This is a genomic window from Bacillus sp. T33-2, from assembly GCF_002860205.1.
Classification (GTDB): Bacteria; Bacillota; Bacilli; order Bacillales; family Cytobacillaceae; genus T33-2.
Map to the genome: position 1 here is coordinate 173,014 of NZ_PGVB01000010.1, position 227,784 is coordinate 400,797.

245 protein-coding genes, 1 tRNA gene, 3 pseudogenes and 1 other annotated feature (2 of these 250 cut by a window edge) are annotated in these 227,784 nt (G+C 44.0%); of the genes and pseudogenes, 82 read left to right on the plus strand and 167 right to left on the minus strand.

Annotated features, from left to right (window positions below; translation table 11 throughout):
- The 10 genes from CVD19_RS07770 to CVD19_RS07815 all read right to left on the minus strand — a co-directional run.
- Positions 1–1,636 carry the 5' portion of a penicillin-binding protein gene (locus CVD19_RS07770; protein ID WP_101581287.1) on the minus strand. 602 nt of this gene lie to the left of the window's left edge, so only the first 1,636 of its 2,238 coding nucleotides appear in the window; its start codon is at positions 1,634–1,636; its stop codon lies beyond the left edge, outside the window.
- Positions 1,636–1,992 carry a cell division protein FtsL gene (gene ftsL, locus CVD19_RS07775; protein ID WP_101581288.1) on the minus strand — a complete coding sequence of 119 codons (357 nt, stop codon included), beginning with the start codon at positions 1,990–1,992 and terminating at the stop codon, positions 1,636–1,638. The genes CVD19_RS07770 and ftsL overlap by 1 nt, the downstream gene beginning before the upstream one ends.
- 51 nt (positions 1,993–2,043) lie before the next feature.
- Positions 2,044–2,976 (minus strand): 16S rRNA (cytosine(1402)-N(4))-methyltransferase RsmH, encoded by a 933-nt coding sequence (gene rsmH / locus CVD19_RS07780; protein ID WP_101581289.1) that lies wholly within the window; start codon positions 2,974–2,976, stop codon positions 2,044–2,046.
- 57 nt (positions 2,977–3,033) lie between these two features.
- Entirely contained in the window at positions 3,034–3,465 is a 432-nt protein-coding gene (gene mraZ, locus CVD19_RS07785) for a division/cell wall cluster transcriptional repressor MraZ (protein WP_101581290.1), read from the minus strand.
- A gap of 185 nt (positions 3,466–3,650) precedes the next feature.
- Positions 3,651–5,285 carry a bacillithiol biosynthesis cysteine-adding enzyme BshC gene (gene bshC / locus CVD19_RS07790; protein ID WP_101581291.1) on the minus strand — a complete coding sequence of 545 codons (1,635 nt, stop codon included), beginning with the start codon at positions 5,283–5,285 and terminating at the stop codon, positions 3,651–3,653.
- A gap of 97 nt (positions 5,286–5,382) precedes the next feature.
- Positions 5,383–5,775 carry a DUF3397 domain-containing protein gene (locus CVD19_RS07795; RefSeq protein WP_101581292.1) on the minus strand — a complete coding sequence of 131 codons (393 nt, stop codon included), beginning with the start codon at positions 5,773–5,775 and terminating at the stop codon, positions 5,383–5,385.
- A complete protein-coding gene (locus tag CVD19_RS07800; protein WP_101581293.1) occupies positions 5,776–6,675 on the minus strand; it encodes a 2-dehydropantoate 2-reductase in 900 nt (299 codons plus the stop codon). It abuts the gene before it with no gap.
- Positions 6,676–6,880: 205 nt separating this feature from the next.
- On the minus strand, positions 6,881–8,422 hold the full coding sequence (locus CVD19_RS07805; protein WP_101581294.1) for an acyl-CoA carboxylase subunit beta: 1,542 nt from the start codon (positions 8,420–8,422) through the stop codon (positions 6,881–6,883).
- 201 nt (positions 8,423–8,623) lie between these two features.
- A complete protein-coding gene (locus CVD19_RS07810) occupies positions 8,624–8,836 on the minus strand; it encodes an acetyl-CoA carboxylase biotin carboxyl carrier protein subunit (protein WP_101581295.1) in 213 nt (70 codons plus the stop codon).
- 53 nt (positions 8,837–8,889) lie between these two features.
- Positions 8,890–10,233, minus strand: coding sequence for an acetyl-CoA carboxylase biotin carboxylase subunit (locus CVD19_RS07815; protein WP_101581296.1), 1,344 nt, complete (start codon positions 10,231–10,233; stop codon positions 8,890–8,892).
- A 242-nt stretch (positions 10,234–10,475) separates the two neighbouring features.
- Between CVD19_RS07815 and CVD19_RS07820 the strand changes: the two genes are divergently transcribed.
- Entirely contained in the window at positions 10,476–10,958 is a 483-nt protein-coding gene (locus CVD19_RS07820) for an N-acetyltransferase (RefSeq protein ID WP_101581297.1), read from the plus strand.
- A gap of 98 nt (positions 10,959–11,056) precedes the next feature.
- On the opposite strand, the gene CVD19_RS07825 is transcribed toward CVD19_RS07820, so the two are convergent.
- The 4 genes from CVD19_RS07825 to CVD19_RS07840 all read right to left on the minus strand — a co-directional run bounded on the left by CVD19_RS07825 (position 11,057) and on the right by CVD19_RS07840 (position 13,385).
- Entirely contained in the window at positions 11,057–11,692 is a 636-nt protein-coding gene (locus CVD19_RS07825; protein WP_101581298.1) for an RsfA family transcriptional regulator, read from the minus strand.
- Between the two features lie 80 nt (positions 11,693–11,772).
- A complete protein-coding gene (locus CVD19_RS07830) occupies positions 11,773–12,531 on the minus strand; it encodes an enoyl-CoA hydratase/isomerase family protein (RefSeq protein WP_101581299.1) in 759 nt (252 codons plus the stop codon).
- Positions 12,532–12,664: 133 nt separating this feature from the next.
- Entirely contained in the window at positions 12,665–12,838 is a 174-nt protein-coding gene (gene rpmF, locus CVD19_RS07835; protein ID WP_009791160.1) for a 50S ribosomal protein L32, read from the minus strand.
- A 22-nt stretch (positions 12,839–12,860) separates the two neighbouring features.
- Positions 12,861–13,385, minus strand: a complete 525-nt coding sequence (locus CVD19_RS07840) for a YceD family protein (RefSeq protein WP_101581300.1) — start codon at positions 13,383–13,385, stop codon at positions 12,861–12,863.
- 148 nt (positions 13,386–13,533) lie between these two features.
- On the opposite strand from CVD19_RS07840, the gene CVD19_RS07845 reads away from it, so the two are divergent.
- Positions 13,534–14,748, plus strand: a complete 1,215-nt coding sequence (locus CVD19_RS07845; RefSeq protein ID WP_101581301.1) for a nucleotidyltransferase — start codon at positions 13,534–13,536, stop codon at positions 14,746–14,748.
- A 20-nt stretch (positions 14,749–14,768) separates the two neighbouring features.
- Here the strand turns inward: CVD19_RS07845 and CVD19_RS07850 are convergent, their stop codons facing one another.
- On the minus strand, positions 14,769–15,794 hold the full coding sequence (locus CVD19_RS07850; protein WP_101581302.1) for a SepM family pheromone-processing serine protease: 1,026 nt from the start codon (positions 15,792–15,794) through the stop codon (positions 14,769–14,771).
- 2 nt (positions 15,795–15,796) lie between these two features.
- Positions 15,797–16,582, minus strand: a complete 786-nt coding sequence (locus CVD19_RS07855; RefSeq protein WP_101581303.1) for a patatin-like phospholipase family protein — start codon at positions 16,580–16,582, stop codon at positions 15,797–15,799.
- Positions 16,583–17,016: 434 nt separating this feature from the next.
- On the opposite strand from CVD19_RS07855, the gene ylbJ reads away from it, so the two are divergent.
- The gene (ylbJ, locus tag CVD19_RS07860) at positions 17,017–18,240 is read left to right on the plus strand and encodes a sporulation integral membrane protein YlbJ (RefSeq protein WP_101581304.1); all 1,224 of its coding nucleotides are present in this window, start codon (positions 17,017–17,019) and stop codon (positions 18,238–18,240) included.
- A gap of 39 nt (positions 18,241–18,279) precedes the next feature.
- Here the strand turns inward: ylbJ and coaD are convergent, their stop codons facing one another.
- The 3 genes from coaD to CVD19_RS07875 form a co-directional block, all read right to left on the minus strand.
- Positions 18,280–18,759 carry a pantetheine-phosphate adenylyltransferase gene (gene coaD, locus CVD19_RS07865; protein ID WP_101581305.1) on the minus strand — a complete coding sequence of 160 codons (480 nt, stop codon included), beginning with the start codon at positions 18,757–18,759 and terminating at the stop codon, positions 18,280–18,282.
- 1 nt (position 18,760) lies between these two features.
- A complete protein-coding gene (gene rsmD / locus CVD19_RS07870) occupies positions 18,761–19,333 on the minus strand; it encodes a 16S rRNA (guanine(966)-N(2))-methyltransferase RsmD (protein WP_101581306.1) in 573 nt (190 codons plus the stop codon).
- Between the two features lie 467 nt (positions 19,334–19,800).
- A complete protein-coding gene (locus CVD19_RS07875; protein WP_101581307.1) occupies positions 19,801–20,076 on the minus strand; it encodes a YlbG family protein in 276 nt (91 codons plus the stop codon).
- Between the two features lie 137 nt (positions 20,077–20,213).
- Here CVD19_RS07875 and CVD19_RS07880 point away from each other — a divergent pair, with 137 nt between their 5' ends.
- Complete coding sequence (locus CVD19_RS07880) at positions 20,214–20,549, plus strand: hypothetical protein (RefSeq protein WP_101581308.1); 336 nt, start codon at positions 20,214–20,216, stop codon at positions 20,547–20,549.
- Positions 20,550–20,582: 33 nt separating this feature from the next.
- Here the strand turns inward: CVD19_RS07880 and CVD19_RS07885 are convergent, their stop codons facing one another.
- The 3 genes from CVD19_RS07885 to CVD19_RS07895 all read right to left on the minus strand — a co-directional run bounded on the left by CVD19_RS07885 (position 20,583) and on the right by CVD19_RS07895 (position 21,759).
- Positions 20,583–21,029 carry a YlbF family regulator gene (locus tag CVD19_RS07885; RefSeq protein ID WP_101581634.1) on the minus strand — a complete coding sequence of 149 codons (447 nt, stop codon included), beginning with the start codon at positions 21,027–21,029 and terminating at the stop codon, positions 20,583–20,585.
- Positions 21,030–21,106: 77 nt separating this feature from the next.
- Positions 21,107–21,346, minus strand: coding sequence for a YlbE-like family protein (locus tag CVD19_RS07890; RefSeq protein ID WP_101581309.1), 240 nt, complete (start codon positions 21,344–21,346; stop codon positions 21,107–21,109).
- A gap of 17 nt (positions 21,347–21,363) precedes the next feature.
- Positions 21,364–21,759: a YlbD family protein gene (locus CVD19_RS07895; protein WP_101581310.1), complete on the minus strand. Its 396-nt coding sequence runs from the start codon at positions 21,757–21,759 to the stop codon at positions 21,364–21,366.
- Positions 21,760–21,956: 197 nt separating this feature from the next.
- On the opposite strand from CVD19_RS07895, the gene CVD19_RS07900 reads away from it, so the two are divergent.
- Together CVD19_RS07900 and CVD19_RS07905 are read left to right on the plus strand one after the other, a co-directional pair.
- Positions 21,957–22,448, plus strand: a complete 492-nt coding sequence (locus tag CVD19_RS07900) for a PaaI family thioesterase (RefSeq protein ID WP_101581311.1) — start codon at positions 21,957–21,959, stop codon at positions 22,446–22,448.
- 10 nt (positions 22,449–22,458) lie between these two features.
- Positions 22,459–22,815, plus strand: coding sequence for a hypothetical protein (locus tag CVD19_RS07905; protein WP_101581312.1), 357 nt, complete (start codon positions 22,459–22,461; stop codon positions 22,813–22,815).
- A 46-nt stretch (positions 22,816–22,861) separates the two neighbouring features.
- On the opposite strand, the gene CVD19_RS07910 is transcribed toward CVD19_RS07905, so the two are convergent.
- A complete protein-coding gene (locus CVD19_RS07910) occupies positions 22,862–23,926 on the minus strand; it encodes a CAP domain-containing protein (RefSeq protein WP_257985055.1) in 1,065 nt (354 codons plus the stop codon).
- Positions 23,927–24,227: 301 nt separating this feature from the next.
- Between CVD19_RS07910 and CVD19_RS07915 the strand changes: the two genes are divergently transcribed.
- Positions 24,228–24,587, plus strand: a complete 360-nt coding sequence (locus CVD19_RS07915) for a YugN family protein (RefSeq protein ID WP_101581313.1) — start codon at positions 24,228–24,230, stop codon at positions 24,585–24,587.
- A gap of 90 nt (positions 24,588–24,677) precedes the next feature.
- Here the strand turns inward: CVD19_RS07915 and CVD19_RS07920 are convergent, their stop codons facing one another.
- Complete coding sequence (locus CVD19_RS07920; RefSeq protein WP_101581314.1) at positions 24,678–25,022, minus strand: hypothetical protein; 345 nt, start codon at positions 25,020–25,022, stop codon at positions 24,678–24,680.
- A gap of 216 nt (positions 25,023–25,238) precedes the next feature.
- On the opposite strand from CVD19_RS07920, the gene ytvI reads away from it, so the two are divergent.
- Positions 25,239–26,297, plus strand: a complete 1,059-nt coding sequence (gene ytvI / locus CVD19_RS07925) for a sporulation integral membrane protein YtvI (protein WP_101581636.1) — start codon at positions 25,239–25,241, stop codon at positions 26,295–26,297.
- Between the two features lie 35 nt (positions 26,298–26,332).
- Here the strand turns inward: ytvI and CVD19_RS07930 are convergent, their stop codons facing one another.
- From CVD19_RS07930 to cyoE, 8 genes are all read right to left on the minus strand, one after another.
- Positions 26,333–27,505, minus strand: coding sequence for a GNAT family N-acetyltransferase (locus tag CVD19_RS07930; RefSeq protein ID WP_101581315.1), 1,173 nt, complete (start codon positions 27,503–27,505; stop codon positions 26,333–26,335).
- A 119-nt stretch (positions 27,506–27,624) separates the two neighbouring features.
- Positions 27,625–28,089 (minus strand): DUF420 domain-containing protein, encoded by a 465-nt coding sequence (locus CVD19_RS07935; RefSeq protein ID WP_101581316.1) that lies wholly within the window; start codon positions 28,087–28,089, stop codon positions 27,625–27,627.
- A 133-nt stretch (positions 28,090–28,222) separates the two neighbouring features.
- A complete protein-coding gene (gene ctaG / locus CVD19_RS07940) occupies positions 28,223–29,131 on the minus strand; it encodes a cytochrome c oxidase assembly factor CtaG (RefSeq protein WP_101581317.1) in 909 nt (302 codons plus the stop codon).
- A gap of 179 nt (positions 29,132–29,310) precedes the next feature.
- A complete protein-coding gene (ctaF, locus tag CVD19_RS07945; RefSeq protein WP_101581318.1) occupies positions 29,311–29,646 on the minus strand; it encodes a cytochrome c oxidase subunit IVB in 336 nt (111 codons plus the stop codon).
- A gap of 4 nt (positions 29,647–29,650) precedes the next feature.
- Positions 29,651–30,280: a cytochrome (ubi)quinol oxidase subunit III gene (locus tag CVD19_RS07950; protein ID WP_101581319.1), complete on the minus strand. Its 630-nt coding sequence runs from the start codon at positions 30,278–30,280 to the stop codon at positions 29,651–29,653.
- Positions 30,280–32,148 carry a cytochrome c oxidase subunit I gene (gene ctaD / locus CVD19_RS07955; protein WP_101581320.1) on the minus strand — a complete coding sequence of 623 codons (1,869 nt, stop codon included), beginning with the start codon at positions 32,146–32,148 and terminating at the stop codon, positions 30,280–30,282. The genes CVD19_RS07950 and ctaD overlap by 1 nt, the downstream gene beginning before the upstream one ends.
- A 29-nt stretch (positions 32,149–32,177) precedes the next feature.
- Positions 32,178–33,248 carry a cytochrome c oxidase subunit II gene (gene coxB / locus CVD19_RS07960; protein WP_101581321.1) on the minus strand — a complete coding sequence of 357 codons (1,071 nt, stop codon included), beginning with the start codon at positions 33,246–33,248 and terminating at the stop codon, positions 32,178–32,180.
- 86 nt (positions 33,249–33,334) lie between these two features.
- Positions 33,335–34,261 carry a heme o synthase gene (cyoE, locus tag CVD19_RS07965; RefSeq protein ID WP_101581322.1) on the minus strand — a complete coding sequence of 309 codons (927 nt, stop codon included), beginning with the start codon at positions 34,259–34,261 and terminating at the stop codon, positions 33,335–33,337.
- A 641-nt stretch (positions 34,262–34,902) separates the two neighbouring features.
- Here cyoE and CVD19_RS07970 point away from each other — a divergent pair.
- Positions 34,903–35,874, plus strand: a complete 972-nt coding sequence (locus tag CVD19_RS07970; protein WP_101581323.1) for a COX15/CtaA family protein — start codon at positions 34,903–34,905, stop codon at positions 35,872–35,874.
- Positions 35,875–35,927: 53 nt separating this feature from the next.
- On the opposite strand, the gene pyc is transcribed toward CVD19_RS07970, so the two are convergent.
- The 3 genes from pyc to CVD19_RS07985 all read right to left on the minus strand — a co-directional run bounded on the left by pyc (position 35,928) and on the right by CVD19_RS07985 (position 41,076).
- Positions 35,928–39,371 carry a pyruvate carboxylase gene (gene pyc, locus CVD19_RS07975; RefSeq protein WP_101581324.1) on the minus strand — a complete coding sequence of 1,148 codons (3,444 nt, stop codon included), beginning with the start codon at positions 39,369–39,371 and terminating at the stop codon, positions 35,928–35,930.
- Positions 39,372–39,403: 32 nt separating this feature from the next.
- Positions 39,404–40,609, minus strand: coding sequence for a putative lipid II flippase FtsW (gene ftsW / locus CVD19_RS07980; RefSeq protein ID WP_101581325.1), 1,206 nt, complete (start codon positions 40,607–40,609; stop codon positions 39,404–39,406).
- Between the two features lie 185 nt (positions 40,610–40,794).
- Positions 40,795–41,076 (minus strand): YlaN family protein, encoded by a 282-nt coding sequence (locus CVD19_RS07985; RefSeq protein WP_101581326.1) that lies wholly within the window; start codon positions 41,074–41,076, stop codon positions 40,795–40,797.
- A 190-nt stretch (positions 41,077–41,266) separates the two neighbouring features.
- On the opposite strand from CVD19_RS07985, the gene CVD19_RS07990 reads away from it, so the two are divergent.
- On the plus strand, positions 41,267–41,764 hold the full coding sequence (locus CVD19_RS07990; protein ID WP_101581327.1) for a hypothetical protein: 498 nt from the start codon (positions 41,267–41,269) through the stop codon (positions 41,762–41,764).
- A gap of 146 nt (positions 41,765–41,910) precedes the next feature.
- Here the strand turns inward: CVD19_RS07990 and CVD19_RS07995 are convergent, their stop codons facing one another.
- Complete coding sequence (locus CVD19_RS07995) at positions 41,911–43,248, minus strand: PhoH family protein (protein ID WP_101581328.1); 1,338 nt, start codon at positions 43,246–43,248, stop codon at positions 41,911–41,913.
- Positions 43,249–43,457: 209 nt separating this feature from the next.
- On the opposite strand from CVD19_RS07995, the gene CVD19_RS08000 reads away from it, so the two are divergent.
- Positions 43,458–44,039 (plus strand): YhcN/YlaJ family sporulation lipoprotein, encoded by a 582-nt coding sequence (locus CVD19_RS08000; protein ID WP_101581329.1) that lies wholly within the window; start codon positions 43,458–43,460, stop codon positions 44,037–44,039.
- A 37-nt stretch (positions 44,040–44,076) separates the two neighbouring features.
- Here CVD19_RS08000 and CVD19_RS08005 read toward each other — a convergent pair whose 3' ends face one another.
- Complete coding sequence (locus CVD19_RS08005; RefSeq protein WP_101581330.1) at positions 44,077–44,532, minus strand: pyridoxamine 5'-phosphate oxidase family protein; 456 nt, start codon at positions 44,530–44,532, stop codon at positions 44,077–44,079.
- 172 nt (positions 44,533–44,704) lie between these two features.
- Here CVD19_RS08005 and CVD19_RS08010 point away from each other — a divergent pair, with 172 nt between their 5' ends.
- Positions 44,705–44,905 carry a YlaI family protein gene (locus tag CVD19_RS08010; protein ID WP_101581331.1) on the plus strand — a complete coding sequence of 67 codons (201 nt, stop codon included), beginning with the start codon at positions 44,705–44,707 and terminating at the stop codon, positions 44,903–44,905.
- 40 nt (positions 44,906–44,945) lie between these two features.
- Here the strand turns inward: CVD19_RS08010 and CVD19_RS08015 are convergent, their stop codons facing one another.
- From CVD19_RS08015 to typA, 3 genes are read right to left on the minus strand one after another with little or no spacing between them, the layout of a single operon-like run.
- Positions 44,946–45,236 (minus strand): hypothetical protein, encoded by a 291-nt coding sequence (locus tag CVD19_RS08015; RefSeq protein WP_101581332.1) that lies wholly within the window; start codon positions 45,234–45,236, stop codon positions 44,946–44,948.
- Positions 45,233–45,541: a YlaH-like family protein gene (locus tag CVD19_RS08020; RefSeq protein ID WP_101581333.1), complete on the minus strand. Its 309-nt coding sequence runs from the start codon at positions 45,539–45,541 to the stop codon at positions 45,233–45,235. The genes CVD19_RS08015 and CVD19_RS08020 overlap by 4 nt, the downstream gene beginning before the upstream one ends.
- Before the next feature lie 21 nt (positions 45,542–45,562).
- Positions 45,563–47,401, minus strand: coding sequence for a translational GTPase TypA (gene typA, locus CVD19_RS08025; protein ID WP_101581334.1), 1,839 nt, complete (start codon positions 47,399–47,401; stop codon positions 45,563–45,565).
- Between the two features lie 130 nt (positions 47,402–47,531).
- Here typA and CVD19_RS08030 point away from each other — a divergent pair, with 130 nt between their 5' ends.
- A complete protein-coding gene (locus CVD19_RS08030; RefSeq protein WP_101581335.1) occupies positions 47,532–47,717 on the plus strand; it encodes a YlaF family protein in 186 nt (61 codons plus the stop codon).
- Positions 47,718–47,804: 87 nt separating this feature from the next.
- On the opposite strand, the gene CVD19_RS08035 is transcribed toward CVD19_RS08030, so the two are convergent.
- Entirely contained in the window at positions 47,805–48,608 is an 804-nt protein-coding gene (locus CVD19_RS08035; RefSeq protein WP_101581336.1) for an inositol monophosphatase family protein, read from the minus strand.
- 262 nt (positions 48,609–48,870) lie between these two features.
- On the minus strand, positions 48,871–49,065 hold the full coding sequence (locus tag CVD19_RS08040; protein ID WP_101581337.1) for a hypothetical protein: 195 nt from the start codon (positions 49,063–49,065) through the stop codon (positions 48,871–48,873).
- 178 nt (positions 49,066–49,243) lie between these two features.
- Between CVD19_RS08040 and CVD19_RS08045 the strand changes: the two genes are divergently transcribed.
- Positions 49,244–49,864, plus strand: coding sequence for a YktB family protein (locus CVD19_RS08045; RefSeq protein WP_101581338.1), 621 nt, complete (start codon positions 49,244–49,246; stop codon positions 49,862–49,864).
- Positions 49,865–49,915: 51 nt separating this feature from the next.
- On the opposite strand, the gene CVD19_RS08050 is transcribed toward CVD19_RS08045, so the two are convergent.
- Positions 49,916–50,203, minus strand: a complete 288-nt coding sequence (locus CVD19_RS08050) for a UPF0223 family protein (protein WP_101581339.1) — start codon at positions 50,201–50,203, stop codon at positions 49,916–49,918.
- 53 nt (positions 50,204–50,256) lie between these two features.
- On the minus strand, positions 50,257–51,216 hold the full coding sequence (locus CVD19_RS08055; RefSeq protein ID WP_101581340.1) for an NAD(P)H-dependent flavin oxidoreductase: 960 nt from the start codon (positions 51,214–51,216) through the stop codon (positions 50,257–50,259).
- 210 nt (positions 51,217–51,426) lie between these two features.
- Between CVD19_RS08055 and CVD19_RS08060 the strand changes: the two genes are divergently transcribed.
- The gene (locus CVD19_RS08060; protein WP_101581341.1) at positions 51,427–52,896 is read left to right on the plus strand and encodes an aminotransferase class I/II-fold pyridoxal phosphate-dependent enzyme; all 1,470 of its coding nucleotides are present in this window, start codon (positions 51,427–51,429) and stop codon (positions 52,894–52,896) included.
- Between the two features lie 102 nt (positions 52,897–52,998).
- On the opposite strand, the gene CVD19_RS08065 is transcribed toward CVD19_RS08060, so the two are convergent.
- Positions 52,999–53,121 (minus strand): GapA-binding peptide SR1P, encoded by a 123-nt coding sequence (locus CVD19_RS08065; RefSeq protein WP_101581342.1) that lies wholly within the window; start codon positions 53,119–53,121, stop codon positions 52,999–53,001.
- Between the two features lie 246 nt (positions 53,122–53,367).
- On the minus strand, positions 53,368–53,667 hold the full coding sequence (locus CVD19_RS08070; RefSeq protein WP_101581343.1) for a DUF3055 domain-containing protein: 300 nt from the start codon (positions 53,665–53,667) through the stop codon (positions 53,368–53,370).
- A 147-nt stretch (positions 53,668–53,814) separates the two neighbouring features.
- On the opposite strand from CVD19_RS08070, the gene CVD19_RS08075 reads away from it, so the two are divergent.
- Both CVD19_RS08075 and CVD19_RS08080 read left to right on the plus strand, forming a co-directional pair.
- Positions 53,815–54,249, plus strand: a complete 435-nt coding sequence (locus tag CVD19_RS08075; protein ID WP_101581344.1) for a DUF1885 family protein — start codon at positions 53,815–53,817, stop codon at positions 54,247–54,249.
- Between the two features lie 65 nt (positions 54,250–54,314).
- The gene (locus tag CVD19_RS08080) at positions 54,315–54,647 is read left to right on the plus strand and encodes a hypothetical protein (RefSeq protein WP_101581345.1); all 333 of its coding nucleotides are present in this window, start codon (positions 54,315–54,317) and stop codon (positions 54,645–54,647) included.
- A 17-nt stretch (positions 54,648–54,664) separates the two neighbouring features.
- Here the strand turns inward: CVD19_RS08080 and CVD19_RS08085 are convergent, their stop codons facing one another.
- A complete protein-coding gene (locus tag CVD19_RS08085) occupies positions 54,665–55,516 on the minus strand; it encodes a polysaccharide deacetylase family protein (protein ID WP_101581346.1) in 852 nt (283 codons plus the stop codon).
- Between the two features lie 111 nt (positions 55,517–55,627).
- Positions 55,628–55,864, minus strand: coding sequence for a hypothetical protein (locus CVD19_RS08090; RefSeq protein WP_101581347.1), 237 nt, complete (start codon positions 55,862–55,864; stop codon positions 55,628–55,630).
- A gap of 201 nt (positions 55,865–56,065) precedes the next feature.
- Here CVD19_RS08090 and CVD19_RS08095 point away from each other — a divergent pair, with 201 nt between their 5' ends.
- Complete coding sequence (locus tag CVD19_RS08095; protein ID WP_101581348.1) at positions 56,066–56,443, plus strand: small peptidoglycan-associated lipoprotein; 378 nt, start codon at positions 56,066–56,068, stop codon at positions 56,441–56,443.
- 64 nt (positions 56,444–56,507) lie between these two features.
- Here CVD19_RS08095 and lpdA read toward each other — a convergent pair whose 3' ends face one another.
- From lpdA to CVD19_RS08120, 5 genes are all read right to left on the minus strand, one after another.
- On the minus strand, positions 56,508–57,914 hold the full coding sequence (lpdA, locus tag CVD19_RS08100; protein ID WP_101581349.1) for a dihydrolipoyl dehydrogenase: 1,407 nt from the start codon (positions 57,912–57,914) through the stop codon (positions 56,508–56,510).
- A gap of 3 nt (positions 57,915–57,917) precedes the next feature.
- On the minus strand, positions 57,918–59,261 hold the full coding sequence (locus tag CVD19_RS08105) for a dihydrolipoamide acetyltransferase family protein (RefSeq protein WP_101581350.1): 1,344 nt from the start codon (positions 59,259–59,261) through the stop codon (positions 57,918–57,920).
- Between the two features lie 63 nt (positions 59,262–59,324).
- The gene (locus CVD19_RS08110; RefSeq protein ID WP_101581351.1) at positions 59,325–60,302 is read right to left on the minus strand and encodes an alpha-ketoacid dehydrogenase subunit beta; all 978 of its coding nucleotides are present in this window, start codon (positions 60,300–60,302) and stop codon (positions 59,325–59,327) included.
- 3 nt (positions 60,303–60,305) lie between these two features.
- On the minus strand, positions 60,306–61,421 hold the full coding sequence (gene pdhA / locus CVD19_RS08115) for a pyruvate dehydrogenase (acetyl-transferring) E1 component subunit alpha (protein WP_101581352.1): 1,116 nt from the start codon (positions 61,419–61,421) through the stop codon (positions 60,306–60,308).
- A 606-nt stretch (positions 61,422–62,027) separates the two neighbouring features.
- Complete coding sequence (locus CVD19_RS08120; protein ID WP_257985056.1) at positions 62,028–62,702, minus strand: YkyA family protein; 675 nt, start codon at positions 62,700–62,702, stop codon at positions 62,028–62,030.
- A 271-nt stretch (positions 62,703–62,973) separates the two neighbouring features.
- Here CVD19_RS08120 and CVD19_RS08125 point away from each other — a divergent pair.
- Positions 62,974–63,078: pseudogene (locus tag CVD19_RS08125) on the plus strand (YjcZ family sporulation protein); the annotation flags it as partial.
- 291 nt (positions 63,079–63,369) lie between these two features.
- Positions 63,370–63,924, plus strand: coding sequence for a peptide deformylase (gene def / locus CVD19_RS08130; protein WP_101581355.1), 555 nt, complete (start codon positions 63,370–63,372; stop codon positions 63,922–63,924).
- A 47-nt stretch (positions 63,925–63,971) separates the two neighbouring features.
- On the opposite strand, the gene CVD19_RS08135 is transcribed toward def, so the two are convergent.
- Positions 63,972–64,742 (minus strand): Cof-type HAD-IIB family hydrolase, encoded by a 771-nt coding sequence (locus CVD19_RS08135; protein WP_101581356.1) that lies wholly within the window; start codon positions 64,740–64,742, stop codon positions 63,972–63,974.
- A 22-nt stretch (positions 64,743–64,764) separates the two neighbouring features.
- The gene (locus tag CVD19_RS08140; protein WP_101581357.1) at positions 64,765–65,661 is read right to left on the minus strand and encodes a DMT family transporter; all 897 of its coding nucleotides are present in this window, start codon (positions 65,659–65,661) and stop codon (positions 64,765–64,767) included.
- Positions 65,662–66,155: 494 nt separating this feature from the next.
- Here CVD19_RS08140 and CVD19_RS08145 point away from each other — a divergent pair, with 494 nt between their 5' ends.
- Together CVD19_RS08145 and rnjA are read left to right on the plus strand one after the other, a co-directional pair.
- Positions 66,156–66,368, plus strand: coding sequence for a DNA-dependent RNA polymerase subunit epsilon (locus tag CVD19_RS08145; protein WP_101581358.1), 213 nt, complete (start codon positions 66,156–66,158; stop codon positions 66,366–66,368).
- Positions 66,369–66,371: 3 nt separating this feature from the next.
- A complete protein-coding gene (gene rnjA, locus CVD19_RS08150; protein WP_101581359.1) occupies positions 66,372–68,039 on the plus strand; it encodes a ribonuclease J1 in 1,668 nt (555 codons plus the stop codon).
- A gap of 144 nt (positions 68,040–68,183) precedes the next feature.
- Here rnjA and CVD19_RS08155 read toward each other — a convergent pair whose 3' ends face one another.
- From CVD19_RS08155 to CVD19_RS08165, 3 genes are all read right to left on the minus strand, one after another.
- Positions 68,184–69,308, minus strand: coding sequence for an N-acetyldiaminopimelate deacetylase (locus CVD19_RS08155; RefSeq protein ID WP_374702877.1), 1,125 nt, complete (start codon positions 69,306–69,308; stop codon positions 68,184–68,186).
- 87 nt (positions 69,309–69,395) lie between these two features.
- Positions 69,396–70,106, minus strand: coding sequence for a 2,3,4,5-tetrahydropyridine-2,6-dicarboxylate N-acetyltransferase (gene dapD, locus CVD19_RS08160; protein ID WP_101581361.1), 711 nt, complete (start codon positions 70,104–70,106; stop codon positions 69,396–69,398).
- Positions 70,107–70,183: 77 nt separating this feature from the next.
- Positions 70,184–71,071 carry a LysR family transcriptional regulator gene (locus CVD19_RS08165; protein ID WP_101581362.1) on the minus strand — a complete coding sequence of 296 codons (888 nt, stop codon included), beginning with the start codon at positions 71,069–71,071 and terminating at the stop codon, positions 70,184–70,186.
- Between the two features lie 110 nt (positions 71,072–71,181).
- On the opposite strand from CVD19_RS08165, the gene CVD19_RS08170 reads away from it, so the two are divergent.
- Positions 71,182–71,919, plus strand: coding sequence for a sulfite exporter TauE/SafE family protein (locus tag CVD19_RS08170; RefSeq protein ID WP_101581363.1), 738 nt, complete (start codon positions 71,182–71,184; stop codon positions 71,917–71,919).
- Between the two features lie 127 nt (positions 71,920–72,046).
- Here CVD19_RS08170 and CVD19_RS08175 read toward each other — a convergent pair whose 3' ends face one another.
- The 4 genes from CVD19_RS08175 to CVD19_RS08185 form a co-directional block, all read right to left on the minus strand.
- Entirely contained in the window at positions 72,047–73,567 is a 1,521-nt protein-coding gene (locus tag CVD19_RS08175) for an MDR family MFS transporter (protein WP_101581364.1), read from the minus strand.
- Between the two features lie 125 nt (positions 73,568–73,692).
- Entirely contained in the window at positions 73,693–74,139 is a 447-nt protein-coding gene (gene cbpB / locus CVD19_RS08180; protein WP_101581365.1) for a cyclic-di-AMP-binding protein CbpB, read from the minus strand.
- Between the two features lie 302 nt (positions 74,140–74,441).
- Complete coding sequence (locus tag CVD19_RS24630) at positions 74,442–74,609, minus strand: hypothetical protein (protein ID WP_180953549.1); 168 nt, start codon at positions 74,607–74,609, stop codon at positions 74,442–74,444.
- Positions 74,610–74,697: 88 nt separating this feature from the next.
- A complete protein-coding gene (locus CVD19_RS08185) occupies positions 74,698–74,937 on the minus strand; it encodes a YkuJ family protein (protein WP_101581366.1) in 240 nt (79 codons plus the stop codon).
- Between the two features lie 179 nt (positions 74,938–75,116).
- Between CVD19_RS08185 and CVD19_RS08190 the strand changes: the two genes are divergently transcribed.
- A complete protein-coding gene (locus CVD19_RS08190; protein ID WP_101581367.1) occupies positions 75,117–76,073 on the plus strand; it encodes an MBL fold metallo-hydrolase in 957 nt (318 codons plus the stop codon).
- A gap of 71 nt (positions 76,074–76,144) precedes the next feature.
- Here CVD19_RS08190 and CVD19_RS08195 read toward each other — a convergent pair whose 3' ends face one another.
- From CVD19_RS08195 to CVD19_RS08205, 3 genes are all read right to left on the minus strand, one after another.
- Entirely contained in the window at positions 76,145–76,852 is a 708-nt protein-coding gene (locus tag CVD19_RS08195; RefSeq protein WP_101581368.1) for a DUF3993 domain-containing protein, read from the minus strand.
- 222 nt (positions 76,853–77,074) lie between these two features.
- Positions 77,075–77,314 carry a hypothetical protein gene (locus CVD19_RS08200; protein WP_101581369.1) on the minus strand — a complete coding sequence of 80 codons (240 nt, stop codon included), beginning with the start codon at positions 77,312–77,314 and terminating at the stop codon, positions 77,075–77,077.
- Positions 77,315–77,385: 71 nt separating this feature from the next.
- Positions 77,386–78,603 (minus strand): EAL domain-containing protein, encoded by a 1,218-nt coding sequence (locus CVD19_RS08205; RefSeq protein WP_101581370.1) that lies wholly within the window; start codon positions 78,601–78,603, stop codon positions 77,386–77,388.
- A 245-nt stretch (positions 78,604–78,848) separates the two neighbouring features.
- Between CVD19_RS08205 and CVD19_RS08210 the strand changes: the two genes are divergently transcribed.
- Positions 78,849–79,619 (plus strand): C39 family peptidase, encoded by a 771-nt coding sequence (locus CVD19_RS08210; protein ID WP_101581371.1) that lies wholly within the window; start codon positions 78,849–78,851, stop codon positions 79,617–79,619.
- A 155-nt stretch (positions 79,620–79,774) separates the two neighbouring features.
- Positions 79,775–80,647, plus strand: coding sequence for a metallophosphoesterase (locus CVD19_RS08215; protein ID WP_101581372.1), 873 nt, complete (start codon positions 79,775–79,777; stop codon positions 80,645–80,647).
- A gap of 81 nt (positions 80,648–80,728) precedes the next feature.
- Here CVD19_RS08215 and CVD19_RS08220 read toward each other — a convergent pair whose 3' ends face one another.
- Entirely contained in the window at positions 80,729–82,855 is a 2,127-nt protein-coding gene (locus CVD19_RS08220) for a putative bifunctional diguanylate cyclase/phosphodiesterase (protein ID WP_101581373.1), read from the minus strand.
- Positions 82,856–83,110: 255 nt separating this feature from the next.
- Between CVD19_RS08220 and CVD19_RS08230 the strand changes: the two genes are divergently transcribed.
- The 4 genes from CVD19_RS08230 (at position 83,111) to CVD19_RS08245 (ending at position 86,152) form a co-directional block, all read left to right on the plus strand.
- Positions 83,111–83,608 (plus strand): L,D-transpeptidase family protein, encoded by a 498-nt coding sequence (locus CVD19_RS08230; RefSeq protein WP_101581375.1) that lies wholly within the window; start codon positions 83,111–83,113, stop codon positions 83,606–83,608.
- Positions 83,609–83,705: 97 nt separating this feature from the next.
- On the plus strand, positions 83,706–84,353 hold the full coding sequence (locus CVD19_RS08235; protein ID WP_101581376.1) for a PadR family transcriptional regulator: 648 nt from the start codon (positions 83,706–83,708) through the stop codon (positions 84,351–84,353).
- On the plus strand, positions 84,316–85,593 hold the full coding sequence (locus CVD19_RS08240) for an MFS transporter (RefSeq protein ID WP_257985057.1): 1,278 nt from the start codon (positions 84,316–84,318) through the stop codon (positions 85,591–85,593). The genes CVD19_RS08235 and CVD19_RS08240 overlap by 38 nt, the downstream gene beginning before the upstream one ends.
- A gap of 91 nt (positions 85,594–85,684) precedes the next feature.
- A complete protein-coding gene (locus CVD19_RS08245) occupies positions 85,685–86,152 on the plus strand; it encodes a YkyB family protein (protein WP_101581377.1) in 468 nt (155 codons plus the stop codon).
- 49 nt (positions 86,153–86,201) lie between these two features.
- Here the strand turns inward: CVD19_RS08245 and CVD19_RS08250 are convergent, their stop codons facing one another.
- Together CVD19_RS08250 and CVD19_RS08255 are read right to left on the minus strand one after the other, a co-directional pair.
- The gene (locus CVD19_RS08250; RefSeq protein WP_101581378.1) at positions 86,202–87,104 is read right to left on the minus strand and encodes a chemotaxis protein; all 903 of its coding nucleotides are present in this window, start codon (positions 87,102–87,104) and stop codon (positions 86,202–86,204) included.
- Positions 87,105–87,251: 147 nt separating this feature from the next.
- The gene (locus tag CVD19_RS08255) at positions 87,252–87,773 is read right to left on the minus strand and encodes an RDD family protein (protein ID WP_101581379.1); all 522 of its coding nucleotides are present in this window, start codon (positions 87,771–87,773) and stop codon (positions 87,252–87,254) included.
- 200 nt (positions 87,774–87,973) lie between these two features.
- On the opposite strand from CVD19_RS08255, the gene CVD19_RS08260 reads away from it, so the two are divergent.
- Positions 87,974–88,177 (plus strand): hypothetical protein, encoded by a 204-nt coding sequence (locus CVD19_RS08260; RefSeq protein WP_101581380.1) that lies wholly within the window; start codon positions 87,974–87,976, stop codon positions 88,175–88,177.
- 158 nt (positions 88,178–88,335) lie between these two features.
- The gene (locus CVD19_RS08265) at positions 88,336–89,490 is read left to right on the plus strand and encodes an aminotransferase A (protein ID WP_101581381.1); all 1,155 of its coding nucleotides are present in this window, start codon (positions 88,336–88,338) and stop codon (positions 89,488–89,490) included.
- Positions 89,491–89,526: 36 nt separating this feature from the next.
- Here CVD19_RS08265 and CVD19_RS08270 read toward each other — a convergent pair whose 3' ends face one another.
- Together CVD19_RS08270 and CVD19_RS08275 are read right to left on the minus strand one after the other, a co-directional pair.
- The gene (locus CVD19_RS08270; RefSeq protein ID WP_101581382.1) at positions 89,527–90,411 is read right to left on the minus strand and encodes an NAD(P)-dependent oxidoreductase; all 885 of its coding nucleotides are present in this window, start codon (positions 90,409–90,411) and stop codon (positions 89,527–89,529) included.
- 46 nt (positions 90,412–90,457) lie between these two features.
- Positions 90,458–91,243, minus strand: coding sequence for an SDR family oxidoreductase (locus CVD19_RS08275; protein ID WP_101581383.1), 786 nt, complete (start codon positions 91,241–91,243; stop codon positions 90,458–90,460).
- Positions 91,244–91,438: 195 nt separating this feature from the next.
- Here CVD19_RS08275 and CVD19_RS08280 point away from each other — a divergent pair, with 195 nt between their 5' ends.
- Complete coding sequence (locus CVD19_RS08280) at positions 91,439–92,110, plus strand: GNAT family N-acetyltransferase (protein WP_101581384.1); 672 nt, start codon at positions 91,439–91,441, stop codon at positions 92,108–92,110.
- Between the two features lie 158 nt (positions 92,111–92,268).
- Here the strand turns inward: CVD19_RS08280 and ptsP are convergent, their stop codons facing one another.
- The 3 genes from ptsP to CVD19_RS08295 form a co-directional block, all read right to left on the minus strand.
- On the minus strand, positions 92,269–93,990 hold the full coding sequence (ptsP, locus tag CVD19_RS08285; protein ID WP_101581385.1) for a phosphoenolpyruvate--protein phosphotransferase: 1,722 nt from the start codon (positions 93,988–93,990) through the stop codon (positions 92,269–92,271).
- Entirely contained in the window at positions 93,990–94,256 is a 267-nt protein-coding gene (locus CVD19_RS08290; RefSeq protein ID WP_101581638.1) for a phosphocarrier protein HPr, read from the minus strand. Before CVD19_RS08290 ends, ptsP begins: the two co-directional genes overlap by 1 nt.
- A gap of 347 nt (positions 94,257–94,603) precedes the next feature.
- Positions 94,604–94,798 carry a hypothetical protein gene (locus CVD19_RS08295; RefSeq protein ID WP_101581386.1) on the minus strand — a complete coding sequence of 65 codons (195 nt, stop codon included), beginning with the start codon at positions 94,796–94,798 and terminating at the stop codon, positions 94,604–94,606.
- A 295-nt stretch (positions 94,799–95,093) separates the two neighbouring features.
- On the opposite strand from CVD19_RS08295, the gene CVD19_RS08300 reads away from it, so the two are divergent.
- From CVD19_RS08300 to CVD19_RS08310, 3 genes are all read left to right on the plus strand, one after another.
- A complete protein-coding gene (locus CVD19_RS08300; protein ID WP_101581387.1) occupies positions 95,094–95,282 on the plus strand; it encodes a YkvS family protein in 189 nt (62 codons plus the stop codon).
- A 223-nt stretch (positions 95,283–95,505) separates the two neighbouring features.
- Complete coding sequence (locus tag CVD19_RS08305) at positions 95,506–96,120, plus strand: CPBP family intramembrane glutamic endopeptidase (RefSeq protein WP_101581388.1); 615 nt, start codon at positions 95,506–95,508, stop codon at positions 96,118–96,120.
- 191 nt (positions 96,121–96,311) lie between these two features.
- Complete coding sequence (locus CVD19_RS08310) at positions 96,312–96,950, plus strand: hypothetical protein (protein WP_101581389.1); 639 nt, start codon at positions 96,312–96,314, stop codon at positions 96,948–96,950.
- Positions 96,951–97,000: 50 nt separating this feature from the next.
- On the opposite strand, the gene CVD19_RS08315 is transcribed toward CVD19_RS08310, so the two are convergent.
- Positions 97,001–98,041: a YkvI family membrane protein gene (locus tag CVD19_RS08315; protein ID WP_101581390.1), complete on the minus strand. Its 1,041-nt coding sequence runs from the start codon at positions 98,039–98,041 to the stop codon at positions 97,001–97,003.
- A 212-nt stretch (positions 98,042–98,253) separates the two neighbouring features.
- Between CVD19_RS08315 and CVD19_RS08320 the strand changes: the two genes are divergently transcribed.
- A complete protein-coding gene (locus CVD19_RS08320; RefSeq protein WP_101581391.1) occupies positions 98,254–100,392 on the plus strand; it encodes an ATP-dependent Clp protease ATP-binding subunit in 2,139 nt (712 codons plus the stop codon).
- 95 nt (positions 100,393–100,487) lie between these two features.
- On the opposite strand, the gene CVD19_RS08325 is transcribed toward CVD19_RS08320, so the two are convergent.
- The 5 genes from CVD19_RS08325 to CVD19_RS08345 form a co-directional block, all read right to left on the minus strand.
- Complete coding sequence (locus CVD19_RS08325; RefSeq protein ID WP_101581392.1) at positions 100,488–102,182, minus strand: M3 family oligoendopeptidase; 1,695 nt, start codon at positions 102,180–102,182, stop codon at positions 100,488–100,490.
- 111 nt (positions 102,183–102,293) lie between these two features.
- Positions 102,294–102,734, minus strand: a complete 441-nt coding sequence (locus CVD19_RS08330; RefSeq protein WP_101581393.1) for a MarR family winged helix-turn-helix transcriptional regulator — start codon at positions 102,732–102,734, stop codon at positions 102,294–102,296.
- A 183-nt stretch (positions 102,735–102,917) separates the two neighbouring features.
- On the minus strand, positions 102,918–103,262 hold the full coding sequence (locus CVD19_RS08335; RefSeq protein WP_101581394.1) for a hypothetical protein: 345 nt from the start codon (positions 103,260–103,262) through the stop codon (positions 102,918–102,920).
- Between the two features lie 22 nt (positions 103,263–103,284).
- Complete coding sequence (locus CVD19_RS08340) at positions 103,285–103,854, minus strand: spore coat protein (protein ID WP_180953550.1); 570 nt, start codon at positions 103,852–103,854, stop codon at positions 103,285–103,287.
- Positions 103,855–104,055: 201 nt separating this feature from the next.
- Positions 104,056–105,045, minus strand: coding sequence for a phosphotransferase enzyme family protein (locus tag CVD19_RS08345; RefSeq protein ID WP_101581396.1), 990 nt, complete (start codon positions 105,043–105,045; stop codon positions 104,056–104,058).
- A gap of 136 nt (positions 105,046–105,181) precedes the next feature.
- Here CVD19_RS08345 and CVD19_RS08350 point away from each other — a divergent pair, with 136 nt between their 5' ends.
- Positions 105,182–106,411 carry an MFS transporter gene (locus CVD19_RS08350; RefSeq protein ID WP_101581397.1) on the plus strand — a complete coding sequence of 410 codons (1,230 nt, stop codon included), beginning with the start codon at positions 105,182–105,184 and terminating at the stop codon, positions 106,409–106,411.
- 113 nt (positions 106,412–106,524) lie between these two features.
- On the plus strand, positions 106,525–106,722 hold the full coding sequence (locus CVD19_RS08355; protein ID WP_101581398.1) for a hypothetical protein: 198 nt from the start codon (positions 106,525–106,527) through the stop codon (positions 106,720–106,722).
- A 33-nt stretch (positions 106,723–106,755) separates the two neighbouring features.
- Here CVD19_RS08355 and CVD19_RS25370 read toward each other — a convergent pair whose 3' ends face one another.
- Genes CVD19_RS25370 through CVD19_RS25380 form a run of 3 tightly spaced genes read right to left on the minus strand, consistent with a single transcriptional unit; the run spans position 106,756 to position 107,278 of the window.
- On the minus strand, positions 106,756–106,968 hold the full coding sequence (locus tag CVD19_RS25370; RefSeq protein WP_257985058.1) for a hypothetical protein: 213 nt from the start codon (positions 106,966–106,968) through the stop codon (positions 106,756–106,758).
- A complete protein-coding gene (locus CVD19_RS25375) occupies positions 106,962–107,156 on the minus strand; it encodes a hemerythrin domain-containing protein (RefSeq protein ID WP_257985059.1) in 195 nt (64 codons plus the stop codon). The genes CVD19_RS25370 and CVD19_RS25375 overlap by 7 nt, the downstream gene beginning before the upstream one ends.
- Positions 107,153–107,278, minus strand: a complete 126-nt coding sequence (locus tag CVD19_RS25380; protein WP_257985060.1) for a hypothetical protein — start codon at positions 107,276–107,278, stop codon at positions 107,153–107,155. Before CVD19_RS25380 ends, CVD19_RS25375 begins: the two co-directional genes overlap by 4 nt.
- Before the next feature lie 212 nt (positions 107,279–107,490).
- Here CVD19_RS25380 and CVD19_RS08365 point away from each other — a divergent pair, with 212 nt between their 5' ends.
- Entirely contained in the window at positions 107,491–107,826 is a 336-nt protein-coding gene (locus CVD19_RS08365) for a hypothetical protein (protein ID WP_101581399.1), read from the plus strand.
- A 171-nt stretch (positions 107,827–107,997) separates the two neighbouring features.
- Here the strand turns inward: CVD19_RS08365 and CVD19_RS08370 are convergent, their stop codons facing one another.
- The 4 genes from CVD19_RS08370 to CVD19_RS08385 are packed head-to-tail and all read right to left on the minus strand — an operon-like array spanning position 107,998 to position 111,450.
- Positions 107,998–108,282 (minus strand): ferredoxin family protein, encoded by a 285-nt coding sequence (locus CVD19_RS08370; RefSeq protein ID WP_101581400.1) that lies wholly within the window; start codon positions 108,280–108,282, stop codon positions 107,998–108,000.
- Positions 108,282–109,577 (minus strand): FAD-dependent oxidoreductase, encoded by a 1,296-nt coding sequence (locus CVD19_RS08375; RefSeq protein ID WP_101581401.1) that lies wholly within the window; start codon positions 109,575–109,577, stop codon positions 108,282–108,284. The genes CVD19_RS08370 and CVD19_RS08375 overlap by 1 nt, the downstream gene beginning before the upstream one ends.
- Positions 109,570–110,595, minus strand: coding sequence for an electron transfer flavoprotein subunit alpha/FixB family protein (locus tag CVD19_RS08380; RefSeq protein ID WP_101581402.1), 1,026 nt, complete (start codon positions 110,593–110,595; stop codon positions 109,570–109,572). Before CVD19_RS08380 ends, CVD19_RS08375 begins: the two co-directional genes overlap by 8 nt.
- Before the next feature lie 27 nt (positions 110,596–110,622).
- Positions 110,623–111,450 (minus strand): electron transfer flavoprotein subunit beta/FixA family protein, encoded by an 828-nt coding sequence (locus tag CVD19_RS08385; RefSeq protein ID WP_101581403.1) that lies wholly within the window; start codon positions 111,448–111,450, stop codon positions 110,623–110,625.
- 397 nt (positions 111,451–111,847) lie between these two features.
- Here CVD19_RS08385 and CVD19_RS08390 point away from each other — a divergent pair, with 397 nt between their 5' ends.
- Positions 111,848–112,582, plus strand: coding sequence for a ZIP family metal transporter (locus CVD19_RS08390; RefSeq protein WP_101581404.1), 735 nt, complete (start codon positions 111,848–111,850; stop codon positions 112,580–112,582).
- A 90-nt stretch (positions 112,583–112,672) separates the two neighbouring features.
- Here the strand turns inward: CVD19_RS08390 and CVD19_RS08395 are convergent, their stop codons facing one another.
- Together CVD19_RS08395 and CVD19_RS08400 are read right to left on the minus strand one after the other, a co-directional pair.
- Positions 112,673–112,891, minus strand: a complete 219-nt coding sequence (locus CVD19_RS08395) for an aspartyl-phosphate phosphatase Spo0E family protein (RefSeq protein ID WP_374702872.1) — start codon at positions 112,889–112,891, stop codon at positions 112,673–112,675.
- 336 nt (positions 112,892–113,227) lie between these two features.
- Positions 113,228–114,397: a pyridoxal phosphate-dependent aminotransferase gene (locus CVD19_RS08400; protein WP_180953551.1), complete on the minus strand. Its 1,170-nt coding sequence runs from the start codon at positions 114,395–114,397 to the stop codon at positions 113,228–113,230.
- A gap of 134 nt (positions 114,398–114,531) precedes the next feature.
- Here CVD19_RS08400 and CVD19_RS08405 point away from each other — a divergent pair, with 134 nt between their 5' ends.
- Positions 114,532–115,317 carry a carbon-nitrogen family hydrolase gene (locus CVD19_RS08405; protein WP_101581405.1) on the plus strand — a complete coding sequence of 262 codons (786 nt, stop codon included), beginning with the start codon at positions 114,532–114,534 and terminating at the stop codon, positions 115,315–115,317.
- A 149-nt stretch (positions 115,318–115,466) separates the two neighbouring features.
- Here CVD19_RS08405 and CVD19_RS08410 read toward each other — a convergent pair whose 3' ends face one another.
- From CVD19_RS08410 to CVD19_RS08445, 8 genes and pseudogenes are all read right to left on the minus strand, one after another.
- On the minus strand, positions 115,467–116,048 hold the full coding sequence (locus CVD19_RS08410) for a DUF2087 domain-containing protein (RefSeq protein WP_101581406.1): 582 nt from the start codon (positions 116,046–116,048) through the stop codon (positions 115,467–115,469).
- Positions 116,049–116,151: 103 nt separating this feature from the next.
- The gene (locus tag CVD19_RS08415) at positions 116,152–116,679 is read right to left on the minus strand and encodes a methylated-DNA--[protein]-cysteine S-methyltransferase (protein ID WP_101581407.1); all 528 of its coding nucleotides are present in this window, start codon (positions 116,677–116,679) and stop codon (positions 116,152–116,154) included.
- Positions 116,680–116,694: 15 nt separating this feature from the next.
- The gene (locus tag CVD19_RS08420; RefSeq protein WP_257985061.1) at positions 116,695–117,570 is read right to left on the minus strand and encodes an ATP-binding protein; all 876 of its coding nucleotides are present in this window, start codon (positions 117,568–117,570) and stop codon (positions 116,695–116,697) included.
- Positions 117,571–117,605: 35 nt separating this feature from the next.
- On the minus strand, positions 117,606–117,845 hold the full coding sequence (locus CVD19_RS25385) for a hypothetical protein (RefSeq protein ID WP_101581408.1): 240 nt from the start codon (positions 117,843–117,845) through the stop codon (positions 117,606–117,608).
- Between the two features lie 149 nt (positions 117,846–117,994).
- Positions 117,995–119,791 carry a methyl-accepting chemotaxis protein gene (locus tag CVD19_RS08430; protein ID WP_101581409.1) on the minus strand — a complete coding sequence of 599 codons (1,797 nt, stop codon included), beginning with the start codon at positions 119,789–119,791 and terminating at the stop codon, positions 117,995–117,997.
- Between the two features lie 223 nt (positions 119,792–120,014).
- Positions 120,015–120,227 carry a hypothetical protein gene (locus CVD19_RS08435; protein ID WP_101581410.1) on the minus strand — a complete coding sequence of 71 codons (213 nt, stop codon included), beginning with the start codon at positions 120,225–120,227 and terminating at the stop codon, positions 120,015–120,017.
- 240 nt (positions 120,228–120,467) lie between these two features.
- Positions 120,468–121,471: pseudogene (locus tag CVD19_RS08440) on the minus strand (thiamine pyrophosphate-dependent enzyme); the annotation flags it as partial.
- Positions 121,472–121,655: 184 nt separating this feature from the next.
- Positions 121,656–121,897, minus strand: a pseudogene (locus tag CVD19_RS08445) (4Fe-4S dicluster domain-containing protein); the annotation flags it as partial.
- A 268-nt stretch (positions 121,898–122,165) separates the two neighbouring features.
- On the opposite strand from CVD19_RS08445, the gene CVD19_RS08450 reads away from it, so the two are divergent.
- Complete coding sequence (locus tag CVD19_RS08450) at positions 122,166–123,212, plus strand: acyltransferase family protein (protein ID WP_101581411.1); 1,047 nt, start codon at positions 122,166–122,168, stop codon at positions 123,210–123,212.
- Positions 123,213–123,337: 125 nt separating this feature from the next.
- Positions 123,338–125,098 (plus strand): B12-binding domain-containing radical SAM protein, encoded by a 1,761-nt coding sequence (locus CVD19_RS08455; protein ID WP_101581412.1) that lies wholly within the window; start codon positions 123,338–123,340, stop codon positions 125,096–125,098.
- Between the two features lie 20 nt (positions 125,099–125,118).
- Here CVD19_RS08455 and CVD19_RS24635 read toward each other — a convergent pair whose 3' ends face one another.
- The 3 genes from CVD19_RS24635 to CVD19_RS08460 form a co-directional block, all read right to left on the minus strand.
- A complete protein-coding gene (locus tag CVD19_RS24635) occupies positions 125,119–125,259 on the minus strand; it encodes a hypothetical protein (RefSeq protein WP_180953552.1) in 141 nt (46 codons plus the stop codon).
- Positions 125,259–125,420: a hypothetical protein gene (locus tag CVD19_RS24640; RefSeq protein ID WP_180953553.1), complete on the minus strand. Its 162-nt coding sequence runs from the start codon at positions 125,418–125,420 to the stop codon at positions 125,259–125,261. Before CVD19_RS24640 ends, CVD19_RS24635 begins: the two co-directional genes overlap by 1 nt.
- A gap of 135 nt (positions 125,421–125,555) precedes the next feature.
- Entirely contained in the window at positions 125,556–126,911 is a 1,356-nt protein-coding gene (locus CVD19_RS08460; RefSeq protein WP_101581413.1) for a TrkH family potassium uptake protein, read from the minus strand.
- Positions 126,912–127,125: 214 nt separating this feature from the next.
- On the opposite strand from CVD19_RS08460, the gene CVD19_RS08465 reads away from it, so the two are divergent.
- Entirely contained in the window at positions 127,126–127,326 is a 201-nt protein-coding gene (locus CVD19_RS08465) for an alpha/beta-type small acid-soluble spore protein (protein WP_101581414.1), read from the plus strand.
- A 28-nt stretch (positions 127,327–127,354) separates the two neighbouring features.
- On the opposite strand, the gene CVD19_RS08470 is transcribed toward CVD19_RS08465, so the two are convergent.
- The 6 genes from CVD19_RS08470 to CVD19_RS08495 all read right to left on the minus strand — a co-directional run bounded on the left by CVD19_RS08470 (position 127,355) and on the right by CVD19_RS08495 (position 134,697).
- A complete protein-coding gene (locus CVD19_RS08470) occupies positions 127,355–128,659 on the minus strand; it encodes an anti-sigma factor domain-containing protein (protein ID WP_101581415.1) in 1,305 nt (434 codons plus the stop codon).
- On the minus strand, positions 128,656–129,399 hold the full coding sequence (sigI, locus tag CVD19_RS08475; RefSeq protein ID WP_101581416.1) for an RNA polymerase sigma factor SigI: 744 nt from the start codon (positions 129,397–129,399) through the stop codon (positions 128,656–128,658). Before sigI ends, CVD19_RS08470 begins: the two co-directional genes overlap by 4 nt.
- 214 nt (positions 129,400–129,613) lie before the next feature.
- Positions 129,614–131,158, minus strand: a complete 1,545-nt coding sequence (locus CVD19_RS08480) for an aldehyde dehydrogenase family protein (RefSeq protein WP_101581417.1) — start codon at positions 131,156–131,158, stop codon at positions 129,614–129,616.
- Positions 131,159–131,176: 18 nt separating this feature from the next.
- Positions 131,177–132,274: an SDR family oxidoreductase gene (locus tag CVD19_RS08485; RefSeq protein ID WP_101581418.1), complete on the minus strand. Its 1,098-nt coding sequence runs from the start codon at positions 132,272–132,274 to the stop codon at positions 131,177–131,179.
- Between the two features lie 177 nt (positions 132,275–132,451).
- Positions 132,452–133,018 carry a sugar O-acetyltransferase gene (locus CVD19_RS08490; protein WP_101581419.1) on the minus strand — a complete coding sequence of 189 codons (567 nt, stop codon included), beginning with the start codon at positions 133,016–133,018 and terminating at the stop codon, positions 132,452–132,454.
- 101 nt (positions 133,019–133,119) lie between these two features.
- Positions 133,120–134,697, minus strand: a complete 1,578-nt coding sequence (locus CVD19_RS08495) for a peptide chain release factor 3 (protein WP_308314861.1) — start codon at positions 134,695–134,697, stop codon at positions 133,120–133,122.
- Positions 134,698–134,851: 154 nt separating this feature from the next.
- On the opposite strand from CVD19_RS08495, the gene CVD19_RS08500 reads away from it, so the two are divergent.
- From CVD19_RS08500 to CVD19_RS08510, 3 genes are all read left to right on the plus strand, one after another.
- On the plus strand, positions 134,852–135,721 hold the full coding sequence (locus CVD19_RS08500; RefSeq protein WP_101581421.1) for a metal-dependent hydrolase: 870 nt from the start codon (positions 134,852–134,854) through the stop codon (positions 135,719–135,721).
- 163 nt (positions 135,722–135,884) lie between these two features.
- Positions 135,885–136,571, plus strand: a complete 687-nt coding sequence (locus CVD19_RS08505; RefSeq protein ID WP_101581422.1) for a CotY/CotZ family spore coat protein — start codon at positions 135,885–135,887, stop codon at positions 136,569–136,571.
- A gap of 228 nt (positions 136,572–136,799) precedes the next feature.
- On the plus strand, positions 136,800–137,630 hold the full coding sequence (locus CVD19_RS08510) for a CsxC family protein (RefSeq protein ID WP_101581423.1): 831 nt from the start codon (positions 136,800–136,802) through the stop codon (positions 137,628–137,630).
- A 203-nt stretch (positions 137,631–137,833) separates the two neighbouring features.
- Here CVD19_RS08510 and CVD19_RS08515 read toward each other — a convergent pair whose 3' ends face one another.
- The 3 genes from CVD19_RS08515 to CVD19_RS08525 all read right to left on the minus strand — a co-directional run bounded on the left by CVD19_RS08515 (position 137,834) and on the right by CVD19_RS08525 (position 141,104).
- On the minus strand, positions 137,834–138,910 hold the full coding sequence (locus tag CVD19_RS08515) for a hypothetical protein (RefSeq protein ID WP_101581424.1): 1,077 nt from the start codon (positions 138,908–138,910) through the stop codon (positions 137,834–137,836).
- 88 nt (positions 138,911–138,998) lie between these two features.
- Positions 138,999–139,871, minus strand: a complete 873-nt coding sequence (locus CVD19_RS08520) for a CsxC family protein (RefSeq protein WP_257985062.1) — start codon at positions 139,869–139,871, stop codon at positions 138,999–139,001.
- A gap of 405 nt (positions 139,872–140,276) precedes the next feature.
- Positions 140,277–141,104 (minus strand): CsxC family protein, encoded by an 828-nt coding sequence (locus CVD19_RS08525; RefSeq protein ID WP_180953554.1) that lies wholly within the window; start codon positions 141,102–141,104, stop codon positions 140,277–140,279.
- A 199-nt stretch (positions 141,105–141,303) separates the two neighbouring features.
- Between CVD19_RS08525 and CVD19_RS08530 the strand changes: the two genes are divergently transcribed.
- The 4 genes from CVD19_RS08530 (at position 141,304) to CVD19_RS08545 (ending at position 143,838) form a co-directional block, all read left to right on the plus strand.
- Positions 141,304–142,494 carry a ParM/StbA family protein gene (locus tag CVD19_RS08530; protein WP_101581425.1) on the plus strand — a complete coding sequence of 397 codons (1,191 nt, stop codon included), beginning with the start codon at positions 141,304–141,306 and terminating at the stop codon, positions 142,492–142,494.
- A gap of 5 nt (positions 142,495–142,499) precedes the next feature.
- Entirely contained in the window at positions 142,500–142,886 is a 387-nt protein-coding gene (locus tag CVD19_RS08535) for a hypothetical protein (RefSeq protein ID WP_101581426.1), read from the plus strand.
- 272 nt (positions 142,887–143,158) lie between these two features.
- Complete coding sequence (locus tag CVD19_RS08540) at positions 143,159–143,596, plus strand: YndM family protein (RefSeq protein ID WP_101581427.1); 438 nt, start codon at positions 143,159–143,161, stop codon at positions 143,594–143,596.
- Positions 143,597–143,652: 56 nt separating this feature from the next.
- Positions 143,653–143,838, plus strand: coding sequence for a hypothetical protein (locus CVD19_RS08545; RefSeq protein ID WP_101581428.1), 186 nt, complete (start codon positions 143,653–143,655; stop codon positions 143,836–143,838).
- Between the two features lie 79 nt (positions 143,839–143,917).
- Here the strand turns inward: CVD19_RS08545 and CVD19_RS25390 are convergent, their stop codons facing one another.
- The 9 genes from CVD19_RS25390 to CVD19_RS08585 all read right to left on the minus strand — a co-directional run bounded on the left by CVD19_RS25390 (position 143,918) and on the right by CVD19_RS08585 (position 152,597).
- Positions 143,918–144,049: a hypothetical protein gene (locus CVD19_RS25390; protein ID WP_257985063.1), complete on the minus strand. Its 132-nt coding sequence runs from the start codon at positions 144,047–144,049 to the stop codon at positions 143,918–143,920.
- A gap of 107 nt (positions 144,050–144,156) precedes the next feature.
- Positions 144,157–145,230: a CAP domain-containing protein gene (locus CVD19_RS25170; RefSeq protein ID WP_257985064.1), complete on the minus strand. Its 1,074-nt coding sequence runs from the start codon at positions 145,228–145,230 to the stop codon at positions 144,157–144,159.
- A gap of 126 nt (positions 145,231–145,356) precedes the next feature.
- Positions 145,357–147,042, minus strand: a complete 1,686-nt coding sequence (gene treC / locus CVD19_RS08555) for an alpha,alpha-phosphotrehalase (RefSeq protein ID WP_101581429.1) — start codon at positions 147,040–147,042, stop codon at positions 145,357–145,359.
- Positions 147,043–147,125: 83 nt separating this feature from the next.
- A complete protein-coding gene (treP, locus tag CVD19_RS08560) occupies positions 147,126–148,535 on the minus strand; it encodes a PTS system trehalose-specific EIIBC component (RefSeq protein WP_101581430.1) in 1,410 nt (469 codons plus the stop codon).
- Positions 148,536–148,820: 285 nt separating this feature from the next.
- Complete coding sequence (locus CVD19_RS08565) at positions 148,821–149,690, minus strand: carbohydrate ABC transporter permease (protein ID WP_101581431.1); 870 nt, start codon at positions 149,688–149,690, stop codon at positions 148,821–148,823.
- On the minus strand, positions 149,687–150,688 hold the full coding sequence (locus CVD19_RS08570; RefSeq protein ID WP_101581432.1) for a carbohydrate ABC transporter permease: 1,002 nt from the start codon (positions 150,686–150,688) through the stop codon (positions 149,687–149,689). The genes CVD19_RS08565 and CVD19_RS08570 overlap by 4 nt, the downstream gene beginning before the upstream one ends.
- Before the next feature lie 94 nt (positions 150,689–150,782).
- Positions 150,783–152,078 carry an ABC transporter substrate-binding protein gene (locus CVD19_RS08575; protein WP_101581433.1) on the minus strand — a complete coding sequence of 432 codons (1,296 nt, stop codon included), beginning with the start codon at positions 152,076–152,078 and terminating at the stop codon, positions 150,783–150,785.
- Positions 152,079–152,328: 250 nt separating this feature from the next.
- Entirely contained in the window at positions 152,329–152,454 is a 126-nt protein-coding gene (locus CVD19_RS08580; protein ID WP_101581434.1) for a YjcZ family sporulation protein, read from the minus strand.
- 32 nt (positions 152,455–152,486) lie between these two features.
- Complete coding sequence (locus CVD19_RS08585; RefSeq protein ID WP_101581435.1) at positions 152,487–152,597, minus strand: YjcZ family sporulation protein; 111 nt, start codon at positions 152,595–152,597, stop codon at positions 152,487–152,489.
- A 203-nt stretch (positions 152,598–152,800) separates the two neighbouring features.
- Here CVD19_RS08585 and CVD19_RS08590 point away from each other — a divergent pair, with 203 nt between their 5' ends.
- Positions 152,801–153,619 (plus strand): glycerophosphodiester phosphodiesterase, encoded by an 819-nt coding sequence (locus CVD19_RS08590; protein WP_101581436.1) that lies wholly within the window; start codon positions 152,801–152,803, stop codon positions 153,617–153,619.
- 377 nt (positions 153,620–153,996) lie between these two features.
- Here CVD19_RS08590 and CVD19_RS08595 read toward each other — a convergent pair whose 3' ends face one another.
- Both CVD19_RS08595 and CVD19_RS08600 read right to left on the minus strand, forming a co-directional pair.
- Positions 153,997–155,463, minus strand: coding sequence for a UDP-N-acetylmuramoyl-L-alanyl-D-glutamate--2,6-diaminopimelate ligase (locus CVD19_RS08595; RefSeq protein WP_101581437.1), 1,467 nt, complete (start codon positions 155,461–155,463; stop codon positions 153,997–153,999).
- A 186-nt stretch (positions 155,464–155,649) separates the two neighbouring features.
- The gene (locus CVD19_RS08600; protein WP_101581438.1) at positions 155,650–156,378 is read right to left on the minus strand and encodes a protein-glutamine gamma-glutamyltransferase; all 729 of its coding nucleotides are present in this window, start codon (positions 156,376–156,378) and stop codon (positions 155,650–155,652) included.
- A gap of 168 nt (positions 156,379–156,546) precedes the next feature.
- On the opposite strand from CVD19_RS08600, the gene CVD19_RS08605 reads away from it, so the two are divergent.
- The 3 genes from CVD19_RS08605 (at position 156,547) to CVD19_RS08615 (ending at position 158,600) form a co-directional block, all read left to right on the plus strand.
- Positions 156,547–156,681: a 3-methyladenine DNA glycosylase gene (locus CVD19_RS08605; RefSeq protein WP_101581439.1), complete on the plus strand. Its 135-nt coding sequence runs from the start codon at positions 156,547–156,549 to the stop codon at positions 156,679–156,681.
- Between the two features lie 180 nt (positions 156,682–156,861).
- The gene (locus CVD19_RS08610; RefSeq protein WP_257985065.1) at positions 156,862–157,092 is read left to right on the plus strand and encodes a hypothetical protein; all 231 of its coding nucleotides are present in this window, start codon (positions 156,862–156,864) and stop codon (positions 157,090–157,092) included.
- 278 nt (positions 157,093–157,370) lie between these two features.
- The gene (locus CVD19_RS08615) at positions 157,371–158,600 is read left to right on the plus strand and encodes an NAD(P)/FAD-dependent oxidoreductase (protein WP_101581440.1); all 1,230 of its coding nucleotides are present in this window, start codon (positions 157,371–157,373) and stop codon (positions 158,598–158,600) included.
- Positions 158,601–158,654: 54 nt separating this feature from the next.
- Here CVD19_RS08615 and CVD19_RS08620 read toward each other — a convergent pair whose 3' ends face one another.
- From CVD19_RS08620 to CVD19_RS24645, 4 genes are all read right to left on the minus strand, one after another.
- Entirely contained in the window at positions 158,655–159,182 is a 528-nt protein-coding gene (locus CVD19_RS08620; RefSeq protein WP_257985079.1) for a M15 family metallopeptidase, read from the minus strand.
- Positions 159,183–159,342: 160 nt separating this feature from the next.
- Positions 159,343–160,059 (minus strand): GDSL-type esterase/lipase family protein, encoded by a 717-nt coding sequence (locus CVD19_RS08625; protein WP_101581442.1) that lies wholly within the window; start codon positions 160,057–160,059, stop codon positions 159,343–159,345.
- A 102-nt stretch (positions 160,060–160,161) separates the two neighbouring features.
- The gene (locus tag CVD19_RS08630; RefSeq protein WP_101581443.1) at positions 160,162–160,584 is read right to left on the minus strand and encodes a hypothetical protein; all 423 of its coding nucleotides are present in this window, start codon (positions 160,582–160,584) and stop codon (positions 160,162–160,164) included.
- Between the two features lie 252 nt (positions 160,585–160,836).
- A complete protein-coding gene (locus CVD19_RS24645) occupies positions 160,837–160,995 on the minus strand; it encodes a hypothetical protein (RefSeq protein WP_180953555.1) in 159 nt (52 codons plus the stop codon).
- A gap of 243 nt (positions 160,996–161,238) precedes the next feature.
- On the opposite strand from CVD19_RS24645, the gene CVD19_RS08635 reads away from it, so the two are divergent.
- The 4 genes from CVD19_RS08635 (at position 161,239) to CVD19_RS08650 (ending at position 164,194) form a co-directional block, all read left to right on the plus strand.
- Positions 161,239–161,454, plus strand: coding sequence for an aspartyl-phosphate phosphatase Spo0E family protein (locus CVD19_RS08635; protein WP_101581444.1), 216 nt, complete (start codon positions 161,239–161,241; stop codon positions 161,452–161,454).
- Positions 161,455–161,502: 48 nt separating this feature from the next.
- A complete protein-coding gene (locus CVD19_RS08640) occupies positions 161,503–161,832 on the plus strand; it encodes a hypothetical protein (RefSeq protein WP_101581445.1) in 330 nt (109 codons plus the stop codon).
- 186 nt (positions 161,833–162,018) lie between these two features.
- Positions 162,019–162,915 carry a manganese catalase family protein gene (locus CVD19_RS08645; protein ID WP_101581446.1) on the plus strand — a complete coding sequence of 299 codons (897 nt, stop codon included), beginning with the start codon at positions 162,019–162,021 and terminating at the stop codon, positions 162,913–162,915.
- Between the two features lie 388 nt (positions 162,916–163,303).
- A complete protein-coding gene (locus tag CVD19_RS08650; protein WP_101581645.1) occupies positions 163,304–164,194 on the plus strand; it encodes a cation diffusion facilitator family transporter in 891 nt (296 codons plus the stop codon).
- A gap of 53 nt (positions 164,195–164,247) precedes the next feature.
- Here the strand turns inward: CVD19_RS08650 and copZ are convergent, their stop codons facing one another.
- The 5 genes from copZ to pdxR all read right to left on the minus strand — a co-directional run bounded on the left by copZ (position 164,248) and on the right by pdxR (position 169,207).
- A complete protein-coding gene (gene copZ, locus CVD19_RS08655; protein ID WP_101581447.1) occupies positions 164,248–164,454 on the minus strand; it encodes a copper chaperone CopZ in 207 nt (68 codons plus the stop codon).
- Between the two features lie 214 nt (positions 164,455–164,668).
- Positions 164,669–165,010 carry a metal-sensitive transcriptional regulator gene (locus CVD19_RS08660; RefSeq protein WP_101581448.1) on the minus strand — a complete coding sequence of 114 codons (342 nt, stop codon included), beginning with the start codon at positions 165,008–165,010 and terminating at the stop codon, positions 164,669–164,671.
- 83 nt (positions 165,011–165,093) lie between these two features.
- Positions 165,094–165,243, minus strand: coding sequence for a hypothetical protein (locus CVD19_RS24650; protein WP_180953556.1), 150 nt, complete (start codon positions 165,241–165,243; stop codon positions 165,094–165,096).
- An 18-nt stretch (positions 165,244–165,261) separates the two neighbouring features.
- Complete coding sequence (locus tag CVD19_RS08665) at positions 165,262–167,685, minus strand: heavy metal translocating P-type ATPase (protein WP_101581449.1); 2,424 nt, start codon at positions 167,683–167,685, stop codon at positions 165,262–165,264.
- A 115-nt stretch (positions 167,686–167,800) separates the two neighbouring features.
- Complete coding sequence (gene pdxR / locus CVD19_RS08670; protein ID WP_101581450.1) at positions 167,801–169,207, minus strand: MocR-like pyridoxine biosynthesis transcription factor PdxR; 1,407 nt, start codon at positions 169,205–169,207, stop codon at positions 167,801–167,803.
- A 115-nt stretch (positions 169,208–169,322) separates the two neighbouring features.
- On the opposite strand from pdxR, the gene CVD19_RS08675 reads away from it, so the two are divergent.
- Positions 169,323–169,859: a pyridoxamine 5'-phosphate oxidase family protein gene (locus tag CVD19_RS08675; RefSeq protein ID WP_101581646.1), complete on the plus strand. Its 537-nt coding sequence runs from the start codon at positions 169,323–169,325 to the stop codon at positions 169,857–169,859.
- A gap of 52 nt (positions 169,860–169,911) precedes the next feature.
- Here CVD19_RS08675 and CVD19_RS08680 read toward each other — a convergent pair whose 3' ends face one another.
- Positions 169,912–170,112 (minus strand): glycosyl hydrolase family 65 protein, encoded by a 201-nt coding sequence (locus CVD19_RS08680; RefSeq protein WP_101581451.1) that lies wholly within the window; start codon positions 170,110–170,112, stop codon positions 169,912–169,914.
- Between the two features lie 191 nt (positions 170,113–170,303).
- Positions 170,304–170,534 (plus strand) — a binding site (T-box leader).
- A 328-nt stretch (positions 170,535–170,862) separates the two neighbouring features.
- Here CVD19_RS08680 and thrS point away from each other — a divergent pair.
- Complete coding sequence (gene thrS, locus CVD19_RS08685) at positions 170,863–172,065, plus strand: threonine--tRNA ligase (RefSeq protein WP_101581452.1); 1,203 nt, start codon at positions 170,863–170,865, stop codon at positions 172,063–172,065.
- 191 nt (positions 172,066–172,256) lie between these two features.
- Entirely contained in the window at positions 172,257–173,177 is a 921-nt protein-coding gene (locus CVD19_RS08690; RefSeq protein ID WP_101581453.1) for a CPBP family intramembrane glutamic endopeptidase, read from the plus strand.
- Positions 173,178–173,258: 81 nt separating this feature from the next.
- On the opposite strand, the gene CVD19_RS08695 is transcribed toward CVD19_RS08690, so the two are convergent.
- The 12 genes from CVD19_RS08695 to CVD19_RS08750 form a co-directional block, all read right to left on the minus strand.
- The gene (locus CVD19_RS08695) at positions 173,259–174,188 is read right to left on the minus strand and encodes an SDR family NAD(P)-dependent oxidoreductase (RefSeq protein WP_101581454.1); all 930 of its coding nucleotides are present in this window, start codon (positions 174,186–174,188) and stop codon (positions 173,259–173,261) included.
- A 149-nt stretch (positions 174,189–174,337) separates the two neighbouring features.
- Positions 174,338–174,907, minus strand: a complete 570-nt coding sequence (locus tag CVD19_RS08700; RefSeq protein ID WP_101581455.1) for a TetR/AcrR family transcriptional regulator — start codon at positions 174,905–174,907, stop codon at positions 174,338–174,340.
- 202 nt (positions 174,908–175,109) lie between these two features.
- Positions 175,110–176,417: an acetyl-CoA hydrolase/transferase family protein gene (locus CVD19_RS08705; protein WP_101581456.1), complete on the minus strand. Its 1,308-nt coding sequence runs from the start codon at positions 176,415–176,417 to the stop codon at positions 175,110–175,112.
- Between the two features lie 37 nt (positions 176,418–176,454).
- Positions 176,455–177,633, minus strand: a complete 1,179-nt coding sequence (locus CVD19_RS08710) for a thiolase family protein (protein ID WP_101581457.1) — start codon at positions 177,631–177,633, stop codon at positions 176,455–176,457.
- A 45-nt stretch (positions 177,634–177,678) separates the two neighbouring features.
- A complete protein-coding gene (locus CVD19_RS08715) occupies positions 177,679–178,464 on the minus strand; it encodes a short-chain-enoyl-CoA hydratase (protein ID WP_101581458.1) in 786 nt (261 codons plus the stop codon).
- An 11-nt stretch (positions 178,465–178,475) separates the two neighbouring features.
- Complete coding sequence (locus tag CVD19_RS08720) at positions 178,476–179,327, minus strand: 3-hydroxybutyryl-CoA dehydrogenase (RefSeq protein ID WP_101581459.1); 852 nt, start codon at positions 179,325–179,327, stop codon at positions 178,476–178,478.
- Positions 179,328–179,602: 275 nt separating this feature from the next.
- Positions 179,603–180,385 carry a helix-turn-helix domain-containing protein gene (locus CVD19_RS08725; RefSeq protein WP_374702873.1) on the minus strand — a complete coding sequence of 261 codons (783 nt, stop codon included), beginning with the start codon at positions 180,383–180,385 and terminating at the stop codon, positions 179,603–179,605.
- Positions 180,386–180,421: 36 nt separating this feature from the next.
- On the minus strand, positions 180,422–181,957 hold the full coding sequence (locus tag CVD19_RS08730) for a class I adenylate-forming enzyme family protein (protein WP_101581461.1): 1,536 nt from the start codon (positions 181,955–181,957) through the stop codon (positions 180,422–180,424).
- A 259-nt stretch (positions 181,958–182,216) separates the two neighbouring features.
- Complete coding sequence (locus CVD19_RS08735) at positions 182,217–186,428, minus strand: 5'-nucleotidase C-terminal domain-containing protein (protein ID WP_374702878.1); 4,212 nt, start codon at positions 186,426–186,428, stop codon at positions 182,217–182,219.
- A 671-nt stretch (positions 186,429–187,099) separates the two neighbouring features.
- On the minus strand, positions 187,100–188,614 hold the full coding sequence (opuFB, locus tag CVD19_RS08740; RefSeq protein ID WP_101581463.1) for an osmoprotectant update ABC transporter permease/substrate-binding subunit OpuFB: 1,515 nt from the start codon (positions 188,612–188,614) through the stop codon (positions 187,100–187,102).
- Complete coding sequence (locus tag CVD19_RS08745; protein WP_101581464.1) at positions 188,607–189,575, minus strand: ABC transporter ATP-binding protein; 969 nt, start codon at positions 189,573–189,575, stop codon at positions 188,607–188,609. Before CVD19_RS08745 ends, opuFB begins: the two co-directional genes overlap by 8 nt.
- Before the next feature lie 162 nt (positions 189,576–189,737).
- A complete protein-coding gene (locus CVD19_RS08750) occupies positions 189,738–190,247 on the minus strand; it encodes a hypothetical protein (protein ID WP_101581465.1) in 510 nt (169 codons plus the stop codon).
- A gap of 436 nt (positions 190,248–190,683) precedes the next feature.
- Here CVD19_RS08750 and CVD19_RS08755 point away from each other — a divergent pair, with 436 nt between their 5' ends.
- From CVD19_RS08755 to CVD19_RS08770, 4 genes are all read left to right on the plus strand, one after another.
- Complete coding sequence (locus CVD19_RS08755; RefSeq protein ID WP_257985080.1) at positions 190,684–191,403, plus strand: LytR/AlgR family response regulator transcription factor; 720 nt, start codon at positions 190,684–190,686, stop codon at positions 191,401–191,403.
- 239 nt (positions 191,404–191,642) lie between these two features.
- On the plus strand, positions 191,643–193,871 hold the full coding sequence (locus CVD19_RS08760) for an ATP-binding protein (protein ID WP_180953557.1): 2,229 nt from the start codon (positions 191,643–191,645) through the stop codon (positions 193,869–193,871).
- Between the two features lie 345 nt (positions 193,872–194,216).
- The gene (locus tag CVD19_RS08765) at positions 194,217–195,395 is read left to right on the plus strand and encodes a hypothetical protein (protein WP_101581468.1); all 1,179 of its coding nucleotides are present in this window, start codon (positions 194,217–194,219) and stop codon (positions 195,393–195,395) included.
- Between the two features lie 13 nt (positions 195,396–195,408).
- Complete coding sequence (locus CVD19_RS08770; protein WP_101581469.1) at positions 195,409–195,894, plus strand: SRPBCC family protein; 486 nt, start codon at positions 195,409–195,411, stop codon at positions 195,892–195,894.
- 361 nt (positions 195,895–196,255) lie between these two features.
- Here the strand turns inward: CVD19_RS08770 and CVD19_RS08775 are convergent, their stop codons facing one another.
- The 6 genes from CVD19_RS08775 to CVD19_RS08800 form a co-directional block, all read right to left on the minus strand.
- Positions 196,256–196,564, minus strand: coding sequence for a hypothetical protein (locus tag CVD19_RS08775; RefSeq protein WP_142383513.1), 309 nt, complete (start codon positions 196,562–196,564; stop codon positions 196,256–196,258).
- 612 nt (positions 196,565–197,176) lie between these two features.
- A complete protein-coding gene (locus tag CVD19_RS08785; RefSeq protein WP_219620089.1) occupies positions 197,177–197,575 on the minus strand; it encodes a CopG family antitoxin in 399 nt (132 codons plus the stop codon).
- Positions 197,576–197,677: 102 nt separating this feature from the next.
- Positions 197,678–197,836: a hypothetical protein gene (locus CVD19_RS24655; RefSeq protein WP_180953558.1), complete on the minus strand. Its 159-nt coding sequence runs from the start codon at positions 197,834–197,836 to the stop codon at positions 197,678–197,680.
- A gap of 235 nt (positions 197,837–198,071) precedes the next feature.
- Positions 198,072–198,143 (minus strand) — tRNA-Val (locus CVD19_RS08790).
- 190 nt (positions 198,144–198,333) lie between these two features.
- A complete protein-coding gene (locus CVD19_RS08795) occupies positions 198,334–199,044 on the minus strand; it encodes a hypothetical protein (protein WP_101581472.1) in 711 nt (236 codons plus the stop codon).
- The gene (locus tag CVD19_RS08800; RefSeq protein WP_180953559.1) at positions 199,022–199,858 is read right to left on the minus strand and encodes an ATP-binding cassette domain-containing protein; all 837 of its coding nucleotides are present in this window, start codon (positions 199,856–199,858) and stop codon (positions 199,022–199,024) included. Before CVD19_RS08800 ends, CVD19_RS08795 begins: the two co-directional genes overlap by 23 nt.
- A 233-nt stretch (positions 199,859–200,091) precedes the next feature.
- Here CVD19_RS08800 and CVD19_RS08805 point away from each other — a divergent pair, with 233 nt between their 5' ends.
- From CVD19_RS08805 to CVD19_RS08825, 5 genes are all read left to right on the plus strand, one after another.
- A complete protein-coding gene (locus CVD19_RS08805; RefSeq protein WP_101581474.1) occupies positions 200,092–200,313 on the plus strand; it encodes a WYL domain-containing protein in 222 nt (73 codons plus the stop codon).
- 282 nt (positions 200,314–200,595) lie between these two features.
- A complete protein-coding gene (locus tag CVD19_RS08810) occupies positions 200,596–201,324 on the plus strand; it encodes an amino acid ABC transporter ATP-binding protein (RefSeq protein WP_101581475.1) in 729 nt (242 codons plus the stop codon).
- Between the two features lie 22 nt (positions 201,325–201,346).
- Entirely contained in the window at positions 201,347–202,171 is an 825-nt protein-coding gene (locus CVD19_RS08815) for a transporter substrate-binding domain-containing protein (RefSeq protein WP_101581476.1), read from the plus strand.
- Positions 202,172–202,240: 69 nt separating this feature from the next.
- A complete protein-coding gene (locus CVD19_RS08820; RefSeq protein ID WP_101581477.1) occupies positions 202,241–202,894 on the plus strand; it encodes an amino acid ABC transporter permease in 654 nt (217 codons plus the stop codon).
- Positions 202,895–202,907: 13 nt separating this feature from the next.
- On the plus strand, positions 202,908–203,558 hold the full coding sequence (locus CVD19_RS08825; RefSeq protein ID WP_101581478.1) for an amino acid ABC transporter permease: 651 nt from the start codon (positions 202,908–202,910) through the stop codon (positions 203,556–203,558).
- A gap of 24 nt (positions 203,559–203,582) precedes the next feature.
- Here CVD19_RS08825 and CVD19_RS08830 read toward each other — a convergent pair whose 3' ends face one another.
- Positions 203,583–204,062 (minus strand): DinB family protein, encoded by a 480-nt coding sequence (locus CVD19_RS08830; protein ID WP_180953560.1) that lies wholly within the window; start codon positions 204,060–204,062, stop codon positions 203,583–203,585.
- A 146-nt stretch (positions 204,063–204,208) separates the two neighbouring features.
- On the opposite strand from CVD19_RS08830, the gene CVD19_RS08835 reads away from it, so the two are divergent.
- From CVD19_RS08835 to CVD19_RS08845, 3 genes are all read left to right on the plus strand, one after another.
- Positions 204,209–204,937, plus strand: a complete 729-nt coding sequence (locus tag CVD19_RS08835) for an alpha/beta hydrolase (RefSeq protein WP_101581480.1) — start codon at positions 204,209–204,211, stop codon at positions 204,935–204,937.
- A 121-nt stretch (positions 204,938–205,058) separates the two neighbouring features.
- Positions 205,059–205,568, plus strand: a complete 510-nt coding sequence (locus tag CVD19_RS08840) for a YjcG family protein (RefSeq protein WP_101581481.1) — start codon at positions 205,059–205,061, stop codon at positions 205,566–205,568.
- Between the two features lie 6 nt (positions 205,569–205,574).
- Entirely contained in the window at positions 205,575–206,000 is a 426-nt protein-coding gene (locus tag CVD19_RS08845; protein WP_101581482.1) for a GNAT family N-acetyltransferase, read from the plus strand.
- 117 nt (positions 206,001–206,117) lie between these two features.
- Here CVD19_RS08845 and CVD19_RS08850 read toward each other — a convergent pair whose 3' ends face one another.
- Positions 206,118–206,387: a hypothetical protein gene (locus CVD19_RS08850; protein WP_101581483.1), complete on the minus strand. Its 270-nt coding sequence runs from the start codon at positions 206,385–206,387 to the stop codon at positions 206,118–206,120.
- 168 nt (positions 206,388–206,555) lie between these two features.
- Here CVD19_RS08850 and CVD19_RS08855 point away from each other — a divergent pair, with 168 nt between their 5' ends.
- Positions 206,556–208,871, plus strand: coding sequence for a UvrD-helicase domain-containing protein (locus CVD19_RS08855; RefSeq protein ID WP_101581484.1), 2,316 nt, complete (start codon positions 206,556–206,558; stop codon positions 208,869–208,871).
- Positions 208,872–209,022: 151 nt separating this feature from the next.
- Here CVD19_RS08855 and CVD19_RS08860 read toward each other — a convergent pair whose 3' ends face one another.
- The 9 genes from CVD19_RS08860 to CVD19_RS08900 all read right to left on the minus strand — a co-directional run bounded on the left by CVD19_RS08860 (position 209,023) and on the right by CVD19_RS08900 (position 215,386).
- On the minus strand, positions 209,023–209,277 hold the full coding sequence (locus tag CVD19_RS08860; protein ID WP_101581485.1) for a stage VI sporulation protein F: 255 nt from the start codon (positions 209,275–209,277) through the stop codon (positions 209,023–209,025).
- Between the two features lie 156 nt (positions 209,278–209,433).
- Positions 209,434–211,047 (minus strand): long-chain-fatty-acid--CoA ligase, encoded by a 1,614-nt coding sequence (locus CVD19_RS08865; RefSeq protein ID WP_101581486.1) that lies wholly within the window; start codon positions 211,045–211,047, stop codon positions 209,434–209,436.
- A gap of 278 nt (positions 211,048–211,325) precedes the next feature.
- Positions 211,326–211,454, minus strand: coding sequence for a YjcZ family sporulation protein (locus tag CVD19_RS08870; RefSeq protein ID WP_101581487.1), 129 nt, complete (start codon positions 211,452–211,454; stop codon positions 211,326–211,328).
- 143 nt (positions 211,455–211,597) lie between these two features.
- Positions 211,598–212,299, minus strand: a complete 702-nt coding sequence (locus CVD19_RS08875; RefSeq protein ID WP_101581488.1) for a DUF421 domain-containing protein — start codon at positions 212,297–212,299, stop codon at positions 211,598–211,600.
- Positions 212,300–212,317: 18 nt separating this feature from the next.
- Complete coding sequence (gene spoVAE, locus CVD19_RS08880) at positions 212,318–212,674, minus strand: stage V sporulation protein AE (RefSeq protein ID WP_101581489.1); 357 nt, start codon at positions 212,672–212,674, stop codon at positions 212,318–212,320.
- A gap of 12 nt (positions 212,675–212,686) precedes the next feature.
- Entirely contained in the window at positions 212,687–213,703 is a 1,017-nt protein-coding gene (gene spoVAD / locus CVD19_RS08885; protein ID WP_101581490.1) for a stage V sporulation protein AD, read from the minus strand.
- Positions 213,704–214,177 (minus strand): stage V sporulation protein AC, encoded by a 474-nt coding sequence (gene spoVAC, locus CVD19_RS08890; protein ID WP_101581491.1) that lies wholly within the window; start codon positions 214,175–214,177, stop codon positions 213,704–213,706. It abuts the gene before it with no gap.
- A 15-nt stretch (positions 214,178–214,192) separates the two neighbouring features.
- Complete coding sequence (locus CVD19_RS08895) at positions 214,193–214,678, minus strand: YhcN/YlaJ family sporulation lipoprotein (RefSeq protein WP_257985066.1); 486 nt, start codon at positions 214,676–214,678, stop codon at positions 214,193–214,195.
- A gap of 351 nt (positions 214,679–215,029) precedes the next feature.
- Positions 215,030–215,386 carry a DUF1360 domain-containing protein gene (locus CVD19_RS08900; RefSeq protein ID WP_101581492.1) on the minus strand — a complete coding sequence of 119 codons (357 nt, stop codon included), beginning with the start codon at positions 215,384–215,386 and terminating at the stop codon, positions 215,030–215,032.
- Between the two features lie 135 nt (positions 215,387–215,521).
- Here CVD19_RS08900 and CVD19_RS08905 point away from each other — a divergent pair, with 135 nt between their 5' ends.
- Positions 215,522–216,070: a CotY/CotZ family spore coat protein gene (locus tag CVD19_RS08905; RefSeq protein WP_101581493.1), complete on the plus strand. Its 549-nt coding sequence runs from the start codon at positions 215,522–215,524 to the stop codon at positions 216,068–216,070.
- A gap of 108 nt (positions 216,071–216,178) precedes the next feature.
- Here CVD19_RS08905 and CVD19_RS08910 read toward each other — a convergent pair whose 3' ends face one another.
- From CVD19_RS08910 to mgtE, 4 genes are all read right to left on the minus strand, one after another.
- Entirely contained in the window at positions 216,179–216,982 is an 804-nt protein-coding gene (locus tag CVD19_RS08910) for a CotO family spore coat protein (protein ID WP_101581494.1), read from the minus strand.
- Between the two features lie 164 nt (positions 216,983–217,146).
- Positions 217,147–217,917, minus strand: coding sequence for an enoyl-ACP reductase FabI (gene fabI, locus CVD19_RS08915; protein ID WP_101581495.1), 771 nt, complete (start codon positions 217,915–217,917; stop codon positions 217,147–217,149).
- Positions 217,918–218,002: 85 nt separating this feature from the next.
- A complete protein-coding gene (locus CVD19_RS08920; RefSeq protein WP_101581496.1) occupies positions 218,003–219,856 on the minus strand; it encodes a monovalent cation:proton antiporter family protein in 1,854 nt (617 codons plus the stop codon).
- Between the two features lie 11 nt (positions 219,857–219,867).
- Positions 219,868–221,250 (minus strand): magnesium transporter, encoded by a 1,383-nt coding sequence (gene mgtE, locus CVD19_RS08925; protein ID WP_101581497.1) that lies wholly within the window; start codon positions 221,248–221,250, stop codon positions 219,868–219,870.
- Positions 221,251–221,535: 285 nt separating this feature from the next.
- On the opposite strand from mgtE, the gene prpE reads away from it, so the two are divergent.
- Positions 221,536–222,279, plus strand: coding sequence for a bis(5'-nucleosyl)-tetraphosphatase PrpE (prpE, locus tag CVD19_RS08930; protein ID WP_101581498.1), 744 nt, complete (start codon positions 221,536–221,538; stop codon positions 222,277–222,279).
- 17 nt (positions 222,280–222,296) lie between these two features.
- On the opposite strand, the gene CVD19_RS24660 is transcribed toward prpE, so the two are convergent.
- The 5 genes from CVD19_RS24660 to CVD19_RS08950 all read right to left on the minus strand — a co-directional run bounded on the left by CVD19_RS24660 (position 222,297) and on the right by CVD19_RS08950 (position 225,465).
- Positions 222,297–222,470: a hypothetical protein gene (locus CVD19_RS24660; RefSeq protein ID WP_180953561.1), complete on the minus strand. Its 174-nt coding sequence runs from the start codon at positions 222,468–222,470 to the stop codon at positions 222,297–222,299.
- A gap of 70 nt (positions 222,471–222,540) precedes the next feature.
- A complete protein-coding gene (locus CVD19_RS08935; RefSeq protein WP_101581649.1) occupies positions 222,541–223,446 on the minus strand; it encodes an RluA family pseudouridine synthase in 906 nt (301 codons plus the stop codon).
- Positions 223,447–223,559: 113 nt separating this feature from the next.
- On the minus strand, positions 223,560–224,354 hold the full coding sequence (locus CVD19_RS08940; protein ID WP_101581499.1) for an NAD kinase: 795 nt from the start codon (positions 224,352–224,354) through the stop codon (positions 223,560–223,562).
- Between the two features lie 43 nt (positions 224,355–224,397).
- Positions 224,398–225,033: a GTP pyrophosphokinase gene (locus tag CVD19_RS08945; protein ID WP_101581500.1), complete on the minus strand. Its 636-nt coding sequence runs from the start codon at positions 225,031–225,033 to the stop codon at positions 224,398–224,400.
- Positions 225,034–225,099: 66 nt separating this feature from the next.
- The gene (locus tag CVD19_RS08950; protein WP_101581501.1) at positions 225,100–225,465 is read right to left on the minus strand and encodes a hypothetical protein; all 366 of its coding nucleotides are present in this window, start codon (positions 225,463–225,465) and stop codon (positions 225,100–225,102) included.
- A gap of 123 nt (positions 225,466–225,588) precedes the next feature.
- Here CVD19_RS08950 and CVD19_RS08955 point away from each other — a divergent pair, with 123 nt between their 5' ends.
- The 4 genes from CVD19_RS08955 to CVD19_RS08970 all read left to right on the plus strand — a co-directional run.
- A complete protein-coding gene (locus CVD19_RS08955; RefSeq protein WP_101581502.1) occupies positions 225,589–226,176 on the plus strand; it encodes a CYTH domain-containing protein in 588 nt (195 codons plus the stop codon).
- Between the two features lie 18 nt (positions 226,177–226,194).
- Complete coding sequence (locus CVD19_RS08960; protein ID WP_101581503.1) at positions 226,195–226,809, plus strand: lytic transglycosylase domain-containing protein; 615 nt, start codon at positions 226,195–226,197, stop codon at positions 226,807–226,809.
- A gap of 173 nt (positions 226,810–226,982) precedes the next feature.
- Positions 226,983–227,387 (plus strand): globin domain-containing protein, encoded by a 405-nt coding sequence (locus CVD19_RS08965; protein ID WP_101581504.1) that lies wholly within the window; start codon positions 226,983–226,985, stop codon positions 227,385–227,387.
- Positions 227,388–227,407: 20 nt separating this feature from the next.
- Positions 227,408–227,784: the start of a ClpXP adapter SpxH family protein gene (locus CVD19_RS08970; RefSeq protein ID WP_257985081.1), read on the plus strand. Its footprint extends 481 nt past the window's final position; only the first 377 of its 858 coding nucleotides appear in the window; the start codon lies at positions 227,408–227,410; the stop codon falls past the right edge of the window.

The window sequence follows — 227,784 nt, forward strand, 5'->3', positions numbered from 1 at the left end:
AAAATGAAAACAAGAAATTTTTATGCCCTGTCATATACTTGCCATCTGGTCCCGGAATTTGGGCCGTCCCGGTTTTGCCTGCAACCTGATAGCCATCAATCTGGTAATTGTGGCCAGTCCCATGTTCAGCTGTAACGACTGTTTCGAGGATGTCGCGAACCTCCTTGGCCGTTTCGGCTGATATTGGCTCTCCAGCTACTTCAGGCTCGGATTTTTTTATGATATCTCCCGTGTCTGAATCGACGATCTGGTCAATAATCCGCGGCCTCATCATTTTTCCGTCATTGGCAATCGCTGTGGCAGCCTGTACGAGCTGTATCGGGGTCAAGGTTGTCCCCTGTCCAAAAGACGTTGTTATTTTTTCGACCGGCCAGTCATACAGGATTTTACCTGTTACCTCTTCAGGCAAATCAATCCCTGTTGGCTGTTCGAACCCAAATCTCGTCAAGTATTCACGATATTTGTCAACACCGATTTGTTCTTGAACCAGTTTTGATACAGCCACGTTTGACGATCGCTGTATCCCTTCAAGGTAAGTAATTGGGCCCCATCCCCTGCCGTTATTATGGTCCTTAATGGGCGGAGCTTTTGGAGTCACCTCGTAGGAACCCGATTGAAATGTGTCATTCGGATTGAACTTTTTCTCCTGGACCGCAGCTGCCAGAGTAAATACCTTCATGGTGGAGCCAGGTTCAAGGGATGTTTCTATAATTTCATTGTGCCAAGTCTTTTCAAGCCCTTCCCTTGTTTGCGGATGGAAGGTCGGCCTCTGGCCCATTGCCAAAATGTCACCGGTTTTCGGATCGGCCACCACCGCAAAGATCTTTTTCGGCTTGTATTGCTTGTCAACTTCAGAAATCGCGTCCTCTAAAAAAATTTGGATTTTTTTATCCAGTGTTAAATAGACGTTGTCCCCATTCTGTGCCGGAATAATATCCTTTTTACTGTCCGGCAGCAAAAAGCCCCACAGATCTGTTTCAAATTTAACCGAACCATCCTTGCCGGTTAAAGAGGAATTCAAGCTTTTCTCTATCCCGAGTGTCCCTTCGGTAACAGTCGTCACGTTTTTGTAGTCCTCTTCTTCTTCCTTCTCGACAAAACCGATTAAATGGGACGAGAATACCCCGTTTGGATAAAAACGCTTGGAATCCCTTATAAATGTGATTCCTGGAAGCTTTAGTTTCTCAATTTTCTGTTTTGTCTGCTGCGAAATATCCCTGCCGGCTTTCCCGAATTCAACCTGGAACGGCCCCTTCTTCGTGAGGCGGCTGTAAATTTCCGACTCAGGCATATCAATATACTGGGCAAGCTTGCCCGCGGTATATTCCGGATCGGTCACATGCCTCGGCTTTTTAGGATTTGTTGTCATCTTTTTATCCAGAATGGCTACAAGCGTGAAGGCCGCCGTATCTTCAGCAATCACTTCACCCTTCCTGTCAAAGATTGTCCCGCGTTTCGATTCGATTACTTTTTGATCTGAATGCAGCTTCTGGGCTCTTGCGGCAAGTGCCTGCCCGTGTGCTTCTCCGGTAACCTGTATCGTCACAAACCTGAAAATCAAGATAAAAAAGAGCAGGCTGAATATTAGAAATAATATCGCTGCTCCCGCATTCATATTTGGTTGTTTCTTTGCCATCAGTCCTGCACAACCTTCACATTATTCCCGTCAAATGCGAAGCCGAGCTTTTTTGCAATCGCCTCGATCCGCTCGTATGCACTCAGTTCATCTACCTGCATGGCCAAATCTTTATTTACTTTCTCCTGCTCCTGAATGGAGCTTTCCATCAACTGAATGTCTTTATTGATTTCATAAATGGCTGCCTGTTTTGCGATGATATATGTTCCCCCGAAACAGACCATCAATCCAAACAAAAGGGCCAAAAGCTTTTCACCTGGAGTCAGCCATGATGTCCTTTTTACCGTTGCTTTTTTTGGTGCCTGAACAGGGCTGTGCTGTTGTTCCTGCTGCAGCTTCCTTGCCAAATTGCTCATCATTTTCCCTCCTGGAATTTTTAATCTCTCTTTAAGTTTCTTTATATGTTTTTATAATTTTTCAGCGATTCTCAGTTTAGCCGACCTTGCGCGGTTATTGTTCTCAAGCTCTTCATCTGACGGAAGAATCGGCTTTCTTGTTATCAATTTCAATTTCGGTTTAAATTCATCCGGGATAATCGGAAGGCCGTGCGGCAGCGGTGGAGTCTCGCTCCCTTTTTTCAACGTCACCTTACAAATCCTGTCCTCAAGCGAATGGAAGGTGATTACACTGATGCGGCCGCCTGTTTTCAATAAGTCAATCGCCTGTTCAAGTGATTTTTCGAAAACACCCAGTTCATCATTGACAGCGATCCGGACAGCCTGGAATATTCGTTTGGCCGGATGGCCTCCCTTTCGCCGTGCCGGTGCCGGAATGGCTTCCTTGATCAGTTCAACCAGTCCTCCGGTCGTTTTGATCGGCTCTTTGGCTCGCACTGCTTCAATTTTCCTCGCTATTTGCTTGGAGAACTTTTCCTCGCCATACTGAAAAAAAATCCTTACAAGGTCTTCATAGCTCCAATGGTTGATTACGTCATATGCAGTGATGTCAGCCTCCTGGTCCATCCTCATATCCAGCGGCGCATCGTGATGGTAGCTAAAGCCACGTTCAGCGGTATCAAGCTGCGGGGATGAAACACCCAGGTCATATAAAACTCCATCCACCTGATCGATTCCCAAATTTTCAAGCTCGTCCTTCAAATGCAAAAAATTGCTTTTAATGATGGTGAGGCGGTCGCCGTAGCCGGCAAGCTTTTCCTTCGCATGGGCGATAGCCGTTTCATCCTGGTCAAAAGCATACAGCTTTCCTTTTCCGCTAAGCCTTGAAAGGATCAATTCGCTATGCCCCGCGCCACCGAGAGTACAATCCACGTATATTCCGTCACGACGGATGTTAAGGCCGTCTACTGCTTCATTAAGCAAAACTGTTGTGTGTTCAAACATGTATGTCCATCCTTCCAATCATCGGCGGGCAATCATTATATCGATATAACGATACCCTTAAATATCAAATCCAATCATATTTTCTGCAATTTCAGCAAAAGATTCCTCTGACTCTGCAAAATATTCTTCCCAGATAGCTTTGCTCCATATTTCAATTCGATTGGAAACACCAAGGATCACACACTCTTTTTCAAGTTTTGCGTATTGCAGCAGCGGAGAAGGAATGTTGACTCTCCCCTGTTTGTCAATTTCACTCTCGGTAGCACCTGAAAAGAAAAAACGGGTAAACGCACGGGCATCTTTTTTTGTTAATGGGAGTCCTTTCAGCTTGTCCTCTATCACTTTCCATTCAGAGAGCGGGTATCCAAATAAACATTGATCAAGTCCCCGGGTCAATATGAACATTTCGCCAAGATGGTCACGTACCTTGGCCGGTATGATCAGACGGCCCTTATTATCAATGTTGTGATGGAACTCTCCCATGAACATGCCCACTACCCCCACTTTCTAAATTCAATGTACCACATCCCCCCACTTTTCACCACATAATTTTTAAATAATCCCCCTGTGCACCAAAATTGCTCACAAATACCGCGGCACCGCGCTTTTCGGCTATCCCCCACATTGCCCGTGACAAATAAAAAAGCTTCAACCGCGGGCGCGGTGAAGCTTTTTTACAATTTTATTACTTTATGTGTCCCATCAAATTCATAATGGAGGGAAAGCAGGTCGGAAATGAAATGGAGCCCGTATGTATTCAGATAATAAAAAGGATTCCATATTCTTTCCTGCGGTGAACCGGCAGGCCTTAAGGCATTTTCAACCCTGTTAAACTTGTTCAGGATATGGTCGTGCTTCCGGCAGACTGATTCGTCTATTTTACCTTCCATAAATTCTATTTGTTTTAAAAGCATCGCCTCGTTTTTTGCCAGCAGAGGCAACAACCCTTTGTCAACTTGTTCTGTTTTGGAACGGATCAGCTGATACTGGCTGATTAGCTGTTCCTTCGCTGTTTGGAAATACTCTTCTAACTCCCTGTCCTTCAGGGATTCGATGTATTTAAGCTCGTTTTGGCCTGTGCCAGAGGCGATTGCCGTCTTAAGGTCGAGGCCGAGCTCACTCAGATCGGTCTCAATTGACCTGTCAAGAATCGTAATATTCAGCCTCGGAACGAGCGGTGGCATGCAGATGCCCACGTTTTCGAAGACCAGTTGAAGTTCAGACCAGTAGGCAATTTCACCAGGGCCGCCGATAAACGCAAGCGTCGGAAAAATCCATTCCTGCATTAATGGCCTTGTGACAACATTATTGCTGAGCCTTTCAGGATATTCCTCGGCAATCCTAAGCAATTCTTCCTTCGTAAACTGAACCTCTCCATTTTTCCCGAAAAATAAGCCTGTTTCCGGGTCGGCATGCAGCAAAATCCGTTCCTGATGCGTTTCATCATAATAAAACAGATTTGCCGTATCCCCATTTATCTCAATAGTCTTCCGGTATCCGGCCGCCTCGGTTTTTTCCTGCTGTGCGAAAACGGACCGAGTAATTCGGTCGAAGCTGTTGATCTGTTTTATAAAAAATTCGCTTTCCAGCCTGCGAAGGTCTCTGTTCCCTGAATCCACAATTAACAGGCCGTGATCTTTAAAAAGTTCCATGATGATAGAAGCAAAGAAATCCACGAACGTTTCAGAGGTGGAAATTATTCTCCCGGCAAAGTCAAGCAGTTGGTTTGTGTGGTGTGTTTCCCCGAATGTTTCAAAGATGCTGGTAACCCAGCTTAAACAAGCCTCGCGGTTTAAAGGAATGTCTGTCACCATTTTCTTGTCAAGGACTTTTTCAGGATACACCCATTTCTCAGGTTTATTATCCTTTAACACATAAACATGATTGACTTCCTGATAATCGTGGTCTTCACCGGCAATCCAAAATACCGGCACTACGGGCACCCCAAGCTCCTTTTCTTTTTGTTCGGCCAATTTAATGATCGATATAACTTTATGTACACTATATAAAGGACCAGTCAAAAGCCCTGCCTGCTGTCCGCCGATAATGACGGCACTGTCAGGTTTTTTTAGTTTTTCAATGCTTTTGGCAACTTTTTCAGAGGTAGGATACCGTGCCATAAAACGCTCGATATGGCCGGCGATCTCCTGCCGGTAAAAGCTCCTTTTGCCCAGTTCGGCCAGCCGTTTTTCATAAGACGCTCCATCTTTGTAATTATAATGAAAGAAGCTCTGCAGCACAGGGCTTCCGGCCATGTAGTCTGTTGCGAACCGGTTTGCGGCAGGCAATGAGAGATTCAAAATCTCCATCAAATTGTACTTCCTTTCTGGTAAACATTTTCACTCTAAAGAGTATAGCATTGTTGCATTTGAAAAGAAAAAAACTTTGCCTAAAGAAAAGCGCAGTCTACGGAATGGAAACCAGTATCGCAACCCTCTGGATCAACCCGAATAACACGAGAAAAATATATGCCGAAAAAAACAGCAGGAAATTAAAGCGCCAATATCCTTTAAAAACCTTCGGGAGAACGATCTCCTTTTTATATTTCCAATGTATGATGACAAATATCAGTGCGATGCATACTAAAATAAGCAGGATAAGCCATAAAAATGACCTTTCCCAAATAGTCGCGGCTATAAAATGGACGGACAGAATGAACAATACCGTACTCCCGTCAATCGCTGTATGGACAGAGCGGCGATGGTTGCCCGTCCACTGCTTGCTTATAATAAAAATAATCAAATACCCGAGGATCGGCACGGTGACGAATGCAGCGATGACCGTGGAGACAACGTTCATTTAATTCCCCTCCCTTTTATACTCCCTGCCTTTTATGCAGCTGTAAAAGGCCCGCATCAGCGGTGTTTCTATCTTTCTCTCTTCAGCAGATTCGAGGCAGTAGCCAAGAATCGCATCGATTTCGGTCGGCCGTCCCTCTTCCACGTCTTTAAGCATTGACGACCGGTTTTGCGAGGTTTTTTTACAAACAGCCACGACATTTTGAAATTGTTCCCACTTACAATCTATATCCAATGAATCTGCCACTTCCTCAAAAAGAAGCTTTAACAAATCAAAATAAAATGGATTATCCGCTAGTTCGCCATTCGGGACCCGCAGAACAGCCGTTAACGGATTAATCACAGCATTGACAATTAGTTTATTGACAAGCATTTTGTGATAGTCTTTCTCAATTGCCACAGGAAAGGATGGGGGGACTGATGAGGAAAAAACAGCAAGAAGGTCCGGGTTTCCTTTAAAGACCGCTGCCCGAGTGATGCCGTTCCCATTATGCCTCACTGTATTACCGTTTATTTTTGCTGCCCCGTGCTCAACAGAACCCACATAAATGCGTGATGCCTTCAGGTCTGAAAGCCCTGTTAAATGGGACATGCCATTTTGCAAAAAAAGATAGCATCCCCCGCCAGCCATGCGGCTGTGCAGTTTGGCCAGAAGGCCTGAAAGCTGATATTGTTTCACTGACACGATAGTTATATCACATGTTTCGTTCCACTCATCAATGGGGAATGCCTCAAAACGTGCATGCAATTGCTCCTCCCCTTTTATTACATGTATTCCTTCAGACTGGATAAGGCTTGCCTGGTCCCTTGTTTTCGTATAAAGTGTGACATCATGCTTTCCACTTAAATAATAAGCGAATAATAAGCCGATCGACCCACCGCCGATAATTCCTATCTTCATAAAGTAACTCCCCGAATAACTTGTATAGTCATATTTTAGCAGAAATCTGCCTGCGATTGAAAGAAACGTTTTTCGGGGTGAGGTCTAGTCCAAAAGTCCATGCCAAAAAGCGCAAGCGGCCATGAAACGGCCACCTGCGCTTTTTTGGTGATCCTATGGCTATTTATCGTTCTATAAACCTTCTGAACGACAGGTTTCCTGCCAGTTAGACAGGGTAAACTGGATGCTTCCGTTCGCTGAAATGCATTTCCTTCGTTTCATACAGCGAGAATCTCTGGATCAGCACTCCCCTTAAATCGGACGGGGCGACAATATCATCGACGATCATTTCTGAAGCAAGCTTATATATATCGATATGTTCTTTATATTCCTGCTGCTTTTGCTGGACGAAGGCGATTTTCTCCTTCGGATCCTCAATTTCATTGATCTTGTTTGAATAGACTGCATTCACGGCAGCTTCCGGTCCCATGACAGCGATCTGGGCGGTTGGCAGCGCAATGCAGCAATCCGGTTCGAAGGCGGGGCCGGCCATAGCGTACAGCCCGGCTCCATAGGCCTTCCTGACAATCACTGATATTTTTGGGACTGTTGCTGAACTCATCGCCGCAATCAGCTTCGCACCGTGCCGGATAATGCCGGCGCGTTCCACCTTCGTACCGATCATGAATCCTGGCACATCTGCCAAAAACAAAAGCGGAATATGGTAGGCATCACATAGCTGAATGAATTTCGCCCCTTTGTCTGCGGAGTCGACAAAGAGGACACCACCTTTAACCTTTGGCTGGTTTGCAATAATCCCGACCGCCCTGCCATCGATTCTTGCAAGTCCGGTAACCAATTCCGGTGCAAACAGCTTTTTGATTTCAAAAAAGCTTCCATTATCAATGATCGCGTTGATACATTCATATATATCAAACGGTGCGTTTTGATTGACAGGTATAATGTCCTCAAGGCTTTTCCCGTTTTTCGGCTGGACCCCTTCTTTTTTATCAGGTTTTGATTTAAAGCTCGCTGGAAAAAAGGCTAAATATCTTTTTGCAGCTTCAACCGCCTCTTCCTCACTATATACGAGCACATCCCCGCACCCGCTCACAGAGCAATGCATGCGTGCCCCGCCCATTTCTTCCAGGGTGACTTTCTCACCAATCACTTTTTCCGCCATCCGCGGTGAGCCGAGATACATCGAAGCATTTTGGTCAACCATGATGACAATATCGCAGAAAGCCGGAATATAGGCACCCCCGGCAGCAGAAGGACCGAACAGCAGGCAAACTTGAGGCACCATCCCGGATAACTTTACCTGATTATAAAAGATGCGGCCTGCCCCGCGCCGGTTCGGAAACATTTGGAGCTGGTCAGTTATTCTCGCTCCTGCAGAGTCAACAAGATACAGGAGCGGCACTTTCAGTTTTTCGGCTGTTTCCTGTATCCTGATTATTTTCTCAACGGTCCTCGCCCCCCAGGAACCAGCCTTGACAGTGGAGTCATTCGCCATGACACAGACAGTCTGCCCGCCAACTTTTCCGATTGCAGTGACGACTCCATCCGCCGGCAAATCTTCTGCCTGGCAGTTCGCGAATCTTGCATCTTCTTCATACTTGCCGTCATCAAACAGCAAGTTGAGCCGCTCGCGCACAAACAATTTATTTTGCTGCTTCATTTTTTCATGGTATTTCGGATGTCCTCCAGCCTGGATTTCCTGGATTTTATCCTGCAGTGCATCAGATAATGTCTTCGCCGTCGTCATCCTTCTCCTCCTAATAAGTTCTGTGTTCCCTACGTCTAGCTCCAGAGCCTAGCCAGTTTTTATCCCCGAACTTGCTACTATGAGTATCTTGCGCAAAGCGATAGCTTTAAGCAACTCGGGTCATAAGCCGCCTCTATCGCAAATCAGGTTCTGCTGCAGGAGCTTATGCATGTCGGGGCTGACCAAGGCGCTTCCGCTTTTCTATTCTAAAACTACTAATACGTCCCCTTCATTTACGAATTCGCCGATGTTTACATGAATGGCGCCAATCTTGCCGGCTGTCTGGCTTTCAACCGGAATCTCCATTTTCATCGATTCCAGCATGATTACCTCCTGGCCCGGTGAAATATCATCACCGGGGGATACAAGAATATTCAATACTGTTCCCGCCATTGAAGCTGTGATTTCCTTCATTTGTTCTCCTCCATGGTATTGCCTCAGCGCTGTTACGCTTCCGCTTTTTTAATCTATTTGGCAGCAAATTTTCTTTCGGACAGGTACGCGGTTGTATATGTACCGGCAATAAAGTCTGGTTCATTTAAAATATCCTTAAATAATGGGGCGTTTGTTTTAATGCCTTCGAGTGCGAGAGACTGAAAGAATTGGCTCGCTCTGTCAAGTGCCTCTTCCCTGCTTGACCCGTTCATGATGCATTTCGCGATCATCGGATCGTAAAACGGGGTGACAGCCGACCCTCCTTTATACCCATAATCAACGCGAACCCCTTCCGTTTCTTCCCATGAAAACACGGAAAGGCTGCCCGGGGATGGCAGGAAAGTGACAGGATCTTCGGCATAAAGCCGGAATTCGATCGAACAGCCTTTTCTTTCTATATCCTGTTGAAGCAGAGGCAGCCTTTCACCCCGGGCGGCAAGGATTTGCCATTTTACAAGGTCGAGGCCGGTAATTTCCTCTGTGACAGGATGCTCCACCTGGAGCCTCGTGTTCATTTCCAAAAAGTAAAAATTCTCGTTTTCGTCGACGATAAATTCTACTGTTCCGGCGTTCACATAACCAACCGCCTTTGCCGCCAGTACAGCTGTATTGTATATTTTGTTTCTGGTTTGTTCCGACAAGAAAGGGGACGGGGCTTCTTCGATCACTTTCTGGTGCCGTCTCTGGATTGAACAGTCTCTTTCAAATAAATGGACATAGTTCCCATGCCTGTCTGCAAAAATTTGCACCTCGATATGCCTGGCATTTTTGATATATTTTTCAATGAATACCAGATCTGTGCCAAAGTAGGCTTTGGCCCTTGCCCTTGTTGATTGGTAATGCTTAGCGAGTGCCTGCTCATTTTCACAGAGCACCATCCCAATGCCGCCGCCTCCCCCGCTCGCCTTGAGCATCACAGGATAGCCAATGGATTGTGCGAGCATCACAGCTTCATCGACTGACAGAACTCCGTTGTCGCTGCCAGGGACTACTGGCACTCCGGCTTCCTGCATCGTTTTCCTGGCCAAAATTTTATCGCCCATTTTTTCAATGGTGCCAGGGTCAGGACCGATAAAAGTGAGTCCTGCCTCGGCTGCCTTCTTTGCAAAATCGGCATTTTCCGATAAAAAACCATACCCTGGATGGATCCCGTCAGCCTGTTCAACTTTGGCAATTGAAATTATTGCTTCGGCATTCAGGTAGGATTTTTGAACGGGCGGCTCCCCAATCCTGAAAGCACTTCCCGCCTCCGTCACAAATGGCAGCTCTTTGTCAGCATCAGAATAAACTGCCACCGTTTCTATCCCCATTCGATGGCAGGTCCGTATGATTCTCAGCGCTATTTCCCCTCTGTTGGCTATTAGAATTTTCCGCACCCTGTTTCCCCCTTCTGAGGTAAATTCCTTAACATATAAAATTCTACAATATTCTGTTAACTTCCTGCAAAAAAAATGAAACCGTTTTCGGTTAATGAAGGCGGAATTTTTTGTTTTTTTATAATATAATTAAAACAGGCTCCTACAAAAAACGATTACTTACCGATTGAAGCTTCAAGAATCTTTACAGGAGATAATAAAAAGAGCCAACACATATGCATCAGGAAAAGGGGGACATGTCAATGGACCATAAAGTAGAAAAGCTGAAAATCAATTATAAGACCTTGGAGGATTTTAAAGAGTTTAAAGGTTACGGCCACCAGGAGCTGTCCATGCTCGAAGATCTTGAAGCAAATATGATTGAGAATGACAGCGATTCTCCATTTTACGGAATTTACTTTGGGGATAAGCTTGTTGCGCGAATGAGTTTATATCGAGTAGGCGCGAGATTTGACCGTTATTTCGACCCTCCACAGGATTATCTTGAGCTGTGGAAGCTGGAAGTTCTGCCAGATTATCAAATCAAAGGCTACGGAAGTGCCCTCGTCGAATTCGCCAAGAGCTTTGGCCTGCCAATTAAAACGAACCCAAGAATTAAATCCCAAAGCTTCTGGGAGAAAATGGGGTTCACTCCAGTCCATTACGAAGTTGAGCGCGACCTTGGTGAAAATCCGCTAGTCTGGTATCCGGAAGGCGTCAAAGAACAAGTATACCGGCAGGAATGATAAGTTCATTCATTGCCTCGCTTGTATAGCCGCCGGGTGGTTCGAACTTTGTATATTGTGACACTTTAAAGCGCCCAAGAACTCTTAGGCGCTTTTCATTATTTCTCTATTTTTTCCAGATTACCGTTTTGGGCCATCTGAAATTTTACTTTATGCTGATTGTCTTCTTCTTTTAACACGACCATTTTTCTGGCCCGTTCCATAATTTCAATTAATGCGCGATAGTCCGCCTCTATTGTTTTCAGTTCTTTTTCCAATTTTTCGTTTTCTGCAGACAAGTAATAGATTTGCCGCTCCAACTCTTTAATTCTTCCTTCATGCTCTTCAAGACTTTTTTCCTGGCCGTTTGTTTTTTGAGCCTTTTCATGAAGCTGGTCGAGGAACAGCTTTACATCGGACAAGTTTAGCACTGGTGGCGCGGGGGAAGCCTCTTGCCCGCCTGCAGGTTCTGTCTTGGGCACTGTTTCTTCTTGTAGGTGCTCTTTTTCCTGCACTTTTGGCTGTTTCTTGGATTCCTTGCGCTGTTTTTTGGCAAGTTCAATACCGGATTTATATTGTTTGCGGACAAATGAGTTCCAGCGGAAACCGCAGGCAGCCGCCGTGCGGGAAAGCTTTTTGCCCACTTCTTCAAATGCCTTGAGCTGAGTTCCCCCTTCTCGTATATGGCGCAAAACTACTTCAGCCAGCAATAGATCTTCATCCAGGTTCCAGGCGTCCTGACGAGTTAACGGCATCAGCATATCCTCCTAGTGTTTTTATTCATTCATATGCGTCTGCTAGGAAAGATAGAATGTGCTCAGCCTGAAAATCAATATTATTTATTGTCAAAAAACTGTTTAACCTTTAAGTGGTGGGCTTCGCTTGCCCAGAGGACAGCACAGCTTCTCGCTTCTTCCTCGATCCGTTCCCGAATTTTTGCTGCACTCCATTTTTTTATTAACATGCGCTTGAAAGATTGTAAAACCGCAACCTCTTTATCAAGTGTTTGTCCTAAAAATGAAAGACAGCCATCGGCAGGGGTTCCTTCATAAATGCCATCGAGATAGCCAAGATCCCTTAGATCGTCTGCAGTATGGAGCGCAGCATCTGTAACCATTTTTAAAGCCTTGGATGGTGGAAGCTTTTCAAACAGGATGGTTCCTCCTCCCCACCCGGTTGTTATTGCTAGATTTCCCTGGACAAAGCCGGCTTTGATGCCGCTTCTTCCAATCCGGTAGTCACACGCCATGGCAAGCTCGCAGCCGCCACCGACTGCTGTGCCATTTAAAACAGCAACAGTAGGCTTTGGCAAAACCAAAATATTATATAAAATTCCCGACATTCTTGAGAGCATTTCATATGCCTGTTCTTCCGTCATTAGCTGGTGGAAGGCGGATAAATCGCCGCCTGAACAAAATGCCCGGCTGCCGGCCCCGGTAATCCCCAGGGCTTTTATATCAGCCTGTGCTGCCCTGTCAATTGCTTTTTCAAGGCCATCCATCACCTCATAATTCACGGCATTTCTTTTTTCTGGCCTGTTGATTGTAAATAGCAGCAAGCCTGGTTTTTCTTCTGAAATTATGTACGGCTCCATTTTAATCCTCCAGGTCCATTCAGCATTGTTAATTCATTTTAACAATTTCCCTCTTTTGCCAAAAGGCCAAGGTTCCCGAAAAGCAATAAAAGCACAGGGTGCTTTTCGCATCCTGTGCTTTTATGTAAGTAAATTAGTCGTTTACAACCTCTTTACCTTTGTATGTTCCGCAAGCCTTGCACACACGGTGAGCAAGTTTCATTTCACCGCAGTTTGGGCATTCTACCATACCTGGAACTTGTAATTTAAAATGAGTACGGCGTTTTCTTTTCGCAGTTTTGGACGTTCTTCTAAATGGTACAGCCATTATTCCCACCTCCTTAAGAGTTTCAATCCCGCGAGGAACCAGGTTCCTCGAAAAACTTTGCAAGTCCGGCTAGCCGGGGATCCACTTTTTCCTTCTTTTCCTGCTCATGGATGACTTCCCAATCCTTACCTGACTGGGGCGCCCCTTTTTGGCTCGTGTCTTCCTCGCAAAACACTTGCATCGGAACCTCAAGCAAAAGGATTTCCCTGATGACTGGCTGAAGGTCAACCACATCACCTTTTACCTGATGAACCTCCTCTTCAGTCTCGTAATCGTGGCCGTTGAGAAGGAAGGTTTCTGTTGTTTCAACATCGATTGGATAATTAACGTCAACTAATGTTCGAGAACAAGGAAGGATCAGATAACCTTCTATATGCAAATGGAATGTCACTTTCGTGGCGCTTATATCCGCTCTTCCAGTTATATGCATCGGAGATACCTTGCGAATTGACGGATCAGTCTCCTTGATCTCATCAACATTGACGGTTTCGTCGATCGGAAAATCCTTGCTTCGATATTTTTGTAACTGACTTATTGTCCATTTCATAGAATCACCCCAAGGCAACAAAGGTAATTATAGCTTTCGTATAACCATTTGTCAATGTTTTTTCTTTACACTATAATGTTCACATAATACCCGTCGTTTAAACTCTTTGCAATGCTTTAGAATTTATTTTTATAAAGGAGAAGGCACTATGAATGCAGTTGGTGTAATTGTAGAATATAATCCTTTCCATAACGGACATGCTTTCCACCTTCAAATGGCGAAGGAGATATCGGGCGCTGATGTTGTAATTGCCGTAATGAGCGGAAATTTCCTGCAGCGCGGCGAACCTGCGCTCGTTTCAAAGTGGAGCCGGACGGAAATGAGCCTGCTCGCAGGTGTAGATCTCGTATTTGAGCTGCCATATAAGTTTGCCACCCAAAAAGCTGAAACGTTTGCAAATGGTGCAGTATCCATCCTTGGTGCCTCCGGCTGCAAATTCCTCTGCTTTGGGAGTGAATCGGGGGATATCCAGGCTTTTACCGACACAGCAGCGTTCCTTGAACAAAACAATGACCAATTTCAAAGCCTTGTAAAAAAGAACTCAGCCACCGGTGTAAGCTATCCAAAAGCGATTTCTTTGAGCTTTCAAGCCTTGTCATCGCATAAAGGATTGATCGATTTATCCAGGCCCAATAATATTCTTGGCCTTCAATATGTCATGGCAATCCGGAAACAAAAAAGCCAGATGGCAGCTTTTACTGTAACGAGAAAAAACGCTGACTACCATGATGAACATTTCGCATCCGAATCCATCGCGAGTGCCACGAGCATCAGAAAAGCACTGTCTGAAACGGATGAGAGCAGCCTCATCAAACAATTCGTCCCCTCCTCCACATACACGCTGCTCATACAATACAAAAACATGTTGGGCCAGTTTCACTCCTGGGAGAATTATTGGCCGCTTCTCAAGTACAAATTGCTGCAAACAAGCCCTTCAGAATTGAGAGAGATTTATGAAATCGAGGAAGGGCTCGAGAACCGCCTTTGCCAGGCGGCCTTGGAAGCATCATCGTTTAATGATTTTATGGAACGGATCAAAACAAAACGTTACACTTGGACAAGGCTTCAGCGTGCCTGTGTACATGTATTAACAAATTCGAAAAAGCATGAAATGGTGTCCGTAAGCGAAAAAGCTTCCTATTTAAGGCTGCTGGGAATGACGGCTAAAGGCAGGGACTATTTAAATAGAAACAAAAGCCATCTTGCGCTTCCCGTCATATCCAAGCTTTCGTCCTACAAAGAGCCCGACATTGAACTTGACGTCAGGTCGTCAAAAATTTACGCGCTCGGTGTCAATGGGCCCGGGCAGCAGCTCTTACTGAAACAGGATTTCACCCATCCGCCGATTTTTATCGATAAGTAAAAAAACGAGCTGGATTTGTTTCAGCTTGTTTTTTCTTTTAATTTTTGCAGATATGAAACAGCATCATCAAAAGTATCGACCGGGATGATTTTCATTTTTGTGTCAATGTCGCGTGCCGTTTTGACTGCCACGTTGTAATTTGAATCCTCTGCTCCATTTTCAGCTGGGGCGAGGAAGATTTCAGCTCCCGACTTGTCGGCTGCAATGATTTTCTGCTCTATTCCTCCAATCCTGCCCACTGTCCCGTCAGATGAGATTGTTCCAGTGCCAGCAATCTGATACCCTTTTGTAAAATCTTCTTTCGTAAGCTGATTATATATTTCCAAAGAAAACATCAATCCGGCTGACGGGCCGCCGATTTCGTCTGTTTTCATTTTGACCTCAGGCTCTACAATGATTTCCTTGTCGTCATCAGGGACAATTCCAATTCCCACTCGTTCACTGCGATTGTCAAAACGCTTCACTGGTATTGATACTGTCCTTTTTTTGCCATTGCGTTTAAATGCAATCTCTACCTTTTCCCCCTCTTTTTTGCCCGTAACATACTCGATAAATTGTTGTGAAGACTGAAACTCCGTTCCGTCTACCCCGAATAGCTGGTCACCGACTTCCAGTTTCCCGTCCGCCGGCATGCCTGGCACAACACTTACGACATATATCCCATTAAAGTGATAATCCACAGGCTTGCCTGCTTCTTTGTATGCCACTTCCATGGCGGTGTATTTTGAGTTATCCATTAAATGCAGCTGGCGGGCGGTGTATTGTTCATCCGTTTCATGCTCCGGCCGTATTTCTTCCAGTTTGTATATCTCCTGGTATTTGCTGAAGTGTGCGATGACATATGAATAAATATTTGCCCTGCCCATCCTGACTGTTGTCAGCATGAAGCTGCCCTCTTCCTCATAGCCGCCTTCGACTTCTATTATTGGTTCCAGCTCCTTTGCCATGCCTGGCTTGGATACATAATAAGGAAGATAGTAAAACGCACTTGCCAAAAGCAGCACTGCTGCCAGGATGGTAAGGCGAAATGAGGCTTTTCTGCTCATTCTTATTGAGGCTCCTTCCAATGCTCGATCACACTATTAATTTTGGCAATCTGCTTTTTAGTTTCTTCTTCTCCTATATAAATGATGTCTTCAATATTTGTAAATGCCCTGGAACTGTACATTTCAACCCTCGGCCTGATCATCACATCCGAAGCTATTTCCCTGTTTGCCACCAGTTCCATCTGCATAATATCTATGCTTTGCATGATCACGTCATAAATCGAAGTGATTTCTGTGTTAGTCTTTACATGCGATACATCGACAGCGATTACAATATCTGCCCCCATTGCCTTGGCAACCGATACCGGCACCCTGTCAACGACCCCGCCGTCGACAAGGAGGCGGCCATTCAGCTTCTCGGGGACAAATATGCCTGGTATCGCAATGCTCGCCCGCACAGCTTCGGCGATTGGCCCGTCGCGAAACACGACCTTGTCACCGGAAACGAGGTCGGTAGCAACTATCCCAACAGGAATGTCCAGCTCCTCAATCCTCTTGTTATGAGTGAATATCCGAATCAATTCCTTAACCTTTTTTCCGGCGATAAAACCCATTTTTGGAACTGTGAAATCAAGATAATACTTCCTTTTGAATACCCTGGATAATTTGTAAAGCCGCTCAACATCAAGGCCTGCCCCGTAAAAGCAGCCGACCATCGCCCCCATGCTGCTACCGGCAATCAGATCGATCGGGATTCCCTCATCCTTCAGTACTTTGATCACGCCAAGATGGGCAAATCCCCTGGCACCTCCCGACCCCAGTGCTAAACCAATTTTTGGACGCAGCAAATCACTTCCTCCTCTTCCAGAGTGATATGTAATGGCTTTTTATGGTCTATTTTATCGTTCCGTGAGTATATTGATTTATATGAGGACAAGGGGGCAGGCCCGCGCCTACAGGGCAGCCGCCTTACGGAACCGATGTACACTGCAGCCGACTTTTTTGGTACATCCACAGTATGTTAATGGACAAAGACGCCTCTGCATGATCTGTTCCTGTTTAATAGATTTTATCCCGCATTAACGGGCAGTAAAACCCCACCTGTATGCTCTGAGTAATCGAAGCAGCATAGGTGGGGGATAACTGCACGTAAAAGCCCGATTGGTTCAGCTAACAATCAGTGGGGGATGGAGAAAACCCCCTACTGATTGGAGTTTCACTTTATTTTATCACTGAACGGGCAAGTTTCACAGCAGTATACCCGCTGGAGGGAGGATTAACAGTGTTTCTGTCTAAACTTAAAACGATTGTCCTTGCCTTGTCTGTAACGATTATGGCAGTCTCGCTCATCTCGTTCCCACAAGAATCATTTGAAGCTTCCACCAGAGGCCTGAAAATGTGGTGGGAAATTGTTTTTCCTTCTCTGCTCCCATTTTTTATCATTTCCGAAATGCTGATCGGATTCGGAGTTGTGAGGTTTATCGGTGTGCTGCTTGAACCGTTGATGCGGCCACTGTTTGGGGTACCGGGGGTTGGCGGGTTTGTATGGGCAATGGGGATGGCCTCAGGGTACCCTTCAGGAGCAAAATTGTCAGCCAGGCTAAGGCAGGAAGGCCAACTCTCAAGGATAGAAGCAGAAAGGCTCGTCTCATTTACTAATTCATCCAATCCACTATTCATATTCGGTGCTGTATCGATCGGATTTTTTGGAAATGTCCATTTAGGTGCAATGCTTGCTGTTGCACATTATCTTGGCAACATCAGCGTCGGCCTGTTAATGAGATTTTACGGAAGAAATGAAGAACTGCGGGATGGCTCGGAAAAGAACCGTTCGATTAGGGCAGCATTTTCAGCGTTACACCAGACAAGGATCAAAGACAACCGCCCAATTGGAAAATTGCTGGGGGATGCTGTTATGTCATCCATCCAGACACTGTTGATGATCGGCGGATTTATTATTTTATTTTCGGTAATCAATAAACTTCTTTTTAATTTGCATATTACTGCCTTTTTAGCACAATTGTTCAATATGTTTCTCGGTGTGATGGGAATGACGGAGAACTTGAGCCTCCCTTTCATTTCCGGATTATTCGAGATTACCCTCGGTAGCCAGATGACAAGCCAGGTGAAGGATGCGACACTGATGCAGCAGGCGATGATCACGAGCTTTGTCCTTGCCTTCAGTGGTTTCAGTGTCCAAGCCCAGGTTGCAAGCATCCTCGCCCAGACTGACATCCGTTTTCAGCCATTTTTCTTTGCAAGGATCGTTCATGGGTTTTTTGCCAGTTTTTATTCATTGATTCTATGGAACCCTGTTTACGTACGTTTTTTTGGATCAGAGAATACGTCGAACGCCGTAGTTGCCAGCGGAATTTTGGATGGCGGGAACAGGCTTGCGGAAGTTCACCAGGCAATCGCTGCTGCAGGCCCTCTCGTCACGATTGCGGCACTTTGTATTTACGTTTTCCTGCTCTGGCAAAGGATATACTCTTCTGAAAAAAAATGAAAACGAGCACGGGGCTGTGCTCGTTTTTCTGTTTGACGTTCAGGCAAACTTTTTTATAAGCGCTTGCTCGACCACCGGGGGTACAAGCTCAGATATATTTCCTCCGTATTTTGCTACCTCTTTCACAATGCTTGAACTCAGGAAGGAAAATTGATTGTTCGTCATGATAAAAAAGGTTTCAATATCTTCATTCAAGACCCTGTTCATGGAGGTGATTTGCATTTCATATTCAAAGTCGGACACCGCCCGCAGTCCCCGGATGATAGCGTTGGCGTTCACAGTTTTTGCGTAATCGACAAGCAGGCCCTGGAATGAATCGATTTTTACATTGGGAATATCCTTTGTAACTTGTCTAATGAGGCTGATCCTTTCTTCAACAGAGAAAAGGGGATTCTTTGAAGAGTTGTTCAGGACAACTACATACACCTCCCCAAAGACTCTGGCACCCCTTGTTATGATATCTAAATGTCCGTATGTAATCGGGTCGAAACTCCCGGGACAGACAGCAATTCTCGTCACTTCATGCTTCCCCCTTTTCATCAACACCCAGCTTAAAAATCGTAATGCCTATAATTCCATATGTTTCATGTTTCACCTTTGATAATGCGCCTATTGATTCCGGCAGCTTGATATCCGAGCTGTGCTCACATACGATAGTTCCCTGAGGTGCAGCGAGCCCTTGTTCCTCAATGAGCTGCAGAAGCTTGACGAGCTGCTGTTTTTTATATGGCGGGTCCAGGAAAATATAATTGAATTGAAGATCCCGCTTTTGCACTGCTTTAAGCGCCCTTTCAGCATCGTTTCGGTATATTTCACTCTTGTCTTCCAGACCGCAGGCCCTGATGTTTTCATTGACAACCTGAACCGCTTTCCCGTCCCGGTCGACAAAAATCACTTTATCAAGCCCCCGGCTTAACGCTTCGATTCCAAGGCCGCCGCTGCCTGCGAATAAATCCAGTCCCAAACCGCCTATAAAATATGGACCGATCATATTGAATAACGCTTCTTTCACTTTATCGGTCGTCGGCCTGGTCGTATTTCCAGGGACGGCTTTCAACGCCCGTCCTTTTAAATCCCCTGATACCACTCTCATAAAAATCCCCGCTATTCCACAAATATCCGATTCTCCCATTATCCTACCACAATGAAAAATATGTATCCAATACCGTGCCAAAATGACCATACATCGAATTAATTTTCCTAAAATAATGGTATGGAAGTTACTTATTTTAAAAAATTCGTCGAAAAATGTGTATAACTCCATTCATTGTGGAAATAATGACATTAACAACATCAATTCGAGGATGTTGTTGCCAACCGCGGAGAAGACTTACGTTTCCCCATAAGTTCTTCCTCCGGTTTCTCCTCTCCCTTTGCCTTCTATCCTGTAAAAGGGATATAGAAGGACCCTGCAAAATTGCAGGGTTTTTTCTTATTGGCACGAAAAACTGTTTCTTCCGCCTTCTTTAAAAATACCAAAACTAAACAGCAACGTCAGCCAATTTTTTTCAAATTTCATCTTGGGAACAAAGAAAAGGCGGGATGCATGCATCCCGCTTTTTAAATGCCCATTTTGTAGTCATACTCTTTCGCTTTGTCCGGAGCTTTATTCTCAAATTCCATTTTCAAAAATGGTTTATATGAAGGCTCAACCTTTTTAACAAATGAATAGGATTTTATTTTCCCCATCAGTGAATCCGTGTCTTCCAGATCGCAATATAAAACTACATATTTCAGCCTTCGAGAAACGTAATGGACATTTCCAAATTTCCTCAACATTTTCGCCTGCTTCAACGAATAAAGCCAGACGATTACACCCTGCCTCTGTCCTATCATATTCTTTCCCCTTCTGAAAACGTTAGCTTTTCATCATTCTAGCATACAGCAATACTTTTTGTGAAGTATCCAGAAAACCGTTTCGTTTGAACCTTTAGATTTTTGTGAATATGATAATTAAAAAAACAGGTGATTTTATGGATCTTTCAGTTGTTTGGAACCATTTCATAGCAGGCCTTAACCAATTGGAGGCCATAAAATCGGCTTATTATAAAAAAACCGCCGGCATCCCGTTTCTGTATATTGAACCAGCACCCGGCCATGGCCAGGATGAAATCGGCAAAGCGCTCCGTTTAAGCGCAGCCGCGGCAATGAAAGGGAAAAAATTGCATTGCAACACGGTTTTTGTCAGGCTTGATGGCCCCGTTTATGTCTACCGGCATCGTTTTTTTGTGCCCCAGAGAAAGATGTTCTGCTGCGGCAATCAGTGCCAGGACTGTATCCGATTAGATCCCGGCGGTTTTAAGCACTAAAAAAGCACAGGCATGGATGCCCGTGCATTATTATTATGCAGAACAGCTGCAACCTCCGCCGCTGCCGCAGCCTCCGCCGCAGCTGGATAAGCTGTCAAAGTATGGGTTCCCGGTAGGTACTTTCACATTGTCCGATACTGAGCGGCCAATTATGATGCTGATTTCATCCAAAAGGCTCTGAAGCTCGTTTTCTGCCTTTTTAAAATCCGCCACAAGCTCATCCAGATCTACTTCCCGTTTTACAGTCCGGATTGCGCCCATGACTTCTCTGTAATCAGGATGGTACTTTCCGAACCGCTGCACTTCTTCATACCTTTCCTTCATGGACATGAAAGTGGCAATCTTTCTTTGCGATTCTTCACTGTTTTGCAACCTATATAAACATTGCCGGTAATGCTCGGCAGTTTCAGACTCCAGAATCATTTGCACTAGCTGGCCTGCTGTATCCAGCAGCTCTACTCTTTCCATTGTAGCAAGCAATGTCCGCCCACCTCCAAATCCAATTTTAACATGGATCTGCTGTAAAAACAAAAGCTTCCTCATGTGAGAAAGCTTTTTCACGATTGGGAATTCATGCTGTTGAACATATGCATCATCATGGATGCCATCTGGATCCCGTTCGAGAATTTCTGTACCTGATGCGGGATTGTTTTTTCATAATGATGCAACGCGGCAATCTCGAGCGCCTCGAAATCCTGCGGATTTCTTGTCAATTTTCGGTACCATTGGGGCTGTACCCTGACAAAATCCTTTAAATCCTTGCGCTGGTTCAATACATCCAGAACGTCTTTCCTCATCGGTCAATCTCCCTTAATCAATCTTTTCTGAAGAGAAACGGATGCTTCGGCCCCTCTTTCTCAGGAATGGGATTCGATTTTGATTGCCCCTGAAACTGGGCGATTACCCCCTGCAAGGCGGACAAAGCCTGGCTGATATTATTAATTTGCCACTGAAGCTTATCCGGATCCATGTTTTTCACTGCACCCAATATTTTTGAGTACCAGTCCATTTTCTGTTCTTCCCCGGATGGTTCTGGTTTTCGCTCATTGTCCAGGTGCCAGCGGGGGTCGTCTTCCCCGAGCAAATACCATTCCTCATAAAGCTCCTGCCATGTTGCCTTGCCAGACCTTACCTCCTGAATAATTTTAGGGTTGGATTTAACAAACTCCTTGAATTTTTTAACAGACGGATGAAGATTTTTTTTAGCCATCTAGTTCACCTCTGCAAAACAAGTGCCTATATTAACGTATGAATTTTATGGCAAATGGTGAGCAGCTGAAACCTGCATTCGTGGAAGGGGCAGAATGGCCCTGTACAAAAATGCATTATTACAGGTATATTCAATCCGTACATTTTCACAATAAATGTTAAAATGAATAGTACATAATGACGAAAGAGGTATCGTTAATGGACAGGGATTTGCAGCAATTGTTGAAGCAGTGTGTCGAAAATGCGGGAGAACAAGATTTACATGTAATTGCTTCAATGCTCGAGGGTGTCAAAGACAAACTTGCGAAAAAGAAGAGTACATATATTGACGGCATTCTGCACATGGATCGTTCAGTAGAAGATGAGCTTTGCAAAATTGACATTCCAGTCACCCCTTTCCTGAGCAATACATTGGGAATTGTACATGGAGGCGTTACGGCAACCGTAATCGACACCGCCATGGGAACACTCGCCAATTACATTCTTCCCGAGGAATATGGTGCCGTTACGACCCAATTGAACGTCCACTATATAGCTCCGGGTCTGGGGGAATCGTTGCGATGTGAAGCTAGGTTTATTCACCGGGGGACAAAAACGATGGTCCTTGGGGCCGATATGTACCGTGCAGACGGGACAAAGATCGCATACGCAACCGGAAGTTTTTTTGTAGTAAAAAAAGACATGAAATAGGGAGTTACCCATGGTAACAGCAATTGTGATTCCAATCATCTTCATCTATTTTTACTGGCTCACAAGAAAGGAAATACGGGAGAACCATGAAAAATGGCTCCAACTTGAACATGTACCAGAGGAGGCGGTGATCACCGGTAAAATCCTCGAACTCACAGAAGCACGGGAACGTTTTTATTATCACCGTTTCAACCATGTTCTGAACATAAAGGTGCAGACTGATGATAAGATCTTGACTGTCAAAAAAATTACGCCAATCAGAGAGGGAGCCACATTTCCTGAAATAACGCCAGGTGAACATGTCCGTTTTTACGGCAACTGGAAGGAAGGATACTTCCAGGTAGGGCGAATAGAGGGAAAAAATTGAAACAGGAGCCCCGGTTCGGAAACGGGGCTCCTGATTATTCTTGATATTAGTCTTCCCACCGCTTAATGAAATTCTGGGTGTAATGCTTTTGGTAAACTCCTACTCCAAGATGAGTAAATTTCTCGTTTAACAAAGCTTCGCGGTGCCCTTTGCTATTAAGCCAGCCCTCCACAACAGCAGGTGCGTCTGTATAGTTGGCAGCGATATTTTCGCCTGCGGACTGGTAGGCAATATCAGCTGCTTTGAGACGGTCTGAGATGCTGCCGTATTTCTTGGATGTATGGGAAAAATAATTTGATTCCTGCATATCCCGGCTATGTGCATAGGCAACTTCAGCGGTTTTATCATCCCATTTGAGCGGCTCTAATTTGTGGCGCAGCCTGATCACGTTGGTGATATCCAGAATTTGCTGTTCAGTGCCGTCCTCAATTGGAAGCCAGGCTTGTCCATCAACCGTTTCAGCTTCGATTAAATTTCCCCGGTAAACCATTTCGTACGGCCTTTGTTTGATCAAGGTTTCCCCATCCAAAAACCGGATGCTCGACAGGGATCCGGTGAATTTATCAAAATGAAGCTGGGCAAAAAAGCTTCCCATTTGTACAAGCGGACGTGCATTCATATCTTCTTCTGACAGCTCAAACTTGAATGAGCTATCCTGGTACTCAAACGAAATGTCTGTTTGGATTATATTGAGCGCAAAAATTTCCTCGACAGGCTGGCCAATTTTGAACGGGGCCACATTCACATCCGGCCCAATCCCATACATACTCACAACCCGTCCGTCCAAAACACCCGCCTGAACATAGTTGGACAGGTCCTGGTTATAGATCCACCATTCAAAACCATACGCGCTGGGGTCAATCCTGGCTGGTTCACCCAAAGCCGCTTTCAGTGCCTGAATATCCTTTCCCATTAATGAGGCAATGCCTTCCGCGGGCTGCTTCGCCTCATCCTGTACCTTCTGCCCGTTATTCATAGGCTGCCCGAGAGTATCATCCATTTTTGGAACCGATTTTTCATTGGTTAACAGCTTGTCTTCATTTTCATTAGTAAAACCAAAATAAAGTCCGATCAATAAAAATACAGAAACAAACAAAAGTATTCTGAACAATGTACGCAGGGGGCAACCTCCTCTCGATCATCTTTTCTCTCATTATATGTGCTTATTTAATAATTATTATATCATTTATCTGTTTCTTATTAATAGAAGCATACGAAAATGGTGCAGCAGAAAGAATTTATTAATAATATCAACCTATATTTGTTTTGCCTTTATAACAAATTCAACAGAGAATTCTAACTAATATATTCATTGCAACTTTCAGTTTTTTTTACTATGATTGAAACTGAGATAACTTGATGGCATGATGTTTACACATTTTAACTGCAGTGTGCTTTTAGGAGGGATATGGATGAAATTTGAAAACACCGGTCTGGATAATTTAAAAGCGGACTTACACCGTCTGGACGAAGTGATGGACAGCTTCGGATTGGTCAGGGAAGGACAATGGGATTACGAGAGGGTTACATACGACAAAAAATTTGAGCTAAAAGAGGGAGTCTACTATCTTCGGCTTCAAGGTTATACGGTTGAGGGTGATGTAGGCGCTCACAAGGCAGTTATCCAACTGATGACTCCATTGCTGGGAAAGCATTATTACCCGTTTGGAGTTGAATACGGGGAAGGCGAGCATTTCCCCAATTCACTCGTAAGCCAGTGCGAAAAAATCATTGGCGATGTAAAGGCGGAAGTTGAAAAGTTCGCCTTATAACAAGCGGACCCACGGGTGCAGGCCCGGCGCTTGAATGGCCCTTCCGGCATTCACAAAAAGACGCATGTTTCCATGCGTCTTTTCGTTGCATTACATTATGAATCCATCGATCATGATATCAATTTTATTTGCACAACAGCCCGTAAAATGATAGATTTCTTCGTGAATGGTCTGCTGCAGCTGTTTCGCCTGGTCCAAAATCCCCGAAATGCCTTCAAGTGCATGGACACAAAATGTGACTTCGATTGAATTTTGATGGATCCTGACAAAGATTCCTTTATGTGAGTACAGGTTATTTTTTAAAGAAGGGAAAATGCCCTTTGCGACTGAGCGTGAAGGAGTAAACCATGGGCTTTCGCAAACAGCTGCGAGAACAATTGCGCATATCACGGTGCAGCGTTCTTTTAGCGAAGAATTCAATGTTTCCTGTTGCATCAATGACACCGCCCATAATATAAATATTCGCAGGTAACCAGTTGATTCATTTTAAGGTTTATAATATTAAATGCACTGTATAATTTAATTGTTCTTTGTTTTTGAAAACAGGCCGTTTCTTATTGCCAGACCGTTGTTTTGTTCAATATTTCCGGGAATTGCTAATCATATTTGAGTTGCTGCGGTGCAAGTTTTGATGGGGAAGGAGTGGCCGAGCTGAGGAGATATGTTTCAAAAAGAGCAGTGTTCATCCTGCTGGGAACGGCGGTCACAGCAGCACTGTCTTACGTCATTTTACCGGTTTCATTTCCGCTGATCATCGCATTTGTTTCGGCGCTGTTTCTTGAACCGGCCGTAAGGTATTTGCATAAGCAGCTAAAGATCACACGCAGGCTGTCAGTCCTCATTATCTTTATACTCTTTGTGCTTTTTATTGGGGTCTCTGGTTATTTTATTGCCACCAAAGTAATTACAGAGGCAGTTAAAATGGTTGAAAACGCACCACTGTATTTAAATGAGTTGACAAATATATGGTTTAATACAGAAGCCCGTTTCATTGAGGAAGCAAAAAATCTTCCTGACGAATTAGTAGATGATATTAGCCGAAGGGCAGAAGAGTTTCTGATAAATATTCGAAATGACTTAATTGCCTATATCAATATCAATAACTTGAAAACATGGATTACGAATATACCAAATTACTTAGTCAGCTTTCTCGTTTATTTAATTGCATTGTTCCTGCTCCTGCTCGATTTGCCGCGACTGCGCCAGGCAATATACAGCCATTTAACAGAGAAAACAGCTGATAAAGTGAGATTCATGACCTCCCGCCTTTCTTATGTACTGTTCGGTTTCATTAAAGCCCAGCTACTGGTCAGTGTAATCATTTTTATTGTTTCATTCTTGGGCCTGCTTTTGATTGTGCCTGACATAGCACTGTTTATGGCCTTGTTCATCTGGCTGATTGATTTTATCCCGGTTTTTGGCACTTTCATCATACTCGGTCCGTGGGCGCTTTTTCACCTTCTGACCGGTGACATTGCCCTGGGTAGCCAGCTCGCAATACTTGCTGCAGCAGTCCTGATCATCCGAAGGACAGTAGAACCGAAAGTGATGGGAAGCCACATCGGTTTATCAGCGCTTTCCACGCTCGTGGCTATGTATCTTGGATTAAAAATCATTGGCATTGCCGGAATCTTCATCGGACCTTTGATTATTATTGCCTATAACTCTGCAAAAGAGGCAGGCATGATCAAAATTAACTTTAAAATATAAAAGCGGGTCTGGCAGACCCGCTTTATATTTTGGTTTTAAAAAAAGTCATAGAAAAATGGCTTCACCGGAGGGATTTTTTTCTCAAGCTCCAACAGTTCACTCTCAGGTCCCTGCATTTCACCCATTTCATATAACTCCCCTGGGGTTTTATAACCAAACAACATCGCAGAAACAGCATTTATTTTCAGATGGAGCCCCCTCTTTGGCGGTGTCGTGCAGGCGCTGCCCGTTTTTTGCCTGAAGGCTTTCACTTCGTTTCCCGACAGTAAATAGGAACCATCATTCCACGGGGCGTACTGATCAGTGATATGAAGAAACACCTGTCCATCCGTGTCCGAAAAAGGGTACTGATCAAGGCATGTTTCTGCATCCACAATCCTGCCCATGAAATAAGGATAAATTTCAGTCGACACCTTAGGCTGCTTCAGGAAGTACGGGAATGATTCGTGGGCAGATACATGCATGTTTACTTTGCCAACCATCGAGTCATGCTGGCAAATAAAGTTCCACAGACTAACCTTTGCATGATGGTCAAGAGCGACATATTCACGGACTTCCATTATCCTGTCCTTCATTTCATAGATAATATATCCCCGCGCTTCGTTTTTCCCATTATAAAAAACAGCAGCAGTTTCGTTGTGGAAAATATTATTGAGCCACCAATCACGGTCCCTTACCAGCATGCCCGAGTATTTTCTCGAGTATTGCCCGTACACGGCCTCGATGGCCTCGGGGTAATCCTCCTTTTTATACCTTCTAACCGTTCCAGCCGGAGCATCCAGCATTTTAAGATCTTTGTTTTCAATTGTAATTTTTTTATTGTCCGAAATAATTTCCCAGCCATATTTCCGGTAAAAGCCGATATCAAACGGATGAAGGAAAGACACGATCTGCCGACGGGCTTGCATTTCTTTTAACGATGCAGTCAGCAGTGTTGTTACACACCCCGCCCTTCTGTATTCAGGATATGTTGCAACCCCGGCAATCCCGCCCATTTCCCATTCTTTTTCCCCCATCGTCACTTTCAAAGAAAGCAGGTGGAGCTTTGATGCAAGCTTCCCATGATCCCAGACTCCGAGAACATGATGCTTTTTCAGCATCTCTTTGCGTTTCGGAATTTCCTCCTCACGTATCTCGTATTGGAAAGCGTACATCGATAGTTTCATCGATTCAATATAATCTTTTTCAGTCAGTACTTTTAATTCCATGTCTCTCTCTCCTTTGCTACTCAATTATTTCTCGGCAAGCCTCCAGTATTCCTTTATCAAAATAAAAAAAGTGCCGTAATTTCGGCACTGATCTTTAATTTATGATGATTGGCTGAATGCTAGAAACCAAGAATGGCTTTTATTACTGACGTTGTTTCGCCGCCTTTGTAAATCACGTATAGAAGCAGGTACACTGCAACACCGGTAATGGCTGTAAAAAACCAGACAGTGCTTGTTATCGGACCGAGTTTACGATGCCGTTCCAGGTTGTTTTTAAATCCTGTCACAAGTGAAATGATGCCGAGAACAGCACCAGTTGTGGCAAGGGAGATATGGAATATCAAAAATACAGTATAATAGATTTTAATTTCATCAGGGCCGCCGAATGAGGTATTCCCGATAAAAATGGTTCTTGAGGCATAAATGACAAAGAAAATGACTGCAAAAACAGCAGCAAGTATCATTGTTTTCTTATGGGCTTCAAGCTTGCGCTGCTTTATTTGCGCCCATCCAATCGCGACACAAATCGCGCTGAGGACAATGAATGTAGTGCTGATTGTAGGCAAAACGGGAACTGAATTCATATGAACTTCCTCTCTCTCTTTTTTATAACTCAAAGTTTATTGTAGTGGAGCAATCCTTTTTTTTCAATACTGATGATATGTGCTGTATGCTGCATCTTTCTATGAAAAAAACCCGCCAATGGGCGAGTTTTCTTCATTCCGCGATTTGGGGCGGCTTGTAACCATTAACCCCTTCGCAGTATGTCTGCTCCTGTTCTTTCCTGTACCAGCTGAAAAAGGTCTGTGCCAGAATGACACCATAAACAATCTCCTGGATGATTTTCATGATGACGCCACCCAGCTGTTGATCAAGGAGGAGTGACATCGAACTAAATGTTTCTGGCCCGCTCAAATTCAGTGAAGACAGGGTAGTGGAAGGAACACAGAGCTCCAGCGCTGCTGCCCATGCCTGCGGATCTGAAAAGCTGGCATACATGGGGGCATCCGCAAAAATGATCAAAGCACACGCAGGTGTAAGCAGGATGCCATCAGCGAATATATAACCAATCTTTTTAATGCCGGTCAGAGTCTGAAATTCCGGAAGCTCATTCAGCAACGGCCACCACATGCAAATCGCCAGGATAAACAGCAAGGTCGTATATCCGGCATGGAGCCACATATCCGTTTTGACCACATCAAAGATGAGCGGAATATGGTAAAAGGAAAAGACACCGTTAAAAACGATTAGTGCTATTAAAGGCCGGGTGAACAGCCTGAACAGCGGTTTTACGACCCGCAGCCCCAGTACAGATCTCCAAACCCAATGTGGAATGCCAAAGATCATCAATGGCGGAATAACCAAATAGAGAACAGCCATCTGGATCATATGGGCATAAAAAGTGATGTGCCCGAGCAAATCTAAAGGAGAGCCCTTAATAATATAAAGCAGTACGATTGAGACAGTGAAATAAACGGCATTTTTCCGAGTGGCTGCTTCACCATTCCTGAAGAGGCCATAATGCTTAAACACAGCCAAATAATAGATTGCAAGGACCGCGGCAAGAAACAAAAAATAGAACGGGCTCCACATTGCCCGGAATCCAAATATATCAAGAGAAAGCATCCTATCACCTCATTAATAGTGCCCATGCTGGCCGAACTGTAACTTTACTTTGTACGTTAATTATACGTTTTCGTGAATTTGTCTGCAATGAAACAGCCATTCCAACATTTGCATAGAGCCGCATAAAAAAAATCGGCATGAAAGCCGATTTTTTATTGGTGTAGTTCAAAGAACAATGATTACCACCAGACGATCGTTGAAAAAGCGAGAATTGTCAATGCCCCGACCAATACTCCGGAATACAGGAACAAAGACGGTGCCTCATGGCCTTTGTGGCTCATGTGCATGAAGTAATACAGCTGAAAGATTACCTGGATGACAGCCAAAAGCATAATAAACGGGACTGTGAACCAGTTGGTGAACTGTTCAACGCCAACTGCAACAAACGCCACAAGTGTCAAGAAAATCATCATTGAGAAGGAAACGATCTGGTATCTCATCTCTTCAGCACTTTTTTTGCGCCGATATTCAATGTCTACTCTTGGGTTCCCTGAACTTGGATGTTGATTCGCCATCAGTTTATCCCACCATTCCCATTAAATAAACTACTGTAAAGATAAATACCCACACAACGTCAATGAAGTGCCAGTAAAGGCTGGCAACATAAAACTTTGGAGCATTATAAAGGGTCAATCCCCGTTTTCCATTTCGGATCATCAAAGTAAGGATCCACAGGAGCCCGAAGGCAACGTGTGCCCCGTGGAAACCTACCAGCGTATAGAACGCTGACCCGAAGGCACTGCTTGTAAACGTATGGTGAAATTTGTGCACATAATGATTGAATTCGTAAATTTCAAGCCCGAGGAACGCAGCGCCCAGCAATACAGTAAGCCCAAACCAGAGCTGCATCTTTTGAAAGTTGAAATTTTTCATATGATACATTGCATAAACACTTGTCAGTGAGCTGGTCAACAGAATCATCGTTGCCGCAAACGTAAGCGGAAGTTCAAAAATATCCTTTGCCAATGCTTGTTCCGCATCGGGCACCTTATCCTTCAAAGCAAGGTAGGTCGCAAAGAGAGAGGCAAACAATACCGTCTCTCCCCCTAAGAATAACCAGAAACCTAAAAATTTATTTTTCCCTTCGAGGGTTGCCCGTTCAGGCGAAGCAGGCCAAGTCTCATACGTGAATTTTTCTTCAGCGTGCATTATGCCTTTACCCCCTTGTCATTGTCATCAATCAAATCTTCTTTATGGATATGGAATCCGTGATCATCTTTAATGGAACGGAAGAACATCGCTCCAAGAGTAACTCCCATTCCCACTATCAACACTGGGAGACCCCAGCCGTAATCTTCACGGTACATTGCTCCAAAGGCAGCAATGAACAAACCGAGTGAAATCACGAAAGGAATGAAAGATGAATTCGGCATATGGATGTCACCAAGCGGTTCAGCAGGTGCCAAAGCTTTCTTACCTTCCATCTTTTCGAGCCAGTAAGCATCCAAGCCGCGGACAAGCGGCAATTGCTTGAAGTTATAAAACGGCGGTGGAGATGAAATAGACCACTCAAGTGTACGGCCGTCTCCCCATGGGTCATTCCCGACGCGCTCATTTTTGACGCTTGTCATGATGATGTTAACCAGCAGGACAATGACCGCAACTGCCATAAATATTGCGCCAATCGTACTGATCAAGTTTCCGGTGTCGAGACCCTGTCCAGGCAGGAATGTATAAATGCGGCGCGGCATGCCCATCAACCCAAGGAAATGCTGGATGAAGAAGGTCAAATGGAAGCCGATCAGGAACAGCCAAAATGTAATTTTGCCCAGCTTTTCATTAAGCATTGTTCCGAACATTTTTGGCCAGTAGAAGTGTGTGCCTGCCAATAGACCAAATACAACACCGCCGACAATGACATAATGGAAGTGCGCCACTACAAAATAACTGTCATGGTACTGGTAGTCTGCCGCAGCAGTCGCAAGCATTACCCCGGTCACCCCACCTGCAACGAAGGAAGGTATGAATGCAACAGCCCAAAGCATCGGAGTGGTGAACTTAATGCTTCCGCCCCACATCGTGAACAGCCAGTTAAAGATCTTTATGCCGGTCGGTACTGCAATCGCCATTGTCGCAACAGCAAAAATTGCGTTGGCAATCGGGCCAAGGCCGGTTGTGAACATATGGTGTGCCCATACCATGAAGCCCAGGAATCCGATCAGCACAGTCGCGAACACCATGGAAGAATAACCGAATAACCGCTTTCTTGAAAACGTCGCGAAAATCTCGGAGAAAATACCGAAAGCCGGCAATATAAGAATGTATACCTCAGGGTGCCCGAATATCCAGAATAAGTGCTCCCAGATGATCGTGTTTCCGCCCATCGTATGGTCAAAGAAATTGGCACCGAACAGACGGTCAAATAACATTAAAAATAATCCGACAGTTAACGGAGGGAAAGCAAACAAAATCAATGCAGATACAACAAACGTTGACCAGGTAAACAGCGGCATGCGCATATAAGTCATGCCCGGAGCACGCATGTTGATGATCGTGACCAGGAAGTTAATGCCGCCTATTAAAGTACCGGCCCCTGAAATTTGCAGCCCCAGCACATAAAAATCAATGCCATGTCCTTCAGATGCCAGTGACAGTGACGCATAGGACGTCCATCCAGCATCAGGAGCCCCTCCCAAAAACCATGAAAGGTTCAGGAATACACCACCAAAGAAAAACAGCCAGAACCCGAGCGAATTCAGGAACGGGAACGCCACATCGCGCGCCCCGATCTGCAATGGCATTACCGCATTCATAAAAGCAAACACGAGCGGCATGGCTGCAAGAAAAATCATTGTTGTTCCGTGCATTGTCAATATTTCATTATATAAACCGGCACTTACAAAATCATTGTTTGGTACTGCCAGCTGGATGCGGATAAACATCGCTTCCAATCCGCCAATGATAAAGAAAAATCCGCCAGCTATCAAGTAAAGGATTGCAATTTTTTTATGGTCAACGGTGGTAAGATAATCCCACAGCGTTGCACCGAATCCCCTTTTTTGAGCGTAGGTACTCACAGTTTTACCTCCCTTTCCAACTAATCCCCTTACTGGACCTTCAAGCCCATCAGATATTCTGCCAAGGCATCGATTTCTTCGTCTGTCAAATTGTCGTACTTACCGGTCATTTTGTTACCAGGCTTGTATGCTTCAGGATCCTTGATCCAGTTTTTAAGTTGTTCTTCGTTATGTTCAAGAACTCCGGCGATCCGGCTCCGGTCACCAAAATTGGTTAAGTTAGGACCTTGACGGGCTTCCGGAGGAGTTGTATTGGCAGGAGTTACCGCGTGGCAGCCAATACAGCTGTTGTTGAACACTTCCTGCCCTTCCTGTGCTGCGGCAGTTTCCGCCTTTGCAGGCTCTTTAACGCCTTTCATGCTATCTACCCAACTATCAAACTCTGAACGGGATACCGCTTTAACCTTGAAATCCATTAAAGCATGGGACGGTCCGCAAAGTTCAGCACATTTTCCATAGAATAGATTGTTAGCTTCATCAGCTTTTTGCTGGTCAAATTCAAGCCAGAACTTGTTCTCATTTTCCATATGGTTATCCATTTTACCGCCTACTGCAGGAATCCAGAATGAGTGCATGACATCAGAAGCTTTCAAATTAAAGTAAACCTTTTCATCAGTTGGTACGACTAAATCCTGGGAAGTGACGATCTCTTCGTTAGGATATTCAAACTCCCACCAATACAGGTTTGCGCGCACATTTACAACAAGTGCGTCGGTTTTGCCTTCTTTATCCTTCTTCTCCATTGGAGAAACATCGGCAAGCCTGAATGTCGCAGATACTGTTGGCACAGCAAGGATTAACAGCAGGAGAATCGGAATGACGGTCCACAGAATTTCAAGCTTATGGCTTCCTTCAACCTGTTTCGGTATTTCATTGTCATCCTTGCGCCGGAAACGGAAGATAACAACCACGAAAAGGATTGTTACCACAGCAATTACCCCCACCATAATTGCCGTACTTAGTTTCATCAGTTCAAATTGCGTCTCCGCAACTTCCCCCGCTGGCTTCAATGCTGATAAATAGTTTTCACCGCAGCCTGTCATAAATAATGACATCGCTGCCAACACTGCTATCAGTCGCCCTTTTACAAGCCATTTCATAGCCAAACATACCCCTCTTTCGTTACATTTTAAAAAAGTTGATAATATATAGAAAAATCCTCCCAAGGAAAGAATTTCCAACCTTGTTAAACAAGTGTGACAATTACCATAGCAACGAACAAAATTGTCAAGTATTGTAATGAATAAATGAACATCATTTTGGCCCACTTTATATCGTCTTTAAACTTCAATCCGTATATTCCTATTACCAGCCAGCCAATATTCAACGCTGATGCGAGCACCAGAAACGGCAATCCGAGCGAAGTCAATAAGAACGGAAGCGGCAGCAGGGCTGACACCCACAGGAATATGGAACGCTTCGTCGCTTTAAACCCTTTTATTACCGGAAGCATTGGAATGCCTGCGGCACGGTACTCTTCAACCCTTCTCATTGCCAATGCATAAAAATGTGGCGGCTGCCAAACAAACATAATTAAAAACAAAGACCACGCCAGGATATCAAGATTCCCATCAACCGCTGCCCAGCCGATCAGCGGAGGTACTGCCCCTGACACGCTTCCGACAATTGTATTTGAAACATACTGACGTTTTGACCACATCGTATATAGGACAACATAACTAAAGACACCAATCAAGCCGATTACCGCCGCAGTTGCAGTGGTGAACGCCAAAAACACGGTGCCAATCCCGATAAACGCCAGCCCGAGGGTGGCTACCTTTCCTGGCTGGACCTTCCCGGTCACTGTCGGGCGGGCTTTGGTGCGCTCCATCAAATGGTCAATGTCCCGGTCTATATAATTGTTTAAACTGCAAGAGCCGGCAATAATTAATGATGAACCGATCAGAACAAAGAACACGATATGAAGATTATCCAGAAAACGATTACCGGTAAAATGCAGGGCAAGCCAAACCCCGGTAAAAGTTGTAATCAAATTCGAATTAACGATCCCAATCTTTATCAAGGCCAGAAAATCCTTCAGTACCGAACTGTCCCCGATACCCGGTTTAAGGCCGGACTGGCTGTCGTCAACTACAGCCTTTGAATTAGACATGTTTTTTCCTCCTTTAATCAAGAAGCTACAGTCCGCAATATGAAATGCCCACGTGCAGTGAGACTGTTAATGAGATGCAGGTAGTTTCCACTATATCTAGCATGAAAAAATTGTTAAATATTTGTGTAGAAAAATAAACGCTTCTGTTGTATATTAAATCACACTTTGGCTGATTTTTGTGAATTTTTTTTGAACAAAATCCGAATATTTTTTGTCGCTACGGCATTTTCCAAAGATAATTCATGCGAATTTTCTGACATTATTTTTGACAGAAAACGGTCAAAATGTAATGGTTAAATGGGTATTTTTATTATATGCTTCTTTGTATTATGTATTTGCAAATAATTTTTTGAATATTCTTTCCGAACGGCCCACTCGACCTTCTCCCCCTATTCCCCGAATCCATTTCTGGCAAACTTTCATCAGCCGGCCGTTTCCCCTCGGTCGTCAAAACAACTTGGTGTTGTAATATCAGCGTTAATTGTGTACTATCTAATAGAAATATTGGTCTGTTTTGTTTTTTGGGAGAATTCGGTATGATTAGGAAGAGAAAAGAAAGTTTTTTAGAATACTTTTATTATAATGTCAAGGTTGATAGATGACAAATCATAGAACCTTAACATTAAAGCAGGTGACCTATGATGAGACGTTCCTTAAAATGGCTGGCCGTTTTAACCACGGTAGGGATGCTTTTTGTTTTACTGGGAGGGGCCCTTGTAACCAAGACCGAATCTGGCATGGGTTGCGGGAGATCGTGGCCGTTATGCAACGGGGAGTTAGTACCAACTGAAATTACAGCAGAACTTGTCATCGAGCTGGCCCACCGGCTTGTATCCGGATTTGTGGGGATAATGGTATTAATTTTATCAATTTGGACGTGGCGTTCGATCGGGCATATCCGTGAAACAAGGTTCTTGTCCAGCCTGTCTTTTTTCTTTCTGTTGCTTCAGGGGCTTATCGGGGCTGCTGCTGTAAAATGGGGGCAGTCAGATTTTGTGCTTGCCCTCCACTTCGGCATCTCGCTTATCTCTTTTTCTGCAGTTTTGCTTCTGACTCTGCTGATCTTTGAAATCGACAAAAAGTTCGAGGCAGAAAAGCTGATCGTAGATCGCCGTATGAAGTTCCATATTATTGGAATTACCATCTACAGTTATCTGGTAGTGTACAGTGGTGCATTGGTAAGGCATATGAATGCCAGCCTTGTTTGTCCTGATTGGCCGCTTTGCTCGAATCCAGCTCTGTCCCTTCCCGCCAATACCCATCAATGGGTTCAGATGGGGCACCGGGCTGCAGCAGGATTGATTTTTATATGGATTGGTTACATAGCCTTTGTTGCCGCCAGACACTACAGGCACCAAAAAGTGATTTACTGGGGATGGATGATTTCATTCCTCCTTGTGTCGCTACAGGTGATTGCCGGTGCGTTAATCATTTTTTCACGGCTCAATTTATATATCGCCCTGTCCCATGCTTTCTTTATTTCATGCCTGGTCGGATTATTAAGCTACTTCCTCCTCCTCGTTTCAAGAAGCAGGAAAAACGAAGCGGCGATTGCCAGCGGCATTCAGGTCCCAAATGAATCTGTCCGAATTCCACCTGCCTCAGTCCAATAAACCAAAACAAAAAGTTGCAGTCATTTATACTGCAACTTTTTTTCGTTAAGGTCTTATTCTTTTGAAAGATCTATTAATAAATCACCTGTCTGGATTGCTTCGCCGTTCGCTACGAAAATATCTTTCACAGTTCCCGAGAATGGCGCTTGTACAGTTGTCTCCATTTTCATCGCCTCAGTGATCATAAGATGATCTCCCTGCTTCACTTTTTCGCCTTTTTCCACGAGGACTTTTATGACGGTGCCAGGCATCGTTGCCCCGATGTGGTTTTCATTCTTCGGATCAGCCTTGATTTTCGATGTCACCGAGGCCTTGACACTTTCATCCCTGATTATGACCTCCCGGGGCTGGCCGTTCAAGTCAAAGTACAGTGTCCGGGTTCCATCTGGCTGCGGCTGCCCGACTGAAACAAGTTTTACTATCAGTGTTTTGCCTATTTCAATCTCTACTTCGATTTCCTCGCCCAAAGTCATGCCGTAAAAGAATGTGGGGGTGTCCAAAACAGAAATATTCCCAAATTCCCCGACCGTTTTCTCATAATCCATAAAAACTTTCGGATACAGAGCATAGGCAATCACATCAAAGCTTGTCACCTGTCTGCCCAGCTCATGGAACAGTTTTTCCTTCAGGGCTGCGAAGTCAACATCCTCAAGCAGTTCTCCCGGACGCACCGTTATCGGTTCCCTGTCTTTCAGGACTACTCTCTGTAAATCCTCGGGAAATCCGCCATATGGCTGTCCCAAATAGCCTTCAAAAAATTCGACTACTGAGTCAGGAAAATCGAGTGAATAGCCCCTCTGGATTACTTCCTCTTCGTTAAGCTCGTTCTGTACCATGAATAAAGCCATGTCACCAACGACCTTAGAAGAAGGAGTCACTTTGACTACATCACCAAACATTTGATTAACGCGGGTATACATTTCCTTTACTTCATCCCACTTTTCGCCTAGACCGACTGCTTTTGCCTGTTGTTGCAGGTTACTGTACTGGCCTCCAGGCATTTCATGCTGATAAATTTCAGTATGGGGGGAGATCATGCCGCTTTCGAAATTATGGTAGTACTTGCGGATATCTTCCCAGTAGTGGGACAGCTGTTCCATAGCCTGGACATTGACAGACGGCTGCCGGCTGTTACCTTCAAGGGCATAATAAAGTGTGCTCGCACTTGGCTGGGAGGTGAGGCCGGACATGGAGCTCAATGCCACATCGACAATGTCCACCCCGGCTTCGATTGCTTTCGCATACATATAAATACCATTTCCGCTTGTATCATGGGTGTGCAGGTGGATTGGTATGTCCACTGTCTCTTTTAACACGCTGATCAACTCGTAGGCAGACTGGGGTTTTAACAGGCCTGCCATGTCCTTGATCCCTAGGATATGGGCACCCTGCTGCTCCAATTCCTTCGCAAGCTGTTTATAATAGCCGAGGTCGTACTTCGTCCGGGACCGGTCTGATATATCTCCTGTATAGCAGATTGCTGCTTCTGCAATCTTGCCTGTGCGGCGCACAGCATCAATGGCCACTTCCATGCCTTTGGCCCAGTTCAGGCTGTCAAATATCCTGAAAACATCGATGCCTGCAAGCGCTGATTTGTTGACAAATTCCATGATGACATTATCCGGATAGTTTTTATAACCGACTGCATTTGAGGCCCTCAAAAGCATCTGGAGCAGTATATTTGGCATTTGCTTCCTTATTGTCATCAGCCTGTCCCACGGATCTTCCTTCAAAAACCTGTACGCTACGTCAAAGGTCGCCCCTCCCCACATTTCAAAAGAGAACAGTTCCGGGAGCAATTTGGCCGATGGCTCCGCGATATGCTTGATATCTGTCGTTCGGACCCTCGTCGCAAGCAGTGACTGGTGCGCGTCGCGGAAAGTTGTATCAGTAAGCAATACTTCTTGCTTCTTTTTCACCCATTCTACAAGGCCTTCTGCCCCGTGCCGGTCCAGTATCTGCTTTGTGCCATCCTGATAGTTGAAATCATATGTCAATTTTGGAATCCTTGGACTTGGAAAAACGGGCTTCTTTTTCTTCTCGATACCGGGAAATCCATTCACCGTCACATTGCCTATGTACGACAACATTTTCGTTCCGCGATCCTTCCTTTTTGGAAACAGGAAAAGCTCCGGTGTTGAATCGATGAATGATGTATCATACTGGCCGGTCCTGAATTTTTCATGCTTAACGACATTCTCCAAAAACGGGATATTTGTTTTTATGCCGCGAATCCTGAATTCCTGCAGGTTTCTGACCATTTTAGCAGCAGCCTGCTCAAAGGTCATTGCATGCGTTGACAGTTTGACAAGTAATGAATCGTAATGAGGTGTGATCACCGCACCCTGGAACCCATTACCTCCGTCAAGCCTCACACCGAACCCGCCGCCTGACCGGTAAGCCATTATTTTCCCAGTATCAGGCATGAAGTTATTCAAAGGGTCTTCTGTTGTGACCCTTGATTGAATCGCATACCCGTGGACATGGATATTTTTCTGTTCCGGGATTCCGATCACACCACCGTGCAGCTCGTGGCCTTCAGCAACAAGAATTTGAGTCTGGACAATGTCAATCCCTGTCACCATTTCGGTTATCGTATGTTCTACCTGCACCCGGGGGTTCACTTCGATAAAATAAAACTCATCCCCCGCCACCAGGAATTCAACTGTACCGGCATTGACATAGCCGACGTTAGCCATTAACCTGACAGCAGCCTCACATATGCGGTTTCGAAGCTCTGAAGTGATCGACACGCATGGTGCCACTTCGACTACTTTTTGATGGCGCCTCTGCACGGAACAATCGCGTTCAAATAAATGGACGATACTGCCATGCTTATCCCCGATGATCTGCACTTCAATGTGTTTTGGGTTTTCAATAAACCTCTCTACATAAACCTCATCATTCCCGAATGCAGCCTTCGCTTCAGACTTCGCGCGCTCAAAAGCCTCTTTTACTTCATCGTTGTTCTTGACAATCCTCATCCCGCGTCCGCCGCCGCCAAGTGAAGCTTTTATAATGACTGGAAATCCGTACTGCCCGCAAAATTTTTCAACTTCCCCGGCATTTGCCACAGGGCCGTTACTGCCCGGGATGACCGGAATTTCTGCCAGCTGCGCCTGTCCCCGCGCCTTGACTTTATCACCAAACATATCGAGATGTTTTGTTCCGGGCCCGATAAAGATGAAGCCCTCTTCTTCACATCTCCTGGCAAACTGGATGTTTTCAGAAAGGAACCCATAGCCGGGATGGATGGCGTCCACCCCGCTTGCCCTGGCTATTTCGATGATGCCTTCTATGTCCAGATAAGCATCAATCGGCTTTTTCCCTTCGCCAACCAGGTAAGCCTCGTCAGCTTTATAGCGATGGTATGAACCTGAATCTTCTTTTGAATAAACCGCGACTGTCCTGATATTCAGCTCGGTACATGCCCGAAATACCCGAATCGCGATTTCGCCGCGGTTTGCAACCAATACTTTATTTATTTTTCTGCCCACTCACAACACCTCATCCTTTTTATAGCCTCGCTTTACGTACGATACCGAAAAACCTGTCCGGGCACCTTTGCCGGAGTTGGCTGCTGCTTCTTTTCCTTTGGGGTTTTGTGTTTTTCCTCGTAATTGACAAACATTGAAACGTTTATTAAAATCCCGGCCGCAATCGCAAGCTGGAGAAGCGAAGAGCCGCCATAGCTTACAAATGGAAGCGGGACTCCTGTTAAAGGAATCAAACCGGATACCCCTCCAAGATTGATGAAGGATTGGATGCCAATCATGCTCGATATGCCGATCGCAAGCAAACTGCCAAAAGGGTCCTTGCACTTCAGGCCGATGAATATCCCCCTCAGAACAATGAAGCCCAGTGCAAGCAAGACAAAACCGACACCGAATATTCCCAGCTCCTCGGAAATGACAGCGATGATGAAATCAGTATGGGGCTCTGGCAGATAGCCAAGCTTTTGTACACTCTCCCCCAGTCCGAGGCCTTTAATGCCGCCTGACCCGATCGCATAATAGGAATTCGCAAGGTGGTAGCCAGAGTCTTTTTCATCCTTAAAAGGATTGCTGTATGATGTAAGCCGGTCAAGCCTTGTTTCGGAGAATATCTCATCCTTCATCATCAGAGTAAGAGGAGCGATAATGGCCATGAACATCAAGGCAAGCCTGGCCATATTCTTAATGTTCATGCCCGATGACAGAATGATGGTGCCTGCAATTAAAAAAATGATCGCTGCCGTACCAAAATCCGGCTGGACTGCAACAAGCAGGCAAACCAGCACCAAATAGACTAAAGGAGGGACAACCCCTTTGTTAAATTCATTTATGTATGACTGTTTTTTTGCGTATACTGCACTCAAATAGATGATGACTGCCAGCTTGCAAAATTCGGACGGCTGGAGGCTCCGCGCCCCGACTTCAAACCAGCTCTGGGCATTATTTGTAACCTTCCCGAACAGAAACAGCACGCTAAGGCCAACAATGGACAAAAGTACCATCGGCATCAATATTTTCGTGCTTTTCATCGCCTTATAGGGCAAAAGAGCGGTGATGAACAGCACAGCCGTTGCAACAATCAAATTCATTTTTTGCTTTTGATAAAAATGGTCACTCGGTACGTCAAACCGTACCCCGGCCACCATGCTGGCGCTATACACCATGACAAGCCCGAATAAACACAAAAGGATTATGACAATTATCAGTGAATAATCATATGATTTAATTATTTTTTTAAGCATGGATCCTCTTCTCCATTATTATGTTATTATCTATTCTACTATCTTACGGAATATCCTTCCCTGAGGTTGGAATGAGTATATTTGCAGGAAAGCAATGTTTTTTCTCTCAAAACAGGATTTTTGCTTGTATGCCATTACAAAAAAACTCAAACAATCTCGACGAACTGTTTGAGTCTTTATGCATATTATTTTTTTAACGAAGCCTCATGAAGGGCTGACAGCTCTTTTTCCAGCTGTTCGAGGATGACTTTCCCTTCACGTTCGTCGATTAAGCCGAGCCTGGCTGCAAAATCTATTTCCCTTGATAATCCGAACATTTGCGTATCCAGAACCTCTTCGTAAAGAGGACATTGAGGCATAGTCAGGTTATCCATTTGCACTTTGATCAGCTTTAATATTTTATCAGCGTCAGCCTTAAGCAAGGCATGTGCTTTTTCTTGATGATTCATAATCGTTTCAGACGCCAACTTGATCCCCCCGTTTCCGAGCGATTACCCGATCCTATCTTTAAATTTTAACGTTAAGCAGGCAAAAATGCAAGAATATTAGGGATTACTTCATTGAAAAAGCGTTTACAAAGGACAAGCCAAATGACATTCTCCAAAAATGAAGTTATACTGTTATTGGATTGAAACTACAACTGACAGGAGGGCCATAATGGAGTCAATCGTTCCTATCAACGGGAAAGTAAATTATATGATCACCCTGGATCCGGGTGTCTGGATTTTCGATGACAGACGGGTAGATTTAAATACATATTTTCAGCAGATTCCAGATAAGGACAGCAGCCTTGATGAGTACACGAAATCTATTTCCCGCCACTGGGACAGAGAAATCATGGAGGGTGCCATTTTCCCGCCGACTTTGAAAACAGAAAGGAAATTTGAAAAAGAGAAGGTACTGACAGGGAGTTTCGGGATCCCATTTAAACCATTTCTGGAAAACGCCGGTCCATATCCAGAAGCAACAGCTGTTGAAATCATCACCAAAGACGGGAGCCAGGTGGTGCCGCTTTCCCAAGCTTTTGGCATGATCCTTGGCTTTTCTTTTGAAGGAAAGCCTTTACGGGGAGACGGCCCTGTGCATGCTTATTTTGAAGACGGCTCTAACAGGGACTCCCCAATCAGGAACATCACGTCTTTCACAGTGAAATAAAGAAAACTCGCTGATTGGCGAGCCCTAACGGCGAAAACAGACATATATTCTTTAGGCGTAAAATTAGCATCATCGTCGAGAATATTCTTCGTTGCCAATTTATCGTTCTGAAAGTGCAAGAAAACGGGCCTTCATGAGCCCGTTATTTATTTTAAAATGTCAGCGGCAAGCTGGGCCAGCGGGGAACGTTCTCCTTTTAACAGTTTAATATGGCCTGCTATGGCTTGATCCTTAAATTTCTCAACAATGTATGTGAGCCCATTGTTGAATGCGTCCAAATAAGGATGGTCGATTTGGTCAGGATCCCCCATCAGGACAATTTTACTTCTTTCCCCCACACGGGTGAGAATCGTTTTTACTTCATGCTTAGTCAAGTTCTGGGCTTCATCAATAATGATGAATTGGTCGGGAATGCTTCTTCCACGGATATAAGTCAGTGCCTCAACCTCGATAGACCCCATTCCTGCCAGGATTGCGTCCAGCTCTTCCGGCTTCTTCGTATTAAATAAATATTCAAGATTGTCGTAAATCGGCTGCATCCACGGCCGCAGTTTTTCTTCTTTTTCGCCGGGCAAAAAGCCCAGGTCCTTTCCGACCGGAACAATTGGCCTGGCAACGAGCAGCTTTTTATAAATTCCCAGGTCTTCGGTTTGCAGCAGGCCGGATGCCAGTGCAAGAAGTGTTTTTCCGGTCCCGGCCCTGCCAATCATGGTAATGAGCGGCAGATCGGTTCTTAGCAGAAGCTCTATAGCCATGATTTGCTGTACATTTCTGGCTCGGATTCCCCAAATTTGTTTTGCCTCATGGTCAAAAACAAGCTTTTTGGCCTTGTTCCGTTTTGAGTCAACCATTGCAATGGCTGATGAAGAGGTCATGCCAAGCCCCTTGAAAATGATGAACTGATTTGGGTAAAGACCCTGTGCAGGCACTTCCCCTAGGGCTAGTTCACCTTTTTCGTAAAACCGTGTCATTGCACTTTCTTCCAGATATATTTCTGTAAAGCCGGTATAAAGGTCATCCACCTGGATGACACGGTCACTCAAAAAATCCTCGGCCAAAAGCCCAATCGCGTCGGCCTTTACTCGGACGAGCGCGTCTTTGCTGACAAGTATGACTGGCCGCCCCTCCTCTTTTGTCTGTTCCTCCAACGAAAGGTTCTTGGCAACCGCCAGTATACGATTGTCGTTTGTTTTCTCTACGAATACCTCCTGCAGCTGCTGAAAGGACCGGTGGTTTAATTCGATTCGCAAGATCCCGCCGTTATCCAGCGGAATTTTTTCATGAAGTTTCCCCGTTTCCCGCATCCCGTCGATCAGCCTTGAAACCTGCCTGGCATTACGTCCAATCTCATCCATATACCGTTTTTTTGAATCCACCTCTTCGAGCACAACAGCAGGTATGACAACTTCATTATCCTCAAAAGAGAAGATGGAAAAAGGGTCTTGTAAAAGGACGTTGGTGTCCAGTACGTAAATTTTCCCCAAGATAAAGCCTCCCGCCTTTTGGTGTTTTTACAAATGCCGCGTGCGGCTCGTACTTTTCTAAAATATATGTTTTACCGTATAAAGATAGAAGGTATTTTGCACAATAACCCATAGGCAATCCTTTATTTACATAATGCGCGACAATCAAATATACCGCATTCGTACTTTGTTATAGCAGAATACAAAAAGGCTTTCCAGGAGGTGTTTTAATGAAAAAGATGATGGCTGCCCTCTTTTCGGTCGTCATGATAGCCGGGTGTGGAGCACAGAATGACCATAATGAAGCCAGGGACAAGCAAGTCAATGTAAAAAACAGCACTGACCGCGATGTTGGCAGGGATGAGGGGCAAGAGGTGTCCCGGCACCTTGAGAGCCTTGCGAACGGTGTGCATGGCGTAAAGGATACAACAGCAGTAGTGCTCGGCCCTTATGCGATTGTAGGAATAAATGTAGATGAAAATCTTGACCGCGCTGAAACCGGATCGATAAAATACTCTGTTGCCGAAAGCCTTGAAGAAGATCCTAATGGAGCACGGGCCATGGTCATTGCCGATCCTGACGTTGCAGCTCGATTAAGGGAAATCACAGCGGATATCCAGGATGGCAGGCCTGTACAAGGAATAATGAATGAACTAGCCGAGATCACCGGCCGTTTGATGCCTGAGGTACCGGCTGACCTCGACGGCGGAAACCCCGGTAACTCGCCTGAGGAACCAAAACAAAAAATAAACAGGCAAAGAGGACAGCAGCTCGAACGAGACCAGGAACGTCAATCCAATTATTATAAATGACTTTGCAACAGGCAATGATAAAAAGCTTAGTCCCGGACTAAGCTTTTTTCATCGCATCCATCACCTGTTTATCCAGGCGCGCCGCCGCGGTTTTATCGTATGTTTTGTCATACTGTGGCTCTGCAACGATTTTCGAGCCGTAAAACATGACATCCCTTACCTCATTTATGGCAATCTCAATCAATGCCAGTTTTAAAGGTACTTCGTTTAATTTCTCCTGTTTGATTGTGGCTTCACCACTGATGGAATATGCCGATTCATTCGCTATCAGGTGAATGACTGCTTTATTATTCGTTTTAATGTTTTCCACGATCCTTGAACGGTTATCCACGGCAAAATATATCGTTTGTTCATCCTTTGCCAGCACCCAGGAGACGGCGCTTACGTTAGGCCCTCCAGTTTCATGGTCGACTGTAGCGACCGATACGAAACGTTCTTTTTGCAATTCATCGTATAATGGTGTAATCAGCTTCGGTTCCACTTGATTTGCCATAATCCATCCTGCCTCCTTAAACTACCATAATAGTACTACTATCAAATCGGCAGGGCAATCTAAACGTTTTCCAAAGTTCGCGGCATTTTGGCCCAAACAATGATATACTATAATATAATCCGTCCCATCCTTTTTGTATGAAACAGGACAATCGCTGTAATGAGGTGTACCGATGAGAGTCAAATGCGTATTATGCGACAAAATTGAATCAATCCAAGACCACTCATTTCAAGCCAAAAGGCTTAGGAATCGGCCCATCCATACATACATGTGCCAAGGCTGCCATGAGAGAATAGCAGAAAAAACGAAGGACAGGCTGGCAACCGGCAACTTCCGCCTGTACAGGCCTGTATCCAATGATGATGATTGGTAAGCAAATGGAAACAAAACCGCCCGTGGATGGGCGGTTTTAGTCATTCTTCCGGATAATTTGCGTATTTTTCTGGTTCCTGATTGATTTGCTGAAGCAATACTTCAATCAGTTCGCGTGGAAAGCGGGTACTTATTCTCTCCCCGTTCTGTTCGTAAGAGATATAGTACATTTCATCGTCCTTGGTTATATCAACAGATTCGATGGAATGTTCTTCTTCCAGGATTTGCGCAAACTGATCCTCTGTTTGTTTCGCGGCCGTATCGTCAGGGCGTGCATCTGTTACCACTTTGATCGTCAACCAATTATACAGGGCGTCCTGTACTGATTTCATAACTGTTCACCCCTGTCATGCTGATGGCGGCGGACTTTATAAATGATCAAAATCGCGGCTGCGACTGCTAGTCCTTCCACCACAGGCAATCCATAAGAGAAAAGCAAGAAAATGAAACAGCCTAAAACGAGGCATGTATAAATGATGATATTTTGTATGACCGGCAATTTTTTTGCAAAGCCTAATTTGTAAACAATGACCGATAATATCACTATCGTTAAATATTGAAGCCATACCCCTGTTTTCACATCAGTCAATTCAATGAAAAATCTCAGACTTGGAGAAAACCCGTTTAACTCCTCCATATCGCGCCCCTCCCGGCCACACTAGTTCATTTCGGCATATTTCTTTTTCTTTGCAATTCTCTCGCGCTCGTTCTTGTCGAGTATCTTTTTACGCAGGCGGATCGATTCAGGTGTTACCTCACAGAACTCATCTTCATTCAAATACTCCAAAGACTCCTCCAATGTCATGATGCGGGGTTTCTTTATGACTGAAGTCTGGTCTTTGTTGGCAGAACGGATGTTGGTTGCCTGTTTTACCTTTGTAATATTCACTGTGATGTCATTTTCACGAGTATGCTCTCCAACAATCATGCCTTCGTATATTTCCGTTCCAGGCTCAACGAAAATCGTTCCACGGTCTTCAACCTGCATGATGCCATAGGTTGAAGCCTTTCCTGATTCCATTGATACCAGAACACCCTGGCGCCTTCCGCCAACCTGTCCTGCCTGCATTGGCTGATAGCTGTCAAAAGTATGGTTGATGATTCCATATCCACGTGTAAGCGTCAGGAATTCCGTTGTATAACCAATCAGGCCTCTTGCAGGCACGTTAAAAATCAGACGGACTTGCCCGCTGCCATTGTTGATCATATCAAGCATTTCACCTTTGCGGGCTCCGATGGACTCCATTACTGCACCAGTATTTTCCTCCGGTACATCGATTTGTACACGTTCAATCGGCTCGCAACGGACACCGTCAATCTCTTTGACAATAACTTCAGGCTTGGAAACTTGAAGTTCATAGCCTTCACGGCGCATATTTTCGATCAGGATTGACAGGTGAAGCTCTCCACGTCCTGAAACGACCCATGCATCAGGGGAATCAGTATTTTCAACGCGAAGGCTGACATCGGTCTCGAGTTGGGCACGAAGCCTTTCCTCAATCTTTCTTGAAGTAAGATACTTGCCTTCTCGGCCGGCAAACGGACTGTTATTTACCAGGAAGGTCATTTGCAGCGTTGGTTCATCAATCCTCAGGACCGGCAGTGCTTCCTGCTGGTCAACCGGGCAAACTGTTTCCCCTACGTTTATATCCTCCATGCCAGAAACAGCAATTAGATCACCTGCATAAGCTTCGTCAATTTCCTGCCTCTTCAGCCCAAAGAAACCGAATATTTTAGTTACACGGAATTGCTTAACTGTGCCATCCAGCTTCATTAAAGCAACCTGCTGGCCGACTTTCATAGTGCCACGGAATACCCGGCCGATTCCAATCCTGCCGACATAATCGTTATAGTCCAGGAGGGACACCTGAAACTGAAGGGGTTCGTCACGATTGTCCACTGGGGATGGAATATGTTCGACAATTGTTTCATAAAGGGATTGCATGTTTTCATCCTGCTTTTCATGATTCAAGCTGGATGTTCCATTAATGGCAGAAGCATAAACAACAGGGAATTCAAGCTGGTCTTCATCTGCACCTAATTCGATAAACAAGTCCAATACTTCATCAACAACTTCATCTGGACGGGCAAAATCCCGGTCAATCTTATTTACGACGACAATCGGGGTTAGATGCTGTTCAAGCGCTTTTTTCAACACAAAGCGGGTCTGCGGCATACAGCCCTCATATGCATCTACAACAAGAAGCACACCGTCAACCATCTTCATGATCCGTTCTACTTCTCCTCCAAAATCAGCGTGTCCTGGAGTATCAAGAATGTTAATCCGTGTATCTTTATATTGAATCGCCGTGTTTTTTGCTAAAATGGTAATGCCACGCTCTTTTTCAAGGTCATTGGAATCCATCGCACGTTCTTCAACATGCTCGTTGGAACGGAACGTTCCAGACTGCTTTAGAAGCTGGTCCACCAGCGTTGTTTTGCCATGGTCAACGTGAGCGATGATGGCTATATTTCGTATATCTTCTCTTCTTTTCAAGAATGTCACTCCTACTGTAGTATAAGAAAATTTGCTTGCATTTTTTCAACCTATCTATTATAACACATTTTAAAGTAGAAACCTAAAAGCAATATGCTGTATGATAAATTTAAGCGAAGGAGGAGAAGACATGAAAAATATTAAATGGGTTTTTTTATTCTTTGCAGTCGCTGCGGCCGTGTGCATGATGGGCATCGGAGTAGCGGTCGGTGAGCGCAGCATTTCCGGAATATTCGGTTGTATCGCTGCCCTTGTTATCGTAATGGGAATGGGCTTTAAGACAAAAAAGAAAATGCGGGAAAATGGCCAGCTGTAGGGTTGATAACTTTACATACATTAAAAAACCGGCAAAATTGCCGGTTTAATGTATCCTCTGGAACTGTTGCGGCGTTGCTATGCCTGATCACCAGTTTCCCCCATGGAGGTAATTGTTCATGATCTCCCTGTGTAACCCGGGCTTCGCAACGAAAACAGAATTCTGCTCCAACAGGCTTAATTTTTCGCCCCGCAAATTTGTCGTTACTCCGCCGAGTTCTTCGATCATCAGGATACCTGCTGCAAAATCCCATGGTGCAAGCCGAAGAGAAATATAGGCATCGATTCTGCCGGTTGCCACGTACACCAATTCCATCGCTGCAGAACCGTATGACCTGGTCCCGCGCACATCTTTGGCAAGCGGAATCAGCAACTGGTGGTCAATCCGCTTATTTTCCATGACCCAGGTCGAATTCAAGGCGATAATTGCTTTTGAAACGGTCGTCTCTTCAAGCCTCGGTATTTTTTGCCCGTTAAGGTCGACGCCATTCCCTTTGATCACATGGTACAATTCATCATGCACAACATCATATATCAATCCAATCTTTCCCCCACCATCTTCGTATATCCCAACGGAAATGGCGAAATTCCGCTGCTGATGGACGAAATTCATCGTGCCGTCTATTGGATCGATAATCCAAACTACACCGGAAAGATCCTCTAATTTGTCACCATATCCCTCTTCGCCCAAAATGCGATGTTCAGGGAAAGTGGACCTTATTTTTTCGATAAAATATTGTTCAGTTGCCTGGTCAATATCCGTCACTAAATCATTCGGATTGGATTTTGTCTGGATATTAAGCGTTTTTGGAAACGAAGCCCGGATTCTTTCCCCTGCTTCTTTCACCCACTTTTGTGCGTATGTATCAATCTCATGCAAATTAGCCGGCATATACTCCTGCCTCCCGATTCTTAGTTACCGCATGTGCATCGCTTGTGTAAATTAAGATTAAATCAATTCGATTTACCCTTCAAGTTTTATCCTTCCCCGCATAAAACTGATTCCATTCTTGTATTTATCAGCCAATTAATGAAGCCCTGTTTGCCCCACAATAATAAACGAACTCCCCCGCATATCCCAAGGAGTCCGTTATACTAAATGACACACTGTAACCCATTTCATTTATTTAATCCGTTCCTGTATAGACATATCATTAAAGTGCTTTTAATCTTAATAATTCCTGGCGGATCCGTTCTAATTTTTGCTTGCATTCCTTCATCTTATCTTTGTCGGATTTATTCATGGCTTCAAATAATGTTGCCAGTTCATAATCCATTTCCATTCTTAATACTGCTGTCCTTTGCATTTCTCCAGTTTTCTTTCTAGTTGAATTGATAAGTTGTTTCAAGATTAACACTCCTTCTATAAGAATTTTCAGGTAATTTTTGTTATTATCATATGAACTGTCAAAACACGATGGTACAAATTTGTGCTGTTACCCATATACCTGGCAGGGCGGATTCAAAAAGTACAATATTTTCTGCAGTTTTGCTACAATATTTGACAAAGCTTAAGGAGGTTTTCAAATGTCATTTACAGGATTCACCAACAAAGATTTTGATGTTTTTAAAATAGAAGGATTGGACGAGCGTATGGATGCGCTTAAGCTTAACATCCGTCCTAAGCTGGAACAATTGGGACAACTTTTTGCCCCATCCCTTTCAGCAGGCTCCGGAGATGAAATGTTTTCCCATGTTGCCAAACACGCCCGCAGAACAATCAATCCGCCTAAAGATACCTGGGTTGCATTCGCCGCTAATTCCCGCGGATATAAAATGCTGCCGCATTTTCAAATCGGCCTTTGGGAAAGCCACCTTTTTATATGGTTTGCAGTGATATATGAAGCCCCGAACAAGGAAGAATTCGGCCAAAAATTAGATGCCAACCTGCACAACATCTACAATGAGATTCCCGAGGACTTCTACTGGTCTGCCGATCATACAAAACCCGACGTAATCAGGCATGGCAGCCTGACTGTGGAAGAATTGCATTCCCTGTTCAATCGCCTGCAGACGGTAAAAAAGGCTGAAATCCTATGCGGTTATGTGATACCCCGGGAGGAAGCTGTCCAAATGAGCCCTGAAAAATTGATTAATAAAATCGAAGTTGTATTTAAAGAATTATTACCCCTATATAAATTGGCATAAACCTTGAATGGAACTACCTCAAATACACTAAAAAATCCAGAAAGAACGGCCTTATTTTGGCCGTTTTTTCTGGATTTTTATCACTGAACCCTCACCCGAGTCCTTTAAGGCTTTAACCGCCTGGTAGGATGATAACCCGCTCGCTTCTTCAAATTCGTTAAATATTTTCTTTTCATCTGATTTACCTGGAACAATTTCTTTAAAGCGACGGTAAGCATTCAGGAGCCCGTCCCTGCCGACCCCTTTGTCATAGGCGAGTTCCACATGTTCGAAGAATTTTACAACATCAATGATTTCATCCGTAGTCCAAGTGTAATCAATAGGATATTGGTATTCCATATTTTCACCTGCTTTTCTAGTGCAATATAACCTTCAGAATGGACAATGTGGGTTTATATACTCCATTTCTTCCTGATAACTTCAGCTTCCTGAATGATCCTTGCCATTAACTCCTGTACAGGGGGCGCGTCGTGGATAAGCCCCATTACCTGCCCGGCCCAGGCGAATCCACGCTCGGCATCACCTTCATAAATATATTTCTTATTGGCCTCACCACTTATATATTGCTTCAGTACGTCATATCCTCCCTGCTGCTTCTCAATTTCAAGAATCGTTTCTGTCCATGAATTGGCTATCGCACGTCCCGGCGAGCCAAGAGAGCGTTTAATGACCACAGTATCATTTTCGGTGCCGTTTATAAGCTTATTTTTATATGTATCACTCGCGTGTATGCATTCTTTTGTGGCAATAAACCTTGTCCCCATTTCAATCCCCTCCGCACCAAGGCTCAATGCCGCCATCAGGCCCCTTCCATCACCGATGCCTCCTGAGGCTATCACAGGTATGCTGACTGAATCTGCGACCCTTGGAATCAGCACCATCGTGCCCGTATCGTTTTTTCCAAGATGCCCTCCCCCTTCATGCCCGACTACCATGACTGCATCTGCTCCAAGCTGCTCGGCTTTCTGTGCTTGTCTCTTGGCAGCAACAAGCACCAGCTTTTTGACATTGACTCCTTTTAGCCGTTCAAAGATCGGTGCCGGGTTTCCTCCCGTCATTGAAATAACAGGAACTTCTTCCTCGATTGCCGCATTGAGGAACTCAGCGAAAGGCCTGCCATGCTGGCCTATTGCAAAATTCACTCCAAACGGCTTGTCCGTCAAAGTCCTGACTCTGCGGATTTCTTTTTTAAGTGCGCCCGGATCCGGTAAAGACATCGCCGTAATCTGGCCAAGCCCACCTGCATTAGATACTGCCGCCGCTAAATCAGAATAGGCAAGATAAGCGAGCCCTCCCTGGATGATAGGATATTTGATATTCAGCAACTCTGTAATTCTCGTCTTCCATTCCATAGGTCCTTCCCCCTTTTCACTCATAGAAATATCTTTCTATTTCAGTGTTTTATTTTCCTGTTTTAATCAAAAACTAAATTCGTGCCAATCGATAATTCTTTTTAGGCCGATTCTTTCCAAAGAAATTTATTAGTGCTATAATTCATTTGTTTTATTATAGGCATCAGCCAGTTCATTTTCAATTATGGAGTAAAGAGGTGTATTGAAAAATTGTCACAAACAGAGACACCATTGTTCACCGGTCTCGTCCGGCATGCAAAAAAAAATCCAATCCAATTCCATATTCCCGGCCACAAAAAAGGAACCGGGATTGATCCTGAATTCCGCGAATTCATTGGCGATAACGCCCTGTCCATTGATTTGATAAATATAGGGCCCCTTGATGACCTGCATCAGCCGAAGGGATTGATTAAACAGGCACAGGATCTGGCTGCAGAAGCTTTTGGAGCGGATCATACTTTTTTCTCGGTACAAGGCACAAGCGGGGCGATCATGACAATGATCATGACAGTGTGCGGGCCCGGGGACAAAATCATTGTTCCAAGAAACGTCCATAAATCTGTCATGTCCGCAATTGTATTTTCAGGGGCGATACCAATTTTTATCCATCCTGAAATAGACGAGATTCTCGGAATCTCACACGGAATTACGACGGACGCGGTATCCAGGGCGCTCAAGCAGCATCCCGATGCCAAAGGTGTCCTCGTTATCAATCCAACCTATTTCGGCCTTGCAGCCGATCTGCAAAAGATTGTCGAGGTGGCCCATTCCTATGACGTACCTGTCCTTGTAGACGAAGCACACGGGGTACATATCCATTTCCATGATGAGCTGCCTGTTTCCGCGATGCAGGCGGGAGCCGACATGGCCGCAACCAGCGTGCACAAGCTTGGGGGCTCCATGACCCAGAGTTCAATCCTGAATGTTAAAGAAGGCCTGGTGTCTGCAAAACGCGTCCAGGCTATTTTAAGCATGCTTACAACCACATCCACATCCTACTTGCTGCTTGCTTCCCTGGATGTTGCCAGGAGAAGGCTTGCGACTGAAGGCAAGGAATTGATCGGACGCACCATCGAACTTGCACAATCAATACGGAAGCAAATAAACTCCATCCGGCATCTATATTGTGTTGGCGAGGAGATTCTCGGCACAGAGGCAACATATGATTACGACCCGACAAAGCTCATCATATCTTTAAGGAACCTGGGCATCAGCGGATACGATGCGGAAGTGTGGCTGCGAGAAAAATATAATATCGAGGTAGAGTTGTCCGATTTGTACAATCTGCTTTGCATTATCACACCAGGAGACACAGAAACCGAAGCACAGGTTCTTATCAAGGCACTTGAGGAGCTGTCAAAGGAGTTCAGCCTCCTTGCAGAAGAAGTTGAAGTAAAGGTTTTGCTGCCTGATATCCCGCTGCTCGCCCTGACACCAAGGGATGCCTTCTATGCAGAAACAGAACAAGTGCCTTTCGACGAGTCCGAGGGCCGTATAATCGCTGAATTTGTAATGGTATACCCGCCAGGAATCCCTATTTTCATTCCTGGAGAAATCATCACAGCCGAAAATCTGCATTACATCAAAAAGACTATCGAAGTAGGCCTTCCTGTCCAGGGGCCGGAAGATGATCAATTGAATTCCCTCCGGGTTATCAAGGAGCATAAAGCAATCAAATAAACCGTTTTTGGACAAGACGTACGCGGGTATCTACCAGTTCGCTGATGCCCGCGTTTTTTTTAAAAGAAAAAGCATGCCGAGGGGCATGCCCGTATTTGCTATTTAAATGTCCTCTATTTGTTCACCATCACAACAGTCACATTTCTTAGAGTACAGAACCGACACTTTTTCATCTTCAAAATGGTCAATTGTTGAATTGCAAGTTTGACAAATGATTGTTCCCATGTTTTCAAACCCCTTTTCATTCATAATTGATCAAGCAAATGAAAACGCTTTAAAATCTTTAAATTAATAATAATATAACACTATTTGAATTTCAAGCATAATTGTATAACATATTAATCTATTTTTAACATAATTATTCTTAACGATTCGAAACTTGTCCATAATAATACAGGTTAAATGGCTGCACCAATTTACTTTGTTTCCAAAAAAATAAAAACAGACCTCAGGTGGCCTGCTTTCCGGGCGTTACTCATATTGGGTTTCAAACGGAATGGATGGCAGGATTCCCTCAAAAAATTCTGCGAGATGTGCTGCCTGCTCAAGGTCCTGTATGCGGAACACCTGCTGCAAGTGTTCAAGATTTTCGATATCCTGCGGATCGAGGAGAGTTGAACGTCCAGTCTGCATGCAAACGACGAGAGGTTTTCCGAAAAACATATTCGTATATACGATCCCAAAATCATACCGCGAATGGTCTGTTACAAAACCGACAAATCGGACCTTTACGTTTTCATGTTCATCATAAAGCTTCTCGAACAGTTCCATCGGTCTCCTCCTTTATTTAAATATTTAGAATATTATTATAACTCATTCATACAACGCTTGCAAGTGATATCTTTAAATAACCTTTGTCACCGGAAATTATTCAATGATAAAATGGAAAATAGAAAAGGGATGGATAGGAGGATATACATGTCGAGTAATGCCTACATCAAGCTTGTTCCAGCTTCAGCGAAGCAGTCTGTATCAACGGATGAACTTAAGGAATTATTTACATACTATAAAAATATTACTTCGAAAACAGGCGACCAGGTTAAATGGCAATACGAGGAGTCGGCTTTCCCGTACGAAATCAAAGAAACAGAGGAAGGCAAAGGCTTATGGTTTTATCTTGAGTCAAATAATGACCGTTACGAAGCTATCCTGGTCGGAGTTGATTTTGAACAAATTCATGAAGACGATGGCTCAGTTCGGGAACAGCCATATATACAAATAACACTGCCGGAAACAGCAACGGTGGGGGACAAAGGCAAGGCTAATGAGTTTTGTAAATTCCTCGGGAAGAAACTGCAGGGCGAATTGCATTTATTTAATGGAAGAGTCATGTATTACTATCCGAGGAAGTAACCCGGTTTACCCATGTCCAGAGAACAGCCGCGGCTGTTCTTTATTATGTTTTAGGAGTGGTCATCATGCGCAGGAAACAGCTGATCATAACAGGTGTTTTAAGTTTGGTTTTTACGTTATTCACCCCTTTTATATTTGACGCCTATTTCGAAAAGAAACCTGATACATTGGAGCAAAACGTCAGCTTTGGTGCCCCATTTCCTTTCGTGCAAAACAAAATAACCCTGCCGGCGAATCAGGCAGAGTATCCAGTAGAGTTATCGTTTCAATCGCCGTTATCCGGTACCGGATTTCAGTTGATCCCTTTTCTGCTGTCCTTCACCTGTATCTATCTGCTTATGTTTTCATTGATTGGGATCCTGGTATATTACTTCAAGAGGGATGGACGGCCAGATTAGGAGGGCCGCCCATCTTTTTATGCCGGCTTCTCAATCAGGTCAGGATCGACAATGGTGAATCCGCGCGCTTGAAGCCCTTTCACTATATCCTCCAGTGCCTGGCTTGTCCAGGGACGGTCATGCATCAACAGGGTTGCCCCGCTCCGTAACAAGGGCGTGTCCACCATGATTTTAGCTATAGCTTCCTTCGTCTGGTATTCCTTCTCCCAGTCATATCCGTAAGTCCAATTCATCAACACCATTTTTTGTTCAGCGGCCACTTGTCGGGAAATATCAGTGTTTGCCCCGAACGGAGCACGGAAAAATTTGGGCCGTTCCCCTGTAATGGACTCGACCCTGTCATTTAAGGACACAATTTGCTGCCTCTGCTCCTGTTCGCTTAATTCCGTCAGCTTTTTATGGTTAAAAGTGTGGTTGCCGATTGGGAATCCGAGCCGGTTTATTTCCTTTAACTCAGCTTCTTTTTCGGGGGTAGTGAGAAAATGTCCGTTGACAAAGAAAATCGCTTTAACCCCAAGCCGTTGAAGAGTCCTTGCCATTTCCAGCGCATGCTTGTCAGGGGCGTCATCAATCGTAAGAAGAACTGGCTTTACAGCCTGGTTGGCTAAAGGTTCTACAGCCCAGTTGGCGGGGTTTATTCTGTATTCCGGCTTCTTTGGAAGTGCGGCTTCCAAATCGCCATATGCTTGAGATTGGTTCACTGCCTTTTCATCACTCTTGGAAACTGATTTTGCCTGTTCACGCTCTACAGTGTTTGCATGCTGTTTTGCTTCTCTGTCCGGTTCCGGCTTCGTTGTTTCCGTGGAATTGCAGGAACTTACCAGAAATACAAGGAATGCTATGATGCAATACATGGTCAGCTTTTTCATGCTTTGTCAGTCCTTCCTGAAAGCAAGTCTGTTTTGATGTTATCATTGATAACACATTTCGCCAAGCAAGGACAATTGCTTCCATAACAAGTAAGCAAATCAGTCGCTTCATTACATTATCGCCAGGGTGAAATGAAATGAAGCGTATAAACCCAGGCTTAATATTGTCGTAAAGAGCGTCTTTTTTGCCGACTTCATGATATAGTTTCCCACTACCACCGCCAGGTAAAAAAACACAAAGAACATGATAACGTTATAGACCGGCTGGTCATGTTTTGACAGCCATTCCATAAAGGTATATCCGCTCCAAATCATCATTTGCAATAGCATTACCGTATATACTCTCATCTAGGCCCACCACCATTTTTTCAAACCGCCATGACCGGGATATAATCCCGTGGTTGTACTAGTATATGTAGAAAAACTTTGGTTATTTTTCATTTATGTAACATTTAAATGACAAACCCTGGTTAATATATTTACTGTGATAATATGGACAAAACGGGACCAGTGTTTATCCGTGAATTTTGAAAAAAGTGAGGCAAAGAAATGAAAGGCCTGTCTTTTGTTTTAGCCACTTCTTTTCTATTAATGACTACTTCATGCATTCATCCTGATGAAACGGATGAACCCGTATTTGACAAGAATGTGAAACATATCCTTTTTTTCTCCGATGATTCCGATTACCGGCAAGAAGCCCCCTATTACGATGCCATTATTGAATTAAAAAAAGAATTCCCCAATGAGATCAACAATATGAAAGTATTTAGCGAACCTGGTGCGAAAAAATATTTTGAGGATTTTAATGTAGAAAAAAGCCCGGCGATTATGGTTATATATAATGACGAGGTCATGGTAAGCGTAGACGGCAGAGTTTCTAAAGAACAGATTGTCAAACCAGTTACCCAGGTGCTGGAACCAGAATGAAAGCATAAAAAAGTCCTTTCCAGATTGGAAAGGACCTTTTTGTCGCCGAAATGTGCAGCTCTTTTTATAATATGTGGATGGGGTTGCCAAGGGCAACTTCTGCTGCTTCCATTGTAATTTCCCCGAGTGTCGGGTGCGCATGGATGGTCATTGCAAGATCTTCTGCAGTCATTCCTGCTTCAATTGCGAGCCCTAGTTCTGCAATCATGTCTGATGCATTAGGACCTGCGATCTGGGCACCAATGACAAGGCCATCTTCCTTGCGTGTGACAAGCTTCAGGAAGCCGTCACTCTCATTGAGTGAAAGGGCGCGTCCGTTAGCAGCAAATGGGAACTTCGCAGCCTTCACTTCAATCCCTTCGTCTTTAGCCTGCTTTTCGTTGTATCCAACGGAAGCCAATTCTGGATCAGAGAATACAACCGCAGGAATAGCCAGATAATCAATTTCAGAAGAATGGCCAGCAATTGCTTCAGCTGCAATTTTGCCTTCGTATGAAGCTTTATGTGCAAGCGGCGGGCCTTCTACAACATCACCAATCGCATAAATATTGCTGACATTCGTCCTGCATTGCTTGTCGATTTTGATGATGCCGCGCTCGCCAAGCTCAACGCCTGCCTGCTCGAGGCCAAGTTCATCGGTGTTTGGCTTGCGGCCGACCATGACGAACACATAATCTGCTTCAATGCTGTGTTCTTCGCCTTTTGCCTCGTATTTTACGATTACGCCGTCTTCTTTTTCCTCAACGCCTTTAGCCAACGCCTTTGTGATAACCTCTGCACCTTTTTTCTTAAGGTTGCGTTTTACAAGGGCAGACATTTGCTTTTCGAATCCGCCAAGAATTTCATCGGCACCTTCAAGGATGGTTACTTTCGTGCCGAAGCTCGCATATGCACCGCCAAGTTCTGTTCCGATATAACCGCCGCCAATGACGACAATGCTCTTTGGCAGCTCCTGCAGGTTAAGGGCACCTGTCGAATCGAGGACGCGCTTGGAAAATTTGAATGCAGGGATTTCCAACGGGCGGGAGCCAGTCGCAATAATCGCGTTTTTAAACGTGTAAGTCTGGGCTGAGTTTTCATCCATGACACGAAGTGTGTTCGCATCGACAAAATAAGCTTCCCCGCGGACGATGTCGATTTTATTGCCTTTCAGAAGGCCTTCAACACCACCAACCAGTTTCTTTACGACACCGGATTTAAACTCCTGGACCTTCGAGAAATCCAATTTAACGTTTTCTGCTGTCACACCCATTGATTCGGAATGCAACGCATTTTCATAGCGGTGTCCTGCAGCGATCAGCGCCTTTGATGGGATGCAGCCTACATTTAAGCAGACGCCGCCAAGGTTGGCTTTTTCAACTATGGTTACTTTCTGTCCAAGCTGGGCAGCGCGGATGGCTGCCACATATCCGCCGGGACCGGCACCAATGACAAGAGTATCAGTTTCGATTGGGAAATCTCCAACTACCATTTATTACGCCTCCATTAACAATAGTTCTGGATCGTTCAACAAGCGTTTAATGTGATTCAATGCATTTTGTGCTGTAGCTCCGTCGATCATCCTGTGGTCAAAGCTTAAAGATAATGCCAGTACTGGAGCGGCAACAATTTCTCCGTCCCTTACAATCGGCTTTTCTGCAATGCGCCCGATTCCAAGAATGGCTACCTCAGGATGGTTAATAACTGGAGTGAACCATTGTCCTCCGGCAGAACCAATGTTTGTGATCGTGCAGGAAGCACCCTTCATTTCGTCCGGGGCCAATTTCCCTTCACGCGCTTTTCCGGCAAGCTCATTGATCTCATTGGAGATCGTGAACACGGACTTGCGGTCAGCATCCTTAACAACCGGTACCAACAAGCCTTTATCTGTATCAGCGGCAATTCCAATATTGAAATAGTGCTTATGGATGATTTCGCTTGTTTCATCATCCAATGAGGTATTCAATACAGGGAATTCACGCAATGCGCTTGTTAATGCTTTTACCACATATGGAAGGAAAGTAAGCTTTATACCCTTGGCTGCTGCAACATCTTTGAACTTTTTGCGGTGTGCAACTAGCTTGGTCACTTCTACTTCGTCCATTAACGTAACGTGCGGAGCAGTATGCTTGGAATTAACCATTGCTTTCGCAATTGCTCTGCGGATTCCGCTCATCTTTTCACGTGTTTCAGGGTATTGTCCCTGCGGAACGGCTGCAGCTTGAGGAGCTTCCTTCGGTGCAGCTGCCGGCGTTTCTGCTGCTGGAACTTCTGCGGCTGCCGGAGCCCCGCCTTTCATGAAGTTTTCGATGTCTTCTTTTAATACCCGTCCATTGTTTCCTGTTCCGGCTACACCGCGGATATCTACACCTTTTTCGCGTGCGTATTTACGGACAGACGGCATGGCGATTACTCTGCGGTTAGGATCCACTTCAGGCTGCGCAATTGCACCCGCGCCAGTCGCATCCGCTGTTTCAGGAGCTTTCGTTTCATCTTTCTTGATATCCTGTCCAGCCTCCAGGGTGGACTGCACTTGTGCTTCTGTTTTGGCTGTTGCAGCCGGAGCTTCTTCCTCGCCTTTGAACTTCAAATCTTCATAGCCAGGTGCATCAAATGTAATCAATACCTGCCCTACAGTTGCAACTGTACCTTCCTCGACTAAAACCTCTTCAACTGTTCCAGCTACCGGGGACGGAATTTCTACTACCGCTTTGTCATTTTGCACTTCACAAAGCACATCGTCTTCCTGCACCTTATCTCCGGGCTTGACGAACCACTTGACTATTTCACCTTCGTGAATGCCTTCACCAATGTCCGGCAATTTAAATTGAAATGCCACTGGATTTCAACCTCCATTTATATGTCTCGAATTATTTCCATGTTTGGACAATCTTTGATGGAATTAGAAAGTAAGTACTTTTTTCGCCGTTTCAATTATATCTTTATAATTTGGCAGCCAGACTGCTTCAGCTTGTGAGAACGGGAATATAGTATCCGGCGCAGCAACCCGCAATACAGGTGCTTCAAGGCTTAAAATAGCGCGCTCACTAATTTCGGCAACGATCTGCGCTCCCATGCCGGCTTGTTTTTGTGCTTCCTGGACAACAATCACCCTGCCTGTCTTTTCAACAGAAGCAATAATCGTTTCAATATCAATAGGCATAACAGTCCGCAGGTCAATCACTTCAACAGAATGACCCTCTTTTTCAAGCTCTTCTGCTGCCTTTAACGATTCATGCACCATGGCACCATAAGTGACAATGGTTAAATCGGTTCCTTCACGCTTCACATCTGCTTTTCCGATCGGGATAGTATATTCTTCCTCAGGCACTTCCTGGCGGAACGAACGGTACAGCTTCATATGCTCAAGGAAGATAACTGGATCATTGTCACGGATTGCGGAAATCAATAATCCTTTTGCATCATAAGGCGTAGAAGGTATGACTACCTTTAATCCAGGCTGCTGGGCAACCAGTCCTTCAAGATTGTCCGCATGCAGTTCTGGTGTGTGAACGCCGCCGCCGAATGGTGAACGGATTGTAATCGGAGATGTGTAACGGCCGCCTGAGCGGTAACGCATACGTGCCATTTGCCCGCTGATCGCATCCATTACTTCGAATACGAAACCAAAGAACTGAATTTCCATTGCCGGGCGGTAGCCTTGCAGGGCAAGACCGATCGCCAATCCGCCGATGCCTGATTCCGCCAATGGAGTATCAAAAACCCGGTCTTCCCCAAATTCCTTTTGAAGCCCTTCAGTAGCACGGAAAACGCCGCCGTTTACCCCAACGTCTTCCCCGAAAACAAGGACGTTCGGGTCGTTGCGCAATTCGGTGCGCAGCGCATCTGTAATCGCTTGAATCATTGTCATTTGAGCCATTGGTTACTTCGACTCCTTCTCTTTATATATTTCATATTGTTCTTTCAAGTGGCTTGGCATATCTTCATACATGATTTCCATTAAATCAGTCACTTTTTGCTTAGGTGCCTCGTCCGCTTTTTTAATAGCATCCTTAATGTCTTCTTTTGCTCTTTCGATGACTTCATTTTCCTTCTCTTCGTTCCAAAGCCCTTTCTTTTCAAGGAATGTACGGAAACGGACCAATGGATCCTTCTTCTCCCATTCATTGTCAAGGTCAGCAGTACGATAACGGGTTGGATCGTCACCTGCCATGGTATGAGGGCCATAACGGTATGTCAGCGTTTCGATCAGCGTCGGGCCTTCTCCATTAATTGCGCGCTCGCGGGCTTCACGAACTGCAGCATACACGGCAAGAGGATCCATTCCGTCGACCTGGATCCCTGGGATTCCGGCAGCTACTGCTTTCTGGGCAATCGTTTTGGCAGCAGATTGTTTTTCGACAGGTGTGGATATTGCAAAACGGTTGTTTTGTACGATGAAAATAGCCGGAGCCTTGAATGCACCTGCAAAGTTGATTCCTTCGTAAAAGTCACCTTGAGAAGCGCCGCCATCTCCTGTGTAAGTGATCGCGACCGATTTTTTTCCTCGTTTTTTCATTCCAAGCGCCACACCGGCAGCCTGGATGTACTGGGCACCAATGATGATCTGCGGAGAAATGACATTTACACCCTCAGGCATTTGGTTGCCATGGTAATGTCCGCGTGAGAATAAAAATGCCTGATAAAGCGGAAGGCCGTGCCAGATTAATTGTGGAACGTCACGATAGCCTGGCAGTATAAAATCTTCCTTTTCAAGCGCGAATTGAGAGGCCAGCTGGGATGCCTCCTGCCCCGCAGTTGGGGCATAGAAACCAAGTCTCCCCTGGCGGTTCAATGAAATAGAACGCTGGTCAAGTATTCTTGTATATACCATGCGTGTCATTAATTCCTGAAGCTGCTCATCGGAAAGATCGGGCATTGCCGCTTCATTTACGACTTCTCCTTCTTCATTTAGAATCTGGAAAGTTTGAAACTGATCTTCAATATTCCCGAGCTGCTTTACAGCATCAGTCTGTGCATTTTTTGTTTTAGATGCCATGTTCGTCACCTCTTCCTTTCTTTAAAAAAAACATTGATTTGGTTGGATATACAAAACTAGGTTACCCAAAAATATTGGAATCTTCCCCATAACGAAAACGCTTGCTTGACCTGTGTACAATGCCGGCTTCCTCTATTATGCTTCCGGTCAGCGGCTTCATTTAAGGGGTACATAGCTAAAACCCATATAATGTGCAATTAATGGGCATGGAATCTATGATGAGGCTGTATTGTTTGGCGCTGGACAAACCTTTATGTAGTTTTCCACATCTGGGCACATAAAAACCACTTTATTCACCCAAAGGGCTTTCCTAATACTGTATCAGTCAAAGAAGCCACCAAATTAATACAATCAACTCTGTCGAAATTTAGTTTACATTATTTATTTTCAATACGTCAATTACTTAGCTTCGAGTTTTTTTCGTTTAAACACTGTTGTAATATTGTTTTTACCTTTCATGAACTGTATTACTACAAAATTTATATCTGTATTATCATAGATTGGCATCAACATGTTCCGGCTCCAGTTAACCGATTTTCGAATATACATTTTTTAGCAAAAAAAGAACCGGCAACCCATGCTGTCGATTCTTTTTAACTCCAAAGATTATTTATTTTTTCCGGATTTTACTTTCAAACCCGCTTCTTTGTAAAATGCAAGCTTTTCTGTGTTGTATTTTTCTGTTTGCGCGTTAAATTGCTCATTTGCTTTCAGTACTTTTTCATACGTTTCATTCACTTTATTGATTTGTGTTTCTAATTGCTCCATTGTAAGGTCTTTATTTTTAAACATTCCGTAAAGCTGTTTATCATGCTCAAGACCCTTTGTATAGCTGCCATATAATTCATCATGGATTTTGTACCGTTCAGACATCGTTTTATATAAAGTATTGGCCTGCTTCTTTAAACCTGGTTCCTCGATATCATCGATTATCCCAGTCACCTGTTTAAATTCTTTCTCGGAAGCCTTGATGCTTTCTTGTTCTTTATCCATGTGTTTCTTTCTTTGATCCACGATTTCAAGAGCTTCATCAGCGAGAGAGACAATTTTATCGTACTCTTTCAATCCTAGCGAAATAATCTCTTCGTAAATCTGCTTTTCTTTCTTCTCAAGCTCGACGAGCGGATCCTGCTGCTCTTCAAAAGTTTTCTCTATCTCAACTACCTTTTCTAATTCACCAAACATTTTTTCCGCCGGAGTTTGCCTGTTGATACATCCCGGCAAAAGAAGCGCTCCCGCAAGAACCAGGAAAAAGATACGGCTTTGCATTAATTTAGACAATTTTAAACCTCCTAACATTCGACCAATTTTACTATATCGATAGTTTCGCTTTTTGACAATAGCAGGCGGTGCCATTTCCGGCATCACGATCGAAGGGGGGCTTGCCGTTTCGTGGATGATATTCTTTTGAAGAAAATATATGGCTGGGCGGCAGCCTATACCTAATTTTAAATATCAACATAGTCTGTAGTAATCGCCCGTTTTAACGGTGCGGCAAATGTACAAAAGGGGGAGGTTTTCCTATATGTATGGTTACTATGGAGGCTGCGGGTATGGATACCCGGCCTATGGGGCAGGTTATGGCAAAGGCTTTGCTTTAATAGTAGTATTGTTTATTCTCCTCATTATTGTTGGCTGCGCATGCTGGAAATTTTAAATGCGCGGGGGAAGGTGTATACGGCACCTTCTCTTTTGTTTCGAAAAGGGGCGGAGCTGTGCTGAATACAGGGTTAAATACGTATATTGCAAAAAATAAAGCGGTCTTCATCACCAGTAATCAATTGGCTTCGCTCACACCGCCTTGTGTCTGCGGATATACAATTATCTTTCCATCATTGGGATGGGATGGAGACTAATGACTGTTTTTAGTGATTAACAATTGGCATCGGTTTTGTTAGACTAAAAAATACATAACTATAATTGTAAGTAAAAACAGGAGTGTGTCTGAATGTTAACAATGGATGACATCGTGCGTGACGGCCATCCGGTATTGCGCCAAGTGGCGAAAGAGGTTTCATTGCCTGCTTCCGCTGAAGATCGAAACATACTGTCAAGCCTGCTGGAGTATGTTATAAACAGCCAGGATCCTGAAATAGCCCAGAAATACGGGCTCCGTCCAGGTATAGGACTGGCAGCGCCACAAATAAATATATCGAAACGGATGATTGCGGTCCATCTTCATGATGAAAAGGGCACCCTGCATAGCCACGCAATCTTTAATCCCAAAATTGCCAGCCATTCAGTGGAACGGGCTTATTTGACATCAGGCGAAGGATGCCTCTCAGTCGATGAGGCGTATCCCGGTTACGTGCCAAGATACGCACGCGTCACCGTAAAAGGAACTGATATTGAAGGGAACGAAGTGAAGCTGCGTTTAAAAGGGCTGCCGGCAATCGTGTTCCAGCATGAAATTGACCATTTGAACGGCATCATGTTTTATGACCATATCGATCAAGATGATCCATTTAAACCCGTCCAAAATGCCATACCCATTGAACGGTGACCGAGAAATGAAACAGCCGGATGCCCTTTTGGCTCCCGGCTGTTTTTTTAAATCAATCCGATTTCTTTAAGGCCGTGCATGATGCCCCCACTGCTGACATCCTTCGTGACCAGGTCCGCATGGCTTTTTACTTCGTGAACCGCATTTCCCATTGCAATCCCCGTACCGACTGTCTGCAGCATTTCGATATCATTCAGCCCATCTCCGAAAGCATATGCATCCTCCAGCTTAAAACCAAGTCTGCTCATCATTTTTTTGATCCCTTCTGCCTTGGAACCACCTGCGGGCAATATATCCGTTGAATGAGGGTGCCATCTGATCAGCCTGAACTTATCATATCCTGAAACATACTCATGCTCCTCGTCCTCCCCGCAAAAGAGGAGCGCCTGATAAATTTCCCGGTTTATATAAAAATGCCTGTCCTCTTCCGGATGGGGGAATTTCAGTGTGCCCAAACTCTGTTCAATGTGTTCATGATGTTGGACGCTTGCTTTCATCGTCCTATCATTCATGAACACAAGGGGATGGCCATTCGTTTCAGCATGCTGCAAAAGTCTCTCGATTTCCTGCTGCTCCAGTGGATTCCTGTATATTACTTCATTCTCAAAAACCACAAATTGTCCGTTGAAGCTTACAAAAGAATCGATATCAAGCTCCTGGCGCAGGCTTTCAAACATAAATGGAGCCCTTCCCGTCGCAATCGCGACAAAAATCCCTTCTTCTTTCAGCTGCCGAATGCCTTCTTTTGTTGAAGCCGGAAGCAGTTTATCATGGTCAAGCAAAGTTCCATCAATATCAAAGAATACAATTTTTTTCATAGTAACTCCTTTTCTGAGAAGATCAGGCGGCCATTTTGGTCTTCTTTTTCCCTCTCTCCATCGCAGTTGAAATATACACACCAAGAAATATTACGGCGAGACCGGCCAACATCGACATGTGGATGCTTTCTTCGAGGAGCATGGCTCCCCAAACAATGGCAGAGACAGGGACCAAATATGTAACGAGCGAGGCGAATTCCGGGCTTCCCTCTTTAACAAGGTAGTAAAACAATAAATAAGCGGCACCGGATCCGAGTGAACCCAGCCCTAGAAGAGGAATTATCGTTTCGAGCCTCACAAGCTTCAGCAAGGATTGTGGTTCAAGCAGCACCATGATCATAAAGCTCACTGCAGCCGCCGCTGTTAACGTATAAAAGGAAATATGCGTTACCGGCAGGTCAGTTAAATGCTTTTTCGTCAGCTGTGTACCGGCCCCGTAACAGAGTGCTGCCCCAAGCATCAGTAATACTCCGGCAGTGTTCCCTGTCAAAAACTCGCCCGGCCGGATATCAGACAATATAATGATTCCAATGAACCCTAACCCGATGCCAATCCAATGGTTCTTTTTCAGGATTGAAGAAAAAAATAAAAACCCGATTATAAGCGTCCATATGGGCGTGGTGGCATTTATGATTGATGCAAGGCTGGAGGAGATTTTAGTTTCACCGAGCGAAATCAACAGCCATGGAAGAGCATTATTCATAAATCCGACAGCAAATATCTTCCCGGTGTATTTTCTTTCCGGCACAAGCTTCTCTTTTCTGTATAGCATTACCGCACCAAGAAAAATCATCCCGAATAGGCATCTCCCGAACACAACAGCAGAAGGTCCGAGCGAGTCAAGCAAAACCTTAATAAACAAAAATGATGTTCCCCATATCAAGCTCAGCATGATCAACGCCGTGTACAATTTGCCCAAGCTTATCCCCCTATTCTACAACAATTTCTGGGCTCCCCTGTATCCAATGAAGCTCAAGTGAAACACCAAATTCTTAACAAATTTAGCACTTCCATGTTTAACCACGAAAAATTCACCTAATTAATCATATAATATAATTAAAAAAGAGAGCCAGAAAAATTTTTGCTGTATAAAATTCCCTTGATTACTTTACTTTGGACAAGGAATGTTTAAAATAAGAAGTAAGGAGATGATCCACTATGTTAAAGAAGCTAAGGAAAAAGCTTTTAAAACAGTGGAATGATTTGCTTCGAAAAAAATCCATTGCGTAATTGATGAGCCCTTCAAACTTGCGAAGGGCTCCTTCCTTATTGTAAATTGGAACACAGCAGACAATATCTCCCCAAATCCTTTTCCAGGTTTTGGCACTTGTAGAGTTTTTATAAAAACAATGAAAAAAATGTTAAATTTTTATATAATAGAAAAAGTTATTTTTCGATTAAGGAGAGAAATTCATGATTTTTAAAGTTTATTACCAGGAATCCATCAAGCAGGCCCCTGTACGTGAAAAAACAAAAACGATGTACGTTAAAGCGGATTCTGAAAGGGCAGTCCGGACAAAGCTGTCAAACCGGCCTTATAATATTGAGTATATTCAATCTGTAGAGGGTAAATATTTTGAATATGAAAAGCAAAAAGAAGACTTTCAAGTATTGGAGATAGGATAATTTATGAAATTTGTAAAAAATGACCAGACAGCTGTATTTGCCCTTGGAGGGCTGGGGGAAATAGGCAAGAACACATACGCGGTCCAGTTTCAGGATGAGATCATTTTAATTGATGCAGGGATCAAGTTTCCTGAAGATGAGCTTCTAGGCATTGATTATGTGATTCCTGATTACTCTTACCTCGTGAAAAATGAAGAAAAGATCAAGGGACTGTTCGTCACGCATGGCCATGAAGACCATATTGGCGGCATACCTTACCTTCTCAAGCAAATCAACATACCAATTTATGGAGGCAAGCTGGCCCTCGGTTTAATCCGGAACAAACTGGAGGAGCATGGACTTCTTCGCCAGACAAAGTTGCATGAGATTGAGGAAGACGATGTAATCAAATTCAGAAAAACATCCGTTACATTCTTCCGGACGACACACAGCATCCCTGATTCTTACGGGATCGTTGTCAAGACACCTCCCGGCCAGATCGTCCACACCGGTGACTTCAAATTTGACTTCACACCTGTAGGAGAGCCTGCCAATCTGACAAAAATGGCAGAAATCGGCAAAGAAGGTGTCTTATGCCTGTTATCCGACAGCACAAACAGCGAGGTTCCAAATTTTACAATGTCCGAACGCCGGGTTGGCGACAGCATCCATGATATTTTTCGGAAAGTGGACGGGCGCGTCATATTTGCTACATTCGCATCGAATATCCACCGGCTTCAACAGGTGACCGAAGCAGCTGTTGCAAATGGAAGAAAAATTGCCGTATTTGGACGGAGCATGGAAGCGGCAATAGACATTGGCCGTGACCTTGGTTACATTCGTGCGCCAAAAGATACATTCATAGATGCACAGCAAATTAACCGCCTGCCTGCAAACCAGGTAACCATCTTATGTACAGGCAGCCAGGGCGAGCCAATGGCGGCCCTGTCAAGGATCGCAAATGGGACGCACCGCCAGATCCAAATCATCCCCGGTGATACCGTTGTATTTTCATCTTCTCCGATTCCTGGAAACACAATCAGCGTCAACAGGACGATCAACATGCTTTTCAGGGCCGGAGCCGACGTAATACATGGAAAATTAAGCGATATCCATACGTCCGGGCACGGCAGCCAGGAAGAGCAGAAACTAATGCTCCGCCTAATCAAGCCGAAGTTTTTCATGCCGATCCACGGTGAGTACCGGATGCAGCTTATGCACTCCAAGCTTGCTGTTGATTGCGGTGTTCCTGAGGAAAACTGCTTCATAATGGATAACGGCGAGGTGCTGGCCCTGAGTGAGAACGAAGCTCAGGTAGCAGGCAAAATTCCATCCGGCAACGTTTATATTGATGGCAGCGGTATCGGCGATATCGGGAATATCGTCCTGCGCGACCGGAGAATCCTGTCAGAAGAAGGGCTTGTCGTGGTCGTCGTAAGCATCAATATGAAAGACTTTAAAATTGCTGCCGGGCCTGATATCATCTCCCGCGGATTCGTTTATATGAGGGAATCCGGTGACTTGATCAACGATGCCCAGAACCTGATTACAAAACATTTAAGCAAGGTGATGGAACGCAGGACAACACAATGGTCAGAAATCAAAAATGAAATCTCTGATACCCTGTCCCCATTCCTTTATGAAAAAACTAAGAGACGGCCAATGATCCTTCCGATCATTATGGAAGTGTAAAAAGAAATAAAGAAACCCGCTTTGGATCAACTCCAAAGCGGGTTTCTTTCATTTGCAGCCGGGAGTGCCGCCATCTTTTTGCAGTCCAGTCAATGGCTGAAGCTGTGTAGAATGTGCTGATAAGCCAATTGCTTCACAATGTAATCAGTTGATTTTATATTCAATGTAATTACTGAGCAAAGTAATCGCTGTTTCGATGGCTTTTTCATCAGGATTCAGCTTTGAGTGATGAAGCCCGAATTCCGAGCCTGCCCCCAGCCAGAACATAAAGCCGGGAATTTCCTTCAGCATGTAACCGAAGTCTTCCCCGGTCATTGCTTCCCGGCTTTTAACGAACTGGATCCCGCTTGATGATTTTGTAAAATCAATAAACTCATTTGTCAGTGCTTCATCATTGTACACCTGATGGTACATAGAGCCGAAATCAACTTCGGCCTTGCATTGATAGCCAACTTCAATACCTCTGATAAGGGCTAGAATCCGTTCTTTAATCTTTTTCATCGACTCAGGCGATAACGTCCTGATGGTACCTTCGAGTCTCGCGGTCTCAGCAATAATATTTTGGACTGTTCCCCCAGTAATCTTGCCGATTGTCACAACGGCACTGTCCAACGGATCAACATTCCTTGATACGATGGATTGAAGCTGTGTTACGAGGCTGCAGGCTGCCACAACCATATCATTGGTGTTATGCGGATAGGCAGCGTGTCCGCCTTTTCCTGTCAAATCAATGAACAGCTCGGAAGTATTGGCAAACAAAAGGCCCGGCTTAGTTGCGACCGTTCCTGCAGGGTATTCAGGCGCAATATGCAAGGCAATGACCATATCAGGCTTCCACAGCTTCATGATCTCCGTTTTCAGCATCGGTTCTGCTCCGCCCGGCCCTTCTTCCGCCGGCTGAAAAATGAATAACAGATTATCATTTACAGGATTTTCAACAAAGTAAGTGATCAGACCCAGTGCAATACTCATGTGGACGTCATGGCCGCATGCATGCATCATCCCCGGGTGAAGCGATTGATAGCTGAGGCCGGTTTCTTCCGTAATCGGGAGGCCGTCGATATCTGTGCGGTACGCGATTGTTTTTTCTGGATGAAGGCCTTTAATTCTGACAAAAATCCCTGTTTCCCAGGTCTGAATTTCGATTCGTGCCTGGTCGAGGGTGTTGAGATAATCAAGCAAATAAGCCTGTGTCTTAAATTCCTGAAACCCAAGTTCCGGGATTTTATGCAGATCACGCCTGATCCTCACAAATTCTGAAAGCTGCAGCAAAGAAAGTCACCCTTTCGATTCACGTCGTGAAAACTTTTGGGATATATAGTAAGAAAGCGTGGATGTACCATCCACGCTCCCGTTTTAAAGCTGACGAAGTTCCTGTTTAATTTCAGTCTTTGACTTCGTCTTTTCATCAATTTCCTTAATGACACGCGCAGGAGTTCCTGCCACAACGGTGTTGGGAGGAACATCATCGACGACGACCGCCCCGGCGGCGACTACAGCGCCTTTGCCAACGGTGACGCCTTCGAGAACCACTACGTTCGCCCCGATGACAACGTCGTCTTCTACTACTACAGGCTTGGCAGACGGCGGCTCGATCACCCCGGCAAGGACAGCACCCGCCCCTATGTGGCAGTTTTTCCCCACTGTTGCGCGGCCGCCAAGCACAGCATTCATGTCAATCATTGTTCCTTCGCCAATAACGGAACCAATATTGATTACGGCACCCATCATGATCACTGCGTTATCACCAATTTCGACCTGGTCACGGATAATGGCACCTGGCTCAATACGGGCTTTTATGTTTTTTGTGTTTAATAAAGGAATGGCAGAATTCCTGCGGTCATCCTCAACTACATACTCGTCAATTTCTGACTGGTGTGCTTCAAGAACAGGGTTGATTTCAGACCATTCGCCGAAAATGACACCAGTATTCCCGGTTAAGAAAGTCTTAGTGCCGGCTCCAAAATCAATCCCCTCAAGGTTTCCTTTTAGATAAACCTTTACAGGTGTTGCCTTTTTGCTATTTTGGATAAACGAAATAATTTCATTAGCATCCATCATTTTCATTTTAAAATCCTCCTGATATGTATTTGGCTAGGAATTACTTTATCAAACAAAAGAATGTAAAACAAGAAAAATGGTGATTATTGTACCTCGGTTTCTTCTATATGCTCTTTAATAATATCAATAAACGCCTGTACCTGTTTAAGCTGGAACGCTGATTCATAGCCAAGAAGCCACGTATCTCTTTTGATTGGCTGATTTTGCTGGTCCAATAGAGGTATTTTAAAGATATTTTTTTCAGCACCGTTTAAAGTAATGGCCGGCAAAATGGCATATCCGATCCCGTTAAATGTCATTTGTTTGCATGTTTCTATCTGGTCGACAATGACCGTCCTCTTTGGAGCGGTCTGAAACTGGCGCAGCCACCAATCCTGGATTTCCTGATAGTAGTTTGAATCGCTCTTAAATTGGATAAATGGCCTGTCGGTATCGAGCACCTGTTCGACACGGGTGATTTCGGTGTCCACAAGGTAAAGGCTGTCTTTAAAGAGATGGATTTTAACACCTTTCCAGTCAGGTGTGCCCCGAATGATCCCGATATGGACCTGGTCATCATACAGTGTTTTAAGAATTTCGCTGCTCCAGCCGGTGATAAGCGAAATTTTCGCCTGTGGATATCTGTTCACAAATTTTTTCAAAACCTGGGGCAGCCAATTTTGTCCGACGATTGAAGCGACAGCTATTTTAAGTGTCCCGTGAACCTCGGATTCTAGTGCATTGATGGATTCCCTGACTTTGTCTTCCCTGACAATCACATCATTTACGAATTGAATGACAAGCTCACCTGCCGGAGTGAGCGACAACCCTTTCTGGGACCTGATAAAGAGTTTGGAACCCCATTCTTTCTCGATGTTCTGCAACCGTTGGGACAAGGCAGGCTGCGAGACGAATAATCGTTCAGCGGCTTTTCGCATATTCATTTCCTGCGCAAGTACCGATAAAAGATGGAATTCAGATAGAGCGGACATGTTCAATACCTTCTTTTATAAGTTTTTCTTATATTATATATTAATATTAATAAAATATCATTATGTATAAGATAGCGATATAATGTGTTAGGAAGAAAGGGGCGGGAACGATGACAATACTGTTATTACTATTGATTGGATTTGCGGCTTCCTTCATCGGCACGCTTGCCGGCAGCGGCGGTTTGATTGGCATGCCGTCCATGCTGTTGATTGGTGTACCAATCCACTCAGCTATAGCTGCCGCCAAGTTCTCTAACATTTTCAGTTCCTTTTCGAGCTTTTTATTTCTTTTGAAAAATAAGAACATAACGATCAAGGAGGTATCCAAAACGGCTCCATTTGGTTTGGCCGGAGGAATCAGCGGCGGAATGATGGCTAACGCGATAAATGAAGACACCATGACAATAATCGCCGTAGTGTTGCTCTCTTTTGCACTGATCATGGCGTTAATGAAAAAGCCATCTGAAGCAGAAACCGGGAATCCGGGCATTAACTGGCCTGTCTATCCTGCTCTGTTTGGAATTGGTGCATATGACGGCATGTTCGGGCCGGGCCAGGCAACATTGCTTATGCATACCTTCATTCACAGTGGTTTTACATATATCAAGGCAATGGCGTTCACCCGGTTTCAAACCTTCATAAGCTGCTTTGGTTCATTCTTCTCTTTTTTGGCCGCTGGTAATTTTGACCTTCAAACAGCTGTTTTCCTGGCATCTGGCTCGTTTCTTGGTGCCCAGACGGCTGTAAGGTTGGCTGGCCGTATTTCGCCAATATACCTGAAAAGAATGCTCCATCTGGTGACGATCCTGTTAATCATTCAGCTCACATACCGCCTTATTGTTCATTAGGCTGTTGCTGGCTGCGTTTTCGGATCGCGAGGCGCTATGATTGGCGACCCTTGTTTCGTTTCCGGGCCGGCTTCCCCCTTGTTGATGCGCAGAAGATACCTGATGCAAAAAAATAAAGCCCCGGGCATCAAGCGGGGCTTTGTTCATGTTTTGGAAGCAATAAGATTAGTATGAGGCTGATGGCAGCAAATAATAAGACTCCTATATATACTGAATGGAGAGACAATGTCAATGCTTCTTGTAAAATCGATTTTACCTCAGCCGGAAGGTTATTACTTTCAGATTCATTTAATAAAAGGTTGGCAGAATCGACTGAAAGGCCTTTCCCCTCATCTCCGGCTTGCTCAATGTATGCCATGATCCTGCTGTTAAGAATACCGCCGAGAAGTGCGGCACCGATCGTATTGCCCAGGTTGCGCATGAACATATTGGCTGCAGTTGCAATCCCGCGCTGCTGCCATGGGACGGAGCTTTGAATGGAGACAATGAAGGCAGTGGAAGTCAGCCCCATGCCTGCACCGACGAAAAATGACCCGGCTGCCGCCCACAGCGGCCCGGCTTCAGGTGACAGGGTAACAAACATTATGCTTCCAACAATCAATGAAAATGCTCCAATCAATGAAGTTTTTCTATATCCGAGGCCGAGAATCATTCGTCCAGCTGCCGTGGAAGCAATCGGCCAGCCGATTGACATAGCTGTCAGCGCAAAACCGGCAACAATTGGCGACCGTTCCATCACGCCCTGCACGAAAGCCGGCAAAAAGCTTGAAATGCCGATCAGCATGACCCCTGTGGTAAGAGACGTCATGTTCGCGACGAAAATGGTGCGTTCTTTCCATATATTGAACGGCATCATCGGTTCCGTTGCCCTTTTCTCCTGCAGGAAAAACAGTATGAAAGCAGTGATGCTTAAAACAGATAAGCCAACTGCCGGAAACGAGCTCCACGCCCAGTTTGTGCCTCCTTCAACCAGCAGGATCATTAAAGAGCTTATCGACAGCGTAAGCAGCACCGCTCCAGCATAATCAATCTCATGCTTTTTCTTCTCGACATTTTCATCGAGGAACAGCCAGAGCCCGACAATAGCAAGGAGTCCTAGCGGCACATTGATCCAGAAAACAAAGCGCCAGCTGAAGTATTCAACAAGCAAACCGCCGAGTGCCGGCCCCATGATCGCTGAAATCCCCCAGACACTTGATAAGTAACCCTGGATTTTCGCCCTTTCCTCCCTGGTGTATATATCACCTACTATCGTCGTGGCGATAGGCATAACCGCCCCTGCCCCAAACCCCTGTATAAGCCTGAAAAGAATCAATTGCTCCATCGATCCGGCCATACCGCACAAGACAGATCCAATTAAAAAAACCAAGATCCCAAAAAATAAAATTGGTTTCCGGCCGAACAGATCCGATAATTTCCCGTAAATTAATACGGTTACAGAATTCATCAATAAATATGCGGAAAACACCCAGCTATACAATGAAAAATCACTTAGCTCACCGACAATCGCAGGCATCGCGGTCGACACAATCGTCGCTTCCACGGCACCCATGAACATTGCCAGCATGACAGAGGCAAGCACTAGCGGCCGCCTTGTTTTTCGGTTCTCTTTTTGTTCAAGATTGGTTGTTTTTGCTGCCTCTCCCATTCTTTCACCTCTAATGTATATCAAATTTCCTTATCCACCCCCGCCGGGTGTTCTGCCAGTTGCAAATTTTCAGCTTTCACAAAGTAAAAATTCAGCCCCCGATGTTTTCGGGAGCTGGTTCACGATTATTTTCTATTAAGTTTCCGGACATGTTTATTCAGGTGCTGGAGCACAGATCTCCTCGTAAGTATTCCTTCAAAAATTCCCCCGGCATCTTCAACACAAAGAAAAGGGTGGTCAACAAGCAAATCCAATGAAGATTTTAACTCGGAATCAATTCTGACTCTTGGAATGGACCGGTTCATCACTTCTTCGACCCGTTTTTGTTCAAGCTGTTCGAATTCAATCCGTTCCAAGCCGAGGATGGCATCCATAATAATAGGCGTGCTAATGAGGCCAAGCAGGTGAAAGTGGGCATTTAGGACTGGCACCGCAGTATAGCCGCTTCTTGTCAGCACAAGCAAGGCGTGCTCAAGGCTGTTTCCTATCTGTACATGTGCGACCCGTTCCGAGGAAATCATTAAATCTTTAATATTTAATTCTAAAAATTCTCCGCTTTGAAGGCTTATCATTGGCGAAAACTCCTCAAAATGAATTTGTTTCAATCTCATTTTAACATAGTTTCCGGCAATATATTTTTTACTTTCACCCTTTGCTCGTATGAACGTTTTTTACCCAGTAGTTGCATGAAGGGCATCTGTAAATGACATTCTGGTTTGACTGTGCAATCAACACCCTGTCCAATTCCGCCTGTATCCCGCATTTAGGACATTTGACAACCGGCAGCATTTTTATTCTCACCCCGCTTTAGCTTTAGGGTTCTCACATGCACCGGCTGGCATGCAGGAATGTCGGCTACACGAGGCCTGCATGGTTAGCCCTTCGGTTTTTTAAGCTGTTGTTCAAGCACTTGCTTCAATTCCTCAATGGCTTTCCTCATTTTCATTACTTCTTTTTTCGTATTGATGAGGTCAGCGAGAATGAGCAAAAGAATGAACAAAATGATTACCGTAAGAAGAGTCAGCACCGCAATCACCCTCATATGTATTTTCCTCATTGTACCATATTTTTTGCTGTGAAGATGAGCTTCAAATAAAGAAAGGAACCTCTGTCAGGTTCCTCTCTCATCATTATTGCTGGATCAAATCAAAAATTTCAATGGTAATCATATCAATGTTGTCGAATTGATATTTCTTTGGCTTCTCTTTTTCGTTGTATACTTCGAGCTCAAATGTTTCAGTTTTTGGATGGTAGGTAACCTGGCATTTTCGTTCGCCATTTACCTCAAAAAAACGCTGGGCGGGCTCTCCCCCGTTTGATTGTTCCTGAAGGCTTTTTAACCTCGTAATAATACCTTGAAGCTGTGACATGCTCTCTCTCCTTTCAAAGCAAAAACAATCATCTATCAATAGGTTTCTCTTTTGACATGTTTCTATCCGCGTGCAGCGAATTTTGAATATTCTGGCGTATTTCTTTACATGTCAATATTATCAGCATAAAATAATGACATGCATTTGTACAAGCAAAAGGTTGAAAAGGGAGTGATTTTTTGAAAATGCCTGTGGAAATCGCGGAAAATGTTTTTTTAATTGACGATTTCGACCTCCAAATGGAAGAACGGACCGGCACATACGTATTGAATGAAGAACAATTGACGCTGATTGAAACATCAGCCAGCCCCTCAATCCCATATGTACTGAAGGGGCTTGAAGCGCTTGGTTTTTCACCCGTGCAAGTTAATTACATCATCGTTACCCATATTCACCTGGACCACTCTGGAGGGGCGGGATTAATGCTTAAGCATTGCCCAAATGCAAAAATCGTCGTCCATCCGAAAGGGGCACGGCATCTTGCTGACCCTTCAAGGCTGGTTGCCGGAGCACGGGCGGTATACGGAGACAAATTTGACGAGTTATTCGACCCGGTACTGCCTGTTCCGGAAGACCGGATCATCACTAAAGCCGACCGTGATACCCTTGAAATTGGCGCTGGCTGTACACTGTCCTTCTATGACACCCCGGGACACGCCAACCACCACTTTAGCATCCACCATATGAGTTTGAACGGACTATTTGCCGGGGACACAGCAGGCATCTACTATCCGCAGCTTCATCGTGCAGGGATTGAATTATACTTGCCCTCCACTTCACCAAATCAATTTGACCCGGAAAAAATGCTAAAATCACTTGCTCTGTACAAGGATTTGGCAGTTGAAAAGATCTTCTTCGGACATTTTGGAATGTCGGTAAATACGGAAGAGGTATACCGCCAAATCAGTTGGTGGCTGGATGTTTTCGTGAAGGAGTCGCAATCAGCCCTTTTAGTGGCAATGGATGCCAATGAAGCAATACAAGAGACATCAACCAGGTTGAAAGAAGCTGTCTTCGATCACTTGAAAGAAATGGGGATAAACGAAAGCGATCCGGTTTTTGGGCTGCTTGCACTCGATTTAGATGTCAGTTCAATGGGATTGATTGACTATCTATCCAAAAAACAAAGCCAGTAATAGAAAAAAGGTGTCTGCAGGGACACCTTTTGTCATAAGCATCAGTGATCATATCACCTGCGCTTGTTATCCTATTCTAATTCGAACGCAACATCATTCTGAACGCGGGAAGTATCTAAATACGAAAAAATCGTTTCAGGGCTTTTGCTGCCAATTAATGTCCCATACTGAATCAAGGAAGACATTGGGCTCATTCCGAGGGCCAAGCTGGCAGCTGGAGAAAATAAATCGGCTGCTGGCTGATAAATGTATGTCTTCTCACTAGCCACCGCATTTGGATAAGCCTTTTGGATCACCTTGTCGGGGAGGCCATCATAAAAGTAGTCGGCCACCTTCCACTCTCCTTTTTCTTTTACCAGCTTTATACCTTCATAATGGCTGTCAAAGCTTACCGGACCCTCATCGGATGCCGGAAAATATTCTAATACATAAATTTCATTGTCCATGTGGACCACTTTGGTCGCATCAGAAAATGCATAAAATGGAATAAAATACGGAGCGAAATCCGAGCCATATGTACGGTAGCTGCCGCCCGTGCTAATCACATTTTCCTGTATGAACATTTGTTTGTAACGGTTAGTAAAATATGGCTGCAACACTTGGTCTACCTCTGCGGCCGTCCGGTCCTTTTCGCTTAAGGACACCTGCGCTTCGAAAGCTTGCCCAAGAAATTCAAAAACACTCTCCCTGTCTGAAAGCGTGGTCTCTGCTGATGGCTGAACCGGCACAATGAGCACTAATATTGCAAGTAAAATGAATAATAGCGGCTGCTTGTCCATCCCATTCTCCCTTCCGATTGTCGATAATCTTAATTTGAGCAATAATCATGGCAGGTCATCAGTTTTATCGTTCGTTTAACAAACTACATTTTTTGACAGAATTTGTAACGTCCTATCCTTTACCCGGAATATTTCGGGCATTAACACAAAAATGGGAAATTTTAAAAAAGGGGTAAAACTGCCCAGAAACAATTACAGGATCTCCTGACAGCGGAGACCCTTTCACGATCGGGTGGCCATTGCAAATACACAGATCATCAGAATGGCCAAGAGAACAAACATGATATATCCCAAAAACACAGGATTCCTTCGAACAATGTGCTCCTGCACTTGAATGGGTATTTTCGAATCAATATTTTCTTTCACTTTTTTTTGCCCTCGCGCCAAGTTCCAGGTGTATACGAATGAAAATAACATGACACCGACTGACAGGACTGTCAGGATCCACGTAAACTGGCTCATCAGTAATGCTCCTTTAGGATAGATGGTTTACATATAAATTGTGCTACAACCACTTTTCTATTCCCGGAGCGTCATAACAGCCCTTCACGCCCATATAAATACCCTGCATCCAGGTCGATGAACAGGTAGTCCTTTACATCCAAAGGCATGGAAAAGGTCCTGATCACTTCACCGGTTTCGATATCACTGTATCTGTCAGACAAAATACCCTTTTTCCTGAACCGCATTTTAATGATATTTTCTAAAAAATATGGCCTCCAGCTCCAGTTCTTCCCTGAATATTCAGGCTGGAGGCTCCAGCCATCTTCATGTTTAAAAATATTCGGGGATTTTTGATATCCATCTTCATCACATACATACATTCGAAAAGCCATATGGCTCATCTCCTTGCTTAACGCCGCGAGCAGCTCGCTGTATTCCACTATTTTCCGGTACCTGTTCAAAAGCTCCTGGACTGTTGTATGGAATTCTTCAGACAGTAAAAACACAGATTCAAGTTTCTTCTTTTTCGAAACGATAAAAGTGAGGCATTCATTTCGCAACCATTCCTTGAGGATGTCTGAATCAGTAAATTGAGCGTCTGGCTTTTTCAGGTAAAAGCCCTGGTAATAACGGCCGCCATTTTTCCAGGCAAACTGGAGCTGAAAAACGGTTTCAATATTTTCAAATAACAGTGTCGCACCAATTTTTCTCGCCATCAGCGAGAGGGAATACAAAATATCCTGGTACGCACGGCCGGTTGCCGAAGAGTTCAGGGCCTGCAAATCCACCTTAAGGATTTCCGGCGCCAATTGGCCCAGTCTGTCTAGGTGGCTGCTGCTGTCATGTCCCATTTTGCCAATCGCAATCTTAATTCCGTATGTGCGGTAATAAGTTAATAAGTGGTCCAGGTGGTCAAGCTCCCCGTCGTAATTCCGTTCAGATATCTCCAGCACTATTTGTTCAGGCTTGATTCCCTGTTCCCGGAACTCCAGGATAAGCTGTAAAAATTGATCGCCATTATCATGCATCAGCAATTCTGCATCCCTGTTGACAAACCATAATACATCTTCTTTTAGCCGTGCTGCTTTTTCCAGTGCTTTTCTCAGAACGGTATTGTCAACTTCGAGCCTGTAATCCTCAGGTATTTGTTTATCATTGAAAAAAGGTCCCAGACTGGAGATTTCTGTCCCCATTCTGAACCGTCCCAATATTTCATAGCCGATTACCCTATGTTCATCTGCACTAAAAATCGGTTGAAAAAAAGGGATTACATCTTCCGGATTTGTCAAGATATCCAGTGCATCCATTAACACCCTTCCTCCCTGTTCTTTTTCTGGCCAGTTTTAAAAAAGCGAAGCGAAACAAACCAAACACATTAAAAATCGATCAATATAATGAATGATTTTACCATATTCTTTACCATTATAATTTGGTATTTGATTGTCTATTCAAAGAAAAAGCAGCTGCCATGCCTCTGGCAATATCATGCCAGCATATTAACCACGTTAAAACCGACACTAAACTGTAGAGCCTATTGGAAGGATGATGTGAAATGAAGTTTTTGCATTTCATCGGAATTCTTTTTCCTTTGCTCGGCTGCAGTCATGCTTTGCCCAACGAAACCGACTATAGCACGCATAATGCGGGCAGGAAAACTGTTGCTTCGTATGAGAGAAGTGTTTCCGGCGCAAACGTCCATGAACTCATATCAGGGAAGTACGGTCAGCCAACAATCCTGCTTGATGTGCCGCTGATCAGGCAAAACCCTGAGCTCCGTTATGGATGTGAAGTGACAAGCCTGGCCATGTTGCTGCAGTTTGCTAAAATAGATGTTGATAAAATGGAACTTTACAGGTCTATAGAAAAAGATTCTGACCCTCTCGTCAAAGCCCCATCAGGAGATATTATCAGATGGGGTGATCCAGCCCGCGGTTTTGTAGGTGACATGACAGGCAACGCTGCCGGCTATGCGGTTTTCGACAAGCCTATGGTCAAACTGGTTAATCTCCATCTGCCAGGAAGGGCAGTCAACCTTACCGGGAAGGAATTTGATGCTGTGCTTTCCCATGTGTCCAAAGGATTTCCAGTCGTTGTCTGGACTACCGGAGATTACAGGCTGCCAGACCGCTGGGAATCCTGGCTTCACGGTTCAAAAGTCATCAGCACACCATTAGACCTGCACGCTGTCGTCATCGTAGGATTTGACGAACATCATGTATATATAAATGACCCGATGTCTGGCCAAAAACAGGCCAGGATCGACAAGGACCAGTTCATTGTCTCCTGGAGGGCCATGCAATCAAGAGCAATAAGCTATAAATAGAGAGAACGGCTGAAGGGCAGACCTTCAGCCGTTCTTTGTTTTTTCAGGCTTTTGCATGCACACCGGCCATGAATTATCCAGCAAAATGCTCTTCTTTTTCACATAATTGTCTGCTAGTATAGAAAGGTAAATTTGCAGATAGGTTGGAGATTCGTATGACCAAGAAGTTATCCAGGAGGACTTTCCTCAAAAAAGCAATAGGAGGCACCCTTGCGATTCTCGGTACGGGGAGTGGGGGATACTTTTATTCGCGAAGCATAGAGCCAACCATGCTCGATATTTCCCGGCATTCGATCAAACATAAGGCTATTCCTTCTGGTTTCGATGGATTGAAAATTGTTCAATTCAGCGACACACATCTTGGTTTCCAATATAATTTGGCCCAATTTAAAGAATTAATGGGGGAAATAAACAGCCTGGATCCCGATATCATTTTTTTTACCGGCGATTTAATCGATAACCCGAACGAATTTAAATATGCAAACCAAATCACCGGAGCACTGAAAAAACTGACAGCTCCGCTGGGAAAATTCGCGGTATATGGAAACCATGACCATGGAGGCTATGGAACAGACCTGTATAGAAAAACAATGGATGATTCAGGGTTTGCAGTATTGCTCAATGAGTCGCGACAGGTAAAACTGCTTGATGGGAGTTCCATCTGGATTATCGGGATTGATGATGCCATGCTTGGCAAGCCTGATATCGGGCTTGCAATGGCCAGTGTTCCTGATGACGCGTTCAAGATTCTGTTATCCCATGCACCTGACCTTGCCACTGATGCCTCCATTTTTCCGATCCAGCTGCAATTAAGCGGCCACAGCCACGGCGGGCAAATACAGCTGCCATTTATCGGGCCGCTTGTCACTCCCCCCCATGCGGAAAAATATGTTGAAGGCTTTTACTCAGTTGGAAAAACGGATTCTTTAACCCTTTATGTAAACAGGGGGTTAGGCACCACCCGGTTGCCGTTCAGGTTTTTGTCAATGCCGGAAGTTACCGTGTTCACCTTACAAAAAACAGTTTGAAATCAAGGGAGGGTGTGCCAAAGGCAAGCTTTTGGACACCCTCCTTTTCTGTTATGATGTAAGAGCCGGCATCTAACATCACTACATATTTATTGCACTGCTCTGAATTTTTCTGACAAACTGTTTTTCTGCATCTTTAGCCGGGAGCGGCCTCGCAAAGAAAAATCCCTGGGCTTTCTCGCAATCGGCCTTCAATAAAAACTCTGCCTGCTGTGCCTCCTCGACCCCTTCTGCAATGACTTCAAGGCCAAGGCTTCTTCCAAGATTGATGATTGCGGCGGTAATGGCCGAATCCTTTTCATTCAATAAAACATCACGTACAAACGACTGATCTATTTTTAATACGTCGATCGGAAACTGCTTTAAGTAATTGAGTGAGGAATAACCTGTTCCAAAATCATCAACAGAGATGGTGACACCAATTTCCTTTAATTTTTTCAGGATCGGTATCGTCTCTGCTGTGTCCTGCATGGCGCCTTCAGTGATCTCTATCTCCAGCAGGCAGGCGGGTATCCTGTATTTTTCAATCGCTCCCCTGATAAATCCGACGAGATTCGGCTGCAGGAATTGTTTTGGGGAAATGTTCACAGCTATCCGGATAGGCCTGTTTGCTTTTTCCATCCAGGCTTTAATTTGCCGGCAGGCATTTTCAATCACCCAGTTGCCAATTGGGATAATAAGGCCTGTATCTTCCGCCAGCGGAATAAATTCAGACGGAGGGATCAATCCAAGCTCCGTGCTGTTCCAGCGCAGCAGTGCTTCAAAGCTCGATATCTCTTTAGTGGACAGATGCACCTGTGGCTGGAAATGCAGTACCATCTCGTTTCTGTCCAGTGCCTTTCGTAAATGGGCTTCAAGAGAAACGACATTCACAAGCATTGTATTCATGTCCGAGCGATAGAATTGGAAATGGGCCTTACCTTTCTCCTTAACACGGTAAAGTGCCTCATCTGCGTTCTTTATAAGTGATTCTGCATCCTTCCCGTCATTTGGAAACACGCTGATGCCAATGCTCGGTGTGATGTAATATTCCTGTGAACTAAAATAGAAAGAATGTGCAAACCCAGCCAGCACTTTTTGGGCGAACCGAGCTGCTTCTCGCCTGTCAGCACGGGTAAGCAAAATGATGAACTCGTCACCGCCCTGGCGGTAAACCTGGCAGTCCGCTTTCTGTATCTCACACAGCCTCTGGGCAACCTGTTTTAAAATTTGGTCGCCGACGAGATGCCCAAGTGAATCATTAAAAAACTTGAAGCGGTCCAAATCAATTGACAGCAGCGAAAAAGGTTTTCCAGTTTTCCGGTTGCTTTTGATTAAGTGGTCCAGATCATCCAGCAGGGCCCGCCTGTTCAGGACGCCTGTCAGATGGTCATGAAATGCCATATACTTTATCGTTTCCGCGCTTTTTGCCTGTGCCGATATGTCCCTCATAAAGACATACATTCCTTTGATTTCTGAAAAGACCACAATCGGAACGGTCTTAACCTGCACTCGCAGATGATGCCCCTTTCGATGGGCAAAACGGAAATCGATGGACTCCAGAGAATTGCCAGCTTTTGTTTCTACAATCAGTTTTTCAAAAGCGGCAATATCCTTTTTGTAAATAAGGCTGTACACGGTAGTCATTCTAAGTTGATTTTCCGTAAACCCAGTAAACTGCTGGGCTGCAGGGTTGATCTCAAGAATTTTCCCTTCCATATCAATTGAGAATACCGCATCAAGGCTATGGTCAATGATCGAGCGGTATCTTTGTTCACTTTCAATGAGACGCTTTCTTTCTCTATACTGCTCCGTTATGTCCCTTGTCACACCAACGACGTAACCAATATCACCATTTTCAGTAGCAACAGGTGTTAATATGGTTTCCCCGAACACCGTTATTTCGTTATCGAGTGACACTTCATCAGCGAATATATGGATTCTGCCGGTTTGGACTGCCCGTTCGTACTCGTGTTGCAGCGAAAAAGCCCGGTCACCCGGCAACACCTCCTGAAACGTTTTTCCGAGGCAGTGACTGGTCATCCCTGCATGACCTAGTCCAGTTTCATTTGCAAAAACATAACGGAAACGCGGCCCCGACTCCACCTTCATGATGAATACTAAATCGTTAACATGCTTTAAGAGGATATCGATAATAATTTTTTCAATGTCTCTGCTGCTTTCACGTTGATTGCTGTTTGTGGAGAGCAATTGTTTTATCTGTTCCATCTAACCATCCTCATGAATTAACGTGACTGTTTTCAAAATATTTACGCATTTCATTGCATACCCCTATTTTACATGGAAACACACAGAAAAATCGATTAAATTTTTTAAAAAAGTGGATATTTCCGCATTTTTCGCTCCTTTCCATACCTATCGCCAACAATGCAAACTTCAGTTTGATCTGTACACTATCCGACTTCCAGAAACCCGGCTCCAATCTGTGCATAGTGTAGAAGAAAAAGGAAAGGCGGAAAAAACATGATTCACATTGTTAGGCCAGGTGAGACGCTGGCTATTATTGCAGTAAATTACAGGCGCAGCCTTCAGCAACTGCTCGCCGCGAATCCGGGCATCACGAATCCTAATATTATCTCTGTCGGCCAACAGATCACAATTCCGGGTCTCCCCGATCCAGGATCAATACCCTTTTCCATTCGTGTTTCACTCAGCCAGAAACAGCTCACCTTATCCAGGAATGGAAGTGAAGTGAAAACCTATCCTGTTGCAATTGGCAAGATGCTTTCCATCACGCCTGTTGGGGAATTTGTCATTGTGAACAGGGAACCAAATCCCGGTGGACCGTACGGGGCAATGTGGCTGTCGCTGTCAAAACGCGGTTACGGCATTCACGGGACAAATAACCCCGCTTCAATCGGAAAATCAGTCTCAAAGGGATGCATCCGGATGTACAACCGGGATGTGCTTGAACTGGCGCGAATCGTTCCAAATGGAACGAGAGTTTCGATTGTCCGCTGAGTGGGCGCCAAAATTTTAAATTTTCAAACTTGATAAATTCCTTAATCTGATATATCATTACGATATATCAGATTGATACATATAAGAGGTGAATTTAATGTCAATTGAACATTCCATCCTGGCTGTCATCAGCTTCAGACCTAGTACCGGCTACGATATCAAAGCGGAATTTGAACATAAAACTGCAAGTTTATATTGGGGGATAAGCTACGGCAGCCTCTATCCAAAGCTGAAAAAACTCGAAGAAGACGGATTTATCACTACAATTGAAGAAGAGACAGAGGGAAGGAAAAGAAAATTATATGAACTGACCGGGAAAGGCTGGAAGGAACTTGACAAGTGGCTGGAACAGCCTCCTTCCCCACCTGCAGTCAAGGACGAACTATTCATGAAAATGGCTGCATGGCACAATGCGGCCGACCCGTCGATATTGGCCGGGCACTTATCACTCAGGAAAAAAGCAACCGAGGAAATGCTGCAAAACGTCAAAGAATGGAAACAGAACGACTTTTCAATGATAGACTCTGTCGGTATGATAGCGGTCAAATATGCAGAGTTAAAGCTTGAAACCGAGCTAAATTGGCTCAGCGAATCAATCGAGGCAATACTAAAAAATCACCTTCCGGCAGCAAAGGATCCACGTGGTTTACAAAAGAAACTGCTTGAGCGCAGGAGCAAGGCGATGGGCCTTGAAGGAGAGGAGCAGGATGATGAAAACCGGCATATTTCAGCCATTAAAGAATAAGAGTTACCGGTCACTATTTGGAGCCCAGATTTTCTCAGATCTCGGAAACTGGCTTGATTTTGTCACCCTGCAAGTAATTGTTGCCTACCACTGGCAACTGGGCGAAACAGCGATAGCCGCTGTCATCATTGTGATGGCCCTTCCTTGGGTAGTGATTGGTCCATTTGCCAGTGTGTTTGTTGACCGGCTTCCCAAAAAAGCGATCATGACCGGCTGCCTCATTACCCGGATATTCTTTGTGGCCGGACTTTATTTTGCACCGAATCTGTACGTTCTGCTGTTATTTGTGTTTCTTAAAGGGACGGTGGCTGCAATTTACGATCCGGCCAGACAGAGCTCGATAAGAATGACCGTCCCTGAGGAGGATTTGGCGCAGGCAGTGACTTTAAGCCAGCTTTCGGTCAATACGATGAAAATCGCCGGCCCTGCCCTTGGCGGAGCATTGATTGCCTTGTTTGGCGTAAGAAGCCCTTTCATATTCGAAGCTGCTGGTTTTTTCATCGCCGTGTTATTTTTGCTGGGCCTTCCGGCTCTAAAGACAGAAAACCTGGTGGCGAATGGCACAAAAGACAAAAAACAGGAAGCAGGCTATTGGCAGGAACTGCGCGAAGGCTTGAGGCACATTTCATCTGCTAAATTGTTACGGGTATCAATAGTGATTTCCGCGATCGCTTTTTTTATCATCTTTTTATATGATGGGCTGTTTGTATTCATTGCCCAGGATCTCGGCTTCAGTAAAGGGAATTTCGGAATTTTAATCAGTGCAGTCGGGCTGGGAAGTGTAACTGGTTCACTGCTGTTGGGAAAATGGACGTCCTGGAAAGAAAAGCCTGTTCAACTGATGGCAGGGTCCTCCGTGTTCAGCGGCTTCCTGATTATCTCTATCGGACTTGGGGGTATAGGCATTGCGGATTTTCCTAATATCATCTGGATTGCCGGCGCGTTCCTGCTTGGGTCACTTGGTTCGGGGGAATCCATCCCTTATGGATTCCTCCTGCAGTCTGAAACGCCAAAACAGATGATGGGCAGAGTATCGGCAGCCGCCACGTCCATACAGACCTTTTCGATGCTGGTGGCACCAGCTGCGGGTGCTTTTATAGCTGAGTTAATTGGTGTTCCTGCTGTTTTAATCGGAGCGGGATCAGCGACATGCTTATTGGGAATCATTGTGCTCAGCCTTGTCGCGAAAAAGTTATCCACAGCAGGTGCAGTTAAAGAAGCCGGACCTGAAGCATCTTAATCTGGGGGATTATAGGGCTCCTGTTTTTCTTCTGATCGTAAACGAGGTATAATAGGTTGTACCTCTTAAAAGAAGAAAGGAGCTCTTTAATTTGAACAGCGACAGGAAAAATTCTCCCCTGCCGAGCCCAACGATCGACAACCTCTCACAGGCGATTTTCACCGTCAACCGGCATGCCAAGACGGCTACCAATCCGAAATATCTGTATCAGCTCAAGCATGAAGCATTGCAAAAACTCCTTAAAGAAGGCAAGGCTAAAAAGGTAGGGCTTCATTTTTCGAATAATCCCCAGTTCAGCCAGCAGCAATCAGATGTGCTTGTAAAATGCGGTGAATATACATTCCATATCCCACCGACTAAAGCGGACTTTGAAGTTTTGCCCCATCTTGGCAGGCTGGATGATGCCACCCGAAATCCGAAAGCAAAGGTTACACTTGCGAATGCAAAAAAACTGCTGATTTCATATACAGGATTAAGAGAAGACACAAACTCCCCGGGACACAAAAAAAGGCCTTATCAAAAACCTGAATTCAAAAAACTTGGAGAGCGTTATAATTAACAGGGAACATTGAAAAAATAAAGCTGGGAGGCTTCCCAGCTTTTGATTTTTAAAGAATTAATTCATCAATTTTTAAGACCAGCTCGGCGATTTCAGGTTTGCTAACCTGTCCGTCAGCCCCAACCATATTCCCTCTATGCCTCAGGTCATTTGTGATCAATGAAGAAAAAATGATAACTGGCAGCTTTGAAAAAGCGGGGTTTTCTTTTATTCTTCTTGCCAGGTGGTGGCCGTCCATTTGCGGCATTTCGATGTCGGTGATTACCAGTTGGACATCTGCCGTTACATCTGCACCATCTTCGGCAAGCTTCTCCAAATAGTCCAATGCTTCCTTTCCATTCTCAAAAAATTCAATATTATCATATCCTGCCTCCGACAGGGTGCCATGAAGCAATTTGCGAAGCAGGGGCGAGTCTTCCGCTGCCAAAATCTTTTTTGATGACCGTTCCCTTCTGCCGAGTTTTTTTATCTCGTTAACATTGATGCCGGATTCCGGGTTGATCTCAACAAAGATTTTTTCAAAATCCAACAACAGCACCATATCCCCGTTCAGCTTTATGACGCCAATGACCTGGCTGTCAGCGCCCTGGTACATTTCAGACGGCTTTTCGATCTGGCTCCAGGAAATCCGGTGGATTTGAGAAACATTATGCACATGAAAAACTGCTTTTTGCTGGTTAAACTCTGCAACAATGAATTTATCGAGATCCGCCTGCCCGGACGGCTGGAAACCAAGTGCCTCGGAAACATCTATAACTGGAAGGACCTCTCCCCTGAGTTGAATGATCCCCTCAACAAAACGGTGTGCATGCGGAATTTTCACTACCGCCTCGGCATTTAGTATCTCTTTTACCTTCATCACATTAATCCCAAATTTATTGCTGCCAATTCCAAATTCCACTATTTCCAGTTCATTCGTGCCGCTCTCAAGCAATATTCCGTTATTCTCCATGCTTATGTACGTCCTTCCGCATTTTTGTAAAAGGTTTCTATTTATCTATACTATGATTATCGGAACATCCTGTAGAATTTTCACACTGCGAACATTCTAATAACCTTAATATATCAAAAAAACTGCGCCACAGAGCGCAGTTCCAGCTTATTTATTTTTCACAACCACTGTGGATGCAATTAAATCATGTAATGCCTGCTTTTTCTTTGTGAAAGCCGCCATGATATAGCCAATCATGAAAATCCATGATAAAAATATCATCGAAAGATAGCGGCCAAGCGCCCTCAAGAAAGAAACCCTGTTTCCGTCTAAATCAGTTACCTTTAATCCAAGGAGTTTCTTTCCGACTGTTGCCTGCCACTTTGAAGCATGCAGGCCTGCGAAATAAGTGACTGATACGATAATATTCATTAATAATGTCAAAAGATAAGCCCCAAGCATCGCTATAATCTGTTCTTCACTCATGCCTTCTTCTATCGCTGCCGGGTCGGCGAGAAATGCCTCCAACCCTCCCGATGCACCGAATATCATCACGAAAATGATCATTGATACGATGGACAGCGGTATGCCGAGCACGATAGAATCGATGAGACTTGCCGCAAAACGGATCCAGAAACCCGCATACTCTCGTTCCTCATGGCTTGGCTGTTTTTGTAAATTTGCCTCCATAAAAACTCCCCCCATGTTCTTTACTTTTATGAATATAAAAAATTCACTTTATTATACCACGGTGATTTTTTGATTCGAACATTAAAATAAAGTTCATAATAAAATGAACTATTTGTGAACTAACTCACAATGATATAGACGTTTTAAATTTGCAGTTCTACAATGTGTATGTATTTAAATTCTTTAAAGAAGGTGCAGTGATGAAAGGAACAGCTATTCTTTTTTCAGAAAATCAACAGGTTACATTTTTCGAAGACATTGAGCCTGCGGTATATAAAGAAATTAAAAAGCAATGCTCCTGTGGAGGCTGCGGCTGCTCCACTGATAAGAACGAAACCAACCTTCAGAACGTCTCCCCTGTTTTTTGGCATGAGGATGAAATCGACTGGGACTATGGTTATTAAGTGCTCAATAAGACATATGAACGCCTCCCATTAATCAGGGAGGTTTTTTTATGCTATTATGGTGGTACCAGCAGGACGCTGACAAAGTGCATCGTCGGTGTTACTAACCTTTTAAGATGATATTAGAATAGATTTAGTAATTTGGAAGGATGGATAAATTGGAGCATCTGATTAATAAAAGAGTGAAGCAAATAGAAATATCAGGAATCAGAAAGTTTTTCAACATGGTTACCGGAGTGGAAGACATGGTATCACTTTCAATCGGCCAGCCGGATTTCCCGACTCCTGGCCATGTCAAGGAAGCGGCCAAAAAAGCGATTGATGACAATTTCACCACCTATACCCATAATGCCGGACATATCGAATTACGAAGGGCTGCCGCCGATTTTTACCGCAAAAAATATTCTGTTGATTTTTCTCCTGAAAAAGAAGTCATCATCACTGTTGGTGCAAGTGAAGCGATTGATATCTCACTTCGCACGATCCTTGAAGATGGGTGTGAAGTGATATTGCCTGGCCCTGTTTACCCGGGATATGAGCCGATCATCCGCTTATGCGGTGCGGTTCCGGTCTTTGCTGATATCAGGCTAAACCAGTTCCGGTTCACAGCCGATGTAATTGAACAGTACATAACTGAAAAAACCCGCTGTATTGTATTGCCTTACCCTTCAAACCCTACAGGAGTTAGCTTGACTGAGGAAGAATTAGAGCAGATTGCGACTCTACTTAAGGATAAGGATATTTTTATCCTTGCCGATGAAATATATAGTGAGCTGGTGTATGGGCAGAAGCATGTGTCCATCGCGCAATTTCTTAAACATAAGACGATTGTGATTAACGGACTCTCAAAATCACATTCAATGACCGGCTGGAGGATGGGCATGGTGTTTGCTCCTGAATACGTGGCCAGCCAAATGTTGAAAGTGCATCAATATAACGTGACTTGTGCAACCTCTGTTTCCCAGATGGCCGCAATAGAAGCACTGACCGCCGGGATTGATGATGCGGTCCCGATGAAACACGAGTATGCCAGACGCCGTGAGTATGTTTATAACAGATTGCAGGACATGGGACTGGAAGTGGTCATGCCCGATGGTGCTTTCTACTTCTTTGTAAAAGTTCCTTCAGACTTGCCATCATTCGATTTTGCGCTTGACCTTGTAAATAAAGAGAAGGTCGCAGTGGTCCCCGGCAGTGCATTCTCCGAACTTGGTGAGGGCTATTTCCGCTTGTCATACGCCTATTCTATGAACACTCTTGAAGAAGGACTGAACAGGCTTGAAAGATATTTGACCACACATATTAAATCGTAAAAATAGCCGTACCGGAGTTTCCGGACGGCTTTTGTGTTACTGCTGTTTGCTCCAATACTTATACAGTGCCTGGGTTCCGCTGTTTTCTTCACCGGCTTCCGCAAGGCGCTCATACATCGACCTGGAAAGTGAAAGCCCCGGGGCTTCCATGCCCATTTTGCCAGCTTCCTCAAGGGCGATGCCCATGTCTTTAATAAAATGTTTAATATAAAATCCAGGCTTGAAATCCCCATTTATGATCCGGGGTGCGAGATTTGATAGCGACCAGCTGCCCGCTGCCCCTGTAGTAATGCTTTTGAGGACATTTTCTGGGTCGAGGCCAGCCTTTTCAGCGTAAACCACGGCTTCGCATACGCCGATCATATTTGACGCGATCGCAATCTGGTTGCACATTTTTGTATGTTGCCCGGCGCCGGCTTTTCCCTGGTAAACAATATTTGTCCCAAGAACCTTAAGGATCGGCACAACCTTTTCAAATGCCTCGGGATCCCCGCCAGCCATAATCGCGAGCTTCGCTTCTCTGGCACCAATATCGCCACCTGAAACAGGTGCGTCCAAAGCATGAATCCCCTTTTTTGCTGCTTCTTCAAATATTTTTTCAGCCAGTGTGGGGGTTGATGTCGTCATGTCCAGCAAAAAGGCACCCTTTTTCGCGTTTTCGATGATTCCATCTTGGCCAAGATATACTTCTTCAACGTCTGCGGGATAACCGACAATGGTAATGATCACATCGGCTTTCTCTGCAACTGCTTTGGGCGAGTCAGCCCAATATGCACCCTTGTCCAGCAGTTCCCGTGCTTTTTCTTTTGTTCTTGAATACACTGCAAGCTCATAGCCTGCTGAAAGTAAATTGGCAGCCATGCTTTTTCCCATCACGCCTGTCCCAATAAACCCTATGACTGTATTATCTGGTGAAAGCACCTTAGTCCTCCTTGTATATACGTTTTTAAACCGGCCAAACGCCCGGTTAAATTGACTTTACCATTCCGCCATCGACCAGAAAAGAGCTGCCAGTCATGTATGAGTTTTCATCGGAAGCGAGGAATGCAACGACCTTTCCGAATTCTTCTGGCCTGCCGTAACGTTTCAATGGAATGGTGTCTTTCATTTTCTCTTCCATCTCGTCTGTAGGGATGCCAAGCTTTGCGGCATTCATCTCGTCAAGATGCCTGACTCTGTCTGTCGCAATCCTTCCTGGAGCGACTGTATTCACTAATATCCCGTAAGGGGCAAATTCCTGGGCAAGCGTTTTTGTAAGGCCAACGATTCCGGTCCTGAACGTGTTTGACAGGATTAAGCCTGGAATCGGCTCCTTTATGGATGAAGATGCGATATTAATGATTTTCCCCCCGCGCTCCTTTAAATAGGGAAGTGCTTCGCGGATCAGCCTGATATAAGAAAGCAGGTTTAATTCAAATGCGGCCTGCCAGTCCTCATCCGATATGGTTTCAAAGGATCCGGCAGGCGGCCCGCCAGCATTGTTCACCAGAATATCAATTCCGCCAAACTGCTCGACACATACTTTGACCAGTTCCTTTATTTCTTCGGGCTTTGTGATATCGGCCTTTTTAAAAGCGACCTTACCGCTCCCGGATGCCCCCAGCTCAGCAGCTACAATGGCGAGCTTTTCTTCATCACGCCCTGAGATGATAACATTTGCCCCTCCCTTTAAAAGTTGTTCAGCAATCGCCCTGCCAAGCCCCTGGCTTGACGCAGCAATGACCGCTGTTTTACCAGCCAGCTCTAATCCCATACATGTTCCCCTCCAATTTATTCTGTGTTTGGAAAATTCCGCAATTTTATTTTACCTTAATGATCTCATAATTTCTAATGCCGCATAGTGATACCTCAATCCCCGCCCATTTCCTGGGAAACAGACTGCTCCATTTGACCTTATTTAATAAAGATTTTACAATCAATGTACAAATTGATTAAAGGAGGCTGTCCATTGTTTCATAAGGAGATTTATGTTTTTGATGAGAAAAAGCCTGTAAAAGTGGTGATCAGGACCTATACCGAAAAAGATTTTGAGGCCCTCATTAAAATTCAGCAAGAATCCTTTCCGCCTCCATTCCCGGAAGAATTATGGTGGAATAAGGAGCAGTTGTCCAACCATGTCAGCCTGTTTCCCGAGGGCGCATTATGCGTCGAAATTGACGGGCGCCTTTGCGGTTCCATGACCGGGCTCATTGTCGATTTTCAAGACGGCGGCCTTGAACATACATGGTCTGAAATCACATCAGATGGATACATAACCAACCATAACCCAAATGGAAATACCTTATATATTGTCGACATCTGCATAAGTCCAGGTTACCGGAAACTCGGCCTCGGGCAATGGCTAATGCAGTCAATGTATGAAACGGTCGTCCAACTGAAGCTCGACCGCTTGCTTGGGGGCGGGAGGATGCCTGGCTACCATCGCCATGCAGAAGATCTCTCAATCGATCAGTATGTGGAAAAGGTGCTGGACGGGGAACTGCGGGATCCAGTGATTACCTTCCTGCTCCGGTGTGGACGAACCCCTGTCAGGCCGGTTAAAAATTATCTTGAGGATGAAGAATCCCTTAATTATGCATTACTGATGGAATGGAAAAACCCATTCAAGCCATTAGAGTGAAAGAAACATCAGAAAACAAAAAAATGCCGGCTGTCATAAACAGCCGGCCCATACTGGGGGAAAATGAGAATGATTAGCTAACCTTAGTCTTAACCAAAGTGCTTACTCTACTATTCCCCCTTCTTAGAAAGTAAAACATTTTTTATATTACATTTATATTACAAATCCCCAACAGCTTTATTGACTGCTTCCACAACTTCCTCAGTCGTGCTCATTTCAAGAACCTCGTTCGCGAGCTGTTTCATCTCGGAGCTCGTTAACTTCCGGATCAGCGAGCGTGCTTTAAGAATGGAAGTAGCGCTCATTGAAAACTCGTCAAGCCCCAACCCAAGAAGGATAGGAATTGCAGTTTCATCGCCGGCCATCTCGCCGCACATGCCTGCCCACTTGCCTTCTTTATGGGCCGCGTCAATGACCATTTTCACAAGCCGGAGAATGGATGGATTGTAAGGCTGATAAAGATAGGATACCCGCTCATTCATCCGGTCAGCTGCCATTGTATATTGAATCAAATCATTCGTTCCAATGCTGAAAAAGTCCACCTCTTTGGCGAATTGGTCAGCAAGGACTGCCGTAGAAGGAATTTCCACCATAATCCCCAGCTCAATATGATCAGCAACTTTTACTCCCTCAGCCACAAGATTTTGCTTTTCCTCTTCAAGAATCGCTTTAGCTTCGCGGAATTCAACAAGCGTCGCGATCATCGGGAACATCACTTTAAGATTTCCATACACACTCGCACGCAACAGCGCACGCAGCTGAGTGCGGAAAATGTCTTGTTCCTCAAGGCACAGGCGGATCGCCCTGAAGCCAAGGAACGGGTTCATTTCTTTTGGAAGATTCAGGTAAGGAAGTTCCTTGTCGCCGCCAATATCAAGAGTACGGACTACGACCGGCTTGCCTTCCATCCCTTCAAGGACAGCTTTATATGCTTCGAATTGTTCTTCCTCGGTAGGAAGGACATCCCTGTCCATATACAGGAATTCAGTCCTGTACAGGCCAATGCCTTCACCGCCGTTTGCTTTAACGCCTTTAAGGTCTTTTGGTGTGCCGATATTGGCAGCCAATTCAACATGATGGCCGTCAGCTGAAACGGTTTTTTCGTTTACTAGCTTGGCCCACTCAGATTTTTGCTTTTCATAATCAGCCTGGATACGCTTGTATTCCTCAAGCAATTCCGGGGTAGGATTAATATGGACCTCGCCCTTTAGCCCATCGACAATTACCATATCTCCATTGTTGATTTCTTCGGTTGCCGTTTTGGTGCCGACGACAGCCGGAATCTCCATGGAACGTGCCATGATCGCGGAATGGGATGTACGTCCACCGATATCTGTCGTAAAACCTTTTACATACATACGGTTTAATTGGGCAGTGTCGGATGGTGTCAGGTCCTCAGCCACGATGATCACTTCTTCAGCAATCATGCTTGGATTTGGTATTTGGACACCCAATAAATGGGACAGCACACGCTTCGTAACATCGCGGATGTCTGCAGCGCGTTCTTTCATATATTCGTTGTCCATCGACTCAAACATGCCGATAAACATATCGGCTGTTTCTTTCAACGCAAGTTCAGCGTTTACATTTTCTGTTTTAATTTTATCTTCTATGGGTGCAATTAGTTCAGGGTCACTTAAAACAAGGAGATGCGCATCAAAAATAGCCGCTTTATCTGCACCCAGCTCTTGGCCGGCGCGGTCGCGGATCTGTTCAAGCTCACTCTTGGATGTACTGAGAGCTGCCTGGAACCTGCTGACCTCTTCACCTGGATTGTCCATTGTTTGTTTATCAAAAGATAAATCCGGTTCAACCAGACGGTATGCCTTTGCGATGGCAATGCCGTTGGAAGCAGCGATCCCGAGAAGAAAACTGCTCATTACTCAGCCAGACCTTCGTTTTTCAAAGTATCTTCGAGAGTTCTTAAAGCATCTTCCTGGTCGCTTCCTTCTGCACTGATCGTGATGTCGGATCCCTGTCCAATTCCTAAAGACATAACACCCATGATAGACTTTAGGTTAACCTTTTTCCCTTTGTACTCAAGATTGATATCTGAGTCGAATTTGCTCGCAGCCTGCACCAGCAGTGTAGCAGGGCGGGCGTGTATGCCTGTTTCGGCTGTCACCTTAAATTGTTTTTGAATCATAACTAGATCAAACTCCTTTATCATATAAATTAAGATGACCATACATGATGCCTCTTCATCCTAAAACAATAAGCTTTAGCCGAATGGACCAACAAAGCACCGGGTCAAAATGGTTAATTGTATTTTACCCATTTGCATTGTCAATTCACACCATATATTATTTCCAATCGCTTCTTGGCACTGGTATGTAATCACCTGTCATAAACGTCCTCAGACGACTGGCATCTCAAGAAAAAGAATAGCATTTTGCGTGGTTATAGACAATGGAAAAGCTTGTTTTTTTAAGGTTTGTTCAAATTTTCATAAAGAAAAACGCTTTCATTTTTTACAATTATTTTTTGTAAGCGCTAACTCCTCCCTTTAGCTGTATATTGGTAAATCACATCCCCGCCGCGCTGGGCAATCCCGTGGAATTGCTTAAAATCCTCCCGTTCTACCAATACCTGGCGGACGGCAAGGAAATCCTCCTTTCGGACGTAAAATTCAGGCACGCTGCCTTTTTTGACCTTGTCCAAAATTTCATTAATTTCCCCGGTTGTCATCCTATATCATCTCCTCCACAAAAAAACGGTTCAATAATGTAGAAAAAAATTGAGTTTTGTTATCAAACAAATAAATGTTGCTTCATAGGCGGATTTTTCAACAACTATTTTCAGCGTTTTGCTCTTTTATCATAGTGAAAAATAAAAACATTTTTCCGTTTACATTGTCTGCTGCAAAAAAATGCTAAAATTCTGTGAACGAAGCTATTTTTCTATTAAAAACACCTTTACGTCGATAATAAATTAGTGCAAACTGTTAGTAAAGTTAAAAATGAAAGGATAGGGGAGAGATTATTTGAAAAAAGCAGAAGTAGGAAATGTAATTGAGTTTAGGGAAGGATTACAAGGAATTGTCGAAAAAGTAAATGAAAATTCCGTAATCGTTGATTTAACCTACATGGATAACTACCGTGATTTGGAACTCGACCAGCGGACGGTCATTAATCATAAAAATTATAAAATAATTAAGGAAACCGCCAATTAAAACGGCAGCATTCTTTTATAAAACAAATATAAATAAGGAGCACCCCATCCCGCCGGCAAAACCGCGATTTTGCAGCCTGATGGGGTGCTTCTGTATCTTTATGTCCGTCGGCGCCGGTTTAAAATATCACATTTTTTTGAATATCATCATGCTAATGATTTCCGTACAAATTTTCGATGATATCTGTTAAAATAAGTCTTGTTGCTAGAAAGGGGTCTGTCGCATGAAAAAATGGATTGCCGATCACCACCGGTTTATTTTAGGTTTTTTGATCGCGCATCTTTTATTATTTTTTAGCTTTGAAGACAAAACCGTCTTCTGGTACTTTTTCACTGCATCGATGCTGGTGTTAGTCAGTTACACAATCGTTCACGAGGAATTTGAAGACAAAGTTCCCCTGGCTTCCTATCTGTCCATTGGGGTTGTATCGGGATTGTTTCTGTTCGGTGCTTTTTGGGGCGGCAATTATTTGATTGGTCTTTTAAACCTCCCTTTTTCCGGACAGGTCTCAAGGCTTTACAGCCGTTTTTCACCAGACGCACTCTGGCATTATTTCGTACTCGTACTGATTATTGCGCCAGGCGAGGAAATATTTTGGAGAGGGTTCATTCAAAAACGGCTGCTCAATAACACCAATATCTGGAGTGCCATAATTGTTTCATCCATCATGTACGCAACTGTCCACATTTATTCTGGACAGTTTATTCTGGTGTTGGCCGCTTTCGCTGCCGGCCTTGTGTGGAGCGCACTGTATGCGTGGAAAAGAAGCATACCGCTTGTCATTATTTCACATGTTACATTTGACTTGCTGCTCTTTGTTTTTCTTCCATTTTATTGATCATAATAACCCAAAAAACCGGGAAAGAAAGTCAATTGTACTTGTCTGCCGGTTTTTTATGTTTCTATGCACAATGTTTTCATTCCTTCCGTTCAACGGACCACAGAACGATGCCGCCTGTAACCTTTACAGCCATGTTCCGTCTAAATTTACACATAGGTATTTACAGACAATACGAGGGGGACTTACTGATGAACACACTATTAAACAAATTAGCTGCTTTTGCGTTGATCACCGCCATTTTATCCGGCTGCGGAACACCAGCCTCCCCATCTGAAAGCTCAAATGGAGGAAAGGCTGAAGCTCCGGAAACGGACAAACAGAAATCTCCTGATACTGAACCAAACAGCGGTGAAGGACTAATACGCATCCTTGAGCAAAATCTGCAATTCAAAGTTAACGGAGAAACAAAAGAAGATACGGCTTTTTTAAAGCACAATGATAATCAAAGCTATTCAATGTATGTTTTACCAGAGTATGAACTAACGGCTGAGGAACCGAATAAAGATGTATTGATGCTGGCCGAAGATGACAGTATATTCATGAGGATAGAATTGCTTCCTGCGGATGCTGATTGGGCAATGGTTATGGAAAATACAAAAGCACAGTTATCTGCACTCAATTCCGAAGTTAAACCGGCAGCCGCCCCAACAGACGAATTTTTCAGCAATGCAACCGCCTTTTCGGCTTCTAATAATGATGAAACTGTAACAGCATATGTTATTAAAAATGCGGAACTTCCTTTAAAGTTAACCATCTTCTCCAAACAGGGTGCGGACCACAGTGACGCGTTCCTGCAAATGGCGAAAACCATCATGGTTGAAAAATAGACATGAAGCCGGCCCGCCTGCGACAGTCCAGAGGGCCGGCTTTTAATATGTTAACTTGCATCAAACGGCTTCATCCAAAGCAGGATGATAAAAGCAATGCTGATATAGCCGAAAAGAGGATACAAATAGGATAGCAGTGTCCCGTAATTGACCAGGCTGATTAAATAAGTAACGATGAATATCCCCGCCACAATCACAATGGTTGGAGCGGGAAAATACTTTTGAATCTGCCGTTCCAGCCCGAAAACATTGCCAATAACGGATGTAAAGATTTCACCATATATAATCAAAACAAAAACCCAGTAAAGGCTTGAAGCAAGATTCTTCATGATGGTCGCCATCGGTATTTCATAAGATTCTAGTCCCGGCAGCATGATAAGTGTCAAATGGCTCGAAATCAGGATTAAGGTCAGGGCGATCCCCCCAATGATCCCTCCCCATTTCACCGTGTTGTCATTTTTTATTTCGGCTGCAGCCGGAACAAGAATTGCCTGTGCCAAGCCAAGATTAAAAGCTGTGTAGGAAAAAGGGGCAACCACAGACTTCCATCCGTCAGAAACCAACGGGATATATAGAACCTTCTGTGTAAAATCGGGCAGTTTTACGGACAGCGATAACAATATGAAGCTGAACGCTATCATCATCGGAACTACAAATGCATTGACTGCAAACACCCCCCTGATGCCTATGACCATAACCGCTATAGATAAGGCGATTGTCCCCAATATTCCAGCCAACTTTGAAATGCCAAGCTGCTCCTGAAATACTGCACCAGCACCTGAGAGCATGACCGAACAGACCCCCAACAGCATGAATAGCATCAGGAAATTAATTAAAGTACCAAAAAATTTACCAAACAAATATATATTGAATTCTTCATATGAACTGGCCCCAATTTTGGCAGCTATCCTCATTAGCTTTGATCCCATAAAGATAAACATGTACCCGCTCATCAGGATGCCTATCAATCCGAAAAAACCAAACCGGGAAAAAAATTCGACGATTTCTCTCCCTGTCGCGAAGCCGGCACCTACAACCGTACCAACATAGACAGCGGCGATTTGGAAGGCGCCTCCCCAATTTGTCCTCACTTGATCTCCTCCTCCCTATTCAATATATGAAAAAGTTCATAGACTAAGACGAGCTTTTTATATTCCGACAGGAAGAAATTGTCATAGATAAAATACTTGAAAGTCAAAGAAGGTCAAAGTATAATCAAAGTACGTGAAAGTCAAAGAAGGTCAAAGTATGGTTCGCTAATCAAATATAGTCAAAGTCAAAAACCGAAAAAGGAGGAATTTAAATGCTTTGCCATAATTGCAAAGAAAACGATGCAACTATCCAATTGAAATTGAATGTTAATGGAAACCAGAAGCATTTAATGCTCTGTGAGGATTGCTTCCAAATGGAACGTGAAAAACTGGGCGCCTCATTCGGACCTTCCATGTCAGGTTTTAACGGGTTTGGAAACCATAATCTTGAAGATATGTTTAAAGCTCTTTCTTGGCAAGCAAACAGCGGAGCTGCCCACCCAGGAACTTCGAAAAAAGCGGCTGCCGGGGGCGGCGGGTTCATCGACCAATTTGGCAGAAACTTGACCCATATGGCAAAGGCCGGTCTGATCGACCCAGTAATTGGCCGTGAAGAAGAAGTCAGCCGTGTCATTGAAATATTGAATCGCCGCAACAAAAACAATCCGGTCCTGATCGGGGAGCCCGGAGTTGGTAAAACAGCAATCGCGGAAGGACTTGCCCTGAAAATAGCAGAGGGCACAGTGCCAAATAAATTGAAAAATAAAGAAGTGTATTTGCTGGACGTTGCTTCGTTAGTAGCAAACACAGGCATCCGCGGCCAATTTGAGGAAAGAATGAAACAGCTCATTGCCGAGCTTCAACAACGCAAAAATATCGTGCTGTTCATCGATGAGATCCATATGCTCGTCGGGGCAGGTTCAGCCGAAGGATCAATGGACGCCGGCAATATCTTAAAACCGGCACTTGCACGCGGAGAATTACAGGTAGTCGGGGCAACGACTCTTAAAGAGTACCGTAAAATTGAGAAAGACCCTGCTCTTGAAAGACGCTTGCAGCCCGTCCATGTACTCGAGCCATCGCCCGAAAAAGCAATTGATATCTTGAAAGGCATCCAGTCCAAATATGAAGACTTCCATGAAGTCACCTTTACAGAAGAAGCAGTAAAAGCTTGTGTCCAGCTTTCCCACCGCTACATCCAGGACAGGTTCCTTCCTGATAAAGCGATCGATCTAATGGATGAAGCTGGATCAAAAATCAACCTCGCTTCAGACTACACAAGCACAGAAAAAGCTGAAGCACGCCTTGCCGAAATTACAAAGGAAAAAGAAGCAGCACTTCAGAAAGAAGATTATGAAACAGCAGCGAAACTCCGTGATGAAGAATCAAAACTGGAGAAAGCATTGAACGAATCATCGGAACGCCCTGTTGTCGGTGTTCGCGACATCCAAAAAATCATTGAACAAAAAACGGGCATACCTGTCGGAAAGCTTCAGGCAGATGAACAGGCCAAGATGAAATCCATTGCTGAAAATCTTGACAGCAAGGTAATCGGCCAGAAGGAAGCTGTCGATAAAGTTTCCCGGGCTATCCGCCGCAGCCGTGCCGGCCTTAAAGCGAAAAACCGCCCGATTGGCTCATTCCTGTTTGTCGGCCCTACAGGCGTCGGTAAAACCGAGTTGACCAAAACGCTGGCAGAGGAACTATTCGGTTCCAAGGACGCGATGATCCGCCTCGATATGAGTGAATACATGGAGAAGCACAGCGTTTCCAAAATCATCGGCTCTCCTCCAGGATATGTCGGCCATGAAGAAGCCGGCCAGCTTACCGAAAAAGTGCGCCGCAACCCTTACAGCATTATCCTGCTGGATGAAATCGAAAAAGCCCATCCAGATGTGCAACATATGTTCCTGCAAATTCTTGAAGATGGCCGTTTGACTGACAGCCAGGGCCGCACTGTAAGCTTCAAGGATACTGTAATCATCATGACAAGCAACGCAGGAGCCGGCCACAGGACAATCAAGGTTGGTTTTGGCCAGAGCGAGGCTGTGAATGAAGCAAGCATTCTCGATTCTCTTGGAAGTTTCTTCAAACCTGAATTCCTGAACCGCTTTGACAGCATCATTGAATTCAAGCCGCTTGAAAAAGAGCATCTGCTGGAAATTGTTGAGCTTATGCTTGAAGATCTTCAGGTAACACTATCTGAACAAAACCTGAGCCTGGAAGTAACTTCTGAAGTGAAGGAAAAACTTGCAGAGCTTGGCTACCATCCAGCATTTGGCGCCCGCCCGCTCCGCCGGCTGATCCAGGATCAGCTCGAAGATAAAATTGCCGATTTTATCCTTGACGACCCTGCTGCCAATCTTGTTGCAGAAATGAATGAAGACCAAATCGTTATTAAAACAAAATAACATTGAGTAAAGCCCGGATAGCTCCGGGCTTTTTTTGTTAATTTCCATTTCACACCAAAAAGGCAGGCTTATGCATGAGCCAGCCTTTTTGATTTTTAAAGCTTGCTGTCATCGACTGAATTTAGCCAGCTTTCAATTTCACCGATGACGGATTGTACACAGCCTTCTTCAAAAGGAGACATCAGGTTGGCCTCTTTTACCAGTTCGGTAAATGGAAGGCTTCCTCCCAGGCCGCATAGCCTGACATAATTACTCCAGGCCTTGTCATTGTCCTCCCGTGACCGTTTCCAGAATTGGAAGGCACAAATTTGCGCCAGCGTATAATCAATATAATAGAAAGGTGAATTATATATATGGCCCTGCCTCTGCCAGAAGCCACCCTGTTCAAGATATTGATTTCCAGCATAATCCTTATGCGGCAAGTATCTTCTCTCTATTTCCCGCCATTTCTGCTTGCGTTCTGCAGGAGTTGCCTCCGGATTTTCATATACCCAGTGCTGGAATTCGTCGACTGAAACACCATAAGGCAAAAACATGAGCGCGCTGCTTAAATGGGAGAACTTATATTTGTCCGTATCTTCCCCAAAAAACAACTCCATCCATGGCCATGTAAAAAACTCCATGCTCATTGAATGTATTTCACAAGCTTCATATGTCGGCCAATAGTATTCCGGAATTTCAAAATGCCTGCTGGAGTACACCTGGAACGCATGGCCCGCCTCATGTGTAAGCACATCTATGTCGCCGGATGTTCCATTAAAGTTTGAAAAAATGAATGGGGATTTATAATTTTCAATAAACGTGCAATAACCCCCTCCTGCTTTGCCCTTCTTGGCAACCAGGTCCATCAGGTTATTTTCTTTCAAATAGCTAAAAAAGCTGCCCGTTTCTTCTGATAATTGGTCATACATTTTCTGCCCGTTTTCTATGATCCATTCTGGGCTGCCCTTGGGGGTGGCGTTTCCTGACCTAAACTCAAATGGTTCATCATAATATTTAAGTGAGTCGACCCCGATCCGGTCCTTCTGCCGTTCCTTCAGCTTAGTGGCGATCGGCACTATGTACTTTTCAACCTGTGACCGGAAATTTGCTACCATCTCAGCATTGTAATCAGTCCGGAACATGCGGTAATATGCCAGTTCAACAAAATTATTAAATCCGATTTTGCTTGCTATTTCAGTGCGCACCTTCACCAGTTCATCATAAATCCGGTCAAATTCCTCTTCATGCCCCGCAAAAAAGCCAAACTTTGCCTCATTCGCTTTTTTGCGCATATCCCGGTCCTTGTCTTCGGTAAAAGGATCCAACTGGGCCAGTGTTCGTTCTTCACCTTCAAACATAATTTTTGCCGATGCAACCAATTTTGTGTATTCAGTGGACAGTTTGTTTTCCTTTTGCAGCAAGGGAACGATTACAGGAGAGAACTGTTTCAGCTGCGCTTCCGCGAGGTAAAACAGCTGCTTCCCCCATTGTTCTTCCAGCTCGTTTCTGAATGGAGACTTGAGAAGAGCCTCATAATATTTTGTCGTCAGCCCCTCCACTTCAGGTGCAAGCTCATCCATGTAATCCTGTTCCACCTTGTAGAATTCATCATTAGTATCGATAGAATGGCGGATGTAACAAAGGTTGAACATTGTGCCTAAATCGTTGCGGATCTGGTTTATTTCTTTCATCGCCTCGTTTTGGCCTTGTACAGAATCAGCATTGACAAACTTGCCGAGCGCTATATCAAACGTTTCAGTAACCTTAGCCAAATTCGGCCTGGTATATGTATAATCCTCAAATTTCATCTTTCGACCCCCATCTGCGTTTAAATGTGTAACCATTACTAAATTCTACAACAATTACCTTAATCCTTCCAATAATGGAAATAAAAAAAGAAAAACGGCAGTTGCAGCCGTTTAGTACTTCCCTACCGACAGTCCAAGCTTTTTAAGTAGTCCAATCGCTGTTTGCTGCTCATCCGGGCTGAGGGATTTCATTATTTCATGGATTTCATTTTTGTGTTCAGGAAAAATTTCCTCGATGAGGCTTTTTCCTTCAGCTGTGATTTGTCCGTAGGTGACCCGGCGGTCCGTTGGACAGGCAATTCTTGCCAGTAACCCTTTTTGCTCCAGTTTATCAACGACATAAGTGATGCTTCCGCTTGCGAGGAGGATCTTCCCGCCGATTTGCTGTAATGGCTGGTCACCCTTATGGTACAGCAATTCTAATACGGCGAACTCTGTTGGGTTCAAGCCGTTTTTTTGGATTACTTTATTCACCCGTTCATTAACCGCACGGTATGCCCTGGACAGGACAATAAATAATTTAAGTGACTGGTTCACTTGTTCATCCTTCATAGACTTCATCCTTTATCAATATTACTTAAATTATAAATCAAACCAGAATTTTAGCAAACTCCCTGAAACCAACCCAGTATGGAAAATAATGCGTGAACGGACGGGTGATCAGGGTGCGAATGCCATGACCGAAAAAACCAGAAAACACCAAAGCAGGGGCTTTGGTGTTTCGTTTACTACAGATTATTGCTGAAAGGCCTGAAAACTGCCTTGCTGGCTGTATGCTTGCTGTTGGTAAGCAGGAATGGCGCTCTGCCGAGAAAGGGATTGCTCCATTTGATTGCAAAGAGCAATGACCTCCTGGCATGACTGGATGGCAGCGCCATGATGCTGTTGCAGGATGTGCTGAATCATCATCGCTGCTTGTTGTTCCCGCTGGACAAGCTGTTGTAGCATCCGGGCGTTCTGCTGCTCTTGTTGAATCATTTGCAGGTATTCCTGGTTACTCGCTTGTGTCTGCTGGATTAATTGCTGTGCGATCTGGCGGCAGCGGTTGATTTGCTGGAGCCCGTCCTGTGCAGTATTCATACTATTCCTCCTTAGTACTGTGTTATATCCTCGATTCAAATCCGAGATTCTCAGGTGAAAATCCATACTGGTTCAAAACATACCGCTGATTGTTGAGAATCGGTACTTGATAATATCCTCTCATATTCATGTATTGAAAAACTTCATAAGCCATATCGGCGCTGTTTTTTACTCCCTGCAGCAATGCACTTCTCAATGTCGGATTCGCGCATTCAAGTGAAGCACGCAGCTTGAGGCTGGCACCCGCTTTATGGCAATTCAGCATTCCTGAAGCTATATCCCGGTCTGTAATGCGGCCAGATGAAGCCTTCGGAAATGTTTGCTGGGGATTATCCATGCCATAAATCGGATCTGCCTCCAGGGAAAAATCGTAAACTGTATCGTTTTTATTTGCGGAAGGTGCATCTGCCAATGAAATAAGGAAATCATATTCCTTGACCATAAACTCAATCTGGCGGTTAAGCGAATTCCATAATTCTTCTTCCTGCACATGGGGTTGATATAAATGAAACTGGTGCAGCGCATTTATCGAATATTCAATTACCTCGTGCAATTCAAGAACTTCATGGGCTCCCAATGTTCGATCGTCCATCATTTTTCCCCCTGCAGAATCAGAATCGAATTTCCCTTCCAACCATTAGAATTTACAAGAGTGCCGCAGGATATCCGGAGAGATTTTTACCATTGTTATATACGCCTTGCCCGTCAAATACCACCAAAAATACAATTATCCCTTTCAAAAAGGCAACAATAAAATAAGACCAGGATCAACCTGATCTTTGAATGGAATACTTTATAAATTGACAATTGGCTGTTTCCTTCTGATTCTTTCGCCTATTTCGGAAAGCAATGCAGTGATCCTTTCGTTTCTGTCTGACGGGGCAATCTTTTTGTGGAACACAGCGTAAAGAAGGATATCCCGAAGCTTTAAAAACAATGGCATATGTTCTTTCCAGCCTGCCGGCAGGCTGTTTGCCTTCTCATAGCCTGCAGCAAAGGCAGTGATGAACTTCGCTGCGAAACGGTCTCGTTGGGCCTGCTGGTCTGCTGGAATCTTATGCATGACTGAATAATAAAGCGGGATGGCTATATCAGAAGTAAACCAATGATAGCTGCAATCATCAAAATCAAAAACATTGACGGTTTCCCCGTCAAAAAAGAAATTCCCTGAATGGACATCCGTATGGACCAGGCCGAAAGTGTCCTTATTAACAGGCAAAATTTGAAGCTGCCCGAGCAATTCAACTGTATGCTGCACTAGCAATCCATCTTCCGCCGGGAAGTAATGTTCTATATTCAATAAATCATCTTCATCCCAACGCGGCCTTGCTTTGATGTCTTCAGGAACGGTGTATTTTTTTGTGGCAGCGTGCATTTGCCCGAGCGTTCTTCCCCATGTATGGAATAGATGCTCATTAAATATGTGTGAATGAATTTTTACAGGTTCACCGACAGCTTTTGAAAATAAGCAGCCATAGAAAAATGAACCGTCTTCAGCCGGCAATTCCTCCAACGTTTTATGGTTTATAGATTGAAAAACCTGGGGTACGGAGATGTTTTCATTGCGGAGAAAACCGATCCAATCCAGTTCGGCTGCAATTTCCTCCCCGGTACGGTGCGAGCTGTGGGTAATACGCAAAATATAGGGTTCGCTCTTTTTCTTTACTTCAAAAACGTAATTTTCAAAATCACCTAGTTTTTTTGTATCCGCCTCGAGCTGATACAGCTCTAAAAAACGTCCCAAAAGCCTGTCGGTAAATAATACTTCAACTGCTTTTTCCACATTAACCCCTCCTCCAATAACCAAATTATATACTAAATGCGTGAAACTATTGGAATACCATTTAAAATGCAAACAAAGTTAGGTAGAATTATTTTTATCAAATAAATTTCATATTTTAATAATTAAGGAGTCAATCATGTCCCAGACAGCAGCTGCAGCAACAGTCTTTCCAAAAGAACTGCAGACAACAACATATAAAATCCTGTTCATCATAGGGTTTTGCCACCTATTGAATGATTCAATCCAGGCTGTGATCCCGGCAATGTTTCCAGTCCTGGAAAAATCAATGGGGCTCACCTTCACCCAGCTTGGCCTGATCTCATTTTCATTAAATATCGTATCATCCATCATGCAGCCCCTGATTGGAATGGCTGCAGATAAAAAGCCGATGCCCTACGCATTGCCTGTTGGCCTTGCCTCCACATTGCTCGGTGTACTTGGTCTGGCATTTGCGTCCAGCTTTAGCCTGGTGATTTTATCTGTATTATTTATCGGGCTTGGCTCGGCAGTTTTCCACCCTGAGGGCTCCCGGGTTGCTTACATGGCAGCTGGTGCACGGCGCGGTCTTGCCCAGTCAATCTATCAGGTCGGCGGCAATTCCGGGCAGGCACTTGCTCCGCTCATCACCGCGGTAGTCCTCGTCCCATTTGGCCAAAGGGGCGCAGCCTGGTTTACGATTGTGGCAGCCGCAGCGGTTGGCCTCCTGATCTACATCGCCAATTGGTATTCAAGCAAGCTTGATGCCCAGAAGGGTGCTTTGTCCAAAAGAGCTGATTGCACTGGTCCGAGGAAAATTTCAAAAGCAGTCAAGACTGCTCTGGTCTTGGTCCTGTTTTTGATTTTTGCCCGGTCCTGGTATATTTCCGGCATCACAAACTTTTATTCTTTTTATGCGATCGACAAATATGGTTTGTCCATAAAAGAAGCTCAGCTGTTCTTGTTTGCTTTTCTTGTGACCGGCGCGGTCGGTACCTTTTTTGGCGGGCCGCTCGCCGACAGGTTCGGAAAGAAAAACATTATTCTTATTTCGATGATAGGGACGTTGCCGCTTTCTGCAGCCATCCCGTTCATGCCTCCTGCCATTGCGTTTGTTTTCCTGGCTGTCAGCGGTTTACTCTTAATGTCAAGTTTTTCTGTCACCGTCGTGTACGCCCAGGAGCTGGTACCCGGAAAGATCGGGACAATGGCGGGGTTGACTGTCGGACTCGCTTTTGGAATGGGTGCACTCGGATCAATCGGGCTTGGTTACCTTGCTGACTTGATCGGCCTGCCGACGACAATCATTTTAACCGGCTTCCTCCCAGTTCTTGGGCTAACCACATTATTTCTGCCTGCTGACGAAACGCTGGCAGAATGGAATAAATAATCCTTTTCATATATTATTGGAGCCCACTGCCTGTGCGGTTCGTATTTTCCACGTTTAAACCATTCATATCAGGGCATATAAAAACTGGATAACGGACAGGAGGGAGACACCGCATGGCAAAATTTCAAGTCATTTACTTTTTTGAAAAGGACTTTTCAGTTTCAAGACTGGTTGAGGTTGAAACAGTTTCAGAGGTAATCCAGAATGTGAAAGATCAGGATGGCATGATTGAATTCACGGATTCGGAGGACACCTTTCACCGGTTTCATCTTGATAACATCAAACTTGTTTCAATTAAGACTGACAACTAGACATTAAAAAATGGAGGCTGACCGCGCCTCCATTTATTTTTTATTTATTTTTTCAAAAAGCTCCTGCTTTTCTGTATCCGTAAGCACTCTCTCAGCCATTGGGAACAGGACATTTTCTTCTTTTGCGAAGTGTTCTGTCAATGTATAATAAGCTCTCTTGACCAGCGCTGCATCATCTGACATTTTTTCTGCAGGATATTCTTCCAGACCGTTTTTTGTATTTTGAAGGAATGTGCCGATCAACATTTTACCTGGTCATGCTCATATTCCATCACTGCGATAGGCCCTGATTCCCTGCCAATATATGATGCCATCATTTCAAACAGGACTCCTTCCTCGCGCTCTGAATGAGGTTCAAGATCGGAAAGGAATTTCTCCACTGCCGGGGGGAGCCTTTTAAAGCTTTCCCTGTCATCATTCAATTCAACTTTCACAACAGCTCCAATAGTTCCTCCAGCATCGCCTGCAACGGTGGATGCTCTTCCCTCAGCTGTCTCAGCTCTTCACTAAGTTCTATTTGGCCATTGCCAGCAAACGCACTCATACAACCTTCCATCACCATGTCTCCTTTGCTTTGGTCTGGTTAAAGTATAAAAAAATTTCTGGTGTAGGGTTGTGACTGGCATCACTTATCCTGTTGGAATGAACAAAATGTGAAAAAATTTTGTCAACAACCGGATTATTTCCGAAAAATTTTCAAAACTTTACTGTAATTATCCTTAAACATTCATATAATTAAATTAAATAGACGAAAGGGAGGGTATATGGTTGCAAAATCAAAATTACCGCGATTTTTATCAAAAGGCTCTTATTCCGATTGGCAGTAATGATCAGCAAAGCCTCGATGACTCCCGTTTAGCGCAGGGTCTCACCCACTGGCTTATTGCCCTTGAAGGCCATGCGGTTAAAGAATCTGATTTATACAGGTGGAAAGTATCTGTGTTCCAGGCAGACTGTGACGGAATTTTCAATGCCAATTCACCTTTTTATTCTTCTCCACTGTTTGATGTCTTCCAGGACGCTTACGAAACCTCCAGAGATATAGAGTCAGTAATTAAAAACGATCAGCTGTACTCCGTTTATGTAGAAGAAAAAATCAGCTGACACCCCTTATGTAACTTCACTGCTGCTTTTCCTTTCTTTTTGAATTCCTATGTGAAAAAACGTACATATATTTTTTATATGGATTATTAGTTGATTTTTAAATCAGGTCAGCTTTTTTATAATGTAAAATAAAAAAATGCACTGGCGCTACTCATCCGCCAGTGCATTTTTTTATGCGAGCCTGAACACGATCCCGTGGCCGCCTTTTGGATATTCCCATTTGATGTTTTGATACGGGCAGCCGATCCGGCAGCTTCCGCACTCATGGCAGCCCTCGTATCCCACCTGCATCCTAGTGCCTTCCCACTTGTAGACCTCGGCAGGGCAAAACACAGTACAAATTTTATCCGGGCACTGTGTCATGCAAATATCATGGTCCATTACAGTGAGATGGGATTGCGTGTCACACTTAAACCGGATCAAATACTGTTTTTCCTCAATTGTCTTTGTTGACATCATTTCACCGCCTTCCAGGCTCGATAAATGTCTTGCAGCACCTTGATGGTGCCTCTTTCACCTGTCACACTGCGCATGATTTCCTTCTGTTTATCCCGCTTGGGTGTCCCGTCAACGGTGAAGAACTTGCTCGCTGCCCGGTTCATCATTGGAATATAATCATTGAAGTATTGAGGGTATTTCTCAAAAGTATGGGCCGCATCCTTGTATTTTTCCAGGTCTTTAATAATGAAGCTGCCATATAATGCTTCTTTATATCGGTTCAGGCTGGATTCGCTGAAATCTCCTTCTGCTTTCGCCCCTGTGATCGCTTCGGCAGCCATCATTCCTGAAGCCATCGCCATATTGGAGCCTTCCCTGTGGATGGCATTGACCAGCTGGGCGGCGTCTCCGACGACAACCACCCCGTTTCCGGCTACCTTCGGAACTGAGTGGAAGCCGCCTTCAGGGATTAAGTGGGCCAAATATTCCGCAGATTCCCCTCCAACAAGAAACGGCTTCACCATCGGATGATTTTTTAAATAATCCAGCAGGTCGTATGGCTTTAATTTTGCTTTGATCATGCTTGATAGAGTCGTGCCTACCCCAATATTCAGGCTTTCCTTATTGGTGTAAAGGAATGCTGTCCCCAGATTTCCTTTTGTAGAGTCCCCGAAAATTTCAATGGTACATCCCTGGTTTTCCTCCAGGTTAAACCGGTCATTAATCTTATCCTTCGGAAGATTGATGACTTCCATCACGGTAAGGGCTACCTCGTCAGGCCTGAACTCTCGGTGGAAGCCAAGCTGCTTTCCAAGCAGGGAGTTTACACCGTCAGCGAGTACAACGACATCGGCAAAAACATCGCCATCAGGACGGTCTGTCCGGACTCCAACAACCTTCCCATTCTCAACAAGGCATTCAGTTACAACAGTTTCATTGATCAACAGAGCTCCGGCCTCAACCGCTTTCTGGGCAAACCACTGGTCAAAGTGGGCTCTCAGCACTGTAAAATTATTATATGGTTCTTTGCCCCATTCGAGACCTTTATATCCAAACTGGACTACAGACTCTCTGTCCATCATCCAGAAACGCTGTTCAACCACCGGACGTTCAAGAGGAGCATCCTTCCAGAATTCAGGAATCAGGTCTTCCATCTGTTTTCGGTACAGAACCCCGCCCATGACATTTTTGCTTCCCGGATATTCCCCCCGTTCAATCAACAGGACATTCAGGCCGTTTTTAGCACACACATAGGCACAGGATGTTCCCGCCGGCCCCGCCCCGACGACAATTACATCAAATTTTTCAGGCATAAGTGACTTCCCCGCCCTTCTCTTCGCTCAGCTCTTTAAACTGCTGAATCAATTTTGGCACGATTTCCATGGCGTCCCCTACAATTCCATATGTGGCAACGTCAAATATCGGCGCTTCTGGATCTTTATTGATCGCGATGATCAGCTCGGAGTTTTTCATCCCTACTACATGCTGAATCGCTCCGGAAATTCCAATAGCAAAATATATTTTCGGGGTGACGGTTTCACCAGTCTGGCCTACTTGTTGTTCATGCGGGAGCCATCCAGCCTCAACAACATCCCTTGTTCCTCCGACACTTGCCCCGATAGTCTCAGCCAGCTCATGAATCAGCTGGAAACCGTTGATATCCCCAAGGCCCTTGCCACCTGCAACAATGACATGGGCCTCTGCAAGACTAGTTTTTTTTGTTACTTCCTTCACAATTTTAAGTACTTTTGTGCGCATGTCCTCCTCACGGAGATTGAGCTCTTCATCGATGATTTTGCCCACCCTGCCCTCGTCGGGATCAAGGGCCCTCATAACCTTCGGCCGCACGGTGGCCATCTGCGGGCGGTGCTTCTTGCAAAGGATGGTAGCCATTATATTGCCGCCGAACGCCGGCCGGCTTGCCTCCAGCAGCCTCTTGTCGATATCTACATCAAGCATTGTCGTATCCGCAGTCAATCCGGTGCTTAAATCGGTAGCCACAGCACTCGCGAGATCTTTACCATTAGGAGTCGCGCCGTACAGAAAAATTTCCGGTTTATACTTTTCCGCAAGCTCGACAACCCCTTTCATAAACGATTCGGTCCGGTAATTTTTTAGCACGGGATGGTCTATCACATAGACTTCGTCTGCTCCGGCATAGATGACATCACTGGCAAGCAGCTTGACACCCTCACCCAGCAGCACACCGGCAAGCGGAACCTCCAGCTTGTCGGCCAGCTTTCTGCCTGCGCCAAGGAGCTCCAGAGAAACTCCTTCGATTTTTCCCTCATTCACCTCAATGAACACCCATACTCCCCGGTTTTCGCTCATCCGGCAATCCCCCCTCTTTCCCTCGCTTTAAGAATTCGTCCTTGCGAAATTAAACAGATCTTTTTGCTCCATTAAAATGCTGAGCAGCTGCTCTACTTGTTGATCAGAAGTTCCTTCAAGCTTCTTGCCGCCCTCAGGCCTTGGAGGTGAAAACATTTTCCCTACGATGGTCGGTGATCCCTTGAGCCCCAGCTGGGTCCGGTCCACGTCTTCAAGGTCATTCACAGACCAGATGACAGGCTCATAGCGGGCGGCCTGTATCATGTTTGGAAGCGGTGCATATTCAATATCATTGATTTCTTTTTCAACTGTCAGCAGGCAGGGGAGTTCAGCCTGGATCAATTCGTAGCCGTTGATCTGTTTCCTCTTTATCAAAACCGATTTTTCAGTCTGGTTCACCTCGGAAACTTCGATCACGTTGGTGACAGGCGGGATATCGAGCCGCCTTGCAATGCCAGGTCCTACCTGGCCGGTATCACCATCAATCGCATGTTTGCCGCAGATGATTAAATCTACAGGCTCCTCCTTCGAAATTTTTTCAAGTGCCTTTGACAAAGCATAGCTTGTGGCCAGGGTATCGGCCCCCGCAAAAGCACGGTCTGAGATGAGGTAACCCCGGTCAGCGCCAATTTCAACACTTTTCTTGATCACTGCCACAGCCTGTGGAGGCCCCATGGATAATACAGAAATGGTGCCCCCTGTGATTTTCTTGATTTTGACGGCTTCCTGCACGGCATGGGCGTCATACGGATTCAATATTGCGGGAGCGCTGCGCCTGTCCAGGGTGTTTGTTTTCGGATTGATTTTGATGATTTTCGTGTCAGGCACTTGTTTGACACAAACTACTATGTGCATAACCCATTTCCCCTCCTATATGGAAAAATAAAAATTAAAGCGTTTACAAACTACAAAAAGTAAAATGCTATGTAGTACGATATATGAACCCCCCCACATGCATAGTACAAACAATTGAAAAAGCAATTAAAAGAAGTGATGGAAAAAGTCCTGGTGAGGATATGACCTTAAGAAGACGGAACGGTAAAAACGAGTATATACGATATATGAAGTACGTGGTGCCTGCTGCACAGTTAGACATTTTAGAATACTAACTACTTTTACTATAGTTAAAATTAAGATAAAAACTATGAGAAATGTCACACAATCATGGGTTTCTGAGTGTTTTTGTTTTTATGGAAAGACTGTCTGTTTCTATAATTGAAATATTATCAACAGAAAGGTCAGGGAAATTGCAATGAGTGAAGTCATATTTGGCAGTGTGCTTTCAGCTCTTTCCACCGGATTGGGGGCGCTGGTGATTCTTTTCATGGACCGGTCAGTCACACACCGCTGGCGGGATACACTGCTTGCTTTTACGGCGGGGATAATGATGGCAGCAGCTTTGCTGGGGCTAATACCCGAAGCATTGAACAATGGAGGATTCATTCAGCTGTCAATTGGAATCTTTCTTGGGGTATTTACATTAACTTTATTGGAGATGAACATTCCCCACATCGACCTGGAGCATTCAAAGCATAATATAAAATTTGACGAGAAGGCGATGCTCATCATTTCAGCCATCACGCTGCATAATATTCCCGAGGGATTATCTGTCGGGGTCAGTTATGCAACGAACCAGGCTGCCGAAACAGGAAATCTTATTGCATTTGCGATAGGGCTGCAAAACGCACCTGAAGGATTTTTGGTGGCATTATTTCTGTTCAATCAGCAAATCAATAGATTAAAGGCCTTCGTCATTGCAACCCTTACGGGCACAATTGAAATTATCACTGCGATGATAGGCTATTATTCCACTTCTTACGTAAAACTGCTTGTTCCGTATGGATTATCCTTTGCTGCAGGGGCCATGCTTTTTATCATTTATAAAGAATTGATCCCTGAAAGCCATGGCGATGGCAATGAACGCATTTCCACCTATTCATTTATCTTCGGCCTCTTGTTCATGATTTTATTAATAGAAATGTTCTAGCCACTGCCAGTCCTGCAGTAGGTTCTATTGGGACAATTCGCTGCAGACTTCTAGCAGCTAATACAGACCCCATAGCCTAGTCAAATTTGCTCAGGCAACGATGGCCAGCAATGTCCATAAACGAATCGCATAATTTTGTAATTGTTTATATGCAGCGGTTGAAGAAATCTGGTACTCATAAATCAGCTGGTCAAGCTCATGGCTGCACCTGATAGTCTCTTCGCTGGTAAAACCCGTTTTTTGAGCTAAATGTATCATTTTTTCTCTCTTTTTTTGGATTTCCTCCAACAAAGCTTGATCACTATGCACTATACTTCCCTCCTGCCGGAACAGAGTAAGCGCCTTGATCAGACTCTTGGGCCAGGCGCTGTTAAAAGACAAATATACGTCGGGGTCGTTAACCCTTTAATGAATTAAAAGTTTACGTGATGAATTATTACAAAACTTTCTATTAATGTAAATAGTTTCGCAAAATTAGACAAAACTTCTTCAAAAAAATATTTATTCGACACCTCAATATGATTTATTTCACCATAAAACGACATTTTTCCAACCAAAAGAAGCCCCGACAATAAAAGCATCAGGGCTTCACGCTTATTCTGAAATTTCTTTTTTTGTACACCTTACTTCGTCGTAATGGTGAAATTAAAATATATTTAACTGTTCCAGCCTGCTGACAGCTTCCTCAAGCCGCATTTCTGAAGTAAGCAGGCCTGCCCTGACATAGCCTTCACCGAAAGTGCCAAAGCCGATGCCGGGTGCTACCGCGATATGTGCTTTTTCCAGCAGATAGTCAGCAAATTCTGCTGAAGTGAAGGGCTCCGGCACTTTCAGCCATGCAAAGAAAGAGCCTTTTGGAGCAGCTACTTTCCAGCCAATTCTGTGAAGGCCGTTAATAAATGTATTTCTTCGTGTTTCGTATAAATCATTCAGTTCCCTGACACAGTCCTGAGGTCCGCTCAATGCTTCAGCCGCCGCCTCCTGTACAGCCCCAAACAGGCTGACATACAAGTGGTCCTGTAAAAGGTTGATCGCGGCAATCACGCTTTCATTACCGGCCGCAAAAGCAACTCTCCAGCCAGCCATATTATACGTTTTGGAAAGAGTATAAATTTCAATCCCTGTTTTCCTGGCACCTTCGGACTGAAGAAAGCTGGCCGGCTTCACGCCATCGAAACCGATCGCTCCGTAAGCAAAGTCGTGAACCACACAAACCTCATGTTGTTTCGCAACTTCGACAGTCTTGTCAAAAAAATCTTTGTTCGCGGTCGCACCTGTAGGATTATTGGGATAGTTCAGGAACATCAGCCTGGCTTCAGCTAAATTTTTTTGTGAAAGCATATCATAGTCAGGCAGAAAACCGTTCTGTTCCAAGAGAGGCATTGTGACCATTTTTGCTCTTGCCAGCTCTACGCCGGACCAATAATCAGGGTAGCCCGGGTCAGGCACGAGGACCACATCACCGGGATTCAGCAGGCATTGCGGGATTTCAACAAGGCCAGCCTTGCCTCCGAACAAAATCGCGATTTCTTTTTCTGGGTCCAGCTCTACCCCATACTCCCGCTGATAAAAACTGGCTGCTGCTTCTTTTAATGTTTTCATGCCACGGAATGGAGAATATTTATGGTTCGCCGGGTTTTCAGCCGCCTGCTTCAGACTGGCAACAATATGGCCCGGTGTCGGCTGGTCAGGATTACCCTGCCCAAGGTTAATGACATCGCAGCCCTGTTCAGTATATTTGCCCACTTTTTCCACCAAGGAGGCAAAAAAATGTTTTGGCAGGCTGTTCAACAGCTCCGCTTGTGAAAAGTGCATGATTTGGTACACCTGCTTTATCTATGTATTTTTAAAATGAAATTTAAATATTGCAAATCTAGTCACAAATGATATAACGTTATTATCAGATTGTAAAGAAAATATTTTCAGATTCCTTGAGGGCGGTGACCAAATTGAAACTAAAAATTGCGTGTCTGCAGATGGATATTGCCTTTGGACAGCCAGTCAAAAATTATGTGGCGGCAGAGGCCTTAATCAAAAAAGCCAGCGAGTCCAATCCCGATATTGTCGTGCTCCCGGAACTGTGGACGACGGGGTACGATTTAGCCAACCTTGGTGGTACTGCTGATGAAAATGCACAAGAAACAATTTCCTTTCTTGCTTCGGCAGCAAAAAAACACAATTTCCATATCGTTGGCGGCTCAGTGGCCAACAAGACAGAAAAAGGGATAGAGAATACACTGCTTGTTATTGACAAAGAAGCTTCCCCCGTCTCCCAGTATAGTAAATTGCATCTGTTCAAGCTGATGGATGAGCATTTATTTCTTTCCCCAGGCAGCGGGGATGGGATGTTTTCCCTTGAGGGCCGCCAGTTTGCAGGACTGATCTGTTATGATATCCGTTTTCCGGAGTGGGTACGGGCGCATGCCACGAAAGGAGCGGAAGCATTATTTATCGTTGCCGAGTGGCCTCTGCCCCGTCTTGCCCACTGGAGGGCGCTGTTGATGGCTCGGGCAATCGAAAACCAATGCTACATCGTCGCGTGCAACAGGGCCGGATCAGATCCAAATAACCAGTTTGCAGGACATTCAATCATTATTGACCCTTGGGGAGAGATTATCGCAGAAGCGGGCGGACAACCAGAAATTTTGCTGGCGGAAATCGACCTGGACAGAGTAGGCGAAGTAAGAAACACAATCCCGGTATTTGCCGACCGCAGGCCGGAGTTCTATGACTAAAAAGGGCCGGAATCCTCAAGGCTTCCGGCTGAAATAGTTTCGGAGAATAAATTCTGGCTATCCGGGAGTCGGGGCAGCCGGGAATAAACTGCATTATACGGGAGTAAACCAGGGATATCCGTGAATATAATAAGAACCGTGGTTCCGCCCTAAGGCCTTGCCCACATTTCTTCAGGGTTCAGCTCGTAAATCCCCTTTTCCCTGTACATATAATGATTAATGATGAACTCCCGCCTGATTGTCGCGTAATCTTCATGGAATTGTTTGATATACTCATTGAGTTCTTTTTCTTCGTATTTCCGGCCTTTCTTTAATCCCTTGAGCATATGTTCGAACACAAACAATTTTTTCTTCCTCTGGGCTGGAATAGTTTTTAATTTGCCATCAATTGTAAAGAAATTGTCCAACACCTTTTGCCTTTCTTTATTCTCCTCAATCATCGCTTCCAGTTCCCCTTCCTCTCTGTCAACGAGCATGCCCAAAGCCTTTGCCTGTTGCTTAATGACGGACACGTTCAGATGAAAATAAATGGTGTTTTTGTCCCGGCGCTCATAAATGACGTTATTGTCCCTCAATTTTTTAATATGATGCGAAATTGTCGGCGGGGTCAATCCGAGTTTCCCTGCTATCGCCTGGCCGTGGAGCGGGCCGCCAGCCAGCAGGGACACTATCCGGATTCTTGTTGGATCACCCATTGCCTTATGAAAATCTACGAGCCTGTTAAGCTGCATTAGCTCAACTCCTATCCAATGCTATGAATAACTAATTAGATATATATCAAATTACTAAAGCCATGTCAACCGCAAAAAAAAACACACTCCAGCATGAAGTGTATTAATCATCCATTCTATTCTGTTTAGCTGCCCATGGCTTAAAAGCAGCGCCTTCAAGACTAAGCAATATATCTTTGATTTCTGTCCTGTTCCCGGCATAGCCTGTCAGCGACCGATTCTTTCCGATCACCCGATGGCAAGGTATGATAATCGGCAATTTATTAGCCTTATTGGCCTGGCCAACAGCCCTTACAGCCCTGGGCCGTCCTGTTTGTACAGCAATATCCTGGTAGCTTTTTGTGTCGCCATACGGAATTTTTAGCAACTGGTTCCATACTTCAAGCTGAAATGGCGTGCCTTTTTGAGCAATCGGCAGATCGAAAGACTTTCTTTCCCCCAGAAAATAACCCTTTAATTGTTTAACACATTCTTTTAATAGGAGATCATCATCCTGCCTGGTGATCTGCTGTTGCCCCTCATGCTTCAGGAAGGCTCCTTCACCGAGGCGGATTGCCGATATCCTGCCAGCTTCCGCTACAATGAAAAGCTCGCCAGCCGCTGTTTCGATGCTGCTGTAAATTTGCGTCATGTTTGAATCCCCCGGTTATTTTAATGGTAAAAACACATGAAAAACCGTTCCAATCCCGACTCCGCTTTCAACCTCGATCTTACCATTATGTTCTTCAATGATTTTGAAGCTAACCATAAGGCCAAGCCCTGTGCCATGCTCTTTAGTGGTATAAAAAGGTTCGCCCAGTCTTTTCACTTTATCCTCCGGTATCCCGGATCCTTCATCCTGAATGGCGATATGGATTCTTCCGTCATCGGTCTTGTTGATCGAAATGGTGACAAATCCTCCTTTAGACATCACTTCGATTGCATTTTTTATGATATTTATGAATACTTTCTTCAGTTGATTTGGCTCACACCGCACAGAAGGCAAATCCGGTTCAAAGCAGGTCCTAAATTGGACATTATGAAGAACTGCCTGGGCCGTCAAAAAATCAGCTGTTTCCTTCATAATTTTCGAAATGTCGGTTTCAATAAATTTTAAGGCCTGTGGCTTGGCCATAATGAGAAATTCGTTAATAATCGAATCGATCCTTTGCAGTTCGGTCGAAATCACATGAAAATACATTGGGTTTTCTTTTCCCATATTGTTGGAGAGCAGCTGGATAAATCCCTTTAGGGCTGTCATTGGATTCCTGATTTCATGGGCAATCCCCGCCGCAAGCTGTCCCAATATGTTTAAAGTGTCTGACTTACGGAGCTGCTCCTCCATTTCCAGTTTTTCAGTGATGTTTTTAAAAACTGTCAAATTCAGTCCGTCCGCAATATTATGCTTAGTGGAAAATTCAAAATGCTTTTTTCGGTCCCCTGACACACAAACAACCATTTCACCGTTCAACTGTCCTTCCGAACGGAGAGTATCGTACTTTTCATTGAGGAGCTCTTCATCCACTCCAAGGCTATTCAACAATTCATGGAGTCCCTCTCCATTGCATGCGCCATTTTTCAGTTCCAGTTTTTTATTCCAGCCTGGTTGATATCAACAATGTTTCCTTCACTGTCCCACAGTATCATGCCTTCCAGGGCGCCTTCAAAAATTTTCTTCCAAATCCCCCGGTAAGCTGGAACATGCTCTGATTTATCAAAAGCTGACAATATTGCTTTTAATGAGCGGTTTTCCCGTTCCAAGGCAGCTATTCTTTCTTTTAAAGCCGCAATATCTGCATCCCTCGCAGTATCATCCACACAGGCAGCCTCCCCATAACATTTCATGTTTTCCTATCATTCTCTAAACGCCTATAATGAATGAATCAACTCTTATTATTATAACAATATAATCTTCTTGTTTTGAAGAAAAAAAATACCGTCAATAGACGGTATTGTAACGATGTTCATTAGGATATTTTAAATTTCTGGATCATTACGTTCAGCTGGTCGGCAAGCACTGACAGGCTCTCCGCACTTTCTGAAATTTCCTCCATTGCATGGTTTGTCTGGACGATGGAAGCGCTTGTCTGTTCAATTCCTGCTGCGGAATTCTCCGAGATGAAGGCAATCTTTTCAATTGATTTATCCATTGTGGCCGTACTTTCCGCAACCTGGGACAATCCTTTCGAAATCCCGGTTACTTTTTCCGCCATTAACGATACCGCCTGGTAAATCTCGTTGAACGTCTGCCCGGTGTTCTCAATATGGCGGGTTCCTTCTTCAACCTGGGTATAGCCATCCTGCAATGAAGTAGCGACGTTGTCAGACTCTGCCTGGATGCCAGAGACAATCTTTGTGATATCTGAAACAGAAAAAGATACCTGCTCGGCAAGCTTACGTACTTCATCGGCGACAACCGCAAACCCGCGCCCGTGTTCCCCGGCTCTTGCTGCTTCAATCGCGGCATTCAAAGCCAAAAGATTGGTCTGGCTGGCGATGTCATGGATCACCTGGACAAGCCGGGAAATTTGCTTTGTCTGGCCGTTCAAATCCTTGACTTTATCAACGGAGCTTCTCATGATTGCATTGATCCGGCCCATCTGCTGTTCGGATTCCTTCATTAGTGTGTCACCTTTGCGGGTCAGTTCAAGAACTCCATTTGAAGCGGACTGTATCGTCGAGCCATTATCACTTGCTGCCTTTACTTCCTGGATATATTTCTCCATATGGCGGGCAAGCCCGTTGGCAGACCCGGCCTGTTCCTCAGCTCCACTTGCCAATTCCTGCATGGTGGACGCAACCTGCTGGCTTGCTGCCCTCACATCGGCAGAAGCTTTGTTTAAGTCAACGCTTTTATTTGTGACTGAATGGGAAACAGCGGAAATTTCATGGATTATGCCCTGCAGATTTTCTTTCATCGAATTGATGGCCATGCTAAGATCTGCTATCTCATCTTTTCCGGAGTATTCAACAACTTCAGTGTTCAGATTACCGGCGGCAATCTCATTTGCCACCCTGACAATTTGATTCAGCTTCCTGGAAATAAGCCTTGCTATCTGCCATATGATAAATAAACCCAATACCGCGGAAACGAGAATGGACACTACAAGCACAACCAGAGATGTAATGAGGCTGGCGCTGGCCGAAGACACAGACTTTATTTGATCATTCTTTAACATATTTCGAAGTTCGTCGATTTGCTTGTTTGTCTCAACTATTAAATTATCAACTTTAAGTTTTCCAAGCCTGTATTCTCTTACACTTTGAGCCTTTACGCCAGGCTGGATTGTATCCTTGAAGATTTTCGTGATTTCTTCATCATTGTGGCCTATTTGTTCTAACATTTTTCTTGTGTCAGCTGTTTTCAAAGCCGGCTTTATTTCCTTTACCAGCCTGTCAATTTCTTTTGATGACTGGTCAAATACCTTTAAATGCTTTGGATTTGAATCTATTATGTAATTGCCTATGGTGCTTCCCTTTTCATGAAAAGCCGCCGCCACCTCCGTAATGTTAACGGATTGCTCACCGCTGTCTTTAACTGCATCAAGCTGGGTTTTCGCTATTGTCAGTAGAATGAATGTCAAAATGGTTGATGCAGTGAACAGGCCAATGGTCAGGATTAACACTGCCCCATACTTTTGTCCCAGTTTTAAATTCTGCCAGAATTTTGACCTGAAAAGGAAGGCTGCCAGCTTTTCCTGTTCCAATGCTGACTTTTTACTTCCCGCTTTTCTTTTTCTGTTAAAAAGTTTAATGCCTTGCACCTATTTTCCCCCTCCTTATGTATCAAAATTCTTACAAAACGAGCAATTTCGACACTTTACACTAATTATATAGTAACCTATTATTTTTTAGAAGGAAGATTTCCACTCTTTTTCCCTGATTTTCTTGGAATGCATGTTGAAAATATTTTAAGAAGGTTGAAATGAAAACAGGCAATACCACGTTTTGTGGTATTGCCTGTGATTCGCTATAGTCCCTGCTTATCTAAAGCTTTTGTTCTATGTCATCCAACATTTCGTCAATTGTATCGGAAATTTCATTTGTCCTTCTTGCGAGGGAGATGCTAAACTCCAGTAATTCCTTGTAGTTCTTGATTGGAATCATCGAATTGCTTTTCTCGAATTCATTAAGCTGTAAACCAAGGTCTTGCAGCAGCAGGATAGCTTCTTCCCATGATCCTTTTTCAATTCCGTACACTCTGTTTTCCCCCTTTTTCTATCTTTGTTATTATTATGGAGCAAATTACAAATATTTCAATTGGTAAAGTTTTCATGTAACCATTCCTGCTTAGTGGGCAAGTAATCCGTTGTTCTTTTAAAATATGCAAAAAGAAGCAAAACAATGCAGTTTTGCTTCTTTAAGTAACAATTTTTATAGATAAGGATTTTCATGTTTGGCTTTCAGGCGCTGCCATCTTTTTTCTACTTCTTCTTCAAATTCGGAGAGATCTTTATGATGGAATGCCTTGCCTTTCTGGGCCTTTCCGACAGTTGAAGTGCTGGTCATATGCCCCAACGGTGTTGAATAAGACATCCGCGATCCTGTGTTCATATAGCCCTCATTATCGTATTCGAGCATGATCAGCTTATGGTTTCGGAGCGCAGTGCCGATCGCCGAGCCCATGCCGCTATCCATACCGCCGTCACCAGTCACCATCACGAATGTCGCATCGCTTGAGACCTCGATTTCCCCCCGGTTTTTTAATTCCAGGAACGCTTCAACCGTTCCGGACAAAGTGGCCGCACCGTTCTGGAACAGGTTGTGGATCATCGTCTGTTTATGGGAGGAATACGGGTATGCAGTCGTCACCACATACGCACAGCCCGTTTGGAACAGGACTACGATATCCCCTTCTATCCCTTTAAAAAACATTTCCAGCCCGCCAAAAATCCCGCAACCCGGACAGGCGCCGTGTCCGGAAGCAATCCGTTTCGGCTTGGACGTGAGTGACCTCAGTGGCGGTAATTTAACCTTGAGCTTGTTTGTGTCCTGATCTATAGTCACCTGGACCAATCCCGATTATATACATCACCGTGCTGTGCTGTAATGACGGGTTTCACAATTTTTTCCCGATCCCCTGGCACATGGCCGAAGTAATCGAATGGCTTTTCAGCAAATCCTTTTTGCATTGCGTCGATTGCCATATTGAAGAATACATCAGCGTCGACCGCATAAAAATCCTTTCCGCCGAGTCCAAACACCCTGCTAAGGACAATGGTCCTGTTGTTTTTGTCCTCTTGAAGCGCAGATTTCACCTCATGGGTTAAATTTGGGCCGTGGCCGCCGTAGGAATCAGCCCGTTCACCAATCAACAGGGCTTTTACATTTGCAAGGGCTTCCCTGATTTCTTTTGCAGGGAATGGACGGATGATATTAGGGCTGATAACACCTGCTTTAATGCCGCGCTTCCTTAGCTTATCTGTGACATCCTTCGCAGATTCAGTCCCCGGCTTTTCATTAGATCCAAATATTGGGCAACTTCAGTACAGGGAGTAATCGGAAAATATCCCATGACATGATAATTAATCTATGCTGCCGCCATTGCCGCCATCTCATTTCCAGACTCAAAGGTTACCGTCTGCTCAGCCCCACTTATGGCTTGTGAATTATCTTCAATGATTGCCACTATAAGATCCCTCCTGTTACATAAGGAAAATTCTGTTTGACACGATGGACTTCCGCATAGCCGGACATTTCACGAAGATCGCTTAACGCTGTGGTCGGGCAGGCTTGAACACATTTTAGGCAGCCTTTGCAATATTGATAATCGATCCCTGTCAATACCATTTGCCTGCGGCCCCGTTTATCCTCAATTCATCCCAGACAAAGCAAAAATCCGGGCAGGCAGTATCACATGCTGCACAATTCGGTGTATTTCCTGAAGCACTTTACAAAATGGTCGATGTCGTCAGCGGTATCAAATAATTAACAAATATTACTAGGACACTTTTCTTTTTTGTCAATTAATTCTGCAGTTACAATTGTTTCTTTTATATAACAGTTATTAGAATTTATTGTTACAGATGGTTGGAAGGTCAGAAAATGTGTTAGTTTCCACTATATGCCCAGTTTGTTTCTTCAAAAGAAGGGTAAAACAAATTAGCATTTGTGGGGTCTATAAATCAGGGAGGAATTATGAAACAGCGAGATTACTATTTTGACAATGCCAAATTCATCTTGATTTTCTTTGTGGTATTTGGGCATCTGCTCCGGACATTTATAGAAGATAATGAAATGGTCTATACAGTGTACAAAGTAATTTATACTTTCCATATGCCCGCTTTTATATTTGTTTCCGGTTTTTTTGCACGGTGCTTCAATAAAAAAGGGTATATCATGAAAATAGCAAAGAAACTGATATTGCCGTATTTGATCTTTCAAATCATTTATTCAATTTACTATTATTTTCTGTATGACAAGCAGAGCTTGGCGGTCGACCCACTGGATCCGCAATGGTCGCTCTGGTTTTTACTAAGCCTGTTCTTCTGGAATATCATGCTGATTGGCTTTTCGAGGCTGAACGCGGCGACAGGAATAATGGTGGCCCTTGCATTGGGACTGGGAATTGGTTTTTGTGGCTGGGCTTCAAACTATTTAAGCCTGTCCAGGACATTTGTGTTTTTCCCTCTGTTTCTGCTCGGGTTTCATTTAAAAAAGGAACATGTGAGGATGTTTACGAAGCCTTCTTTCAAATTCGTGGCATTCTTGTCTTTTTTAATTGTATTTGCTGGCTTTTATCTGTATCCGGATTTTAATTACAAATGGCTGCTCGGTTCTAAACCCTATGCCAAGCTGGAGGCTGCAGCGCTGTCAGGCATGTTAATACGGCTTGGATACTATCTGCTATGTACCCTTATGGTGTTCAGCTTTTTGGCTTTCGTTCCAAAGAAACAATATTTTTTTACCAGCCTTGGGAAGAACACGCTGTATGTATATTTGCTTCATGGATTCATTGTAAAGACATTCCAGCAGAGCTCCGTTAAGGAATATTTTGACAAACCAGAAACTTTCCTGATGCTTGCAGGTATTTCACTGCTGCTGACCATCATTCTTTCCAGCAGGTTTGCAACTGTGGTAGCCCAGCCCCTGATTGAATTGGAGCTTTCCAAATTTAAAATATATATTTACCGTTTGGCAGCCATCTTCAAAATCTACCGACAAAAGATTTTGAGCGGGATGTAACAACAAGCAGGTTCATTTCTCCACTGAAATGAACCTGTTTTTTCGTGTTAACTTCCGCTTTGCCTGATAATGCGATATAATTATATGTTGTTTTAAGTATGCCCCTCTTAAAAGGAGTTTTATTAATGAATATTATATGCGCTACACTTAATGCGAAGTATATCCACACAAACATTGCAATCCGGTATTTGAAGGCTTATGCGCAGCCTGAGTATGCTGTCCAGTTGGCAGAGTATACGATCAAGGATCCGACAATCAATATTGTCACAGACCTGATCCAGAAAAAGCCGGACGTAATCGGGTTTAGTTGCTACATATGGAATATTGAAGAGACAATCAAAGTAATCAAAATGATCAAAAAGATTGATCCAGCCATCGAGATTGTTGCCGGCGGTCCTGAAGTCACTTATGACGTAACCGATTGGATGAACAGTGTGGCTGAATTCGATTTTATCGTCATTGGCGAAGGGGAAAAAACGTTTAAACAGTTGCTCGCGCAAATTGAGGGTGCCCGAAGGTTTGAGGATGTGCCAGGGGTTGCCTTCAGGAAAAATGGCACAGTGAAAATCACGCCTCAGCAAAATAAACTGGACTTAAAGGAACTGCCATCACCATTCCGGTTTGCGGAGGATATTCCGCATTTTTCAAAACGGGTCGTCTATGTGGAAACTAGCCGCGGCTGCCCATTCAGCTGCCAGTTCTGCCTTTCTTCCATCGAGGTCGGAGTGCGGTATTTTGACCGGGAAAAAATTAAGGACGATATCCGCTACTTAATGGCGAATGGTGCGAAGACGATCAAGTTTGTAGACAGGACATTCAATATCAGCAGGAGCTACGCGATGGAAATGTTTCAATTCTTGATAGATGAGCATCTGCCAGGAACCATTTTCCAGTTTGAAATCACTGCTGATATCATGAGGCCTGAGGTCATCGAATTTTTAAATACCAACGCTCCAGCCGGCCTCTTCCGGTTTGAAATCGGGGTGCAATCAACCAATGATTACACAAACGAGCTGGTTATGCGAAAACAAAATTTCGAAAAGCTTAAAAGAACGGTGACAATGGTTAAAGATGGAGGAAAAATCGACCAGCATCTCGACTTGATTGCCGGCCTTCCCGAAGAAGATTACAGTTCCTTCAAAAAGACGTTCAACGATGTATTTGCGATGAGGCCGGAGGAACTGCAGCTAGGCTTTTTGAAAATGCTGAGAGGGACCGGACTGCGGCTCAGGGCTGATCAGCATAACTATGTTTTTATGGATCATTCACCATACGAAATCCTTGGCAATAACGTACTGCCCTTTGCTGACATTGTCCGGATCAAGCAGGTTGAGGATGTTCTTGAAAAATACTGGAATGCGCATCGGATGGACCGGACCATTGAATATTTGGTGACCAACTTATTCCCAACTCCATTTGATTTTTTCCAGGAATTTGGGGCGTACTGGGAAAAGCAGGGCTGGTCCAGGATTGGCCATCAGCTCGAGGATTTATTTAAGCGGCTGTACCAATTTTTACAGGACTCAAATTTAGAAAATCTTGCGATGATTGAAAGCCTGATGAAATATGACTATTTATCAAGCCAAAGATATAAACCAAGAAAACCATGGTGGGAAACGCGCCTTGATAAACAACAGCGGTCTATCATATACCGCAAAATTTTGGATAACCCGGAAGTTTTCGGAATGGATTTCAAGGGATTGAAGCTGCAGGAGAAAGAACTGTATAAACATACCTTATTGGATGAGCTTGCCTTTGACCCGGGAATGGATTTCGGGGTGGGTACTTCTAATAAACATCCTGCGCTCATGCTTGTTTATTTTGACCCTAATGAAAAATTGCCCACGGTGTTTTCTTGTCCTAAAAAAGAATTGGAGCCGGCCTGACAGCCGGCTTCTATCTATTTTCAGTGCCTTCGTTTGTCCGCTTTGGCTGGCTTTCCTGAAAAAGGAGTTTCATACAGCTTGCTTGCGTTCATATCCCCAAATTCCACGCCAAATTCTACATTATCAGGCTTTTGGGTCCCCTTTCCCTTCTTCTCTTTCATTACGATCTACCCTCTCGGCCGTGCTTGGAATTTCTGTTTGCACCTTTCATCGGGTTATCTCCCCCTGCAAACTCAGGAGTAAATTCTGTCTCCTGTATATTCTTCGTCGGAGTCTTTGTGTATTTCTCAACAGCATTTACTTCAGCTTTCCGTTTTGCCATTTTATTAACACCTCCACCATCCTTTATGTTTTGCTTTCAGGCATCATTTATGTAAAAGCCGCGTTTCCTAATTTTTCAATGATTTATCTTATGATCAAGGACAAAAAATAATTAAAAGTGGCTATCAAGGATGTGTTATCCGATGATGACCCGTTCCTTCGGATAATGGTAATCAGGATCTTTCTCTTTCCCGCCAATGAACAGCAGGAATGAAATCACGCCGATTCTGCCGATAAACATGACGAGAATAATCACAATTTGTCCCACCGGGGTGAGATCTCCCGTAATTCCAAGCGATAAGCCCGTTGTTCCAAACGCAGATGACACCTCAAATATGATGGCCAATAAACTGTGATCTTCTGTTATGCATAAAATGAGCACTGCGACAAAACAAATCACCAGGCTCATCATTGTTACAGCAAAAGATTTGATCACGTCCTCTTCCATGATCTCCCTTTTAAATACCTTGATGTCCCTGTCTCCATGGGCATAATGGTAAAGAAACAGAAGATTGATCGCGAAGGTGGTCGTGCGGATGCCACCGCCCACGGAGCTGGGAGAAGCTCCTATAAACATAAGCACGGACATGAACAGCAGCGTTGGCGCAGAAAATTGATTTAAATCCATCGTGGCAAGCCCACCGCTCCTGGTTGTGGAAGACTGGAAGAAGGAGTAAAAGAAAGCCTCATGCCACGTTTTACCAGAAAAGAAATGTTTAAATTCAAGCAAATAAATCATCAATGACCCGCCAACAAGCAATCCCAAAAACGTTACGCTCGTCAATTTCGTAAACAAGGAAAAACGGAATCTGACCTTTTTTTTCCTGCTGGACAGAAATTCCTTTGTTTCGATTAACACAGGAAACCCGATCGCACCAAGCGTCAGCAAAACGATGTTGATGATCTGTACGAAATAGTCATTCGCATATGGAATCAAAGACGAACCTGTGATATCAAAGCCGCCATTTGTTGTGGCACTGACAGAAGCGAAGAGCCCGTGTATCACAGCATCCTGCCAGCTGGGGGAATCTTTGAGAAAATGGATGCCCAGTAGTATAGCACCAATCGCTTCAATGCAGAACAGAATCAATAACACTTGCTTCAGCAAACTAACCAGGCCAGATAAATTGGTCTGGTTCTGGTCTGTCATAATCAATCGGCGTTCTTTTAAGCCGATCTTTTTCCTGAAGATTAACCAGAAAAAAGTTCCCAGCGCCATGATGCCAATTCCGCCAAATTGCATGACAAACATAAGTATGAAAATCCCGGCGGTGCTGAATGTGTCACGAAAACTAACCGTTGCCAGCCCTGTCACGGTCACCACACTCGCAGATGTAAACAAGGCATCAAAAAACGGCAGTTCCACCCCGGGTTTGAGAGCCACCGGCAAGCTTAATAAAACCGTTGAAAGGGATACTGCCAAAAAATAAAATAATACGATCATCTGGGCAGGAGTAAGTTTGTTCAGTTTTAATCTGGCCTTTCGCCACATAAGCATTTTCCTTTCAGCTGATTCAAAATATTGTTTACAAATCGCCATTTTCGAGTTTATCACTAACAAGAGGATACCCGAACAGCAACTCAATAAACATAGGTTCCCTACGACAATAGGGGATAATCTTTACCACTCATGATATTTTCAAAAATGACCAAGCTACTAATACAGAGAATTTTTCTCTGTAAAAAGCAGCAAGGAGTTGACCAGAATGGCCGGAAGTTCACGTAAGTTACTCGTGCCTGGAGTCGAACAGTTTTTAAATGAAGTGAAATATGAAATCGCCCAGGAGTTTGGGGTAACATTAGGAGCTGCCACAGTATCCCGCGCAAATGGTTCTGTGGGCGGAGAGATTACAAAAAGGCTCGTCGCGCAGGCTCAATCGGAGCTCGCAGGCAGCTTTCCTGAATAAAACTGAATAACCATGGAAAAAGTCCGGATTATTTTCCGGACTTTTCACGTGCATTTCCCTTATTTAGTAAGCCATCGTAGGGTCGTTTTAAATCTCCGGGAATGATTTGTTCAAGCTGTAGTTCGTCCGTCTGTATCTTAATCTGCAGGCGGACATCTCCTTGCTCCCTGATTAAATTCCCAGGCAGCTGCGGGATTGTTGTTTCCTCAGGTATTTTAATCACCTGTGGGATTGTGGCTTCTATCTTAATTTCCTCTGGTATCTTTATATCGTCCGGTAAGTGTATGTCCACCGGTTTTTTTATTTCAACCGGAATCTTCCCATCAACAGGAATTTTTCCCGCTTGAGGGGACTTGTTGTTCCCCGGCTCCTTATTCCCGGGAACGGCTGCACCAACAGGAGGTTTAACTGTGATTGACGGTTTTGGTTGATCATTATTTTTTGTATCTTTAAATGGTTTTTCGTCCTTTTGGGTCAGTTTCCCCGCTTCGGTGTTTGAATCCTTTTGCTTTGGCACCTCCGTCGCAGGGTGAACAGAAACTGACTGCTTGTGTGTACTGTCAGGCTGTTTGGAAGGTGTGCCGCCAGATTTATCATTTATTGTTTCACCGCGATCGGCCTGGTAAGTTTCCTTCTGCTTATTGTCAGTCTTTAAACTGTCTTTATTATTTTGCGATTGTCTGTCGATATACTTACCGGTAGTCAATCCCTGTTTTTGTGCGGATTCACGCTGTTCATTTGAGCCACGGATAACGGTGACACTCAGGCTCGTCGCGGTTGCAGCCTTCTTGAGCCCGTTTATTTGTGCACTTAGCCTTTTATCTATGCTGTCCTTGCTTTGGCCCGCGTACACTGTTGCAATGACTATTTCCCTGTTTGTTTTAAAGTAGCCTTGTTTTTTCATTTCCGTGAGGATTGCCTCCCCAACGACAACCGCATCCTGCTTTTCCCAATTATCAAGCCCGGCAATAATTGATTTTCCCTCTTCATTATAGCCTCTCAGGGTCACAACCTGTAAATCCTGATTCATAGCTATTTCAATGCTGGGATTAACATCAATGGACATATAAGCATATACCTTGCTGCTCGGGTAAAAGGGCAAAAGGGCGGCAAAGACCAATATCAGAGCCAGTGCAAAAGAAGCCAGCGCCTTCACTCGAAATGAGTTGAATAAAGGAAATGTCCTGCCTGCTTTAGTTTCTAACGGAAAAAAGTGAATTTCTTCACCAATACTGTATGCTTGTTGAAGCTTTCGGGCGCGCATAAATTCGCCGTCAGGGGTCAACAGTGTTATATAAAGATCACTGATTTCAAGGATAATCCCTTTTCTCATGTGTCTAACACCCCTTTTATATAATCCTTTAAGTAAATAAAATCCCCGCTTAATATAAGCGAAATAGCTATTATGTATTTTCTGTTTCTCTCTAATGTTTTTCTGCTGACGTGTACGGTATCTTCAAGCTGTTTGAGGGGCAGGCGCTTTTTCTCGATCAGCAGATTTCTCAATTCATCATTTTCTGTGAGCACTTTGGCAACCACCATCGCATTTTTTCTCGCATCCGCATGCTTCGGTGACTGTTCAACAAGGTCGGAAAAAGAAAGGTCAAAATCCTGGAGCAGTTTTTGAAAATGAATGATCTCGTCCCTGCGCTTTTCTTCATCCGACTTCTTTTTGTAATCCTCCATTGACAGGTCATCTTCTATCGTGGACCTCGCTGCATCTTCATCTGATGCGTCTCCATGGTTCAGGCTAAGGCTCTGGTTCCTTGAGTGCCGGCGGATGTAATCAATTACGCGCCGTTTTATCAAAACCTCTGCAAAACTGAGCAGGGAATGGCCTTTATCTGCGGCATACTTGTCGATTGCTTCATTAAAAGCTATAAGGCCAATGCTAAACTCATCGTCGGATTCATGGATATATCTTTTGCAAACAGATGAAACGGACTTTGCGATGAATGGTTTATATGAATCTATGAGAGTGTCCCGCAGCTCATTGTCCCCCTGCTGGATCAGCATCACGGTATCTTCCAGTTTATTTTTTCGTTTTTTCGCCATAAACAATAAACTTAGCATCCGCCTCACCTCTTTCTTCACAAATTATATCATACAAGTCAATGTGTTTTTAGAGAGGTGAACGATGCACTTTTTACATTACATTGGTACGGAAATGAAGCATGGGGTATGGGGGTTTGGCATAAATAAAAATTGAAAGGCCCCAGCCAGGTGCCCGACTGGGGCCTTGGTGAATCGACACGAAGCATCTGCCGCCATGTGCTATTCCGGTCTTTCAGCTTTTTTTCAGCAATGCCAAATAGTTTTTCGCGAACGAAATCCAATTTCTGTTTTGCTGAAAGTAGCTTTTAAACAATTGTAAAAACAACGGATATTTACCCTTATAAGGATACCAATGGATTTCTGACTTCAGTAGCCCACGGTCCTCCACGACAGCTTTTTCATGGCAAAATATCCGCAATCCCGCTTCCCCATGATACCTGCCGATCCCGCTTTGCTTTGCCCCGCCGAACGGAAGCCCATGATTGGCAATCGACACAATGACATCATTGATGACAACCGCACCGGATACCAGGCTTGATGCGACTCGGCGGGCTTTGTCCATATCCCTCGACCAGACGCTCGCATTTAATCCATAAACCGTATCATTGGCGAGTTCTATGGCTTCCTGTTCTGAGTCAAATGGAATGACAGGCAACAAAGGCCCGAATGTTTCCTCCTGGATAATGTCCATATTGTGGTCAACATTGCTGACAACGGTAGGCGGCAAAAACATTCCGTCTTTCCACTGGTCTGGAGGGCTGCCTGTTTCAAGGACTGCCCCTTTTCGAAGGGCCTCCTCAAGCTGGGCTTTCACGATATCTTTCTGTGCTGGAAAAGTCATTGAACCGACGTCAGCATCCTGCCCGGCCCCTTGCTTCAGTGATTGAACCTCTTTTACCAACAGCTTGAGGAACTGTTCGTACACAGGCCTTTCAACATACAGCCTCTCAGCACTCATGCACACCTGGCCGCTGTTTGTGAACGCCCCCCAGGCCGCACCCTTCGCAGCCCTTTCAAGGTTGGCATCCTTAAAAATAATCATCGGGTCCTTGCCGCCAAGCTCCAGTGTAGTCGGGATTAAATCTTTGGCAGCCTGTTCCTGAATGATTTTGCCGGTCCGTACCGACCCGGTAAAAAAGATATAATCGGGCTTGCCTTTTGTAAATGCAGCACCGACGTCTTTCCCGCCATGTGCCACCTGAACGGTTCCTTCAGGGAAACCTGCCTTCCTGAAAAGGTCCTCAATGAATTTTCCAACGAGGGGAGTCACCTCCGACGGCTTCAGGATGACAGAATTGCCCCCGGCCAGTGCGCTGATCATTGGCACCAACGCCAACTGGAGCGGATAATTCCATGGGGAAATGATGAGCACCACCCCCCTTGGCATATATTCAACGAAAGATTTTTTGCCAATGAGTAAAAGAGGCGTCTTTGCTTTTTGCCTTCCAAGTATTTTCCCGGCGTGCCTGATGATATGGTCGATGCCATCAATAGTCGGCATAATGTCGGCCACAACCGCTTCAGTCAACACTTTGCCTGTGTCTTCGGAAATGGTGCGGGCGATTTCATCCATATTTCGGACCATTTCATTTTTTAGGTTCTTTAAATAAGAAAGCCTTTCAGCGATGGATATTTCTTTCCATTTCCCAAAAGCGGTTCGTGCTTTTTTATAATAAACAGGCACTTCATGGATTGGCGTTTCATCCATCTCAGCCAATACTTTTCCGGTTGCAGGCGCAATGACTCTCAGCCGTCCGGCCTGCTCAACTGAATGCATCTTCATTCACCCTTTCTGTTACTCTATTTTAATCTGGTAATTAGGTTCATGCTTATTTTTTAAATAAAAATCGGCCATCGGCTTCACTCCGTCTTTAAAATCAGGACACTTGATGCCTGAGCCCTTTAAGTCATCCTGGGCATGGGAACAATCGAAAAACCCAAGCCATGTAAAGTATTCAAGCGCTTCTTTTTCGACACCGAGATACCTTCTCAGTGCACTTAATTGCAGGCCGGCCTTTGCCACACCAAGGGGGATGGTTCCTTTAGGCCTCTTTTTTGTCAGCTCTTGCATGATCATCTCATAAAGGTCGGTCACTTTATATGGGTTTGGGTCGGTAAGATGATACGTTTTCCCCTCACCCTTATCATTAAACGATAAATAAGCAGTTGCTTCAATAATATAATCTACAGGCACGAGGTTTATTACAGCATCACTCTTGCCGAGCCGCGGCAGGAAAGGCATAAAACGCAGGCGGTCAATGAAATTCATGATAAAGTATGGACCGTCAAATTTAATTGTTTCACCCGTTTTTGAATGGCCTTTTACAATGCCTGGACGGATGATGGTAACAGGGATATAATTTTTAATCGAGTCTACTAAAACCTCAGCCTCGTATTTTGTTTCTTCATAAAAATTTTTGAATGCGGGCGGCCTGGCCAATTCGTCTTCATACAGCCTGCCCTCTCTTCTTCCTGCGACATAGGCAGTGCTGAAATACGTATATCTTATAAGCTGTTTTAGCCCTCTTACCCATTGATTGACATTATTGGTTCCGCTTACATTTACAAAATAGGCGGTATCCTTCGGAACAGCCAGGTCATAAATGGCAGCCAAATGAAATACATGTGTCACCGCAGACTGCAAATGGGCGTTCAACTGAGATGCAATCCCCAATCCTTGTTTTGATATATCTCCTTCAACAATTTCGAACGAATCCGGTTCCATCGAAAAATCCTTAATGATCGCATTTTTTTCCACCCGGGCGCTTGCAGCCATTTTGGGGAGCACGAGTGCATAAACCTTGCCCTGTCCATCATTTTGTTTCAAAACTTGCCTAATGAGCTGGTTACAAATAAAGCCAGGAAACCCGGTGAAGAAGTATCCATTTTCCATCATTCTCCTCCTTCAAAATTAATTAGCTTTATTTTAACGATAACTTTTCTCAATGGTCAAGAATCAGGCTGATAATTCTGAATTCTTTTATTTTCACAAAAATTAGATCTCTCCCAAAACCGGAAGAGGTGAGAAACGCCATATTTAAGTGGGTTTCGTTAGCTGGATCCTTCTAATCTACATATCTATCCTTTTAATGATTCGGGCAGGATTGCCTCCTGCTACAACACCATCGGGAACATCTTTGGTGACTACAGCGCCCGAAGCGATTACCGTATTATTACCGATTGTTACTCCCGGGTTGATGACAGCACGTCCGCCAATCCAGACATTATCCCCTATCATCACCGGTTTCCCAAATTCCGGCCCGGCGATCCGCTCATACGGATTTAAAGGATGTGCCGCAGTATAAATATGCACGCCTGGTGCAATGAAGCAATTGTGCCCAATCCTGACCTCGCATACATCTAAAATAACACAATCAAAATTGGCATAAAAATTTTCGCCGACATGAATATTGTACCCGTAGTCGCAGCGGAAGGCAGGCTCAATGAATAAGCTTTTTCCTGTTGAACCAAACAGTTCCTTCAAAATCGCGGTGCGCTCCTCGTACTCGGTTTCAAGGGTCTCATTATATAAACGAGTTAGTTTTCTGGCGCGTTCCCTTTCCCTTATCAAGTCTTGATCTGAGGCCAGGTACATCTCGCCTGATATCATCTTTTGTTTCTCCGATTTGGACACCATTATTTTTGGCTCGCTTTCGTTTCTTTCATTATAACGTTAAGCACAAGTTTTTGACTGTTTTATCATATAAGAAGCTGGCGGTTCAGCCAGCTTCTAACATATTATTGTGAGACATCCATTGGATTATATAGCTTGATGTCCGGGTTCTTTTCCTGGAACCATCTGAGTGCGAAATCATTCTCGAAAAGGAAAGCTTTCTTTTCATACCTGTCATTGACAAGCAGGCTTCGTGAACTGGACAGATTTTCGTCAATCTGTTCGTTCTCGACCCAGCGGGCGATTTTCGACCCTAGCCTTTCCATGATTACTTCAACATTGTATTCGTTCCGCATCCGGTGCTCAAATACCTCGAATTGAAGCTGCCCGACAGCCCCAAGAAGGTATTCTTCCGTTTTCACGGTTTTGAACAGCTGGATCGCGCCTTCCTGGACGAGCTGCTGGATCCCTTTATGGAAATGCTTCTGCTTCATGACATTCTTCGCCGTGACCCTTACAAACAGTTCAGGCGTAAATTGCGGCAGCCGCTCATACAGAAAAGTATCCTTCCCTGACACAAGCGTGTCACCAATCTGGTACGTTCCCGGGTCATATAACCCGATAATGTCTCCTGATACTGCTTCATCGACCGTACTCCTGTCATCAGCCATAAATTGGGTCGATTGTGCAAGCTTCATTGGTTTTCCGGTGCGGCTTAAGCTTACGGTCATTCCCCTGTCAAACTTGCCGGAACAAATCCTTAAGAATGCAATCCTGTCGCGGTGGGCGGGATTCATATTTGCCTGTATCTTAAAAATGAACCCCGAAAATTCCTCGGACAGCGGGTCTATGTTACCCGCTGAAGAATTCCTTGGCTGCGGAGAAGGAGCAAATTGCAAATATGATTCCAGGAATGTCTGAACACCGAAATTGGTAAGAGCGCTCCCAAAAAAGACAGGTGTTAAATCACCTTCCCGCACTCTTTCAGCAGAAAATTGATTTCCTGCTTCGTTCAGCAGCATGATTTCCTCAAGAGTTTGTTCGTAAAGCGGTGAATCCTTGAGCGGATGCGCACCAACAATTTCACCATCTTCATCCAAACGGACGAACCGGTCGCCGTCTTCTACACGGAACTGTTCAATCCGGTTATGGAAGCGGTCATAAATCCCCAAAAACTCTTTCCCCATGCCGATCGGCCAATTCATCGGATACGATTCTATCCCTAAGACCTCTTCAAGCTCCGCAAGAAGCTCCAGCGGTGTTTTACCTTGGCGGTCAAGCTTGTTCATGAATGTAAAAATCGGGATACCCCTCATCCGGCAAACCTTGAACAGTTTAAGTGTCTGCTCCTCAATCCCTTTCGCTGAATCAATGATCATCACGGCACTGTCGACAGCCGTCAATGTCCGGTAAGTGTCCTCACTGAAATCCTGGTGCCCGGGCGTATCGAGAATATTTACCCGAAACCCTTCATAATCGAATTGCATGACACTTGACGTTACAGAAATCCCGCGTTGCTTTTCGATTTCCATCCAGTCGCTTGTCGCAAATTTCCCGGTTTTTTTCGCTTTTACCGTCCCGGCATCCCGGATCGCTCCCCCGAATAGCAGGAGTTTTTCTGTCAGTGTCGTTTTTCCCGCGTCAGGGTGGGAGATAATCGCAAATGTTCTCCTCGATAAAACCTCATCTTTTAAACTTTTCATCATGTTGTATATTTCCTTTCTGTGCACAGGCGAATTTCCTCATAACTTCAATCTTATAATGCCGGGTTAAAGTTTGCAATCCTGATATTCGAGTAAGGTTTCTTTTTAAATTTGCAGCCGAGGATTATAATGGAAAATGCATGGAGGTGTACTATTGGATACAATAACTCACACATTATTCGGGCTCGCGCTCTATGGCGCCATCGACAAAAAAGATATGCAGAGGCCGGCCCGCAGCGCTTTTTTGTTTACTGCTGTCGGTGCTAGCCAGATACCAGACATCGATGTCGTTTCACAGCTTTGGGACAACGAAGGAATGTACCAGATGTGGCACCGGGGCATCACCCATTCTGTCCTTTTGACTCCTGTCTGGGCACTGCTTTTTTTGTCCTTGTCCTATTTATTTTTCCGGGTAAAAGATAAAAAGCTTTTCTTCCTGGCTTGGATTGCCGTCTTGATCCATGACACGAGTGACCTTTTCAACGCCTGGGGGACTGGATATTTTGAACCGGTATCAAACATCCGGCTTACATTCGGGACTGTCCCTATTATAGACTTTATGGTATGGCTGATTTTAGGTGCCGCTTTTTTGGCTTCCAGAAAAAACAAGCTGAAGGGGACTGTTGCCTATAAAATTGCCTGGTGCCTGATTGCCGTCCATTTCCTCGTTCAAAGCGTACAGGGATGGGTTATTTATGATCAATATAAAAATGAGAAAAACCAGGTTGCACTGTCTGCAGGATTCATCCCCTGGACATATACCGTAATTGAGAAAAAAGAGGATATTGTGACCATTTACCAGGACAATTTGTTTCAAGAGCGGGAAAAACAGTATGAACTGGTTTCAAGCGAGGACGCCAACCTCAACGAGTTGTTTAACAAACGTCCGGAAGCGAAGACCCTTTATCAATGGTCTCCCTTCGTTGTAATCGTGGAAGATGATAAACGGCTTGGTTTATATGACCCGAGGTTTTACCGGGACGGACAGTCTTTTCTGTTTGAATACATCGAAAAAACGCAATAAAGGTCTTATCCCTGGATGTTGTTTGAATTCTAAAGAACACCAAAGCAACCATTCATATATGGCAAACATACATTTATTTACGTCGTGGACTGCTCCCTATACAGAAAATCCATTTCTCCATAGTCTGATAGAAAATAAGCAAGAATAGGAGATGCTTTGACCAATGCTATGTGATAAAAGGGAGCACTTTAATAAAAACCATGATTGGGATGAATGCTTTAAAGAAGAGCACCAATGGGATCATGAGGGTAAAGATGAAGAGGATCATGAAGACTGTTGTAAAAAGGAACATCACTCCTTAGACTGCTCCAACAAAGATCACGATGGTGACTGCGATGACAAAAAAGAATGTTCTAAAGGGGAAAATTGCGTTTGCCACAAGGTAAGGGAAATTGCGGAGGCTCAGCACAAAGTAAAAAAGGACGATAGCTGCGATACAAGCTGCGACCAATCTATTAAAAAATTGCTCGAGACACGCAAGCCATCTGGACTGGATACTGTACCATTTAAGTTGTTGTGCGGATGTGAAAAGGATTGTGGCCGTTCCTTTGCCGGAAAAGGAGTTGTAAAAATTGATGGCTGCCTCTTCGAAATCGATTCTCCTTATTTCCGGGTAAAGAAATTCGTTAAAGATTGTAACTGCTGTGCTATTTTGGAATTATTATGCCCGATTCATTGTAATTGCTGTCCTGGAATTAAAGGGTTCCTACGGACAGGAGCATGTTTTGAAGCAGACCTCAGTAAATTTGCTGGCATCACTTGTTTCCCTGCTGTTAAGACCGAAACCCGGCAAGATTCCAAAACATTCATCAAATGCATCAAAAAGATAAAAAAAGACAGTGTTAAATAATTCACCGTTATGGAAAACTCCTGTTCATTTTTAGTGTATGAATCGGAGTTTTTTATGTTCTCAAAGAGACAGAATACCAAAAATAGTGCAAATGTCTACAGACACCAGTCCATACAAATGCATTTTTGAGACATATACAATAGTAAGTCAAAAGAGAGAAGCAAAATTAACCATGGGTAGGTTAATGCTTCGGATTGCTTTTGATAACCATAAAAAGGAGTGAAATGTATGAAAAAAAATACGTGCGGCTGCAATGATAAGCATGGATGCCCTGATTTGCCTTCATGTGATAAGGCCGATACAAAGCATGTGGACTGTTTCCACGATGAATTTCCACCAAAGTTTTTTGCTGATAAAGTACCAGTTATCGATGTTGCAGTCCCTCTTTCTGAAGTTTGTCTAGAAGCTGACGTCGAAGCAAAAATACACCTCCCAACGCCTGCTAGGGAAATCAAGCATATTCGGAAGAATGTCAGCCTCAAACAGTGTAAAGTTATTCCTTCGACTTTACACCCTAAGCATTTCGTAAAGGTGTTTATCACCGGGGTTGTGCACAAAAATATTCAATACGTGGAACACTGCAGTGGCGTACTGAAAGACCATAGCGTGGATGTTCATTTCAACTGCCACCGAACCATTAAGCTGTTCAGTCCCGTACAGTTCCCAGTCGATGACATGGAATTTAGCATTAAAAATACCGTGTTGGAAAGAAGAGAGCTTGATAAAGATGGACATGGCGCAGACAGATGCTCCTCCGGCTCCCTTACTTTTGAACTTTTCAACGAACCAATTGAATGTAAGCTTATTGCCGCGGCGGTTAAAGAAATAGATATTTTAAAGAATTTTGACACATGGGGACGATTTGACACAATTATTGAGAAGATGGAAGTCCTAATGCTGTTTAAGATATGGCAGAAACAGCAAGTGAAAAAAGTCGGGTTCCATCACTATCCGCCACATGGTTATGAAGGTGGCGAACATGAAGGCCATGACGACTATGACGACGATCATGGACCATCTGCCCGTGACATTTTCAAGGGAGCTCTTAAAAAGTACTGATCATAAAAAAAGCGGAAGCGCCTCGATCAGCCCCGACAGGCATAAGACGAATCATGCAGGAATCCCGATTTCTGCAGTGATTTGGCTTATGACCCGAGGGGCTAAGCGCTGTAGCTAGACATTTATCAAAGCAAACAGGACTAATATAGGGTGTCTCTTAGCCGAGACACCCTTGTTTATTTGATCACTCGATAGTGCGGGGTTTAAATTAAATTCAGATTCACATATTGAGGCTGAAGGATATCAAACAGCAATTGTGCGCTCCCTTGAAGTGAAAATGTTGGAGTCACTTCATTTAAAAGGAGACCATCATTCCAAATGCATTTAAATCCGCGAAAATTATATTCAAGTTCATGGACAAAGTGCTCTTCATATACTTCATGATAAATTAACGCATCGTCAGATTGGAACATAAACTCTTCCCGACTCGTGCTTGGCATTTCAGGAAAAGACAGCCAATCGACACTCTGCACTTTTTGCCATGGAATTTTTATTGTTGCAGCATGAATGGTATGTGTCTGACAATTTACAAACTCGATATCAACAACAAGCAGCCCATTGACAAAGAACATTGTTGATGGCAGGACCACCCTGGAATCCAAAACCTGAAAATTCCATTCAGTTTTAGTGATACACGACATGTCTGATAATAAATCATACGAATCAAAAATATCAAGGTCTATTATCACGGTTGCCAGCAATACAGGCAGTTTAATGACTGGGAGGAGCTTCTTCTTTATGATTTTCGGCGGTCCTTCTCGTTCCAGGATCACAATGTCAGACGCGCTTTCACTATCCTTCAAATCGTGGTCTTCTAGCGTGCTGGCCTCCTTCACGTCGTCGCCTTCCGGATAACTAGCCTCCTTTACGTCCTGATCTTCTGGCTCATTTGTTTCCTCTTCTTCCTCTTCACATATTTCATCAGTGTTATCCTTATCTTTATCTGCAGGCTCCGTATGATGAAAGCACTTCTTTTTTTTACCTCCCTGTAATTTGGCAGCTTTTCCCCAATAATAATTGTCCTCTTCCAAGGTCTCATCAACAGCGGCAGCATCATCTTCTGTTTCAATGGATGAAAAGACACTCTTGTCATTATGCTCTTCAATTAATGGTATAGACTCTCGAGAAGCAAACTCTCTAGCTGATTCAAATTCTTGTTTTTCTTTCATCCGGTGGCTATTAACCTTTGGAGGGGGCAAAATTAACGGAGCAGAGGCTTTTCGGCTGAATGGTTTTGCACTTGAGGAAACAATCCTTCCATTTTGTTGCATTCCTTCCACTTCCCTCCTCCTGTAAAATCTATACAATAGGAATTGGGACTATACCATTATGTTAATAGTATAATCCCTGTTCCATCATGCTATTAAATCAATCACATTCATCATACTCGCCGTGATTCTTGTGATGGTCGTGGTCATCATAGCATTCGTCGTAGCCATGGTGGCCGTCATGGCCATGGTGGCCGTCATGGCCATGATAATCATCATGGTCATTGGTTGCAGAAGAAACTCTCAGTTGCTGATTTTGAAGTACTTTTACAGTAAAATCAACGACCATTTTTTCTTCAATTTTAGTGAAATAACCTTCTTCAATTGGGGCAGAGTTCGGAAGAGGCATTCTGTCGATTGCTTCATCCCACTCAATAATTTTGCTCGAAATTAATTCACAGAAAGGCAGTTCATTATAGAACTGAGCGCTTTCTTGATGGAACTGGGACAGGTCGCTAGTCAGCAGCTCATCTTTTTCAGGGAAACCGGATGGCAATGGCTTCGAAACGAAGAAATCAAATTCCCTGCGTTTGTTGATTTCCGGCATCACCGGCTTTGTAATAAATTTCTTGACTTCTGTCACCAGCTGAAACGGAATGTCAGTTGTAAATGAATGCAAATCGGAAGCTATCGTTGACTTTGTGCTTTCCTGGATATCGAGGCTGGGGCTTGCGTACTGGATATTTTTTCTGACAAAGCCTTTGATGAACAATTTGTTGGATGGCAGAAGCAAGCGGCATTGGGTTAGTTTCAATCTCTTCTTAATATCCTTGATTTCTAACACCGGCTCCGGAAAGTGAATGATGGTATCGAGATTAACCTGAAGGGTCAGCTCCGCCAAAACAACAGGAACCTTTGTGATGATCTTTCCAATGGAAACATGAGGGTGTTGATGATGAACCGCTGTACTATCGACATGGTGTATTTTCGTTTTATGCTCATGATCTTTTTTATAGTTGTGTGAATCAGACATTTACGCTCCTCCTTAGAGTAAAGATAATTCATCCTATTCGGTACAGATGACTATGTATGGGTATTCGCCCGTGGGCATTCGCCTATTTTTAGGATACATGCCCACGAAACCCTTGATAAAACGCAAACGATGCCATTTATCTTCTATTAGTACGGATAGTACGGAATTTTTATTATTTGTTAATCGGGAGCAACCAGAATGAATATTTGCTTTTTTTAATAAGGACAATGGACACATGTCAAATAAGGCAAAAACGGAATATGTATAGGAGAGAAAGAGTTTTTCCAGAAATGAAATGTTCCATTAATTATGTGGCACTTGCGCTAAACAGCAGTAAAGCTTGCCACAAGAAAAAGCATTATCATGATTCCCGGTGGAGTCACATGACAATGCTATGGTTAATACTTAGTCATTATCGCATGGCAACAATTTACCAATTGGAATTTGTTGATTTTGCAGTACTCTAATCGTAAACTGCAGTGACATTTTTTCAACTACAGTATAGAATGTCCCCTCGAAAGTATCATGTTCATGCTTCTTGCGGTCAATTGCTTCATCCCATTCAGTGATATTGTGTGATACTAACTCACAGAATGGCAGGTGGTTGTAGAACTGTGAGCTCACTTGATGGAATTGGGATAGGTCGCTGGATAGAAGCTGGTCCTTTTCTGGAAAGCCGTGTCCCAAATCCTGTGCTCTAAAGAAATCAAATTCTGTGCGTGGACTCACTCTTGGAAATTCAGGCTCTATGATAAATTCACCTAATGGAATTGTGGTGGTACAGTGAAAAGGTATATTCACTGTCAGGGACCGCAGATCGGAAGCTACACATTTGCCTGATGGATGATGGCATGGGGTTGCATATTGTATATTTTTACGTACAAATCCTTTTAAAAACAACGGTACAAGAAAATCATCTTCCGGGGGATATTGATCCGGTGCCAGGGCAGGAAGCATCAGTGAGCACTGAACGATTTGCACCCGTTTTTTAATATCCTTGATTTCGAGCACAGGATCCGGAAAGTGGATTTCAGCAACTAGATTGGTAGTTACTCTTCTTTCAGCTAAAACTGCGGGAGCACTTATAGTTAAATGCCGGGTAATATCAGCTGTATAAGGTCTTACCCGTACACTTTCACATTCCCCAATGTTCGCGGAAACATCTACATCAACACAATTGCGTTTATGCGTGGGATGATGATCATGATGATCGTGGTGATGATCATTTGTCATTTTTTTATTTCCTCCTTTATATTCAGGTTACAGTGTTATCCTATGCTGTCGAAAGCTTTAAGCATGGTCAAATGAATCAGTATAATCGTGGATTTTTGAGCGTTTTTACTACATGCAAAGGTTGTTTGTCATAAAGATTGATAGGTACTTGCACCAAATGGCTTCCTTTGTGCATAGGATTCTACAGGAGGAGGATACGATGAACAGACACAACTTTTTTGCCGTTGATATCGGGAACAGCTGGTACAAAGTACTGGCTTCTGACAACGGGGCAATAAGTGAATATAAAATGCCCAATGCGATTGCATTGTTTGACGAAGAATTTTATGAAAAGCCCTACGATGAAGAAGATGTGGTCCTCGAAGACAATCTCATTGTGGAGGTAAAGAGCCAGGCGATCGTAGACAAGCGGGAAATTTACTATGCAGGCAAGTCAGCGGCAAGGCAAATGAATGTCAGCCTGACATCCTTTAATAACCAAAAAGCGGATGAAGAACGCACTTACATTCTTCTCTTTGGAATCGCTGCGTATCATGCTGCTTTTGTAAATGTCGATGATCTTGATATATATTATGAAATCGACCAGCTTGCGGTATCGCTGCCTACGACCCAGTATAAAGAGAAAAAAGAACAGTTAAAGCAGCGGCTGATGGGAACCCATTCAGTAACGATCCATAAGGTCCCTGGACTCCCGGAACCTAAAGAACTTGTCGTAAAACTCATTATAAAAGATGTAATAGTCGGAGCAGAGGGCGCCTGTGCCTACCTGGGCTTGACACGTGACCAGCAAACGTTGGGAATAAAGGACGATGAACTAGTCAAAGAATCACGCAGAGGGATTATCATTGGCGACCTCGGGGGAGATTCAGTCGATTTTGTCGGCATTAAAAATAATAAACCAGTCGCCTCGGTTGAGGGTGCAACATTCGGAATTAATCTGTTTCTCGACAATATCATCAGGAAAATCAGCAAAAGTGAACTTTATACGTTTGATTCGAGATCCGAGCTGGAGGAAAAATTGTTTGCAGGCCAATCAGAATGGTATGTCGAACCATACGCTGGCGTGAAAAAGGACATTAGCAAGTATGTCAATCCCCAATTAAGGTCAATGGCAATTAAATTCCTTGAACACTTCGACAGGGTCCGAAGCAGTTCAAACGAAGTAAAAGGGGCGAGACGGTATATCGCTGTCGGTGGAGCAGCAAAGCTTGCCCAGCGGCATATCCAGGAAGCTGCGGTAAAATGGGCCGAAAAAGGGCGCCCTATCGAATTAATGTTTCCTGAGGACATGGAGAAGCTGAATGTTCTGGGGCTTCTGGTTTTAGCGAAAATGAATCACTTAAAGAAACAATATGAGAATTCCACTGATTTAGTTTCAATTAAGGGATGATTGATATGTCTGACACGACCAAAACCTACACCGATTTTATCAATAAAACCGCAATAACTGTGCCTGATCGGTTCATAGATGTAAAAACAGGCAACTCCCTTTCTGTATCGCCGAAAATCCAAGAACAGATTGAATACCACACCAACAACAACACACTTGTTCATCTGCTCCTTTCTGCACTCAATCACTATTTTCACAAGCCAGTTCCAGTCCCAAAAGGCGCCCCGCAAGACGTATTGCAAGAGCTCTCTGAAATTAGAAGAATGCTGCAGCAGGGATATATTCCACTGGGTCCAGCCCCTAAACCTTCCCGCATTAAAGAGGGCCGGAAGGAACCCAAAGCTGTGGATTTGCTAGAGGTGAAAGATGTTTTGGAAGCATTCGGTGGGTGATAGGGATTACAAAAGATAAACGAGGGTGTACTCTTTAACGGGTCCACCTTCGTTATGTTTGCAGGACGTTGTAAATATTTCTTTATGCTTAATTTAAAGTGGAGCTTTTTGTATATCCACCGTTCATGTGATGGCAAAAGATTACCTCCATATTTTGATAATAATCTTTGGGGAATTTATCTTGTGCAGTAATAGCCATAAAAAAAATGTTTCTTCCATGTATGAATTTCCATATTTTACTTTACACTAATTGGAAAAAGGAGGTTCATACTATGAGACTAATAACCATCTTGGCAATAAAATTCATAATCTGCACCCTGGCTTTTGCTATTGGCCTTGATCTGTTTTTTGATGCAAGCGCAAGCGATATCATTTCGTTCAGTCTGTTTATCACCATTATTTCTTATGTAGTCAGTGACAGGATGATTTTACCTCGACTCGGCAATATAAATACTGCTGTTATAGATTTCCTGTTAGTGTACATGGCAGTGTGGATATTTGGTGACATCCTGTTCGAGAGTTATTTGCAATTGGCCTGGGGCAGCATCGTGACGGCCAGTTTATTTGCAGGTGCTGAACTGGCCATTCACCGTTACTTGATCCGTGAAACCATGAACGACACCGGCGGGCAGCAGCAAACAGGCTTTAACCGAAATCTTGCCTACGGCATGGAAATGGCTGAGGAACAAGACCCACGCGATAAAAAGTGATGTTCACCTGGTAAAAACGATTGTTAACTGGGCAAATTAACATTGGAGGTGAAACCATGCCAGAGAAAAAGATAAACATCCCCAACGTCAGCCTGGGTGGAAAATTGCCGAAGGACAAAGGCGAGGGAGATTCCAGGCCGGTAAGCAGGGTCAACGGGACCGTTCCAGCCAGAATTCTGACAACAGGTGAGGCACTGTCAAATGGATTGACTGTAAAAAACACAGCCTTGTGTACTCCTTAAGTCTGAAATTGAAAAAGGTGCAGCATTTTCCCCAAAAAGATTTGAACCCCTGGTGTGTACAGGGGTTCCTCATCCATTGCTATTGTTTCCGTTTGGATGGTCCGGCAAATGACTGAAACTGACTCATCAATTTCTCGCGTGAATTTTTATTTCTAAGTAAATATGCAGTTCCAAGGGCCAGGGTGGTCATCATCAAGCCTTTTCTTTTCATTTGTTGTTACCTCCTCATCGTATCTTGGTGTCTACATATAAGAGGTTCCCTCGTGAACGCAACAATAAACCTGAAAGAAACCGGCATATAATACCGGTTTCTGCTATTTAACGGCCAATGAACATTTGTGTCCAGTAATTTCCGTTTTCGTTATGGCCTACGCCAATATGGGTGAAACTTGGATTGAGGATATTTTTCCTGTGCCCTTCACTGTTCATCCAGGCGTTTACGACTTCATCCGCGCTGCGTTGTCCCATCGCAATGTTTTCACCAGCGGCCCTGTAAGTAACTCCGAAGTCCCTCATCATGTCAAAAGGAGATCCATAAGTTGGGCTTGTGTGGGAGAAGTATTTTTTTGACTGCATATCATTTGATTTGGCCTGTGCGACACTGCTCAATTGGTTGTCGGCAACGAGGTCACGCAGCCCATTATTTCTTCGCTGAATATTTGTCAATTCAACGACCCTCGCTTCAAACTGGGAGATCCCATTGCCAGGCTGGTTGGCATTTACTGTTCTTTGTTCCTGGCCACCCTGCTGTTGGCCACCTTGCTGGCCACCCTGCTGTTGGCCGCCTTGCTGGCCACCCTGCTGTTGGCCGCCTTGCTGGCCACCCTGCTGTTGGCCGCCCTGTTGTTGGCCACCCTGCTGTTGGCCTCCCTGCTGTTGGCCTCCCTGCTGTTGGCCGCCTTGCTGTTGGCCGCCCTGCTGTTGGCCGCCCTGCTGGCCAGGCGTGTAATATTCCAGCCGGCCCTTTTTATTCGTCCTTGTATGAGGGTAGTTCGTGCTTGGTGTCGAAGTGCTGAATGAATTCGGCTCTACTGTTATGCAGCCGTTCTGCAATTGCAGTATATCGGCATTTGGGGCATTTTTGCGATTTTGATTTTGCTGGCCACGATTATTTCTACCGTCTCTGTCTCCCATGCCAATAAACGCGTCGTTTCTGTTATCATTATTTCCAAGATCCCGCCTGTCAACATCGAAAGCATCGTTATTTCTGCCGTTGCCAGCGTCTAACGCACCGTTTCTGTTGTTCCCATTGTCATTGTCACCAATATCCATTATCCGGTTATTGCGGTTGTCCCTTGCAGCTTCATTGCCATTATTATCGTTATTACATGCAGCCAAAGAGAACACTGTAATGGCTGTCAGCAGCACTTTTCCGTATTTCAAACCTTTCACTGTCATTTCCTCCTTAAACATTGGTTTTACCTTCTTATGATGTGAAGAATTAATAAAACTATAGATGGTAAAATCGTGAGGAAATGTCCTTTATTGGATAAAAAAAACGGCGGAATTCCGCCGCCGTCATTTTGTCAAACGATATACAATTGATTCATAAGGTCTTAATGAAACCTTTTTAAAGCCTGTTTGGGAGTCTTTATAATTGGACAAAAGGATTTCTTCCGTATAACCTTCAGTGTCAACGGAATCCGGAAGTGTAAACTCGGCAGCTTTGCCATAAAAGTTGTTGACGACCAGAAGCTTTTCGTTTTCCGCATTTCTGATATAAGCAAAAATCTCAGGATGCTCATCCAGTATCAGTTCATAATTCCCATGTGTAACGATGTCGTACTTTTTGCGAAGGTCAATCAGTTTTTTATAATGATAAAACACTGAATCCTTATCATCCAAAGCTTTATCTACATTTAATTCTTCATAGTTAGGAGCAACGTTGATCCATGGTGTGCCCTCAGTGAACCCTGCATGCTTTTCGCTGTTCCATTGCACAGGGGTACGGGAATTGTCACGGGATTTGCTTTTCAAAATTTCGAGTATTTCTTCTTCCGGCATTCCTTCTGCCCGCTTAAGGTCAAAAATGTTCAGAGACTCAACATCCCGATAGTCCTCAATCTTATCGAAATATGGATTGGTCATCCCAATTTCTTCCCCCTGGTAAATATAAGGGGTTCCCTGCATCATATGGATTGTGGTTGCCAGCATTTTCGCAGATTCCGTGCGGTATTTCCCATCATTTCCATACCTGGATACGATCCGCGGCTGGTCATGGTTGCACCAGAACAGGGCATTCCATCCACCGCCCTCGTTCATTTCCGACTGCCATAAAGACAGAATCCGTTTCAACCCAATAAAGTCAAAATCAACGAGCGTCCATTTATCTCCACCCTTATAATCTACTTTAAGATGGTGGAAGTTAAATGTCATGCTTAATTCATTCCGATGAGGATTCGAGTATTTAATGCAGTTTTCAATCGTGGTTGACGACATTTCCCCAACTGTCATCGCATTGTGCTTCGAGAACACTTCCCGGTTCATCTCCTGGAGGAATTCATGGATGCGAGGGCCGTCGGTATAAAATTTCCTGCCGTCACCCGGAGGTACGCTTCCATCATCATCCGGAAAACGCTGGTCCTTTGAAATCAGGTTGATAACATCAAGCCTGAAACCGTCGACTCCTTTTTCAAACCAGAAATGCATCATTTCGTAAACTTCTTTTCTCAAGTCTTCGTTTTCCCAATTCAAATCGGCCTGTGTGACATCAAACAAATGCAGGTAATAATCTTTTGTCCCTTTATTGAATTCCCAGGCAGATCCACCGAATTTGGATTCCCAGTTGGTCGGAGCGCTGCCGTCCTGCTTGGGCTCTTTCCATATATAGTAGTCCCTGTAGCGGCTGTCCCGTGATTTCCTTGCCTCTTTAAACCATTCATGCTCGGTTGATGAATGGTTCACGACGATATCCATGATAATTTTGATGCCACGCTCATGGGCTTGTTCCAACAGCTGGTCAAAATCCTCCATTGTCCCATATTCTTCATGAATTTTGAAATAATTGCTGATGTCATACCCGTTATCGCGCTGCGGCGATTCATATACCGGTGTAAGCCAGATTACGTCCACACCCAGTTCCTTTAAGTAATCCAGCTTGCTGATGATTCCGGGAAGGTCGCCTACTCCGTTTCCGGTTGTATCATAAAAGCTCTTTGGATAAATTTGATAGACGACTGATTTTTTCCACCACGGTTCATTCATGTTGAAGTACCCCCTCTATTAACATTACACGCAGCATTGAAACACACGAATACCATGGGAAGCTGATGTCCCATGGCCTATATTCATTTTTTGACTTTCGCTAAAATTGCCGTCAGCACGAACGGGATAACCAGCGCGATGGCTATAGCGATGAAAAAAACTCCCCAAAACTCTGTCAAAATAGAAAGGAAAGCTGGCAATCCGCCAACACCGACTGATGGTGCAATTACGCCATAAAGTGAAACCAAAACACCTGCTGCAGCTGATCCGGCCATTGCGGCTATGAACGGATACCTGTACCGGAGGTTGACTCCGAACATGGCAGGTTCGGTGATCCCAAGCCAGGCCGAAATGGATGAAGTAAGCGCCAGCCCTTTCAGCTTGTCGTTATGCCTGTTCACGAACATCATTGCAAAGGCTGCAGAGCCTTGGGCAATATTTGACAGCGCGACCATCGGCCACAGAAACGTGCCGCCAGTCGTTCCGATTAACTGTAGGTCGACAGCAAGGAACGTATGGTGCATGCCAGTGATAACCAATGGTGCATATAAAGCCCCGTAAATCAGGCCGCCAATGGCTGGAACAGCGTCAAAAATACCAACTACTGCATCTGTAATCACATTGCCGATAGCAAACGTAACTGGACCGATGACAATGAATGACAAGAAACCAGTGACAAGCAGGGCGATTGGCGCAACAGTCAACAGCTGGAATCCTTCAGCAATCCGCTTTTTGAGAAATAATTCTATTTTTGCAAGAACAAAGGAAGCTAACAGCACGGGCAATACTTGTCCCTGATACCCGACCTTTTCCACATTAAGCCCGAATAGATTCCAGGAAGGCACATTCCCCTCCTGCTGGGCCGCTCCGTAACCCCAGGCGTTCATCAAATCCGGATGCACCAGCATCAATCCGAGGACGATCCCCAGCAGCGGGCTCCCCCCGAACCTGTTCACGGCACCCCAGCCAATCAATCCGGGCAGGAAAACGAATGCAGTGTTAGCAATCAAATTGATGATGCTGGCAAAATCAGCCCAGCTAGTGTAAACATCTACAAGCGCCCTGCCTTCGAAAAAAATGTCCTTGCCTGTCAGGATGTTATTAATGCCCATTAACAAGCCGGCCGTGACGATCGCCGGAAGTATTGGGATAAAGATGTCACCAAGGGTTTTGACCGCACGCTGGAACGGGTTTAATTTCTGTGCCGCAGCATCTTTTATTTCCTGCTTGGATGCATGCCCAATGCCTGTCATTTCGACCATTTGGTTGTACACTTTATCAACTGTACCCTGTCCTATGACAACCTGATACTGGCCGTTGGAAGAAAATGTGCCTTTGACGAGGTCAATATTTTCAAGTTTTTCTTTATCTGCTTTCCCTTCATCTTTTAAAGCAAACCGAAGCCTCGTCACACAGTGAGTCGCTGCAGCAATATTTTCCTTGCCGCCGACACCCTCAATAATCTGCTCAACAGATTTTTTATCGACGCCCATACTATCTCCTCCTGATACCGTTTCCATAGAACAGTACATTTACAATGCCGATATTTAACGCGTATACTTGCGATATAGTATTGGACATTTTATTCAGGATTATCCAGTATGTACAATCAAACTGCCGCAATAAAACTATAACATGTATATACATGTTATCGACGTTTACAATTTTACCTTCCAGCGAAAGTTAAAGTCAACAATTAACTATGAGTGAATGGAATCCGGCCTTGTTTTTTCTCCACTAGACAAAAAAAAGGATGCCACAGTAGCATCCTTTTTAGATCACCCTTTTGATCCAGAGTTGAGGTTGTTTCCTTCTATAAAATACTTTTGAAAAAAGAAGAATATGAGCATAACTGGGAGAAGGACAGTCACAGACATTGACATTAGATAATGCCATTGCGTCTGAACGGTTCCTTTAAAAGTCTGCAGGCCGATTTGCAGTGTGTATAATGCCTCATCATTGATATACAATAATGGGCCAAGCAGATCATTCCACGCCCCATTGAATGCGAGTATCGCAACCGTAATCAGTGCAGGCTTCGTCAAAGGAAGCATAATATGCCACCAAATCTGCAAATGATTCGCTCCATCAAGACGGGCGGCTTCCAAAAGTTCGTTTGGGATTCCCATCATGAACTGCCTCAGCAAGAAGATGTAGAAGGCACTTCCCAAAAAGGTTGGAACGATCAATGGCAAAAACGTATTCAGCCAGCCAAGCTTCGAATACAGAATATATTGCGGAACCATGGTGACAAACCCTGGTATCAGCATCGTGGCAAGCACAATGACAAATAGTACATTGCGTCCTTTAAACTTGATTTTGGCAAATGCATAAGCAACAAGTGCGTTGACCAGTACACTGCCAACCGTTGCGCACACCGAAATGAACAGCGTATTCAATGTCCATCGTGTAAATGGCGCAGTTTGCCACGCTTCAATGTAATTAGAGAAGTTGAATTCCTTCGGGAAAAACGTAGGCGGATATTGGGCAATTTCCTGGGGTGTCTTTAAGGAAGTTGAAATCATCCACCATAATGGAAGCAAAATCAGAATACTGCCTGATAACAATATGATTGTGACAACGGCCTTTTTCACATTTTCTTTAAACCGCTTTGTCTCATAAAATCTTGGTGCAGCAGCAGCCCTCATTTTTCATCTCCCCCTTCATAGTGCACCCAGCGTTTGCCCACCTTCAAATTGACAACTGTAAGTGCCATGACAATGATGAACAGTATCCACGCCATCCCGGATGCATACCCCATATCGAAGATTTCAAACGCATTGTTCCACATATGCAAATTATAAAACAGCAACGAGTTTGAAGGGCCGCCATCGCCGTTTTCTGTCATGACATATGCCTCCTGAAAAATTTGAAACGAATAAATCGTGCTCGTAATCACATCAAAGAAAATGACTGGCGAAATCATCGGCAAGGTGATCCGGTAAAACTTTTGCCAGGAACTCGCACCATCCAGCTCTGCCGCCTCATACATTTCTTTGGAAACTCCCTGCATGCTGGCCAGATAAAGGAGCATCCCACTGCCAACTGTCCAGAGTTTCATCAGGATGAGTGCCGGCTTGGTCCAACCTGGATCGAATAACCATGATGGCCCTTCAATGCCAACCCATCCCAATACCGTATTCACAAGTCCTGTAGACGGGCTCAGCAGCTGCATCCAAAGGAAGTAGACCGCTACCCCAGACATTACGGCCGGCAGGTAGTAAATCGTGCGAAAATACTTCATCCCTTTAACTTTCTGGTTTAACAGGACAGCAAGAAGAACTGCGCCGGCTGTTGTCAAAGGCACTGAAAACACAACATAATACAGTGTATTGATGAGCGATGTTATAAACAGGTCGTCCACCGTGAACATCCGCTTATAGTTTTCAAACCCGATAAAATTCATTTTGGAGGTAATATTATAATCAGTAAAACTGGCAACTAAAGAAAATGCCAGCGGGCCAAAGGTCAGTCCAAGGAAACCTATGATCCATGGGCTGATAAACAGGTAGCCGGCCAGATTGTCTTTTGCCTTTCGGCTTAAACGGCGCCGAGCTTGTTGGACTGCAGCCGGGTACTTCTTAGCCTCCGGTTCAATAAGATCTTTTTTATCTGTTTGAGTAATCGTTGTTTCATACGGATTCATTCTCCCCAGCCTTCCTCTAAAAAAAAATTAATTATGGAAAGAGAGAAGGTCGCCGCCTTCTCTCTGTTGATCATCACTTATTCTTTTTATCCGTCTATTTCCGTTTGATTTTCTCCACGTCTTTTTCCGCTCTCTCCAGTGCTTTTTCAGGAGAGATTTTCCCGAGCAGTGCATTTTCTATTTGCGGGTTGATCCGGTTATGATAATCCGGGTATTCAAGCGGAACAGGGTAAAGATTAGTAGTCTCAAGATTTTTGACTGAAGCTTCATAGACATATCTGGCGTCGCCATCAAGCTCATTGATTGTTGCTTCCGCTGCTGCCTTGTTGGCAACATTGTCATAGTTTTTCATGGCCCAGTATTTTTGTGCTTCAGGCCCAGTCAAATATTTTATGAATTCCATTGCTTCTTCAGGATGTTCGGCCCCTTTTGGAATTTCGGCTACAAACCCGCCTCCTTCTGCATAATGGCCGGAGCCCTCTTTATATGACGGGATGGGTGCAACACCAAACTCCAGGTCTTTGCCATAATCCCTGATTTGCGTATAGAATGTACCAATGTCTACCCACATTGCCACTTTTTCAGCGATGAAGGGATTTGCCTGTTCACTGCCGAATTCAGCCTGGAAAGCCTGGACTGTATTTGCACCGAGGCGCTCCTTCCAGCCATGTACCCACTTCAGTGCTTCAAGCTTGTCCGGTGTGTTGATTGCCAATTGGCCATCCTCGATATAACCTTTGCCATCATCGGCGTTTGTCATCCAGGCGCCGGCACCAGCGCTTCCCCATAATGGATAAAACCCGATCCGTTCATAGTTGCTGCCGTTCTTCACGTCAAGCTTTTTCGCATATTCCTCAAGCTCTGCCCATGTTTTCGGCGGCTTTTCCGGATCCAGCCCTGCTTCCCTGAATGCCTTTTTATTGAAGTACAGCAGGCGGGTGTCAGTATTGAAAGGGACAGCATAAGGCTTGTCCTTGTGAACTACCGTTGCCCACAGGTGAGGATAAAATTGGTTTTCAAATGAATCATCGATGTATTTGCTTAAATCTTCAACTTGCTCATTTTCTGCCCTTTGGGCAACAGTGTTGATATCGTTTATGATGACATCCGCAGGGTTGCCGGCAGCAACCGATGCAAGATTTTTCGTCCAGATGTCACCGAAGGGCAAAAATGTATGTTTAACAGTGATCTTGTCCTGTGATTTATTGAAGTCGTCAATAATTTTTTCAATGATCGGCCTTCTGGTTTCCGACCCCCAGAATGACCAGAAATTAACTATTACTCTGCCGTCCTTTGTTTTTTCTGCCTGTGCATCTTTTTCCCCTGAACAGCCTGCAAGGGAGCCAAGAAGCAAAATGGCGGCGAAGATGATTAAAATTCCCCTTTTCAATTGTTTTTCCTCCCCGAAAATAGCTTTTATTTTTCTAGCGCCACAAAACATAGATACCCGCCGCTTCGGGAAGCTAAACAGTTTTCTGTCATATTTGTAAAAAATATGTCGTAAGCCCCAAAAAATAAACGATTTCTGTCGGAGTTTTTGGATATTTGTCGTACCATTGAAACAAACAACCCTCCCCTGCTCTCGTTCCCCATATCCATAAAAAAATGCTTGAGGATCCCCCTCAAGCATCTTCAATTGATTAACGATAACAAGCACAGCCGACAATGATCAGAAGGATGAACAGGACAACGATCAGGACAAAGCCGTGTCCGTAACCCCAGCCTCCATAGCCGCCCCCGTAACCATAACCATATCCATAACGCATTCAAAGACCTCCCTTATGCACGAGTTGGATGATCAATAAAATCCTCCGTAACCCCAGGATGCCCCAATAATGATTAGCAGGATGAACAACACTACAAGCAGGGCGAAACCTCCGCCGTATCCGAATCCGCCTCCATCAGCCATCTTAACAACCTCCTTTTTGAATGTCACTATATCCTATTCAAAGCGGGTCTTATGTGGAATTAAACAGCTGAAAAAAATGCGCCCATTGTATCGCTGGCTTTATACTTTCAAGTATAATAAAAACCGATTATCAGTCTTATTCGCTGCAAGGTGATCAGGATAACTTTTTTTATTATAAACACTGAACAGATAGGGGTATAACTTTGAGATTTTTACTGAAGGCGAATGTTTTTTTAACTTCGTTCCTGGCTTTATTGCATCGTTTAGAAAAAGTCCTGAATATTATAGGTGGAGGAAGAAACAAGCCGGTTCTCATCGGGCACAGAGGGGCTGCCGGATACTGTCCGGAGAATACGATGGTTTCTTTTGAGAAAGCGATTGAAATGAACGCAGACATGCTTGAGTTTGACGTGCAGGAAACCCGTGATGGTGTACTGGTGGTCATCCACGACCCAACGGTTGACAGAACGACAAACGGAAAGGGCAAGGTAAGGGGCTTTAGTTTCCAGGAGCTTCAGCAGCTGGATGCGGGCAGCTGGTTTTCAACAGAATTTGCAGGGGCAAAGATTCCTTCTTTTAACGAAGTGCTGGAGCGATATGGCGGCAAAGTGAAGTTATTGATTGAATTGAAGAAGCCTTCCCTGTATCCGGGAATAGAAGAAAAGGTGGCAGATGAACTGGTCAAACGGGGTCTCCACCAACCAAACGGCATGGTCATCGTTCAGTCATTTGACAGTAAATCGATGAAAAGATTTAAAGAAATGGTGCCATCCATACCTGTGGGTGTGCTTGTGAGGCATGATCCCCGCGGAATATCGAACCGAAAGATTAAGGCTCTTTCAAGTTTCGCATCTTATTTAAATCCAAAAATAACAATGGCGAACAAGAGCCTTGTAAAAAGGATCCACGGCCACGGCCTTAAAACAATCACCTGGACAGTGAGGGATGAGCATACAGCAAAAACGATTAACCGGCTTGGCTTTGATGGAATCGCAACCGATTATTTGGATTACTTCGAATAGAAGTTTCGGGACATATGAGCTGTTTCCATGTCGGACTTTGTACGGGATGAGCACCTCAAACGTATAATGTTTTATACATTATATAAGGAGGATAGCTTTATGGCAGATCAAATCTCCCTTTGCTCACCACGTCAATTAAATCTATACCGGGACACCCCCATTTTTTAATTACTATTTTACTAGTCTTGTACATGATATATGCTTGCCCTGGACATGGCGTGTTCGGGACTCTCTCCGGTTAGCCCGATGTGCTGCCAAGAGCACTAAAAGGGCCGCCCAATGGCGGCCTTATTGTACTTCATTTGTTCTATACTAAGCAATAGCCTTGCTTTGCCAGCAGCCAGTTCTTTTCTTAAGCTGCGATCGTTTCCACATTTTTAAATTACTTGTTCTTTAGCTATCATTTTTTTCAAATACAAAAGTGCCTCCATATCTGTCGATACTGGCAAATGAAATTTCTCATTGTATTTTTCAGGACCTTTTCCTGTTATTAATACCCAGTCCCCTTCACGGGCATTTTCCCAGGCATTTTGGATAGCCAGTGTCCTGTCCGGTATTACAAAGCCTTTCTCACCGCCAAACAATCTGTTCAATTCGTGCAACTCCGACAGCATCTCCTCTTCAGGCACCCCATTTAAATCATCGAATGTGAGCACGAAATCGTCACTCATTGAAGCGGAAACCTTTACCATATGCTCCCTTTTTGATTCATCCCTCGCGCCGCGGAATCCGTAAATATGGGTTATCCTTCTGGCATTATGCTCTTTTGCTGCCTGCAAACAGTATTCAATGGCGTCCTGGGTGTGTGCATAATCAACAATGAAGGTGGCGCCGCTAGGATGGGCAACCATTTCAAATCGTCCCGGTACTCCAGGAAATGTTTCCAGACCCTTGACTATAAATTCGGGTTCAATTCCCAACTCCAGTGCCGCCAGGAAGGCAAGTCCCGCATTATATACATTATGCAGGCCAGGGCAAGGAAAAGTGATTCCATACTCGACTTCCTTCGACTTCAAAGTAAACTCGGTAACGCCGTCCAGCCTGATATTTTCGATCTGCAGGTCACATTCGTCACCATAGCCCATAGTCAGGTGTGTAATGGACTGCTCGTTTAATTTTGCTGCCAGTTTTTCTCCCCATGGATTAACCAGGCTCACTATGCCTTTTCCACCCTTTTTCAGGTATGAAAACATTTCGCATTTAACGTGAAAATAATCATCCATATTATCGTGGTAGTCCAGGTGATCATGGGACAGGTTCGTGAAGAGTCCAAAATCCAGCTCAAGTCCAACAACACGGGATTGCTTCAATGCATGGGAAGAAACCTCAAGGACGACAAATTCGTCATTGCTTCTGGCGACGAGCTCCTGCAATTGCAGTGCATCCGGAGTTGTGTTTGTTGGAAGGTACTGCTCTTTATTAATAATATAAGACACAGTCCCAAGCAATGAGCATGTCCTGCCAGCTGTCTCAAGAATATGTTTGAGGATATAAGACACTGTCGTCTTACCGTTAGTTCCGGTAACACCCACAACTATATGGTTCCTGGAAGGATATCCATAAAAAGCACTCGCTATTTTTCCCAGCGCAAACCTGCTGTCCTTGACCTGTACGTATGGGACACTTAATTGAAGTTGTTGTTCTCCAATAACTGCTGCTGCCCCATTATCAATTGCTTCCTGGATAAAATGATGGCCATCGCTTTCAAATCCAGAAATGGCTACGAATAAATCCCCATCAGTTATTTTCCTTGAATCCATTTTAATCCCCTGGATCTCGGGGTTGTGCATCAAATTATAGTCTGTACAGCCTTTCATGCAATCAAGCAGCGTGGTTAATCTCATTCAGAACTCCCTCTTTAAACAGTTGAATGCTTCTGGGTCGCACTCAAAATTTATATATTTAGTCTCCTTTTATATTCCCCCTATAAATAAAACTATTCTTGTAAAATATTTCTTGATTAAAAATGAGCAAAAAGCAGCAGAAAAGGCTGATTCTTAAAGATCAGCCTTTTTCTAATATCTGTATTTTCACCTTGAAAACTGGTAAAGATATTTAACATTGAGCCTACTGTGCTGTTTTAACATATATGCAGATCTCGTGGCTCCCTCTTTTCTCCTGGTGTTTAACGATTCGATCATTTGTTCAGCACTGCCTACTCCAATTCCATGGCCGAAATAAAGGCCCTTTCCTACATAAACGGCGTTTTCACCAATCCATATAGGGAGCCTGTAATCCGGATTAGCAAAATACACCACGTCTCCGGGGATAAATTCGTCGCCCCGCTGGGTAATGATTGCAAGATCGGGATCATAATTCCAGTTCCACACGAGCAGCCTGCCAAATAAAAAATTAAAGGCATCCCGACGGATTGAATCCAGCACCGCTTTATAATAAATGACCACAATTGCCGTGGTGCATTCGAATCCATACTTTTTCCCATTTGTGAAAATGTCATTAACCGCGTCAGCAGGCTGGGCAAAAGGCTTTAACAAATACCCGAACTCGGTTCGCATCCAGTATTGCGGATTAAAAGCTGAATACTTGAAGGATGTAAAGGCTGCTCCGCTGTCCTTTAATTTTATGGATGCTTTAATAATATTTTCCCTGAGAAAAAGTTCAAAAAGCAGCTCCCCGTCAGTGTAATAATGAAACAGAAACCGGCTGTTCTTCAACCCCTCATAAATTTCCTTCTGGATGCCCCCCAGGCTCGCCAGCTTTTGTTGATTGGACGGTGTGGCTACAGTAACCCTGATCATGTCTTACCTCCCTAAAAAGTCGAAATAAAATAGACGGCTCTATAAAAACTATATGTTCATATTGCACGTCTTGCGCTGAATTAATGGGCAGTGGGAATCACTTATGGTTTTAGCAGTGGAAATAAGGGTAACGTTAAATATACTTACGGCAAGGAGGAGTCGATCATCATGAATGATAAAAAACAAGCATCCAAAAATGATTCACTGGAACAGGAGAAGAAAAAACAGCAAAACCAGGATATCGATCCCCAGAGGGAGCCAGAAAAGCCCAAGCATAGCGTGGACAGCAACCGTTACTCATAAATTCTATGTAAACTGAATAAAAATTCCTGCAGCAACAACGTTTTATTCGCAGATTTACGAATAGCCGAATATTTATTTGAGGATTAGCCGGACGGTCATTTACCGGCCGGCTTTTTATACATTTTTATGAGTGTCAGGAAGACCACCGGGAAAACAAGCAAAAAGAAAAGAGGTGCCGATGTGGAAAAGCAGAAACAAGAGGCAAAAATCAAGGGAAACATGGATAATCCGGAGCAATATAAAACAAATAAGGCAAGCCTGCATGATATGTATGAAAGTGAATTAACCGTGGACCCGATTCCCCTTGAGGATTTAAGGGAAGAGCAGCAGGAAGAAAAAGATGGTGAGCATACAAAGGAAAATTCTTCCACCGAGAAAAAATATAATGTCGATTATGATAACGATTTATAACCTTTTGTGCATGCCTGACCCAATCGGCATGCTGTTATTTTTATATATAATATTTCGAAATCGTTTCCATGAATATTTGTCATATTTTTGTAAAGTATAAGCATGTTATCTACTTGTAACCTTATTCTATATATCGTAACCTAGAAGTATAGCAGATATTTGAAATACTTCACAAGTTATAGGGCGAAGCGGCTCTAATTTTTTTTCGCAAAGCATGTGAATATTTTCACACATATTCGTAGTTATAAAATACTTTTTTCATGAAAGAAGGAATAAAAATGAGTAAACCAAAGGTTGTCATTCTTGGAGCAGGTTACGGCGGGCTAATCACCAGCAGGTCTCTGGAAAAATTACTGAAAAACGGAGAAGCTGAGGTCACCTTAATTAACAAGCACGATTACCATTATATTTCCACCCAACTGCATAAGACCGGTGCAGGCACGGCCTCCGACGAAAAAATAACCCTGCATATTCCGGATCTGCTGCGCACGAACAAAATCCAATTTAAAAAAGATACTGTCGGTTCTGTCGATTTCAATAACCAGCGTGTAATGCTCGAGTCAGGAGACTCGGTTGAATATGACTACTTATTATTGTCTCTCGGCTTCGAGGTTGATACTTTTGGCATACCAGGAGTAGAGGAAAATGCTTTTAAAATCCGCAGCTTCAGAAGCACTAAGGCAATTTACAACCATATTTTGAGGCAGTTTGCCGCATACCAGGAAGACAGGGACCCTTCCCGTCTGACTTTCGCCGTCGCTGGGGGAGGTTTTACCGGAATTGAAATGGTCGGTGAGCTTGTCGAAGCTGTCCCGGAATTATGCAAAACATATGGCATCCCGGTGGAAGAAACAAAGATTGTCAATATTGAAGCCTTTGACTCTTTGCTCCCGGGCTTTGACCAGAAGTTGATCGACTTTACAACCAAATACATCGATAAATATGGCGTTCAGGTGTTAACTTCAACGAAAATTCTTGAATGTACTCCTGAATCGATCAAGCTTGATAATGGCACAGTACTTCCTGCAAGGACATTGATCTGGTCTGGCGGTGTAAGGGGGAATCGCATCCTCGAAAAAATGGGGCTTCCAACAACAAGGGGCCGAGTCCCAGTTGATAAAACCTTGCGGGTAGAAGGAATGCAAAATGTATTCTGTATTGGAGATGCCGCCTATTTCCCTAAGGATGATAAGTCCCCTCTTCCTCCAACCGCACAGGTGGCTATCCAGCAAGCCCAGGTTTGCGGGCCAAACATTGTAGCAGCGATTCGCGGGGAGAGCCTGAAAACCTTTGAATACCATCACAAAGGAACAGTTGCTTCCATAGGCAACAAGGCAGCCGTCGGAAAAATCGGCAGCATCACGATAAGCGGACTGTTTGCAGCCTTTATGAAACAAGTAATAGAAGCGAGATACCTTTTCGTTCTCGGCGGCCCATCCCTTGTATTGAAGCAGTTGTTTAAAACAAAGAAACCGCAACCAAAAGTGGCGGTATCAAACCAAAAATAATCATTTATGCCGGTCTTAGGACCGGCTTTTTGTTTTTCGAATAGCAAGTTACTTTCACTGGCTGTTATTCGCTGTCAATGGCTGTTCCGGTGGCCTTTTCCCTGCCTGCAATTCGTTGATGGTCAAGCCAAAATCCATTTGCAGATGGGGGTAGTCTTTAAACTGCTTCCAGTCTCCACCCCATTCAAAGCCGAGTTCTTTGGCAATCAGTACGACCTCCCGCCAATCAGACTTCCCATTTTGGTTGCCGTCATATTCCATATCCCATAGTGCCTGGCCTTCTTTAGACATTATCGCAAAATCCACAGCGAGGCCGAAATTATGATAAGACTCCCCTCCCTTTGCATGCGTTACGATGGCTCCTGCACTGGAACGGCCTTTTTCATACAATTCATCCTGTTCAGCCGCGCTTCTAAAATCATCAGTTATAATAACCTGAATCCCTTTTTTTGCTGCTTTCTGGATGAGAATATCCCTATTTTCAGCTACAACTGGATGAAGTTCTACGGGGATGGGAACATCCTTCCTGACGACCGGATCCGATTTTGGAGCGGTCAAATATTGATAACCTAAAAGAATCATAATTAAAATGAATAATCCAACAAGCCTTCTACCTGTTTTTTTTGCTCCCACTGTTATTATCCCTTCAATTCTGTTTGTATTATATTCTAACAATAAATGACGAATTTTGTGGATTAACAGTTTCATATATGAATGGAAAGATCCGGCTTTTTTGCCTATCCTATCTGAATGTATGTTTTTGCAATATCCTGTCCGAAATCAATTCATATCCGCTATCATTAAGATGCAGCGAGTCATTAAAATATTCTTTTTTATTTGTTGCTTTAAATAAGTCATTAGTTGGTATATAAGTAACTCCATCATATTTTTTTGTTGCTTCAATGGTTTTGCGATTCCATTCGTCGATAACTGGCTCGATTGATCCGGAATCTGGATAAGGATTAAACAGGCCTAAAACCAAAATGGGGGCTTTCTCATTGTCAGAGTTTAGTATATTCAGGATTGCTTTAATATTGGCGAGATATACCTCCTGGCCTTTTTTTATTTGTTCAATATTTAATGGATTAAGGTCCCCGCCATTGCTGTTAATTAAATCATTAGTTCCGATAAATAAGATAAAATAATCTGCTTCCTCTAAGGTTCTGCTCATCCGGATATCCGATAATTGTTTTAATATTCCTGATGTTTCAAGCCCGTACACAGCGTGATTTTTAAAGACGAAATCCTTTGCCTTATGTGCAGAATTTAATTTTTTTTCAAGGCTTTCGATATAACCTGACCCTTTTTCATCACCGTAACCATATGTTAACGAGTCGCCAAAAGCCATGATTAATGTTTCATCCCTGGATTTCACAGGCTGTTTGTCATACAAAAACAAAGCAGTAAAAAAACCTGCCGCAATGATAAAAAAGATTGCAAAAATGATAGATTTCTTCATATTAATCCCTTCCTGATATTAAGGTGAATTTTTTTTACCCGTACTTCAGGAAGCTTCAAACTGGGGTTTTGTTGGAAATGCTTGATACGCAGTTAGTTGAATCTACCAGCGCTGTCTTCTGCGGAATGGAGGTTTCATCAACGCAGCCAGATTATTGACTGATTGATTTAAAGCCCGATTTTGTTCTTTTAATCCTTTTATTTCTTCCTTAAGCTCCGCCAGCTGCTGAACAACTCCTTCGATAGACTGAGCGGGGGACACCGATGTTGTCTCTTCTGCTTTGTTCAGTTGATTTGGAGCTGCTGCACTCTTGTTTCTGTTCAAACCTGCGATGTTTTTTACGGTGCTCAAAAGAGTTTCATCGTTCATCAGATTCGTGGCCATTTTCATGATGCCGCCCATATCAATCGAATTTTGACCGTTCATCAGTTTTGAAGCAACGTCCGCCAGAGCTCCAGAATCAGCAGATTTTACATCTTTCAATTCATCAATTAAGCTTTGGTTCTTATTTCTATCGTTTTTCATAATAAGCCCACCTTTTTAAATTTATCAGCAGGATAATTTCCTCACCTACGCTACACTATGAAAACAAAGCAGACTTGTAGTGGATTTTTGCCATGGCTTGGACAAAAATGTTTGAATACCTATTAAACAGATCATTTCATTCAAGACAAAAAACCTAGAGAATCATCTCAGATACTCTAGGTTTGACACTCGAATCCCATGAACTGCATACTGCATACCCATCAATCCATGAACTTAAACATTCAGTCTGTTTTAATCATCGCAACCAAGGGCTGCGCAAATAGCTTTTCTGATTGCCCTGACTAAATCGTGATCAAAGTCAAGCAATAGAGCAATGAGCAGAGCGAGTAGTAATAATACTACGATAAAGAAGATACCAAGTGTATCTGTATTTCCATTTCCTAACGTCATGTTTCTCCCCCCTTTCAACTCTGGAAATAAGGTTCGAACCTTACAAGAACATGTTATGAAAAAATACTGGACATGCTTGAGCTTGTATCATAGAAGCCAAAAAAGGGGCGAAAAAATTATGCCCCTTTTCTAATTTATCTAACGTGTTAATGTTCGAATTTTTATAATAATCGGCTTGGTTTTTTCAATGATCTGTCCAGTAAAATATAATCATGATACCGACTAAAAATGGGAGTATTATGAATGGAAGGCCTACTCTACCACAGTCATAAAGACCTGCAATATCAGATAGAAAGTTTGAAGATCCACATGATGGACATTGCGTTAAAATACGGCCTTAACCACGAAATCACTATTCAAATCAGCCAGGAATTGGACTATTTAAATATTTGCATACCAGTCTTGACCAAAAAAAGTCTTATCACCTGGCTAGTACCTAATAAGTTATTTATTACATGAACTTGCATAGACATTAATATAAGCCAATCGGTAAAGGAGCCAGTAATAGTGAAGAAGAGATTCTATATATTATGTCTATTTATTTCCCTGGTAATCGTAAGCTATCTTGAGTCGCCCTACTCTGTCCTGAATGCAAAGCATTCGATTTTCTATAACAACCCCTATGAGGTAGAGCTTGCAAAGACAGTAGATTCCCAAACGGAAGATGATACTGGATCATCAATTCCATCATTAGAATGGAAACTCGAAAAAGAAGAAGAGAGTGATGATTATATTGTACAAACATATAGAGAATATGAAGTATATAAAGATAGCGACGGGGAGATCATCAAATCCACTCCAACCTCCAACTTTGAATTTCTGCGATACAAGAAATGAACGCTTGAAATCCACCAAATGACTAGGGTATCACCTATAATTTTTTTAAGAATTTCTAAAAATCCGCCTTACTACCCATTGCCCCCCGGTATTCTGAAACCTTTTGTCTATTTTTCTGAATTTTGTGTTTATTGTTTGGGATAACGGTTAATAGACTAAGGAACAAATATGCAGGGAGGAAAGCAGATGTTTAAAAGATTCGACCAGCTTTTAATTGACCTTCCAGCCCCGGATCATCCAGATCCAGATGGGGCGGCGGCTGCACAGGAACTGCTAGGTGGCAAGTTCGGTGAGATGTCTACATTAAACAACTACATGTTCCAGTCGTTTAATTTCCGAGGAAAAAACAAGCTTCGTCCATTTTTCGATCTAGTTGCCAGTATTACTGCCGAAGAACTCGGCCATGTTGAATTAGTTACTCATGCGATTAACATGTCCCTTGAAGGTGTAACGCAGGACGGCGAGCCTGACAGCGGCCCGCTTAAGGCCGGGGGCGCGATGCCAAACAAATTCCACTTTATCCCTGCTGCCCAAAGCGCCATTCCAGGTTCGTCCTCCGGCCAGGGCTGGACTGGGGATAATGTTTTTAACAGCGGGAATCTAATTTTGGATCTGCTGCACAATTTCTTTTTGGAATGCGGGGCACGAACGCATAAAATGAGAGTGTATGAAATGACTGACAGCCCTGTCATCAGGGAAATGGTCGGTTACCTGCTTGTACGAGGCGGAGTGCACGTTGTTGCCTATGCAAAAGCACTGGAAGTAGCAACAGGAGTCGACATAGGAAAAATGCTTCCTATTCCGAGCCTTGACAATAAACGCTTTGACCATGCCAGAAAATATGAAGAACAAGGAATCCATCAACGTTTGTATACATGGAGTGACTCTGATTACCGCTCAATCGACCAAATTTGGAAAGGAAACCATCCTATTGACGGTCAACCTTTGTTTGTTACAGAAGGAATGCCTGAAGGCTTTACCATACCGGAATTCAGTGAATTGCCGCAAGAATTCGCACCTGGCATTGGCCCTGATGAATTTATGGAAATTGCAAACCGCCTGCAGAAGTCGGCAGGACTGTAGAAAGCGTAACAAGGAATGGATTGAATCAATAGTTCACGTTGCCACTTGATTATGAACAATACTATATACACTCATAAAAACCTGCCACCTAGGCAGGTTTTTCATTTCTAATTCATGAGCAGGCCTTTCATTGATTTCAGCTTACAACAGCCTAAAATAACCTCTAGTTGGTTAATATAGGTATGTGAAAAAGTTTTAATGGCACAGATGGATGCCTGCAAGGATATTGGTCCGGAATGATGAAAGTTTCGTTGATACAATAGTTTTTTTGTCTCCTAAAGAATTTGCCATACATAAAAACCATGCATTCAACCAATTATCTTTCTCTGGACTCACAAGGATTTTGTTTGATAATATGGCAAAAGATTCGTTTTTTGAGGTGCCGTACATGACAAAGAGGGAAATGATTGCTAAAAAGGTGGCCTGGATTAGTGTTTGGGCAAATATTATTTTAACGATAGGTAAAGTTGTGATTGGCTGGTATGGAAATAGTGATGCAGTATTTGCGGACGGAATTCATTCTGCTGCAGACGTGTTTGCTTCTATCATTGTACTGCTGGTTATCAAACTTGCGAATAAGCCCGCTGATGAGGACCACCCTTATGGACATGGTAAAGCAGAAGTCGTTGTCTCAGGCGTTGTCGGCATCATCTTGTTTTTTGTTTCCATTTATATTACTTATGAAGGCATTATTGGATTTTTCCATCCAATCGAACCACCCAATATACTTGCTATGTGGATTGCGATCATTTCATACATTTCAAAAGAAATACTGTACAGGTATTCTTTGAAGGTGGCCGACCACCACAAAAGTAAAGCTATCGAGGCGATCGCTTTTGACCATAAAGCAGACATCGTGGCCTCCATTGCTGCTGCCGCCGGCGTAGTCCTCTCTATATTGGGCGAAAAATTCGATATTGCCCCATTGCTGTACGGAGATAAAGTTGCAAGCATATTCGTGGCTTACCTCATATTTAAAATTGCAAAGGAAATGCTTACTGAGGCTTTTCATATCCTGCTTGAGCGCAGCATTCACGCGGAAACGCTTCAAGATTATATCAAAGTCATTTCCCAGTTTGAAGAAATAAAAAGGATCGACAAAATCCGTGCAAGGGAGCATGGCCACTATGTGCTGGTAGATTTGCGCATATCCATCGACCACTATAAAACGATAAAAGAAGGACATGATCTCGCACGGGAAATTAAACAAGCATTAATAAAGGAATATGACAATATTCAAGAGGTGTTAATTCATTTAAACCCGTATTTTCCTGATTAGCTCTGTAAAAATAGACACAAAAAGACGTGCTATTAGCAGCACGTCTTTTTCGGTTATTCTACATCATATCCTTGGTCGTCGATCGTTTCTTTGATTTCAGCCAGAGATACTTGCTCACTGTTGAAATCTACATCTACTGTACCATCCTGTAAATTTACTTTCACATTGCTTACACCGTCGAGTTTTCCTACACTGCCTTCAACCGCTTTTACGCAGTGTCCGCATGACATTCCCTTAACATTCAATGTAACACTTTCCATGAAATATCCCTCGCATGTTCATTTTTTTAAATAGTTTTGCATTCACAGCAATTATGGCTTTGCCTCTGTTAAAACGTCTAAACAATAGCCAGATGCTGCTTGCTTTAATAACAATATACTATACCCTCCTACTGTATGCAAAGGGTTTAACTTTTTTGCCTGCATTTATCCATATTTCACAATTTGTTCGAAAATTCGTTATGCAGCTAAAATGCTATTTTTTCATCAACTTTTGGATAGTCGTCAGTAACTCATCTACCACTTCATGGTCCCCTTCTTGAATCCGTTCCACTATACAGGTTTTCATATGCCCTTCAAGAAGTATCTTTGCCACACTGTTCAAGGCTGCCTGTGTGGCGGAAATTTGGGTTATCACATCGTCACAATAAGTGTCTTTTTCAATGAGCCCTTTAATGCCGCGAATCTGTCCTTCGATCCTATTTAATCTTGTAACAAGGTTTTGTTTTGTTTTTTCGGAATGGTGGCTTTTTCGGCCGGATGTTGCGATTTCATCCCCGCAATGGGTGCTACTTGCTTCGTTATCAATGATATCCATTTCAAAACCTCCTTTCTTTTGATTTTATAATACCTGGTTCCGATTCAACAACTCGATTGGATAATAAAATAATGTCTGCCGATTCAATGCTCTGCCGCTTTCTTCCCCTCATGACTACCATCATGTTCGACTTCCGCTGGGCTGTCTTCTGCTGCAAAAAATTGAGCATAAACCTCATATCCGCCTATCACGACCAACACATACAGTATGGCTGCGACCGCCCATTTTTTCATAATCTCCCGTTCCCTTCCTTATTGTTCGAGTTTCACCCGTTGAAGCCTGAGTGCATTCAAAACAACTGAAACTGAACTGAAAGCCATAGCCGCCCCCGCCAGCCATGGTGCCAGGAACCCTAAAGCTGCAACTGGAATTCCGAGCGTGTTATAACCGAACGCCCAGAAGAGATTTTGCTTAATATTGCGGATCGTCTTCTTGCTCATCACGATTGCATCCGCGATACTGTTTAAATCGCCACGCATTAACGTAATATCTGCTGCTTCCATCGCAACATCCGTTCCAGTTCCAATCGCCATTCCGATGTCTGCCACCGCAAGTGCCGGGGCATCGTTAATTCCGTCTCCTACCATGGCCACACGTTTTCCTTGCTCCTGAAGCTTCTTCACCTGATCTGCTTTTCCTTCAGGCAACACCTCGGCGATCGCATAATCTATGCCAACTTGTGATGCAATTGCATTGGCCGTTCGCTCATTGTCTCCGGTAATCATAATGACTTCAAGCCCCATGCCCTTTAGGCGGCTAATCGCTTCCCTGGAAGTTTCCTTCACTGTATCAGCGACTGCGATGATGCCGGCAAAAGCACCGTCAATTGCGACAAGCATGGCAGTTTTTCCATTGTCCTCAAGAGCTTCCATTTCTATGGCAGCGGTGCCAATGGCAATTCCATATTTCGTCATAAGCTTTCTTGTTCCAACCAGTACTTCATGATTATCAACTCTGGCTTTAATCCCGTAACCGGGAATGGCTTCAAATTCAGCGGGATCCGCTAATTCGATGGCTCTCTCTTTTATCCCCAGGACAATGGCTTCAGCCAGCGGATGTTCAGATTGCCGCTCAGCAGATCCAACTAATTTCAAGAAATCTGCCTCATTCCAATTGCCGTCAACTAGTACATTTGTCAATACCGGTTTTCCGTTTGTGACTGTCCCGGTTTTATCCAAAACAACTGTTGTGATGCGATGCGTCATTTCAAGGTGTTCACCGCCTTTGAAAAGCACTCCATACTCGGCAGCCCTTCCGGATCCAGCCATAATCGATGTCGGTGTGGCCAGGCCAAGAGCGCAAGGACAAGCAATGACAAGAACGGCAATCAGCTTTTCAAGCGCAACCGCAAACTCACCTGGACTTACCCATAGATACCACACGAGGAAAGTAACGACTGCGATTCCGACTACAATCGGGACAAAAATACCCGAAATCTGGTCGGCTAGCCGTTGAATTGGAGCCTTCGAGCCTTGTGCTTCCTCAACTACTTTGATGATCTGGGCTAATGCCGTGTCCCTGCCTACCTTGGTCGCTGTCACCTTCAGGAATCCATTTTTGTTAACGGTCGCACCGATAACAGCATCGCCAACTGTTTTATCAACAGGGACACTCTCTCCGGTAAGCATCGATTCATCCAGCGCAGACCTTCCGTCAACAATTTGGCCATCGACCGGTACCTTTTCACCCGGTTTGACATAGACGAGGTCTCCGACAACTACCTCTTCAAGCGGAATGTCAAGTTCCTGGCCGCCCCTGTACACGGTAGCCGTTTTTGCCTGTAATCCCATCAACTTTTTAATCGCTTCAGAAGAGCGGCCCTTTGCCCTCGCTTCGAACAGCTTACCCAGGATGATGAGCGTGATCAGCACGGCACTGGTCTCAAAATACAGTTCCACCATATGTTGGTTCGATCCAACCGAAATGATTGACAGATACAGGCTGTAAAAATATGCGGCAGAAGTCCCGAGTGCGACCAGAACATCCATATTGGCACTCCTGTTCCTTAGGGCTTTGTATGCCCCGACATAAAACTGTTTTCCTATGACAAATTGGACGGGTGTCGCCAGTGCCAGTTGAACCCAGGGATTCATCAGCATTTCAGGCAAATAAATGAACGAAGTGAACTCAAAGTGGCTTACCATCGCCCAAAGAAGCGGAAGGGAAAGTATCAGTGAAAATACAAACTTGCCCTTTTGCTTTTCGATTTCTTTTTGACGATGGTCCGAACCTTCGGCTATTGCGGCCTGTTTCACTTTGGCCTGGTACCCAATCTTTTCGATCTTTTTGATCATGTCCTGGATACTTACCTGTGAGGGATTATATTCTACCGTTGCCGTTTCCAGGGCGAGGTTGACACTTGCCTTTTTGATCCCTTCCAGTTTGTTCAGCCCTTTTTCAATCCGGGCTGAACATGCGGCACATGTCATGCCAACTATATCAAATTCAGCTTTTTCTGTGACTACCGCGTATCCCAGGTCAGTTATTTTCTTCTCAAATTCCTGTACACCGGTTATTTCCGGGTTAAATTTGACTATCGCTTTTTCAAGGGCCAGGTTGACATTGGCATCTTCAACTCCCTCTACTTTCTTTAAGCCTTTTTCAATTCGGGTGGCACACGCTGCGCATGTCATTCCGGAAACAGGCAATTGGACTTCTTTTGCTAAAGTACTCATTGCGGACCCTCCCATCTATGATTCATATGTAAACTTATCCGCAGCTATATTTTTATACTATACCCTTGTAGGGTATATGTCAACGATGAAAATAACTCATTAGAAGATTTTTCTGTCAGTTATTTTCCAAATTCCATATTTCTTTTAACCGTACGATCCCTTCGGCAATCTGCGAAGTCGACAACCCACCGAAGCCGAGCATGATCAGCGAGCCCGGACACTCTTCTTCATCAAGCCAGTATTTTGCCGGATCATACACCCTTACATGAACAGACATTGCTTTTTCAATCAGGTCCCTTTTACACCTGCCTTTTACATCAAGCAGAATATGCAATCCTGCTTTCTGTCCGATGACTTCGCAATTGTCCCCAAACTGCCTTGATATTTCGGAAAGCAATGTTTTATGTTTGTCCTGGTAGATTTTCCTCATTTTTCGAATATGCCTTTCAAAATCGCCATTCTGTATAAAAAGGCTTAAGGCGTTCTGGATTACCGGTGGCACCGCCTGGTTGTAATTAGCCATTTTCGACTGGTATAGGCGAAGGATTTGTTCAGGCAGGACGAGATAACTCAGCCTTGTCCCAGGCAAAAACGCCTTGGAGAAAGTTCCTAAATAGATGACGCGCCCCTGCTTGTCCAGACTTTTTAGCGACGGCACCGGCTGGCCCTGGTACCGGAACTCACTGTCATAATCATCCTCGATAATATAGCTTTCCGCATCCGCAGCCCATTGCAGGAGCCTGTTCCGCTTTTGCACAGGCATCACCATCCCGAGCGGAAACTGATGGGAAGGTGTAACATACACCATTTCAGCCTGGCTAGCCGCGAGTTTCGCTATATTGATCCCATCTTCCTCCAAAGATACTGGAACGACGTTACAGCCATGATTTTGAAAAACGGCCCTGACCCCGTCATATCCGGGATCCTCAAACCCGACCGTCTTTCCCGGCAAGGACAGCATCTGGCATATATAACTAATGGTGTGCTGCGTCCCCGCGCATAAAACGATTTGTCCAGGAGAGCACTCAACGCCTCTTGCCCGGTACAAATAATCCGCAATCTGCTTTCTTAATCCGGGATCACCCTGCTTTTCACCATATAGAAGCATTTCATGCCCATTCATCCTGACAGCCTCATTCAGCGCCTTCTTCCACTTGGCATACGGAAACCTTGTTTCTTCGATATCCCCATATTGGAAGTCATATAATACTGACACGCTTTCTGGTGCTTTTTGTTCCCCTTCATGATAGGAAATCCCGACATTTCCAGCCATTTCATCTATCACAGCAACCTCAATGCCGCTTCGGGGCTTGCTTTCCATATACCCTTCCGCAATCAGCTGCTGATAGGCCGATTCCACTGTATTCTTGCTTATATTCAGGGCGGTCGATAATTGCCTTATCGACGGAATTTTTTGGCCTGCTGAAAGTTCGCCCGTCTCAATTGCGTTTTTTAAGAAATGATATAACTGTATGTATAAAGATTCTTTTCTCTCTCGATCTAAAATTGGCAGCAGTTCCATCTTCGCACCCCAACTGTCCCCGTATTTATTTTAAAAACTGTCTCTTTTGAAAAGGTCAAATCCCTTCTACAATAAATCATATCATTAAATCAGAATAAAGGGGTTTTTATACATGATGAGACAGCAGAAAATGGAATGTACCCATTCAGCAAAAATCAATCAATTTCTGTCACAGGCCCGGACCGGCCTTCTGGGATTGGCCGATGGCGACTTTCCGTATGTAATCCCGCTAAACTATGTCTGGTGGGACAGCAAAATATATTTTCACGGTGCTTCGGAAGGAAGAAAGACAGAAGTGCTCACAGCAAATCCGAATGCATGCTTTACCGTATGTGAGGAATACGGGACCATTGCCAATCCGGTACCCGCCAAAACCGATACTGCTTACTTCAGTGTATTATTGTTTGGTAAAGCATTGCCTGTCACAGATTTAATTGAAGCAACAGCAGCAATGCAGCAAATGCTGCACAAATATGTGCCAGGCTACTACAGCCAGCCATTGCCAAGCGCACATGTAGAAAAATACCGGTCCTCCCTCGACAGCAAAACCCGTGTATATGCAATCGCACCTGATTCGATTACTGCAAAAGAAAATCCAGTTGACCCGATGATGAGTTTTTATAATGGGAGAACTAGCCGGATAGACAGTTAAAATAAAAAAAGCTTCCTGTCTCCATCCAGAAGGAAACAGAAGCTTTTTTTGTTTAAACGAACGCGTTTAACTCAATTCGGTCTTTCAACATAAATTGTTCACCATTCACTTCAATGCGGGCCGGTGGTCCGGACAGCTTAACAACTGTGATTTTTCCATGCTGAATCGTTGCCTCCAGGCTTGACTTTCTTTTCCCCGCCTTTGACAGCAAGCGGCCACTGAAATACTTTTCAACAAAATTAAGAAAAATCATAGTCCGGAATTGCGGACTTTAGTCCCGACCAAAATCATAATGCACGAATCACTATCGAAACGCAGCCTACAATCAAACCGGTAGACCCGCACCCACTCTCATGTCGGAGAGCTGGTTTTTTCCCATTTTTCAACTAAGTCTTGACTTTAACAAGTAACTGGCTTACAATTTTGGAAAAATAACAACATTTAGTCATAGCGATGAAAAGGACATGAGTCATTCCCACTTTTCTTTCCAGAGATCAGGGCCGCCGGCTGAAAGCCCTGAAGAAATGAGTTTGATTTACCGCCTTGGAGCTGAATGGGTAAAGCTGCATGATGAGCAACCATTTTCGGTAAAAAACCGTTATCTTTCTTAAGCGTAATGCATTCTTTCATGCATTACGGAATTAGGGTGGCACCACGACCGCACTCGTCCCTTTTATAGGGATGGGTGCGTTTTTTTATTTAATTAATTTAATTTAATATGACAGTAATGAAGAGGACACGAGTCATTCTCGATTTTTCTTGCCAGAGACCAGGGCCGCCGGCTGAAAGCCCTGGAGAAAAGAGCTTGATTTACCGCCTCTGAGCTATGATGGGTAAAGCTGCCTTCCAGCAACCATCATCGGTAAAACCGTTATCTTTCTTGAGCGCGATGCGATCTTTCTTGCATTGCGGAACTAGGGTGGAACCACGGCCGCATACGTCCCTGCTTTTGGGATGGATGCGGCCTTTTTATATTCCAATGCAAAAAAATGGAGGAATGAACATGTCAATTCAAAATGAAGCAGGACAGCGAAACCACCGGAAAATAGGGCAGGATCTGGGGTTGTTCATGTCAATGGAACAGGCTCCCGGGATGCCATTCTTCCTGCCAAAAGGAATGGCCATCCGCAATGAGCTCGAGTACTTCTGGAAAAAGAAACACCGATTAGCGGGGTATCAGGAAATTAAAACACCGATCATGATGAAGCAGGAACTTTGGGAACAGTCAGGCCACTGGGATCATTTCCATGACAATATGTACTTCTCCGATGTAGATGACCAGAAGTACGCCTTAAAACCGATGAATTGCCCTGGTGCCATATTAATTTTTAACAGTGAGCGCAGAAGCTATCGGGAACTTCCTTTACGCTTTGCCGAACTCGGGCTGGTACACCGCCATGAATTATCCGGATCCTTGAACGGCTTGCTAAGGGTGCGGTCGTTCACACAGGATGATGCACATCTGTTTGTGCGCGAGGACCAAATAGAAGAGGAAATCGATAAAGTTCTGGATTTGGTTGATGAGTTCTACTCACAATTCGGATTTAATTACAAAATAGAGCTGTCAACTCGGCCCCAGGAATTCATGGGCTCCGAGGAAATTTGGGATATGGCAGAGCAAGCTTTGGAAAGGGTGCTGGACAAAAAAGGTGTACAGTACGAAATTAATCCTGGAGACGGGGCTTTTTACGGGCCGAAAATTGATTTTCACATTTTGGATTACCTCGGCCGCAACTGGCAATGCGGAACAGTCCAATTGGATTTCCTTATGCCGGAAAAATTCAATTGCTCATATTTTGGAGAAGATAATAAACCGCAGCGGCCAATCATGATCCACAGGGCTATTTACGGCTCCATCGAACGTTTTATGGCAATCCTGATTGAACATTATGCCGGAGACTTCCCTCTTTGGCTTGCGCCGGTCCAGGCAAAAATACTGCCTATCGCGGATGTCCATGCAGCATATGCAGAGCAGGTTAAATCAGCATTACAGTCGGCCGGATACCGGGTTGATGCAGATTACAGGGCAGAGAAAATCGGATTAAAAATAAGGGAGGCTGAACTAGAAAAGGTCCCTTACATGATTATTATCGGTAATAAAGAAGTCGAGAACGGCTCTTTGGCAATAAGAAAGCGGAAAGCTGGAAATGCGGGGTCAATGGATATCCAAGAATTACTCAGTGCACTGGGAAAAGATGTAGGGTAGCATTCTGATGAAATACCCGGGGCAATTACTTGCCCCGGTCACTAATGTATGAACAAAATTTCTCCAACTTGCGATAATTGCCTGCTGTCGTAAATAAATATTAAGAAGGACAGGTTTGTGAATGCAGTGCTATTTTAATTATGTGAAAATGTTAATATCTAAGTTGTCATTATTATTTTTGGGGTGGTTTTTTGGGAGGAAATTTTATTAAAATTGCTGCCGGACGTAACAATTGGAAAAGGTTTTTATCTTCCTTTGTGCTGTTATTAGGATTCATGTTCCTCGGGTCAATTGCTTATTTCACAGCAAGCGGATGGTACGTAACCAATGATGGAGATCCGGCGTCGTATTATGATGCAAAAAAAGCAGAGAATGTACATATTGATCCACTGGCAGACTTTGTACTCTCACACATCATATACGTGTTTTGGTTTTTTGGGCTGGCGTTGCTGATGAGGCTCATTCATAAAAGAAGCATTAAGACGCTTATTACAGCTGATAAAAATTTAAATTGGAAGAAGGTGGCCTGGGGATTTGCTGTATTTTTTTCATTAATTGCCGGGACCACTATTATTGACTTCATTTTGAATCCGTCCGACTATTCTCTAAACAATATTGAAGTTACGGATTTTTTCAAGCTCTTTTTATTTGTGTTAATTTTAACCCCTCTCCAAACTACGTCGGAGGAATTGCTGTTCCGGGGGTATCTGATGCAATGGTTTGGTAGGAAGATAAACAATGCCTTGCTTCTTTCATTAATTGTCGGCTTCATATTTGCCTCTTTACACTTTTCAAATCCTGAAATGGGCTACTCACGGTTTTTCGTCGGAAGTGACTATTTGATCTCAGGCGTTCTGTGGTGCTATATTTCAGCAAAGACAAATAGCTCAGAGCTCACGATTGGTGCCCATGCGGCAAATAATATGTTCATCGGATGGTTTTTGACGATGGATGATTCTGTCTATGGGAACATCCCTTCATTGTTCGTCGTCACGAATATTGATCCGAAAATATCATTATTGTGGACAATCATTTCCATGGGTATTTTCACATATTTTTCTTTGAAGAAGTTTGGAGGACTGAACAAACCTCCAGGGCGTCTTGTTTCGTAAGCCGTAACAGAAACTGCCGGGCTGAACCGGCAGTTTCTTTTTTGGTTATCATAACCTTTTACTTTCCAAAAGTTAACACGGTTAATTTTTCATATGAGCCAGAGTCTGTTTTAATCCCTCTCTATATGGTGTACGGGGCAGCGGGCCAATCTGCTTTTCATATTTTTCCCCGTTTAGGACGACTGGTTCTTCATTCAAATAGTACATCTCAACAACTTCCCGCATTCCCGAATTAAAAAGGCCGAGAAGTCTGATCATATTCTTGGTAACAGTTGACACCCCCTTTTCATATCCAGTTAATTGCCGGATAGTCTTGATCAACTCCTTACCTGTAATAACATCATACCCTGGTATATTCCAGTTTTGGCCGTATGCCTGATCATTTAGCGCTAAGTTTACGATCGCTTTTGCACCATCTGGCGTAAAAATAAACTCCCGGGCAATGCTTTTGTCGCCAACAAACATTGATTTCTTATTTTTGACAACGTTTTGAAGTGTGTACTGCAGAATAGTGTTTTCGGCATTTGGCCCGTAAAAGTCAGGAAAGTGAGCGATTACCGCTGGTACGCCCGATTGTTTGACCGTTTTTTCAAGTTGCAGGCGTATTTTGCCTTTTCTCGTATGAGGCACCTTGGGGGTAGTTTCGTTAACTTTTTTTCCGGCACTGCGTCCATAAGCGTAAATATTGTCGATAATGGCAAGCTTAGCCGATTGATCTTGTGCTGTCTTGATAATATTCCCCATCAACGTGGGCAGATTTTGATCCCACTCCTGGTATGGTATATTTGCCGACTGAAAAATAATATCTACACCCCTGGCAGCCGCCTGCAAATCCTCCATCTTAAATACATCGCCTGCATAAATCGTAACATTTGGGTCTTTTGCGAACAATTTTTCCAGTTTATTGCGTGTACGGGCAAATGCCGTAACTGCAATCCCCCTGCTAGAGAGTTCTTTCACGATTGAATAACCCATTCCGCCGGAAGCCCCTAATACTAATGTTTTCACCATAAAAAATTCCTCCCTTTTTAACTTCATGAATAACCTGATTGGTTGCCCTTTGACCCGCTTTCGATCCCCAATAACACACATTGATTAATGATTTGATTTTACAAACAACCATCATTAATTAACCAGTGTTCAATAAGTATCAAAAAAAATTATTTGAGTGATTTTAATAGCAAATTGACGTGGGAAACAGCCAGGCTTTTTACGTCTTCATAACTGTTTACATACCGGCAATAGTGTGTCACAAATCCATGCAGCGATAAAAACAAGCTCCATATTTGCTGGATGGATAATTTGTTTTCACTTAAAAGATCTACACTTTGGGCAAATTTTTCATAGGTTTTATCAGGGCCCTGATTGATAAAATTCCTGACTTCTTCGTCTTTAATTAAAAACATGATCTCATAGTGGCTTTGGTGTGTAAGCCCAAATTCGATAAAGCCAAGCAGCACCTGCCTGAGTTTTTCGTTCGGATCCAAATCTTTGTCCATTACTAGATCTAATTCATCAGACAGCATTTGAAAATGATCTTCGACAAGGGCATAGAATAGCTCTGCTTTATTTTTGAAGTGGTAGTAAATGGCCCCGTGGCTATAATTCAATACCTTTGCAATTTGCCTCATGGAAACATGCTCGTAACCTTTGCTGACGAACAAGTCTCTAGCTGCATCCATTATCATTTCCCGTGTCAGTTCTTGTTGTACTGATTTTCTTGGTGACATTTCGCCCTCCTTATTGACCACTGTTCAATTATATATTAAAACTTCACTTTCGAGTTGTCAACAAAGAATGGAAAATACTTCAGCACACTGAAATTGTTGGCGGTTTTCTTATGGTATTGCTACATAAACAAAAGCCGCCCGGTAAATGTCAACACGGCGGCGCTTTTGCTTTTATATTTTATACGTCAGTGCACCGTTCCTGTCACACTAAATAAAAATTCTTCTGTGGCAGGAACCCTTTTTTCACCGCGTCAAAAGTGAGCTGCTCCCGGAAATTCGGGTGTGCGATTTTAATCAGTGCTTCTGTACGTTCCTGGACTGTCTTGCCTTGTAATTCCGCTTTGCCAAATTCAGTTACAATGATGTCGACATCATTTTTGGATGTTGTGACAACAGCACCTTGAGGCAAAGTTGGCACGATCTTTGAAATCGTATCATTTTTTGCAGTGGAGTAGAGACAAATGATGCCCCTGCCATTCTCTGTCAGGCGGACACCCTTTGTGAAATCCCCCTGTCCTCCTGATGAAGAATAATATTTTCCGTTAATAGTTTCCGAGTTGCACTGGCCAAGAAAATCAACCTCTACCGTTGTATTTACCGAAACTAGATTGTCCAGCTGGGCGATGTTGCGGACATCATTGCAGACATCGCACGGGAGCATAAGAATGTCAGTATTATTATCGATAAAATCATACAACCTCCGGGAACCGAGGGCAAAGGTTGCGGTTGTTTTACCTTTATAGATTTTCTTGTTCTGGTTCGTAATGGCTCCGCTTTCATATAAGTCTACGATTTTATCAGGAAGCATTTCTGTATATACACCGAGGTCGCGATGGCCTTTCAAATATTCCATGACTGCATTCGGCATAGAGCCGAAACCGATTTGGATCGTATCGCCATTTTTTATGAGATCAGCAATTGTTTGCCCAATTTTCATGTCTTTCTCGGTCAACACTGGATCCGGCAAGGTTGGGATTACGAAATCGTTTTCAATAAAAGCCGTTACCTGGCTTATGTGGATCAAGTTCTGGTCACCGAATGTACGCGGCATATTTTTATTGACTTCAAGAATGATTGACTTGGCTTCTGACAGCAATGGTCCAACATAGGACAGGCTTGTACCAAGTGTAAAATAACCGTTCTCATCCATTGGAGAAACCGCAGCCATAATCACACGGTTGGAGGTGGCCCGTTGTAGCAAGGATGGAATATCTGAAAAATGGTTTGGAAGTAAATCAATTGTGCCTTCACTGAAACCCTTGCGGTCATGTCCGCTCAGAAATATGGAAACTTGCTGGATCCGCTCCTTTTCTATTTCAAGAACCGGGTAGGCTGGAAGCATCCGGTATAGCCGGTTCCCGGACAATGTGTCGTTGGAAGGCAGCGCTCCCAGCAAGGCCAGAGGTTCACCGGGGTTGACAGGAAAAATGATGTCATCCCCGGGCTCAATAAATCTTACCGCTTGTTCAGCACTTAAACGCTTTGCTTGATATTCTGATTGATAGCTCATGTTTTTTCCTCCTGAAAATTTTTATGAAAGTAACCAATTAGAACACTTCAACTACTGCGGCTATGCCTTGGCCCCCGCCAATGCACAGCGAGGCAACCCCATATTTTTGGCTGCGCCTTTTCAGTTCGAAGACCAATGAGTTAAGAACCCTTATGCCGCTTGCTCCCACTGGATGCCCGAGTGCTATGGCACCACCATTGACATTTGTCTTTGACCGGTCCAGGCCAAGTTCTTTTTCAACAGCCAGATACTGTGCTGCAAATGCTTCATTCACTTCAAATAAATCGATATCCTGGATGCTCATATTTGCCCGCTTTAAAGCCATTTGAATGGCAGGGACAGGTCCAATTCCCATAATTTCCGGTGCAACGCCAGCCACGCCCCAGGACACGATTCGGCCTATCGGATTCAGGTCTTTTTCTTTTACAAATGACTCAGATGCAAGGACAGCAGCTCCTGCCCCGTCATTGATGCCACTGGCATTGCCAGCTGTAACAGTGCCGTCTGCCTTAAAGGATGGCCGCAGCTTTGCCAGGCTTGCAATTGTCGAGTTTTCGCGGATATGTTCATCCTGGTCGACAGTAATCATTCCTTTTTTCGTCTCGATTTCAACAGGAATGATTTCTTCCGCCAGTCGTCCTTCCCTTCTGGCTGCCGCTGCACGCTGCTGGCTTTCCAACGCAAACTCGTCCTGTTCTTCACGGGAAATCCCGTATTTCTGTGACAGATTTTCTGCAGTCATTCCCATGCCAATACCGATGTATTCATCCGTAAGGGCGGCCCACAGCATATCATCCACCTGCGGGGATTTTAATCCTGTGCCAAACCGGCTGCCCCGCAATGCAAATGGGGCCATGCTCATGCTTTCTGTACCGACCGCCAACCCTGCCTCTCCTTCGCCAAGGCGGATCGATTGTCCAACGGATACGACTGCCTGAAGGCCGGAACCGCATAACCGGTTGACTGCCAGCGCGGGACTATTGATCGGCATCCCTGATTGCAGCGCGATATGCCTTGCTGCATAAGGTGCGTTTTTAGCCGAATGAATAACATTCCCGACAACGGACAGATCGATATCTGTTCCTGTTACTCCACTTCTTTTTAGTGCTTCCTTACTTGCTGTGACGCCCAACTGCGTTGGATCTGCGTCTTTTAATGAACCTCCGAATGTGCCAAATGGGGTTCTGGCCCCGCCAAGTATAAATACCTCACTCATAGATGTTTCTCCCCTTTGTATAACTTTAAATGAATCATGCTGTTGTCATTTCCCTTTAAAAACTGGAGGGCGTTTTTCCAGGAATGCTGACATTCCTTCTTTTTGGTCTTCTGTTGAAAAAAGAGAGCCAAATAAGTCTGATTCCAGTGAAATCGCACTTTCAATATCCATGTCCAAACCTTCATTTATGGCCTTCTTGGTGTATTGGACTCCGATTGGAGACTTGGCGGCGATCTTTTTGGCCATTGTCATTGCTTCTTCTAGCACTTCAGACGGATCAACTACAAGGTTGACAAGTCCTATCTCATAGGCCCGTTCAGCCGTGACCATATCTCCTGTGTACAGCAGTCCTTTTGCGATGCCGCTGCCGACAAGGCGGGGAAGACGCTGGGAACCTCCAAATCCGGCCATGATCCCGAGGCCGACTTCTGGCTGGCCAAATTTAGCCCTGTTGCTGGCAATACGAATGTCACAAGCCAATGCCAATTCACAGCCGCCGCCTAGGGCAAAACCATTAACAGCAGCAATGACCGGCTGCTGTAATTTTTCAAGCCTTGAAAAAATACTGTTGCCGTAAAAAGAAAAATCCCGGCCTTCTGGCTTATTCTTCTGATGCATTTCAGAAATGTCTGCCCCTGCAACAAATGCTTTTTCCCCTGCACCAGTCAGGACAACAGCGCGGATAGTTGCATCTTTTTCTATTTCATCAATTGCTTCTGAAAGCTCATGCAGCACCTCTGAATTCAGCGCATTTAAAAATTTCGGCCGGTTGATGGTAATAACTGCTACCTGATCTTCCACTATGTAAATAAGATTATTAAATTCTCGCATAGCAGTCTCCTTTAGTTGTACTGGTAGAAGCCGCGCCCTGTTTTCACCCCGAGCCACCCTGCTTCTACATATTTTCTCAGAAGTGGGCATGGACGGTATTTTGGATCACCATATCCTTCATGGAGCACTTCCATGACGGCCAGGCAAACATCCAGCCCAATATAGTCTGCCAATGTGATTGGTCCCATCGGATGGTTCGCGCCAAGCTTCATCACTTCATCAATGCCTTCTGGCGTCGATATACCTTCATAAACAGCATAGATTGCTTCGTTAATCATCGGGATAAGAATGCGGTTTACTGCAAATCCCGGAAAGTCCTTGATCGCTACAGGCACTTTCCCCACGTCTTTAGCAAGGTTCTCAATGAGCGCAAATGTCTCGTCAGAAGTCGCCAAGCCGCGGATCACTTCCACCAGCTTCATCACCGGAACAGGATTAAAGAAGTGCATCCCGATCACTTTTTCAGGTCTATTGGTCGCAGCCGCAATTTCTGTAATCGGCAGCGAAGAAGTATTGGTTGCCAGGATTGCATCCTTTGGTGCAATCTCATCCAATTTGCGGAAAATCCCTAGCTTGATTTCCTTGTTTTCAGTAGCTGCCTCAATCACCAGTTGGACATCTTTTGCATGCTCCAGGTCCGTTGAAGCCTTAATCCTGGAAAGAAGCGCTATTTTTTCTTCTTCCGTCCTGCGCCCTTTTTCAATATCACGTTGCAGCTGCTTTGTGATTTTATCGAGTCCTCTTTGGACAAATTCTTCTTTAATATCATTCATGATCACCTGGTAGCCTGACTGGGCCAGTACCTGTACGATGCCGCTGCCCATTTGGCCAGCACCGACTACCATTATTCTTTGAATGTCCACTGACAATCCTCCCCCACATCCTATTGTAAATAAGCACTTTCACATCCAGCATCATGACAGAAAACGGAAAGATTAACAGGAAGCTTTCGCAATCAATTGGATGCGCTTACAACCCAATTATAGAATCAACGAGAGATGTTCTGTTTTAAAATCATCTCGTCTTCGTTTTAACTTTTTTGCTTTGTTCGTATAATTTTCTAAAATGAGGGGGATTCTTGCCCGGTCATTGATCAGGAAACAAAGGCCAAGTTAACAAAAAAACGACCGGATTCTCGTCACCCGGTCGTAGAAAATGAACACATTTGCCTGTATTCACTTGGAGTCTGTCCTTCTTTCCGTTTAAAACTCGTCGAGAAATATGCTGAGCTTGCAAAACCGGTCATGCTTGCAATTACTTCAATTGGCATGGATGTCATCCTTAATAAGTGCTTTGATTTATCAAGTCGGTAATCCGTCAAATACTCAATAAAAGTGAGGCCTGCTTCTTCTTTAAACAGCCGGCTGAAATGTGACGGACTAAGGTAAACCATATCAGCCACCTCCTTAAGGTGAAGTGGCTTATGATAATTTAGCTGGATGTACTTAATCGCCGTTTGAATCGGATTTCCTAAATCCTTTTCCAACACTTCTCCAATATGTTGATCCTTATTGTTCAAATGAGTTATGGAGGCCTGCAGTAATTCAGCAGTGTGGAGACGGGCAAAAATTTGCAGCAGTTCACCTTTTGAAAGCGGCTTTAACAAATATGCCGAGAAACCGGCATTGATGCATACCTGAACCGTTTGAAACATTTGCAGATGTGTAACGGCTATTACATGGATTTCAGGGTCAATATCCAATGCTTTTTTGCCGAGGGCAATGCCATCCATATCTGGCAGTGACAGATCAAGCAGCAGGAAAGATGGTTGCTTGTCCTTCAGCCTTTCCATGCCCTTCTCCGCTGTTTCTTCCTCCCATATGGGCAAATCTGAAAATGGACTGCCCTGGATAATTGAACGGACAGCTTGCCTAGTTTCTATGTCGTCGTCGACAATTAAAAGTCCAGCCAAGAATACCACCTTCCTCTATCTTCGAACATTGCTTGAAGTATTGCTTCACAGTGCAATTTCGGTAAAGTTCCCATCCCTTAGTTCCCGCCGCAGAATTTTCCCGGCTGAATTTTTGGGAATGTCCGTCACGAATACATATTTTCTTGGCCGCTTGTAATTTGGCAGCCGTTTATGAAGCTTGCAAAAATGATCCAATGCCTGTGGGGTTAACCCAATATTGTTTGTAACAACAAATGCTGTAACAACCTGTCCCCAGCGATCGTCCTCCTCGCCAACAACAGCAGCCTCCAGTACACTGTCATGTTCGGCCAAGACTTGCTCTATTTCCTGTGGGTAGATGTTTTCACCGCTGGATATGATCATGTCATCGATACGCCCGACGACATGCAGGTCACCGTCTGCATCTTTAAAACCAATATCGCCCGTCAAATACCAACCATCCCTGATCGTTTTTTTTGTTGCATCCGGGCGGTTCCAATATCCTCTGAAAGCTTCCGGCGAATTCATTTCAACGATGATTTCTCCAATTTCTCCACCCGCCGTTATTTCATGGAGAGGTGATTTTCTTTCACGGTCAGGCTTAACCAGCTTGATTCTTTCATGCATCCCCGGTTTGCCGGCACTGCCAGGTTTCTTTCTCACATCAGACGTTGTGAATGTATAAATTTCCGTACTCCCGTATTGGTTCACAAAATAATCAGGCTTGATGAGCTCCTCACATTTATGGATCAGCTCCTTTGGCATGAGGGCGCCGGAATAGACGATAGAGCGCACCGAGGTAAACTCGCAACCATATGCATGTGGGTGCGAAACTAGATCATGATACAAAGTGGGCGTTAGGAAAAGGCAGCTAATTTCTTCTGTTCCGATTGCATCCAGTGCTTCATACGGGTCAAAATCCGGGAGTGCCACATATACACCATTAAGAAATGTGACCGCCAACAGTGACCGCAAGCCAATCGTATGTGACAAAGCAGGAATGCCAAGGGTTCTGTCGAATTGTCGGTAATGGCACTGGATGATGTGCGCCACTGTGGAAGCGTACTCATTGTTATGGGAGCGTGGTACGCCTTTGGGCTTTCCTGAAGTTCCAGACGTATATAAAATAACTGAAAGATCATCACCAGAAACAGGACATGGCTCAACCTGTACTGTTCCCTCTTTGAGCAGTTCTGCATAACTGATGTCGCCAAGCATATTTTCCAACCCGATGAACAATGGGCGTTCATGAAATTTTTGATTCTTTATAAGATGTTTGCTCGCATCTTCAAATACAATAAACCTTGCTTCAAGGTCATTCACACAATAAAGGATGTCATTCATGGATAAACGAAGATTAATAGGTGAAAAAACCGCGCCCAATTTTTGCACAGCCCAGAACACAACAGCTGTTTCCAGCCGATTTTTAAGGAGGACCATTACACGTTCACCCTGTTTTAAACCGAGTTTATTGAATGACGAAGCAATCCGGTTCACTTCCTCAGAGAGCTGGGCATATGTATATCGCCTCTCACCCTGAATCAAAGCGATTTTCTCGGGAAAACGATCGGCAGCGACTGAAAACATTTGAAATAAATTCAAAGCTAGTGAACTCCCTTCTATTCTTGTACGACAAAGTATCAGAAAACCCTTATAATTTCATATACTGCTTTTTTTCTCAATAATAAAACCATACAAAATAGTTTAAGTAATAAAACAGTTTAAGTAAAGGTGAAACATTTTTCTATGCGAAGACACAAATGCACATGGACTTAAACTACATAAAAACGCCGGACGGAAATTTCCGTCCAGCGTTTTTTAAGGGCTGCAGCTTATCTTCTTTCGAAAGAATCAAAAAGAGTTAAAACCATTTGAACAATAATCGAAGCAAATAGCGCAAAAGTTCCCTTTGGTCAGTGACCGCGGATCCATCGGCTTTGAAGTAGTACCATCTTCCGTCAATTTTCACAAAGCCTTTCTGCATAACCCCATTTTTATTGAAGTAATATTGTTTGCCGTCAATAGTTTGCAAACCTGTCAGCATGACGCCATCCTCATTGAAATAATACCTTTTGCCTTTGATGTCTGCCCAGCCGGATTTCATGATGCCGGTGGACTCTTCGAAATAGTACCGCTTGCCGTCAATTGTGGCAAAACCTTTTTGCATTGCGCCGTTTGCCGGGTCAAGGTAATACCGGCTGCCATTAAGGTTCAGCCAGCCTGCCGCCATGGCGCCACCCATATTTGGATCCAGGTAATATGTTTTACTATCCAAAGTCAGCCAACCTGTAACCAGGGCCCCATCTGCGTTCGGATCAAGGTAGTATTTTTTGCCTTCTACTTCTACCCAGCCAGTCAGCTTCATACCATTTTTATCAAAGTAATATGTCTTTCCGTCAATTTGTACCCAGCCTGTCTGGATTTGCGGTTCTGCACCGGCATTGATGCGTCCTTCGACTGCCGGTGAAACCGGGCTGTTGTTTTCAAAATAGGTTCTGAGCACTTCATAATCAACAACATACAATTCGTTGATGCGGCCTTCGTCTTTTGCTTTCTTGAAGACGGTATAACCATCACCGCCATCGGCAACGAACGCATTTGTTGCAACGGAGTAGGTCTTGGTCAGGTCGATTTTTTCAAAACCGCCATCGGCATTTTTTACTTCTACGGCCCATACGCGTTCCCCTGCCGGCTTTGCAGGATCGTAGCTGAATTTCAGGCCAGATACCTGCATGAACTGGCCTGCACCTGATTCAACCTTTGAAACACTGTGTTCAAGTGCCTGCCAAATTTCCTCACCGGTCAAATCAAGCGTGACAAGCTGGTTTGCAAAAGGCATCACGGTTAGGACTTCACCTAATGTAACATCCCCAGCATCAATAGAAGCACGGATTCCTCCGCCATTTTGCATCCCAATCGTTGTCGGCACAAATTCATTGGCTTTTTCGACCATGGCATCGGCGATCAAGTTCCCAAGATTGGTTTCCTTCGAGCGGACATCAGCACGCTCGCCATTCAGGACAACTGAAGATTTACCAACGACGGTATTCTTCAATTCGTTAAGCGGAGCCTTTAGCTCTTCGACACGTGCTTTTGCTGCTGCATCTTCAGCATACTTTGACACATCAAGAAGCTTGCCATCCGATGCTGTGACGACACCTGCATCGTCAAAAGTGACATTTAAGGTTCCTAAAAACTTGTGGTATTCATTAGCCTGGACAATGACAGTCGGTTCTTCCTTCTCAATTACAACCGGCTGATCAAGTTTGGTGTGGGAATGGCCGCCAACAATGACGTCTATCCCATCAACGCTTGCTGCGAGCTCCTGATCTGGCCCATGTCCCAGGTGGGAAAGGGCAACGATTTTGTTTACACCCTGCTCTTCCAGTGCTGCAACTGTAGAATCTGCTTTCTCAGCAGCATTTTCAAATACGATGTCATCAGAAGGGTTGGCCAGGAAAGTGGTATCTTCAGTTGTCAATCCGAAGATCCCGACTTTTTCCCCATTCACTTCTTTCACGATTGCTGGATAGATTTTTCCGTCCTGGGCGTTTGTGCTGTTTTCGTTTACAAACAACGGTCCGAGAACTGGATCCTGTTTTACATTCACATTCGCGCTGACGAAAGGGAACTCAGCATTTTTAATAAAGTCGGCCAAAACAGTCGAATCTTTATCAAATTCATGGTTTCCAAACGTCATGGCATCAAAGCCAAGCGCATTCATAAATTCCAGGTCGGCCTGTCCAAGATACTGGTTGAAGTAAAGTGTTCCAGAGAAGACGTCACCTGCATCCACTAGCAATGAGTTTGGCTTTTGGGCCTTGACTTCCTTAACAGCTGTTGTCAGTCTAGGATACTGCTCCACATTTGCGTGACTGTCGTTTGTATGCATGATGGAAAGTGTATAGGGACCATCTTCGAAATCAAGCTGGGTCATGACTGGGTCATGGTCGCTCACCCGGCCGTGCGCTTCCATGAATGGGGAATTGATATGGACAATGTCAATTTCAGCGCGTTCGGATAGATTATTGGAAACAAGTAGATGGTCCAGCACCTGGGAATTCCCTTGATAGTTATACGTAAATCGTTCTGCAGCAGGAACTTTTTCTATTAAATTTGTTAAGACGTCGCCTTTCAAAGCTTTTAAAGGGTTGGAGAATTCGAAGTCGTTCAAGTCACCAAGAACAACGATGTTTGCATCTGCGTTTTTGCTTTTAACATTCGCTACAAAACCGTTCACTGCATTGGCGATTTCCATCCGCTGAGCTTCGCTGCCAAGGACCGGCGGCTGGTTCTTCCCAAAAATTGGCTGGTCTCCGCCTTTGGAGTTGAAGTGGTTGGCTATGACGATCACTTCTTCGCCATTAAAAGTAAATTCAGCAGCCAACGGCTTTCGGCTTGAATTGAACGCCGGATTAGCTGGGTCAATACGGCCCGGATTAAGGGTTAATGAGCCGTTTTCATAACCAACCCCCTGGGTTGCCGTTCCTTTTGGCGCTTCTGCCAGTTGGACACGGTCAGGATTATAGATGAATCCAACGCGGATGTTACCGTTTGGTGCCCCGCCATCCTGATCGTTTTCAGGTGCGATATCTGTCCAGGAATATGTCGGCCCGCCGTTTGCCGCAATTGCAATTATAAGAGCCTGATAGTTCTGGGAAGCATCTGTTTCACCAGCAGATTCACCATTATTGTCCTGGACTTCAACCAATCCGATAATGTCAGGAGTTTTAAGGTTATTAACAATCGACTCAGCGATTTTGTCTGTTTTTTCGGTTTCGGCTGCCGTGTAATTCTCCATATTGTAGGTGGCAACAGTAAGCTTTTCTTCATTTTTTACAATCTCTGTTACCTCACGCTGATAACCGCTTTCCACAAGTGGCGGCAAAGCTGCTTTATCAGTCAGGATTTTATAATTTTGGTATGAGTAGCTGACTACACCTGTCACTGTTCCGTTAAACTTATCGCCTGTTTTGGACACAAAATTCCTGTCGCCGAAAAGAAGGTGCAATCTTTCCGGGTTTGCGTTATCTTTCGCAAGTGGAATGCCGCCTGGAGTCGTATAAACTTTTCCTGGAACTTTTTCAGTAATCACAGGAATTTCCCCGTATTTTTGCGGAGCGACAGCAGTCGGGCTTTCCAGCGCTACACGCATTCCCTCAATGCTTTCGTAAAAATCAATTCCATCCTGTTCGGGATCGAAAGTGCCGAATTGGTCGTTATCAACAATCTGTGTTGGAGGTATGACGTCCTTGCCGATGACAAGGGCTGCCGGAAGCTCCTGGCGTGACGCTTTTACCGTCACAGAACCATTCTGGGCATTGATTTCGGTCATCGCGAGGTCTGTCTTCAGCTTGTCGCTGTAACCATCCAGAACCCATTCTTTAACAAGTCCATTCACCGCTGCAAGGTCTCCAACAGCAGCGCGATGGCTCGGCTTATAAACAAGGATCCCTTCAGACGTATTGGCATTACCGTCCGGAGCTGGGTCCTGCATGTAGAAGTTGCTTCCATCCACCACATGGGTGACGATTCCCTCTACACCTTTTACATTTTGGTCCTTGTAAGGAGAATTGTGGCCTGCTCCCTGGATGTCGTGGATTTTCAGGCCTTCTATCCCCTCAAAACTGCCTGGGTCTTCAGGTTGTTCTCCTACAAAGCTCATCGCGGTCGGAGACTTCAATCCTGGTACAGTAAAATATGCTTCTAAAGATCCTGTTACTAAAATCTCTTTCCCCAAATTTTCAGGGTGGCCGTACAAGTTAAATTTATCACGGAACGCACCCGACGGAAGTTGAACCGGAAGTATTTTGTCCGGATCTCTCTCATCCGCACTGTCCGCAATCGCTATATTGGTAGTTTGATTGCTCGTAAAAGGAGCAGTAAATTGATAATTCTTGGTGCCTTTCGTATACCCGACAATATACCCCTTAACAGTAGCCGTTCCAGAGTTGTTCGCGATAGCCTTGGCAACTGTGATCGGCTCAGCCGCACTGGCGCTCTGCACGAAAGGTATGATAGTACTGGCTAGCAAGGCAATAACCATCGTTAAAATAAACCATTGCTTCTTGATTATTCTCAATGCCATTTCCTCCAATATAATAGTTTTTACGTTCAATTCTGTATTCAGCCGGGGATTCTAGTGATACGATAAGCACACATCTTAAAAGGAAAATCGACAATAATTTCCACTGACCAGACTAATGCAGGGATAAACTGGGAGGCTGTCCTTCAAATAGCGATATCTCCAGAACTATCGTTTTTGTATCAGCGGTTCACCTCTTCTTTCTTCACAGTTTAAATCTATTTTATCCGTAACTAATTTTAAGATAAAAGCAAGGCAGAATCTATAGATTTTCAATCATTTACAAAATTTTCGTAATGTTTTAACAATATTTAAAACCATAGTCCCGTTCTTATTTTTACAACAATATATCAATTTACCTACAATAAAAATATAAAAGCATCTATTGTCACATGAGCCGAATTTTATCAAAAATAATCTTCAAGGAATCTGGCCGGAATAAGAAAAGCGCAAGCGCCTGTCCAGCCCCGACAGGCATAAGACGCATCACGGAGGATAATCCTGATTTCCGTAGTGAGGTGGCTTATGACCCGAGGGGCTAGGCGCTGGAGCTGGACACTGGTCTAACTAAAAATTTTATATTTTATACATTCTTATGTTTTTAAAAAACCTCGATCCTTTCATGTCGAAAGGAATCGAGGCTTTTAAGCATCATAATCTTATAGAAGTCCTTCTTTTTCAAGATATTCTTTGGCAACTTCCGCGGCGCTCTTGCCTTCTGCATTGACTGAATAGTTCATTTCCCGCATTTCATCGTCTGTAATTTTGCCGGCAAGTTGGTTTAAGGCCTCTACCATTTCCGGATATCTTTCTGCAGTTTCTTTCCTTAGCAGCGGGGCACCCTGGTAGGGTGGGAATAAGCTTTGATCATCTTCCAGCACAGTAAGATTATATTGTTCCAATTCACTATCGGTCGAATATGCATCTACCAGGTTGATATCGCCAGCTTCAACAGCCTCGTACCGGAGCTTCGGTTCCATCGTGATTACGTTCGCGAATGAAATTCCATAAAGCTTTTGAATCCCGCGGTATCCGTCCTCGCGATCAACGAATTCCAAAGTAAAGCCGGCCTTGATGTTTTGCTGTACATTTTTAAGGTCGGAAATTGTTTTTAAACCGTATTGTTCTGCTAATTGCTTTGGCACTGCCAATGCATAAGTATTATTAAATTGCATCGGCTGCAGCATTCCCATATCAAATGCTTTTAACATCCCATTTTTTGCTTGTTCATAAACTTCTTCCCTGTCTGTACTTACGGCTGTTTCCTTTAAAAACTCAGAAATGGCTGTGCCAGTAAACTCAGGGTAAATATCGATGCTTCCTGTTTTTAATGCGTTAAAAACAAATGAGGTTTTTCCGAATCCCGGTTTCAACTCAACATTTAAATTAGTTTCTTCCTCAATAAGCAACTTGTACATATTGATGAGTATTTCCGGCTCTGAACCCAGCTTTCCCGCGATCACGATATCTTTTTGTTCGTCTCTTGTAATGAAAGGAAGGATCATGATAAGCAACGCTGCAGCAGTTATGATTCCTAAGGTAGCCATAGATTTCTTAAAAGATAACTTTTCAAATCTTCGGAGCAGCACGTCTAAAAGGATTGCCAGAAGCGCAGCCGGAACAGCACCAAGAATAATGAGAGCAGAGTTATTCCGGTCAATGCCCAGCAGGATAATATCTCCCAATCCACCGGCACCAATGAGAGCAGCCAGCGTTGCTGTCCCTACTATTAAAACCATCGCTGTCCGTATCCCCGCCATAATGACAGGCATAGCGAGAGGAAGCTCTACCTTTATTAACCTTTTCCGATTATTCATACCCATCGCTGTTGCTGCTTCAATCAACGAAGGGTCGACTTCTTTAATCCCTGTGTATGTATTTCTCAGTATCGGAAGGAGTGCATAAATGACAAGTGCAATAATCGCGGGAACCCTCCCTATGCCTACCAATGGGATCAGAAGCCCGAGAAGAGCCAGCGACGGAATGGTTTGCAATACCGCTGTAATTCCAATAATGCTTTCGGCTAATCGCCTTTCCCGTGTTAAATAAATGCCCAGCGGGATTGAAATAATGACTGCAAAAAAGAGGGCGATAAACGAAATCTGAATATGTTCGAGCAATGCACTTGCAAGGTCTCCCCGCCGTTCTGAAAAAACATCAGCTAAATTATCCATTGTCTTTGCCTCTTTCCTGCAAACGTTCAGCCAAATAGTGAATGACTGATTGCCGGTCAATCGTGCCGATGATCTCCCCGTCTTTTTCAACTGCTGTTAAGTCGTTATGTTTTAGGTTATCAAGCGTCTCCTTTAAAGAAGCTGAAGATGGAAGGGCTCGTTCAGAAGACAATATATTCTCTGTTTCGGACATTCTACTCACCATTTGTTCAAGATCAATTTTCTCATCTAATAACATTTTCTGATTTCCGATGAATTGTCTTACAAAATTATTGGCCGGGTTTTGCAGGATATCGCTTGGCGTCCCCAACTGCACAACTTCCCCGTCCTTCATGACACAAATCCTGTCCCCGAGCTTCAACGCCTCTTCCATATCATGCGTAACAAAAACAATGGTCTTATTGATGGTTCTTTGCAGCTCCAGAATATCGTCCTGCAGTTTTTCCCTGCTGATCGGATCAAGTGCGCTGAAAGGCTCGTCCATTAAAATAATCTCAGGATCTGCAGCAAGAGCGCGTATCACACCAATTCTTTGCTGCTGCCCCCCTGAAAGCTCCGCGGGTTTTCGGCCGCGGTATGTATCCGGCTCCAGCCCGACCATTTCCAACAGCTCATCAATCCGTTCCTCTATCTTTCTGCGGTCCCATTTTCTTAGCTCAGGAACAATTGCAATGTTTTCTTCAATCGTCATATGAGGAAACAGGGCGATTTGCTGAAGGACATAGCCGATATTCCAGCGCAATTCGTGAATGTCATAATCACTGATCATTTTGCCCTGGATGAAAATTGTCCCGTTAGACAGATCAATTAAGCGATTGATCATTTTAAGGGTTGTCGTTTTGCCGCATCCGCTCGGCCCAATCAGCACAAAAAATTCGCCCTTCTTAATTTCCAAGTTCATATTTTTTATTGCAATGCTGCCATCAGGATAATGCTTTGAAACGTTGTCGAACTGAATCATTGACTGGCCCCCTTTATGTGTTCGGTTGTAATAATATTTTAACAAATAAACGAATAACCAGGAAAATTCTAAATGCTCGCACAAAACTATGAAACGAATTAAAGGACCGTTTTCAACGATCCTTCTTTGGTATTTTGGTTCCTTATTTGAATCACCTGGTTTTTAGTGTTGTGGATTCGTTTCGAACGATATCATTTTGCCGTCCTTGTCCTGGAACACAATTGTTTTCAGCTTGAAGTTGCTGGCACTGCTGTTCACGTATTCCCAAACAGCACTGGCTGCACCTTTACGCGCATTGACATCAATAGCATCACTATTTCGTATGGTGAGCTTCTCGCCCGTCACTTGCATATTTTCAATTAGCTGGTACCATGAAACGCCCGGAAAATTTTCTGCCAAATAACTCTTTATTGCTTTCGTCCTGATTGCATTTTTTTCTTCCTGTATCGGATGGATTGGAATGTCGGGGATGTCTTTTTCGTCAATTTCACCACTATCCTGGTTCTCCGGCTGCATCGGAGCTTCGGCTTGTTCTGCGTTTTCTCCGTTATGGGATTTTTTCACTTTAGGGGATGCCTCCTCTTTTACTCCACACGCACTTGAAAAAAAAATCAATGGTATTGCCAGGAACGCACAAAGCTTTGATACATGAGAATTTTCCATTGTCTTCATACCGATCCCCCTTTCACCATATATATTTCCACCCCAATCCCTGAATAACCTTTTTTAGAACAATTATGGTACGACATTGATTCAACTTTGGCAAGCGGCATGCCGGTATCGTTGGGCAAAGGGTATTTGTTGTTTTTCATATATAATATATAAAAAGATTCGAAAAACATTTGACCACCACTGTCCCCCCTTGCCACGCAACTAATGATTCCAACTCAGCTGGAAATGATATGCTTATACACTTGCTCTTTAACAACATTTACCGAACAAAATGAGCGGATTTCCCCTTGCGCTGTTCCTCATGTCTGCTAAAGTATTAGTATTACGACAAATTTCGACTTATGGGTAGCCTGCCAACACTTGCAGCTAGCCATTTTCATGTTACTTCGTAGGATAAAACATGTTTAGAGATAGGAATCGCAAAACACAAAAGGGGATGTCTGATTTGAAAATAGTAATAGCTGAAGATGATCCTTCATTGAGGAAATTGTTAAAACATTTCATTAAACATCTGGTTAAATATGAGATTATCGGAGAAGTATGCAATGGTGAGGAATTGATTGAATTTGTCACAACAAAAAAACCGGAGATCGCACTAGTCGATATCGGCATGCCTGAGCTGAATGGCATGGAAGCCATCAAGTCCTGCAAGATGCTTTTTCCTGGGTTGCAGGTCATATTTATTACCGGGAATGAAGAGTATGCGGTAAGGGCTTTTGATGTAGGTGCCGCAGATTATATTGTAAAACCGGTTGAAAGAGCAAGGTTATATACGGCTTTGCAAAGGGCATCAGAGCGTTTGAAAGCCAACAAAGATACTGGAAAAAAAGATTCAAAGAATCTATTGATTAAACAATATAACCATATGACGTTCATCCCCTTTGATGACATCTTTTTTATTGAACGAACCGAGCGCAAAACGGTGATCCACACCCGGAATCAACAATTTGAAATTAATGATTCATTGACCAATTTACTGAAAGTCCTCGATTCCAGATTTATGGTTTCGCACAGATCCTACATTATTAACTTATCATATTTAAGCAGGGTTGAAGCATATGGGAATATGTATAAAGCATATTTTAACGGTTACGATGAAACGGCCAGGATAGCCAAGCAAAAATTGCCAGAAATTCAGTTGAACAAATCTGTTTAACATACTATATTTTTAAAACCCCACAGGATTACCTTTCCCCCGTATGTGGAACCCTTCCGGAAATACCTTACCCTAAATGGGAAACAGAATATATTTACTAATCGTGATACATGAAACATTGATGGTGCAATGCTGTAGAACCATTCTGATGTGCTACACAACATACAGGAATACACCTGTTAAAGGAGCTAGTTTTACTCATGTTTTTTATCTCGCCAATAGACTTCAGGAATACAGGAATGATATATAAAGTCAAAAAGATTGGCAATGAATTTATCCATACCTCTTGTGATGGAGAAATGCTTTATCAGCTGGGGCTTAAACCCCAGGATATCATCGGAAAACGGGTGCATGAATTTTTTCCGGCTGAATTCGTCAAATCAAAGCAGGATTTTTTTCAAAAGGCTTGGGCCGGGGAATTCCTCCAGTATGAAACCCGCTTTAACAATGTTCATTATTTGACCACCCTAAGGCCAATGTTCGAGGACGGAAAAGTGGTTGAAATTGTCGGCACTTCCATCAATATATCCGAAATAAAAGCCAAGGAAGAACAAATCCGCGAAACGGAAATGTTGTACCGGTCTGTCGTAACAACAATGATGGAAGGAATATTGATTTTAGAACAAGATGGAAAAGTTACACCATTAAATGAAAATGTTGAAAAATTAACTAGCATCGTCGCAGGCAGTTACGACCCTGAAACTGCTGCACAATTCGGTTTTGAGATTTTCAATGAAGCAGGAGACCCAATACCGCCTTCCCAATGGCCAGGTTATAAAACAATTGAAACAGGGCTTCAATTTCAAAATGTGATATGTGCCCTTAAGCGGGATGGACAAACCAGGTGGTTTTCCCTCAACTCAAAGCCTATTACTAAATCTGGTCAAAACGCAGCTCTCGTTTCATTCTTTGAGATTACGAAGCAGAAAGAACAAAAATTGCAGATGCGGGAGTCATATGCTTTCCAAAAGACACTTCTTGAAAATTTGGATAATGGCATTGTTGCGACCGATCAAAATAGGGTAATTACTCTCACAAATAAAAAAGCACTTGAAGTGCTCGGACTTCCTGGGGAAATTGAAGATTATATTGGAAAGCCCTCACCTGATTTTCATCATATATGGAAAAATAAAGCAGCCATTAACCAACTAGTTATAAATACGATGCAAAAAGGAATCAGACTCACCGATGAAGTGGAAACAATAGATGGTAAAACCATTGAAGCGAGATATATCCCGTTTAATTTTGATAAAAAATTCAGCGGCCACATCTTTGAGTTTGTGGATATTTCCAAACGAAAAAAATTAGAAAGAAGCTTGATCAAGGCGAAAGACGCGGCCGAAAAGGCAAATTTGGCTAAATCGGAATTTTTGTCGAACATGAGCCATGAGCTCCGGACTCCCCTCAATGGCGTTCTTGGTTTTGCCCAGTTGTTGGAGTTGGATGGTTCTCTAAATGAAGAACAACTTGATTATGTCCAGGAAATAGTAAAAGGTGGCCAGCATCTCCTGCAGTTAATCAATGAAATATTGGACTTGTCCAGAATCGAATCAGGCAAATTAAAAATGAACTTCGGTACTGTACCGGTCCATAAAGTGATTAGTGAATGTATCAAAAACATTGAACCAATAGCAAGGAAAAAAAACATTATGATTCGAACTGAATTCGATCAATGCAGAAGAGTTTTTGTCATGGCCGATCCAATACGCCTCAAGCAAATATTGCTCAATCTTCTGGACAATGCCATAAAATATAACCGCCTGAATGGAGAAGTCATCGTATCGGCATGTATTAAAGCGGATAAATTGTTCATTCATGTAAAAGACACTGGTGGAGGGATAACCGAAGAAGAGTATCGCAAGGTTTTTATGCCATTCTATCGTGTTGATGGCACGGATGCAGAGGGCGCCGGCATTGGATTGCCTCTTGTAAATCAATTAGTGACCTTGATGGGCGGTGACGTAGGTGTAGCCAGCGTTGTAGGTGAAGGAAGCGATTTTTGGTTCAGCCTCAACATAGAAACGAAGGATGGGCGTCAGACAGATGTTCACACCGAGAGATTACAAGTGAACCTTAACTACGGAAGGCAAATCCATGTTTTATATGTAGAAGACAATGAATCTAATATTCACTTACTGGATTGTGTGTTTAATGCAATACCGGACTATAATCTAGTCATTGCCCGTACCGGGGAAGAAGGATTGCTTGCAGCGGATCAAATAACTTTCGATTTAATACTGCTGGATTTTAATTTGCCTGATATATCCGGACTGGAAGTGTTTTACCGATTAAAAGCAATTACAAAAACATCGGAAGTACCGATAGTGGCCTTAAGCGCAAATGCCATGCCAAGCGACATCAAGAAGGTTCTTGAAATTGGTTTTACCAGTTATTTGACAAAGCCGCTGGACATAAAGCATTTTCTCAATATTTTAGAGCGTATTGTTGAACCCACCAGCATAAATTAATGAAATACGAACACTTCATATGCTGCCTAATATCTAAAGCAATAAACCACCCTTCTTCATTGTCACGTAAAAAGAAGGAACCTGCAGAATTTTTCTACAAGTTGCTTCCTTTTTATCGGTTCGGTTTTGACTGCCTGCCGGAACCGAGCTAATACGGTTTCTTCCAGCCCATTTTGCTTTTTACAGACCTTCACCCGTTCACGTTTACGGAAACCCTCAAGCCTCCAATTTGCCGGGGGCTTTTAATTTTTCTAAAATGGTGATAAATCGATATTTTCGCGGTTGGGGGAGCATATATGAATTTTGCGTCCATTATATCAATCTGGCGCCAAAAGGGAACTTATTATGGCTAAAATCAATCATAGCATGCATTTGGATTTGCTTGAACAATTCTCGTTTGGTGATGAAATCGATACATACAAGATTGCCAGTGATCTGGTGAATGTCATGTATGCTATATACCAAACAGAGCTTACTTCAAAAAACCCTTCTCCCAGGAAGAGAAAAATAGTCGTCCCTGTAAATGATATGTTTCTATGGGTGTCATTAAAAACGGGCATTGAAGATTTACTAAACTGGATTTATGGGGAATCCTTTGAGTTGAAGTTTGAACAATGCACCACTTTCCTGCTGCCCGAACCAAATTTAATCCCCGACTCCATATACATGAAAGAGGCTGTGACGGTTTTTTCTGAAAGTCTTGATTCACTCGCTGGTGCCTTCAACAATTATTCAAATGGAATAATAAGCGATTATGTAGCTTTCGTTACGAATAATGAAGAAGCAAAAGCACACGCCGACCTGAAAAATGTTTATCAAACGTCTTGTCCTGACTCTGTTATTCATATTGCAAAGAAGAAGTCCCTTTCTAAAAGGGTTCATCATTCAGCTGCAAGACCGCTGGTTCATTTGTCGTTGGCTACAGCAAAAGCACTCTCGAACCATTCTCATCAAGTGTTCGCTCACCAAAATGGGATGTCAGTTTTTAATCCTGAGTTTGGCAGTCAATATTCTGCAAAGACCATTTTACTTTATAATCGCATATTGAAAGAAATAGGCGTTGATGTTAAGATATCCAACTCATTTGCATTCCTTACTTTGGGTGAAGTCCTGAATAATATGGACAGCAGATTTAAAGCTGAGATCAAGAAAACTGTTACATGCCACAATATCTCAATCAATCCAGACAAGAACAACAGAGCCCATTGTGGCATATGCCTGTCATGCCTTCTCAGAAAAATTTCTCTTGCCGCCTATGGTTTAGAGAAACACGATGTGATTTATCATTATGATTACGGTATAAAAGTTTCCGATATTTTGGTAGATGAACATAGGGAAAAATATAACTCAAACATCAACCATCTGCTCGACTATGGAAAGGAAAACCAGCAGGGCAGAATTTACGTAGATTATGACATGTCAGAACATGATTATGAACCCAATTTCCAGCAAAAAATAAAACAGATGATACATAAATTCAATGGCGAATTTGAACGGTTTTGGGCAAAATATCCAGCAAAATAGGAGGAAACAATCAATGTTAGCTGTATTGAAGAAAATTGAGAGTGGCTACTTAGCCCGATATGATCGTCCATTAAAACATCCAGTGGAAAAACTGTGGGCTGCTTTGACAGAGAATGATAAGCTGGCAAACTGGTTCCCGAACCTTCAAGTACAAGAACTTCGAGAAGGAGGTACCATAAAATTTGATATGAAAGATGGTTCCGGGACGTTTATTGATATGAAAATTTTAGATTATGAACTTCATTCTGTCCTGGAATTCACATGGGGCAATGATCGCGTCCGATTTGAATTATACCCGAATCCTGATGGCTGCCTGTTGGTGTTGAAGGAGTTTATTAGCACATTAACCGATCATACCCCAAAAGACTTGTCAGGATGGCACGTAACACTGGATGTTTTATCTGCATTGCTGGATGGGCGTCAGATGGAGTTCCCCAAAGGCGAGTGGGAAAAATGGCATGAGAACTATATTATTGCCGTGAAACAGCTGAAAAAATGAAATATACGGCTGTCAGGTCAAAATCGACATAAACCAATGCATATTACCCACAATCTACCTATGCATCAGCTTAAATGCATTTCGTGGAGTCCGAAGGCTTTATGAAACTTTTGGTTACCATGATATTCTAAATGATGGAAAAACATTGATGTTTTAAGATTGCCTATACCATACAGAATTAGGAATCGCTGCAAGGATAAAAAAGAACCATGACGTTTTGTGTGCCGATTGGATTAATTTTGTATGGGGTAGCTCTTGCTTTTATATCAATGTTGGCCCCTTCTTTTTATGTGGGAATTTGAGAAAATGATAAATTTGGTCATATCTTTAGCTTAAATTATTATCTGTGGAGTAATTTATCCTAAAGTGTCTCTTCTTTCAGTTGTTTATGTGAAGAATCCATTGAAATCAATATAATAGCAGTAAGCACTAAAGCATGAAAAATATTAAACAAAAACACCCCCGTAATTTGTGCTATATCCTCCGCCGCTGATTTATCGCTGACATAACTATAGGCCAGCCTGATAATGTTTTCTCCATGGTTATCCATTAAGTGATTCAGCCAAATTTCACGATTTGTATTGATTAAATAATTATCTTGTGTCTCAGTAAAACTTGTTGCATTGCAATGATTCGTGACCATCACCTCCTTACCCTTTTTTCTATACATTTGACGGTACTCATAGAATTTTGGTTTTTAATTCTGGTAAAATATTTTTCAGACTGCCGTAATTGTCCATACTTTTCTTCAACACAAAATTATAAAGACCGCCATAATGGACGGTCTATTTTTCATATTGCCTGGCACCCAGTTTCACTCTGAATTCATTTCGACTGATATGGGGAGATATGAAGAGGTAAAATAGTTTACAACATCGTTCATTTAAAAGGCGAGGGCCATTTCGGCCATCCCCCAGAATATAGTAGAATGATTCCCCCGATAATATGCCTCTGAAAAATTCACTGATTGTAAGTACAATTTTAACGAAAATAAAAACAACTCTTCCTTCTTGTAGTAAAACACAAGCGGGAGGGGCACAGTACGAGTAGAACAACGAAAGATATGCACATTTCTAAGAAACCACATATGAACCCCCTCAAATGAAGAAAAGATGCTTTTATCTAAAGCAACATTAATAACATGTGGATACTTCCATATTTCAATTATAAGACAATCAAGGGCTAAATTTGTTGTTCATACTGTTTTTAGCAGCAACTGTATTTTTAATGTAGTCTAAAAAAATCATTTCAGCACACAAAAAACCACCTCATAGGTGGTTCGTTAGGTCAAAATCTTTTCTCTTTTTTCTTCTTCATAGACTCTTTCTGCCACAAATTGCTTTAACAGTGTCTGGTAAGGAACATTCTTAATTTCCGCAACTTTTTGTAGTCTTACCAATAAATCATTTTCGATTCTAAGGTTAATCGGTTTTGTAGACTGTTTCCTTGGCGGAGGGAGGTCGTCATCTTCATCTTCGATATAGGTCTCTTCCAAAAGCTCTTCACTCATGGCATGTGTATTCCAAAATGTAAAGGTTTCTTCTTCGGTCATGTTTTCCGGAATTTCACTTAGCCCATGAATAATGATCTTGCCCAATTCGTCACGTTCCTTTTCTTCCGATGAATTCGCTTTTGATTCGTTTTCAAACCTGTTTTGAATCATCTCTTTTCTATCATCCATTTTTTTATCTCCTTCTTCGGTTGTATGATCTTCTTTCCGTCTCCGTGGCATCCCATCCTGTGATTGGCCTGATTTTTTTCTCCCTTTTTCTAAACACTATGGCTAGAATACGGCCCTCTTCTCTCTTGCCAATAATTTTTTTATTCCCTCCATGGGCATTATGAACGCATCGGTCCGGGTCATAAAAACTTCTTCCGCTTCCTGTGGTTCAATATCGTGACGAAAAATATGGTGGATATTATCCCTGTCCCAATCAAACACCGGACCCACTCCCGCCAATTATATGTGTATATACCCTTGTACATGCATTTTATACCCATTTTTTGTATAAGGCAATTACCGCATATTTACTAACGTTTAGTTTCAAATTAGTGTATTAATTCAACATAGCCAAATCACTTCGATAATGTGATGTTACAGTGAATTTTTTAGTGGATACAAAACAAAAAAAGCCCCACACCCATGTTCACCATGGATTTGAGGCTTTTTATCTGGATGACCTGTGAGGGATTTGAACCCCCGACCCCTTCCCTGTCAAGGAAGTGCTCTCCCGCTGAGCTAACAAGTCGTCATTTAAGGTACAAGTATTATTATACGGTTTTAATAAAAAAAGTCAATAGTATTTGCAAAGTTAATTTACCACACTTTTTTCGCGCACTACAAAAGGCTTTTGTCCGGTTGCTGAGGCAGAGGCTGAAATCCCGGTTTCAGTGGACGCTCAATATATTTCCTCTAAAACATTATACAAATATTTTTTCCTATTGTTCTTTCCTTTTAAATGACCACATCACGACAATTGCTCCAATAATGATATATGCAATCGATATTAAAGCATCATTCCAGAAAGCTCCTTCCAGGTGAACGACGTCTCCTTCTCCCAGCCAGGCTATGACCTTAACGACAGGCGGGAATAACCAGAGAATCCATTTTACCAGCGGAAGTGCTTCAGCCAGTGATTCAGAAGCAAGCGATACCATCAGCACGAGCATTGCCGCAAGCCACGCATACCTTCTCGATGCAAAGGTGGCCACAGCAAAAAATGTTCCAACTAAAATTCCGTATATTCCAATTGCAAGATGACTATAAAAAGATAGTCCAAGATGCACTCCCGTCATCTCGCCTTTAAAACTGTTAGTGACAATCGGGAACAATTCAGCAAACAAAAATAACGCAGCCAGCCAAATGAGGCAGATGAGCCACTTCCCAAATAAAAATTTTGTTTTCTGGCCTAAATGTGAAAAAAGGATATGTTTTTCACTGTCATCTTCCAGTGAAAAGACAGACATGGCAATCCACGTCATCATTAAATATAAAACAATGCTTGATACAGCATAGCTGCTTAAAATGGGGACATGTTTATATGCATACAAAATGAACACCCAGCCAAGAAAAACGGTGACAGGCGGAATAAACCTGTATGACCTTATATAGCTTTTTAATTGATAGTTAAGATACGAGCTCAATTTCATTCCCCGTTTCCACCTGCAAAATAGAACATTGATGTTCGAGCAGGTACTTCAACACATCATCCGACTTGGCAGCCTGCACATTCAGTACAAATTGCTGGTTTCCTGTTGCATGTACGGTAATCACGCCAGGTATCACTTTGAAATCCACCAGCTCAGTGCAGGTAACTTTAATTGACCGGTATAGTTCCCTTTTTGCGGACGACTGATCTGAGACGATTTTTCCCTGTTTTATTTCTATCACCCTGTCAGCAAGACCTGCTACAAGGAGCAGCTCATGCGCAGTAAAAACGATCGTCAATTCCTGCTTTAGTTCTATTAGCTGATTTAAAAGTTCATTCTGTGATGCGGGATCCAGACCTGTCAATGGTTCATCGAGCAGCAGAAGTTCCGGTTTATGAAGGAGTGCCTGAATAATTCCCGCTTTTTGCTTCGTGCCCTTTGAACATTGTTTTAGCGGTACATCCAGGTAAGTGGTGATACCGAACATATCTGCATATATGCCTATTTCCTTTATGAGCTCGTTTTCATGCCGCCCGGTCATTTTCCCTAACAGCAGCAAATACTCCCTCAACCTGAACCGGATTTGTTCAGGGAAGCTTTCAGGAACATAAGCGGTTCTGGCTGTCATCCTGTTAATTACACCGTGTGTCGGTTCAAAAATTCCCGCTAGCAGCTTGATTAAGGTACTTTTCCCCGAACCATTGTGGCCGATAACCGTAGTTGCTTCCCCTGTCTTCAGTATTAAATCCAGCCCGCTAATCACTGGATTTCCAGCTAGCAGTTTTGTTACATTTTTCAGTTCTACGGCATTCACGTGCAACGTCCTCTGCATTTTTCTTTATTTTACCACTAATTTAGCCTAGTTTCGGTAAATTGCAGAAAAATTTGCCAAATCTTAATGAACAGACTGTAAACAATTGCACAAAGAACGTTTATTAATAACCAGCTGGGTCTTATTAATAAACGAACGAATGTTCCTGAATAGTTGCATAAAGAACGTATGTTTGCATATAATATAATAAGAAAATGAACAAGGCGGGATCCATTATGAACGCTCTTTTACGAAGAGCCATCCAAACAAGGCAGCCACTGGAGATGATTTACCTTTCCGGCGGCAACGAAATCACGCAGCGGAAAGTAATTATCAAGGAATTAAAGGGCTCGTACGCAAAAGCTTTCTGTTATTTGCGAAATGAAAACAGGCTGTTCAAACTGGACAATATTCTTTCCATCCTGCCCATTAAGCCTCCACTATATAAATCCAGCTAATGTATCTCATCAAGACCGGAATCCGGTCTCTTTTTGTTTGCCCCCTCTCGCGGTGATTTATGAGACTTTGATTGCTTGCCAAGTGTTTAATTAACTTTCAAACAGGATATATATGAAAATATATTAAAATAGCAAACCATGTAAAAGTTTGACTAATTTTCAGAAAATATATTATAATCAGATATAACATATTTCGTATAATTTACAATTATTAAATATATATTATCTGATTAATTATTATGCCAAGCATACATATATCTCTCTCATTAAAGGAGGAAAAGCATGATTGTTTTTGAAAAAGTAAATAAGTATTTTGGGGATTTTCATGTCCTGAAGGATATCAATCTCACCATCAATCAAGGCGAGGTTGTTGTGGTCGTAGGTCCATCGGGGTCAGGTAAAAGTACGTTGCTCCGCTGCATCAACAGGCTTGAGACGATAACTGATGGCAAGCTGACTGTCAATGATGTCTCAGTCAATGACAAAAAAACCGATATCAACAAATTAAGGCGCGAAATCGGGATGGTGTTTCAGCACTTTTACTTATATCCTCATAAAACCGTATTGGAAAACATCACCCTTGCACCGATCAAAGTTCTCGGCCAATCAGCACAGGAGGCCAAGGAGACGGCAGAATTTTACCTCAAAAAAGTTGGAATTCCTGAAAAAGCCGACTCCTATCCTTCACAGCTGTCAGGCGGCCAGCAGCAGCGTGTGGCCATTGCACGGGGGCTGGCGATGAAGCCTGAAATCATGTTGTTTGATGAACCGACCTCGGCACTCGACCCTGAAATGATCGGTGAGGTGCTGGATGTTATGAAGGCACTCGCCAAAGAAGGCATGACAATGGTCGTTGTCACCCATGAAATGGGATTTGCCAAAGAAGTGGCTGACCGCATTGTATTTATTGATCACGGCAGAATCCTGGAAGAAGCGACACCGGCCGAGTTTTTTGCGAACCCGCGTGAAGAAAGGGCTCGCCTATTCCTCAGCCGTATTTTAAACCATTAAAGATAAGAGGGGAGAAATTAGAATGAAGAAATTTTTGAAAATTGCTTTGGTCTCTGTGTTCGCTTTGCTGCTTCTCGCTGCCTGTGGCGGCAATGATGAGGAGACAAGCGGCAGCAGCAGTGGCGGAGGCGAAAAAGCTAATGGTGTTATTGACCAAATTAAAGAGCGTGACAAGATCATTTTTGGAGTTAAGCACGATACCCGCTTATTCGGTTTGAAGAATCCAAGTTCAGGTGAAGTTGAAGGCTTCGATATCGACTTGGCCAAGCAGCTTGCAAAAGAAATCCTTGGCGATGAAAAGAAAGTTGAGTTCAAAGAGGTTACTTCAAAAACAAGGATTCCTATGCTTAACAATGGCGAAATTGATGCCGTTATCGCAACGATGACCATTTCGGAAGAACGGAAGAAAGAAGTAGATTTCACTGATGTCTATTTTGAAGCAGGTCAATCGTTGCTTGTAAAAAAAGGCAGCAAAATTACAGGAATAGAAGATTTGAAGAAGGGCACTAAGGTATTGGCTGTAAAGGGCTCAACATCGGCGATCAATATCCGTGAAAAAGCGCCGGAAACAGAAGTACTGGAATTTGAAAATTATGCAGAAGCGTTCACGGCTTTAAAATCCGGTAAAGGGGATGCTTTGACAACTGATGATGCGATCCTTTACGGAATGGCCGATGAAGATCCATCTTTCGAGCTGGTTGGCGGCACTTTTACTGAAGAGCCTTACGGAATTGCCGTCAAAAAAGGCAATACCGAACTTGTCGAAGAGTTAAATAAGGCGCTTAAGGCAGTCCAGGATTCTGGCAAGTATGATGAAATCAAAGATAAATGGATAAAGGAACAATAAAAATAATTAGTCTTATTTTTCAGGATGGGCATTATTGCTCATCCTGATTAGTTAAGAGAGGTGGTATCATTGCTGGATTTTTCGATTTTTACAGACAATCTTGACATTTATTTAGAGGGTTTCAAATACACCATCATTGCAAGCTTGATTGCACTTGTCGCAAGTTTTCTGCTAGGCACGTTGATAGCGGTTATGAGGATTGCACCGATTAAGTGGCTTAACTGGCTGGGTACAGCCTACGTGGAGTTTGTCCGCAATATTCCTGTACTTATTATTGCCTTCTTTTTTTATTTAGGCTTGCCGACGGTGGGAATAGAATTTGATGGTTTGACTGCGGGAACGATTGCCCTGACAGTTTATACGGCTGCCTTCATAGCAGAGGCGATCCGCGCAGGAATTTTATCAGTGCCAAAGGGACAGATGGAAGCTGCCCGCTCGTCAGGACTGACCTATAATCAGGCGATGGGAATGATTATTCTCCCGCAGGCGATCAAAATTGTAATCCCGCCGCTAGGCAACCAATTTATCAATCTCGTAAAGAATTCCTCAATTTTAGGCGTCATCGCCGGGCTTGACTTGATGTACCAGGCGGACCTGGTTTCGTCCCGTACGTTTGTCACGTTTGATGTTTACATATTTGTTGCAATGTTTTATTTGATATTGACCATTCCGTTAAGCCTTGGTGTAGGATATCTTGAAAAACGCCTGGCTAAGAGTAATTGAAGGAGGTATAGATATGGATTTTGCAGGTGCATACTCTCCTGATCATCTTAAGTTTTTGATTGAAGGCTTTGGCGTGACATTAAAGGTTGCGTTTGTTTCCATTATATTAAGCTTCATTATCGGGGGAGCAATCGGGACATTGCGTTATGCGAAGGTACCCATTGTTTCGAATATTTTGGCTGTCGTAGTTGAAACGATCCGGAACCTGCCCTTGCTGCTGATTATTTTCTTCACTTATTTCGCCCTTCCTGAAATCGGCATCAAACTTACCCCGACAGTGGCGGCAATTGCAGCGCTGACTGTGTTTGAATCAGCGATGCTGTCGGAAATCATCCGCAGCGGCCTGAACTCGATACATAAGGGGCAGACTGAGGCAGCAAGATCATCGGGGCTAAGTTATGTACAAACGTTGAGATATATTGTCCTGCCCCAGGCACTGCGGCGCATGGTTCCTCCAATTGTGAGCCAGTTTATCTCACTTTTGAAGGATACTTCCCTGGCAGTTGTCATTGCCCTCCCGGAACTGACACACAATGCCCAGATCATATACGGCCAAAAAGTAAGCTATGTCATTCCAATGCTGCTGATGCTGGCATTTATGTATTTTATTGTGAACTATGCGCTGTCACTGATTGCCGGACGGCTGGAGGTAAAGAAAGCCTGACTCATTATTGAGCCAGGCTTTTGATTATGTATGTAATTGTTGGCCTTCCAGAATGTGTCTTCTCATCGCAATTAACGCCCCCGCATGCAGTCCTTCATGGTATAGAGTCCTTGAAATGACATCACCAATCGTTTTAATCCCTGATTCCGACTCTGCCAATAACGGTTCGTCAAGTCGGTACTGAAACGTCTCCTTTAAAAATGGGATCTGCTCCTTAAGAAAGGCCAAAATTTCCTCACGTGATGGCGGCTGTTGCATGGCATCCCAGCTTTTTGGGGAAGTTCCATACGCAAAAAAAGCCTCAATCCCCTGTAATGGCATCTCATCCTCGATTTTGTGATAGAACCACAAATACTGATCCATTAATATATGGCCTGCATTCCAGCGGACTGAATTGTTGAATCCTTCCGGGACGACATCCCATAAGTCTTCAGGTATTGACTCAAGTATTCCGAGTGTATCTTTTCTTACATCCTCCGCCAGCGTCCAAACTGCGTGTTCCATGATAACCTCCTCGATTATAAAATGAATATTCAGTATCTTTCTCCCTATTATATCACTTTTGAAGCCTGAGTGGTGTCCGCATGAGATTTTCATAGTACGGTATGGTAAAATCATGGTGAATAAGATGGAGCGGAGGAACAGAGCGGATGGAATATCCAAAAGGAACGATACAGGAAATTTCCCTCAACAGCAGGGAGCTGGCAGAGGAAATCAATCTCTTCGTCTATTTGCCGGCCTCCTTTTCAACGTTATACAAATATTCATTTTTAATTGCCCAGGATGGCCGTGATTATTTTCAGCTTGGAAGGATCGGACGAACTGCTGATGAACTTTTATATAAACAGGAAATTGAAAATCTCATCATCGTCGGCATTCCCTATAACTCCGTTGAAGACAGGAGAAATAAATACCACCCACGGGGTGAGCGGAACAAAGAATATATCCACTTCCTCTCCCATGAGTTTCTCCCATTTCTGGACAATGAATTTCCTTCCTATCAAATCGGAATGGGCCGGGCTTTAATTGGTGACTCTCTTGCGGCTACAGTATCGCTGATGACAGCATTACAATACCCGCACAGTTTTGGCAAAGTTTTGCTGCAATCTCCTTATGTCAATGACGATGTCCTTCATGCTGTCGACCACTTTGGCAGCCCTTCCCTGCTGAGTATTTACCATGTGGTAGGAAACCAGGAAACCTCAGTGAAAACATCTGGTGGCGTGGATCAGGATTTTTTAAGCCCCAATCTGCAGTTGTCAGGTATATTTAAAAGGAAAAATTTCTCCTACATCTTTGATGAATTTGAAGGGAACCATACTTGGACTTACTGGCAGCCGGATATAAAACGCGCGCTTAAACGGATGTTTGCAAAATAAATATACCTTTGTCATGTATGTATATAGTATATTTAGAAAATTTGTTATAATGGAATATAAACTATGAAGACATCAGCTTTGATCCTGCAATACGCTTATTATTTTATATGGAGGTAGCTGCATGAAATATGGGATTGTTATTTTTCCGTCAAAAAAAATCCAGGATTACGCGAATTCCTTCAGGAAGCGCTACGACCCTCATTATGCTTTAATCCCGCCACATCTGACGCTTAAGGAAGCATTTGAAGCGACGGAAGAACAGGTAAAGCTAATATCTGATAAAGTCTATGAGATTGCAAAAACATCCAGCCCCGTCCGGTTAAATGTGTATCGGTTCGGCTCATTCACGCCCACTAACAATGTCATTTATTTAAAAGTCGAACCGGTTGAGGAGCTGGAAAGGCTTCAGCAGGATTTACAGGATTCATTCGATGGCGAACAGACATACAACTTTGTTCCGCACATAACGATTGGGCAAAAGCTATCCGATGATGAACATTCGGATGTCTATGGCTCGCTGAGAATGAAAGAAGTCAAATTTGACGAAACCGTTGACAGAATCCACCTGCTTTATCAGCTCGAAAATGGATCCTGGACTGTATATGAAACATTTCGCCTTGGAAAGGAATAATGCAAAGTGGAAGTAAAAGTTGTCAGCAGTGAAAAAGAACTTAATGATGCTTACCTGGTGCGGAAGACCGTCTTTGTAGAAGAGCAAAACGTACCGGAAGAGGAAGAAATCGACCAGCATGAAGCTGAGGCCGTTCATTTTGTTTTGTATGACGGATCAAGCCCGGGCGGAGCAGGCCGTTTCCGGGTAATAGACGGCATAGGCAAGGTCGAAAGAATCTGCGTGTTGAAAGGACAGCGCAATACAGGTGCAGGCAAGGCGTTGATGAACAGAATAGAAGACTATGCGAAAGCCAATGGCATTACTTCATTAAAACTTAACGCCCAGACCCAGGCCATTCCTTTTTACGCAAAGCTTGGATATGAAACCGTGTCAGAAGAATTCCTTGATGCAGGAATACCCCACAAAACCATGAAAAAATCATTGAAATAAGAAAAGCGCAAGCGCGTTGCCCAGGAGCAGGACAATGCTCGAAATGGGAAATATGCTTTCCTAATCTTTAAGAAAAGCCTCTTGCCGGAATGGCAGAGGCTTTTCTTGTCCGTCCTTTTAGATTGTTTGGCTGAAATTCTTCCCTTTTCCGGTCATTTCGGCGAAAGTTCGCTCAACAATTCTATGGCTTACTCTTTTTATGGAAGACTTAGGCCGGACAGCACTGTACTGCTGAACAGCCCCAGCCAGGCTTTCCCCTTGCTGCACCGGATCTTGTTTGCGGATGCTTGTAATCCTTGTTAATGGGAAAGGATCATAGTCGACCCCTGTTTCCCGTTCAGCATATTGCATATACTGATAATTCGTTACCGGAAGAATATACCCCATTGTCCTTTCATCCCCCTTCAACAATCCATCAAATCTCGGTTACTATATCATTCTTTTTTAATACCCCATTTTTGTCCGTTGATAACCTACTATTTTACCTTTTTGAAATGCAGGTACTCTGTTATGATAGAAGTTGTCTATTTTCGGCAAAAAAGAGGGTAGTTTTACATGAAAACCGCAATTATCAATCACAAAACGATTCACCTGGATAAGATAAAGCGAGAAGATTATCAGAGAATATTTGATGACGGGAAAAAAGGGTTAATTTCCTGTCCTGTTTGCAAGGAACCAGTTCGGCTTTACCTGGGAATAAAAATGCCTCCCCATTTCTACCATCATCTTTCCCGGCTCTCGGCTTGTAAAGATCCGGTGGTTGAAACGAGCGCAACACTTGAACAAGAGCAAGTTCAATATGTGATAAACAACGGCTTCAGAATCCCAAAATCGAGGCCGGTCAACATAACGGAAGACAGCAGCACACCATTTATATTTTCACAGGAGGTACATACAGCTTCTTCCTTTAGTCCTGCAGCTCCTGCGGTGCCGAGTCTTGATTATGATTATCTTGAAAAGCTTAGAGCGGCTGGTATACATTTTGACAGCAACCAGGAGAAGGCAATTCTCCATATCGACGGCCCCCTGCTGATCCTTGCCGGCGCAGGAAGTGGAAAAACAAGGGTGCTGACTGCGAGAACTGCTTTTATGCTGAAAGAAGCAAATATCGACCCAGGTTCGGTCATGCTTGTGACATTCACAGCGAAAGCAGCGGCTGAAATGAAGCACCGCCTTTATCATTACCCCGACATGAGTCCGGGACAGATTAACAGAATTGTGAGCGGCACCTTTCACAGTATCTTTTACAAGATTCTCCTTTTTCATGCCAAGGATAAATGGTCTTCAGAAAGACTGATAAAAAAGGAATGGCAGCGGGAGCAGATTTTGAAAGAAGCAGGGAAGAATCTGGGGCTTGATGATAAAGAATTTGCTTTTGATCTCGCCCTTCAGCAGATAGGTTTTTGGAAAAATACGATGCTGCGTCCCGACCAGATTCTCCCGGAATCGCCGTGGGAGGAAAAGGCAGCGGCTTTATATAAGCTTTATGAACAGCAGAAGGAGAAACAGCAGATATTTGACTTTGACGATATGCTGATTGGTTGCCTGCAGCTATTTAAAGAAAATCCTGCCCTGCTGGCCTCCTACCAGGATCGATTTAAATATTTCTTAATAGATGAATTTCAGGATATCAATAAAGTTCAGTATGAATTAATCAAGATGCTCTCAGACAAAAACAATAATGTCTGTGCTGTCGGTGATGATGACCAGTCGATTTATTCATTCCGTGGAAGCGACCCTGGTTTCCTGCTTACATTCAAGCAAGATTTTATCGGGGCGAAGGCGATTGTTTTGAACCAGAATTACCGCTCCCCCCATGAAATCGTCGAAGCTGCCAACACGATAATATCTTCAAACAAGGCAAGGCATGTTAAGGAAATGAGGGCTCAATATTCTCATGATGGCAAGCCTGTGTTATTTTACCCCTTCGACGAGGAAGAAGAAGCAACGATGATATTAACTGATATCCAGGATAAAATTTCCGAGGGAGCAAGTCCTGGGGATTTTGCGATCCTGTTCCGCACGAATACCGCGGGAAGGGCGATGTTTGAAAGGCTCACTAATTCAAGCCTGCCATTTAAAATGGACCAGGATATCGAATCCTTCTATCAACGATTTATTGTCAGAGGGCTATTGTCGTTTTTCAGGCTCAGTTACAACGAGGACAACGCGGAAGCAATTAAAAACATTTTCCCTTCCCTGTTTTTAAAGCAGTCAGTCTATCGGGACATACAGGCGGAAAGTATTTTAAAGGATTGCTCCATGCTGGAAGCACTCTCCAAAGTAAATACTGGATTTGCATTTCAGGAAAGAAAACTGAAAAAGCTGGTTCCGGTTGTGAGGTCGCTCTCCGGGCTGTCACCGCTGGCGGCGATTGAAATGGTTGAGAAAGACCTTGGCTACCAGGACTTCATAAAAAAACGCGGCAGTGAAGGCAACAAATGGGATAAAGGCTCAGATGACATCCGCGACTTAAAAGTTGCCGCACGCAATTTCAGCAGCCTGGCAGAATTCCTGGAGCATGCGGACCATATGACGGCGATGAACCAGGAAATTAAGCGGTTCGGCAAGAACCTCACCGATGCAGTAACATTAAGCACGATCCACCGCTCAAAAGGGCTTGAATATCAAAATGTATATATTATCGGTACAGTCGACGGGAGTCTTCCTCATGACTATTCCCTTGAAGCACTCAGAAACGGGAACAGTGAGCCGCTGGAAGAGGAAAGACGGCTGCTTTATGTCGCCGTGACCAGGGCGAGGAAGCATTTATATATATCGGTTCCGCAATACAGGCGGGGCAGAAAGGCCAATCCCTCAAGGTTATTGTCAAAAATTAAAAAGGCGGCACACAGCAAAGACCTGGATTAGTGCCAGGTCTTTGTTTGCAGTGTCCAGCTCCAGCGCCTAATAGCTCGGGTCATAAGCCAATCCGCCAAGAAGGCTAAAGAGCAGCCGTCCCTTCGGCTCGTCTTATGCCTATCGCTCCTGGGCAAGGCGCTTCCGCTTTTCTATCGGCCAGTTATTTTTTGTTGATCATATTAGAAATAGTGTTGAAGTCAAGCTGTTTCCCATCATTAATAATTGATTTTACAATCTTGTCTTCCATTTCCTTAGAAACCGGCTTATTGGCAATTTGTGAAACCTTGCGGATGACGCCCCTTACCGTCTTTTCATCCTTGAAGTTAGCACTTTGCAGAGAATTTGCCAATTCAAAAATATCCTTCATATTCACGCCTGTCTTCTTCTCCACGTTCTTGAAGAATTGATTATCCATGTGAAATTTCATGCCTCCTTCTTAAACTACTCTATAGTATGAAGAAAGCATGAAAACGTGAGCAGAAGCTGTGAGTTGGGGCCTGACCCCCAGCATTGACCCTTACCCAATTAACGCGTTACTCCGCCGGGGGACTGCCCCCAGCCAATTAATGCGTTACTTTGCCTGGACTTCTTCCCTTAATGCCCTGCGCAGGATTTTTCCGACGCTTGTTTTTGGAAGCTGTTCCCTGAATTCGACTATTGTTGGAGCTTTATAGGCCGCCATGTTTTCTTTGCAATAGGCGATGATTTCTTCCTCTGTGGCAGTCTTACCTGATTTCTGCACGATTACGGCTTTTACGGTCTCACCCCTGTATGCATCGGGAACCCCGATCACCACTGCCTCCTGAACTGCAGGATGCTCATACAAGACTTCTTCGATGTCGCGCGGGTAAATATTAAATCCGCTGGCTATGATCATATCCTTCTTCCTGTCGACTATATACAGATAGCCTTCCTCATCCATTTTTGCGATATCCCCTGTGTAAAGCCAGCCGTCACGCAATGAATTGGCTGTTTCCTCCGGCATGTTCCAGTAGCCCTTCATCACTTGCGGACCCTTGATGATCACCTCGCCCAGCTCTCCTGGCGGCACATCCTCGGTTCCAGTCGCAAGATCGACCACTTTATAATCAGTGCATGGGAATCCTATGCCGACGCTGCCCGGTTTCCGCTCAGCAAACGGCGGATTGCAGTGGGTGGCTGGAGACGTTTCCGACAAACCATAGCCTTCCAGAATCATGGAACCGGTCTTCCTCTCGAATTCCTTTAACAGTTCGACTGGCATTGGCGCACTGCCGCTGTTGCATGTCCGGATACTGCTGATGCCATATTTCTCCGCATCCGGGTGGTTAGTTATTGCTACATACATTGTTGGAACTCCGGGAAAAATCGTTGGCTGCTCCTGCTTAATTGTGTTCAGGACTTCCTCCAGTTCGAACCTGGGCAGCATTATTGACTCGGAAGCGGTGAATATAGCGAAATTCATACATGATGTCATTCCAAAAACATGAAATAACGGAATGATCGTCAAATACTTCTCCTTGCCAATTTCCATATCATTCTTAAAAAATTCGTATGATTGAAGTACGTTTGAAAAAATATTGCGGTGAGTAAGCATTGCGCCTTTTGACCTTCCGGTTGTTCCGCCGGTGTATTGAAGCACTGCGATATCATTTGCGGGTTCGATTGTGACAGGGGTGAAGCTTTTGCCGGCGCTGGCCAGAAATTGTTCAAACGTGGTATCGGGGGAGAAATCAACTTCAGATGGCTGCAGGCTGACAACAATGATGTTTTTGAGGCTTGTGCTGCTTTGGACACTTTTTACCTTCGGGTAAAGGGCGTCAAGCACGACAATGGTTTCCGCTCCTGAGTCAGTTAAAATATACTCCAATTCGCGTTCCACCAGCATGGGATTTACCTGTGTTACGATGGCTCCCGCCGTCAAGGCCCCATAGTAAGAAACAACGAATTGGGGGCAATTTGGAAGCATGATTGCGGCACGGTCGCCCTTCTCGATCCCATTGCTCTGAAGAGCAGACGCGAAACCATACACGGCGCGTTGGAGCTCCTGGTATGTCATCTTTCTTCCGTAAAAAGAAAGTGCATGATGCGATGGAAACTTGGCCACTGTTTCCTGGAGCATATCTGGCAGTGATTTATCCGGAATGGCAATTTCCTTCGCAATAGAATCTGGGTAATGGGCAAGCCACGGTTTTGTCACACTCATGTTTTTCCTCCTAACCTCTCACATATTTTTGTATCCGTTTACATTTTTTCGGAGACCGAACAAGGTGATCCATCAGCCTTAGGCAATGCACCTTAATATTATGTAATTTCATTGACATGGCTGGCGGTTTTCTGATTACAAGTATACTTCTTTTGGTAGAATATTCAACTATTATTCGAAAAATTCTAAAAAAATAGTTTAGCAGCCATGGAATGAAAAAATGCCGCTTCTATGGAAACGGCATTTTCTTTAAACGATAAGATGGCATGTCTTATCTTTTAGTGATAGAAACTTGCGCCAACAATAATTAACAAGATGAACAACACCACGATTAAAACGAAGGTTGAACCATAACCTCCGCCGTGGCCATAGCCGCCGTAACCCCAGCCGCAGTATCCGTAGCCCATATATTGTCACCTCACTTTGATTTACTCATTACAACATATGAAATGTGTATATGAAGTGTTTGGGCCAACTCCCAATCCGGTACGCATGTTTGAAGATAATTCAAATGTTTTCGCGGATTTCTTTTACCAGATTCTCATCATTGTCAGGATCTTTCCGGCCGCGGCTGACGTTCGTACAGGTCAACGAACAGGTTTCCGTCCTGGTCTATTTCTGCAAAAAAAACATCTTCAGGCAACCTGCCTTTTCTGCTTAGCTTATCTAGCAGCCACTGTTTATTTAAGCCTGCTTTTTTTAGTCCATCCTCAAATATCTTGCCATCCATAATCACAGATTGAGGTTCCTCAATCTCGCCTGTATCCATGGCAACATCACCCACTGTAAGTGGCTGGCTTGCCCTTTTAAGAAGAACGCTTAATTCCCCATTTGAATCAAGATAAGCCACCTGGACATCCGAAACACGGAACACACTTTTTTTCCTGAGCTGTTCGAGTAATTCATCAATGCTGTATTTCTCTTTCCGCAAATTTTTTTCTAGTATCCTTCCATCTTTTATGAAGATTGCCGCTTTGCCTTCTACGATATCCCTAAACCTTTTGCTTTTTAACGAGGCCATAGAAATAGCCAATGGAACAAATGACCAGACAACAATGCTGGCAAGCCCATCGGCCAGGCTCAGGTCAGGATCCATCGAGAGCGTCCCGGCAATATCTCCTACAGTGATCCCGACAATATATTCAAAAAAGGACAAACTTGAAAGCTGCTTTTTCCCAAGCAGCTTTGTGATAAAAAATAATCCTATGATCAGCAATATCGAACGGACAATGGTGCTAATAATGCCAGGCATAGACACCAACCTTTATATTTACCCTTTTGGCTTGAATATGAGCGCTCCTATGAACCCAAAGAGGACGGCTGATGAAATACCTGCACTTGTTATTTCAAACATCCCTGTCAATACTCCCACAAGGCCGTGCTGTTGTGCTTCCTGCAGCGCCCCGTGGACAAGTGAGTTTCCGAAGCTTGTTATGGGTATGGTTGCCCCCGCTCCGGCAAAATCCATCAGTGGTTCGTACAACCCAAAGCCGTCAAGTACAGCTCCAGCTACAACCAGCAGACTCATCGTATGGCCCGGTGTCAGTCTGGCGACATCGAATAATAGTTGTCCAACCACACAGATTAGACCCCCGACGACAAAAGCCCAAAAAAACATTGGCAGCATGCCAATCCCTCCTTATTCATTCATTTCAATTGATACAGCGTGTGCAATACACGGAATGGTTTCCTTTTGCTGGTACGATAATGGAGATAAGAGCGCCCCCGTCGCCACCATCAGAATCCGTTTAAACACTCCCTGCTTCATTTGCTTCAATAAGTGTCCATACAACACAGCCGCAGAGCAGCCCGCACCACTGGCCCCCGCCTGGACCGGCTGGTCATCTTTGTAAATCATGAGGCCGCAGTCCTTAAATGTCTGCGTGTCCAGCTTCAAACCCTGTTTATGAAGCAGCTCCAGCGTTGTATCTTGGCCGATTCTGCCAAGGTCTCCTGTAACAATCAGATCATAGTGCGATGGTTCTATTTTCATGTCCTCGAAATGGGAAATGATGGTATCCGCTGCTGCCGGGGCCATTGCGCCTCCCATATTAAAGGGGTCCGACAACCCCATATCCACTACTTTTCCTATTGTGGCAGAGGTTGTTACAAGCTTCCCTTGTTTATCAGGACTGTCCGTCACGACAGCTGCCCCGGCTCCAGTTACCGTCCACTGGGCGGTTGGCGGCTTTTGCCCCCCGTACTCCGTTGGATAGCGGAATTGTTTCTCAACTGCGGCGTTATGGCTTGAAGCCCCTGTGACGACCTTCTTTGCACCTTGATTATTGATGATAAAGGAAGCAAGCGCCAGGCCCTCCATCGAAGTGGAGCATGCACCGAACAGGCCAAAAAAGGGTATTTCCAGTGTCCTCGCAGCAAAGCTTGAGGGGGTTATTTGATTAATTAAATCACCTGCAAGCATAAAATGCATGTCTTCTTGTTGAAAATTTCCTTTTTTCAAAGCTGTAGTAATGGCTTCCTCCAATAAAAGTACATGGGCCTTTTCATAAGAATCTTTGCCCATCCATAAGTCATCGTGAAGAATATCAAAGTCATCCGCAAGTTTCCCGGCCGCTTCGAAAGGCCCACCCACAGCCGAAGACGACTCTATTACCGGCTGGTTTGCAAACACCCAGGACTGCTTTCCTTTCAGCATTTACAATCCTCCCATCATTGTGATAAGCGTGCGTATCAGTGCAACGACGAACGCTGAAAATACACCGAATAAAATAACCGTTCCGGCCAGCTTGAACATATTCCCGCCAACCCCAAGGACGAACCCTTCGGTGCGGTGCTCAATCGCTGCAGAAATAACGGAATTTCCAAACCCCGTTACAGGGACGGCACTGCCGGCACCCCCAAATTGCCCGATATGGTCGTAAATGCCGAATCCTGTCAACAGCATGGCAATAAATATCATGGTTGCGACAGTCGGATTTCCGGCTGTTTGCTCAGTGAAATTAAAATAATATATATAGAAATAAGTGACCGCCTGTCCGACTAAACAAATGAGGCCGCCGACTATGAAAGCCTTTATACAATTTTTAAGCACCGGCCGTTTCAGCTCATGCTTTTGTTGAAGCTGCTGGTACTGTTTTTGTTGTGGTGATTTATTTTGGTTTTCCCCCATCTGGCTGCCCCTTTCTCATGTCAATTCCTGTTTAAGCTTAATAATCTTTTTCAATTGTTTTTCGGCTTCTTTCGAAGTATAATCCGGTCTTTTCATTCGCTCTTGCAGTTCAACCGTTTCAATAAAGATTTTATAGTCGCTGGACACCGTAAATTTTTCTTTAGGATATTTTTTTGACAGTTTTTCGGTTACTTCCTTTTCTATCGTCTTCATCCTGTACCGCTGCATATGCTTTACTTTGTAGGCAACGAGTGTTTCTTTGCCGCCTTTTATGACAGCTACATCATAGATTTCGTCTAATTGTTCGACGGTTTTTTCAGCTCCCTGTGCAACGCTGTGATGATCCTTCTTAGGAGGGCCTATCGATGCAGCCGGGGGATCGATTGTTTTATAAATGGCTGTCCGGCTCTCCTCTGTGCTTCTATTCTGGTTACAGCCAGAAATGGCAATAATCATAATAGACGTTAAAAAAACACCATACAGAATCCGCATGATTGTCATCCGTGTCCCTTCTATGTATTTTCTTTAGCTATATATGTGCCTGAATCTATTTTCCTCGCATCCCAGCCAATTTATGAGTGATTTCGCGCATTTACAGATTACCAATTAGTGTAAATATAAAAAGCTGCCGGGAGGCCGGCAGCTTTTATTGTGTCTTTTTCCGTTTTTTTGACCCACACCCGCAGCCTTTTTTCTTCCTTTTGACTGCCGGCTGCGGCGTCGTCTTAGATGGTTCTGCCTTTTTGCCCAGCATCCTTTTGCCCCTCCCAGCTGTTGAAAAATATATGGCTACTCATTAGGTTATGCCCGTTTCAACAGCTTGTGCCGTCGGCTGCCTACACTTCGACTTTTTTATTCATTTTGCAACACCTGGACCCCAAGTTCAATCAAGGAAGCAACTCCGGCGACTGCCAGGACCAGCAGCACCGGCACCGCAAATGCCGGATGAAAATAATACATGATGATGAGGATGCCTGAAGCCCACACTCCCGTACACCAGTAGCAGCTGAGTAAATCTCCAAAAAACCCCCTTATTCCCGTTTGTTTCGGCACAACATAAATCTCTGTTTCCCCTGCCTCATTCATCTCCGCTAATTCGTCAAAAAAAGGCCGTCTAATGAATTCAGCAATCTTGTCGTAAACAAGCATCCTCGTCAGCCGGAAGCTGGCAAAACAAAGTATAACAAAGTCCAGTATAGTAATTTCCATGTCCAGCCCTCTCATATTTGGCCTGTCCTCATGCCCATTTTTGCAAAAAACAGGCGTTTGTCCGTAACCCAAATTTCGATATTTCAATATGTTATTAATGTAAATAAAACCTAATTTTTAAAAGGAGGAAAAATCATGGGTTGTGGAAAGAACAATAACAACAACGATGTAGCCGGAATTGAAAACAACAATAAATTTCACAGAAATTGCGTTTGCGAAGTCGTGCGCGCAATTAAAGACATCCAGGATGCTGCTGAGGAAGATTGTGAATGTCCTACTAACTGTTTCCTCGAGCCGCTTGGTGCACTGATTTCACCGGGCAGGAGAGCAAATGCCGATACTCGTGTATTCATATTGAAGACAGCGGATGGATCACCGTTTCACGCATTCTTCCGGGGCAGCGAGCATTCCTGTGTATCGATCTTCTTCCGTGTCGAAGATATTTTCGACAATTGCTGTGCCGTACTGCGTGTGCTCGAGCCATTAAAATTCTGTCCGCCAACTTCGAACAATGCAAACCAATTAGTTACAGCGAACATCACCAAGGATTGCTGCGTTGATTTAGACAAAGTATGTGATGTCGACCGTTTCAGAAGCACGAACGACTGCATTACCGTTGACCTGTCTTGCTTCTGCGGCGTCCAGTGCATCGCCGATGTTAACCTGAGAATCTGTGAAGACTAAAAATCCCGGGAAGCCAGCCTCCGTTTCGGCAGGCTTCCCTTTTTTAATTGATAATGTTCATCCCGCACACATACTCCTTCGCAGGCCCTCAGGCAAGCCAGGCCACGCCTAATAACCAACAATATTTATTTCTTTGATTCCGTCAATGTTTAATGAGATAATCGTGTTTTCAAAGTCCTCTATTTCGATCGTGTCTTCATTCCTTTTGCTCAGAAAACCCTTATACACCTTGTCTCCAGTCTTAAAGGTACAGGCCACTGGAGGGAGCTGTTTTGGAAAACCTTCCAGATATGACAAGCGTTCAGGTATCGTCATTTCCCTGAAGCTTTTTACTCTCTGAAACGAGTACTGTCCCCTTGGCACCGATTTAAAGGACGAATTCCTCTTGCGTTCCTGTTTGAATATTTGGTTTTTGCTTTCAACATATAATTCCTCATTGTTTAAATTGGATTTTTCTGCAACAGGATTGCGGGTTTCGGATGCGGCAGTTTTTTGGGCGGGTTCTGAACTGTCTGCGGCAGCCTTTTGGACGACTTCTGTCTGTTCCAAATCATGCTTGGAATCAGCTTTACTACTTTTGGCGTGGGGCTGTCTGCCAAAAATGCTTTCCTGATCATCATTTTCTAAAGGCCCTGAAAATGCCCTGCGTTTCCGTATTTCCTTCTTCACTTCCTGTTTCACTTCCGGTTTCATTTCCGGTTTTATTTCCGGTTTTATTTCCGGTTTCATTTCCGGAGCTGGCCCTTGCTTTGCTGGTTCCGTTGCAGCCGGACCTTGATCCAGCGGCACTTCTGCCTCCCTGTTTTTAGCTTTCTTCGTTGAATAGGTTTGCTGCATTTTAAAATCCGGTGGTTTAATCATTGGCTGATGTATATATAATAAAGGTTCTCTCCTTGTTTTCCGCTCAGACATTCTGTTTCACCTCCGTAATCTTTCGCTCACCCTATATGTATGCAAATGCTGCCCATCGGTTGACAGCGCCCATAACGAATCAGAAAGATAAAAAAAGGCGTACCCAGTGCTGCACGCTGGATTACGCCATGAAAAGCAATTTTTTTCTGTTGTGTTATGCCGTTTTAACCAAGTATATGGTATCCGGAATCGACATGGATATTTTCACCTGTTATGCCACGCGACAAGTCACTGAAAAGGAACAGGGCTGTATCTCCAACCTCTTCAGGGGTTGTGTTCCTGCGAAGCGGAGCACGTTCTTCTATTTCTTTTAAAATCGAATTAAAATCACTGACACCTTTTGCCGATAAAGTGCGGATCGGGCCTGCCGAAATAGAATTTACGCGTATCCCGGATTTGCCAAGGTCTGCAGCAAGATAACGCACGCTTGCATCAAGGGATGCCTTTGCCACACCCATTACATTATAGTTTTCGACAACGCGTTCACCGCCGAGGTATGTCAGGGTGACAATGCTGCCCCCTTCACCCATTATTTCCTTCGCTTCCTTGGCGACGGCGGTCAGTGAATACGCGCTAATATTTTGGGCGAGCAGAAATCCGTCACGTGTTACATTTAAATAGTCACCCTGCAGCTCTTCTTTGTTTGCAAATGCAATACAATGGGCGACACCGTGGATTGTGCCTGTCTCTTCTTTAATCGTGGCAAAACATTTAGCAATTTCCTCATCGCTTGTAATATCACAAGGCAGGACAAGCAGATTTTCCTCCAGGGAATCAGCCAGCTCCCGGACACTTTTTTCGAGACGCTCACCCGCGTATGTAAAAATTAAGCGCGCACCGGCATCATGGAGTGAGCGGGCAATCCCCCAGGCAATACTGCGTTTATTGGCGACGCCCATGACAACGTATGTTTTTCCGGAAAGTGAAAGGGTCATTTTTGATAAACCTCCTATTATTACAAGTCATTAGTACCTGATACTAATTTTACAATAGAATCCGTCATTTGAAAAGCCTCTATCATCAGCCTCCAAACTCAAGCTCCCGTTTCAGCTCATCCACATACTCTTTTGAACCTGTGACAATCAGGCGGTCATACAGATGAAGCTCGGTATCCCCATGCGGAACAATCGATTCCTTGCCGCGCAGGATCCTAACAAAGATCACGTCTCCCGTAAAAGGGAACCGCCTTAAAGAGATTCCTTCAAACTGTTCATTCATCATCCGGAGTTCAAATAGCGAGGTCTCCTTGTTCGTGATGATGTTAACAACACTCGGCGATTCAATCAATGCCCTAAAAAGAGCGGTTGTCGCCAGAAGCATCGAGAATATTTCAATGCCGCGTTCCTTTATTCGTTCTTCAATGTCAGGGCTTTCGATCCTGGCAATGACCCGTTCAACCCCCCGCTCTTTAGCTGCCACTGCCAGCGCCGCGTTTGTTTCCTCATCGCCAGTGGATATGACAACAATGTCTGCATTCAAAACCCTTTCAGCCTCCAAGGTTCGGATTGAATAGTCTTCTATTTCAACAATTCTGAATAACGAGGTGGCTATCTGCTTTTCAGATTTTTCCTGCTTTGTATGAAAAAGAACTGCATCATATAGAGATGGCTCCAGCTCCCTTGATACTGACAATGTCATCTGGTTGGCGCCGATAAACGAAACTTTAATCTTTTTCTCCGTGTCCGCCTCCTTAGGAAACAGTTTTTTGAACACCACCGGAGTAACCAAACAAGAAATCACAGCCACCAGGATGAGAGTGCCACTCATGTCCGCAGTGATGACCTCCATCCTCTCGCCAATCGTGGCGGCTGCAATCACCAATGATAGCGTTGACGTAAGCAGAAAACCCGAGGCAATGACCGTTTTACTGTCATACCATATTTTCAGAATATAAACGGGGATGATTTTTGATAAAAGCAAGGCAAGCAGCAGCAGCGGTATTAGCATGATCATTTTCTTTTCGCTAAATAACGACCAGATATCGAGTTCAACCCCGACCATGACGAAAAAAATCGGGATTAAAAATCCATACCCGAACGAATCGAGCTTATAGACCATTTCCTGGTTGGGTGACAGCAGCGACACAAGCACCCCTGCCAAAAAGGCACCAAGGATGTTTTCTGCCCCAACAGTTTCCGATATCGCAACAAGCACAATGATCAGTGTAAATACAGCCCTCGTCCCAATCTGGGTCGTCCCTGTCGAAAGTGCGTCGATTATCGTCCTGTTTTTAAAAAGCCGCCCTATGAAATAAAGAGCCACACCCGCTGCAAACAACACCAGCAACAGCCATGTATTCCCCTGTCCCTCAGAATACATGGAAACAAAAACTGCGAGAAGGATCATCGTGGCCAGATCTGCTATGACTGCGATAAGCAAGATAATTTGCCCGATATGCGTTTTCATCAAGTGTGCTTCTTTTAAAGTGGGGACGACTACACCGAGAGAAATGGTAGAAATGATCAGCGTCATTAAAAACGCATTACCTATGAAACCTGCAAGCACGAATAAATAGGATAACGCCAGTGAAACGATGAAAATGCCGACAAAAATGACAGACGAAACATAGAAAGTGTTGGGCTCCAATTTTCCGCTCGGCAGCCTTTTACGGTTCTGGCTTCTGGAAAACGCCGTGAAGTCAATCTCGAGCCCGCTTAAGAACATTAAAAACAGAAAGCCGAGGGTGGATAATGTCGCAAGCCACGTATCTTCCTGGACAAGATTGAACCCGCTCTTTCCGATAATCAAGCCAACAATAATTTCAGCCACTACTACCGGAATAAATTTAATTTTCAGGCGGTGCAGTATAATTGGAGTCAAGAAAGCCGCAAGGATAACGATGACAAGCGATGTAGCCGATGCATGCTGTTCCATTCGCAAACCCCCTATTCAGCCAGGTAGCCCATGAACATTGTGGCGATCCCGAAATAAATTAAAATACTGATGATATCATTAATCGTAGTAATAAATGGTCCTGAAGCAACAGCCGGATCAATTTTCATCCTGTGCATGATTAAAGGGACAAGCGAGCCAGCAAGAGTTGCGACAATGAGCGTAAAAAAGATTGATATTCCAACGAGCATGCCGAGAAATAAATCGCCCTGCCAGAAATAAACGACAAACATCACTAAAACGCCACAAATCGTGCCGGTTATTAAACCTGTTCCGGCTTCCCTGACAATGAGTTTCCATTTATCTTCTTTTTCTAGGTCACCGGTCGCAATCCCCCTTACGGCAACAGCAAGTGCCTGTGTCCCTGTATTGCCAGCCATTCCCGCAATGAGAGGAATAAACACCGCAAGGATTGCGACTTTATTTAATGTATCCTCGAACTGTCCAATCAGTCTGGCGGTGAACATTCCGAGAAACAGCAAAATGACGAGCCATGGCAGCCGTTTTTTTGCCGCTGATAAAGGGCTGTGGTCGATCGTGTCAAGATCGGTTATCCCCGCGAGCTTCGAATAGTCATCAGAGGCTTCCTCTTCCATGACATCAATAATATCATCAACGGTGATAATCCCTAAAAGATGGTTTTGAAAGTCAACAACCGGAAGGGCGAGAAAATTATAGTCCCTCATCATTCTGGCCACTTCTTCCTGGTCCTGGCTGACGGATACGGAAACAACCCGGTCGTTTGCTACCTCAGATACCATGACATCATCATCATTAACAATCAAATCCCTAAGCGAGATGACACCTGCGAGCCGCTTATCCTGATCAACTACGTAAACATAGTAAATCGTCTCGGCTGTAGGCGCTTCTTTTTTCAGAATATACATCGCCGACCTGATTGTCTGATTGGCCGATATGGCAATGAACTCTGTTGTCATGATGCTTCCCGCGGTATATTCTTCGTAATGGAGCAGGTCTTTGATTTCCTGGGCAGCGTCTTCATCCATGATTGTCAAATAGCTGGCCACCTGTTCCTTGTCCAGTTCATTCAAAACATCAACCGCATCATCCGCATACATATTTGAGAGCATGTCCGCCGCATAATGCGGGCTCATTTCCGCCAGGACATCCTGGTACTCTGCTTCTTCAATTTCCAGATTTTCAAACAACCCCGCCATTTCTTCCGGGGATAGATAATGATAGACCCTTGTCCGCAAATCTTCATCTAAATCCTTAAAAAAGGTTGCCTGGTCGTACGGATGCAGCTCCAAAAACTCTTCCCGGAATTGGTCAATTGCTTCTTCCTCCAGTGATTCGAGCAGCAGTTCAGTATCTATCTGTTGATTCGCTGAATTTTCATGGCGTTGGCCTGGCACATCATTTCCCCCTTTCCGCTTATCTATCGATGTCCTATCTTATACTAGCACGCTTATTAAAAGTTTGTCTTATTGTAGCAATGGGTATGAAACTTGCTGGGAGATGGTTACTGTTACCCACGATGTTCTCGTGTTAAACTTTATTACTGGCTTGGTGTATGCCACGGATCGATCATTTTTCTTCAATATATTCTCCCCAGTTTTGTAATATTGAGTTATAGTTATACCTTTTGATATGGACAGGGAAAGATAAGTCATAGAGTTAAAATAAAGGAGATCAAATATATGCATTTGGATATTATTGGTGACATACATGGCTGTTATCCGGAGTTTTTACAGCTGACTGAGAAACTGGGATATAGTTGGAAGGATGGTTCACCAGTGCATCCGGAAGGAAGAAAACTCGCGTTTGTAGGTGATCTGACAGACCGCGGACCGGATTCTTTAAAAGTAGTCGAAGCGGTATGGAATTTAGCTGTCCGAAAAAATGAAGCATATTACGTACCTGGTAACCACTGTAACAAGCTTTACCGGTTTTTTCTGGGCAACAGGGTCCAGATCAGCCATGGCTTGGAGACAACTGTTGCTGAATATGAGGCGCTTGATCATCAGGGACGTCAACGGATTCGCCAATATTTCATAGAGCTTTACGAAAAAGCCCCCCTGTACCGCGTGCTTGATAATGGAAAACTGATTATCGCCCACGCCGGCATCAGGCAGGATTTGATTGGGAAAAAAAATTCCAAGGTTAAGACGTTTGTGCTTTATGGAGATATCACCGGTAAAACCAACCCGGACGGGACCCCTGTCAGACGTGACTGGGCAAAAAACTACCGCGGCGATGCGTGGATCGTCTACGGCCACACGCCTGTAAAAGAACCACGGGAGCTTAACAGGACTATAAATATCGATACAGGTACTGTTTTTGGAGGGAAGCTCACCGCCTTGAGATATCCCGAAATGGAACTCGTTTCCGTGCCATCCTCCATGCCTTATGTTGAAGAGAAGTTCCGGAGGATGGATGAATAGCGGAGTTAACTAAACGATTATAGGTTTCTAGTGAAGCTTCTGCAAAGAATATAGACAATTGATTGGGCGAGTGGCTCGGTTTTGTCCTTCATAGCCCTTCTCATGCCAGCTGCCCCGCCTTCCAGCTCGGTTTTGTCCTTCACAGCCCTTTTCAAGGACAGTTTCCCCGCCTGCTCATTCGTTTTGGTCATAGAGTCAATTTCTCTCTAAACCGTTCTATAATGCGTACTCAACCTGAGAATCAATCAAAAGCAAGCCGGATTAAACCGGCTTGCTGTCTGATACCACTCTGTTCATATCTTCCGGAAGCGGTGCATGAAAGGTCAGTTTCTCATTGGACGCCGGGTGATTAAACATAAGTTCCTTGCAATGTAGCGCTTGCCTCCCGATTAAACACCTGTTGCCTCCGTACAGATCATCCCCAAGTAAAGGATGGCCAAGAAACGCCATGTGGACTCTTATTTGATGGGTCCTGCCTGTTTTGAGGCGGAGTTCTACATGTGTAAACTGCTCATGCCGCTTGATTACCCGATAGTTGGTGCAGGCGTATTGACCTTCAGGATTGACTTCCCTTTCAATGATGCTGTCGCTTTTTCTGGCAATCGGCTGCTCAACAATGCCGTATTCAGCAATAATCGAGCCCTCAGCAAAGGCTTCGTACAATCGTTTAACACGTCCGGCCTTTTGCTGCTGGCTCAACAGGTGATGGATATGGCGGTGCTTCGCGACCAGGACGAGTCCGGATGTGTCGCGGTCGAGCCTGGTGACAATATGTGCCGTGGCCTGTAACCCGGCGTGTTCATAATATCCAATCAGGCCATTGGCAAGCGTCCCTTGCGGATGATCCCTGGATGGAATCGTGCTCATTCCGGCAGGCTTGCTCACTATCAGAAGCCAGTCGTCTTCAAAAAGGATGTTTAAAGGAATATGTTCAGAAATTATCCCTTTGGACGGTTCCTCACCAGGAAAAAAAACAGTGATCTGGTCACCCTCCTTCAGCATAAACCTCACCGTGGCCTCTTCGCCATTGGCTAAAATTGAGCCGCCTTTGAATTTAATGTCTGTCAAAGCAGCTTTGGAAATACCCTGCTCTCTCAGGAATTCGCGCAGGATTTTCCCCTCATCAGCACTTGATATCCTCCAGGAAAGAGTAAAGCGGTTCGCCATTTCCTGTTGCTCCTGTTCTGTCTTTGTTGTTATATAAGACTTCATTTCAAGGTCTATGAGGTTTGTCCGGCTGCATAGCCCCTAACCTCTGCTGGACCCGTTCCTTTTTCTTTTTAATCTGAAATAAACGAATCATGGACCCGTTTCCAGAAGGGAAAAGGCCGGAACCGCGCAAAACGGATTTTTTCATCTGCCACCCGGAATTGAATCGATTTGACGTCCTTATGCAATAAGGTCAAATGGTCAATTGTCAGCTGGAAGTCCGGCTGGTTCACCGGCTTAAGCATGCACGTATGGTGTGCAGGCAGGATAAGAGGTGAACCAACAGTCCGGAATACCCTGTTGTTGATTGAGGCCATTTCAGCCAGCTGGATTGCAGGAATAGAAGGATGAAGGATTGCCCCGCCAAGCGCCTTATTATAAGCCGTGCTGCCCGACGGTGTCGACAGGCATAGTCCATCGCCCCTGAAACGTTCAAAATGAGCCCCCCGAATCTCGACGTCCATCACAAGAGTACCTTCAACGGCCTTGACAGTTGATTCGTTCAGGGCCAAATAACGTGTTTCCCTGCCGCCATGCTGATAGCGGATGATCACTTCAAGCAGCGGATATTCAATCACTTGATATGGTGTCTTGGCAATTGCGATGACCAGCTTTTCAATCTCTTCCGGGACCCAGTCGGCATAAAACCCCAGATGTCCGGTGTGGACACCGACAAAGGCTGTTTTGTCAAGGCGGCGGCTGTACCTGTGAAACGCATACAAAAGAGTGCCGTCCCCGCCGACTGAGATACAAATATCCGGCTGGTCTTCATCGTACACAAGCTCAAAATCGAGCAAATAGGTTCTCATTTTATGCATTAGTGTATTCGAACGGGAATCCCCTTTTGATGTTATCGCAAATTTCATATCTACACCTCAGCTATAGCAAGCCGGACAGGTTGATCTTCCTTTAACTCCCATCCTGCTGCATCTCTTTTTTTCGGGTGAAAAAAGCCTGGGCTTCCTGAATTTCACCCCTGATTGTGGACATTTCTTCATCCAGCCGGAACGCGGCCTCAGCCGCTCTCTGCAGCCTGATCCTGATGTCCTCCGGAAACTGGCCCTTATATTTATAATTCAATGAGTGTTCGACCGTAGCCCAAAAATTCATGGCAAGTGTTCGGATTTGGATTTCTGCGAGGATTTTTTTCTCCCCGTTTATCGTTTGGACCGGATACCTGATCACCATATGGTACGAACGGTATCCGCTCGCTTTTTTATGGGAGATATAATCCCTTTCCTCGACGATTTCAAAATCGTTCCTGTTCCTCAAAAGTTGAACTACCCTTTTGATGTCGTCAACAAACTGGCACATTATCCTTAGTCCCGCAATATCCTGCATCTCTGTTTCCAGTTTATCGAGAGGGATGCCTTTCAGGTTAGCTTTGTCAAGGATGCTCGCAATTGGCTTCACCCTCCCGGTGACAAATTCAACCGGTGAATGCTCAGATTTCAGATCGAATTGGGTCCTCATTCCCCTAAGCTTTATTTTTAATTCTTCAACTGCTTGCTTATAAGGCTCTAAAAAATATTCCCAGTGTTTCAAAAAAAGATCACCTCATCCGGTCTTATCTCTTTGTTTCGTCGCTTAACGGATGATCATGCTGGCCAACTAAAAAATGCTTTCTACTTTTGAGGCCATTTCTTCTCCGTAATTACTGTTCCCTTTAATGTTATCTATTAAATAATCCATTTCTTCTTGCAAGCCTTCCAGCTGGAAACGGCTGCCCCCACCGGCTACAAACACTTCAAGATTTGAATCAAGCGCCTGTTTCAACTGTGGCCAGACTGCTTCCGGCATGGCGATATATGTATATTCCCCGTCTAATTCAGCCAAATAGATAAATGACAGGTGATCTGAATCCACCAGCATCCTTCCTGTGGCAGCCAATTCGGAAAGCGCTATATCTGAATCTGCTTTAAGCAAAAGTTCCCCATTTTCCATTGTTGCCTCAACGATGTTCAGTCTTTGTGTCATGTTTTTTCAACCTCCAATAATCGTTTCCATTTTACCATATCAACACAATTTCTCCTAAAGATTGAAGTTGTGGATAAATAAAGAGATAATATCTGCATAGCAGGTTGCGAAAGGAAGAGCACATTGTCACAGCACATAGAAATCGAATTTAAGAACCTCTTGAAAAAAGAAGAGTTTTCCCGCTTGCAAACCTATTTCAAGCTTGACGGCAGCAAGTTTAAAAAGCAGGTGAACCATTATTTCGATACATCGTCGTTTTCCCTGAAGAATGCCGGCTCGGCACTCAGGATCAGGGAAAAAGGCAATCAATACGAATTGACTTTGAAACAGCCGGATGAAACCGGCCTGCTTGAGACCAGCCAGATTTTATCCGGGCAAGAAGCTTCAGCAGCGCTGCAGCATTCGGTCTTCCCTGAAGGCATAATAAAGGACAGCCTGGCCAATATGCGTGTCGATACAGATAGTCTCGTTTTCTTTGGATCGCTGACCACTCTTCGGGCAGAGAAAGAATACGAGAATGGATTGATTGTTTTAGACCATAGTTACTATTTAAACAAAGAAGATTTTGAGTTAGAATATGAAGTGACCGATGCAATAGAGGGCTTAAGCATTTTCAATAATTTACTTGAAGAGCTGAACATCCCCAAGCGGGAAACCGATAATAAAATAAAAAGATTCTATAACGAGAAATATAAACAGCTGCGTAATTAACACATAAAGGAGATTTTCATGAACGTCAATCAATTACGAGTAATGCTCGAGTTGCAGGCACTGCAGAACTTTAACCGTTCTTCGCAGCCTTCCGATGGAAACCTTTTTGATGAACTTTTGGCGGAAATGTTGAGCGGACAAGGTATTAACAGTTCTGCAGCATATGAGGTTCCACAGGCTCCTGCAGCAATTGCAAATCTTACAGACAGCGCCAAGGCCCTGCCTCCTGTCAATTTGACAAAGCTGTCCGGCAGCAAGAATGATTACAGCCAAATCATTGAGCAGGCAGCTGAGGCGTACCGGATTCCGGCAAAGCTGATCGAAGCTGTCATTAAGAAAGAATCGAATTTCAACCCAAATGCAGTGAGCCATGCGGGGGCATCAGGTTTGATGCAGTTGATGCCAGGTACGGCAAGGGGACTAGGTGTTAAAAATGTTTTTGACCCTGCCGAAAATATTCATGCGGGAAGCAAGTACCTGCGCCAGCTTCTTGACCGGTATGATGAAAATATTGACCTTGCACTTGCAGCTTATAACTCAGGTCCAGGGAATGTCGATAAATACGGCGGCATCCCGCCTTTTAAAGAAACACAAAATTACGTAAAAAAAGTGACAAATTCGTTTTACGGATAATATTTCCAGTTCATTTCGGCCGTCTGTGAGTGGTAACAGACGGCCTTTTTGTGTACATTAGTAAAGCAAAGCGTGCGGCATGAGTCCCGTACAAAGCTGTTTGTTTGAGATATCCGAAAAGCCTTGTTAAAATAATAACCAAATACTAACCGTAGTAAAAGGAGTTTATCTAAATGGTCGAGAAAATGCCCACACCGTTCGAGGCCATCGGCGAGGGAACGCTTCATCGGCTGGTTGATGCTTTTTATCGCCGCGTAGGACAGCATCCTGATCTTGCTCCTGTATTTCCCGATGACCTGTCAGAAACCGCCAGAAAACAAAAGCAGTTTTTAACTCAATATCTTGGCGGTCCTGCGTTATACACCAATGAACATGGACACCCGATGATGAGGGCACGCCACCTGCCATTCGAAATTACTCCGGCAAGGGCAAAATCATGGTTATCCTGTATGCGAGAGGCGATGGATGAGGCCGGACTGGAAGGGCCGCTCAGGGAGGAATTTTACTCCAGGCTTGTACTTACAGCCCAGCATATGATCAATACACCAGATGACCATACAAAGGATGAAAGCCCGTGAACATAAATCACCAAAACTTCGTGAATTCTTCTGGTTCTTTTTATTGTCACGGGAACGAAAAAAAGCCGATTGAAATCTATATGTTTGTGGATCCGCTCTGTCCGGAATGCTGGGCTTTGGAGCCCATCATGAAAAAACTGCAAATTGAATATGGCAGGTATTTTTCTGTAAGGCATATCCTGAGCGGACGCCTTGCGAACTTGAATATGACCAGAAAAAAACGGTATGAAACAATCGCAGAATTATGGGAGAAAACGGCAAGCCGGACCGGCATGTCTTGCGACGGTAATCTGTGGTTCGAAAATCCTGTTTCGTCGCCTTACCTTGCATCTATAGCCGTTAAATCGGCGGAGCTGCAAGGCCGGAAAAAAGGAATTCGGTTTTTAAGGAAAATTCA

What these genes read in the sequence shown, in the direction of transcription:
- CVD19_RS08035 (WP_101581336.1), bottom strand. Translation starts at nt 48,608, where the DNA reads ATGCCGGCTAATTTGCATGAGATTGATACATACGCACAAAAGTGGGTG.
- CVD19_RS08535 (WP_101581426.1), top strand. Translation starts at nt 142,500, where the DNA reads ATGTCTGACACGACCAAAACCTACACCGATTTTATCAATAAAACCGCA.
- CVD19_RS08540 (WP_101581427.1), top strand. Translation starts at nt 143,159, where the DNA reads ATGAGACTAATAACCATCTTGGCAATAAAATTCATAATCTGCACCCTG.
- CVD19_RS08865 (WP_101581486.1), bottom strand. Translation starts at nt 211,047, where the DNA reads ATGAGTGTGACAAAACCGTGGCTTGCCCATTACCCAGATTCTATTGCG.
- CVD19_RS08215 (WP_101581372.1), top strand. Translation starts at nt 79,775, where the DNA reads ATGACCAAGAAGTTATCCAGGAGGACTTTCCTCAAAAAAGCAATAGGA.
- CVD19_RS07880 (WP_101581308.1), top strand. Translation starts at nt 20,214, where the DNA reads ATGGATCTTTCAGTTGTTTGGAACCATTTCATAGCAGGCCTTAACCAA.
- bshC (WP_101581291.1), bottom strand. Translation starts at nt 5,285, where the DNA reads ATGGAGATTTTGAATCTCTCATTGCCTGCCGCAAACCGGTTCGCAACA.
- rsmH (WP_101581289.1), bottom strand. Translation starts at nt 2,976, where the DNA reads ATGTTTGAACACACAACAGTTTTGCTTAATGAAGCAGTAGACGGCCTT.
- CVD19_RS08705 (WP_101581456.1), bottom strand. Translation starts at nt 176,417, where the DNA reads ATGAGCTATCAATCAGAATATCAAGCAAAGCGTTTAAGTGCTGAACAA.
- CVD19_RS08715 (WP_101581458.1), bottom strand. Translation starts at nt 178,464, where the DNA reads ATGCGAGAATTTAATAATCTTATTTACATAGTGGAAGATCAGGTAGCA.
- CVD19_RS25380 (WP_257985060.1), bottom strand. Translation starts at nt 107,278, where the DNA reads ATGGAAGGTTGTATGAGTGCGTTTGCTGGCAATGGCCAAATAGAACTT.
- CVD19_RS08495 (WP_308314861.1), bottom strand. Translation starts at nt 134,697, where the DNA reads ATGAAAAGTTTAAAAGATGAGGTTTTATCGAGGAGAACATTTGCGATT.
- CVD19_RS08650 (WP_101581645.1), top strand. Translation starts at nt 163,304, where the DNA reads ATGACAAAGAGGGAAATGATTGCTAAAAAGGTGGCCTGGATTAGTGTT.
- CVD19_RS08795 (WP_101581472.1), bottom strand. Translation starts at nt 199,044, where the DNA reads ATGAAATTGAGCTCGTATCTTAACTATCAATTAAAAAGCTATATAAGG.
- CVD19_RS07875 (WP_101581307.1), bottom strand. Translation starts at nt 20,076, where the DNA reads ATGATAGGACAGAGGCAGGGTGTAATCGTCTGGCTTTATTCGTTGAAG.
- ftsL (WP_101581288.1), bottom strand. Translation starts at nt 1,992, where the DNA reads ATGAGCAATTTGGCAAGGAAGCTGCAGCAGGAACAACAGCACAGCCCT.
- CVD19_RS07805 (WP_101581294.1), bottom strand. Translation starts at nt 8,422, where the DNA reads ATGACGACGGCGAAGACATTATCTGATGCACTGCAGGATAAAATCCAG.
- CVD19_RS08755 (WP_257985080.1), top strand. Translation starts at nt 190,684, where the DNA reads ATGTCTGATTTGAAAATAGTAATAGCTGAAGATGATCCTTCATTGAGG.
- CVD19_RS08250 (WP_101581378.1), bottom strand. Translation starts at nt 87,104, where the DNA reads ATGGAGAATAACGGAATATTGCTTGAGAGCGGCACGAATGAACTGGAA.
- CVD19_RS24630 (WP_180953549.1), bottom strand. Translation starts at nt 74,609, where the DNA reads ATGAGGGTGATTGCGGTGCTGACTCTTCTTACGGTAATCATTTTGTTC.
- CVD19_RS08600 (WP_101581438.1), bottom strand. Translation starts at nt 156,378, where the DNA reads ATGATCAGGGTTACTGTAGCCACACCGTCCAATCAACAAAAGCTGGCG.
- treP (WP_101581430.1), bottom strand. Translation starts at nt 148,535, where the DNA reads ATGGGCGTCGATAAAAAATCTGTTGAGCAGATTATTGAGGGTGTCGGC.
- ctaF (WP_101581318.1), bottom strand. Translation starts at nt 29,646, where the DNA reads ATGGCGAATCAACATCCAAGTTCAGGGAACCCAAGAGTAGACATTGAA.
- CVD19_RS08095 (WP_101581348.1), top strand. Translation starts at nt 56,066, where the DNA reads ATGAAAGGCCTGTCTTTTGTTTTAGCCACTTCTTTTCTATTAATGACT.
- CVD19_RS08340 (WP_180953550.1), bottom strand. Translation starts at nt 103,854, where the DNA reads ATGGACGATCGAACATTGGGAGCCCATGAAGTTCTTGAATTGCACGAG.
- CVD19_RS08545 (WP_101581428.1), top strand. Translation starts at nt 143,653, where the DNA reads ATGCCAGAGAAAAAGATAAACATCCCCAACGTCAGCCTGGGTGGAAAA.
- CVD19_RS08230 (WP_101581375.1), top strand. Translation starts at nt 83,111, where the DNA reads ATGATTCACATTGTTAGGCCAGGTGAGACGCTGGCTATTATTGCAGTA.
- CVD19_RS07970 (WP_101581323.1), top strand. Translation starts at nt 34,903, where the DNA reads ATGAGACGTTCCTTAAAATGGCTGGCCGTTTTAACCACGGTAGGGATG.
- CVD19_RS08570 (WP_101581432.1), bottom strand. Translation starts at nt 150,688, where the DNA reads ATGAATCCGTATGAAACAACGATTACTCAAACAGATAAAAAAGATCTT.
- CVD19_RS08010 (WP_101581331.1), top strand. Translation starts at nt 44,705, where the DNA reads ATGAGAGTCAAATGCGTATTATGCGACAAAATTGAATCAATCCAAGAC.
- CVD19_RS08210 (WP_101581371.1), top strand. Translation starts at nt 78,849, where the DNA reads ATGAAGTTTTTGCATTTCATCGGAATTCTTTTTCCTTTGCTCGGCTGC.
- CVD19_RS08960 (WP_101581503.1), top strand. Translation starts at nt 226,195, where the DNA reads ATGAACGTCAATCAATTACGAGTAATGCTCGAGTTGCAGGCACTGCAG.
- CVD19_RS08770 (WP_101581469.1), top strand. Translation starts at nt 195,409, where the DNA reads ATGTTAGCTGTATTGAAGAAAATTGAGAGTGGCTACTTAGCCCGATAT.
- CVD19_RS08255 (WP_101581379.1), bottom strand. Translation starts at nt 87,773, where the DNA reads ATGGAGGCAAATTTACAAAAACAGCCAAGCCATGAGGAACGAGAGTAT.
- CVD19_RS08840 (WP_101581481.1), top strand. Translation starts at nt 205,059, where the DNA reads ATGAAATATGGGATTGTTATTTTTCCGTCAAAAAAAATCCAGGATTAC.
- rpmF (WP_009791160.1), bottom strand. Translation starts at nt 12,838, where the DNA reads ATGGCTGTACCATTTAGAAGAACGTCCAAAACTGCGAAAAGAAAACGC.
- CVD19_RS08045 (WP_101581338.1), top strand. Translation starts at nt 49,244, where the DNA reads ATGTCATTTACAGGATTCACCAACAAAGATTTTGATGTTTTTAAAATA.
- CVD19_RS08490 (WP_101581419.1), bottom strand. Translation starts at nt 133,018, where the DNA reads ATGGTGTCCAAATCGGAGAAACAAAAGATGATATCAGGCGAGATGTAC.
- CVD19_RS08905 (WP_101581493.1), top strand. Translation starts at nt 215,522, where the DNA reads ATGGGTTGTGGAAAGAACAATAACAACAACGATGTAGCCGGAATTGAA.
- CVD19_RS08325 (WP_101581392.1), bottom strand. Translation starts at nt 102,182, where the DNA reads ATGAAATTTGAGGATTATACATATACCAGGCCGAATTTGGCTAAGGTT.
- spoVAD (WP_101581490.1), bottom strand. Translation starts at nt 213,703, where the DNA reads ATGCTGAAAGGAAAGCAGTCCTGGGTGTTTGCAAACCAGCCGGTAATA.
- CVD19_RS08530 (WP_101581425.1), top strand. Translation starts at nt 141,304, where the DNA reads ATGAACAGACACAACTTTTTTGCCGTTGATATCGGGAACAGCTGGTAC.
- CVD19_RS08505 (WP_101581422.1), top strand. Translation starts at nt 135,885, where the DNA reads ATGCTATGTGATAAAAGGGAGCACTTTAATAAAAACCATGATTGGGAT.
- CVD19_RS07890 (WP_101581309.1), bottom strand. Translation starts at nt 21,346, where the DNA reads ATGAGGAAAGACGTTCTGGATGTATTGAACCAGCGCAAGGATTTAAAG.
- CVD19_RS08070 (WP_101581343.1), bottom strand. Translation starts at nt 53,667, where the DNA reads ATGGAACTGTTCGAGAAGCTTTATGATGAACATGAAAACGTAAAGGTC.
- CVD19_RS08950 (WP_101581501.1), bottom strand. Translation starts at nt 225,465, where the DNA reads ATGACACAAAGACTGAACATCGTTGAGGCAACAATGGAAAATGGGGAA.
- rsmD (WP_101581306.1), bottom strand. Translation starts at nt 19,333, where the DNA reads ATGAGAGTGGTATCAGGGGATTTAAAAGGACGGGCGTTGAAAGCCGTC.
- CVD19_RS08510 (WP_101581423.1), top strand. Translation starts at nt 136,800, where the DNA reads ATGAAAAAAAATACGTGCGGCTGCAATGATAAGCATGGATGCCCTGAT.
- lpdA (WP_101581349.1), bottom strand. Translation starts at nt 57,914, where the DNA reads ATGGTAGTTGGAGATTTCCCAATCGAAACTGATACTCTTGTCATTGGT.
- CVD19_RS08310 (WP_101581389.1), top strand. Translation starts at nt 96,312, where the DNA reads ATGAACACACTATTAAACAAATTAGCTGCTTTTGCGTTGATCACCGCC.
- CVD19_RS08065 (WP_101581342.1), bottom strand. Translation starts at nt 53,121, where the DNA reads ATGGGAACAATCATTTGTCAAACTTGCAATTCAACAATTGACCATTTT.
- CVD19_RS08305 (WP_101581388.1), top strand. Translation starts at nt 95,506, where the DNA reads ATGAAAAAATGGATTGCCGATCACCACCGGTTTATTTTAGGTTTTTTG.
- ctaG (WP_101581317.1), bottom strand. Translation starts at nt 29,131, where the DNA reads ATGCTTTCTCTTGATATATTTGGATTCCGGGCAATGTGGAGCCCGTTC.
- CVD19_RS08825 (WP_101581478.1), top strand. Translation starts at nt 202,908, where the DNA reads ATGGATTTTGCAGGTGCATACTCTCCTGATCATCTTAAGTTTTTGATT.
- dapD (WP_101581361.1), bottom strand. Translation starts at nt 70,106, where the DNA reads ATGAAAATGATGGATGCTAATGAAATTATTTCGTTTATCCAAAATAGC.
- CVD19_RS24640 (WP_180953553.1), bottom strand. Translation starts at nt 125,420, where the DNA reads ATGGCAAAACGGAAAGCTGAAGTAAATGCTGTTGAGAAATACACAAAG.
- sigI (WP_101581416.1), bottom strand. Translation starts at nt 129,399, where the DNA reads ATGCTAAGTTTATTGTTTATGGCGAAAAAACGAAAAAATAAACTGGAA.
- CVD19_RS08485 (WP_101581418.1), bottom strand. Translation starts at nt 132,274, where the DNA reads ATGGAAAATGGATACTTCTTCACCGGGTTTCCTGGCTTTATTTGTAAC.
- CVD19_RS08050 (WP_101581339.1), bottom strand. Translation starts at nt 50,203, where the DNA reads ATGGAATACCAATATCCTATTGATTACACTTGGACTACGGATGAAATC.
- CVD19_RS08625 (WP_101581442.1), bottom strand. Translation starts at nt 160,059, where the DNA reads ATGAAGAAATCTATCATTTTTGCAATCTTTTTTATCATTGCGGCAGGT.
- CVD19_RS08195 (WP_101581368.1), bottom strand. Translation starts at nt 76,852, where the DNA reads ATGGACAAGCAGCCGCTATTATTCATTTTACTTGCAATATTAGTGCTC.
- CVD19_RS08565 (WP_101581431.1), bottom strand. Translation starts at nt 149,690, where the DNA reads ATGAGGGCTGCTGCTGCACCAAGATTTTATGAGACAAAGCGGTTTAAA.
- CVD19_RS08815 (WP_101581476.1), top strand. Translation starts at nt 201,347, where the DNA reads ATGAAGAAATTTTTGAAAATTGCTTTGGTCTCTGTGTTCGCTTTGCTG.
- CVD19_RS08910 (WP_101581494.1), bottom strand. Translation starts at nt 216,982, where the DNA reads ATGTCTGAGCGGAAAACAAGGAGAGAACCTTTATTATATATACATCAG.
- ptsP (WP_101581385.1), bottom strand. Translation starts at nt 93,990, where the DNA reads ATGAGCAGTTTTCTTCTCGGGATCGCTGCTTCCAACGGCATTGCCATC.
- CVD19_RS08055 (WP_101581340.1), bottom strand. Translation starts at nt 51,216, where the DNA reads ATGGAATGGAAGACGAGAATTACAGAGTTGCTGAATATCAAATATCCT.
- CVD19_RS07905 (WP_101581312.1), top strand. Translation starts at nt 22,459, where the DNA reads ATGGTAACAGCAATTGTGATTCCAATCATCTTCATCTATTTTTACTGG.
- CVD19_RS08855 (WP_101581484.1), top strand. Translation starts at nt 206,556, where the DNA reads ATGAAAACCGCAATTATCAATCACAAAACGATTCACCTGGATAAGATA.
- opuFB (WP_101581463.1), bottom strand. Translation starts at nt 188,614, where the DNA reads ATGGATAATTTAGCTGATGTTTTTTCAGAACGGCGGGGAGACCTTGCA.
- CVD19_RS08330 (WP_101581393.1), bottom strand. Translation starts at nt 102,734, where the DNA reads ATGAAGGATGAACAAGTGAACCAGTCACTTAAATTATTTATTGTCCTG.
- CVD19_RS08665 (WP_101581449.1), bottom strand. Translation starts at nt 167,685, where the DNA reads ATGAGTACTTTAGCAAAAGAAGTCCAATTGCCTGTTTCCGGAATGACA.
- CVD19_RS08290 (WP_101581638.1), bottom strand. Translation starts at nt 94,256, where the DNA reads ATGATTCAAAAACAATTTAAGGTGACAGCCGAAACAGGCATACACGCC.
- CVD19_RS08680 (WP_101581451.1), bottom strand. Translation starts at nt 170,112, where the DNA reads ATGATTTTTCTTAATTTTGTTGAAAAGTATTTCAGTGGCCGCTTGCTG.
- CVD19_RS08850 (WP_101581483.1), bottom strand. Translation starts at nt 206,387, where the DNA reads ATGGGGTATATTCTTCCGGTAACGAATTATCAGTATATGCAATATGCT.
- CVD19_RS08675 (WP_101581646.1), top strand. Translation starts at nt 169,323, where the DNA reads ATGAGACAGCAGAAAATGGAATGTACCCATTCAGCAAAAATCAATCAA.
- prpE (WP_101581498.1), top strand. Translation starts at nt 221,536, where the DNA reads ATGCATTTGGATATTATTGGTGACATACATGGCTGTTATCCGGAGTTT.
- CVD19_RS08005 (WP_101581330.1), bottom strand. Translation starts at nt 44,532, where the DNA reads ATGGCAAATCAAGTGGAACCGAAGCTGATTACACCATTATACGATGAA.
- CVD19_RS08900 (WP_101581492.1), bottom strand. Translation starts at nt 215,386, where the DNA reads ATGGAAATTACTATACTGGACTTTGTTATACTTTGTTTTGCCAGCTTC.
- fabI (WP_101581495.1), bottom strand. Translation starts at nt 217,917, where the DNA reads ATGACCCTTTCACTTTCCGGAAAAACATACGTTGTCATGGGCGTCGCC.
- CVD19_RS08110 (WP_101581351.1), bottom strand. Translation starts at nt 60,302, where the DNA reads ATGGCTCAAATGACAATGATTCAAGCGATTACAGATGCGCTGCGCACC.
- CVD19_RS08645 (WP_101581446.1), top strand. Translation starts at nt 162,019, where the DNA reads ATGTTTAAAAGATTCGACCAGCTTTTAATTGACCTTCCAGCCCCGGAT.
- ftsW (WP_101581325.1), bottom strand. Translation starts at nt 40,609, where the DNA reads ATGCTTAAAAAAATAATTAAATCATATGATTATTCACTGATAATTGTC.
- cyoE (WP_101581322.1), bottom strand. Translation starts at nt 34,261, where the DNA reads ATGTCTAATTCAAAGGCTGTAGTTGACGACAGCCAGTCCGGCCTTAAA.
- CVD19_RS08380 (WP_101581402.1), bottom strand. Translation starts at nt 110,595, where the DNA reads ATGAGCGAAAACCGGGGAGTATGGGTGTTCATTGAGGTGAATGAGGGA.
- CVD19_RS08275 (WP_101581383.1), bottom strand. Translation starts at nt 91,243, where the DNA reads ATGGGATTAGAGCTGGCTGGTAAAACAGCGGTCATTGCTGCGTCAAGC.
- CVD19_RS08710 (WP_101581457.1), bottom strand. Translation starts at nt 177,633, where the DNA reads ATGAGTGAGGTATTTATACTTGGCGGGGCCAGAACCCCATTTGGCACA.
- CVD19_RS08375 (WP_101581401.1), bottom strand. Translation starts at nt 109,577, where the DNA reads ATGCCTGAAAAATTTGATGTAATTGTCGTCGGGGCGGGGCCGGCGGGA.
- coxB (WP_101581321.1), bottom strand. Translation starts at nt 33,248, where the DNA reads ATGAAATGGCTTGTAAAAGGGCGACTGATAGCAGTGTTGGCAGCGATG.
- CVD19_RS24660 (WP_180953561.1), bottom strand. Translation starts at nt 222,470, where the DNA reads ATGACCAAAACGAATGAGCAGGCGGGGAAACTGTCCTTGAAAAGGGCT.
- CVD19_RS08745 (WP_101581464.1), bottom strand. Translation starts at nt 189,575, where the DNA reads ATGATTCAGTTCGACAACGTTTCAAAGCATTATCCTGATGGCAGCATT.
- def (WP_101581355.1), top strand. Translation starts at nt 63,370, where the DNA reads ATGTTAACAATGGATGACATCGTGCGTGACGGCCATCCGGTATTGCGC.
- CVD19_RS24645 (WP_180953555.1), bottom strand. Translation starts at nt 160,995, where the DNA reads ATGACGTTAGGAAATGGAAATACAGATACACTTGGTATCTTCTTTATC.
- CVD19_RS08460 (WP_101581413.1), bottom strand. Translation starts at nt 126,911, where the DNA reads ATGTGGCGAAAGGCCAGATTAAAACTGAACAAACTTACTCCTGCCCAG.
- CVD19_RS08135 (WP_101581356.1), bottom strand. Translation starts at nt 64,742, where the DNA reads ATGAAAAAAATTGTATTCTTTGATATTGATGGAACTTTGCTTGACCAT.
- CVD19_RS07845 (WP_101581301.1), top strand. Translation starts at nt 13,534, where the DNA reads ATGAATGCAGTTGGTGTAATTGTAGAATATAATCCTTTCCATAACGGA.
- CVD19_RS07795 (WP_101581292.1), bottom strand. Translation starts at nt 5,775, where the DNA reads ATGAACGTTGTCTCCACGGTCATCGCTGCATTCGTCACCGTGCCGATC.
- CVD19_RS08760 (WP_180953557.1), top strand. Translation starts at nt 191,643, where the DNA reads ATGATATATAAAGTCAAAAAGATTGGCAATGAATTTATCCATACCTCT.
- CVD19_RS08320 (WP_101581391.1), top strand. Translation starts at nt 98,254, where the DNA reads ATGCTTTGCCATAATTGCAAAGAAAACGATGCAACTATCCAATTGAAA.
- CVD19_RS08145 (WP_101581358.1), top strand. Translation starts at nt 66,156, where the DNA reads ATGATTTTTAAAGTTTATTACCAGGAATCCATCAAGCAGGCCCCTGTA.
- CVD19_RS08410 (WP_101581406.1), bottom strand. Translation starts at nt 116,048, where the DNA reads ATGCAGCTTAACAGGCTCGTAGATTTTCATAAGGCAATGGGTGATCCA.
- CVD19_RS08220 (WP_101581373.1), bottom strand. Translation starts at nt 82,855, where the DNA reads ATGGAACAGATAAAACAATTGCTCTCCACAAACAGCAATCAACGTGAA.
- CVD19_RS08480 (WP_101581417.1), bottom strand. Translation starts at nt 131,158, where the DNA reads ATGCATTCAGTTGAGCAGGCCGGACGGCTGAGAGTCATTGCGCCTGCA.
- CVD19_RS08860 (WP_101581485.1), bottom strand. Translation starts at nt 209,277, where the DNA reads ATGGATAATCAATTCTTCAAGAACGTGGAGAAGAAGACAGGCGTGAAT.
- CVD19_RS08775 (WP_142383513.1), bottom strand. Translation starts at nt 196,564, where the DNA reads ATGTATAGAAAAAAGGGTAAGGAGGTGATGGTCACGAATCATTGCAAT.
- CVD19_RS08830 (WP_180953560.1), bottom strand. Translation starts at nt 204,062, where the DNA reads ATGGAACACGCAGTTTGGACGCTGGCGGAGGATGTAAGAAAAGATACA.
- CVD19_RS08015 (WP_101581332.1), bottom strand. Translation starts at nt 45,236, where the DNA reads ATGAAATCAGTACAGGACGCCCTGTATAATTGGTTGACGATCAAAGTG.
- CVD19_RS08875 (WP_101581488.1), bottom strand. Translation starts at nt 212,299, where the DNA reads ATGCCTGGCATTATTAGCACCATTGTCCGTTCGATATTGCTGATCATA.
- cbpB (WP_101581365.1), bottom strand. Translation starts at nt 74,139, where the DNA reads ATGATAAGCCTTCAAAGCGGAGAATTTTTAGAATTAAATATTAAAGAT.
- CVD19_RS08630 (WP_101581443.1), bottom strand. Translation starts at nt 160,584, where the DNA reads ATGAAAAACGATAGAAATAAGAACCAAAGCTTAATTGATGAATTGAAA.
- CVD19_RS08870 (WP_101581487.1), bottom strand. Translation starts at nt 211,454, where the DNA reads ATGGGCTACGGATACTGCGGCTGGGGTTACGGCGGCTATGGCCACGGC.
- CVD19_RS08615 (WP_101581440.1), top strand. Translation starts at nt 157,371, where the DNA reads ATGAGTAAACCAAAGGTTGTCATTCTTGGAGCAGGTTACGGCGGGCTA.
- CVD19_RS08020 (WP_101581333.1), bottom strand. Translation starts at nt 45,541, where the DNA reads ATGGAGGAGTTAAACGGGTTTTCTCCAAGTCTGAGATTTTTCATTGAA.
- CVD19_RS07800 (WP_101581293.1), bottom strand. Translation starts at nt 6,675, where the DNA reads ATGAAGATAGGAATTATCGGCGGTGGGTCGATCGGCTTATTATTCGCT.
- CVD19_RS08400 (WP_180953551.1), bottom strand. Translation starts at nt 114,397, where the DNA reads ATGCACTTTTCACAAGCGGAGCTGTTGAACAGCCTGCCAAAACATTTT.
- CVD19_RS07810 (WP_101581295.1), bottom strand. Translation starts at nt 8,836, where the DNA reads ATGAAGGAAATCACAGCTTCAATGGCGGGAACAGTATTGAATATTCTT.
- CVD19_RS08170 (WP_101581363.1), top strand. Translation starts at nt 71,182, where the DNA reads ATGACAATACTGTTATTACTATTGATTGGATTTGCGGCTTCCTTCATC.
- CVD19_RS07820 (WP_101581297.1), top strand. Translation starts at nt 10,476, where the DNA reads ATGGACCATAAAGTAGAAAAGCTGAAAATCAATTATAAGACCTTGGAG.
- CVD19_RS08805 (WP_101581474.1), top strand. Translation starts at nt 200,092, where the DNA reads ATGAACGCTCTTTTACGAAGAGCCATCCAAACAAGGCAGCCACTGGAG.
- CVD19_RS08200 (WP_101581369.1), bottom strand. Translation starts at nt 77,314, where the DNA reads ATGAGCCAGTTTACGTGGATCCTGACAGTCCTGTCAGTCGGTGTCATG.
- CVD19_RS08415 (WP_101581407.1), bottom strand. Translation starts at nt 116,679, where the DNA reads ATGACGCAAATTTACAGCAGCATCGAAACAGCGGCTGGCGAGCTTTTC.
- thrS (WP_101581452.1), top strand. Translation starts at nt 170,863, where the DNA reads ATGTCAATTCAAAATGAAGCAGGACAGCGAAACCACCGGAAAATAGGG.
- CVD19_RS07825 (WP_101581298.1), bottom strand. Translation starts at nt 11,692, where the DNA reads ATGCCGTTAACTCGTCAGGACGCCTGGAACCTGGATGAAGATCTATTG.
- CVD19_RS08075 (WP_101581344.1), top strand. Translation starts at nt 53,815, where the DNA reads ATGTCGAGTAATGCCTACATCAAGCTTGTTCCAGCTTCAGCGAAGCAG.
- CVD19_RS25390 (WP_257985063.1), bottom strand. Translation starts at nt 144,049, where the DNA reads ATGAAAAGAAAAGGCTTGATGATGACCACCCTGGCCCTTGGAACTGCA.
- CVD19_RS08810 (WP_101581475.1), top strand. Translation starts at nt 200,596, where the DNA reads ATGATTGTTTTTGAAAAAGTAAATAAGTATTTTGGGGATTTTCATGTC.
- CVD19_RS08700 (WP_101581455.1), bottom strand. Translation starts at nt 174,907, where the DNA reads ATGTCACCAAGAAAATCAGTACAACAAGAACTGACACGGGAAATGATA.
- spoVAC (WP_101581491.1), bottom strand. Translation starts at nt 214,177, where the DNA reads ATGGGGGAAAACCAAAATAAATCACCACAACAAAAACAGTACCAGCAG.
- CVD19_RS08175 (WP_101581364.1), bottom strand. Translation starts at nt 73,567, where the DNA reads ATGGGAGAGGCAGCAAAAACAACCAATCTTGAACAAAAAGAGAACCGA.
- CVD19_RS08525 (WP_180953554.1), bottom strand. Translation starts at nt 141,104, where the DNA reads ATGACAAATGATCATCACCACGATCATCATGATCATCATCCCACGCAT.
- CVD19_RS08455 (WP_101581412.1), top strand. Translation starts at nt 123,338, where the DNA reads ATGAATATTATATGCGCTACACTTAATGCGAAGTATATCCACACAAAC.
- CVD19_RS08295 (WP_101581386.1), bottom strand. Translation starts at nt 94,798, where the DNA reads ATGACAACCGGGGAAATTAATGAAATTTTGGACAAGGTCAAAAAAGGC.
- CVD19_RS24635 (WP_180953552.1), bottom strand. Translation starts at nt 125,259, where the DNA reads ATGAAAGAGAAGAAGGGAAAGGGGACCCAAAAGCCTGATAATGTAGAA.
- CVD19_RS08620 (WP_257985079.1), bottom strand. Translation starts at nt 159,182, where the DNA reads ATGATTCTTTTAGGTTATCAATATTTGACCGCTCCAAAATCGGATCCG.
- CVD19_RS07930 (WP_101581315.1), bottom strand. Translation starts at nt 27,505, where the DNA reads ATGGAATTAAAAGTACTGACTGAAAAAGATTATATTGAATCGATGAAA.
- CVD19_RS08660 (WP_101581448.1), bottom strand. Translation starts at nt 165,010, where the DNA reads ATGGATATCATTGATAACGAAGCAAGTAGCACCCATTGCGGGGATGAA.
- CVD19_RS08000 (WP_101581329.1), top strand. Translation starts at nt 43,458, where the DNA reads ATGAAAAAGATGATGGCTGCCCTCTTTTCGGTCGTCATGATAGCCGGG.
- CVD19_RS08965 (WP_101581504.1), top strand. Translation starts at nt 226,983, where the DNA reads ATGGTCGAGAAAATGCCCACACCGTTCGAGGCCATCGGCGAGGGAACG.
- CVD19_RS08895 (WP_257985066.1), bottom strand. Translation starts at nt 214,678, where the DNA reads ATGACAATCATGCGGATTCTGTATGGTGTTTTTTTAACGTCTATTATG.
- CVD19_RS08595 (WP_101581437.1), bottom strand. Translation starts at nt 155,463, where the DNA reads ATGAGATTAACCACGCTGCTTGATTGCATGAAAGGCTGTACAGACTAT.
- mraZ (WP_101581290.1), bottom strand. Translation starts at nt 3,465, where the DNA reads ATGTTCATGGGAGAGTTCCATCACAACATTGATAATAAGGGCCGTCTG.
- CVD19_RS07900 (WP_101581311.1), top strand. Translation starts at nt 21,957, where the DNA reads ATGGACAGGGATTTGCAGCAATTGTTGAAGCAGTGTGTCGAAAATGCG.
- CVD19_RS08165 (WP_101581362.1), bottom strand. Translation starts at nt 71,071, where the DNA reads ATGTCCGCTCTATCTGAATTCCATCTTTTATCGGTACTTGCGCAGGAA.
- CVD19_RS07990 (WP_101581327.1), top strand. Translation starts at nt 41,267, where the DNA reads ATGGAGTCAATCGTTCCTATCAACGGGAAAGTAAATTATATGATCACC.
- CVD19_RS08580 (WP_101581434.1), bottom strand. Translation starts at nt 152,454, where the DNA reads ATGCGTTATGGATATGGTTATGGTTACGGGGGCGGCTATGGAGGCTGG.
- CVD19_RS08835 (WP_101581480.1), top strand. Translation starts at nt 204,209, where the DNA reads ATGGAATATCCAAAAGGAACGATACAGGAAATTTCCCTCAACAGCAGG.
- CVD19_RS08335 (WP_101581394.1), bottom strand. Translation starts at nt 103,262, where the DNA reads ATGAATACTGCACAGGACGGGCTCCAGCAAATCAACCGCTGCCGCCAG.
- CVD19_RS08390 (WP_101581404.1), top strand. Translation starts at nt 111,848, where the DNA reads ATGAGTGAAGTCATATTTGGCAGTGTGCTTTCAGCTCTTTCCACCGGA.
- CVD19_RS08750 (WP_101581465.1), bottom strand. Translation starts at nt 190,247, where the DNA reads ATGAAGACAATGGAAAATTCTCATGTATCAAAGCTTTGTGCGTTCCTG.
- CVD19_RS08765 (WP_101581468.1), top strand. Translation starts at nt 194,217, where the DNA reads ATGGCTAAAATCAATCATAGCATGCATTTGGATTTGCTTGAACAATTC.
- CVD19_RS08260 (WP_101581380.1), top strand. Translation starts at nt 87,974, where the DNA reads ATGAAAGGAACAGCTATTCTTTTTTCAGAAAATCAACAGGTTACATTT.
- CVD19_RS08085 (WP_101581346.1), bottom strand. Translation starts at nt 55,516, where the DNA reads ATGAAAAAGCTGACCATGTATTGCATCATAGCATTCCTTGTATTTCTG.
- CVD19_RS08385 (WP_101581403.1), bottom strand. Translation starts at nt 111,450, where the DNA reads ATGCACATAGTAGTTTGTGTCAAACAAGTGCCTGACACGAAAATCATC.
- CVD19_RS08350 (WP_101581397.1), top strand. Translation starts at nt 105,182, where the DNA reads ATGTCCCAGACAGCAGCTGCAGCAACAGTCTTTCCAAAAGAACTGCAG.
- CVD19_RS08355 (WP_101581398.1), top strand. Translation starts at nt 106,525, where the DNA reads ATGGCAAAATTTCAAGTCATTTACTTTTTTGAAAAGGACTTTTCAGTT.
- CVD19_RS08520 (WP_257985062.1), bottom strand. Translation starts at nt 139,871, where the DNA reads ATGTCTGATTCACACAACTATAAAAAAGATCATGAGCATAAAACGAAA.
- CVD19_RS08235 (WP_101581376.1), top strand. Translation starts at nt 83,706, where the DNA reads ATGTCAATTGAACATTCCATCCTGGCTGTCATCAGCTTCAGACCTAGT.
- CVD19_RS25370 (WP_257985058.1), bottom strand. Translation starts at nt 106,968, where the DNA reads ATGTTGATCGGCACATTCCTTCAAAATACAAAAAACGGTCTGGAAGAA.
- CVD19_RS08695 (WP_101581454.1), bottom strand. Translation starts at nt 174,188, where the DNA reads ATGGTGAAAACATTAGTATTAGGGGCTTCCGGCGGAATGGGTTATTCA.
- CVD19_RS07915 (WP_101581313.1), top strand. Translation starts at nt 24,228, where the DNA reads ATGAAATTTGAAAACACCGGTCTGGATAATTTAAAAGCGGACTTACAC.
- CVD19_RS08605 (WP_101581439.1), top strand. Translation starts at nt 156,547, where the DNA reads ATGAATGATAAAAAACAAGCATCCAAAAATGATTCACTGGAACAGGAG.
- CVD19_RS07950 (WP_101581319.1), bottom strand. Translation starts at nt 30,280, where the DNA reads ATGCACGCTGAAGAAAAATTCACGTATGAGACTTGGCCTGCTTCGCCT.
- rnjA (WP_101581359.1), top strand. Translation starts at nt 66,372, where the DNA reads ATGAAATTTGTAAAAAATGACCAGACAGCTGTATTTGCCCTTGGAGGG.
- CVD19_RS08030 (WP_101581335.1), top strand. Translation starts at nt 47,532, where the DNA reads ATGAAAAATATTAAATGGGTTTTTTTATTCTTTGCAGTCGCTGCGGCC.
- CVD19_RS08240 (WP_257985057.1), top strand. Translation starts at nt 84,316, where the DNA reads ATGATGAAAACCGGCATATTTCAGCCATTAAAGAATAAGAGTTACCGG.
- CVD19_RS07895 (WP_101581310.1), bottom strand. Translation starts at nt 21,759, where the DNA reads ATGGCTAAAAAAAATCTTCATCCGTCTGTTAAAAAATTCAAGGAGTTT.
- CVD19_RS08785 (WP_219620089.1), bottom strand. Translation starts at nt 197,575, where the DNA reads ATGGATGATAGAAAAGAGATGATTCAAAACAGGTTTGAAAACGAATCA.
- CVD19_RS08185 (WP_101581366.1), bottom strand. Translation starts at nt 74,937, where the DNA reads ATGTCACAGCTTCAAGGTATTATTACGAGGTTAAAAAGCCTTCAGGAA.
- CVD19_RS08585 (WP_101581435.1), bottom strand. Translation starts at nt 152,597, where the DNA reads ATGGCTGATGGAGGCGGATTCGGATACGGCGGAGGTTTCGCCCTGCTT.
- CVD19_RS07920 (WP_101581314.1), bottom strand. Translation starts at nt 25,022, where the DNA reads ATGCAACAGGAAACATTGAATTCTTCGCTAAAAGAACGCTGCACCGTG.
- spoVAE (WP_101581489.1), bottom strand. Translation starts at nt 212,674, where the DNA reads ATGCTGCCAATGTTTTTTTGGGCTTTTGTCGTCGGGGGTCTAATCTGT.
- CVD19_RS08080 (WP_101581345.1), top strand. Translation starts at nt 54,315, where the DNA reads ATGCGCAGGAAACAGCTGATCATAACAGGTGTTTTAAGTTTGGTTTTT.
- CVD19_RS24650 (WP_180953556.1), bottom strand. Translation starts at nt 165,243, where the DNA reads ATGAAAAAATGGGCGGTCGCAGCCATACTGTATGTGTTGGTCGTGATA.
- CVD19_RS08090 (WP_101581347.1), bottom strand. Translation starts at nt 55,864, where the DNA reads ATGAGAGTATATACGGTAATGCTATTGCAAATGATGATTTGGAGCGGA.
- CVD19_RS08935 (WP_101581649.1), bottom strand. Translation starts at nt 223,446, where the DNA reads ATGGCGAACCGCTTTACTCTTTCCTGGAGGATATCAAGTGCTGATGAG.
- CVD19_RS07850 (WP_101581302.1), bottom strand. Translation starts at nt 15,794, where the DNA reads ATGAGCAGAAAAGCCTCATTTCGCCTTACCATCCTGGCAGCAGTGCTG.
- CVD19_RS08205 (WP_101581370.1), bottom strand. Translation starts at nt 78,603, where the DNA reads ATGGATGCACTGGATATCTTGACAAATCCGGAAGATGTAATCCCTTTT.
- CVD19_RS07935 (WP_101581316.1), bottom strand. Translation starts at nt 28,089, where the DNA reads ATGAATTCAGTTCCCGTTTTGCCTACAATCAGCACTACATTCATTGTC.
- CVD19_RS08465 (WP_101581414.1), top strand. Translation starts at nt 127,126, where the DNA reads ATGGCCGGAAGTTCACGTAAGTTACTCGTGCCTGGAGTCGAACAGTTT.
- CVD19_RS08920 (WP_101581496.1), bottom strand. Translation starts at nt 219,856, where the DNA reads ATGGAACAGCATGCATCGGCTACATCGCTTGTCATCGTTATCCTTGCG.
- copZ (WP_101581447.1), bottom strand. Translation starts at nt 164,454, where the DNA reads ATGGAAAGTGTTACATTGAATGTTAAGGGAATGTCATGCGGACACTGC.
- CVD19_RS07830 (WP_101581299.1), bottom strand. Translation starts at nt 12,531, where the DNA reads ATGGAGCCGTACATAATTTCAGAAGAAAAACCAGGCTTGCTGCTATTT.
- CVD19_RS08470 (WP_101581415.1), bottom strand. Translation starts at nt 128,659, where the DNA reads ATGAGAAAAGGGATTATCCTTGAAATCAGTGATCTTTATATAACACTG.
- CVD19_RS08940 (WP_101581499.1), bottom strand. Translation starts at nt 224,354, where the DNA reads ATGAAATTTGCGATAACATCAAAAGGGGATTCCCGTTCGAATACACTA.
- treC (WP_101581429.1), bottom strand. Translation starts at nt 147,042, where the DNA reads ATGAATGAACCGTGGTGGAAAAAATCAGTCGTCTATCAAATTTATCCA.
- CVD19_RS07840 (WP_101581300.1), bottom strand. Translation starts at nt 13,385, where the DNA reads ATGAAATGGACAATAAGTCAGTTACAAAAATATCGAAGCAAGGATTTT.
- pdxR (WP_101581450.1), bottom strand. Translation starts at nt 169,207, where the DNA reads ATGGAACTGCTGCCAATTTTAGATCGAGAGAGAAAAGAATCTTTATAC.
- CVD19_RS08450 (WP_101581411.1), top strand. Translation starts at nt 122,166, where the DNA reads ATGAAACAGCGAGATTACTATTTTGACAATGCCAAATTCATCTTGATT.
- CVD19_RS08635 (WP_101581444.1), top strand. Translation starts at nt 161,239, where the DNA reads ATGGAAGGCCTACTCTACCACAGTCATAAAGACCTGCAATATCAGATA.
- CVD19_RS08370 (WP_101581400.1), bottom strand. Translation starts at nt 108,282, where the DNA reads ATGTCAACAAAGACAATTGAGGAAAAACAGTATTTGATCCGGTTTAAG.
- pdhA (WP_101581352.1), bottom strand. Translation starts at nt 61,421, where the DNA reads ATGGCATCTAAAACAAAAAATGCACAGACTGATGCTGTAAAGCAGCTC.